The organism is Rubrivirga sp. S365, assembly GCF_032248475.1.
Classification (GTDB): domain Bacteria; phylum Bacteroidota; class Rhodothermia; order Rhodothermales; family Rubricoccaceae; genus Rubrivirga; species Rubrivirga litoralis.
This window is the reverse complement of the sequence record NZ_JAVTTN010000001.1, coordinates 2,049,147-2,277,839: the sequence shown is the minus strand read 5'-3', so window position 1 is coordinate 2,277,839 and position 228,693 is coordinate 2,049,147. Positions and strand designations below refer to the sequence as shown.

The following is a 228,693-nucleotide window of genomic DNA, read 5'->3' as shown; positions in this document are numbered from 1 at the left end:
CCGCCAGACGCAGGCGAAGGTGGCTCGCATCCACCGCTCGGTGTGGCGGACCAAGAACTTCCGCAACCTCGTCGCCACGACCGAGACGCTCCTGGCCGCCGATCCGCGCGTGAACCTGGGCCGCGGGGAGATCCCGTCCGCGACGCCGCCGCTCCGCCGCCCGACGATGGAGCCGCTCCCGCCCCGCCCGCCGCAGCTGGCCCCGCTCGTGCCGTAGACGAAGCGCCCGCCGGCCCTACCGCCCTGCCCGTTGCTCCGGGCGGGGCGGCGTCGTTTCGGGGCGGGGTGGCGGCGGACAGCGTCTGCGTACAACCACGTCGGCGCCTGCCCATCCCGCCCTCCCCTATCCCGTATCCCTCCTCACCTCGGGCGGGGTGGAGACGAGGACGCCCTGCATGAAGCGGTAGTGGCCGGGGTAGGTGCAGATAAACGGGTACTCGCCCGGCGGCGGCATCGTGAACACGACGGCCGTCCGCTCGCCCGGCCCGGCGAGCGGGGTGAGGACCAGGACGGCCTCGTCGAGCGGGACGTCGTCGCGGACGCCCGCGGCCGCCTCGCCCACGCGCTCGACGGCGGCCGAGTCCGCGACCACGACCACGTTGTGGATCATGGCCAGCGACGTCGACGCCGTGTTGTCCATGACCAGGCGGACCGTCGCGCCGGCCGGCGCCTCGACGCGGGTGACGGTGTAGGCGAGCGCGTTGCGCTCGGCCGGCACCACGAGCTCGGCGTCGACCGGCTGCGCGAAGACGGCCTGCTGCTCCGGCGACGGCTCGCGCGGCTCCGGCGCGCACGCGGCGAGCAGGAGCAGGGCCGCCCCGCCCACCGTCCTCCACCACCCCGCCCGCGCGGCGCGGGCGGGGCGGGGCGGCTCCGTGGGGGCGGGGCGGTCGGGGACCGTCTGCTCAGGCCGCCCCGCCCCCGCCGACTGTGCGCGTTGGGCGGGGCGGGACGTGCGCGCGCGTGCCCCTTCCCTCTCCCCTCGTCCCCTCAAAACGTCCATGCCGCGTCCTCCTCGACGCGCCGGCGGGCGCGCTGCATGAGCGTGTCGTGGAAGGCTCGGACCGGCTCGCCCGCGTCCGGCTGGCGGAGCGTGTAGCGGCCGTCTGGCGCGAGGTCCCACGCCTGGCGGTTGTCGTCGAGGCAGAACTGGAGCGTGCGGAGGAGCCGCCCCCGCGCCGTCTCGTCCTCGACCGGGACCACGACCTCGACGCGGTCGTCCAGGTTGCGGCGCATCCAATCGGCCGAGCCGATGAGGACGTCGGGGTGCCCGCCGTCGTTGTGGAAGTAGTAGATCCGGCTGTGCTCGAGGAAGCGGCCCACGAGCGACACGATGCGCACGTTCTCGGACGCGCCCACGAGGCCGGGCCGCATCCGCGTGTGGCCGCGGACGATGAGGTCGATCTCGACGCCGGCCCGGCTCGCCTTGTACAGCTCGCGGATGATGCCGACGTCGTCGAGCGCGTTCATCTTGGCCACGATCCGCCCGCGCCGCCCCGCCCGCGCGTGGCTGGCCTCGCGGCGGATGAGCTCGACGAACCGGGCGCGCAGGTCGCGCGGGGCGACCACCAGCGTCGTGTACTCCTGCTCGGGGGCGTAGCCGGTGAGAAAGTGGAAGAGGCCCACGAGGTCGTCGCCGATCTCGTCGCGGCACGTGAAGAGTCCGAAGTCGGTGTAGAACCGGGCCGTCGTCGGGTTGTAGTTGCCCGTGCCGAGGTGGGCGTAGGTCCGCAGCCGGTCGCCCTCCTCGCGGACCACGAGCGTCGTCTTCGCGTGCGTCTTGAGCCCGACGAGCCCGTACGTCACGTGCGCGCCGGCGCGTTCGAGCCGCTGCGCCCACTCGATGTTGTTGGCCTCGTCGAACCGGGCCTTGAGCTCGACGAGCGCGGCCACCTGCTTGCCGGCCTCGGCCGCCCGGATCAGCGCGCGGACGATGGGGCTGTCCTGGCTCGTCCGGTACAGCGTCATCTTGATGGCGAGCACCTTGGGGTCCTCGGCGGCCTCCTCGACGAACCGCTGGACCGAGGCCGCGAAGCTCTCGTACGGGTGGTGCACCAGGAGGTCGCCGGAGCGGATGGCCGCGAACATGTCGTCCTCGTCTTCGAGCCCCTGATGGCGGAGCCGGACCGGAACGACGGGCTCCCACGGGAGGTCCTTGAGGTGCGGGAGGTCGGCGTCTCCCAGCGCCATGAGGCCGGCGAGGTCGAGGAGCCCTTCCACCTCGATGAGGTCCTGGGCCTCGTCGAGGTCCAGCTCGCGCGTGATGAGTGACCGGACGCGCCGCGGCATCGACGCCTCGACCTCGACGCGGACGACCTCGGAGAACCGCCGCTCGCGGAGCTCCTCGGAGATCATCGCCAGCAGGTCGTCGGCCTCCTCCTCGCTCCGCTCCACGCTCGCGTTCCGGGTCACGCGGAAGGCGTGGACGCCGACGACGTTCATGCCCCGGAACAGGGACTCGGCGTTGTGGCGGATCAGGTCCTCGACGGCGACCACGTCGAGCGACCCGTCGCCGACGGGGACCCACCGGCCCCGCCCGGTCGGGATCTTGAGCCGCGCAAAGTGCTCGGTGCCCCGGCCCGGGTGCCGCAGCGTGAAGGCCAGCGACAGCGAGAGGTTGGAGATGAACGGGAACGGGTGGCCCGAGTCGACGGCGAGCGGGGTGAGGATGGGGTAGAGGTGCCGCTGGAAGTGGTCGTCCAGGCGGGCCTGCGCCTCGGCGTCGAGGTCGTCGTAGTCCCGGATCGCGAGGCCGGCGTCAGCGAGGGCGGGGCGGATCTCGTCCTCCCACAGCCCCGACGTCCGCCGCTGCATGGTGAGCGCGGCCCCGCTGGACAGGTCGAGCTGCTCGCGCGGCGTCCGGCCGTCGGGCGAGAGCGCGCGGACGCCGGCGCCGAGCTGGCGCTTGAGCCCGCCGATCCGCTTGCGGTAGAACTCGTCGAGGTTGTTGGCCGTGATGGCGATGAACCGGACGCGCTCGATGAGCGGCGTGCGCGGGTCGAGGGCCTGGTAGAAGACGCGCCAGTTGAAGTCGATCCAGCTCAGCTCCCGGTTGAAGTAGTACGCCGGGTGGTCGAGCGGGGCGCCCTCGGGGACGGGCCGGGACTCGACGGCGAGCGGGAGCGTCTGGTCGAGCGGGACCGCCCCGCCCTCGGCGTCCGCAACGCCGGGCGTGTCGACGTCCGCCGTCGTGGGCTTGCGCGCCCCCGTCTCCGCCGTGGACGTGGCCGCCCCGCCCTCGTGCGTCGTGGGCGCGTCGGCGTCGGGCGAGGGGGCGCCGTCGCCGGCGGGCGGGGCGGGGTCGGTCTTCTTCGGCATGGGCTTGGGGCGGGGGGAGCGGTTGAACGCACGGCCGGCGCGGACGCTCCCGGCGCGCGCCGAATGCGGGCGGCGGGCGGCGGGCGGCGGGCGGCGAGGCACGATGCGCCACCCCGCCCTTTGGGTCCGCCCGCGACGTGGGCAGGGCGGCCGTCGTAGCGGCGTTGCATACAACCCGTCGGGTCGTGGCACGAGGGCGGGGCGGCGCCTGTTCAGGCCGCCCCGCCCGCCCGGCAACCACCCCTAGCCCCTCCTGGCCAGGAGGGGGACTGCCGGCGCCTCGGCCCGGGCGGGGTGGCACTCGACGCGGGCGGCGCGGGCCGCCGCCCCGCCCCATCCGAACAGCCTCCGCCCCGCCCGAGCGGCGCCGGACGGGGCGGCGTCCCCGCCCTTCGTCACTCGTCGCCCGTCGCCTCCTCCCCCGCCCCGCCCGGCCACTCGAGGAACTCGTCGCGCTCGATCTGGCGGCGGAGCTCGTTGAGCGCGTTGACGTCGGCCTGAAGGTCGGCGATGTCCTCCCCGCCCCGCTCGCGGACCTGGATCTCGCGCATGGCCGCAGTCACAGCCTCCTGGACGCGGTCGAGCTTGAGGAGCCGCATCGAGCTCGTCGCCGAGGCGAACGGGTCGTCGTCGCGGCCCTTGGGGGCCACGCCCACCTTGCCCTCCCAGTTCTCGCTGAGCCCGTGGCGCTCGGAGAGCGCCTCGGCCACGAGCCCGCGCACGGCGTCGCCGTAGGCGCCGCGGACGAACGGGGTCGGGTCGATCTGGCCCGCCTCGAACTGGGCGATGATGGCCTCGACGGCGTCGCGCGGGGCGCCCTCGGTAAACTCGTCGGTCCCCATCCGCGTCAGCACGTGCTCGACCATCGCGGCCCCGTGGGCCAGCATGAGCCGGAGCAGCGACACCTCCTCGGGCTTGACCCGGACGACGGGCGGGGGCGGGGCGGCGGGCTCCTCCTCGTCTGGACGCGGGGCGGGGCGGCGGGGCGGGGCCTGCCCGTCGTACTGGCGCCGGAGGTCGGTCTCGTAGACGCCGAGCGCCGAGGCGGCCTGGCGGACGTACTCGCCGGCCTGGATCGGGTCCTTGAGCCGCTTGATCGTCGCCAGCACGTCGCGGACGGCGGCCGACTTTCCCTCGGGCGTGTCGAGCGAGCCGTCGCGCTGGGCGCCGGCGACGAGGAAGGCGACAAAGTCCTGGCGCTCGTCGCGGAGGAACGCGCGGAAGGCGTCGGCGCCGAACTGGCGGACGAACGAGTCGGGGTCGGCTCCGTCCGGGAGCGTGACGGCGTAGGGCGCGAGGCCGGCGTCGAGCGCGAGGTCCACGCCCTTCCGCGCCGCGCCCCGCCCGGCGGCGTCGGCGTCGAAGAGGAGGACGAGCCGCTGCACGTCGAGCTTGCGCAGGAGGCCCATCTGCTGCGGCGTGAGCGCCGTGCCGCTGGCAGCGACCACGTTCTGCACGCCGGCCTGCCACAGCGCCACCACGTCGGCGTAGCCCTCGACCACGATCGCCTCGCGCTCGGTGCGGATCGCGCGCTTGGACTGCTTCATCCCGTAGAGCACGCGGCCCTTGTGGTAGACCTCGGTCTCGGGCGAGTTGACGTACTTGGCCGGCGTGTAGTCGTCGCTGCCGGTCCGCGTGTCGGGGAGGATGCGCCCGCCGAACCCGAGCACCTTCCCGATGGGCGAGAGGATGGGGAACATGAGCCGGTCGCGGAACACGTCGTAGTGCCCGCCCCGCCCCCCCGCCCCGCCCTCGCGCGACTTCACGAGGCCGACCGCTTCGAGCACGTCGGGCTTGAACCCGGCCGCCTCGGCGGCCGTGGCGAGGGCGTCCCATGAGTCCGGCGCCGCGCCGATCCCGAAGGCGACGACGGCCTCTTTGGTGAACCCCCGCTCTTTGAGGTAGGCCAGGGCGCGCTCGCCGGCCGGCGTCTTGAGTTGGTCGAAGTAGAACCCGGCCGCAAAGCGGAGCGCGGCGAGCAGCGTCCCCTTCCGGTCGGCCTCCGGCCCCGCCCCCTCCTCCTGGATCGTGATCCCGGCGCGGTCGGCGAGCAGGCGGACCGAGTCCAAAAACCCGACGCCCTCGATCTCCTCGACGAACTTGAACACGTCGCCGCCCCGCCGGCACCCGAAGCAGTAGTAGAGGTTTTGCGCCGCGTCGACCGAGAACGAGGGCGACTTCTCGTTGTGGAAGGGGCACAGCCCCATGTAGTTTTTCCCCTGCTTCTTCAGGCGCACCCGGTCGCTCACCACGTCCACGAGGTCGGACGCGGAGCGGACCTCGTCGATCGTCGAGTCGGGAATCGCGGGCATCGGTACGGGGTACGGGGTACGGGGTACGGGGTACGGGGTACGGGAAGATGCCTGGCGGGGCGGGGCGGCGCCACCGGGCGGGGCGGAAAACGGCCGGAATGTCCGCGGGGGCAAGCTGCGCCACCCCGCCCACGCCGAGGGCGGGGCGGCCGCCGTAGCGGCGTTGCATGCAACGCCGTCGGGCCGAGGCGCACGGGCGGGGCGGCGTCCACCCCGCCCTCGCGCCCTCTGTACCGAGTACCCCGTACCGAGTACTCGCCCCCCGCCGGGCGGGGCGGCCCATGTTACCCCGGGAGCCGGCGCGCGCGGGCGCGGTCGGCCGGGTCCCACAGGACGGCGTCGCCCTCGCGGATCGTACCCCCGGCGGCGACCTCGGCGCGGAGGCCGCCCCGCCCGACGAGCGCGTCGAACGCCTCAGCCTGGCCCGTCACGCGCACGAGGTACTTGCACGGCGCGCACAGGCGGACGCCCTCGAAGCGGGCCTCGCCGATCTGGAACGGGACACCGCGCAGGAGGGCCGGGTCCAGCCCCTCGACCACGAGGTTCCGGCGGTGCTCGCCGGCCGAGAGCGACACGTCGAACGCGGCCTCCGCCTCGCGGAGCGCCTCGGCCGATATCAGCGTCACGGCGCGGCCGCGCCCGGGCCACCGGCTGAACGAGCCCTCGCCGGCCGCGTAGCGGTCGCCCTCCAGCCCCCGCCCCGCCAGCGCGCGCGCCTCGGGCACGCGCACGACGGGCGCCCCGGCGGCAGGCGCGGTGTAGAGGGCGACGAGGCAGGGCGGGGCGGACAAAGGGGCGGGGCGGAACTGAGCGGATCGGGGCGGCCTTAGACGCGCCCACCTGCTCCCGAGTCCCCATGCCCGACATGCCCCGCCCCCAAGACGCCTCCGCCGACGACCCCGTGACCGAGGTCGACCAGGAAGACGCCCCCACGCCCCAAGGCCGCGCCGACGACGACACCGACGTCCGCGACGACGACGGCGACACGGACATCAAGAAAGGTTGAAGGACGAGAGGGTCGAGCCGAAACACCCCGCCCCGCCCGCCGACGGTGAGGGCGGGGCGGTAGGACCGAGCGGACTCGCGGCGTCTACAGCCGCGTCCCTCCCCCACCCCGCCCCTCATGCCGCGCTCTGAACGACTGATGATCCCCCGCGAGGGCGGGGCGGCGCTCGCGGCCCGCCTCGACCTGCCGGACAGCGGCGAGCCCTCCGCCTACGCGCTCTTCGCGCACTGCTTTACCTGCTCCAAGGACCTCCACGCCGTCCGCCGCATCGGCTCGGCGCTCGCGGAGCGCGGCGTGGGCGTGCTGGCCGTCGACTTCACGGGCTTGGGACGGTCTGAGGGCGCCTTCGAGAACACGTCGTTTTCGACCACGGTCCAGGACCTCGTGGACGCCGCGGCCTTCCTGGAGGCCGAGCGGGGTGAGGGGCCGCAGCTCCTCGTCGGCCACTCGCTGGGCGGGGCGGCCGTGCTCGCGGCCGCCGAGCGCGTCCCGTCGTCGCGGGCCGTGGCGACGATCGCGGCGCCGTGCGACCCGGCCCACGTCCGCCGCCTGTTCGTGGACGCCGAGGACGAGATCACGACCCGGGGCGAGGCGAGGGTCGACATCGGCGGGCGGCCGTTCACGGTCCGCCGGGAGTTCCTGGACGACCTGGAGAGCCACGACGCCATGCACGACCGGATCGCGCGGCTCGACCGGGCGCTCCTCGTGTTCCACTCGCCCCAGGACCGGGCGGTCGGCGTCGAGCAGGCCCGCCACATTTTCCAGGCCGCGCGGCACCCCAAGAGCTTCGTCTCGCTCGACGGCGCCGACCACCTGCTGAGCGACGCGGGCGACGCCCGCTACGTCGCCGACGTCCTCGCCGCCTGGGCGGGGCGGTACCTCTGCCCGGCGCCCGACGCCACCCCGCCCGCCACGAGCGACGCCGCCGAGGGCGGGGCGGCCGGGGACGGAGCCGCCGGCGACGGGTTCGCCTACGCCGATCCTACGGTGCGCGTGCAGATCGGGAAGAGCGGGTTCCGCACCCAGATGTCGGCGCGCGGGTTCGGTGTCGCCGCCGACGAGCCGCGGTCGGTCGGCGGCACCGAGAGCGGCCCGACGCCGTACGACCTGCTCGGCATGGCCCTCGGCGCGTGCACCGCCATGACCGTGCGGATGTACGCCGACCGCAAGGGGCTCCCGCTCGACGCCGTCGAGGTCGACGTGGCGCACGCCAAGGTCCACGCCACCGACTGCCAAGCGTGCGAGACGGGCGGCGCCCGCCTCGACCGCCTGACGCGGACGCTCCGGTTCGAGGGCGACCTGGACGACGACGCCCGCGCCAAGCTGGCCGAGATCGCCGACAAGTGCCCCGTCCACCGGACGATCGAGGGCGGGGCGGACGTGGTGACGGAGCTCGCCCCGCCCGACGCCTTGTCCTGAACGCCGCCGACCCGCTCCGCGTAACCCCCTACCGCTCCCCCACCCCGCCATGCCCGCCGCCCCGCCCGCCGTTTCCACGTCCGTTTCCGAGCGGTTCGCCGCCGTCCGCGCCCAGACCGAGCGTCTGTGCGAGGGGCTCGTGACCGAGGACTACGTCGTCCAGTCGATGGCCGACGTGAGCCCGACCAAGTGGCACCTGGCCCACACGACGTGGTTCTGGGAGACCTTCGTGCTCACGCCCCACGCCGAAGGCTACGCGCTCTACGACGAGCGCTACCCGTTCCTGTTCAACAGCTACTACGTCCAGGCCGGCGAGCGCCACTGCCGTGCGCAGCGCGGCTACCTCTCGCGGCCCACGGTCGAGGAGGTCTTCGCCTACCGCCACCACGTGACCGACGCCATGCGCCGGTTCCTCGACGCGGGCGGGGCGGACTCCGACGCCGTCGCCGGCGTGATCGAGGTGGGGCTGAATCACGAGCAGCAGCACCAGGAGCTCATGGTGACCGACCTCAAGCACGTGTTCTCGGTCAACCCGCTCCGCCCCGCCCTCCGCGAGCGGCCGCTCGTGGGCGCCGAGAACCCGGGGCCGCTGGGCTGGCGGCCGTTCGAGGCCGGCCTCCACGAGATTGGCAAGGCGCTGGGCGGGGCGACGGCCGCCGAGCGGTTCCACTTCGACAACGAGGGGCCGCGCCACCGGGCCTTTGTCGAGGCGTTCGAGATCGGCGACCGCCTGGTGACGTGCGGCGAGTACGCCGAGTTTATCGCGGACGGCGGCTACGACACCGCCCCGCTCTGGCTGTCGCTGGGCTGGGCCGAGCGCGAGGCGCGCGGCTGGGACGAGCCGTTCTACTGGGAGCGCGACGAGGACGCGCCGCTCGGGTTCTCGCACTACACGCTGGCGGGGATGCGCCCGGTCGACCCGCACGAGCCGGTCACGCACCTGACCTACTTCGAGGCCGACGCCTACGCCCGCTGGGCCGGCGCGCGGCTGCCGTCCGAGGCCGAGTGGGAGGTCGCCGCACGGTCCGTCTGGGACGGCTCGGGCCTGGCCCCCGCCCCGCCCACGGCGTTCGTCGAGGGCGAGCGGTTCCACCCGAACGCGTCCGCCTCGCCGGCCGGCGGCGACGGCGCGCCGAGCGCCGGGGGCGGGGCGGGTCTGCGCCAGATGTTCGGGGAGGCGTGGCAGTGGACGCACAGCCAGTACAGCCCGTACCCGGGCTACCGGCCCGTCGAGGGCGCGCTGGGCGAGTACAACGGCAAGTTCATGGCCAACCAGTTCGTCCTGCGGGGCGGGTCGGTCGCCACGCCGCGCGCCCACATCCGCCCGACGTACCGGAACTTCTTCCCGCCCGAGGCGGCCTGGCAGTTTACCGGCCTCCGCCTGGCGCGGTCGGCCTAAAAAGAGGGGCGGGGCGGGGAGGAACGAGCCGACTCGCGCTCGGCCACCCCGCCCGCTCCTGCATGTCTCTCCCGTCCCCCATCCCTCCCCCCGAGTGCCCGACTCCGCCACCCCGCCCGCCGACGCCGGCGCGTCCTCCTTTCTCGCCGACGTCGTCCGCGGACTGAGCAGCCGACCGCGGACGCTCCCGGCCAAGTACTTCTACGACGAGCGCGGGTCGGAGCTGTTCGACGAGATCACGCGGCTCGACGCCTACTACCCGACGCGGACCGAGCGCGACATCCTCGAGACCCACGCCGACGACCTCGTCGACGCGATCGGCAAAAACTCGGCGCTCGTCGAGTACGGGTCGGGGTCGAGCGAGAAAACGCGGATCCTGCTCAGCGCCCTCCACGCGCGGCGGACGCTCGCGGCGTACGTCCCCATCGACATCTCCGAGGACTACCTGCTGGCGACGGCCGAGCGCCTCCGGGCGGCCTACCCCGGGCTCCCCGTGCTGCCCGTCGCCGCCGACTACACGCGGCCGTTCCGCCTCCCCGCCCTCCCGCCCGAGACGGCTCGGCGCGTCGTCTTTTTCCCGGGCTCGACGATCGGCAACTTCACGCCCGACGAGGCCGAGGAGTTTTTCCGCCACGCGAAGGACGTGGCCGGGCGGGGCGGGGCGATCCTGCTCGGGGTGGACCAGAAAAAGGACCCGGCCGTGCTCGAAGCCGCCTACGACGACCCCGAGGGCGTGACGGCCGCGTTCAACCTCAACCTGCTGCAGCGCCTCAACCGCGAGTTCGGCGCCGACGCCGACCCGGACGCCTGGGCGCACGAGGCGCGGTGGAACGAGGCCGAGGGGCGCATCGAGATGCACCTGCGGAGCACCCGGGACCAGACGCTCCACGTCGGGGACCGCGCGTTTAGCTTTCGGGACGGCGAGACGATCCACACCGAGAACTCCTACAAGTACGGCCCCGACGGGCTCGCCGCCGTCGCCGCTCGCGCCGGCCTCCGCCGCGACTCTCGGTGGACCGACCCGCGCGGGTGGTTTGCCGTCGAGCTCTACACGCCGTAGCCGCCCCGCCCCTCCATGTCGAAGAAGAAAAAGTCGAAGGCCCCCAAGAAGCTGCTCGGCATCGACATCGGCGGATCGGGGATCAAGGGCGCCCCGGTCCACGCGAAAAAGGGCGAGCTGCTGACCGAGCGTCACCGGATCCCGACGCCGCAGCCGGCCACGCCCGAGGCGTGCGCCGAGACGGTCCAGGCCGTCATGGACTTCCACGAGTGGACAAAGCCGGTCGGCCTCACGGTCCCCGGCCGCGTCGTGGGCGGGGTGGTCGAGACGGCGGCCAACATCGACGACAGCTGGAAGGGCGTCGACGCCGAAAAGCTGTTCCGCAAGACGCTCGGCGTGCCCGTGACCGTCCTCAACGACGCCGACGCGGCGGGCATCGCCGAGGTCCAGTTCGGGGCGGGGCGGGGCGCCGAGGGCACGGTGCTGCTGCTCACGTTCGGGACCGGCATCGGGAGCGCCCTGTTCACGAACGGGCACCTCGTCCGCAACACCGAGCTCGGCCACGTCCACTACGACAAGCGTGAGGCCGAGCACTTTGCCGCCGACTCGGCGCGGTCGCGGGACCACCTCTCGTGGGAGCGGTGGGCGAAAAAGCGCGTGCAGCCGGTGCTCGAGATGTACGAGTTCCTCTTCGCCCCCGACCTCCTCATCATCGGGGGCGGGGTGAGCAAGCCGGCCAAGTGGAAAACGTTCGGGTCGCTCCTCAAGACGAAGGCCAAGATCGTCCCGGCCGCGCTGGGCAACGAGGCCGGCATCGTCGGCGCCGCCTACGCGGCCCGCCGCAGCCTCCAGGGGAAGGAGCTGTAGGGGAGGGATGAACGAGGGATCAGGGATAGAGGGATGAGGGGGTGCGGGGCCGCCCCGCCCGCGTCGCCCCCCCGCGCAGCGCCCTCTGCGCATCCCTTCATGCCCGATCCCTCCGTGCCTCCTCCGCCCCGCCCGTGATCGAGCTCGACCGCAATGCCCCGCTCCCGCTCGCCGACCAACTCGTCGAGGCCGTCCGCTACGAGATCGGGGCGGGGCGGTACCGGCCGGGCGTGCGGCTGCCGTCGACGCGAGCGCTGGCCGACCAGGTCGGGATCTCGTTCCACACGGTTCGCAAGGCGTACCAGCGGCTGGCCGAGGAGGGGCTCGTCGACGTCCGCCGCGGCGGCGGCTACGTGGTCGTCGAGCGCCAGGCGCTCTCGCGGTCGGAGCGGCTGGAGCGCGGGGCCGGCGTGGTCGAGGAGGCTCTCCACAAGCTCGTCGGCCTGGGCCTCAGCGACGACGAGGTGGACTACGTGGTCGAGGAGGGGCTCCAGTTTTTCGAGCGGCCCGGCGCCGCGCGGACGCTCCTGTTCGCGGCCGCCTACCGCGAGTTGGCCGAGAGCGGGGCGGAGCAGGCGGGCGCCGCCCTCCAGGAGCGCGTGGGCGCCGCGCTCCTGTCCGACGTGGGCGAGGCGGAGGCCCTCGACGGCCTCGTCGTCCCGCTCCCCGACCTCCGCGCGGCCCGGCGCGCGCGGCCCGAGGCCGAGATCGTGGGCGCCGTCGTGACCTACCCGCTCGACGTCCTCGAACGCGTGGCCCGCCTCATGGCGCCCGAGGCGCTCGGCCTCGTCACGCGCGGGGCCGACGCCGTCGCCCCGCTCTCCGACGAGCTCCGCGCGCGGACCGGGTTCGCCGGCGACGTCCTCGGCCTGCCCGTCGACGCCGACCGTCGCCAGGTCGAGGCCGTCGTGCGCGGCGCCAGCCTCGTCCTGTACACGCCGCAGGCCCGGCGCCGCGTGCGCCCGGTCTTGCAGCACCACGAGACGCCGTCGGCCGAGATCGCCCCGCGGATCGCGCCGGAGTCGCTGGCCCGCATCCGCGACGTGCTGGGCGTGTAGGGCAGGCAGCGGGAGATCACCGCCCCGCCCACGCCGAGGGCGGGGTGGCCGCCGTAGCGGCGTTGCATGCAACGCCGTCGAGCAACGCCGTCGGGCCGCGGCGCCCGGGCGGGCGTAACGGGCGGGGCGGTGCCGTAGGGACACCACGCGTGGTGTCCGCATTCTGGACGGGCGGGGCGGCACACGCGACCGCCCCGCCCGCCCCGGGTCGTGTTCTACGCATGCTGGGGGCGGGGTGGCTGCGCGACCGCCCCGCCCGTTCCCGTACGCCGCGGGCGCTCCTACCCCAGCGTCGAGCGCTCCTCGCTCGTCGGCCGCTCGCCGTCGAACTCCTCGTCCGGGCCGTCGTAGGGCGCCTCCACGCTCCCCGAAGCCGGTTCCTCGACCGGCTTGACGTCGGCGGCCTCCGCCTCAGGCGCCGCGCCGTCGCCGCTCGCCGCCCCGACCTCGGGCTCCTCGGCCTGGTCGGGGTACTTCACGCGGAAGTGGTAGATGCCGCAGAGGAGCTGGTGGAACGTGCCCTTGATCCGGCGGAGGTCCGAGAACGTCAGCGACGACTCGTCGAGCTGCCCATCGGCCACGCGCGCGGCCACGATCCCGTCGATGAGCGACTCGAGCCGGCGCGGCGTCGGCTTCTCGAGGCTCCGCGAGGCGGCCTCGACCGAGTCCGCGAGCATGACGATGGCCTGCTCGTTCGTCCGCGGGCGCGGGCCGGGGTAGCGGTAGTCCGACTCGTCGATGGAATCGGGGTCCTCGGCCTGCTCCTGGGCGCGGCGGTAGAAGAACTCGATGAGGCCCGTCCCGTGGTGGCTCGCGATAAAGTCGATGACGACCGTCGGCAGCCGCTGCTCGCGCCCCAGCTGGACGCCCTCCTTGACGTGGGCCGCGATCACGAGCGCCGACATCGACGGCTTGATCCGCTCGTGCGGGTTCTCGCCCGGCTGCTGGTTCTCGATAAAGTACTCGGGCTTGATCATCTTCCCGATGTCGTGGTAGAGCGCGCCGACGCGCGTGCGCAGCGCGTTCGCGCCCACAGCGTCGGCCGCGGCCTCAGCCAGGTTGGCCACCTGGAGCGAGTGGTTGAACGTGCCCGGCGCCTTGAGCGAGAGCTCTTTGAGGAGCGTCCGGTTCGTGTCCGAGAGCTCGAGGAGGGCCATGTCGGTCGTCACGCCGAACCCCTTCTCGATGAGCCACAGGAGCGGCCCCGCGAACAGGATGAGCCCCGCGTTGATGGCGACCGCTACGAGCTCCGCCGTGAACCGGGCCGTCCACACGTCGACGCGGAGCAGGGCGTAGCCGGTGAGGACGATCGCGTAGGCGGTGAGCACGAGGGCGGCCGAGACCAGGAGCTGGCTCCGGTTTTTCACGTCGCGGACCGAGAACACGGCCAGCACGCCCACGATGAGCGTCGCGAACGCGAACGGGAAGTCGTACCCGAAGACCAACCCGCCCAGCGCCGCCATCGTCATGGTCGCGAAGCTCCCGACGCGGCTGTCGAACACGATCGTGAGCAGGATCGACGCCAGCGCGACCGGGACCACAAGCGGGGCCGCCCCGCCGAACGCCCCGGCCATGAGGTAGCCCGTGAGCACCATCCCGAGGATCAGGCACACGAGGACCAGGCGCCGCGTGTCGTAGAAGATGCCCGGCCGGAGGAGGTAGACGTAGAGGAAGAACAGGACGAGGGCCGAGAGGATCAGGAGCAGCCGGCCCACGACGGCCCGCGCCCACGACGTCTCCCCGCTCCGCTCGCGCTGCGCGAGGTCGAGCGACCGGAGCTGCTCGTAGCGCTCCGGCGTCACCTCGTCGCCGCGGCGGACGACGACCTGGTCCTGGCGCACGCGGCCGCGCGTCGGGAGCACGGCGTCGATCGTCGCCTGCCGCGCCCGGGCCGTCGCGTCGGCGTCGTAGAGCAGCGAGGGCTCGAACGCCGACCGGAACAGGGCGGCCCCGATCCCGACCGTGTCGGGCCGGGACGGGAACGCGGCCTGGAGCGAGCGCCGGGCGAGCGCGACGGCCTCGCCCACGCCGACCACGGTCTCGCGCGGCCGCTCCTCCTGGCTCCGCACGAGGGGGTCCAGGTTGCGGACGAGGAGCGTCGGGGCGCGGACGGAGTCGATGGGGACGTCGAGGACGCCCCGGGCCAGCACCTCGCGCGCGATCCGCGCGGCCTCGCCCAGGAGCCGGTCGTCCAGCGTGGGCGGGGAGGCCCGCCCCGACGCGACGCCGTAGGCCGACGTTAGGAGCCGGTTCCACTGCGCGTCCGAGAGCGACAGGCGGATGTCGTCGCGGAGCGCGGCGTAGCGGACCGAGTCGGCCCGGACCGCCGCCCGCTCGGCGGCCCGCTCGGGGTCCCGGCCGGCGGCCTGCCCATCGGCCTGGAGCCGCTCCCGCCCCGCCCGCCATCCGGCGTAGGCCACGAACGCCGAGTCCAGGCGGGCGTCGACCGAGTCCAGCCGGGCCAGCGTCTGCGCGAGCGCGCCGGGCGCCTCGTTGAAGATGGGCGGCTCGGACTGGAGGACCGAGTCGCGCCGCCCGCGGAGCTCGTCCTCGGGGAGCCGGATGGGGAAGTCGAACGGGGCCACGACGTCCTCGGCCGTCCACACGTCGCCGACGCGGGCGGTCCCATCGTAGACCGAGACGTTCGGGAACGCCAGCATGGCGATCGCCGCGAGCGCCGCCAGGAGCCCCACGCGCTCCAGCACGACGCGGCGCGTCGTCTCGGGGCGCCCGTCGTCGGGCGAGCGGCTGTCCGAGCGGAGCCCGGCGCGGCGCGAGTAGCGGCCGGACTTGGGCGCGAGCCCGATGCGTTCGAGGAAGGCCATGCAGCGTGTGAGCCGGGAGGGCCGGCCCGGAGCCGGCGAGGGCGGGTTGGACGCGGCGGGCTAGGAACGGCTCCCGCCCCACCCCGCCCCGCCCGCCGACCGGGGCGGGGCGGCGTCCGCCCGGGGCGGGGCGGAGTCCGAGCCGGCGGGGTGGCGCAGCGACAGGAGCCCGCCGACGACGAGCGACACCGCGACGCCGACGAGCGGGTACAACGGCCACGCGACGGCGCTCAGCGCCCCGGCCTCCCTGTCCTCGGCCGACGGCCGCCACGCCCACACCCACGCCTCGGCCGCCCCGCTCCACCACACGCCGAAGATGACGGCCGTGAGCGCGGCGATGGTCACGGCAAAGGCGACGAGCGCGTCGGCCTGGCGGGCGCGGCGGACGAGGAGGCCGAGCGCGAACGCGCCGAGCAGGCCGCCGTACGTGAACCCGGCGATCCCCAGCCCCAGCTCGACGACCGGGTTGTCGAGCCCGGTAAAGAGCGTGGCGAACCCGACGAACACGGCCGCCCAGACGAGCGTGAGCACGCGGCTCAGCCGGAGCGCCGCGGCCTCGTCCGGCCGCCGGCCGCCCAGGCGCTCGACGAGGTCCATGAGCGTCGAGCCGGCGAGCGCGTTGAGCGACGACGACAGCGTGCTCATGGCCGCCGCGATGATGCCGGCAAAGAGGAGCCCGCGGAGCCCGGCGGGCATCTCGTTCAGGATGAAGAGGGGGAACAGTTCGTCGCCCCGCCCCAGGCCCAGCTCGGCGAGCGGGGCGGCGCCGTAGAAGGCCCACAGCCCGACGCCGACGCCGAGGAACAGGGCGAACTGGAGGGCGACCACGACGCCGCTCCACACCATCGCCCGGCGCCCCTCAGCCAGCGTCCGGCACGCGAGGATGCGCTGGACGATGAGCTGGTCGGTCCCGTGCGAGGCCATCGCGAAAAAGGCCCCGCCGATCACGGCGACCGGAAACGCGTAGGGCTGCGTCAGCACCTCGCTCAGCCCGCCCGTGCCCCAATCGACGACGGTCAGCTTGCCGGCCGCGAGCGCCTCGGGGAGCGCGGCCGCGAGCGCGGGCCACAGGAGCACGAGCGCCAGGACCGCCCCGCCCACGTAGATCCCCATCTGCACCACGTCCATCCAGACGACCGCCTTGAGCCCGCCGACGTAGGTGTAGGCCGCCGTCACGACGCCGATCGCGAGGATCACGGCCGGGTAGCCGACGTCGAGCCCGGCCGCGCGCGCTATGACCTGGATCGGGATGGCCGTCGCGAACAGGCGGACGCCGTCGGCCAGGAGCCGCGTGACGAGGAACGTAACCGACGCTACGGCCCGCGTCGTGTCGCCAAAGCGGTCGCCGAGGAAGGCGTAGGCCGTCTGGAGTTCGCCCCGGAAGTAGCGCGGCAGCAAGACCGAGGCCACGACCACGCGCCCGATGAGGTAGCCGATGGCGAGCTGGAGGAACGTGAACGACCCGAAGTAGGCCACGACCGGCACGCCGATCACCGTCAGCGTGCTGGTCTCGGTCGCGACGACCGAGAAGCAGACGGCCCACCACGGCAGGTCGCGGCCGCCCAAAAAGTAGTCCTGCGTCGTCCGCTGCCGACCGCCGGCCCGGAGCCCAAAGGCGATCACGCCCACGCCATACACCACGAGAACGACGACGTCGAGGGCGGTCAGCACGGGGCGCGGAGGGCGGGGTGGCGGGCGAGCGGGGCGGGGCCATAGTAGATCCGCCCCGCCCGCCGTGTGGCTCGATCTGGCCGGCCGCGACCGCCCCGCCCGGGGACCCGCCGGCGGCGAGCGGCACGGGCGGGGCGGCCCGTCACGCGGCCCCGAACAGGTCGCCCTGCTCCTCCCCCGCCCCGCCCTCGTCATCGGGCGGGGCGGCGGCGGCGGCGTCGTCTGCGGGCGCTTCCTCCGCGTCGGGCGGGGCGGGGAGCACGTCGGCGAGGGTGGCCGTGCCGTCGAGGAGCGCGAGGAGCGTGGGCTCGCCGACCGTCGGGACGCCCAGTTCCTCGGCCTTGGCGAGCTTGGAGCCGGCCGCCTCGCCGGCGACCACGAGGCCGGTCTTTTTCGAGACGCTCCCGGTCACCTTGCCGCCGGCCGCCTCGATCTGGACCTTGGCCTCGGGCCGCGTGAGCGTCGGGAGCGTCCCGGTCAGCACGACGGTCACGCCCGCGAGCGGGGCGGCCTCGTCGGGCGGGGTGGCGACGGGCTCGTCGGGGAGCCGCTCCAGGTTCACGCCCCGCTCGCGGAGCCGCTCGACGGCCCGCCGGTTTTCGTCGTCCGAGAACCACGCGACCACGCTCTCGGCCACGACCGGGCCGACGCCGTCGATGGCCTCCAGCTCCTCGCCCGTCGCCGCGGCGAGCGCGTCGAGCGACGCGTGGTGGGCGACGAGGTCGCGGGCCACGGTCTCGCCCACGTGGCGGATGCCGAGCCCGAACAGGAGCCGCGCGAGCGGCCGGTGCCGCGCGGCCTCGATGCCGGTCAGCAGGTTCTGGACCTTCTTCTCCTTGAACCCCTCGAGCGGCATGAGGTCCTCGGCCGTGAGGGCGTAGAGGTCGGGGAGGTCTCCGACGAGCCCGGTCTCGACGAGGAGCACGGCGATCTTCTTGCCCAGCCCGTCGACGTCGAGCGCGTTCCGGCTCGCAAAGTGCTCGACGGCGCGCGTGAGCTGGGCCGGACAGCCGCCCGAGACGTGGCGGAGGTCGACCTCGCCCTCGGCGCGCTCGACGGGCTCGCCGCACGCGGGGCACGTCGTGGGCGGGGCGTACGGCTCCTCGGTCCCGTCGCGGGCCTCGACCACCGGCCCGACGACGGCCGGGATCACGTCGCCCGCCCGCTTGACGACCACGAGGTCGCCCCGGCGGACGTCGCGGGACGTGATGTAGTCGGCGTTGTGGAGCGTGGCCTTGGAGACCGTCACCCCGCCCACGTCGACCGGGTCGAGGATCGCCAGCGGCTTGATGACGCCGGTCCGCCCCACGTTGTGCTCGATGTCCAGGAGCCGCGTCGTCGCCTCGCGGGCGGGGAACTTGAAGGCGACGGCCCAGCGCGGCGCCGTCGCCACCTGACCCAGGACGCCCTGGTAGTCCAGTCGGTCGACCTTGACCACGACCCCGTCGATCTCGTAGTCGAGCGAGTCGCGCCGCCCCGCCCACGCCTGGCAAAACTGGACGGCGGCCTCGACGTCGTCGAACACGGCCCGCTCGGGGCTCACCGGCACGCCCCACGAGGCCACGGCGTCGAGCACGGCGGAGTGACGGGCGGGGAGGTCGCCCTCGGCCGGGCCGACGCCGTAGGCCCAGAAGTCGAGGCCGCGGCCCGCCGTCACGGTCGGGTCGAGCTGGCGGAGGCTGCCGACGGCCCCGTTGCGCGGGTTCGCGAGCGGCTTCTCGCCGGCCTCGGCCAGCCGCTCGTTGAGGGCCTCGAACGTCGACCGCCGCATGTACGCCTCGCCGCGGACCTCGACGCGCGCCGGCGGCGTGTCGGCGAGGCGGAGCGGAAGCGCGCGGACCGTCCGCACGTTGGGCGTCACGTCCTCGCCCACGCGGCCGTTGCCGCGCGTGGCGGCGCGCACGAGCACGCCGTCCTCGTAGGTCAGCGCGAGCGCGAGCCCGTCGATCTTGAGCTCGGCCGCGAGCGCCGGCCGCTCGCCCTCGTCGAGCACGCCGTCGAGCCCCTTCAGCACGCGCTCGTACCACGCCCGGAGGTCGTCGGCGTCGAACGCGTTGCCGAGCGAGAGGAGCGGGACCGGGTGGCGGACCTTCTCGAAGCGGTCGAGCGGCGCCCCGCCCACGCGGTGCGTCGGCGAGTCGGGCGTGCGGAGGGCGGGGTGGGCCGCCTCCAGGTCGCGGAGCGCCCCGAACAGCCGGTCGTACTGGGTGTCGCCGACGAGGCTCTGGCCGTCGGTGTAGTAGGCCCGCGCGAGGCCGCGGACGACCGGCCGGAGCTCGGCGGCGAGCGCCGCGGCGGCCTCCTCGGTCGCGGGCGGGGGCGAGATCCGGTCGAGCAGCCCGAGGGCGGCGCGGGCAACGTCCACGTCTACGTCTGGGGTCGGGGGGCGGGGCGGCCGCCCCGCCCGGGGCTAACGGGCGGCGAGGGAGTCGAGGACGCGCTGCCCGGTCTCGCGCGTGATCCGCAGCGGGGCCTCGGACGCGGGCGTGAAGCGCTGGCCCTGGAACACGTAGGTCGCCTCGCCGGGGACGAACGTGTCCTGGCCCCACAAGACGAGAGCGGAGTCGGCCGAAAACGCCTGGGAGTCGCCGAGGTTGATCCAGTGGGGCTGGCGCTCGGCGGCGTCCTCGGTCACGCGGAACGACTGGAGCCCGTTGCCGCCGGTCGCCTCGACCGTCACCTCGATGGGGAGCTGGAGCTGCGGGCCGCCCGTCGCGGCGCCGGCCCCCACCCCGCTCGTGTCGATGACGGCCTCGGCGCCGTCGCCGATGGCGACCGTGTCGGGGACGTCGGCCTCGGGCTCGTCGTCGCCGGCGAAGACGAGGAAGTAGAGGGCCGCCGCGAGCACGGCCACGACGACGGCGAACAGGCCGAGGATGACGCCCCAGTTCTTGTCGAACGACCGCTTGGTCGACACCTCAGCCCGCGAGACGCGCGACGAGGGCGCCGGGCGCTCGGGCTCCGGCTCCCGCCGCACCGTCGGGTCCGGCGCCGACGCGAGCGCCTCGACGGCCGGGGCCGGCGCGCCCGTGCGGCCCGCGGCCTCCTGGCGCTCGGGCGGGGGCGCCGCGCGGCGGACCGCCCCGCCCTCGCCGGCTTCCGCGCCGCGCCCCGAGCGGGGCGGGGCGGCCGAGCCGTTCGGGTGGAGGGCGCCGCCGTACGCGCCGGCCTCCTGCTGGCGTCGGGCCTCCAGGACATCGGCCGCCGGGACGCCGACGGCCTTGGCGTACGACCGCAAAAAGGCCTTGAGGTAGACGTCGTTGTACGTCGGGTCGCCGACGAGGCCGCCCTCCTCGAACCGCTTCAGGACGTCGACGGGGATCCGCGTCTGCTGCTGGATCTCGTCGAGGGAGAGGCCGCGCGCCTCGCGGACGGCACGGAGGTCGGCTTCGAAAGAGGATCCGGCGGGCACGGGCGGGGAGGCAGTCTGGGGGGAGTCCAAGGTACCCACGCCCGGGGCACGGCCCGGACGACAAAACGCCGCCCGGCGCAGGGCCGGACGGCGTCTCGTGTCGGGTAGGCGGGATTTGAACCCACGACCCCCAAGCCCCCAGCTTGGTGCGCTACCTGGCTGCGCCACTACCCGAAAACGTCCCGCGCCAGCGTGGCCGGCGGCGGGGTGCGGAAACTAGGGGCCGGCTCAGAGCCTCCGCAACACGTCCGACAAAAACGCACGGAGCTCCAGGAGCGTCTCGCGCGGGAGCCCGGGGCCGCCCGCCGCCCCGCCCCCAGCGGCTGGCACGGCGGCCGCGGGAGCGTCGCCACGTTCGAGCGCCTGCTGCGCGCCCTCCAGCGTGTACTTCTCCTCGCGGACGAGGTGCTGGATGCGGCGGACGGTCTCGACGTCGCGCTCGGTGTAGGTCCGGTTGCCGGCCCGGTTCTTCTTCGGCTGGAGCGCGTCGAACTTGGACTCCCAGAACCGGAGGACGTGGGGCTCGAGCTCGGTCATCTCGCTGACCTCGCGGATCGAGTAGTAGAGCTTGCGGATCCCGGACATGGGGCGCGGGCGGGGCGGTGAGGAACGCGTGCGGACGGGACGGCCAGCCGGCGGGGGCGGGGCGGCGGGCTACGTTTCGCCGCCATGACGACGACCACGACCCGCCCCCCCATCGCCCGCGAGGTCGGCCTGCTGGCCGTCGTGCTGATCTGGGGCGTCAACTTCGCGGTGATTAAAGTACCACTCGAAGTGCTTCCGCCCTTCGTGGTCAACCTCGCGCGGTTCGCGGTCTCGCTGAGCGTCCTGGGCGCGCTCCACGTGCGCCAGGCGCGCCGGCGCGGCCTCCCGATCACGTCCACGTTCCGCGTCGGCCACTGGGAGGTCGTGGGGCTGGGCCTGCTCGGCATCCTGATCTACCAGGCCGGGTTCATCGTCGGCGTGGACCGGGTGACGGCGGGGATGGGCGCGCTCCTCATCGGGGCGAGCCCGCTGTGGACGGCCGTCTCGGCGCACGCCCTGGGCGTCGAGCGGCTCGGCCTGCTGGGGTGGGCGGGGACGGCCGTCTCGCTCGTCGGCGTGGTCCTCGTCGTCGTCGGCCGCCCGGGCGAGCTGGGAGGCGACGCGGTCGGCGTCGCGCTCATGCTGGGCGCCTCGGTCGCGTGGGGCGTCTATACGACGCTCGCGCGGCCGCTCCTCGACCGCGGCGCGTCGGCGCTCGGGCTCACGTTCTGGGGCATCGTCGTGTCGCTGCCCGGCCTCGTCGCCCTCGCCCTCCCCGACCTCCTGGCCGCCGACTGGGGGGCGACGGACGCGTGGGACTGGCTCGCCATCCTGTACTCGGGCGGCCTCTCGACGGGCGTCGCCTACGGGATCTGGAACGCGTCGGTCCAGGCCGTCGGCCCGTCGCGGACGGCGGCGTTCTCGAACCTCGTCCCGTTCGTCGGCATCGCGGCCGGCGCCGTCCTGCTGGGCGAGCCCGTGCAGGCGCTCCAGATCGCGGGCGGGGTGGCGATCGTGGCGGGCGTGCTGATCGTGCGGCGGTCGTAGGCCGCAGCGAGCAGCGAGCAGCGAGCAGCGAGCAGCGAGCAGAAAGTTCGGCCGCCCCGCCCCAGCGTGCGGGCGGGGTGGTCGCCGTAGGGTTGACCGGCGGTCGCCCGACGAGCGGTTCGATCGCCGCCCCGCCCGCACGTCGCGGGGGCGGGGCTGCTTGGCCGAGGTCACCACCCCGCCCGTGCCGCCCGCGTTTTGCGGGCGGGGTGGTCAGGACGCCTTTTTTCGGGGCGCCGCCTTGGCGGCCGGCTTCTTAGCCGCGGTCTTTTTGGCGGGCGCCTTCTTTTTCGCGGCCGTCGTCTTTTTGGCCGCGGGCTTCTTCTTCGCCGGCGCCTTCTTCTTGGCCGCAGGCTTCTTCTTCCCCTTCTTGGCCGCCTTCGCGTCGATCAGCTCGACGGCCTGTTCGAGCGTGATTTCGTCCTTGTCGACGCCCTTCGGAATCGTCGCGTTCGTCTTCTCGTGCTTGACGTACGGCCCGTAGCGGCCCTCGAACACGTCGATCGCCTTGTCCGTCTCCGGGTGGGTGCCGAGCGTGCGGAGCGGGGCGTTCTTGCGCGCCTTCTCCGCGATGAGCTCCAGCGCGCGATCGAGTTCGACCGTCAGCACGTTGTCACCGTCGGCCGGCTTGAGGCTGGCGTACGTCCGCTCGTGCTGGACGTACGGCCCGTAGCGGCCGATGTTGGCGAGGATCGGCTTGCCCGTCTCCGGGTGCTCGCCGAGCGTCCGCGGCAGGCCGATCAGGGCGACGGCGAGGTCGAGGTCGACGTCGGCCGGCTGCGTGCCCTTGGGGAGCGACGTGCGCTTGGGCTTTTTCTCATCGTCGTCGCCCAACTGGACGTACGGCCCGTACGGCCCCGACTTGAGCAGGATGGGCTGCCCGGCCTCGGGGTGGATGCCGACCACGCGCTCGTCCTCGTTCGCGTCGATAAAGGCGGCGAGGTCGGCCTCCAGCACGTCGGCGGGTGCGGCCTCGGGCGGGATGGAGGCGGTCTCGCCGCCCGGCGCGGCCACGTACGGTCCGTAGCGCCCGACGCGGACCTCGTAGTCGCCCCACTTGGCGTGGCGCATGGTCGAGATCTCGCGCGGGTCGATCGTCTCGACGCCGGCCTCGACCTTCTTTTCTAGGCCCTCCGGCCCGTTGAAGAACCGCTCCAGGTACGGCCGCCGCTCCTGGTCGCCGGCCGCGATCTCGTCGAGCTCTTCCTCCATCCGCGCCGTGAACTGCGTGTCGACGAGCCGGTCGAAGTTTTTGGCGAGCAGGTTCGTCGTCGCCATGCCCGTGAAGGTCGGCACGAGCTGGTTCCCGTTGCGGAGCGCGTAGCCGCGCCGGACGATCGTGTCGATGATGGAGGCGTAGGTCGAGGGCCGCCCGACGCCCGCTTTCTCCAGGGCCTGGACCAACGAGGCGTCGGTGTAGCGCGACGGGGGCTTGGTCTCGTGGCCCTGCGCCTCGACGTCTTTGCAGTCGGGCGTGTCGCCTTCGGCGAGGGCGGGGAGCGGGTTGTCGCGGTCGTCGAGCGCCGCGCTCGGGTCGTCCCGGCCCTCGACGTAGGCCCGGAAGAAGCCGGCGAACTCGACCACCTGCCCGCTGGACCGGAACGTGCTCTCGTCGTCCGTGCCCTCGGCGGCCAGGATCGTGGCCCGCGTGCGGAGCAGCCGGGCCTCGGCCATCTGGCTGGCGACGGTCCGCTTCCAGATGAGGTCGTAGAGCTTCGCCTCGTCGCCCGAGAGCCCGAGCTCCTTGCGCGTCCGCATCTGGGTGCCGGCGGGGCGGATGGCCTCGTGGGCCTCCTGCGCGTTGCGGACCTTGCCCGAGTACTGGCGCGGCTTCGGGCTCAGGTACTCGTCGCCGTAGCGGTCGCGGACCGCCTTGCGCGCCGCGTCGATGGCCTCGGACGACAAGATGGGCGAGTCGGTCCGCATGTAGGTGATGTGGCCCTGCTCGTAGAGCTTCTGGGCCGTCTGCATCGTGCGGCGGGCGCTCATCCCGATCTTCCGGTTCGCCTCCTGCTGGAGCGTCGACGTGATGAACGGGGCCGCGGGCGAGCGGCGGGCCTTTTTCTGCTGGACCTCGGCGACGCGCCACCCCGCCCCCTTGAGGCGGCCGGCGAGCGTGCTCGCCTGGTCCTCCCCCATCACGAGCGCGTCGCTCTTGCCGAGCAGCTTGCCCGTCTTCTCGTCAAAGTCCTTGCCCGTGGCGAGGCGGCGGTCGCCGTAGTGCGTCATCTTGGCCCCGAACGCCGTCCCCTTCTGGACGAGCGTGGCGGCGAGGTCGAAGTACGACGCGCTCACAAAGTCGAGCCGCTCCCACTCACGCTCGACGAGCACGCGGACGGCGACCGACTGAACGCGTCCGGCCGAGAGCTTGGGCGCGATCTTTTTCCACAGCACCGGCGAGACCGAGTAGCCCACGAGCCGGTCGAGCACGCGCCGGGCCTCCTGGGCGTCGACGAGCCGGGTGTCGAGCTCGCGCGTCTGGTCGAGCGCCTTGAGGATGGCGTCCTTGGTGATCTCGTGGAACACCATCCGCTTGACGGGCACCTTGGGGGCGAGCACCTGGAGCAGGTGCCACCCGATCGACTCGCCCTCGCGGTCCTCGTCCGTCGCGAGGTAGAGCTCGTCGGCGTCTTTGAGCGCCGCCTTCAGCTCCTTGACCACCTTCTTCTTGTCGGCCGGGACCACGTAGAGCGGCTCGAACCCCTCGGCCACGTTGACGCCCAGCCGCGCCCACTTCTCCTTTTTGACCTTGGCCGGGATCTCGGCGGCCGACGACGGCAGGTCGCGGACGTGGCCCATCGAGGCCTCGACTTGGTAGCCGGGCGGCAAGAACTTGCGGATGGTCCGGGCCTTCGTGGGGGACTCGACGACGACGAGGCGCTTCATGGTGCGGGCGGTGTGGGTCTTGCGCGGCCGGGCAAGCTAGCGGCTAGGGGTGCCGGCCCTCCGGCATACCCTGCGATACCGCCGCCCCGCCCCGCCGTTCCGCCTTCGCGGGGAGTGCGCGGGCGGGGCGGCGGAGGGTTCAGTAGGATAGAGTAGCGACGGCGGATCTCGTCGGCGGTGAGGGAGCGGATCATTGGCGGAGGGGCGGGGTGGCCCAAGATAGGAACCCACCTGTTCGTCTAGGTTTTAGTCCCGCGATCGGTCCACTCCCCCCACCGCGGGTGCTCGGGCGGGGTGGGACCCGGGTGAAGACAGCGCCCCCCCCACCCCACCCCGCCCCGCCCCGCCACGTTGAACGAGGCCCATTCCATCCCGCCCATGCCCGCCGTCCCGCCCTCGCCCGACGTCCGCCGGTACGCACACGGCTCGCACCGCTTCGAGCTGCTCGCGGCGTTCATGCGCGAGCTGAAAGAGGGCGTGGACCGGCTCGACGCCGTCGGCGGCGACCTGGTGATCGCCGAGGGGTGGCCGCTCCCGCCGGTCGCCCACGTCCGTCATCCCGACCTGCTCCGCGAGCTCCTTGTGGACCGGAACGAGGACGTGACGAAGGCGCGCGGGCTCCGGCTCGCGCGCACGGTCCTCGGCGACGGCCTGCTGACGAGCGAGCCGCCCCGCCACACGCGCCGGCGGCGGCTCGTGCTCCCCGCGTTCCACCACGGCCGCCTCCAGGGCTACGGCCGGACGATGGTCGACCTCACGCGCGCCGAGACGGCGGGCTGGGCCGAGGGCGAGCCGTTCGACGCGGCCGAGGCCATGAACCGGCTGGCCCTCGCGATCGCCGGGCAGACCTTGTTCGGCGCCGACGTCCTCTCCGACGCGGACCGCGTGAGCGGGGCGGTCCGCGACGCGATGGCGGGGTTCGACGGGGCGCAGTACCCGCTCGCCGACCGGCTCATGTGGCTACCCACGCGCGCCAACCGGCGGTCGAAGGCGGCCCGCGCCACGCTCGACGCGCTCGTCTACGGCCTCATCGACGAGCGCCGCCGCGAGCCCGACGTCGAGCACGCCGACCTGCTCGGGATGCTCCTCGACGCCCGCGACGATGAGGCGGGCGGGGCGCTGACGGACGAGGAGGTCCGCGACGAGGCCATGACGCTGCTCCTCGCCGGCCACGAGACGACGGCCGTCGCGCTCGCGTGGACGTGGGCGCTCCTCGCCCGGAACCCCGACGCTGAGGCCCGCCTGCACGCCGAAGTCGACGCGCTCGCCGCCCCGCCCACGTTCGACGACCTCGACCAGCTGCCCTACACGCGGCAGGTGTTCGCCGAGTCCATGCGGCTCTTTCCGCCCGCCTGGACCGTCGGCCGAGAGGCGGCGCGCGACACCGAGCTCGGGGGGCGCCCGCTCCCGAAGGGGACGACGATCCTGTTCGCCCCGCTCCACCTCCACCGCGACCCGCGCTTCTGGGACGAGCCCGAGGCGTTCCGCCCCGAGCGGTTCGCGCCCGAGGCGCGGGCGGGGCGGCACAAGTTTGCCTACCTCCCCTTCAGCGCCGGCCGCCGCGGCTGCATCGGCGAGCAGTTCGCCTGGATCGAGGGCACGCTCGTGCTGGCGACGGTCGCGCAGCGGTGGCGGCTCGAGCTGGCCGCCGCCCCGCCCGCCGCGCACGGCTCGGTCACGCTGCGGCCGTCCGGCCCGGTGCAGATGGTGGCGACGAGGCGGTGAGGGTGGCGAAGGGAGAGGAGATGCGGGATGGGGGGAGAAGCAGATGAGGCGCGGGCGGGGCGGTGGTTTCCGCTCATCCCTCTATACCTCCGCGATCCTACGTCCCTCCCACCCCAGGGGCTACGCATCACTCTAGCCGGAGCACCGTCGCGAGGTAGTCGGCGTCCCAGGCGCATCGCATCCGCTTCGTCGGCGCGCCGCCCTCGGCCGTTGTCTCGGCGCGCAGCAGCGTCAGCGCCACCCGCCGCGCTACCGCCAGGTTCGCCGCTGCGTGATCGGTCCGTGTCCGGCTCGCGTCTTCGCCGAAGCTCACGTCGAGCGACCAGTGCAGCCCGTTCTCGACGCCCCAGTGCCCACGCACCGACCGCGCAAGCGTCTCGGCGTCGACCGCCAGGCTCGTCGCGAAGTAGCGCTGCTCGGTCGAGGTCTTGCCGCCCACCGTCCGCGTGGACTCCACCATCCCGACGCTCGTCAGTCCGGCCCAGAGCAGCCTCCGCAGCGCCTCGTCCGGCACAGCGGCCGACCAGTAGCGCCGCGTCTCGACGCGGCCGTGGCCACGCTCAGAGGTCTCGAAGGCGTCCACGTCTCCCGAGAGCGTCGCCTCCATCATCCAGCGCTCGGCTTGCTCGCGCAGCCCGGCCTGGTTGCCTTTGAGGCCGAACACGTAGTCCCCGCCGCCGTCGACGATCTGCTTCGCAATGTCGGTCTGGCACCCGGCCGCGTCGGTGGTGACGATGCAGCCCGAGAGGTCCAAGAGCGCCAGCAGGCGCGGGACGGCTGACACCTCGCCCTCGCCGTCGTCGGTGGTGACCTGTCCGAGTGCCGCGCCCGCCTCGGTGGCCCACGCCGAGACGACCGTCAGCATGGGCTCGCCCGCGTCGCGGGCGCGCCGGAGCCGCTTGCCGTCGACGGCGACGACCCGGCCGTCGGTCTTGCGGAAGGCCTCCTGCGCCCAGGCGGCAAACGAGCGCTCGAAGTGTCGGCGGTCGACGAGGGCGAAGACACGGCGGACGGTGTCGTGCGACGGGACGCCGTGGGTGAGCGGCAACCAGCGCCGGAGCCAGTCGAGGCGCGCCTTGCCGAAGGCCTCGATGGCGAGGAAGCTGTCGGCACCGGCCGTGATGGCGCAGAGCGCGAGGCCGAAGATGTCGGAGAGCGCGTGGCGCTTGCCGTGGTCTCGGCGCGGGTCGGGGATGAGGTCGAAGTGACCTCCAAGCAGAGCCATGAGCGGTGGAGCGGAGCGAAACCGGCTCCTACGCTACTCATGGTGATGCGTAGCCCCTGCCTCCCACCCCGCCCACGTCACAGGGGTGTCACACCCGTAGGCGATCCTGAGGCACGCTTCCCCCCGCGCTCATGCCGAAGACTCCGCCTTCGAGTTCCGCCCCGCCCCTCGCCGACACGCTCCCCTACGCCGCCGACTTCGTGATCGAAGTGCTCGCCGCCGCCTCGCGTGCGCCGTACGGCCAGCTGTCGTGGGTCGAGATCAACCGGCTCGCCGCCCGGTGGCTCCGCCCCGCCCCGGCCGCCGCCGGCGCCGACTCGTCTCGGCTGGGCCACGAGGTCGTGCTCGAGATGTCGGAGCACGGGCTCCTGGAGGCCGAGATGACGACGGCCGCCGACGGTCGGCTCATGGTCCAGCGCGTCGTGCACCCGCGGATCTTCGGCCTTCACGCCGCCCAGGCGCTCGCGGCCTAGCCGCCCCACCCGCGGCGTAAAGCTCTACGGCTCGGTGTCCCGCTCATCCGTCTCGTCGAGGATCTGGGCGTCCGACACGTTCGGGTCGAGCTCCTTCTGGAACGCCTCCTTCGCCTCGACCGTGACCGTCGCGGCTCGGTCGAGGGCGCCGTCGATGGCGCGGGCGGCGAGCCGGACCGCTCCGCCCCCCAACAGGCCCGCGCGGCCGAGCCACCCCGCCCGCTCGTAGCGTTCGATCCAGGACTCGTCGTTCACGTCGCGTCGGGCGGGGGCACGTCGGGCGGCGTCGGCAGATCATCGACCGGCGGCGTCCCCAGCGGGCCGTCCGGCGGCACCGGACCGGCGGGCGGCGGGGGCGGCGTGGCCGGGCGGGGCGGCTTCCGCGAACGCGGCGGGCGGGGCGGCGGGCGGAACCACGCGTCCACGTCGAGGTCGTCGATGGCGCCGGCCACATGGCGGCCGGTCTCGGCGAGCGCCTGCCCGATGGTGCTGAACGTGGCCTCGAACGTGAACGCGGCCTTCTCAGACGTGCCCAGCCGCTCGAACGCGGCGCGGACGTCGCCGAAGGGGTCGGGGCGGGGCGGATCGGTGGGGGCCATGAGCGTGGGCGCAGAGGAGCCTGGGGCGGTCGGCCCGCGTTGGACGAGGCCCCTGACCCGGAGTTTCACCCATGACCGACCGCCCCGCCCCGCCCCCCGCCGACGCGCCCCCCGAGGAGGAGCCCGAACCGGACGTGCGGACGGGCCTCGTCGTCCGCTCGACGGGGAGTTGGTACGACGTGCACCTGGACAGCGACGGGGACTCTTCGCCGGACTCCGGGCGGTCCATCCGCGCGCGCATCCGGGGCAAGTTCCGGCTGGAGGCCCTCGAGATCGACGAGACCAACCCGCTCGCCGTCGGCGACCGCGTCCGGCTCCTCCTCGACGACGACGACGTCGGGTTCATCACCGGCATCGAGCCGCGCGAGAACCAGCTCAGCCGCCGCGCGGCCGGGCGCAAGGCGGCCGTCAAGGAGCACGTGATCGTGACAAACGTGGACCGCGCGTGGTGCGTCCAGTCGACGTTCGGTCCCAAAGTGAACCCCGGCTTCGTCGACCGCTTCCTCGTCGCCGCCGAGGCCTCGCACATCCCGGCCGGGCTCGTCCTCAACAAGGCCGACCTCCTCAACGACGAGCCCCGCGCGCAGGAGGCGATGGCGTTCTGGCAGGAGCTGTACGAGGGGCTGGGCTACCCGGTCCTGCTCACGAGCGCCGAGACCGGGCAGGGCGTCGAGGACTTCGGCGCCCGCCTCGCCGGCCGCGTGAGCGTGGTCTCGGGGCCGAGCGGCGTGGGCAAGTCGAGCCTCCTCAACGCCGTCGACCCGACGCTCCACCTCGTGACGTCCGAGGTCAGCGAGAAGACGCAGAAGGGCCGCCACACGACGACGTTCGCCACGCTCTACCGCGTCGCCGGCGGCTGGGTCGCCGACACGCCCGGCATCCGCGAGTTCGGGATCTGGGACATGTCGCCGCAGGACCTCGGCGGCTACTTCGTCGAGTTCCGCCCGTTCATCCCCGACTGCCGCTTCCCCGACTGCACGCACGCCCACGAGCCCGGCTGCGCCGTCCAGGAGGCCGTCGACGAAGACGCCATCACGCCCGAGCGCTACGGGAGCTACCTCGCGCTCCTCGAAACGGTCCAGACCGAGTACGAGGCGGCCGAGCGCATGTCCTGGCGCAAGGAGCGACGCCCCGACGACCCCGACGAGGCGGTCGTCGAGGACTAGCGGGCGGCGGAGGTGCGCCACCCCGCCCTCGGCGTGGGCGGGGCGCCTGGGCGGGGCCGTAGGGGCGACTGGCGGTCACCCGCAGGCCGCACGCGCGCCACCCCGCCCGCAGGAAATGGGGCGGGCCGGATCCGTAGGGACACCATGCATGGTGTCCGCATCGAGGGCACCGCCCGCCCCGCGAGCGTCGGGCGGGGTGGCGTCTGAGGCGGGGTGGCATCGGGCGGGGCGGCATCGGGCGGGGCGGCATCGGGCGGGGCGGCGCCATTCGGAACCGCCCCGCCCACCCCGGGCACGACACGTCGTGTCCCTACGGGTGCCTCTCGTTGGGCGGGGCGGCAGAGGGCGGGGCAGTGATCTATGTGACCGCCCCGCCCACGCTGTTCACCACCCCGCCCCCGTGGCTCTGGGGGCGGGGCGGCGATCGGCCCCATCATCACGCGGCGTCCGTCGTGGGGGGCGGGGCGGCCAGGACCGCCCGCGCGGCCTCCCGGTCCTGCCCGAGCTGCGCGACGAGCGCGTCCACGCCGTCGAACCGCCGCTCGCCGCGCAGCCGCGCGACCACGTCGACGGCGAGGCGGCGGCCGTAGAGGTCAGCGTCCGTGTCGAACAGGTGGACCTCGGCCCGCGTCGCGCCGTCGGCCTCGAAGGTCGGGCGGCGGCCCACGTTCATCATGCCCTCCGCGACCGCCCCGGCAGTCTGTGCCCCGGCGGCTTGCGCCCCGGCGGCCTGCGCCCCGCCCGGCAGCGTCGCGCGGACGGCGTAGACGCCGATCGCGGGGACCAGCTTGCGGTCGTTCGCGGGCTCGACGTTGGCCGTCGGGAAGCCGATGCCCCGCCCCCGCGCGTCGCCGTGGACGACGGTGCCGGTGATCCGGTACGGGCGGCCCAGGAGGACGGCCGCGCGGGCCGCGTCGCCCGCGTCGGCCAGGAGCCGGCGGATCTCGGTCGACGAGACCGTCACGTCGCCCTCGACCTGCTTCGGGATCACGTCGACCGAGAACCCGTGCTCGCCGCCCAGCCGCTCCAGCAGCGCCTGGTCGCCCCGCGCCTTTCGACCAAAGCGGTGGTCGTAGCCGATGACGATCTCACGCATCCCGATCCGCCCCACCAGCACGTCCGCCACGTAGTCCTCGGGCTCCAGGAGCGAGAGGTCGCGCGAGAACGGGACGACGACGAACCGCTCAACGCCGAGCGCCTCCAGCAGGTCGGCCCGCTCGTCCAGCGTGGTTAGGAGCGGGACGGGCTGGCCCGTCAGCACCTCGCGCGGGTGCGGGTCGAAGGTCACGACGGTCGGCACCCCGCCCACACGCCGCGCGCGGTCGACGAGATAGCGGATGATGGCTTGGTGCCCGCGGTGGACGCCGTCGAACGTCCCGGTCGTGACGACCGAGCCGGGGGCGGGGCGGATGGCGTCGCCGACTTCGCGCGTCATGCGGCCTCGGGGCGGGCGGCCTCGACGAGCGCGTCGAGCGCGAACGCCTCGTCGACGCGGAACGGCCCGATGGCCTCGCGCCGGAGCGCCACGAGGTGCGCGCCGACGCCGAGCGCCTGCCCCAGATCGTGCGCCAGCGAGCGGACGTAGGTCCCCTTCGAGCACTCGACGCGGAAGTCTACGTCGTCGCCGCGCCGGGCCACGAGGTCGAAAGCCGTGACCGTCGTCGGCCGCGCCTCGATCTCGACCGTCTCGCCCCGCCGAGCCTTTTTGTAGAGCCGCTCGCCGCCCTTCTTAATGGCCGAATACACCGGCGGCCGCTGCATGATCTCCCCGACGAGCGGGAGCCGCGCGGCGTCGAGGTCCGCGTCCGTCACGTGCTGCGCGTCGGCCTCGGCCTCGACCGGCGTGTCGGCGTCGTAGCTGGGCGTCGTCTGGCCGAGCCGGAGCGTGCCGGTGTACACCTTGGGGAGCCCCATAAAGCGGTCCTGTTGCCGCGTCGCCTCGCGCCCCACGAGCAGGATGAGGAGCCCCGTCGCGAGCGGGTCGAGCGTCCCCGCGTGCCCCACCTTCTTAACGCCGAGCGCCCACCGCACCTTCTTGACCACGCCGAACGACGTGATCCGCGGCGGCTTGTCGACGAGCAGCGCCCCGGCCTCGAACGGCCGCTCGACGGCGTCGGCACGCGTCACGATGCGGAGGTCGCTCACGACGTCCCAGCGCTGGACCACCCCGCCCCGCCCCGCCTCCATGCCTGTGAGTAGGGCGGGGTGGTGGACCGACGGACAGCCGCGCCCGCTGGGCCACTCTGTACCCCGTACCCTGTACCCCGTACCCGCATCCCCTAGTAGTCGCCGCGCCCGACCGCCCCGCCCTCGTCGCCGTCCTCGCCCTCGGGGGCGGGGCGGTCGTCGCGCTCGGCGGCGATCTGGGCGAACAGTTCGTCCATCCGAGCCACCTGCTGCGGCCCCTGGTCGAGGAAGAACTTGACCTCCGGCACGCGGCGCACGTCGTGGCGGATGCGCTGGGCGAGCGCGTGGCGGACCTCGGTCGTCTGTCCTTCGAGCCGCTCGAATCCGGCCTGCCGCTCCTGCGGCGTCCCGCCCATCACCGAGACGTCGACGTAGGCGATGCCCAGGTCGTCCGTCATGCGAACGCCGGTGACGGTGACGAGCGAGTGCGTGGCCTCGCCAAAGTCCTGCTGCAAGAGGTCGGCCACCTCGCGCTGGATCATGCGGCCGACTCGGTCGGTGCGAATGGACATTGGGGAAGAGGGATGGGGGATAAGGGATGGAGGGATGAGCAGGGACGGTGGGGCGAGGCGGTCTGCCCATCCCTCCATACCCTATCCCTCCCCATCCCTCTTTACACAGCGAGCGTCCGCTTTTCCTCGGTGACGACGTAGGTCTCGAACTGATCACCGACCTTGATGTCGTTGTAGTTCTTGACTGTGACGCCGCACTCGTAACCGGCGGCCACCTCCTTTACGTCCTCCTTGAAGCGGCGGAGCGTGTCGATCACGCCCGTGTATGCCACCACGCCGTCGCGGACGACGCGGACGCGGTCGTTTCGGCTCACCTTGCCCTCGACCACGTAGGAGCCCGCGATGGTCCCGACACGCGGGGCGCGGAAGGTCTCGCGGACCTCGATGGTCGACGTGACCGTCTCCTTCTGCTCCGGCTCCAGGAGCCCTTCGAGGGCGTCGCGGACGTCGGCGATGGCGTCGTAGATGACCGAGTAGAGCTGGATGTCGATCTCCTCGCGCTCGGCGATCGAGCGCACGCCGGCGACGGGCCGGACCTGGAACCCGACGATGACGGCGTCCGACGCGACGGCGAGCATGACGTCGGACTCCGTGATCGCGCCGACGCCCGAGTGGACGATCTGGACGGCGACCTCGTCGTTCGACAGCTTGAGCAGGGCGTCCGAGAGCGCCTCGACCGACCCGCCCACATCGCCCTTGACGACGATGTTGAGGTTGGTGATCTCGCCGAGCGCCATGCGGCGCGATAGGTCGGCGAGCGTGACGTGGCGGCGCTGGTGGAGCGTCTGCTCGCGGATCAGCTGGAGCCGCTTCGAGGCGATCTCCCGGGCGTCCCGCTCGTCCTCCATCACCACGAGGCGGTCGCCCACTTCGGGGGCGTCCGACAGACCCAGGATCTGGACCGGCGAGGCCGGACCGGCCACCTTGACGCGCTCGTCGCGCTCGTTGAACATGGCCCGGACGCGGCCGGACGTGAGACCGACGACGTAGGCGTCGCCCTCTTCGATGGTCCCGTTCTGGACGAGGACGGTCGCGACCACGCCGCGGCCCTTGTCCAAGCGGGCCTCGACGACGGTCCCGACGGCGTAGCGGTCGGGGTTGGCCGTGAGTTCGAGGAGGTCGGCTTCGAGCTGGATCTTTTCGAGGAGCTCGTCGACGTTCGTCCCGTTGAGGGCCGAGATCAACTCGCACTGGACGGACCCGCCGTACTGCTCGACCTGGACGCCCTGCTCGGCGAGCTGGGCCATGATCTTGTCCGGGTTGGCCGTGTCGCGGTCGATCTTGTTGATCGCCACCACCATCGGGACTTCAGCCGCCCGCGCGTGGTTGATGGCCTCAATCGTCTGCGGCATCACCTGGTCGTCGGCCGCCACGACGACCACGACGAGGTCGGTGACCTGGGCGCCACGGGCGCGCATGGCCGTGAACGCCTCGTGGCCCGGCGTATCGAGGAACGTGATCTCGTTGCCGTCGCCGGTCGTGATCTGGTAGGCCCCGATGTGCTGGGTGATCCCACCGGCCTCGCCAGCGATGACGTTGGCCTGCCGGATGTAGTCCAGGAGCGACGTCTTGCCGTGGTCGACGTGGCCCATGATGGTCACGATCGGCGGGCGGGAGACGAGGTCCTCCTCGGAGTCTTCCGTTTCGAGGTTGAACTCCTCCTCGATGTCCTCCATGAACTCGACCTCGAAGTCGAACTCGTCGGCGAGGAGCGTAATCGCGTCGGCGTCGAGCCGCTGGTTGATGGAGACCATCATGCCCAGCCCAAACCCCTTCGAGATCACCTCGGTGACCGACACGTTCATGGCCTCGGCCAGGTCGCCGGTCGAGATGAACTCCATGACGCGGAGGACCTGTGCCTGCTCCAGCATCTCCTGCTGGCGGGCCTCGCGGATCGCGGCGCGCTCGTCGCGGCGGGCGCGGCGGCGCTTCTGGCGCGTGCGCTTGTTGCCGCCGGTGCCGGACACCTTCTGGAGCGTCTCCTGGACGTTCTTCTCGACCTCGCCCTTGTCCGGCGCGCGGCGGCCCTTCTTGGCCTTCTTGCCACGGCTGGGCTTGCCGCCGTCGGCGGCGCCCGGGGCTGGTGCGGCGTCCTCGTTCTTCCGCTTCCGCTTGCGGCGGCCGCCTTCGAGGCCGGACAAGTCGATCTTGCCGAGCACCTTGGTGCCCGTCAGGCCGTAGCGGTTGGCGCGGACGATGCCCGCATCGTCGGCGGCCGGAGTCGGCGTGTTGGCGTCGATCTCGCCCTGAACGGGCGGGGCGGCCGGCTCAGCCTTCGGCTCGGCCTCGGTCGTCCCGCTGGCTTCGGCGTCCGTGGCGTCGTCGGTGGCCGGCGCAGCGGCTTCTGCCGCGGTGACCTCTGCCGGAGCCTCCGGTGTGGTCTCGGCCGCCCCGCCCTCGGCGGTCGGCTGTGCGGGCGGCGTCGCCTCGGCCGTGGCCTCCGCCTCGGCGGGGGGGGCGGCCTCGGCGGCCTGGGCCTCAGCGACGGGCGCCTCCACCTCCGGCTCGGGGGCGGGCGGAGCGGCCTCGGCAGCGGGCGCCGCGGCAACGGGCTCCGCGGCGGCCTCGACGTCGGGCGCGGCCGGGGCGGCTTCTGTATCGATCACCGGCTCGGCCGGCGCGACGGGCTCCTCGTCGGGCTCGGGCACGTCGACGACGGGCTCGGCCGGAGCCACCGGCTCCTCGTCTTCTGTGGCCGGCTCCTCAGCGGAGGGCGCTTCCGCGGGCGGGGTAGCCGCGCCGTCGCCGGACTCGGCCTCCTTCGCCGCAATCTGCTCGCGGCGCTCGCGGACGCGGGCCTTGGCGTCGGCGTCGTCGGAGTAGGCCTCGACGAGCGCGTCGTACATCTCCGGCGAGAGCCGGGCGTTCGGGTCCTCGGCTTCGAGCTTCGCGTCGAGCTCGAACCCACGCTCACGGAGCGCCGTCACGACCGTCTTGGTCGCGATGTTGAGCTCGCGGGTCGCCTTGAAGAGCTGGACTCGCTTGGGCTTGTTGGATCGCTTGCGCGTTACGGGCATTCGGGAGGGCGTAGGGGCGGGGTGGCCAGGGGCGGGCGGGGCGGCCGAGCTAGGCGGTCGGCTGGTCCGAGTCGTCGGCCCCGCTCAAAGAAACGGCCTGCGAGGCGGGATCGGTCTCTGCGGCAGCGTCCTCGGCGGACACTTCATCCGCTTCGGTGAACGTCTCGGCGTCGGGGGCGGGTGCGGCGCCCTCGGACGGGGCCGAGTCGTCGCCCTCGACCACCCCGCCCTCGGCGGCCGTGGCGGGGCTTTCCTCGGCCACTTCGCGGACCGGACCGTCGGCGGCGGCGAGGCCGGCGGCCGAGGTCGCGGCGGCCTCCTCGGCCTGCTCGCGCTCGAACTCGGCCTCCATGAGCCAGGTGATCTTCTGGGCCTGCTCGTCAGACAGCCCGGTGCGGCGGGCGAGCTCGGACGGCTGGAGCTCGAGCACGGCCTTGGCCGTGTCGCACCCGATGTCCTTGAGCTGCTGGATGATCTCGGGCGGGATGGCGTCGGTGAACTCGTCGATGTCGACGTCCTCCTCGTCCGACTTGATGTCGCGGTAGACATCGAGCTCGTAGCCCGTCAGCATCGACGCGAGGCGGATGTTCTGGCCGCCCCGCCCGATCGCCATCGAGACCTCGTCGGCCGGGACCGTGACGCGGGCGCGGGGCGGGGTGAGGTCGTCGTTGAGCTCGACGAGGATGGGCTTGGCCGGCGCCAGCGAGCGCTTGATAAAGTCGATGGGGTCGGCCGTCCACGGGACGACGTCGATGTTCTCGCCGCCCAGCTCGCGGACGACCGCGTGGATGCGCGAGCCCTTGACGCCGACGCACGCGCCGACGGGGTCGACCCGCTCGTCGTGCGAGATGACGGCCATCTTGGCCCGCTCGCCCGGCAGCCGGACGATCTTCTTGATCTCGATGATGCCGTCGTAGATCTCCGGCACCTCCAACTCGAACAGGCGCTCGATAAAGACCGGCGCCACGCGGCTGATGATGACCTGCGGCGAGGCGCCCGCGTCGCGGTCGACGTCGAGGACGACGGCGCGGAGCATGTCGCCCTTGCGGTAGCGGTCCTTCGGGATCTGCTCGGGCCGCGGCAGCACCACCTCCGTCTTGTTGTGGAGCACGAGCACCTCGCGGCGCCGGGTCTGGTAGATCTCGCCGACGATGATCTCGTCGATGAGCTCGGAGTACTCCTTGAAGATGTTCTCCTTCTCGATGTCGCGGATCCGCTGGCGGAACGTCTGGAGCGCGGCCTGGACGGCGCGGCGCCCGAAGTCCTCGATCCGGATCGTCTCGGCGAGCTCGTCCTCGACCTCGTAGTCCTCGTCGATGCCGAGGGCCTCGGTGATCTCGATCTGCGAGACCGGGTCTTCGAGGTCGTAGTCCTCGACGATCTCGCGGACGTGGAGGATCTGGTAGTCCCCGTTGTCGGGGTTGAACACGATCTGGAACGCTTCGGGGTCGTCGGCCCCGTAGCGCTTCTTGATCATCGCCCGGAACACGTCCTCGATGATGACCTGGAGCGTGTCGCGGTCGATGTCCTTCTCGCGCGCGATCTCGGCGAAGGAGGAGACGAGGACGGTGCTTTGCATAGGTCGGGGTGGGATGGGGGCGGGGCGGGCGCTACCAGGGAAGGACGACGCGCGCCTCGCGGACGGCGTCGAACGGGACGGGCGTGCCCGCGAGGTCGATGCCGTCGTCGGAGACCGAGACGAGCTCGCCCTCGGCCGTCTCCTCCTCCCCGCCCCGCTCCCACGTCACGGCCAGCGTGCGGCCGACGTGCTGGGCATACTGACGGCGGTCGGCCAGCGGACGGTCGACGCCGGGCGTCGAGACGTCGAGGCGGTAGCGACCCTTGACGAGGTCCTCGGTGTCGAGGAGGAACGAGAGCGAGCGGCTGAGCGCGGCGAGGTCGTCGGCGCCCGCCCCGCCCTCGGCGTCGACGTAGACCGAGACGACGCGGCTGCCCTGGAAGCCCCGGATGTCGACGTCGACGACGAACAGGTCGGTGTTACCGACCACCTCCTCGGCGAGCGCGCGGACGCGGTCCTCCAGCGGAGCCCCCGGGGCGGGGGCGCCGGCCGGGGTCTGCGGCGTCGGGGCGGGGCGGGAGTCGGACACGGGGTCGGGGTAGACGGAAAACGCCCGTTCGGCGGAACGGGCGTTGCAGGGCGGTCGGCCGGGGGTGGGACCCGGCGTGGCGCCGAACTCGCCGGGGGGCGGGGCGGCCGGAGCGCGCGCCTACCCCCCTCGCTCGCTCCGCCCGGGGGCGGAGGCTCTGGGGAGGCCCGCAAGGTACGGCGGGGGGCCTCCCGTTCGCAATCCGGTCAACGCCCGCCCCGCCGTCTGGATCCACCCGGGCGGCCCCGCACGGCCACCCCGCTCCCGCTTCACGGGTTTCTCTCACCGCCCCGCTCCGGCCGGCACCCCCCTACGACGACGGGCGGGGCGAGGCTGCGACGGCGAACCGGACGACGCGCCCGCCGGCCGACGCGAGGTACACGCCCGGCGGGAGCGGCCGACCGTCCAGGCCCCGGCCGTCCCACCCCGCCCCGCTCGGCGCCCGCGCGACGGGCGTGCCGCTCGACGAGTAAACGGTGAGCGGGGCGGCGCCCAGACCGGGCCACCCGCTCTGCGCGGGCCACCCGTAGACCCCGGGCGCGGTCCACAACCTAGCGGCCGAGCCGGCGACGCGCCCGCTCGCGAGGACGCCCGCGAGCGCCGGGTCCAGGCGGACCGCCTCGCGCCAGGCGCCGTCGCGGTCCGCCCCGCCCGAGGCCAGGCCCAGCAGCAGAAACGCCTCGGCGTCCCACGGGTCGAGCGCGAGCGCCGCGCGGAGCGCGTCGGCAGCGCGGGCGGGGCGGCCCTGGGCGAGCTGGAAGCGGCCCAGCTCGCGGTGCGTCTCGGGCCGCCGCGGGCCGGCCTGGAGCGCCCGGCGGAACGCGGCGGCGGCCCTGTCGGCTCGGCCCGCGTCGGCGAGGGCGCGGGCGAGCGTCGCGAGGCGCTGCGCGCGGTCCGCCCCGCCCGGGGCCTCGGCGGCGAGCGCGAGCGGGGCGAGCGCGTCGCCCACGCGCCCGGCGTTCAGCCGCGCGACGCCGAGCAGGAACTGGGCGTCGCCGCGCGCCGCCGGCTGGGGCAGCCGTCCGAGCGCGATCTCGACGAACTGAGCGCCCACGCCGACCGCCGCCGCGTCCGACGCGCGCGTCCCGTACTGGAGCGTCGCCAGGCCCTCGTAGAGCCCGCCCTCGTCGCCGTCGCGGTCGACGTCCATGAGCGGGAGGACCACGCCGCCCCGCCCGAGCGCGAGGGGCGGGGTGGCGCCGCCGCCGTCGCCGACGACGCGGACGAGGTGGTCGACGACCTGGGCGTGGGGGACGCCCGCGGCGCCCACGCGCGGCATGTGGCACGCGACGCAGTCGGCGCTCGGCGCGTGCTCGGCGCGAAGCGCAGCGGGCACGGCGGCCTGGAGCGCGGGCGGGGCGTGGCACGACCGGCACGCGGCCGTCGTCGCGCCCGGCCCGCGCGCCTCGAACGTCCGGTGCGGGTCGTGGCACGACGTGCACTCGAGCGCCCGGGGCGTCCCCTGCGTCTCCACAAAGCACGCGCTCGCCTTCATCCGGTCGACGTGCGAGGCCACGTCGAGGCCCTCGCGGTCGACCAGCTCCGGGACCGTGAACAGGCCGACGTGCGCGCTCAGCGGCCGGCCCGGGCGGTACGTGAACGCCGACTCGCCCTCGCGGTACACGTCGACCGTCCCGTGGAGGTGGCACGACTGGCACACGTCGAGGCGGAGCCCGAGCGGGAGCGCGCCCAGGTCGACGAGCGTCGGGTCCGCCCCGCCCCGCTCGGCCTGCGGGGGCGGGGCGGGGTTCTGCCAGCGGTCCACGTGGAGCGAGCCCGGGCCGTGGCACTGCTCGCACCCGATGCCCTCGGGGATCTCGGCGTAGGCGTCCTCGACGCCCGGGACGAGCGTGGGGACGGCGTTGTGGCAGTACATGCAGCGCGCGGGCATCGTCCGGCCAAAGCGCGGGGCGCCGTCCTCGTAGCCCGGGCTGAGGTCCCACCGCCCCGCCCCGCCCGGGCCGCCGGTGTACCACGTGAGCGGGAGCTGCACGAGGCGGTCGCCGCGCCGCGCGAAGTAGGTCCGCGCGAGCGTCCCGCTCCCGACGATCCAGTCCATCGGGCGGACGAGCCGGGCCACCTCGCGGCCGGCGCCGTCGAGTTGGCGCTCCTCCTGCGCGAGCGCGCCCTCGACCTCGACCACGCGGTACTCGAAACCCGTCGTGGGGTCGACGACCGGGGTTTCCAACACCGGCTCGGTGCGGCGGGCCGGCGTCCACCGCTGCATCGACGCCGTCCCCCCGTGGCCCTCGTAGGCCGCCGCGACGTCGGCGTGGCACGACCCGCACGCCGCCGCGCCCACGTACTCGGCGTCGGGGATGGCGACCTCCACCCCGGGCGCCGCCGGCCCGCACGCGGCGCTCGCGGACGCGACGGCCAGAGCGAGCGCCCACCACCCCGCCCGTGCTCGGCGGGGACGGACCGACCGCCCCGCTCGCGCGCCTCGGGCGGGGCGGGGCGGTCCCGGCCAGCGTGGGCGGGGCGGGGCGGTCACGCCGGCGGGGCGGCCGGCGCGTAGTCGTAGACCGTGTCGTGACGCTGGGCCGGGTCGGGCTCGGGGAAGTCGGCCATAAAGTGGAGGCCGCGGCTCTCGGTCCGCCGCTGGGCGCACGACACGATGAGGTGGGCGACGGCCGCCAGGTTGCGGAGCTCGCAGAGCTCGGCCGACAGCCTCGTCCGCTGGTAGAACTCCTCGGTCTCCTGGTAGATCAGGCCGACGCGCCGGGCCGCCCGCCCAAGCCGCAGCTCCGAGCGCACGATGCCGACGTAGCTCTGCATCACGCGCCGGAGCTCCTGCCGGTTGTGGCTGACGAGCACCCACTCGCGCGCGTTCTCGACGCGGGACTCGTCCCAGTCCGGCACGCGCTCCTCCCACCCCGCCCCGGCCGCGTGCGCGCGGGCCGGCTCGACGGCGCGCTCGGCGTAGACGAGCGCTTCGAGGAGCGAGTTCGACGCGAGCCGGTTGGCCCCGTGGAGCCCCGAGCACGTGACCTCGCCGCACGCGAAGAGCCCGGCGATCGACGTCCGCGCCTCGTGGTCGACGACGACGCCGCCGCACGTGTAGTGGGCCGCCGGAACGACCGGGATCGGCCCGCGCGTCATGTCGATCCCGTACGCGAGCAGCGTCTCGTGGATGTTCGGGAAGTGGGCGAGGACGGCCTCGGCCGGCTTGTGGCTGATGTCGAGCCAGACGTGGTCCTCCCCCCTCTTCTTCAGCTGGTCGTCGATGGCCCGCGCCACGACATCGCGCGGGGCCAGCTCCTCGCGGTCGTCGTAGGCCGGCATAAACCGCTCGCCGCCCAGGTTGCGCAGCAGGCCTCCATCGCCGCGGACGGCCTCGGTGATGAGGAACGAGCGGCCTCCAAAGTCCTCGCCGGGCAGGTAGAGGCTCGTCGGGTGGAACTGGACGAACTCCATGTTGGCGACCGTCGCGCGCGCCCGGTACGCCATCGCGATCCCGTCGCCCGTCGCCACGGGCGGGTTGGTCGTATGCTGGTACGCCTGCCCCGCCCCGCCCGCAGCGAGAAGCGTGGCGCGGGCCAGGACCGTCTTGACCACGCCCGCGCGGCTGTCGAGGACGTAGGCCCCGAAGCAGTGGAGCCCCTCGCCGCCCGCGACGTCGGCGCCGAGCTGGTGCTCGGTGAGGAGGTTGACGGCGTAGTGGTACTCGAGCACCTCGATCTGCGGGCTCCGGCGGACGGCCGTCAGCAGCGCCCGCTCGACCTCGCGCCCGGTCATGTCGGCCGCGTGGACGATCCGGTGGGCCGAGTGGCCGCCCTCGCGGCCCAGGTGGAGCGCCCCGTCGGGGTCGCGGTCGAACTGCGCGCCCAGGTCGATGAGGTCGCGGATGCGGTCCGGCCCCTCGGTCACCACCATCCGCACGACGTCCTCGTCGCACAGCCCGGCGCCGGCGACGAGCGTGTCCTGGACGTGGGCCTCGACGTCGTCGGCCGCGTCCATGACGGCGGCGATCCCGCCCTGGGCGTAGTTCGTGTTGCTCTCGGCCGACTCCTTCTTGGTCACCACGCAGACCGTCCCGTGCGCGGCGGCGCGGAGCGCGAACGATAGTCCGGCGACGCCGGAGCCGATGACGAGAAAGTCGAACCGTTCGCGCATGGCCGGGGGCGGGGTGGCAGGTGCGACAGAGGGTAACACCGCCGCCCCGCCCTCGGCAGCGGGCAGCGGGCAGCGGGCAGCGGGCAGCGGGCAGCGGGCAGCGGGCAGCGAAGGTGCCCCACCCCGCCCACGGTGCGCGGGGCGGGGTGGCCGTTGTAGCGGCGTTGCATGCAACGCCGTCGGGCCGCGGCGTCCGGGCGGGGTGGTCTACTCGGCCGCCACGCACCGCCCGCCGACGAGGGCGGGGCGGGGCTCGGGCGGCACGGAGCAGTCGGAGATGAGCTCGAACCGCCGGTTGGCGTCCTCGTCCAGCGTCGTGATCTCGGCGGCCACCCGCTCGACGGCCTCCGCGTCCGCGGCCGTCGAGTAGACGCGGTAGTCCGCCGGGCCGCCGCACGCCTTGGCGCCGACGGCGACGACGCGGCAAGCGCCGGGCGCATCGGCCTCAGCCGCGCCGATCAAGCGGTCGAGGTCGGCGACGAGCCGGGCGCGGTCGTCGAGGTAATCGTCGTAGTCGTCACCGGCGAGCGAGCACCCAGCGAGGGCGGCGGCGGCGAACAGAGCGAGCAGGTAGCGCATGGACGTGGGGGCGGAGTCGCCTCACGCTACGCCGCCACCCCGCCCGCCCCAATCCCTTCCGCCGTGCCTCGCGGGGGCGGGGCGGCCGCCCCGCCCGCACGAGTGGCGGGGCGAGCTACTCGCCGGCCGTCTTGCCCGTCTCCTGGAGCAGGTACGCCTTGATAAACTCGTCCAGGTCGCCGTCCATCACGCCCTGCACGTCGGGGTCCTTGACTTCGGTACGGTGGTCGTTGACCATGGTGTAGGGCTGGAACACGTAGGAGCGGATCTGGCTGCCCCACTCGATCTTTTTCTTGCCCGCCTCCTCGGCGTTTTTGGCCGCCTCGCGGATGGCCTGCTCGAGCGCGTAGATCCGCGACTTCAGCATCTGCATGGCCCGGTCGCGGTTCTGCATCTGCGACCGCTGCTCGGTCGACTCGGCCACGACCCGCTCGTCCTGTCCGTTCGAGAGCGTCCCGGTCCAGACGTAGCGGGCGCCGGTCTCGACCTTGTTCACGTTCTGGCCGCCCTTGCCGCCCGAGCGGAACGTCTGGAGCTCCAGGTCGGCCGGGTTGACGTCGACCTCGATGGCGTCGTCGATCTCGGGGTAGACGAACACCGACGCGAACGACGTCTGCCGCTTGTCGCCCGACCCGAACGGGCTCATGCGGACGAGCCGGTGCACGCCGGACTCGGCGCGGAGGTAGCCGTAGGCGAACCGGCCGTCGACGCGCAGCGAGGCGCTCTTGATGCCGGCCTCCTCGGCCTCCTGGTACTCCAGGAGCGTCGGCGTGTAGCCGTGGCGCTCAGCGTAGCGCGTGTACATGCGGAGGAGCATCTCGGCCCAGTCCTGGGCGTCGGTCCCGCCGGCCCCGCTGTTGATCGTCAGGATCGCGGTGCGGGCGTCGTCGGGACCGGAGAGCATCCCGCGCAGCTCCATGGCGTCGAGCTCGCGGGCGAGCGTGGCCTCCTCGCGGTCGATCTCGGCGCCCAGGTCCGCGTCGTCCTCCTCGGCCTGCATCTCGCGCAGCGTCGCCACGTCGTCGCGGCGCCGGGCGACGGCGTCGAAGCTCTTTACCCAGTCCTCCTCGCCCGAGATCTCCTGCTCGACGGCGGCGGCGGCGGCGGGGTCGTCCCAGAACCCGGGCTCCAGGCGCTTTGCGCGGAGCGCGTCGAGCCGCGCGCGGCGGCCGTCGACGTCGAGGTAGCGGCCGAGGGCGTCGACGCGGGCGGGGAGGTCGGACATGGGCGGGGCGGGCGGGGTGGCGGGTCGGCCGGAGAAGCTACCGCCACCCCGCCCCGCCCCCGCGCCGGGCGCGGTGGTCTCTTGGGCGGGGCGGCCGTCCGGGCGCGGCGTCGGAGAGTTCACGGCGAGGCAGAGCAGCCGTCTGGGAGAGCGCGTCACGTTGAGCGCCCGCTGTCTCACCTGCCGCCCTATGAGCCCTGCCACCCCGCCCGAGGTTTCGAACGGTGCTTCCGGACGAACACAACGAGAGACGGTTTGGGAGGCGCGTCCCCGTGGAGAGCGGCGTCTGCACGTCGGCCGCGCTCGGCACGGGCTCTCCGGGCGGGGTGGGCGCTCAAGTCGCCGCGCCTGCCGGACCGTCCCCACCCCGCTCGCGCGAGGACCGCAGGGCGACAGCGCAGCCATCCTCTCAAGGGGGCGGGGCGGGGATCGTGCCTGGTCACGAAGAGCTTCAGGGTGGCTCTGTCAAGCGGCGCGTTCCTCTAGCAACGGGTACGGAAACGTCGCGCACCGTCACGAAGAGGCCTCGGCGTTGGGGTCTCACCGACACGGGAGCCGCAAGGCCGGCGCAGCCAACCGCGAGGTCGGCGCAGCCAAGAGGATCCAAGGCGGCCGCCCCGCCCTCGACGGCCGCTCCGACGCCCATCCTTCTCCCGATGGGGAAGAAAGACCCTTTCCCCAACCGTTTCTGAGTGCTCCGCCAAGCCGCTACTGCCGGGCGGGGCGGGCGCCGAGACGGGCCAGAAAATTCCCCTCCTGGACAACCGCCAGGTTGGCGAAGCCAGGAGGGGCTAGGGGCGGTGGACGACGCGGGCGGGGCGGCTCGGGTGAGGCAGAAACCTCCAGAGCTGATATGAGCGCCCCTTCTACTTCGTCTTCCTGTACAGGTCGAGTCCGATGTCGTAGCTCGGGTCGGGGCGCTTGAACAGGTACTCGCCGTTGCGGATCGACGCCAGCACGTCGGCCCGCTGGCGGACGGCTTCGAAGGGCGTCTCGGCGTCGAGCACGATGAAGTTGGCCGGCTTGCCCTCCTCGATCCCGTACTGGTCCTCCACGTTGAGCGTCTTGGCGCCGTTGTAGGTGATAAGGTCCAGGCACCGGTCCAGCTCGTCGAACGACATCGTCTGCGCCAGGTGGATCCCGTTGTCGAGGATGTTCATCATGTTGCCGTTGCCGGCCGGGTACCACGGGTCGTTGATCGAGTCCTGCCCGAAGCAGACGTTGATCCCGCTCTCCCACATCTCCTTGACGCGCGTGAGGCCGCGGCGCTTGGGGTAGGTGTCCTGGCGGCCCTGGAGGTAGGCGTTCTCGGTCGGGTTGGAGATGAAGTTCATGCCCGACTTCTTGAAGAGCCCCATCATGCGGAACGCGTAGGCGTCGTTGGCCGACCCGAACGAGCAGGTGTGGCTGGCCGTCGAGCACGTGCCGATGCCCTCGGTCATGACCAGCGCGTTGAGGAGTTGGACGTGCCGGCTCATCGGGTCATCGGTCTCGTCGCAGTGCACGTCGATCAGCTTGTCGTACTTGACCGCCAGGTCGACCGTCTTGCGGACGGAGTCCTGGCCGAACTCGTAGGCCCACTCAAAGTGCGGGATGCCGCCGACGCAGTCCGCGCCCATCTTCAGCGCCTCCTCGATCATCTCGTCGCCGCCCTTGTAGGCGAACATGCCCTCCTGCGGGAAGGCGACGATCTGGATCGTCACGTTGTCCTTGAGCTCCTCACGCAGCTCGAGGATCGCCTTGAGGCCGGTCAGCTTGGGGTCGTCCACGTCGACGTGCGTGCGGATAAACTGGACGCCCTTCGAGACCTCCTCGCGGATGCCGCGCAGCGCGCGCTCGCGGGCGTCCTCCAGCGTCTGGGTCTTTTTGACCTCGTGCCAGCGCTCGATGCCGTCGAAGAGGGTGCCGCCGTCGTTGTTGGAGGCCGCGGTGCCGCCGGTGTAGACGTAGTCCAGGTGCAGGTGCGAGTCGACGTAGGGCGGGGCGACGAGCCGGCCCTTGAGGTCGATCTCCTCGTCGGCCTTGGGCAGATTCGTGCCGATCTGCTTGATGACCCCTTTATCGACCAGGATCTCCTTGACCTCGTCGTGCTGACGGTAGATGCGGGCGTTGGTGAACTTCTTCATGGTGCTCTCTCTTACGAGGTGGTAGATGGGACGGGAGAGGGGGACGATTGGAGCGTCCGCTTCGATAGGAACGCGACGACGGTAGCCAGGACGAAGCAGATCAGCGACATGTAGATGATGTACCGGACACCCGATTCGGGGAAGTTGACCAGCAGCAACCCGCCGATCCACGTCGCGATCATGATGGACAGGTTGAAGACGCTGGACTGCACCGACGTGGCCACGCCCTTGGCTTTTTCGACCTGCTTGCTGACAGCGGTCTGGTACATCGTCACGAGCGGGCCGAAGGCCAGGCCCCAGAGGAAAAACGCGACGTGCGACACGCCGACGGTCCCACTAAAGGCGAGGAACAGGGCCATGGATATGCCACCGATGGCGAGCATGATCACGATCAGCGGGCGCAGATAAGCGTCGATGTACTTCGCAGAAACGATCACCGAGAGCACCGAACCGACCCCGAAGATCAGCAGCGCCACGCCGATGCCGCCCCTGAAGTCGATCAACTCCACCAGCAAGCTGATGTAGGTGTAGACGCCGTAGTGGGCCGCGACCGACAGGAAGGTCAGCAGCAGGACGATCAGGATCGAGGGCATCTTGAGCATCGCCAGGGGCGAGTTGCTCCTGTTGAGCTTCTCGCCCTCGACCGACGGCAAGACGAAGAACGACAGCACGGCGATACAGCGTAGCTCAGTCGGGTAGGAAGGCGTAGCCGCAGTGCGCGATCCACCCGGAGGCGTCCGATGGTGTGACCGCGGAAACGGCTTCGTCGAGCGCGTCGAGCAGCGCGTCCCGGGCGTCGGCCAGCTTCTGCTTGACGATCGCCTTCACCTTCGACCACATCGGCTCGATCGCGTTGAGATCCGGGCTGTACGGCGGCTGCGGGAGCACGCGGGCACCGACGGCCTCAACGAGTGCGATTGCAGCCGGGCTGTGGATCCGGGCGTTGTCCCAGATCACTACGTCGCCCTCCTCCAAGCACGGCACCAGGCTCTCGGCCACGAACGCCTCGAAGTGGGGGGCCTTGACGGACCCCTCGTGTGCCCGCACCGACCCGCACGTCGCGGCCATCCACCCGATGAGGTTGACCCGCTTGCCGACCCGGAAAGGGGCGACCTCGACGCACCGCGTGCCGATGGGCGCGAACCCGTACGCCGACCGCGCGCCGATCTGAATCCCCGACTCGTCGACGAAAACCAACCGCTCGGCTGGGATCGCCGCGACCTCCGCCAAGAACGCCTCGCGCTTGGCGACCACATCCGGGCGGAAGCGCTGGGAGGCGATCATGGACTTTTTTTTCGGGTGACCCGCCACAGACCCAGCATCCGCTGGACGGTCTGGCGGCTGATGGCGCGTCCGGTGTCGGCCTCGAACCGGCGGGCGATGGTCGCGTGCGGCATCGAAGGGTTCTCGGCGAGGTACCCGTCGAAGAGCGGGCGGTCGTCGTCGGTCACGAGCGGGGTATGGCCACCGCCGTGGGGCCGAGGCTCGACGGACCCCTGAATGCGGTCGAGGTGGCGGAGCCGGTGGACGGTCGAGACGGAGACGCCGAAGCGGGCGGCGACGACGGGGGCAGTGGCCGAGCGGGCGGCGTCGAGGACGCGGCGACGGAGGTCGACGGAGAGCGGGGCGGGCATGGCCGAAGCTACCCTGTCAACCCGGGATGGCTTCGCTGTAAGGGCCGTGACCGCACCCAGCACCAGGAAGACGCTCCGCCAGCCGAACGTGAGGCCGATCGTCGTCATCGCCGGCAAGCCGATGCTGATGCCCAGCGTGTTCCCCGACATGATGACCGTGATGGCCTTGCCGTCCATGTTCTCCGGGACCAGTCGCGTGCCGTAGGCCGCGATCATCGGCCACATCACGCCCGCGCAGATGCCGCCGACGACGCGGCACGCGAGGATGACCCCGTACGACGACACGAGCCCGACGACGACGTTGGACGCCGAGAACCCGACCAGCAGCATCAGCAGCAGCGTCTTCCGGTTGAACGACAGCGTCGCGCTGACCAGCGGGATGGCGGCAATGGCGGACGCCAGCGCGTAGATGCCGACGAGGAAGCCGACGTCGTTCTCCTCGACGCCCAGCCCCTCGGTCATCTGCGGCAGGATGCCCGACGGCACCAGTTCGGACAGGATCCCGACAAAGGTGACGCTGGCCATCAGGCCGAAGACGAACCAGGAGAACGTCTGCCGTTCGCTGGAGGGAGAAGTCGTAGACACGTCGGTCGATGGAGGAGCGCGAACGCCTGCTCAGCGCCTGGCGAGCGGGACGAGGACGGTACGGAGGAGTGCGGCGGGGCCGACTCCTGACCAATGTCTGTCTTTCGCGGCCGTCGTAGTACTGGGCCGGTCCCCCTTCACACGTGGGCCTCTGCCGATGGCCGCCGTGGGGCCGTACCTCACGTAGCCGTACGTAGCCGTTCTGCAGAACCAGACTGGAATCGCACGATGGACTGTCCTTCTGCCGCACAGAGGCCGCCCCAAGAGCCGGAGCTGCTGATCGGGAGGCCCCCCCCACCCCCCAGCCTGCCGGCTCCGGGCTGCCACACGCCTCGGCCCCAGACTTGATGTGAGGCCAGACCGCGCAAGCTCCCGCCCCGCCCGACGTACGCCGGGGGCGGGGTGGAGCGTGGGTCTGACCTCCCCTCTTGCGAGTCCGCCTTTTTCCGTCCGTTTGCGCCCCTTGTCGAGGCCACGCCCTGTGCCTTGGCCGGATCACTCTCCCTTGTCGCCCTGCTCGTCGCAGTCGCTGCCGCTTTACGGAGGGCGCCCGGTGCCAGCGGGGCAGCGGCCTACGCCTTGGGCGGGGCGGGGCGGACGGCTACTGGCCAGGCGGCCGCGCGACGGAGTCGCCCGGGTCGGCGGCCTCGGCGTAGGAGCGGGTCCAGATGAGGACGGCCCCGCACGGGCTCATCGTCCCGCCGTACTGGGCCGGGATGCCGTTGTGGGCGTACGCCTCGACCGCCTCGACTTGGTCAATGCCGAGCGCGGCGTCGAGGTTGAAGAGCGGGTTCGTCGGCAGTCCGCTCCCGGACCCGATGGGGTCCCCGAACGACCGGAGGACAGTCCCGTCGACGACGATCGTTGGGCGGCAGTTCGTCCCGCGCACGATGGAGTTGATCGAGGAGATACGGACGTCGCCCTCCTGGGGGAGCGGGACGAAGCCCGGCAGCACCGCGAACAGGTCCGTCAGCTTTCGGGGCCGGCGGTCCTCGATCTGGCGCCGGTCGAAAAAGCGGCCCATCCCCCGGTCGCGGCGCTCGTAGAACCCGACGCCGTTCAGCGTCTGCGCCGGCGTCCGCCGCCCCGCCTCGACCGCCACCCCGCCCAGGTCGCCCACGGCCGGGCGGAGATCAACGTCGACCACCTGCGAAGCGTCGGCGCTCAGCGCGAACGGCTCGCCCGTGGCCGGCCCGTACCCGACGGCCGTGACCACGAGCCGGTACCGCCCCGCCCCGGGCGCGCGGATGAGGAACCGCCCGTCGGCGTCGGCCGCCGTCGCGGCGACCGTGTCGGCGCCCGAGACGAGCCGGACCGTCGCGCCGGGCACGGCGGCGTCGCCCGACGTCACCACGCCCACCACGCGCTGCGCCGAGGCGTCGGCGCACAGGAGCAAGACGGCGAGGGCGGGGAGGAGACGGCGCATCGGGCGGGGTGGCTAGAAATCGGCGGCGGGGCGGTAGTCGGCGGGGAGCCAGCGGGCGGCCCGCTCGTCCCACCACCAGTACCCGCTCACGTCGAGCGGCGAGACGCCCCGCCCCGCCCCCGTGAGCCCGCCCGTGCGGAGGTCGACGCGGGCCTCGCCGCCCGGCGTCTCGATCCACGAGATCTGGTCGCCCGAGCGGCGGCGGGCCGTCCGGGGGTCGACCGAGCGGTTCTCGTTCTGCCGGTAAGCCCGCTCCTCGCTCTCGCCCGTGTAGTCGACCCGGAGGTAGAGGGCGGGGTCCGCCGTGAGCGTGGCGAGGCCGGGACCCAGCGGGCGGAGCACGTCGGCCGCGCGTTCGACCCGGTCGAGGCGGTGCTCGCCCGTCGACCGGGACGGCGGCAGCCGGTGGCGCGCGTTCGTGCGGTACACCCGGAACCCGCTCCGCCCAAGCCGGTCGGCCGCGAGCGCGTGGACAAAGTGGGCGAACGACCCGGCGTAGGCCCGCCGCCGCGCCGCGTCCCACCGCGCTCGCTCGGCGTCGTCGCGGGCGTCGAGCGGCTCGAACCGGGCGTAGCCGTGGAACGCGACGGCGTCGCCGAGGAGTTCGAACGTGGTCAGGTCGTAGGCCACGCGGTAGCCGAGCGCCCGGTTCTCGACGACGAGCGGGGCCTCGGATCGGGCGCGGAGGAGCCCGTCGTCCGAGACGTCGAACGAGAGGACCTCGGGGTTGAGGAGCCGGACAGCTCGGGCGTCCTCGGACTCGCCGACGAGCGCTTGCTCGAACGCGGCGAGCTGGCGGAGCCACGCCGAGCGGTCGGCCTCGACCGTCACGTCGCCCAGCGCCTCGGCCCGGGGCCGGAGCCGGACGTCGACGACCGCCCCGCCCCGCACGCGGCGGACGCCCGGGGCGTACCCGACGAACGTGGCGACGAGCTCGTGCTCGCCGGCCGGGACGCCGGCGATCTCATACGCCCCGCCCCGGTCCGTCACGTCGCCCGTCGTCGTCCCGCTGAGGTAGACGTGGACGCCCGGGAGCGGCGCGCCCGTCTCGGCGTCGACGACGCGGCCGGTGACGACGGCCTGGGCGAGGGCGCCGGGCGCCAGCGCGAGGACGCCGCAGGCTACGAGCAGTCGGGCGAGCATGGGCGACGGGCAGGCGGCGGTGGACCACGCTACGGCCGCAGGACGGGCCGCGCAAATAACCGGCGCCTAGGAGTACCCGCGCCCGCCCTGGGCTAGCTGCCCTCCCCCGCCCCGCCCTCGACGCGCCCGCCGCGGGCGGGGTGGCGGGCCGTCGCGTTCGGCCGCCCCACCCCCGGAGCGAGCCCGCCGGGTGGGGCGGGTTACTCGTTCCGCACGCGGTCCGCGAACGCCGTGATCCGGTGGATGGCCTCCTCGATCTGGTCGATGGCCGTCGCGTACGAGCACCGGAGGTAGCCCTCCCCGCTCGGCCCGAACGCGCTGCCCGGCACGGCCGCCACGTGCTCCTCCTGGAGCAGCCGCTGCGCGAAGTCCTCGGACGAGAGCCCGGTCGAGGTGATGTCGGGGAAGGCGTAGAAGGCGCCCTCGGGCTCGAACGTCGGGAAGCCGGCCGCGCGGAGCCCGTCGACGATGACGCGGCGGCGGTCGTCGTAGGCCCGGCGCATGTCCTCGACCGCCGGCTGCGCGTCGCGGATGCCGGCGAGGGCGCCCACCTGCGAGACCGTCGGCGCCGACATGATCACGTACTGGTGCGCCTTGTACATCTGGTACAGGATCGGCTGGGGCGCGCACGCGTAGCCGATCCGCCAGCCCGTCATGGCGTAGCCCTTCGAGAAGCCGCCGATGAGGATCGTCCGCTCGAAGAGGCCGGGCAGCGTGGGCACCGAGACGTGGCCGTCCTCGTGGGCCTCGCCGTAGACGAGCCGGTCGTAGATCTCGTCGGACAGCACCAGCAGGTCGTGCTCGACGACCACCTCGGCGATCTCCTCCAGGACGTCGCGGCGGAGCACGGCGCCGGTCGGGTTGTTGGGGTAGCCGAGGAAGAGGAGCTTCGTCTTGTCCGTGATGCGGGAGCGGATGTCCTCGGCCGTCACCTGGAAGTCGTTCTCGGCGCGCGTCGGGACCCACTTGACCACCCCGCCCGCGAACTCGGCGAGCGGCCCGTAGCTCACGAAGCACGGCTCGGGGATGAGCACCTCGTCGCCGGGGTCGAGCAGCGAGAGCATCGCGATCGTCATGGCCTCCGACGCGCCGACGGTCACGATCACCTCGTCCTCGGCGTGGTAGTCGAGCCCGTAGAGCCGGGCCATCTCGCCCGAGATCGCCTCGCGGAGCTCGGCGAGGCCCAGGTTCGCCGTGTAGCTCGTGCGCCCAGCGTCGAGCGCCGTCTTGGCTGCGTCGATGATGGGCTGAGGCGAGACGAAGTCGGGCTCGCCGATGCCCAGCGAGATCACGTCGTCCATGGTGGCCGCGATCTCGAAAAAGCGACGGATGCCCGACGGCGGCACCTCGCGGATGCGGCGGCTCAGGCGGCCGGCCATGCGCTCGGCGGCGGCGGGGGCGGGGCGGGCGAGGGTCTCCATAACGGGCGGGGCGGGAGGAAGAGGGGACCCGGCGGGCGGCCCGACCGCCCCGCCCACGGCGGGGAATTGGGCGGGCGTTCGCGGAGGCGGGCGGGGCGGCCGGCTAAGTTAGCCGCCCGTTTCCCCTCCACCCCGCCCCGCCCGACTGGGTTTCCACACGCCATGGCCGACGACACGACCTTCCAGAACTACATCGGCGGCCAGTGGGTCGACGCCCAGAGCGGCGAGACGTTCGAGAGCCGGAACCCGGCCCGCACGAGCGACCTCGTCGGCCGCTTCCCGCTCTCGGGCGGGGCGGACGTCGAGGCGGCGGTCGCGGCGGCCAAGGCGGCGTTCGAGACGTGGCGCCTCGTGCCGGCCCCCAAGCGCGGCGAGATCCTCAAGCGCGTGGGCGACCTCCTAACCGAGCGCAAAAACGAGATCGCGTTCGAGATGACGCGCGAGATGGGCAAGCCCCACTTCGAGACCAAGGGCGACGTCCAAGAGGCCATCGACACGGCCTACTACGCGATGACGATGGGCCGCCAGCTCTTCGGCCACACCGTCCCGTCGGAGATGAACAACAAGTTCAACATGACGGTCCGCCGGCCCATCGGCGTGTGCGGGCTCATCACGGCCTGGAACTTCCCGGTCGCCGTCCCGACGTGGAAGATGTTCCCGGCCATCCTGAGCGGCAACACGGTCGTGTTCAAGCCCAGCGAGGACGCGCCGCACAGCGGGATGCTGCTCGTGAAGGTGATGGAAGACGCCGGCGTGCCGCCGGGCGTCGTCAACCTCGTCCAGGGCGCCGGCGCCACGGGCCAGGCGATTGTCGAGCACGACGACGTGGCGGCCATCTCGTTTACGGGCTCGTCCGAAACCGGCGCCGCGCTCGCCCAGCGGGCCGCGGCCGACCACAAGCGCGTGAGCCTGGAGATGGGCGGGAAGAACCCGGCCATCGTCATGGAGGACGCCGACCTCGACCTCGCCATGGAGGGCCTCATCTGGGGCGCCTACGGCACGACCGGCCAGCGCTGCACGGCCACATCGCGGCTCATCGTCCACGAGGACGTCCACGACGAGCTCGTCGAGCGCGTGATCGCCAAGGCCAAAGAGCTCCGCTTGGGCTACGGCAACGACGCCGGCGTCGACGTGGGGCCGCTCATCAACCAGAAGGCGCTCGACAAGGTGGCCGGCTACATGGACGTCGCCCGCGAGGACGGCGCGTCGATCGCGCTGGGCGGGGCGGCTGCCACGGGCGACGGCCTGGACGACGGCTTCTTTTTCCAGCCGACGCTCTTCACGAACGTGACGCGCGACATGCGCGTGGCGCGCGAGGAGATCTTCGGGCCGGTCCTTTCTGTGATCAAGGTGTCGTCGTTCGACGAGGCCATCGACGTCGCCAACGACGTGAAGTACGGGCTGTCGAGCGCGGTCTACACGCGCGACATCGCACGGGCCTTCCAGGCGCTCCGCGACATCGACGCCGGCATCACCTACATCAACGGCCCGACGATCGGGGCCGAGGCGCACATGAGCTTCGGCGGCGTCAAGGCGACGGGCAACGGCCACCGCGAGGGCGGCTGGGAGGTTTACGACTTCTACACCGAGACCAAGACCTGCTACATCGACTTCTCGGGCGGCCTCCAGCGCGCTCAGATCGACAACTACGACGATTAGCCGTACTCTCCGGGCGGACCCCACCCCGCCCGTCATGAGAACGCTCCTCTCCCTCGGCCTTGCCCTCGCCCTCGGCGCGTGCGCGACCGCCGCCCCGCCCGACGGCCGCCCCGCCCTCCGGGCCGACGACGTCGTCGTGTACCGCTCGGCGGACGACATCCCGGGCGAGTACGAGGTGATCGAGACCATCGTGCCCCCGGACGACATCGCCCGCGTCGGATCGGGATACGGCGCGACCGATGCCGTCGAACGGTTCGCCCGGCGCAAAGCGGCCTCGATGGGAGCTAACGGCGTTCTCGTGGTGAGCACGGCTGAGGCCGCCTCGAACGTGCGGGCGACCGCGTCCGTCCGCAACGGGTACACGCTGTCGCCGGGCGCGCTCGTGGCCGTCTACGTGACGCCGCCGGAGGCGCCGCGCTAGCGGGGGCGGGGCGGCCCTGCTGTTAAGATCTTGTGATCACAGAACCTTCCAGCAGGCCAACCGTCCAACTTTATTCAGACCGCCCTCCGGGTAACGCCAGGACGGATCCATCTCTCCAGCGCCCTTCCCCCTATGAAGACCTACACCTCCCCCACTATCGCCGACTACGGAGACATCCGCACGGTCACGGCCGCCGACCAGCAGTCGATGCAGACCGACCAGATCTTCAACAACGGCGAATCGATCGGCACCTCCACCGGCTCGCTCGACGCGTGCGTTTCGCCGGCCCCGAACCCGCAGCCGGGCGACATGTGCACCTGAGCCGAACAGCAACGGTCTAGATCCGCGGGGAGCCCAAAAGGGCTCCCCGCTTTTTTTTGCTCTCCCGCCCTGTGGCGGGGCGGGGCGGCCCCACCCCGCCCCGCCCACGCGGCGGCTAGATTGAAGCCCGCCCCGCCCCGAACCTCCACCTATGGGTCTGTTCTCCCGCTCCGCCCCGGCCAGCCACTTTCCCCAGTCGGTCGGTCGGCGCCTCGGCAGCGGCGACGAGGTCCGGCTCCCCGATGACCTCCCCGCCGACGCCACGCTCCTCGTTGTCTTGTTCCGCGACGACCTCGACCCGCTCGCGGACCAGTGGGCGCGTCTCGGCGACCGCCTAGCCGACGTGCACGGCGACCGCGTGGGCGTCTGGGAGCTCCCGATCGTGAGCAAAAAGCTGAAGATGTTCGGGAAGCTGGCGACGATGGGCATCCGTGGGCAGGTCGACGGCGAGAGCGAGCGCGAGCGGACGGTCCCGCTCTACGTCGACCCCAAGGGGTTCCGCAAGGAGCTCCAGCTCAAGACGCAGAGCGACGTCTACGCCTTCCTCGTTGCCCGCGACGGGCGGATCGCGTGGCGCGGCGAGGGCGACATCGACATGGAGGAGGTCGAGGCTCTGGAACAAGCCGTCGAGGACGTGCTCGCCGCGCCGGTCCCCGCCCCCACGGACCACCCCGACGCCGAGAACGCTGAACCGCCGGCCCCCGACGCGGACGCCGCCCCGCCCCCCGAAGACGACGAGGCAGGCAACGCGGAGGAGCCCTCCCGCCCCGCCTCAGAGGACGAGGCTGGCGACGGCGCACCCGCCGGCGCCGAAGGGCAAGAGCGTCCGAGCGCTACAGAGCCGCCCCGCCCCGAGGCGGCGGAGCCGGAGGAAGAGGACGCCCCTGCGGAGGCCCGGTGGAACGGCGACCCGCCCCCGATCCGAACGCAGGGCTAAGACGAGGTCGTCGTCCGGGAAACGAGGTCGGTCAGCGTCCGGCGGTCGCCAGGGGTGAGCAGGAACTCCTGCTGCCCGAGCACCACGCGGACGGCCTCGGCCGCCGCGATGTCCTCGAAGAGCGCGCGCGGCATGCCGATCGTCAGGAACTCGCCGTAGGTGTTGGGGAGGATGTCGACCCCAGTCTCGCCCGTACTGAAGCGATACGGCACGCCGTCGACCTCGAACGTGACGCCGGGGAACGTCGAGTTGAGCGCGTTCTGGCCGATGTTCGAGAAGACGACCCGGTACGACTCGGCGTGGCACGGCTCGGCGCTGCAGTCGGCGAACGCGCGGAGCACGAAGTCGCGCGTCCCGACGGTCGAGGACGACGAGATGGGCGTCCCCAGGCGGACCTGATCCGACCGCAGGCCCCGGTCGCCGGCCGCCCCGCCCGAGGATGCGCAGCCGGCGAGGGCCAAGACCAGGACCAAAGCGAGGGCGGGGCGGGGCGGCGTCATGACGAGGGCGGGGTGGAGTCCGTGCAAACGGCCGCCGTTCGGCTAGGTGAAGTAACCGAAGGCGTTTTTGAAGTGCTCGATGCGCGGCTCCCCGTCCCCAAAGTGGACCGCGAGGACGTCGAACCGGACCGGCGACGGGATGAGCCGCCGCTCGTGCATGTAGGCCTCGGCCACGCGGAGGATCGCCCGCTGCTTGGCCTCGTCGACCGCCGCCTCGGGGGCGCCGTAGCCCGCCCCGCTCCGGGCCTTGACCTCAACGAACACGATCATGCCGCCGTCGTCGGCGGGCGTGGGCTCGAACACGACGGCGTCGATCTCCTCGCGGCCGAAGCGGTAGTTCCGGTCCAGCGTGCGGCAGCCCGCTGCCTCCAGGAAGGCGACGGCCGCGTCCTCGCCGCGGCGCCCGATGTCGGCCGTGCTCGCCATGCTAGGACGCCCCCCGCCGGAGCTTCGAGGCGAACTGAGTGATCCGCCGGACCTTGTCGGAGCTCCGCCCGCGGACGAGCGGGAGGAGCGCGTTCGTGAACGCCTCGAAAACGGTCATGATCTCGCCTAGCGCGTCGATCCGGTCGGCGAGGGCCGCCTCGTCGTCCGAGAGCGAGCCGCCCGCGCGGAGGTTCGTGGCCACGCCGTCGAGCGCCCGCTGGACCGGCTCGATCTCGCGCCGCTGGCGCTCCTCGATGATCGTCGTCGTGATCGACCACACGTCGGACTCGGCGACGAAAAAGTCCTTCCGGCTCCCCGGCTGGTGCGTCTTGCGGACGAGGTCCCAGTCGAGGAGCGCCCGGAGGTTCATGTTCGCGTTGCCCCGGCTGATCTCGAGCCGGTCCATGATCTCGTCCGTGTCGAGCGGCCGGTCGAGCGCGTAGAGGAGCGCGTGGATCTGAGCCATCGTCCGGTTGATCCCCCAGTGCGAGGCCATCTCGCCCCAGAGGCGGACGAACTCGCCGACCGCCCGCTGGGCACGGTCGGCGTCGGTCGGGGGGGAAGGCGTCGGGTCGGGGGCCACGCGGGCGGGGTGGGGCGGCGGGCGAGAAGATACCGTGCCGCGCGTGGCCCCGGAGCGCCGCCCCGCCCCCGAGTGCCGTCGCTCCGCTCTGGGCGCCTGGGCGGGGTGGGGCGGCCCTGGCGTGGGCGGGGCGGCCCCCGTAGCTTCCGCCGTTCACGCTGCCCGGTCGCCCCCCGTTGATCGTCACCCTCACCACGGACTTCGGCCTCCGCGACGGCTACGTCGCGGCCATGAAGGGGGCCATGCTGGCCGCCGCCCCCGACGTGCGGGCGGTGGACGTGACGCACGAGGTGCCGGCCCAGGACGTGATGGCGGCCGCGTTCGTGCTCCGCGGGGCGGCCCCGTTCTTCCCCGCCGGCACGGTCCACCTCGCCGTCGTCGACCCCGGCGTCGGAACGCTCCGCCGGGCGATTGCGGCGCGGCTCGTCGTGGGCGGGACGCCGTGCCGGTTCGTCGGGCCGGACAACGGGCTCCTCCCGCTCCTCGCCGACGGCCCGCCTGTGGAGGCCGTCGTGCTCGACCGGCCGGGCGCGTGGCGGACGCCGGTGCCCAGCGACACCCTCCACGGGCGCGACGTGTTCGGGCCGGTGGCGGCCGCGCTCGCTGCCGGCGCCGCGCTGGACGACATCGGGAGCCCGGCCGGCCCACTCGCCCCGCTCCACTGGCCGCTCCCCCGCGTCGACGCTGAGGGCGTCGAGGGCATGGTCCTCCACGTCGACCGCTTCGGGAACTGCACGACGAACATCCCGCGCGAGGCGCTCGCCGGGCGGGGCGGGTTCAAGGCGTACGTGGGCTCGAGCGTGCTCCGGCGGCACGCCCCGTCGTACGGGCACGTCGCGGCCGGCGAGCCGCTCACGCTGTTCGGGAGCTCGGGCCACCTTGAGATCGCCGTGAACAGGGGCGACGCGGCGGCCCTGCTGTCGGTCGTCCGCGGGGCGCCGGTGAGCGTGGTGTTCGAGGCTGCCCCCGCCCCGCCCCCCCGGACCCGGACGCGCTCGGCGTCCGCCGCCTAGGTGGAGCCCGACGCGCCCCGCGACCCGACGCCGGTCGACGAGCTGCCGGCGTTCGACCGCACGCAGACGCGGCCGTCGCCGGTGCCCCCGCCCGAGCCCATCCCGCGCGGCCGCGTCGCCGCGCTCGTGGCGCTCGTGGCCGTCGGGCTCGCGATCGCCTACGCCCTTCTCCGGGTCCCGACCGCGGACGAGGGCGCCAACCTTCTCGCCTCGTTCGTCGACGCCACGGCGTCGTACCAGGCCGCCGTCGAGACGACCCGCCCCGAGGAGGCGCGCGCGTTCGTGCTCGACCAGCTCGGGTGGGACGTGCCCCCGCCGGACCTCCCCGCCCTCGCCCTCGTGGGCGTTGACCTCCCCGTGGTGGGCAGCACCGGGGGCGGGGCGCCCAGCGCGCGCGACGTGGTCGTGCCGCGGTTCCGCTACAGCGGGGCCGGCGGGGAGACGGCCTACGTCTACGCCTACGACTACATCACGCTCGACCAGGTCCGGGCGTCGTTCGACCTCCCGGACGCGACCTACGCCCTGCTCGGCGAGGACGTCCCCGTGGACACGCGGCGCCTGGAGGGCGCCTACATCGTCACGTGGCGCCGCCGGTCGATGATCTTTACGGCGGTGACCGACAGCGAGGAGGCGTTCGAGCAGATCGGGCAGTGGGCGGCGAGCCTCTGACGGCAGCGGGCAGCGGGCAGCGGGCAAGCCCGCAGAACGCGAGGGCGGGGCGGGGTGGGCACGCTGGGCACGGGTTCGTAGGGACACCACGCGTGGTGTCCGCATTCGCCCGGCGAGGCGCCACGCCACGGGCGGGGTGGTGCTGGGCCAGACCGCCCCGCCCGCCCCAGACACGGCAAGCCGTGTCCCTACGGGTGCCGGTTGCCGGACGGGGCGGCAGGGGCAGCGCCTTGTTCGACCGCCCCGCCCTCGTCACAACCACCCCTAGCCCCTCTTGGCTGCGCCGACGCTGCGCAGTGACCAGGAGGGGAACTGCCGCCGCTTCCAATCGACGTCGGCCTCGCCTCTCACCGCCCAACCCATCTCTGAAAGGGGCGGGGCGGAACAAGAACGGCACCACCCCGCCCGCGCGCCCCTTTTCCCTTTTCCCTTTTCCCTCACGTCCGCCGTGCCAGCGTGATGCGGAACGTGGTGCCCGCGCCCGGCGCCGTCTCGTGGACCGCCAGCGTCCCCCCGTGGTAGCTCTCGACGATGCGCCGGGCGAGGCTGAGGCCGAGCCCCCACCCGCGGCGCTTGGTCGAGAACCCCGGACGGAACACGTGGCGGGCCGTCGCCCGGTCCATGCCCTTCCCCGTGTCCGCCACATCGACCACGACCGCCCCGCCCTCGGCGCGGCCCGCGATGGCGATCCGGTGCGGACCGGGCGCCCCGTCGAGGGCGTCGAGCGCGTTCTTGAGCAGGTTCTCGACGACCCACTCGAACAGCTCGCCGTTGAGCGGGGCGGTCAGGTCGGGCGGCACGTCGACCGTGATCGCGACGGGCGCGCTCGTGGGCACGCGGCGGCGGATGTAGTCGGCCACGCGCTCCAGGACCTCGCCCACGGCCGTCGGCGTGAGGTCGGGCGTCGACCCGATCTTCTCGAAGCGGTCGGCCACGCGGCGGAGCCGCTCGACGTCCTGCTCCAGCTCGTCGGCGACCGTCTCGGGCGCCACGCTGTCGCCCAGGCGGAGCAGCTCGATCCACCCGATCATCGACGAGAGCGGCGTCCCCAGCTGGTGGGCCGCCTCGCGCGCCATGCCCACCCACAGGCTCGACTGCTCGCTCCGGCGGACGTACGAGAACCCGAGGTAGCCGACCCCGATGAACAGGGCCACGACGGCGAGCTGGACGACCGGGAACAGACGGATCAGCCGGGCCAGCGGGCTCTCGCCGTAGTGGACGAGCTGCACGAAGCCGGGCGACACCTCGACCGGGATCGGCGCGTGGAGCGCGTCCATCTCGCGGGCTAGCGCCACGTGGTCGGCGTCGTCGGCCACGTTCCGCCACAGGAGCGCCGTCGTCGTGGCCTCGTCCGTGACGACGGCGGGGACGCTGAACCGCTGGGGCTCGACGATCTGCGAGAACACGAAGTCGAGCCCGTCCGACGGCGGCCCGTCGCGGAGCGAGTCGAGCGCCGCCGCGAGCCGCGCGCGCTCCGGGGCGGGGCGGCCCGACGCCTCGACGGCGGCGGCGAGCTCGTCCCACGGCGCCGCGCCCTGGGCGCTCAGCCCGGCCCGGCCCTGGAACGCGATGGCCTCGGCCCACAGTTCGACGGCCGCCGCGTCCTGAGCTTCGAGCCGCCCCGCCAGGCGCTGCGTGAACAGCAGCGACGCCACGCCGATCGCGACGGCCGCCGCGATCAGGCCGAGCTTGAGCTTCGTGCTGGTCCGGTAGGCCTGCATAGGAACGCTGAACGACGAACGCCGAATGATGAAGGGGCGCCCGCTCCGCCCAGCTACAACGGGGCGGGGTGGCAAGCTCTCACTTCATCGTTCGCCATTCAGCGTTCATCGTTCATGCCACGAGCGTCTCCTCGCGCTTCGGTCCGGTCCCGATGACCGTGATCCGCACGCCGACGCGGTCGGAGACGAACTGGAGGTAGTCTCGGGCCGCGTCGGGCAGGTCGCCCATCTCGCGGGCGGCGGAGAGGTCGCCGGAGAAGCCGGGGAGCGTCTCGTAGACCGGCCGCGCGCGCTCCAGCGTGCGGAGGTCGGTCGGGAAGCGCTCGGTTCGCTTGCCGTCGACCTCGTAGGCCGTGCAGACGCGGAGCTCGTCGAGCCCGGACATCACGTCGAGCTTGGTGACCGCCAGTTCCGTAAACCCGTTGAGGCGGCTCGTGTAGCCCAGCGCCACCAGGTCGAGCCAGCCGCAGCGGCGCGGCCGCCCGGTCGTCGCCCCGAACTCGTGTCCCTGCTCGCGCAGCCGCTCGCCCGTCTCGTTCAGGAGCTCGGTCGGGAAGGGGCCGTTGCCCACGCGCGTCGAGTACGCCTTGACGATGCCGATGACGCGGTCGACGGCCGTCGGCGGCACGCCGAGCCCGGTGCAGCACCCGCCCGACGTCGGGTGGCTGGACGTGACGTAGGGGTACGTCCCGTGGTCGACGTCGAGGAGCGCGCCCTGGGCGCCCTCGGCGAGCACGCGCTGGCCGTCCGCGAGGGCGTCCTGGAGGTACGCCGCCGTGTCGGTCACGTACGGGTCGATGAGGCGGTCGAACTCGACGTACTCGTCGACGATCGCGTCCACGTCCAGCCGCTCGCTCTGGTAGATCTGCGACAGGATCTCGTTTTTCTCCTCGATGGCCGCCGTCAGCTTTTTCCGCAGCCCGTCGCGGTCCAGGAGGTCGACCACGCGGATCCCGTTCCGCGCGAACTTGTCGACGTAGGCCGGGCCGATGCCGCGCCCCGTCGTCCCGATGGCCTCGGCGTCGCGCCACCGCTCCTTGGCCTGATCGAGCGCCTTGTGGTACGGCATGATGAGGTGGGCGTTGTGGCTGATCTTCAGCCGGCCCTCGACGGGGTAGCCCAGCGCCTCGATCTGCTCGATCTCGTCGACGAGCGCGGCCGGGTCGATGACCACGCCGTTCCCGATCACGCACGTCACGCCGTCGTGGAAGATGCCGGACGGGATCAGGTGGAGCACGAACGTCTCGTCGCCCCACTTGATCGTGTGGCCGGCGTTCGCCCCGCCCTGGTAGCGGGCGACGACGTCCATCTGCGGAGCGAGCAGGTCGACGACCTTCCCTTTTCCTTCGTCGCCCCACTGGGCGCCAATGACGATCGAGACGGGCATACAGGGGAGGGATGAGGGGATGGGGAGGGATAGAGGGATGAGCGTCGCGGCCCCCACCCCGCCCGACTCTCAGGCGGCGGGTGGGGTGAGAATGGGGGTAGGGCGGCGGAGCGGAGCGGCTCTGCACATCCCCCTATCCCCTATCCCTCCATCCCTTCAAAGCTTGCCACGGCCTCGTCGGCGGAGCCGAACGACTGGAACGTGTCCGCGAGCTGCGTGACCTCGAGGAGCGTGCGGACGCGGTCGCCGACGTTCGCGAGCCGGAGGTCGCCGCCCGCGTTCCGGGCCGTCGTCAGCGCGCCGATCAGCATGCCCAGCCCGGACGAGTTCATGTGCCGCACCCCGTCCAGGTCGACGACCGCCCACAGCGGGCCGTCGCCGCGGGCCTCGTGGAGCGCGTCGTGGAGCGCCGCCCCGCCCGGCCCGCCGAGGGCGTCGCCGGTGAGCGTGAGGACGGTGACGCCGGAGCGCGTGGCGCGGTCGATCTGCATGGGTCCGGGGAGAGGCGGGCGGGGCGGACGGAAGCTAGGGCCGCCACCCCGCCCGCGTGACTCCGCCGGGCGGGGCGGTCCAACAGAGCCCGCCCCGCCCACGGCGGGCGGGGCGGGGCGGTTAGGCCGCCGCCGCGCGGCGCGTGCCGCGCACGGCCGGCGCGTACTTGCCGCGGAGCCACACGACGAGCGGGCTCGCCACGAAGATCGACGAGTACGTCCCGACGGCGATCCCGACGAGCAGCGCCAGCGAGAACCCCTTGAGCACCTCGCCGCCGATGAGGAACAGGATGAACACCGTCAGCAGCGTCGTCCCCGACGTGAGCACGGTCCGCGAGAGCGTCGTGTTGATGGCCCGGTTGGCGACGACGTCGAACCGCTCGGTCTTGAACAGCGCCGTGTACTCGCGGATGCGGTCGAACACGACGACCGTGTCGTTGATCGAGTAGCCGACGATCGTCAGCAGCGCCGCGATGAGGACCTGGTCGATCTGGAGCGAGAACGGGGTCACGTTGTGGAGCAGCGCGAACAGCCCGAGCACGATGAGCACGTCGTGGGCCAGCGTGAGCACGGCGGCGACCGCGAACCGCCAGTCGAACCGGACGAAGATGTACAGGAGGATGACGAAGAGGGCGCCGAGCACGAGGAAGATCGCCTTCTCCTTGAGGTCGGACGCGATGCGCGGCCCGACCGAGCTCGTCCCGATGATGTCCGGGGCCGAGCCCGGGAAGGACTCGGCGAGCGTCGTCGTCAGCGCCGCCTCCAGCGCGTCGGGGTCGCCGCCGAGCCCGGTGCGGACGAGGAGCGTCCGGGGGTCGCCGAACTCTTTGGCCTCGACGCCGTCGCCGAGCACGCCGTCGAGCGCCTGGCGGGCCGCGACTGGGGCGATCGGCTCGGCCGACTCGACCACGAACTCGGTCCCGCCCGTGAAGTCGATGCCGGCCTCCAGGCCCGGGTAGAACAGGGAGACGATGGCGATCACCAGGAGAATCCCGGAGGTGATGTAGCTCGCGCGGAAGTCGCTGAGGAAGTCGTGCGAGGGGTTTTCGAAGATGCGCATGGCAGGGTTCGGTACGGGGTACTAGGTACGGGGTACGGGCGCGGGACGAGGGCCTCCCTCGTGCCCCGCGCCCTGTACCGAGTCAGCCGAAGGCCACGCGGGTCCCGCGCGACTGGACGAGGTAGTCGAGGACGAGACGCGTCACGACGAGGGCCGTGAACAGCGACGTCAGGATGCCGGCCATGAGCGTGACCGCGAACCCCTGGATCGGGCCGACCCCGAACGAGAACAGGATGACGCCGATGAGGAACGTCGTGATGTTGGCGTCGGCGATCGCCGAGAGCGCCTTGGCGAACCCGCCGTCGACGGCCGCCCGCATCGTCTTGCCCGAGTCGAGCTCCTCGCGGATGCGCTCGAAGATGAGCACGTTCGCGTCGACGGCCATGCCGATCGTGAGCACGATGCCGGCCATGCCCGGGAGCGTGAGCGTGGCGCTGAAGGACGCCAGCACGCCGAAGATGAACAGGAGATTCAGGACGAGCGCGATGTTGGCGATGAGGCCGGCGCCGCGGTAGTAGAACGCCATGAACACGCCGACGACCAGGAAGCCCACGATGAGCGCCCGCGTGCCGGCCCGGATGGAGGCGGCGCCCAGGCTCGGCCCGACCGTCCGCTCCTCGACGATGCGCACCGGGGCGGGGAGGGCGCCCGACTTCAGGACGGTCACGATGTCCTCGACGTCCTGGCGCGAAAACTGGCCCGTGATCTGCGTCCGCCCGTTGGGGATCCGGCTCTGGATCACGGGGTCGGAGTAGACGCGGTTGTCGAGGACGAGGGCCACGGGGCGGCCGATGTTGGCGCCCGTGATCTGGCTCCACCGCTGACCGCCGACGCCGTTCATCGTGATCGACACCTGGGGCGCGTTCGTGTACGGGTCGAAGTCCGGCCCGGCGTCGGTGATCACGTCGCCCGTGAGCTCGACGCGCTCGTTGATCCCGATGAGGTTGTACACGTCCTCGCCCTCGGGCGTGACGCCCTCAGGGTTGGCCGTGTAGAGGAGCCGGACGCCGGCGGGCAGGAGCGCCTGAGCGCCCGGCGCCTCGAGCAGGCGGCGGACCGTCGCCGTGTCGCGGGCGACGACCTGCCCGAAGATGGGCGAGCCCTCGGGGACCTGGATCAGCCGGAGCGCGTCGGCGAGCGAGTTGCCGCTCGCTGAGGGCGCCTCCCCGCCCGTGACCTGGGCGAGGTCGACGGCGCCGGCCGAGTCGCCGGCGGCCGCCACGCGCTCGCCGGCCGCCGTCGTGTCGATGGCGGTGCCGGTCGTGTCGGCGTCGGTCGTCGCGGCGGTCTCCGCCCCGCCCTCGCCGTAGTACTGGAGCACGCGGAGGGCCGCCTGCTGGAGCTCCTGCGTGGGCGGCGTAAGGTGGAACGTGAGCTTGGCCGTCCCCCGGAGCAGGTCGCGCACGCGCTGGGGGTCGTCGACGCCCGGGAGCTCGACGACGATCCGGCTCCCGTCCTGACGCTGGATGAGCGGCTCGGTCACGCCAAAGCGGTCGATCCGCTGGCGGATGATCTCCTCGGCCCGTCCGAGCGCCTCGTCAACCTCGGAGCGGAGGTAGGTGACGACGTCGGCGTTCGAGGACCGGGCCGTGATGCCGGCGTCGGTGTTGCGGAAGTAGCGGGCCAGCCGCGTGTTCGGGCGGACCTCCTCGACGGCGTCCGCGAACAGCGTCACAAAGTCGCTGCCGCCGTCCTGCGCGCGCTCGTTCGCGATCTCGATCGCCCGCTCGAACGTGTCATCGGCCCGGTTGCCGGCCAGCTCCTGGAGGAGCGCGCCGGTCCCGATCTCCAAGGCGACGTGCATGCCGCCCTGGAGGTCGAGGCCCAGGTTGAGCGACGACTCGCGGGTCTCGAGGAGGTCCTCATAGTTTTCCTTTTCGTAGACCTCGCGTTCGTCGGAGCTCATGGCCGCGAGCTCGCGGTCGTTGAGCGCGTTCTGGATCGTCGGGAACAGTTGCCAGAGCGAGATGAGCACGAGCGCCACGACGGCGAACAGCTTGAATCCGTAGCCTTGCATAAGGGGGAGGCGCACGGCGGCGCCGGTTGAGTCGGGAGGGAGCGGCCGCCCCCCATCGGGACGGCCCATCGGCGTTGAGACGGTCGGGAGCCCCGCGAGCGGGGCCGCGCCGCTACGGGCCGCGTGCCTGGACCGCGTGCGCCGCCCCGCCCGCGGCGGACCGCGCGGCGGGCGGGGTGGACCGGACCGCCCCGCCCACCACGGGCGGCGGCGGGGCGTCGCCCAGGACGCCGGGCGAGGCGGAGGCGAGCGGGGTCGTCGCCCCGCCCGGGACGAACACGACGTCGCGGGGGACCGGCGCGTCGTCGCCCACGCCCTGGCCCGCGAGGAGCTGCCGGACGGCCTCGGGCGAGACGGCGTCGCCGGCGGCCTCGGCGTACGCCTCGGCGAACGCGTCGACGGCCTTTCCAAAGTCGGCGTCCCGCGAGGCCGCGACGGCCGAGCGGAACGCGTCGGCGTCGCCGAGCAGCGACCGCAGCGCCTGCGGCCGCGCCGCCTGGGCCGTCGCCGCTGGCGCCCACGCCGCGCCCGTCCCCACTAGGAGGAGGGCGGCGACCGTGCGGAGCACGAGCGGGTGGCGGAGGAGGCGCATCGGCCGGGGACCTGGAGACGGCTGAACGCGCAGAAGGTAGCCCCCGGTGCCGGACCTCTCGGGGATCGCCCGACCCCTCTCCGGGTCTTCACGGCAACCCGCCGCCCCGCCCCGCTCGCGGGCTCCGGGCGGGGTGGTCAGGACGCGCCGCGCGCCTACTCCGACACCTCGACGCCCTTCCAGAACGCGACGTGGTCGCGGATCTCGGCCGCCGCCTCCTTCGGCTCGGGGTACGTCCACGCCGCGTTCGCGTTCGTCTGCCCGTCCACGACGACGTCGTAGTAGCTGGCCTTGCCCTTCCACGGGCACGTCGTGTGGTGGTCGCTCGGCGCGACGTGCTCGCGGTTGAGCGCGTCGGCCGGGAAGTAGTGGTTGCCCTCGACGACGACGGTCTCGTCGCTCTCGGCGATCGTGGCTCCGTTCCAGGTGGCTTTCATGGCGGGGACTGGGGACTGGGGACTGGAAGATGACCGCCCCGCTCGTGGCGTGGGCGGGGCGGAGTCGTGAGGAACTTTTCGGCCGCCGCTCCGCCCTGCTCTACCTGCTCTACCTGCTCTACCTGCTCTACCTGCTCTACCTGCTCTACCTGCTCTACCTGCTCTACCTGCTCTACCTGCTCTACCTGCTCCTCACACTCGCTCGGCGCGGACGCCATCGGCCACCTCGCGGGGCGCGGGGACGACGCAGACGGCGCCGCCGCGGAACGGGTCCACGACGACTGTCAGCCACTGGTACTGCTCGACGTTGGCGCGCTCGCGGCCGAACCGGGCGGCGACGGCCGTCTTGAGCGCCTCGAACGCGTCGGGGCCGACGAGGATGGAGCGGGGCTCGAGGCCGCCGTCGCGGAGGCTGCGGACCTGCTCGTCGACGAACTCGAGGATGGCGTCGGCATCGGGCGTGGATTCGAGGACGGTCACGGGCGAGGCGGGGCAGGTCCAGGAGCGGGGCGGCCCGGTATACTCGCGTCTCCGCTCCAGAGTCCCACCCCGCCCCCAGGGTCCGCACGGATGACGCACGAGACCGACACCCTCCAGACCTTCGACGGCCTCTCCCTGTTTACGCGGCGCTGGGTGCCGGACTGGCGGCCGACGCGGCTCGTCGTGGCGCTCGTCCACGGGCTCCACGAGCACAGCGGGCGCTACGCCTACCTCGCGAGCGCGCTCATGGTACGCGGGATTGCGGTCCAAGCCGTCGACCTCCGGGGGCACGGGCAGTCGCCGGGCGAGCGCGGGCAGGTCGAGACCTCGTTCGACGAGTACACCCGCGACGTCGAGGCGCTGCTGGGCGGGGCGGCCGAGACGGCGGGCGGCCTGCCGGTCGTGCTCATGGGCCACTCGATGGGCGGGCTGGCCGCGGCCCGGACGGTCCAGGAGCGCGGGGCGGACAGGCTGGCCGGGCTCGTCCTCTCCTCCCCCGCCCTCTCCGTCGCCGCCCCGCCCGTGCTGCGGGCCGTCGCCCCGTACGTCGCGCGGTGGTTCCCGAACGCGCCGGCCACGCGCGTCGACCTCTCGAAGCTGTCCCACGACCCGACCGTCGAGCGCAAGTACCGCGAGGACCCGCTGACGATCGTCCGGGGCGTCCGCGCGCGGCTGGGGAACGCGATCGTCCAGGCGACCGAGCGGGTCCGCGAGCGGCCGGAGGCGTTCGGCCTCCCACTCTACCTGTTCCACGGCACGGCCGACGTCATCACGGACCCGGCGGGGACTGAGTGGCTGGCCGAGCACGCGCCCGGCGACGTCACGCTCCGCCTCTACGACGGGCTCTACCACGAGACGCTGCACGAGGACGAGCGCGACCGCGTGATCGCCGACCTCGTGGCGTGGCTGGACGTCCGGGCGGACGCCGCGTGACGGGCGGGGCGGCGGGCTACTCGGCGGGGACCTCGACGGCGTAGACGCTCGGCCACAGCTTGCCCGTCACCAGGAGGTGGCCCGTGGCCGGGTCGTGGGCGATCCCGTTGAGGACGTCCCGGCCGGTCCCGGTGTGGAGCGTGTGGAGCGTGCCGAGGTCGAGCCACCGGACGACGGCGCCGCTCTGGGGATCGACCGCCGCAATCCGCCCCGTCTGCCACACGTTCGCGTAGACGAGGCCGTCCACGTACTCGAGCTCGTTCAGCCGCGGGACCGGCCGGCCCCCGTCCCGGACCTCCACCGTGCGGACGACGGCGAGCGTGGCGGGGTCGAGGACGCGGAGCCGGTCGGACCCGTCGCTCAGGATGAGGTGCCGGCCGTCCTCGGTCAGCCCCCAGCCCTCGCCCGCGAGCGGGAGCGTGTCGAGCGGGGCCAGCGTCTGGACGTCGGCGACGTAGACACGCCCCTGGCGCCACGTGAGCTGGTAGAGCCGGCCGTCGAGGGCGGCGAGCCCCTCGGCAAAGTCCCCGTCGCCCAGCGACCGCGACGCCACGACGCGGCCGGTCGCCAGGTCCACGCGGCGGAGCGACGACCGGCCGTAGAGCCCGGTGCTCTCGTAGACCGCCCCGCCCTCGACCAGGAGCCCCTGCGTAAAGGCCAGCGTGTCGTGCGGGTACTGAGCGACGACCTCGGGCCGGAGGACAGGCGCCGCGCTGCCCTCCCCGCCCTCCCGGAGCGCCACGAGCCCGACGACCGCCGCGGCGGCGAGGAGCGCGGCGACCCAAGGCCACCGGCGCGCCCCCTGCCCCGCCCCGCCCGTGCGGCGCCGTGTCCGTTGTCGTGTCGCCATCGGGGGGCGGGGTGGTGGGTGCCCACGGCAGGAATCGAACCTGCGGCCTACTCTTTAGGAGAGAGTCGCTCTATCCGACTGAGCTACGTGGGCGCGTCCCGCTCGCCAGCCTGGGTCCAGTCTGGAGCGGGGCGGAAAGATAGTCCTCCCGCACCAGGGCGCTTGGGCGGGACGGTCTAGCTTGGCGGCTCCACCCCGCCCCCGCACGTCCGTATGGCCGAGACGACCGCCCCGCCCGCCTCGACGTCCCGCACCGTGTGGGCGTGGGCGCTCTACGACTTCGCCAACTCGGCGTTCACGACGCTCGTCGTGACCTTCATCTACGCGACGTACTTCACGCAGGGGATCGCGGCGAACGAGACCGACGGGACGGCGCAGTGGTCGCTCGCCGTCACGGTCACGGCCGTGCTCGTCGCCGTGCTCTCGCCGCTCCTCGGCGCCTACGCCGACGCGACCGGCACACGCAAGCGGCTCCTGTTCGTGACGACCGCGCTCTGCATCGCGGCGACGGCCGTGCTCTTTTTCCCCGAGCGGGGCGACGTCGCGTTCGCGCTCGGCGTGTTCGTGGTCGCGAACGTGGCATTCGAGCTCCAGAACGTGTTCTACAACGCGTTCCTCCCCGAGATCGCCCCGCCCGACCGGATCGGCCGAGTGTCGGGGCTAGGGTGGGCGCTGGGCTACGTGGGCGGGCTCCTGTGCATGGGCGTCGCGCTCGTCGTGTTCGTCCAGCCCGACGTGGCCCCGTTCGGGTTGGACAAGGCGACCGGCGCGAATGTCCGCGCGACGAACCTGCTCGTGGCCGCGTGGTTCGCGCTCTTTAGCGTCCCCGCCTTCCTCACGCTCCGCGACCCCCGCCCCGAGGCGCCGCCCGAGCGCCGCGGCCTCCTCCGCTCGACGCTGGGCGAGATCGCGGACACGGCCCGCGAGATCCGCCAGTACCGCCAGATCATCCGGCTCCTCGTGGCGCGCCTCGTCTACAACGACGGGCTGGTGACGGTCTTCGCGTTCGGCGGCATCTACGCGGCCGGCACGTTCGGCTTCACGTTCGAGGAGATCCTCTTTTTCGGGATCGCCCTCAACCTCGCCGCCGGCGCCGGCGCGTTCGTGTTCGGGTTCGTCGACGACCGGATCGGGGGGAAGACGACGATCCTCATCTCGCTCGGCGCCCTCACGGTCGCCACGCTCGTCGCCGTCCTGGGGCAGACGCCCGAGGCGCTGTGGGCGGCCGGCATCCTGCTCGGCATCGCGGCCGGGCCGAACCAGGCCGCCAGCCGCTCGCTGCTCGGCCGGTTCGTGCCGGGCGACAAGGAGACCGAGTTCTACGGCTTCTTCGCCTTCTCGGGCAAGCTGACCGCGTTCATGGGGCCGCTCCTGCTCGGCCAGCTCACGGTCGCCTTCGACTCGCAGCGGATCGGCGTGGGCTCGGTCGTCGTGTTCTTCGTGATCGGCGCCCTGCTCCTCCTCCGCGTCGACGAGGCCGAGGGCGTCCGCCTGTCGGGGCGCGCGCCGGCCTGACCACCCCGCCCAACGGCAAAAGAAGAGAGGAGGTGTCGAGGAGAAGAGGGCGGGGAGGCGAGGCCCCGACCACCCCGCCCGCGTCTTTCTCCCTCTTCTTCCGACCTCTTCTCCTCCTCCCATGCCCACCGTCCGCGACATCGTTTCTGTTCTCGACGCCTGGGCGCCGCCCGGGAGCGCGGCCGACTTCGACCGGGTCGGCCTCCAGGTCGGCGCCCCCGACGCCGAGGTGTCGCGCGTGCTCGTCGCCCTCGACCTCACGCCGGCCGTCGTGGACGAGGCGGCCGCGGGCGGGGCGGAGCTCGTCGTCACGCACCACCCGCTCTTGTTCAAGCCGCTCGGGCGCGTGACCGAGGGCGACGCGGTCGGCGGCCTCGCGTGGCGGCTCGTGCGCGCCGGCGTCTCGTACTACGCCCTCCACACGAACCTGGACGCGGCGTGGGGCGGCGTGTCGTTCGCGCTCGCCGAGACGCTGGGCGTCGAGGACCCGGAAGTCCTCGCCCCGCTCGACGGCGTGATGCGGAAGGTGGTCGTGTTCGCGCCCACCGATGCCGCCGACGCCGTCCGCGCGGCGCTCGACGCGGGCGGGGCGGGCGCGATCGGAGCGTACTCGGGTGCCAGCTTCTCGACCGGCGGCGTCGGCCGGTTTACGCCGGGGCCGGACGCCCGCCCCGCCATTGGGACCGCGGGCGGGGCGGAGGAGGCGGTCAACGAGGTGCGCATCGAGGCCGTCGTGCCGTCGTGGGGCGTCGGGCGCGTGCTGAAGGCGGTCACCGCGGCGCACCCGTACGAGGAGCCGGCGGTCGACGTGTTCGAGGTGCAGACGCCGGCGACGCGGCACGGGTACGGCGTCGTGGGCCGCCTCCCCGCGCCGGAGCCGCTGCCGGCATTCCTGGCGCGCGTGGCCGAGCGGCTGGGGGCCGGCGCGCTCCGCTACGTCGGCGACGACGCGGCGACGGTCGAGCGCGTAGCGGTGTGCGGCGGCTCGGGGCTGTCGTTCCTGGGCGCCGCCCTCGCGTCGGGCGCCGACGCCTACGTGACGGCCGACGTGACGTACCACCGCTGGTTCGAAGCGCTCGGGCCGAACGGCGCGCCCCGGATCGCGCTCGTCGACGCCGGGCACTACGAGACGGAGGCGATGACGGAAGGGCTCGTCGCCCGCCACCTCCGGGCCGCCCTCCCCGCCCTCGACGTGGCCACGACGCGGCACCGGACGTCGCCGATGAAGACGTTCGTGGGGTAGGGACTGGGGACTGGGGACTGGGGACTGGGGACTGGGGACTGGGGACTGGGGACTGGGGACTGGCAAGATGACCGGCCCGCCCTTGGTGTGGAGGGCGGGGCGGGGGAGTTGTCCCCGAGTTGTCCACCCCGCCCTCGGGTCTGCCCATCCCTAAACCCCCAGTCCCCAGTCCTGCGAGCGGAGCGAGCCCCCGAATTCGCCCCGGTCTCAAAACCCGCGGGCGGGGCGGCGGGTAGTCTGCCGTGCTCCACCCACGACCGCCCCGCCGATGGCCACCGACACGACCACGATCGAAGACCAGCTCCGCGCCCTCGTCCGGCTCCAGACGATCGACTCCAAGATCGACCAGCTCACGAAGCTCCGCGGCGACCTCCCCGACGAGATCCGCGACCTCGAAGACGAGCGGACCGGGCTCCAGACGCGGCTCGGCCAGATCGACCAGGACAAGAAGGAGGCCGACGTCCAGAAAAAGAAGCTCAAGCTGGACATCGCCGAGAGCGAGGGGCTCATCCGCAAGTACGAGGAGCAGCAGCTCCAGGTGCGCAACAACCGCGAGTACGACGCGCTCACCAAGGAGATCGAGGCGCACCGCCAGCGGATCCAGAACGCCTACGAGGAGATCGAGCGCTACGAGAACCTCGACATCGAGAGCGAGGGCACCGTCGAGGGCGCCGACGACGAGCTCTCCGAGCTCGACGCGCGGATCCGCGAAAAGCAGGCCGAGCTCGAGCAGGTGGTCAAGGAGACGAAGGCGGAGCAGGACGTGTACGAGACGGAGCGGGCCGAGGCCGCCGAGGCCATCGACGCCCGCTACCTCCGCGCCTACGAGCGCCTGCGCACGCGCGTCCGCGACGGCCGCGCCGTGGTCCCCATCGAGCGCGGCGCGGCGGCCGGCTACACGGTCCCCCCGCAGCGCCAGGTCGAGGTCCGCCAGCGCGACCGGATCATCGTCTCCGAGCACGACGGGCGGATCATCGTGGACACGGCGCTCTTCGAGGAGGCCGCGGCCTAGCACGCCCGCCCCGCCCGGGCCGGACGACGCACGCCGAGCGGGCGCCTGCACACCGCGGGCGCCCGCTCGTACGTTAGGGGCACGCGTCGGCCGGGCCGCCGCCTCGGGCCGGGCCGCGTGCGGCGCACGCCCGGGGAGGAACGTCCGGACACCGCAGGGCACTGTGCTTCCTAACGGGAAGGCGCCCGCCCCGCCCCGGCCTGCTTCGGCAGACGGGCGGGGTGGCGCGACGGCACGTGCAACAGAGAACAGACCAGCCGATGGCCCGGGCCGCTCGCGGCGCGCGGCACAGGTGATGGGTGAAACGGTGGGGTAAGAGCCCACCAGCGCGGCCGGCGACGGCCGCGGCTAGGCAAACCCCACGGGGTGCAAGGCCACACAGCGTCCGCCCCGCCCGACCCGACCGCCCGCGGTCGGGGCCGAGCGGGAAAGGGTGCCCGCCCGAGGACGCGGGTAGGCCGCTCGAGGCCGCCGGCGACGGCGGTCCCAGATAGATGGCGGCCCAGGGCGGCGGTGGCGACGGCCGCCGCCCGGACAGAATCCGGCGTACAGGCCGGCGCGCGTCGCACATCGGGGTCCCGCTCGCACCGAGCGGGACCCCGCTTTTTTTGCCGCCCCGCCCGAGCGGGGAGGTCCGCTCCCGAGGGCGGGGCGGGGTGGCGGGCCACAAAAAAAGGCCGCGCCCCTGACGGGCGCGGCCTTGCAGGCGAAGGCGCGGGGCCTACTGGTCGGCCGGCGGCAGCTCCGCGCCGGGGCGGACATCGGGGTTCATCGGCGTGGCCGGGTCCGCGACCGGGGCCTCGGGGAGCGGCGCGTCGATGGGGGCCGGGGCCACGGGCAGCTCGCCGGCCCGCTCCTGGAGGATGCTCTCGCCGGCGCCGCCCACGCGCGGGATGAAGAACGTCGTGATGACGCAGAGGACGAGGAAGGTGGCCCCGAGGCTCCACGTGGCCCGCTCGAGAAAGTCGGGCGCCTGGCGCGCGCCGAGGATCTGCGTCGTCTGTCCGCCCGAGGCGATGCCGGCCAGTCCGCCGCCTTTCCCGCTCTGAAGCAGGACGACGAGCGCCATCAGCAGCGCGACGAGGAGGATGACGGCGACGAGGATGTAAAAGAAAGTCATGGGTCCGGGGCGGAGCGGGATCCAAGCTAGTCCGTCCCGCCCGCTCGCGGCAACGGGCGGGGCGGGGGCGGCGCGCAATCCCCAGTGAAGACCGCCCCGCCCGCTTCTGCGAGGCGCAGGCGAGGCGGGCGGGGTGGCTATGTGTCGCGGCGGCGGGCGGCGGCGAGAAGCAGCGCCAGGGACGTCTTGGCGTCGAGGATCTCGCCGCTTTCGGCGCGGCGGACGGCCTCGTCGAACGGGAGGCGGACGACCTCCAGGAACTCATCGTCGTCGCCCCCGCGCTCGCCCTCGGAGAGCGACTCGGCCAGGAACAGGTGGATGGTCTCGGAGCTGTAGCCGATGCCCGGGAACGTCCGCCCGAGCGCCGTCCACGCCGCCGCGGTCAGCCCGGTCTCCTCCTCCAGCTCCCGCTGCGCCACGTCGAGCGGCGACTCGCCGTCGCGGTCGAACTTCCCCGCCGGCACCTCGAGGAACTCGCGGCGGGGCGGGTACCGGAACTGGCGGACCAGGACCACGCGGCCCTCGCCGTCAATCGCCACCACGGCCGATGCGCCGGGGTGTTTGATCCACTCGCGGACCGACGTGGCGCCGTCGGGGAGTCGGACCTCGTCGCGGCGGACGTGGAGGAGCGTGCCGTCGTAGACGGGCTCGGACGAGATGGTTTCCTCGGTGAGGGACATGGGGAGCGGGGGCGGAAGGGGCCGCAAGATCCCACCGCCCCGCCCGCAGAACGCGAGGGCGGGGTGGCCGTCGTAGCGGCGTTGCACGCAACGCCGTCGGGCGACGCCGTTGGGCGGTGCCGTTGGGCGGTGCCGTCAGGCGGGGCGGGGCATGCGGGCAGGGGGGCGCTGTTTAGGACCGCCCCGCCCGCCCCGGAGACGACGAGTCGTGTCCCTACGGGTGCCTGTCGTTGGGCGGAGCGGCGTCGGGCTGAACCGCCCCGCCCGCCCGACAACCACCCCTAGCCCCTCCTGACCAGGAGGGGAACTGCCGCCGCCTTTCGTGGGCCTCGGCGACTTCCATGACCGCCCCGCCCAGATGCGGGCGGGCGGGGCGGAACAAAACCGCCGCCGCCCCGCCCGTGCGCGCCTTTTCCCTTTTCCCTTTTCCCTTTTCCCTTTTCCCTTTTCCCTTTTCCCTTTTCCCTTTTCCCTTTTCCCTTTTCCCTTTTCCCTACAGCCCCACCGCCAGGCCCACGTGCACCTTGCCGCGGCCGAGCGGGACGTCCGGGCTGAGCGCGTAGCTCACCGAGGCGAGCCCGAGCCCGGTCCGCACGCGGACGCCCAGGCCGTAGCCGGGGAGCACGCGCGTCTCGGGCGGGGCGGCGCCGAGGGCGGGGCGGTCGACGTAGCCCAGGTCGAAAAAGGCAACGCCGTAGGAGTCGGCGTCGAACAGGAGCCGGTACTCGGCGAGCAGGCGGCCGACGGCGCGGCCGCGGAACGCCTCCTCGTCGTAGCCGCGGAGCGTGGCCGCGCCGCCGATGCGGAACAGGTCGCCCTCGTCGAGCCCGTCGGGCGCCTCGGCGGTCGGCGTGCCGCCCTGGACCACGCGGGCGTCGAGGCCGAGGACCGCCACCTGCCGCGCGAACGTGGGCAGGTAGCCGCGGACGGCCGCGTCCAGCCGACGCCGCGCCCGCGCCTCCAGGACGACCGTCGGGTCCGTGGACGCCGCGCGGGGCCGGCCCTGCTCGGCGTAGAGCCGGAGGGCTAGGCCGCGGCGCGGGTTGCGCGGGGCGTCGAGCCGGTCGAGCGTCACGCCGGCGCCGACGTAGAGCGCGTCCGACCGGCGAACCACCGCCCCGCCCGCGAGGGCCGAGTCCGCGACGACGCCGGGGCGGACGGTCTCGGCGGTGAGGCCGGCGACGAGCGAGAGGCCGGGGGCGAGCGCGTAGCCCAGCTCGGCCGCGTAGCGCTGGCGCGAGAACGGGACGGGCTCGCCGCGCGACGTCCCCTCGAACCCCAGGCCGACGGCGAGCGGGGTGCCGAAGACGAACGGGTCGCGCGCGGCGACGTCCAGCGACGACGCCAGCCCGGGGTTCCGCACGAGCTCGACGTCGAGTGCGCGGCCGCCGCCGAACGGGTTCCGCAGGTTGACGCGGCCGTTCCCGACGAGCTGCCCCGGCTCGCCGTCCGAGGGCGGGAGGAAGCCCACGACGAGGTCGAACGCGCCCGGCGCCGCCTCGCGCACCGGCACCTGCACGACCACGCGGCCATCGGCCCCGCGCGCCACGACCGGCTCGCCCACCTCGTCGTAGAGCCGCGTCGCGTCGAGCACCGCGCGGACGCGGCCGAGGTCGACGTCGGCCAGCAGAGCGCCCGGCCCGACGGCCGCCACGCGCGAGGCGAACGCCCGCGACGGCCGCCGCGCGCCGACCAGCTCGACGCCGGCCACGTCGGCGGGCGCCCCCTCGTCCACGCGGACCGTGACGCGGACCGCCCCGCCCTCGCCGGCCGTGACGTCGGGGACGAGGACGGCGTCGGCGTAGCCCAGGCGGGCGAGCGCGCGGGCGGCCGCGCCCAGGTCGGCCTCGAACCGGCGGGCGGAGTAGACGGCGCCCTCGCGCGTGGCCCACCCCGCCACGAGGTCGGCGGGCGGGGCGGCCTCGGACCCCACGATCTCGACCGAGGCGACGCGGCTCACCGGACCGGCGGTGACGTAGACGTCGGCGCCGCGGACCGAGTCGACGCGGGCGGCGGCGTGGCCGCGCGCGGCGAGCGTGTCGAGCGCCGCCGCCGCCCCGCCCGCGACCGTCCACACCGAGTCGGCGCCGGCCGTGCGGACGGTCCACGCGTCCTGGGCCGCCGCGGGCGGGGCGGCCGCCGCCAGGAGCGCCGCCGAGGCCAGACGTATCTTCCAGGACACTCGCTGTTCGGCTGTGACTGCTCTCCGATTCGGACTCTTGCTCGCCGCGGGCCTTCTCGTGGCCGCCGCCCCGCCCCAACGCGCGGCGGCGCCGGCTCGGTACGCGGCCGGCGCGGTCCAGGCCGACACACTCCGCGCGCAGGTCCGCGCCGGCGAAACGCTCATCGTGGCGCTGCCCGCGAGCGTGGGCGGGGCGGAGGCGACCTACCGCGTGGTCGAGGCGCCGGCGCTGAGCTGGCTCGTCGACCGCTCGTTCATGTGGCGCACGCTGCCCAACGAGCGCGGCTCGCTCCCCGTCGTGTTCGAGCGGACCGGCGTGGCGCCCGGCGAGGTCGTCCTCCTCGTCGAGATCGTTCCCTGAAACCAGTGGGTCGGTAGGCTAGTGGGTCGGTGGGTCAGGAGAGAGACCTCGGACCGGAGTGCTCGGCTGACTCTGGTGCCCACCCCGCCCGTCAGCGGCCGCTTGGCGGAACGCCGAGCCTCCGGTTCCCCAACGTCGACGCGGGCGCTCGTGGCCTGCGAATCCAGCCGCCCCGCCCGCTCACGCTCTTCGGCGTAGGCGGGGCGGCCTCTCCCCCACCCCGCCCGTGGCATCACGATCTCAGGAGTTGGAGCGCGCGCTCGTCGCCCGCGTCGGCCCGGCCGTCGAGGAGGCGTTCCGCGAAAGCCTGCCGGCGTGGTTCGACGGAGTCCGCCGCCCGATGCCGTGGCGCGAGGGCGGGGCGGACGGCCGGCGCGACCCGTACCGCGTCTGGGTGTCCGAGGTCATGCTCCAGCAGACGCGCGTCGAGACGGCGACGCCGTACTTCGAGCGGTTCGTCGAGGCCTTCCCGACGGTCGCCGCGCTCGCGGCCGCGCCGCAGGACCGCGTGCTGAAGCTGTGGGAGGGGCTGGGCTACTACAGCCGCGCCCGCAACCTCCACCGCGCCGCCGGGGTCGTCGTGGCGGAGCATGGCGGGGCGGTGCCGGACACCGAGGCCGCGTTCCGGGCGCTCCCTGGCGTCGGCCCGTACACGGCGGCGGCCGTGCTGTCGCTCGCGTTCGGCCGCCCGCTCGCGGTCCTGGACGGCAACGTGATCCGCGTCCTCACCCGCGTCTTCGCCGTCGAGGCCGACGCCAAGGCCGGCCCGACGCGCCGCGCGCTCCAAACGCTGGCCGACCAGCTCCTCGACACGGACGACCCGGGCCGGTTCAACGAGGCCGTGATGGAACTGGGCGCCCTGCTCTGCACGCCCCGCTCCCCCAACTGCCCAAACTGCCCGCTAAACGGTGTGTGCGCGGCCTACGCCGAGGGCGCCCCGGAGCGCTACCCGGTGACGTCGAAGGCGAAGCCGGTCCCCCACCACACGGTCGTCGTCGCCGTCGCGGCGGACGGGGCGGGGCGGCTCCTCATCCAGCGCCGGCCCGAGGACGCCATGCTGGGCGGGCTCTGGGAGTTCCCCGGCGGCAAGCAGGAGCCGGGCGAGACGCTGGCCGAGACGTGCCGCCGCGAGGTCCGCGAGGAGCTGGGGGTCGAGGTCGAGGTGGGCCGCGCGCTAGCTCGCGTCGAGCACGCCTACTCGCACTTCCGCATCACGCTCCACGCCTTCCGGTGCCGGCTGGCCGGGGGCGAGCCGGTCTCGGCGTCCGGCGAGCCCATCCGCTGGGTGCAGCCGGAGAGCCTCGACGACTACGCGTTCCCGCGCGCGAACCGACGCGTGATCGAGGCGCTCCAGGCCGAGGTCCGCCAGCCGCGGCTGCTGTAGGTGGGCAGAGGTTGAGGAGTTCAGAGTTCGGGGTTCGGGAAGTGCCACCGCCCCGCCCGCAGTTTTCTCTGCCCGTCCCCTGTTCCCCGGTCCCCGTTCCCGCTCACAGAGTGGGCCTCCCCGAACCCACCGCCCCGCCCCGCCGTACGCGGCGCATGCAAACGCTCATCGAGCTCCTCCCGCTCCTCGCCGTCGCCGCGTACTACCTGCTCCGCGGCCGGCAGCGGGCGAACGCGAAGCGCGCCCCGGAGCAGATGCAGGAGGCCGAGGGCGAGCGGGCGCCGACGCCGTTCCAGTCGTTCATGCTGCAGATGGAGGAGGCGCTGGCCGAGGCCGCCGGCGAGCCCGAAGGCCCGCGCGGCCCCGGCACGCCGCCCGTGTCGGAGCGCGAGCCCATCGCCGTCGAGGTCGACCGCGCCGCCCCGCCCTCGCCCCTGCCCGTCCCGCCGCTCCGCCCGGCCGCGCCGACGCCGGAGTTCTCGGCCGTCCGCGGCTCGTTCAGCGGCGCGTCCCCGGTCGACCACGAGGCGCACGGGTTCGGGACGTCGAGCCCGTTCTCCGAGGAGCGGTTCGAGCGGGGCGGCGCCCCGGCGTCCGGCGCCGCCCGTCGGCGCCACGACCCGCACGGCCTCCGCCCCTCCCCGCCGGAAGCCCAGTCGGCACGGCGGGCGGGGCGGCCGGACTGGCGCGCGCGGCTCCGCGACCCGCAGGCGGCGCGCGACGCGTTCGTGCTCCAGACGCTGTTCGGCCCGCGCGGCGGGCGCCACCCCGCCCCTGAAAGGCGCGGGCGGGGCTAGACGGCCGGGTCGTCCATCCGCGCCCCCCTTTTTTTGAAGACGGACGCGCCGATGGCTCCGGCAATCGCGCCCACGACGGCGCCGATGACGACGGCCACCACGATGCCGACGGCCGGGTTGCCCGTGAACCCCGACATCATCTCTATCTGCTGGTCCACCTGCGCGGGGTCGCCCCCCTGCTCCAGCATCATCGAGCGCGTCCGCGCAATTTGCTCCTCGGCGCTGGGGAGGAGGTTGATCGCCTGGAGCACGAGGGTGAGGACCCCGCTCAAGACGCCGCCCAGTGCGCCCGCGCCCGCGCCGAGACCGGCGCCTGTGCCGGCCGGGACCGTCAGCGAGTACGTGCTCGTGTAGTGCCACACGGCGACGAGCGGGCCGGCGAGCGCGGCGAGACAGATGGCACACCCCCCGATCGTCTGCGCCATGAACCCGCCCGTCTGCGAGACGAACGTGAGGAGGACCGAGAGGACGGCGTAGACGGCCGCGCCGATCGCGATGGAGGGGAATTTCGTGGGCATCAGGAACGGGAGGGTGAGGGAGACAACGACGGGCGGGGCGGGCAGGCCGGCTCTTCTGTCCGGTTCGCGCTTGCCGACCGGGCGAGCAGCGCTTCGGCCAGGAAGAGCCCGGCCGTCACACCAAACAGGGCGCCCGTCGCCAGGCGCGACGCGGGCGTGTTGGCCCACACGCCGGTCGCGCCGAGGAGCCAGTCGACCGCCATCGGCAGGGCCGCCAGCGCGAGCCACCGCCCCGCCCGCACGCGGCCGAGAGCCCGGAGGCGGGGCACGAGCGGGGCGGCGACGAGTCCGCCCGCGAGGCCGGCGAGGACGCCCAGGCAGCGGTGGCACAGCGCGACCGGCCCGCCCCCGACCCACAGCGACCGCTCGGGCATCTGGTGGCACACGTGCGAGAACGCGAACCGGACGGCGGCGCCCGCCCCGCCCAGGAGCGGGGCGGCCAGGACCACGCCGAGGAGGGCCACTACGGCGACCGAGGCGAGCGCCCACGGGCGGGGCGGGGCGGGGACGAGGGGCGTCATGGCCGAAACCTACGGCGGCAGGACGGGCGCCGTGCGGTACGCTTGACGTGCTCTTAACGGCCGCTGGGGATCGCTGGGGCGAGGTGCGCGTGGAACCCTTAGCACTCTCCCTGCGAGAGTGCTACCCTCTGCATCGCGGCCCCGCCGCGCCCCTTTCGTCGCACCAACCTACAGTCCACATGGCCACATCGATCAAGCCCCTCGGCGACCGCGTCGTCGTCAAGCCCCAGGAGGCGGAGACCCAGACCGCCAGCGGCCTCTACATCCCTGACACCGCTAAGGAGAAGCCCATGCGCGGCACCGTCGTCGCCGTCGGCCCGGGCAAGGTCGAGAACGGGACGAAGGTCGACATGACCGTCTCGGAGAACGACACGGTCCTCTACGGCAAGTACGCCGGCACCGAGATCCAGCTCGACGGGGACGACGTCCTCATCATGCGCGAGTCGGACATCCTCGGCGTCGTCAACGGCTGATCGGGTTGAGGAGGTTCGGGGTCCAGGGTTCAGAGTCAACCCGCCCCGAGCCTGCGCCGGCCGCTCGGCGCACTCAACCCTGAACTCTGAACCAGACAACCACTCAACCCAACCCAATGTCTAAGCAAATCACATTCGACGCGGAAGCCCGCAACCAGCTCAAAGAGGGCGTCGACGCGCTCGCCAACGCCGTCAAGGTGACGCTCGGGCCGAAGGGCCGCAACGTCATCATCGAGAAGAAGTTCGGCGCCCCGACCGTCACCAAGGACGGTGTGACCGTCGCCAAGGAGGTCGAGCTCGAAGACAAGATCGCTAACGTCGGCGCCCAGATGGTCAAGGAGGTCGCCTCCAAGACGTCGGACGTCGCCGGTGACGGGACGACGACGGCTACCGTCCTCGCCCAGGCCATCATGAACCAGGGCCTCCGCTCGGTCAACTCGGGCGCCAACCCGATGGACCTCAAGCGCGGCATCGACAAGGCCGTCCAGGTCGTCGTCGAGAACCTTAAGAGCCTCTCGCGCGACGTCGGCGGCAAGGACGAGATCGCCCAGGTCGGGTCCATCTCGGCCAACAACGACAACGAGATCGGCGACCTTATCGCAGAGGCGATGGACAAGGTCGGCAAGGACGGCGTGATCACGGTCGAGGAGGCCAAGGGGACCGACACGTCGCTCGACACGGTCGAGGGCATGCAGTTCGACCGCGGCTACCTCAGCCCGTACTTCGTGACCGACCCCGACAACATGGAGGTCGTGCTCGAGGACGCGCTCGTGCTCGTCCACGACAAGAAGATCTCGGCGATGAAGGACCTCCTGCCCGTGCTGGAGAAGGTGGCCCAGATGGGCGCCCCGCTCCTGCTCGTGGCCGAGGACATCGACGGCGAGGCGCTCGCCACGCTCGTCGTGAACAAGCTCCGCGGCACGCTCCGCGTGGCGGCCGTGAAGGCCCCCGGCTTCGGCGACCGCCGCAAGGCCATGCTCGAGGACATCGCCGTCCTCACCGGCGGCCAGGTGCTCTCCGAGGAGAAGGGGTTCCGGCTCGAGAACGCCTCGGTCGACCTGCTTGGCCGTGCCAAGCGCGTCGTAATCACGAAGGACAACACGACGCTCGTCGACGGCGACGGCTCGGACGACGAGATCAAGGCCCGGATCAACCAGATCCGCGCTCAGACGGAGTCGACGACGTCGGACTACGACCGCGAGAAGCTCCAGGAGCGGCTCGCCAAGCTCGCCGGCGGCGTGGCCGTCCTGAAGATCGGGGCCGCGACCGAGCCCGAGATGAAGGAGAAGAAGGCCCGCGTCGAGGACGCGCTGCACGCGACCCGCGCGGCCGTCGAGGAGGGGATCGTCGCCGGTGGCGGCGTCGCCTTCATCCGTGCCCTCCCGTCGCTCGACAACGTCGACACGGACAACGAGGACCAGAAGATCGGCGTCCGCATCGTGCGCCGGGCGCTCGAGGAGCCGCTCCGCCAGATCGTCAACAACGCCGGGCTCGAGGGCTCGGTGGTCGTCCAGAAGGTGAAGGACGGCAAGGACGACTACGGGTTCAACGCCCGGACGGAGGAGTACGGCAACCTGATCGGCATGGGCGTCGTCGACCCGACGAAGGTCACGCGCACCGCGCTGGAGAACGCCGCCTCGGTGGCCAGCCTGCTGCTCACGACCCAGACGGTCGTGGTCGACAAGCCTGAGCCCGCCGAGCCCGCTATGCCCGCCGGCGGCGGGATGGGCGGCATGGGCGGCGGGATGGACTTCTAAACGTCCCCCCTCTGGCTCGCCAGGCTGGGCGGCTCCCTCCGGGGGGCCGCCCTTCTTTTTGTGCCCGCTCCGCCCCAGCCAACGCGGGCGGGGCGGTCGACGTGGGAAACCGCCCCGCCCACCGAACGACGTGGGCGGGGCGGCGTGTTAGGCGCGGCGAGCCGCGTCCTGACGGAGGCTCGGGCGGGGCGGTCGACGCCGGGTGTGTGCCCTCCTCCTTGGCCGGCTGCATCTACCGCCCCGCCCTCGTGAGGGCGAGGTGACGGTTCAAACAGGGGCCACCCCGCCCGCACTAAGCGCGGGCGGGGCGGGGCGGCACACGCGAGGCGGGAGCCTCGCGCGCCGAGGAACCCGTAGCCCCGCGTCGGCAGTCCGAGGGCGGGCAAGGGCGCGTTGGCGCGAGCCCCTTCGTGACCCCTCCCCTGCTCGCCCGGCACCTTTTCATGCCCTTCCGGCTTACCACCCTGCTCCTGCTCCCGCTCGCCGCTGGCGCCGCGTCGGCCCAAATCTCGACGGACCGACCGGGGTTCGGGTCCAGCCCCACTCTCGTCGACGCCGGCGTGTTCCAGGTCGAAGTCGGCGCGCCTGAAGCCACGCTGAACGGCGAGGCGGACACCTATTCCGCCCCCGTCGCCCTCCGGTACGGGGCCACGTCCGCGCTCGAAGTGCGCCTGTCCACGTCGGCGTTCGACGCGGCCGATCAGGACGGCGCGGCCTTCGATCCCGAGGTCGGCTTCCGCACCATCACGGCCGGCGTCAAGGTGGCCGTCCCCACTCGGTCGTTCGAGGTCGCCATTATCCCCGAGCTAACGGTCCCGACCGAAGGGGACGACGGCCTGACGTTCCAGCTCGACGTGCCGGTCGGGGTCCCGCTCGGCGACGTCGGCCTCACGCTTGTCCCGGGCGTGACGACGGGGAACGGGTCGACCCAGCTCAACGCTGTCGCCTCGCTCTCGCGCTCGTTCGGGGGGCCGTTGTCGGGGTACGCCGAGGTGGGGGCGTTCCCGTTCCTGGACGGCGGCGGAGACACGCCGGTCTCCGGCGGCGCGGGGCTGACGGTCCTCCTCAGCGACGACGTCCAGGTCGACGCCTTTTTCGACGCCGGCCTCACCGACGCCGCGGACGACCTCGTCGTCGGCGTCGGCCTCTCGTTCCGCCTCGACTGAGCCGCCCCGCCCGCGCCAGACGGCGGGCGGGGCGGGGCGGCGGGCGAGCTGGGGGCGGGGCGGCTAGTCGCCGTCGGGGACCGGGAACCCGCGGTCGCGCATGAGCGGGGCGATGTCGGCGTCGCGGCCGCGGAAGGCGCGGTACGCCTCGTCAGGGTCGACGGCGTTGCGGACCGCGAACAGGTGCTCGACGAGCCGGGCCGCCACGCCGGTGTCGTAGAACCCGCCCGGGGCCTCGGCGAACGCCTCGGCGGCGTCCGACGTCAGCACGTCGGCCCAGAGGTAGCCGTAGTAACCGGCCGAGTAGCCCTCGCCCGAGAACACGTGCCCGAAGTGGGGCGTCCGGTGGCGCATGACGAGCTCGGACGGCATCCCGAGCTCGGCGAGCGTCTCGCGCTCGAACGCGTCCGGGTCAACGTCGCTGGGGTCGTCGAGCGTGTGGAGCCTCAAGTCGACGAGCGAGGACGCCAGGTACTCGGTCGTCGCGAACCCCTGGTTGAACGTGGCCGCCCGGCGGATCTTCTCGACGAGGTCGTCCGGCATCGGGTCGCCGGTCTCCACGTTCACGAGGTAGGTCTCGACCACGGGGTCGGTCAGGAGCCACCGCTCCAGCAGCTGCGACTGAAACTCGGTGTAGTCGCGGACGCCTCCGTTCAGCGTCGGGTAGTCGACGTTGGAGGCCAGGAAGTGGAGGGCGTGGCCGAACTCGTGGAACAGGGTCTCGGCGTCGTCCCACGAGATGAGGACGGGCTCGCCGGGGGCGCCCTGAACGAAGTTCGAGTTGTTCGAGGCCAAGACCGTCTCCGGCCCGTGGACCGTCGTGTGGCTGCGATACGTCGTCGCCCAGGCGCCGGAGCGCTTGCCCTGGCGCGCGAACGGGTCGAGGTACCACAGGCCGATGTGCTCGCCCGTCTCGCGGTCCGTCACCTCGTAGACCGAGACGTCGGGGTGGAAGACCGGCACGCTCTCCTCGGGCACTGGCGTGAACTCGTACCCGAAGAGCTCGCCGGCCACGTAGTGCAGCGCGTCCGTCAGCTTGTCGAGCTGGAGGTACTGCTTGACCTCGTCCGAGTCGAGGGCGTAGCGGTCCTGGCGCACCTTCTCGGCGTAGTAGCGGTAGTCCCAGGGCTCGATCTCGATGTCGGCGCCCTCCCGGTCCGCGACGGCCTGCATGTCGGCCACCTCCTCCTCGACGCGGGCCACGGCGGCGGGCCAGACGGCGAGGAGCAGGTCCATCGCCCGCTCGGGCGTCTTGGCCATGCGGTCTTCCAGGCGCCACGAGGCGTAGTCGTCGTAGCCGAGGAGCCCGACGCGCTCGTCGCGGAGCGCGAGGATCTCGGCGATGAGCGCGTTGTTGTCGTGCTCGTCCGCGTTGTCGCCGCGGTCGTAGTAGGTCCGCCAGACGGTCTCGCGGAGGTCGCGCTCGTCGGAGTAGGTGAGGAAGGGGTCCATCGACGACCGCGTGTTCGTCACCGCGTACTCGCCGCCCCGCCCGCGCTCTTCAGCCGCCGCCGCGGCGGCGGCCACGAACGACTCGGGGAGGCCCGAGAGCTGGTCGGCGTCGAGGTAGGTCACGTAGCCCTCCTCGTCGGCCAGGACGTTGTTGCCGAACTGCGTGTAGAGCTCGGCGAGGCGCTGGTCGATGGCCGCGTAGCGCTCCTTGGCCTCGCCGTCGAGCCCCGCCCCGTTCCGCGCGAACCCGTCGTAGACGAGCTCGACGAGCCGCTGCTGGTCCGGCCGCAGGTCGAGCGTCTCGCGGGCGTCATGGACGGCGCGGACGCGGTCGAACAGGTCCTCGTTCTGCGTGATCTCCGTCGAGTACGCGGCGAGGCGCGGGGCCAGGCGGCCCTGGATCTCGCGGAACTCGGGGCTCGACAGGTTCGAGGACCAGATGCCGTAGTACGTGAACACGCGGTCGATCTCCCGCCCCGCCCGCTCCATCGCCACGATCGTGTTCTCGAACGTGGGCGGGGCGGGGTCCTGCGCGATCTGGTCGATCTCGGCGAGGTGCTCGGCCATGGCCCGGTCCAGCGCCGGCTCGAGGTCGTCGAGGTCCATCCGGTCGAAGGCGGGGACGCCGCCGTAGGGGCCGGTCCACTCCTGGAGGAGCGGGTTGTCGTCGGTGGGGGCGGCGTCCGCCCCGCCCGATTGGGCGGCGGCGACGAGGGGCAAGCTCATGAGGAGGGCGGGGAGGAGAAGGCGCATGGGCGGGTCCAAAGGGCGGGGCAGAACGCGGACGGGACGCGACCGGGAAGATCGCTCGGAACGGACCGAGGGGCGGGAACGGCGCCGCCCCGCCCGTCCGTGCGCCGGGCGGGGCGGCGGCTTGGTCATAGGTTCGCACGGCGCGGGGGCTCCTGGCCGCCCCGCCCCCGTTCTCCCGCCCCGCCCCCACCCCGCCCTCCGGGATATGGACCGCCGCCTCCGCACCGTCCGCCGCTTTGCCTGGGGCGTCCTGGGCTACACCGTGCTCGTGATCCTGTGGGGTGGGTTCGTCCGCGCGTCGGGCGCCGGTGCCGGGTGCGGCGACCACTGGCCGCTGTGCAACGGCGAGCTCGTGCCGACGGCGCCGGCGCTCAACACGGTCATCGAGTTCGGGCACCGCGTCACGAGCGGGCTCGCGCTCCCGGCCGTCCTCGTGCTCGCGTGGCTCGTGTTCCGGGCGTTCCCGCGCGGAGCGGCTGTGCGGACGGTGTCCGTCGTGGCCGTCGTGTTTATGGTGCTCGAAGGCGCCATCGGCGCCGGCCTCGTCCTGTTCGAGTACGTGGCCTACAACCCGTCCATCGCGCGGGCCGCGTGGATGGCGGCCCACCTCACGAACACGTTCCTGCTCCTCGGCGCCCTCACGCTGACGGCGTGGTGGGCCGAGGGCAAGGACGTCCCCCGCCTCGACCTCTCGGCGCGGACGGCCCGCGTCGGCGCGACGCTCGCCGCCGTCCTCGTGCTGGGCGCGGGCGGGGCGGTGACGGCGCTGGGCGACACGCTGGTCCTCGGCGGCGGGCTCGACCCGGCCGAGCACCCGGTCGTGGCCGCGCTCGTGGCCGCCCGCGTGTTCCACCCGACGATGGCGTTCGTGGTCCTGGCCGTGCTCGGCGTGACAGTCGCGCTCACGCGGGCGCCCCGCCCGCGCCAGATCGGGTGGGCCGTGCTCGGGCTGTTCGTGGTCCAGATGGCGATCGGCGCGCTCAACGTGTGGCTGCTCGCGCCGGTCTGGATGCAGATCGTCCACCTGCTCGTGACGGACCTCATCTGGATCGGCCTGGTCGTCTTCGCCAGCGAGGCGCTCGCGGCGCCCGACGCCGTGGCGGAGTCGGCCGGGCGGGGCGGGGCGGCGGTCGCGGCGTAGCCCTCCGGGCGGGTACGGGGTACCGGGTACGAGGTACGGTCCGACCTGACCTCGGCGCGCGGTACCTCGTCCCGAGTCCCCTGGACCAACCTGCACGTTGCTCCAGGCCGCCCACGCCCCGCCCCCAGGCGCCCTTTCCGCCTTCCTCATTCCGCGTTCCACCTTCGACATGTGCCTGCTGCTGTTCGCACTCGACGCCCACCCGCGGCACCGGCTCGTCGTGGCCGCCAACCGCGACGAGTTCACCACGCGCCCCGCCGCCCCGCTCGGCTGGTGGAACGACGCGCCGGCCGTCCTGGCGGGGCGGGACCTGGAGGCAAACGGGACCTGGATGGGCGTCACGCGCGACGGCCGGTGGGCGGCGCTGACGAACGTCCGCGACCCGAGGAACCCCCGCCCCGCCCAGCGCTCCCGCGGCGCCCTCGTGGCCGACTTCCTGGGCGGGGCGGAGACGGCCGAGGACGCCGCGGCGCGCGTGCACGCCGAGCGCGACGCCTACGACGGGTTCAACCTCGTCCTCCGCGACGGCGCCTCGACGTGGGCCGTCTCGACGCGCGTGGACGCGCCGACCGAGCTGGGGCCGGGCGTGTACGGGCTGTCGAACGACCGGCTCGACACGCCCTGGCCGAAGGTGGTGAGGGGGCGGCAGGCGCTCCGCGCGGCGCTGGAGTCGGACCCCGTCGAGCCCGACGCGCTCCTCGACCTGCTCCGCGACGACCGCCCCGCCCCCGACGAGTCGCTGCCGGACACGGGCGTCGGGCTCGCGTGGGAGCGCGTGTTGTCGCCGGCGTTCATCGTCGCCGAGGGCTATGGCACGCGCGTGAGCACGGCGCTCACCCTCGGCCGCGACGGGCACGTCGAGGTCGCCGAGCGGACGTGGCAGGCGGGCGGGGTGGAGGACGAGACGGTGCGGGAGACGTTCGAGACGGAGCCCGCCCCGCCCGCGCCGTAAGGGCGGGCGGGGCGGCCCGGACCACCCCGCCCCCGCGAGTGCGACACGGGCGGGGTGGTTACGCCTCGCCCAGCACCTCTGCCTTGAACCGCTCCGCAAGCGCGTCGGCCGCCTCGGGCGACCCGGCCTCGGTGTAGACCCGGAGGATGGGCTCCGTGTTCGACTTGCGGACGTGCGCCCAGCCCTCGTCGAGGTCCACCTTCACGCCGTCGACCGTCGAGACGCGGCCGCCGGCGTAGCGCTCGGCGAGGGCGGCGAGGAGCGCGTCGGCGTCCATGTCGTCCGTGAGTTGGACTTTGTGCTTGGCGATGGCGTAGTCGGGGAGGCCGGCGCGGACGTCCGACAGCGACTGCCCGGTCTCGGCCAGGTGCTGGAGCACGAGGGCCACGCCGGCGAGCGCGTCGCGGCCGTAGTGGAGGTCGGGCAGGATGACCCCGCCGTTGCCCTCACCGCCGATCACGGCGTCGTTCGCCTGCATGGCGCGCACGACGTGGATCTCGCCGACCGGCGAGCGGTGCACCGTCGCGCCGTGCCGGGCCGCCACGTCCTCGATCGCGCGGCTGGACGAGAGGTTCGTGGCCACCGCCCCGCCCCGTTTGGCCAAGAGGAAGTCAGCGGCCACGACCTGCGTCAGCTCCTCGCCGAAGAAGACGCCGCCGTCCTGGACGAACGCGAGACGGTCGGCGTCGGGGTCCACGATCACGCCCAGGTCCGCCCCGCTCTCGCGGACGCGGTCGAGGATCTGGCCGATGTGGGCGGGGAGGGGCTCGGGGTTGTGCGCGAAGCGGCCCGTCACGTCGGCGTTTAGGACCTCGACGTCGGTCACGCCCAGGGCGTCCAGGAGGGCGGGGAGGGCGAACGCGCCGACCGAGTTGATCCCGTCGACGACGACCTTGAACCCGCGCCCGGCGATGGCCTCGGGGTCGACGTACGGGAGGTCGAGGATCTTCTGGACGTGGTAGCCGAGCACGTCGTCGGTCTCATACGTCCCGATCTCGTACGCCCCGACGGTGTGCGCGGCGACGTCTTCGTCGGCGAGCGCCAGGACCTCGGCGCCCTCGTCCGGGCCGAGGAACTCGCTCGTCCGGTCCAGCAGCTTGAGCGCGTTCCACTCGGCCGGGTTGTGGCTGGCGGACAAGATGATGGCGCCGTCCGCCTCGTGCTTGAGGACGCCCATCGCCACGCTCGGCGTCGTCGCCAGGCCCACGTCGACGACGTCGCAGCCGGCGGCCTGGAGCGTGGCCGTCACGATGCGCGCGCAGACGTCGCCCGTGATTCGGCCGTCGCGCCCGACGACGACGCGCGGACGCCCTGCTGGGTCGCCCTCCGCCCCGCCCGAGCCGCCCCGCCCCGCCCGGCGCTGGCGGACCCACGCGCCGAAGGCGGCGGCGTAGCGGGTGAGGACGGCCGGGTCGAGGCCGTCGCCGAAGACGCCGCGGATGCCGGAGACGGAGGCGATAAGAGGCATGGATGGGGAGTTGAAAGTGGAGAATGGAAAACGGGTACGCCGGACGAGGGAGCGCCGGCCCTACGCCCTCCACGAAAGTACTGGGGCGGAGGTCCAGCGCAGGGACGCCGCGCCGAGCCCCCACGCTCCACGCTCCGTTTTCCACTCGCCCACGCTCCCTTTCCTCCCTCTCTTGACGGAACTCCCCCCGCCCCGCCCGTTTCCTAGCTCCACCCCACGCCCGCACACGATGAGGCCGTCCCCGGCTAGCTCTGCGACGACACCGGCTGCCCACGCCGAGGCGGCCTCGACGCTGTTCGCGGACTACAAGGAGCTCTCGAAGCCGGGCATCACGGCGTTCGTCGTCGTCATGGCAGCGTCGGGCTACGTGCTGGCGGCGCCCGGGCCGATCGCGTGGGCGCAGCTCGTCGGGCTCATGCTGGGCACGGCGCTGACCGGGGGCGGGGCGGGCGCGCTCAACCACGTCCTCGAACGGGACCACGACGCGCGCATGGCGCGGACGGCGCAGCGCCCGCTGCCGGCCGGCCGGCTCGGCGTCCCGGCCGCCGTCGTCTTCGCGCTGGGGTCCGTCGCCTTTGGCGGCGCCGTGCTCTGGGCGACCACGAACGCGATCACGACGGGCCTCGCGCTTGCGACCGTCGCCCTCTACGTCCTCGTCTACACCCCGCTCAAGCGGCGGACGGTCCACAACACGCTGGTCGGGGCCGTCCCCGGCGCGCTCCCGGCGCTGGGCGGGGCGGCGGCGGCGACGGGCGCGCTCGACGCGACGGGCTGGGCGCTGTTCGCCATCCTCTACCTGTGGCAGCTCCCGCACTTTTTCGCGCTGGCCTGGATGTACCGCGACGACTACGCCGGCGCCGGCTTCCGCATGCTGCCCTCGGCCCGGGGCGGGGCGGCGTGGACGGCCCGGATCGTGCTCGTCTCAACGCTCCTGCTCCTCGTAGCCGGCGTGCTCCCGGCCGTCGTGGGGCCGGCCGGGCTGCTGTTCCTGGGCGGCATGGCCCTCTTGGGGACGGCGTTCACGCTGCCGGCGTTCTCGTTCTCCTCGGAGCCCTCGGACGAGCGAGCGCGGCGGCTGCTGCTGGCCTCGATCGCCTACATCCCGGCGTTTTTCGTCCTCGTCGTGCTCGACTTCCTGCTCCGGCAGGCGCTCTAGCGCGGGGCGACGGCCACCCCGCCCACCGGCTCCCCTCTGCCCCATCCCGCTCGTGACCGCCCCGCCCGCCCTCTCCGTCCGCGATCTGGCCCACGCCTACGGCGACGTGGCGGCGCTCCGCGGCGTGACACTCGACGTGGCGCCGGGCGAGCGCGTCGGGCTCCTGGGCGCGAACGGGAGCGGCAAGACGACGCTCATGCGGGCCGTCTCGACGCTCCTCGTGCCCGATGCCGGGACCGTGACGGTGGGTGGGGCGGACGCCCGGCGCGATCCGGCGGCCGTCCGCCGGCGGATCGGTGTCGTGTTCCAGAGCCCGGCTCTCGACGACGCCCTTACGGTCCGCGAGTCGCTCGCGCTCCAGGCGGCGCTCGCGGGGCTCGGGCGGGGCGAGGCGCGGGCGCGGATCGACGACCTGCTCGGGCGGCTGGACCTGGCCGACCGCGCCGACGCCCGCGTCGGGACGCTCTCGGGCGGGCTCGCGCGCCGGGCCGACCTCGCGCGGGGGCTCCTCCACCACCCCGCCCTCGTCCTCCTCGACGAGCCGACGGGCGGGCTGGACCCGCTCGCGCGCGTGGCGCTCTGGGACACGCTCGACGGCCTCCGCCGCGACCACGCACCGCAGGCCGAGGGCTCGGCGCAGCTCGTGGCGACGCACCTCATGGACGAGGCCGAGCGGTGCGACCGCGTGGCGGTCCTCGACGCCGGCCGCCTGGTGGCGCTCGGCACGCCGGCCGCGCTCAAGGCCGCGCTCGGCCGCGACGCCCTCTGGCTGGACACCGACGACGCCCCGGCGCTCGCGGCACGGCTCGGGCACGAGCGCCTCGACGCCCGCGCGGTGGGCGGGCGCGTACTCGTCGCCGCCGACGACCCGGGCGCCCTTCTCCCCGCCCTCTACGCGCGGCCCGACGTCCGCGCGGCGGCGCTCAAGGAGCCGTCGATGGACGACGTGTTCGCGGCCGCCGTCGGCGGCGCGTTCGCCGGGGGCGGGGCGGGCACGTCCACCCCGCCCGGCATGGGCGGCGACGGCGCGGGCGGGGCGGGGCGGCACCACGACGAGGCGAGCGGAACGGTGCCGCCGGCGATTATCGACCCTCTTCCTTTGGATCCAATAACGGAATGACGGCTGCCGTCCTCGCCCTCTGGCGCCGCGAGGTGCTCGTGTTCGTCCGCGACCGCGCCCGGTTCGTCGGCGTGCTCGCGCAGCCGGTCCTGTTCTGGGTCCTCTTTGGGTTCGGGTTCCAGGACGCCGTCTCGGTCCCCGGCTCCGACGCCTCGTACCTCGAGTACCTCCTGCCGGGCATGATCGTGCTGGCCGTGCTGTTTACGGCCATCTACTCGACGATCTCGGTCGTCGAGGACCGGCAGTCGGGCGTGCTCCAGGCGGCGCTGGTGGCGCCGCAGCCACGGCTCGCGATCGTGCTCGGCGTAGTCCTGGGCGGGACGACGCTGGCGCTCCTCCAGGCCGTCCTCATCGGGCTCCTGGCTCCGTTCGTGGGGCTGAGGCCGGGCGTAGGCGGGGCGCTCGTGGCGGTCGGGGCCGCGGGCCTCGTCGGCGCCACGTTCACGGCGCTGGGGTTCGGGATGGCGTGGCGGCTCAAGACGACGCGGGCGTTTCACGCAGTCATGAACGTGGTGCTCATCCCGATCTGGCTGCTCTCGGGCGCCTTTTTCCCGCTCTCGGGCGCGCCCGACGCTCTCCGCTGGGTCATGCTCGCCAACCCGGTCACGCACGGCGTCACGCTCCTGCGCTACGGGCTCGAAGGGCTCCCGGCGGGCGTGCCGGGCACGACGCTCGGCCTCCTCCCGTCGGCGCTCGTGACCGTGGGCGGGGCGGTGCTCGCGGTGGTCTGGGCGGCGGCGACGGCGCGACGGCCGGTGTATTGAGCGGGGCGGGAAGGTGTCGGAGCATGAGGCAGGACGTCAGCGATCCGATAGGAGGCGCGACCTCTAGAGCGACTACCACCGGGCGGGGCGGAGTCAGCACCATGGCTCCACCTCCACCCCTCTTCACCCCCGCCCGCCCGGCGGCCGCGTAGCCTGTGCGCTCCCCCACCCCGCCCCGGCCATGCCCGTTCTCCTGTTCGACATCGACGGCACGCTCCTCCAGTCGAACGGCGTCGGCCGGCGGTGCATCGAGAGCGCGCTGGAGCGCGTCGTCGGCGGGACGCTCGACACGTCGGACGTCTCGTTCTCGGGGAAGACCGACCCGCAGATCTTCCGCCAGATCCTGACGGCCGCCCGCGAGGCCGGGCTCGACGTCTCGGACCTCGACGACGCCCACGGCGCGTTCGGCGACGTCTACCGCGACCTCATGCGCGAGTGCCTGCCGACGGCCCACGTCGAGGCGCTCCCCGGCGCCGTCGACCTCGTCCGCCGCCTGGCCGCGGACGGCGTGCCGCTGGGGCTGCTGACGGGCAACCTCCGCGAGCTGGCCTACGCCAAGGTCGGGCGGATCGGGCTGGGCGAGGCCGAGTTCCCATTCGGCGCATTCGGGAGCGACGCCGAGGACCGCAACGCGCTCCCGGCGGTCGCCGTCGAGCGGGCGGGGCGGGCGCTGGGACGCGAGGTGGACCCGGCCGAGGTGGTCATTATCGGCGACACGCCACTCGACATCGCGTGCGCCCGGGCCGGCGGGTGCGTCGCCGTGGCCGTCGCGACGGGCCGCTACGGAATGGATGAACTGGGCGGGGCGGACGTCGTGCTGGACTCGCTTGAGTCGTTTTCACTGGAGGCGCTTTCCGCCTGAGCCGAGCGCGACGGCCGTGCGGATTGTCTGCGCATCCGGCCGCGGGCGGACCAGAGCGGCGGGTCGCGGGTTGTAGGGGATTCCCCTCTTTTGCCCCTCCGCCGCCGGAGAGGTCGCCCGCTCTTCTCGAAGGCCATGCCCCTCCGCCCCACCCGCCTCGCGATCGCCGCCGCCTGGTCGGTTCTGGCCGCCCTCGGTCTGTTCCTGCCGGGGCGCGTCTTCCCCGCGCTCGGCCCGATCATCACGACGGCGGCCCACGTCGTCTTTTTTACCGGCTTCGCTGGTCTGTGGGCGTGGGCGCTCCCCCGGTTCGCCGTCTACATCGTCATCGCGGCCGTGTTCGTCGCCGTCGGCACCGAAGGGTTCCAGATGGAGATCGTGCCGGGGCGGGGCCTGGAGACGCGGGACCTGTGGGCCGACTTCGTCGGGATCGGCCTCGGCTGGGGGCTCGCGCGGCTGTGGCGGCGTCGGCGTATGAATCGGGCCTACCGTCCCCGCCGCCGCCGCTCGGCTACGCCCCCCCGAACCGGCGCAGCGCGGACTCGACAGGGCGCCGGTAGCTCGGTCCATGCGTGAGGTGGTTGATGAGGTGGTACAGGTTGTACACCTCGCGGCGCTCCGGGTAGCCCCGTTCGAGCGGCTGGGCCTCGCGGTAGCCGTCGTAGAACGGGGCGTCGAACCCGCCGAACAGCTCGGTCATGGCCAGGTCGGCCTCGCCGTGGCCGACGGAGACGGCCGGGTCGATGAGCGCAAAGCGGCCGCCGGAGGTGGCGAGCGCGTTGCCGCCCCACAGGTCGCCGTGCAATAAGGCTGGGGGCGGGGCGGCCGGGAGCAGGTCGGGGAGCCGCGCGACGAGCCGGTCGAGGAGCGGGTCCCACGCCGCGTCCCACGCCCCGCGCTGGCGCACGGTCTCGGCCTGCGCCCGGAGCCGCCGCTCGCCGAAGAAGGCGGGCCACGAGGCGTCCCACCCGTTCCGCTGCGGCTTGCTCCCGATCCAGTTGTCGGCGTCCCACCCGTAGCGGCCGTCGCCCGGCGCGGGCGCTCGGTGGAGCGCGGCGAGGGCGGCCCCGAACGCGCGCCAGTCGGCCGGGGCGGGGCGGGCGGGATCGATCCAGTCGAGGAGCACGAAGCCGGCCGCCCCGCCCTCGGCGGCCGCCCCGCCCTCGGTGGCGCCGCGCGACGCGAGCGGGGTGGGAACGGTGAGGCCCGTCCCCTCGGCCGCTGCGTGGAGGGCGGCTAGCCCTTCGGCCTCGGCGGCGTAGGTCTGCCCGGCGTCGCCCCGCCCCCACTTGAGGAAGAACCGGCCGCGCTCGGCGTCGAGGCGGGCCGCCCGCGACACGTCGCCGCCGCCGACGGACGTCGCCGAGCGGACGGCGCCGGTGTGGGGCTCGATGTCGGGGAGGAGGTCCGGCGGGATCATGGGCAGCGGGCGGTGAGGGTGCGCCGCCCGCGCCGAGGGCGGGGCGGGCGTCGCAGCGGGCGCCCGTCGCCCGCGGAACGGCGGCGCGCGGGCGGGGCGGTCAGATTCCGTAGACGCCGCGGAGCCGGTCGAGGATGGCCGTCGTCGTCCGGTCGGCGATGGCGTAGACCTCCTCGAAGCCGTCGCCGCCGCCGTAGTACGGGTCGGGCACCTGGTAGTCGCCGGGCTCGGGGTCGAACTCGCGGAACAGGCGGACGCGCGTGCCGTGGTCGCCGTCGGGGTCGAGGGCGAGCGCGTCGTGGAGGTTCTGCTTGTCCATGACGAACACGTGGTCGAACTCGTCGAGGTCGGCCCGCTCGAACTGCCGCGCGCGGAGTCGCGAGAGGTCGGCGCCGTGGGTGGCGGCCGTGGCCGTCATCCGCTCGTCGGGCGGGGCGCCGACGTGCCAGTTCCCGGTCCCGGCCGAGTCCACCTCGATCTGGCCGGCGAGCCCGGCGTCGACCACCTTCTGTTGGAAGAGGCCCTCGGCGAGCGGGCTCCGACAGATGTTGCCGAGGCAAACGAAGAGGACGCGGACGGGGCGGTCGGGCACGGGGTACGGGGTACGGGGTACGGGGTACGGGGTACGGGGTACGGGGTACGGGAAGATGGCCGCCCCGCCCCGCCGGCGCCACGGGGCGGGGCGGAAGTCGGGAGAAAGCGGGCAACGGGCTGAAAATGCGCCACCCCGTCCACGACACGCACGGGCGGGGTGGTCACCGTAGGGACACCACGTGTGGTGTCCGCATGAGGCACGACGCCCTGCCCAAACGGTTGACGGGCGGGGCCGTCGCCGTTGTTCAGAACCACCCCCGCCCCGCCCCATCGCGTTCCTACGGATGTGCGTCGTTGGGCGCGGCCGCGGCGGGCGGGGTGGCGGTGGACTGGGCCGTCCCGCCCGCCCTGGACACGACAAGTCGTGTCCCTACGGGTGCCGGTCGTTGGGCGGGGTGGCATCGGGCGGGGCCGAACAAAACCGCCGCCACCCCGCCCGCGCTTCCCCTTCCCCGAAACCCCGGGTGGGGCGGGGCGGTCTGTCGCCCGTGCTCGCCGTCCACCCCGCCCTCCGCTACGTCACGCCGCTCCGCGAGGGCGGGTCGCTGCCGGCCGTCGTCGAGACGGCGGCGGGGCCGTACGTGGTCAAGTTCCGGGGCGCTGGGCAGGGCGCGCGCGCGCTCGTGGCCGAGGTCGTCGTGGGGCGCCTCGCGCAGACGCTCGGGCTCCCGCTCCCCGACCTCGCCCTCGTCGACCTGGCCGAGGCGTTCGGACGGTCCGAGCCGGACCCCGAGATCCAGGACATCCTGCGCGCGAGCACGGGCCTCAACGTGGGGCTCGGGTTCATCGAGGGCGCTTTCCCGTTCGACCCGCTCGCGGCCGGCGACCTCGTCGCCCCCGAGACGGCCGCCGACGTCGTCTGGCTCGACGCGCTCACGACCAACATCGACCGGACCGCCCGCAACCCGAACCTCCTGGTCGCGCCAGGCGCGGGCGGCCCCGAGCTCTGGCTCATCGATCACGGCGCGGCCCTCTACTTCCACCACGACTGGGCGAGCGTGGACGAGGCCCGGGCGCGGACGCCGTTCCCGGCCATCCGCGACCACGTCCTGCTCCCGTTCGCCGGCGACATCGAGGCCGCCGACGCCCGGCTCGCCCCGCTCCTCACCGACGGCGCCCTCGGCGCCGTGCTCGACGACGTCCCGGACGAGCTGCTGCTCCACGCGCCGCCCGGCCACCCCGCCCCGTTCGCGTCCGCCGGGGCGGGGCGGCGGGCCTACCTCGACTACTTCCGTGCGCGTCTCGCGGCCCCGCGCGCTTGGGTCGCCGAGGCCGTCCGGGCGCAGGCGGCCGGGCCGGACACGACGCCGCTCGCGTACCGCCGGTAAGTGGGGAGTCCGCCCCGCCCTGCCGCTCCCACGACCGCCCCGCCCGCCTCCTGCCCGTTGCCCGTGACCGTCGCCTACGACTACGCGCTCGTCCGCGTCGTGCCCCGCGTGGTGACGGGGGACGCCGAAGCGGTCGGCGTGGTGCTCCAGGCGCGGCAGGCGCGCTTCCTCAACGTCCGCTTCGTGACGACGGCCGAGGCTGTGGCCGCGCGGTGGCCGGGCGTTGACGCCGGCCTCCTCGCCCGCTACCTCGCCGCGTTCGCGGCCGTCGCCGCGGGCGGGGCGGCGGCCGCCCCGCTCGGGCTGCTCCCGCCGTCCGAGCGGTTCCACTGGCTGACCGCCACGCGCTCGACGACGCTCCAGACGTCGCCCGTGCGGACCGGCCGGACCGACGACCCCGAGGCGGCGCTGGACGCCATCGCGCGTGGGCTCCGGCGGCCTTGAAGACGCCGCGGCCTGGAACCCCGCCGGGCGGGGCGGGCGTCTAGCGGCCCCTCCCCCGACCGCCCCCCCGATGTACGACGACTTCGACGACGACGCGCCCGGCGCACCGCTCGACCCCGAAACCGTGGCCGCCCTCGACGGCGCCGCCGCCGACGCTTTTGCCCAGCGCAAGGCGCGGCTCACGCGGGTCCTGGTCGAGGGCGAGACGGGCGTCCAGTTCGAGTCGCTGGCCTTGTTCGCCGAGCCCCTCTTCGCGCTCTACGGCCTCGACGCCGCCGACGCCTTCCGCCTCCGCGCCGAGCCCGACGCCGTCGCCGACGACGCGGTCGCGCTGCTCGAAACGGCCCGGGTCCTGTGGGCCTTTCTCTCGATGCCGCCGGCCGACCGGGCGCACCAGCGGGCGTCGCTCGCGGCCCAGCTCGTCGGCGAGGACCCGTCGGAGGAAGACTGGATGGGGCTCGACGGGCTCCTCGAGACGGCCGAGATCCACTGGCAGGCGCTGCTCCCCGAAGAGGTCGAGATGGCGCAGGAGACGGGGCACGAGACGCTCGACTTCGAGGCGCTCCTCCACCACCCCGCCTTCCGCGTCGGCCCCGAGGACGACGACGCCACGCACGCCGGGTTCGGCGAGGGAAGCCTGAGCGAGATCGAGGCGCGCGCCCTGTTCGCGCAGCCGCTCCTCGACGACCCCGCAACGCAGGCCGACGCCGACGCCTTCGAGACGGCCCTCGCGCGGGCCGACGACTACTGGGCGCTCGCGCAGTCGGCCGGCGACGACGCCGACGCGGCCGCGGCCGCCTTTGCCCGCGAGCATGCCGACGGCGACGAGGCCGCCCTCCGCGACGAGGCCCGGCGCATGATCGCCCGGTTCCGCGAGCTGTTCCCGGAGCACGCGGGCCAGTAGGTCGGTGGGTCGGTGGGCCGCATCGGGCGGGGTGGCGCGTAGCGGACGGGCTCTCCGCCCCGCCCGCCCAGGACGAGCATGGCGCCGTTGCACGCGTCGGCACGGCAGAGCTGGGCGGGGTGGCCCAGCAGACCGCCCCGCCCCCACGGCGACACCGGGCGGGGTGGCGGGTTCGGGCGGGATGGCGCGGCCGGCTGCCCCACTGATCTTCCACGGGTCCCCTTACCGACTCACGGATCCCCCCGGTTGTCGTTTGTCGGCGGGCGGTCGTTTCTTGGCGCCCGCCCCCCGGGTCCGCCCCGCCCCGTTTCATGGACGTCTCCTCGGCCAACGCGCTGGCCCCGATCCCCTTTCAGGGCTCGCCCGAGCCGACGCTCGGCGTCGAGGTCGAGCTCCAGATCGTCGACCCGTCGACGTTCAACCTTAAGCAAGGGTCGGTTGCGCTGCTGGACCGCGTCGGGCGCGACCACCCCAAGATCAAGCAGGAGCTCACGCAGTCGACGGTCGAGGTCATCACCGGGATCTGCACCGACGTCGGGCACTGCGTCCGCGACCTGTCCGAGTCGGTCCGCGAGCTCTACGCGCACTCGGCCGAGCTCGGCCTCGCGTTTTCGTCGGCCGGGACGCACCCGTTTGGGCAGTGGCGGGACCAGAAGATCTTCCCGAACGACCGCTACCAGGGGCTCGTCGACCGGATCCAGTGGCCCGCCCGGCGGCTCCTGATCTACGGGCTCCACGTGCACGTGGGCGTGTCGTCGGGCGAGAAGGCCATCGCGGTCTCGAACGCGCTGTCCAGCTACCTCCCGCACCTCCTCGCGCTCTCGGCGTCGAGCCCGTTCACGGACTTCGAGGATACCGGCCTGGCCTCGGCCCGGTCCAAGATCTTCGAGGGCATGCCGACGGCCGGGCTCCCGTACCGGCTCGCCAACTACGGCGAGTTCCAGAGCTTCATGAACACGCTCGTGCGGGCCGGGGCCATCCAGACGATCCGCGAGATCTGGTGGGACATCCGGCCGCACCCGAACTTCGGGACGCTGGAGGTCCGCATCTGCGACTCGCCGTCGACGATGGAGGAGTTGGCCGCGCTCGTAGCGCTCACGCAGTGCCTCGTCGTCGCGCTAGGCGAGCGGTACGACACGGGCGCCCCGCTCCGGCTCCTCGACCCCTGGATCCTACGCGAGAACAAGTGGCGGGCGTGCCGGCATGGGCTCGACGCCGACGTGATCCGCGACAACGAGGGCGACCACGCCCCGCTCCGCGAGCAGCTCCCCGACCTCGTCGCCAAGCTGGAGCCGGTGGCCGACCGGCTGGGGTGCCTCGCTGAGCTCCGCGGGGTCCACCGGGTGCTCGAAAGCGGCGCCTCCTACGAGCGCCAGCGGCGGACGTACGCGGCCACGCAGCGGCTCCCCGACGTCGTCGCCTCGCTCGCGGACGAGTTCCGCGAGAGCGTCGAGGCGGCCCCGGCGTAGCAGCGGGCAGCGGGCAGCGGGCAGCGGGCAGCGGGCAGCGGGCAGCGGGCAGCGGGCAGCGGAAGATGCACCACCCCGCCCGCACCGCACGAGGGCGGGGCAGGCATCGTAGCGGCGTTGCATGCAACGCCGTCGGGCACACCGCCGGGCGCCGCCGGGCGCCGCCGGGCGAGCCCAGGGCGGGGTGGTGCAGGGTCGCAGCGCCGCCCCGCCCACCGGGACGCCCGCGGGCGGGGCGGACCCAAACGGCGCGGCCGCGGGTTGGCAGACCGCCCCGCCCGCCGCCGCCCCGCTCCACGCCTCGTGGGCGGCTTGGTCCGGTTCTGGCGGGGCCCCGCCGTTTCGCTGCCCCCCCGGTACCCCGTGCAAATCACCGACGCCACGCGCCCCGCCCTCGCCGACCTCGATCTCCGCAGCGAGCTGTCGACGCTCCGCCGCGAGCTCCACCGCTACCCCGAGCTCGGGTTCGAGGAGCGCGCGACGGCCGAGCGCCTCCGGTCGTGGCTCGTCGAGCGCGGCCTCGAACCCTCCGCCCCGCTCGCCGGGACCGGGTTCATGGTCGAGGTCGAGGGCGAGCGCCCGGGGCCGACCGTGGCCTACCGGGCGGACATGGACGCGCTCCCCATCCAGGAGGCCACCGACGTCCCGTACCGCTCGTGCACGCCGGGCGTGATGCACGCCTGCGGCCACGACGGGCACATGGCGATCGGGTGCGGCGTGGCCCTCCTCGCGAGCCGCCGGCGCGACGAGATCGCCGGCACGGTCCGGGTGTTTTTTCAGCCGTGCGAGGAGCGGATGCCGTCGGGCGGACCGCGCATGATCGCCGACGGCGTGCTCGACGGCGTCGCCGCCGCCTACGCCGTCCACCTCGAGCCCACGCTGCCGGTCGGGCGCTTCGGGTTCCGCTCGGGGCCGCTGACGGCGGCGTGCGCCCCGTTCGTGGTCACGGTCGCGAGCGACAAGTCGGGCCACTCGGCGCGGCCCCACGAGGCCGTCGACACGGTCTGGGTGGCGACGCAGGTGGCGACTGAGCTGTACCAGCTCGTCGGGCGCGTGACCGACGCGCGCAAGGCGGCCGTGCTCACGCTGTGCCGGTTCCAGGGCGGCGACGCCCTCAACGTGATCCCCGCCCGCGTCGAGTTCGGGGGGACGCTCCGATGCGTCGACGGCGAGACGCTCGCGTTCCTCCGCGAAAAGGTCCGCCGCGTGGCCGGCGCGCTGGGCGCCGTCTACGGGGCCGACGTCGACGTCCACTTTGAGCCCTCGCTGCCGGCCGTCGTCAACACGGCGCCCGAGGTGGTCGCGGCGCGGACGGCGGCCGTCGACGTGCTCGGGGCCGAGGCGGCGGTCGACCTGGCGCTCCCGAGCATGGGCGGGGAGGACTTCGCGTACTACCTCGAGCGCGTCCCGGGCGCCATGGTCCGCGTGGGCTCGGCGGGCGGGGCGGACACGCGGTACCCGCTCCACCACGCGCGGTTCGACCTCGACGAGGCGGCGCTGCCGCTCGCGGCCCGGCTGATGACCGAGGTGTGCATTCGCGACCTCACCTCCCGAAGCTGACGTCGGCCCGTGCTCCACTTCGCCTTCGTCGCCGCCCTCACCCTCGTCGCCGCGGCTGCCCGCGCACAGCCGGCCGCCCCGACGGCGGAGCTCGTCAACCTGTACGCCGTTGTAGAAGCTGAGGGGGCCGAGGAAGCCGTTTCCACTTCCTCCTCAATGCCTGTCGAGGATGGGACGCTGGTCTGGGTCCGCTCGTGCGACAGGGCGACCGACGACGGAGCCCTGTGCTGGGTACTCGTCGATGCCCCTGATGTCTCCTACGCGCTTCTGGACATGCCTCGACGGGACTTGAGGTTTCTGAAGCCCGTGGCGCCGATCACGGCCGATGCCCGGGGGACTGGAGCCCCGAATGGGTTCGAAATCGTCTGGGACGAGACGGATTGGGCCGTCGGACCGTCGTTCAGCGCCCTCAGCGCCCGGGCGGGGCCGAGCACCGACTACCGCACTCTGTTCGAGGTCGAGCGAGCGAGCGAAGACGTGATCCGGCTCGAAGCCTGCGCGCCCAAAACTGACGGTGCCGCCGGACGGTGGTGCCTCGCCGAAGTGCATGGCCCTGGGGACCTGCTCGATTATAGTGGGACGTCGTCCCGGGTCGGGTTCGTGTACACGGCGGCCCTCGTCCCGTACGTGTTCGATATGGGAGAGGAGTACGAGTGATGTGCGGGTGGTGCGACCACCGGCCGCGGTTTGCCAGGTTGCGCCCTCCCCGCCCGCCCAAAGACAAGCGGAGCGGCGTTACATGCAACGGCGGGGTGGGACGGGGCTTGAGCCGGAGAAGTTGGGCAGGCCGCCCCGCCCCTCTGCGCGCCGCCTGCGGCAGCCGGACGCCGTTTAGCCCCGGCGCCCTAGGTTGGCGGCACGCCACCCCGCCCCGCCCTCTGGGACCGCCTATGCGCTCGACGCTCCTCCTCTGCCTCGCCTTCGCCGCCCCGCCCGCCCTCGCGCAAGCGCCCAGCCCGGGCGACGTGGTCATCAACGAGGTGATGTACGACCCGCCGGCGCCGCAGCCGCCCGGGAACGAGTGGCTCGAAGTCCTCAACCGCTCCGGCCGCACGGTCGACCTGGGCGGGGTGGCGGTCGCCGACGACGGGGACGTGTCGGCGCCCGTCGCCGCCCCGCTCGCGCTCACGCCCGGCGCGTTCGCCGTCTTGGTCCGCAACGGCGAGGCGTTCGCCGCCGCCTACCCCGGCGTCCCGTTTATCGAAGTCGACCGCTTCCCCACGCTCAACAACAGCGGCGACCGCCCCGCCCTCATCCTGGACGGCGCGGAGCTCGACGCCGTCGCCTACACGTCGGCCTGGGGCGGGGCGGACGCCTCGCTCGAACGGCGCGACGCGGACGGCCCCTCGGTCCGGGACAACTTTGCCACCTCGACCGCCCCGGCCGGCGGGACGCCCGGCGCCCCCAACGCGCGGTCGGCCCCGAGTGGCCCGCCGCTCCCGCCCGGCAGCGTGGTCATCACGGAGGTGATGTACGACCCGGCGCTGGGGAGCGCGGGCGAGTACCTCGAAGTGTTCAACGCGACCGACGACCGCACGGTCGACCTCGCCGACCTGTCCCTGAACGACGGCGGCCCGCTCGTCGACCGCCCCGCCCCGCTCGCGCCGGGCGCGTACCTCGCGCTCGTCCGCGACCCGGCCGTGTTCCGCACGGCGTTCCCCGACGCCGCGCTCCTCGACGTGGGCGGGGCGGCAAGCCTGCCGAACGCGGGCGGAGCGGTCGTCCTCCGCGCGAGCGGGGCGGCGCTCGACTCCGTCGCCTACAACCCGGCGTGGCACCGGCCCGAGTTGGATGACGCGGCGGGCGTCGCGCTGGAGCGACGCGACCCGGCCGGGGCATCCAACGCGGCCTCGAACTGGTCCTCGTCGCTGGCCGAGCGGGGCGGGACGCCCTCGGCCGAGAACAGCGTCGGGCTCGCCGACCGCCCCGCCCCGCGCGGCGATCTCGTCGTCACGAGCCCGTTTGCGCCCGAGCGGGGCGAGGCCGCCGAGATCACGTACGCGCTCGGGTCCGAGGCCGCCCTCGTCCGCGCCCGCGTGTTCGACGGCGGCGGCCGGTCCGTCCGCGAGCTCGAGCCCGGCCGCCTCAGCGGCTCGACGGCCCGGCTCGTGTGGGACGGCCGCGACGACGCGCGCCGGCCGCTCCGGGCCGGGATCTACGTCGTGCTCGTCGAGGCCGTCGACGTGGCCGGCGGGACGACCGAGGCGCAGAAGGCGGCCGTCGTGCTCGCCCGCTGACGCCGCGGGCGGGGCGGGTAAGCCCCGCGCCCCGGGCGGCGTCAGACGGGGCGGCGGTCCCGTACCTTCCGACCGACGAGCGGGGCGGCCCCGACGGCAGAGCCCGAGGACAGGTCCGCAGGGCGGCCCGCCTGCTCGAAGGCGGACGCAGATTCCACACGGCCCGCCGCACGGACGGAACAGCGGTCGCCGTTCTCTGATTCGACCCACAGACCCCCCGGGACCCATGAGCACCGTACAGACCGCGCCGGCCGAGCCCGCCGCCCCGCCCGCCCTCCCCGCCCCCGTCACGCTCTCCGAGCGGGCGCTCGCCGAGGTCCGCCGGATCGTCGCCAACAAGCAGATCCCGGCCCAGTTCGGGCTCCGCGTCGGCGTCAAGGGCGGCGGCTGCTCGGGGATGAGCTACGTGCTCGGGTTCGACAAGCACCGCGAGCACGACCTCACGTTCGCGCTCGACGCCGCGGCCGACGACCCCGTCACCGTGTTCATGGACAAGCGCCACGGGCTCTACCTCATGGGCACGACCGTCGATTACCACGACGGCCTCGACGCCCGCGGGTTCGTCTTCGACAACCCCCAGGCGACGCAGACTTGCGGCTGCGGCTCCTCGTTCGCCGCCTGATCCAGTGTATCAGTCCGTCAGTCCTCAGTGAGTCAGTGTTCGCCCCGGCGGCACCGCCCCGCCCCGACCACTGACGACCGGACGCGCTGACCTACCGACTCACTGAACACTGACCCACCGACTCTAATGGAAGGCAACTTTTCCAACCGCGTCCGCGACGTGATCTCGTACTCCCGCGAGGAGGCGATCCGGCTCGGGCACGACTACATCGGGACCGAGCACCTCCTGCTCGGGATCATCCGCGAGGGCGAGGGGATCGCCGTCAAGATCCTCCGCAACCTCGGGTGCGACCTGTTCAAGCTCAAAAAGGCCGTCGAGGACACGGTCCGCTCGACGGGCGGCACGCTGACGGTCGGGAACATCCCGCTGACGAAGCAGGCCGAGAAGGTCCTCAAGATCACCTACCTCGAAGCGAAGCTCTACAAGTCCGACGTGATCGGGACCGAGCACCTGCTCCTGTCCCTGCTCCGCGACGACGAGAACGTGGCGGCCCAGATCTTGCAGCAAGCGTTCTCCGTCACCTACGACGCCGTCCGCGCTGAGCTCGACTCGATCCTCAGCGGCAAGGCCTCCCCCCGCGCCTCGGCCGACGAGCCCTCGGGCCGCGGCCGCGGCTCCCGCTCCTCCAGCAGCAAACGAGAGATGGCAGAAAAGTCCAAGACCCCGGTCCTCGACAACTTCGGCCGCGACCTGACCACGCTCGCCGAGGAGGACAAGCTCGACCCCATTGTCGGGCGCGAGCAGGAGATCGAGCGCGTCGCGCAGGTCCTCAGCCGCCGCAAAAAGAACAACCCCGTCCTTATCGGCGAGCCCGGCGTGGGCAAGACGGCGATCGCTGAGGGCCTCGCGCTCCGCATCGTCCAGCGCAAGGTCTCGCGCATCCTCTACGACAAGCGGATCGTGACGCTCGACCTCGCCGCGCTCGTGGCCGGGACCAAGTACCGCGGCCAGTTCGAGGAGCGGATGAAGGCGGTCATGAACGAGCTCGAGAAGAACCAAGACGTCATCCTGTTCATCGACGAGCTCCACACGCTCGTCGGCGCGGGCGGGGCGTCGGGCTCGCTCGACGCGTCGAACATGTTCAAGCCGGCGCTCGCGCGCGGCGAGATCCAGTGCATCGGGGCGACGACGCTCGACGAGTACCGCCAGTTTATCGAGAAGGACGGGGCGCTCGACCGCCGCTTCCAGAAGATCCTCGTGGACCCGGCCACGCCCGAGGAGGCCGTTGAAATCCTGACCCAGATCCAGCCCAAGTACGAGGCGCACCACAACGTCGAGTACGACGAGGGCGCCATCGAGCTGACGGTCAAGCTCTCGGAGCGCTACATCACCGACCGCCACCTGCCCGACAAGGCCATCGACGTGATGGACGAGGCCGGCGCGCGCGTCCACCTCGCCAACATCAAGGTGCCGGCCGAGGTCGTCGAGCTCGAGGAGAAGATCGAGACGGTCAAGGAGGAGAAGAACCAGGTCGTCAAAAGCCAGAACTTCGAGGAGGCCGCCCAACTCCGCGACCGCGAGAAGAAGCTCCAGGAGGAGCTCCAGAACGTGAAGGAGGAGTGGGAGCGTCAGGCCGAGGACGAGACGTACCCGGTGACGGAGTCCGACATCTCGGCCGTCGTCGCCATGATGACGGGCGTGCCGGTCGACCGCGTCCAGACGTCGGAAGGCGCTAAGCTCCTGAACATGGAGCAGGAGCTGAAGGGGTCGGTCGTGGGCCAGGACGAGCCCATCCTCAAGCTCGCGCGGTCCATCCGCCGGACGCGCGCCGGCCTCAAGGACCCCAAGCGGCCCATCGGCTCGTTCATCTTCCTCGGCCCGACGGGCGTGGGCAAGACGGAGCTGGCCAAGCGCCTCACGGAGTACCTCTTCGACACCCAGGACGCGCTCATCCGCATCGACATGTCGGAGTACATGGAGAAGTTCTCCGTGTCGCGGCTCGTCGGTGCGCCTCCCGGCTACGTGGGCTACGAGGAGGGCGGGCAGCTGACCGAGAAGGTCCGTCGCAAGCCGTACTCGGTCGTGCTCCTCGACGAGATCGAGAAGGCGCACCCGGACGTGTTCAACATCCTGCTCCAGGTGCTCGACGACGGCATCCTGACGGACGGGCTCGGCCGCCGGGTCGACTTCCGGAACACGATCATCATCATGACCTCGAACATCGGGGCTCGGGACATCAAGAACCTGGGCAAGGGCATCGGCTTCTCGCTGTCCGAGGAGACGTTCGACTACACGAAGATGAAGTCGACGGTCGAGGACGCGCTCAAGCGCGTGTTCAACCCCGAGTTCCTCAACCGGATCGACGACGTCATCGTGTTCCACCCGCTCGAGAAGAGCCACATCCTGGAGATCATCGACGTGATGAAGCAGGACCTCTTCGCGCGCGTGAACGAGCTCGGCATCGAGATCGACCTGACGGACAAGGCCAAGGAGTTCCTCGTTGAGAAGGGGTTCGACCCCCAGTTCGGCGCCCGCCCGCTCCGGCGCGCGATCCAGAAGTACGTCGAGGACCCGATGGCCGAGGCCATCTTGACCAACGACCTCGAGGAGGGCGCCAAGATCACGGTCGACTACAAGGGCGAGGGCGAGGAGCTCGCGTTCAAGACCAAGAAGCCGCGCAAGAAGAAGGCGGCCGCCGAGGCGCCCGAGGCCGAGGAGGAAAAGTCGGACGACTAGCTCCCCGCCCGCTCTCTTGATCTGCCGCCCCGCCCGCGTTCTGTGGGCGGGGCGGTCGCGTTTCGGACGGGCGTTGGCGCTTGCCGGCGCTCCACTCTATCCTACGGCCCCCACGCCTTCCCGCTCCGATGAACGTCTCCCTGCCCTCCCAGCTCGACGCGTACGTTCGAGACCTCGTGCGGGGCGGCGACTACAGCTCTGCGTCCGAAGTCGTCCGCGAGGGGCTACGGCTTCTGAAAGAGAAGAGGGAGCGGGACGAGGAGACGGCAGAGCTCCGGCGGCTCGTCCGAGAAGGCCTCGCCAGCCCCGCCGTCCGCGTGACACGTGGGGAGATGAAGGCGCTTATGCGAGACCGGATGGCCCAGCTCCGAGGCGAGGTCGAGCGCGGCGACCGCCCCGCCCCCGGCGGCTCCGCCGGGGCCGAAGCTTGAGGGCGTACGACCTCCACGAACGAGCGGTCGCCGACCTGCTCGACCTCGCTGAGTTCGCTAGGGCATACGACGAGGAGGCCGGCGACGAGCTTGTCGACGACGTGTTCGACAGCTTCGAGCGACTGAGCGCATTCCCCCACCTGGGGCGGAGGCGGCCAGAGCTGGCGCCGGCTCTCCGGAGCTTCGCGTTGAACCGGCGGCGTGTAACGGTCTTCTACTACGCCCAACCGAACGCGCACGACCGGGTCCTGATCGCCAGAGTCCTTCGTCAAGAGCGGGGTGTGGGTGCGTCCGAATTTGAGGAGGTGTAAAGGGACGACTCTGAGGAGGAGGCCGATCCCCGCCCGCTCTCTTGATCTGCCGCCCCGCCCGCGTTCCGTGGGCGGGGCGGTCGCGTTTCGGGCCGGCCTCTCCCCCACCCCGCCCGCGCGGGCGGGGCGGTCAGGGCGCCGGCACGTCGACGGTCCAGAGCGTGACGAGGAAGAGGACGAGGCGGTAGCCGGTTGTGACGAGCGGCGACAGGCCGAACCCTACGACGGCCGAGACGAGGCCAGCTTGCCACCACCGCACGGCGTAGGCACGGCGCACAGCGGCGACGAGGTACGCGAACACCATCGTCATGACGACGGGGTCCATGCTGCGGCTTGCCCACTGGACGAGCGGGCCTGACCCGAGCCAGTTGCCCACGAAAACCAGGGGTACCCAGACGAGGGCGAGAGCGAGCGTCCCCGCCATCGCAAACGCGACGTAGTGCGTCGAGAACACGAGGTACCGGACCCCCGATGCGCGCGTCCAGAACAGAGCGAGGGCGAGGCACAGCGCGAAGCCTGGAACGAAGAGGCCGATGAGCGTTGTCGCGAGCGTCCCGCTCTTCTGGTCAAAGGCCGCGTCGTACACGTCCTGCTCAACGCCAGCCGCTTCCGACCCTGCCGCGAGGCGGGACGTGGCCCACTCACCATAGAGCCCCATCTCCCGCTGGCCGTCAGCGCTCCCCAGGAAGGCGCTTGTGGCTCCGAACGCGCTGAGGGTGAAGAAGAACGCGACGTTCGCGACCAGAAAAATGCGGATCGGGCGGACGTAGAGCCCGCGCCGCCCGCTGAAATACTCGACCGTCAGCTTGCCCGGGACGAACAGCGCTTTGAGCGAGCGCCACAGCTTCCCGTCCGCGCTCGTGGCTTCGTGGAACTGCTCGCGCAGAAACGACCCCAACCGCTCGTCCTCGGCCCGCGGCCGGCGCTCGCCGCAGGCGTGGCAGTACGGCCCCACCACCCCGCCCCCGCACGCGGCGCAGGTCGGCGCGGCCGCGTCTTCCACCCCGCCCGCGACGGGCGGGGCGGCCTGGACGTCCAGAGCGGGCGGGGCGGGCAGCGGCGACACGAGCGGCAGAGGCGAGGCGGCCGGAACCTAGCGCCACCCCGCCCCCCCTCTGGGCCACAAAAAAGCGCCGGCCTCTCTGGAGGCCGGCGCAGCGTAACGGCGGGCGGGGCGATCTACCGGACGAGCGCGACCGAGCGCGTGGCCGTCGCGCCGCGCCCGTCCTGGGCGCGGACGATGTAGAGGCCCGGCGGGAGGTCGCCCGCGTCGATGCGGAGCGTGTACGTCCCGGGGCGCGTGTAGCCCTCGTGGAGGAGCGCCACGCGGCGGCCGAGCGCGTCGTACATGGCGACCGTCAGCGTAGTCGGCTCGTCGATCGTCAGTTCGAGGCGCGACGAGGCGGCAAACGGGTTTGGGCGGGCCGTCGAGAGCCGGAACGGCTGCGGCACGTCGCCGACCTGCTCGAACGCCGCGCGGGCGGGGCCGTCCGGCGGGGCCGCAAGCGCCGACGGGACGGCGGCGCCCACAAGGGCGACGGCGGCGAAAACCTGAAAAGCGTGGCGAAGGGGCATCGGCGCGGGGCAGACCGGGAGAACAAGCCTCCGGGAAGATCGGACATACAGTGTCTAGACACAAACGGGTCCCTCCGCAATCCTCGTGCCCCGTCTCACCGCCGGCGCCCCACCGCCTCGGCCCGTGCCAGCGCGTTGGGCTGCTCGCGGAGGCCCCGAGCGCGGAGCACGAGCGCGATCACCACGCCGGTTACGAATCCGCCTACGTGGGCACCGTACGCAACGCCGCCCATCTGCTCGGCCGAAGCGATCGCGCCGTACCCGTTCACAAACTGGAACGCGACCCACAGCCCGAGCACGACGACGGCCGGGACCGACACAACGCGGAAAAAGAAGAGGGCGTAGACTCGGTTCGTCGGGAAGAGGACGAGGTAGGCCCCGAGCACGCCCGAGATCGCCCCGCTCGCACCCAGCGTCGGGACGAGGCCGTGCGGGCCGAGCGCCACCTGGAGCGCCGTCGCCGCGACGCCGCTCGCGAGGTAGAACAGGAGGAACGGGCCGGTCCCGAAGCGGTGCTCCACGTTGTCCCCGAAGATCCAGAGGTAGAGCACGTTGCCGGCGATGTGGGCGTAGCCGCCGTGCATGAACATCGATGAGAGGACCGTGAGGTAGATCCACGGCGCCGGTCCCGGCCCCGGCCGCTGCGGGATGTCGGCCGGCGTGCGCACCTCGGCGGCCGGGTCCACACCTGGGATCGGCCGGTCGTTCGCAAGGTCGCGGCCCGACGTGATCTCCTCGGGCACCGCGCTCCACCCGTAGGTGACGGCCGGGTCGGCGAGCTGGAGCCCGAACACGAGCACGTTCGCGACGATGAGCAGGATGGTCGCCCACGCCGGCCCGTCGAGGAGGCGGTCGTCGTCGCTGATCGGGAAGAGCACGGGCGGGGCGGCGGGGGCCGTCGTGAATGAGGCCGCCCCGCCCCCAGATCCCACGCACCCGCCCCGCCCTCGGTGGGCGGGGCGGAGTTGTTGACCAGGCGCCGCGCTACGCGGGCGGGGCGGCGTCGGCCGGGCGGCGGAGGCGGCGGAGGTCGTGCCGCTGGTACGCCCGCATCCGGCTGCGGAGGCCGCGGAGGTAGCGCGCGCGCTCGGCGAGCACCCACCGGACCAGCCACACGACGGCGGCGGCGACGAACGCGAGCCAGATCGGGTGGAGCGGGAAGTGCTGGAACAGCCACTCGCGGACGCCGATCTGGCCCGGCACGCGGAACTCGTCGGGGACCCGGTTCGCCGCTTGCTCGGCGGCCTCGCGGGCGCGGGCCTCGACGTCTTCGAACAGGCTCCGCGCCACGAGGTCGGTCTCGGGCGTGGCCGTGCCGAAGATGGCCGCCGTCGCGCTCCACGGGACCCACTCGTGCAGCGCGACCCCCGCCCCGCCCACGAGGAACGCCGCCACGACCGGAAAAACCACGCCGCGGACGAGCACGCGCCGCCGCTCCGACCGCTCGGTCGCCTGGCGCCGCGCGCTCGTCGACCCGTCGGCGCGGCGCGCGAGCCGCCCTGCCCGGACCCACGCCTCGTGCGGCCACGCCGTGAGGACGAAGGCGACGACGAGCACGGGGACCGCGACGGCGATCCAGGTCACGGGCGGGGTGGGGTAGGCCGCAGGACTTCTAGGATACCGCCCCGCCCTCGCCCTGCAACGCTACGCCAGCGACGGGACGCTGTCGGCGAACACGCCGTCGCCCGAGATCCCGATGACGCGGCCCGGACCCTCGACGCCGCGGAGAACGCCGCGCGTGTCGACGATGAGCGGGGCGTGCCGGCGCACGGCCGCGTAGTCGACCGTCGTGTGGTCGGTGACGATGACGACGGCGTCGGCCGACGAGAGCGCCTCCTCCGTCAGGTCCACGCTGTGGAGCGGGAGGCCGGTCAGCGTCGTGTGGCCGTCGTCGGCGATGACGGGGCAGAACGGGTCGTGGTAGCCCACGTTGGCCCCGTTCTCCTGAAGCAGCCGGAGGATCTCCAACGCCGGGCTCTCGCGGAGGTCGTCGATGTCGCGCTTGTAGGCCACGCCGAGCACGAGCACGCGGCTCCCGCGGATGGGCTTGGCCACGTCGTTGAGCGCGTCGGCCACCTTGCGGACGACGAACGAGGGCATCTCGGCGTTGATCTCGCTCGCCACGTCGATCATCCGCGTCTTGTAGGCCAGCGACCGCATCTTCCACGACAGGTAGTGCGGGTCGAGCGGGATGCAGTGGCCGCCCAGCCCGGGGCCGGGCGTGAACTTCATGAACCCGAACGGCTTCGTCGCCGCCGCCTCGATCACGTCCCACACGTTGAGGCCCAGCCGGTCGCACGCCTGCGCGAGCTCGTTGGCGAGCGCGATGTTGATCATGCGGAACGTGTTCTCGTAGACCTTCACGAGCTCGGCCGCGCGCGCGTTCTCGGTCGGCACGAGCGCGTCGAAGATGGTCTCGTAGAGGGCGACGCCGGCCTCGGCGCACGCGTCCGTCACGCCGCCGATCACCTTGGGCGTGTTCTTCGTCTGCCACGTCTCGTTGCCCGGGTCGACGCGCTCGGGCGAGTAGCACAGGAACACGTCGCGGCCCACGACGAGCCCGGACTCCTCGAGGAGCGGGCGGAGCACCTCGTCCGTCGTCCCCGGGTAGGTCGTCGACTCGAGCACCACGAGCTGCCCCGCCCGGAGGTGGTCAGCGACCGTCCGCGTGGACGCCAGGACGTACGAGAGGTCGGGGTCCTTGATCTTGTTGAGCGGCGTCGGCACGCAGAGCGAGACCGCGTCGCAGTCGGCGAGCCGCGCGGGGTCGGTCGTCGCCTCGATCTGGCCGCTCTCGGCGTACGGCGCCAGCGTCTCGGACGGGACGTCCTGGATGTGGCTCTCGCCCGCGTTGATGGCCGCGGCGACTTCGGGATCGACGTCCAGCCCGACCACGCGGTACCCGGCGCGGGCCACCTCGACGGCGAGCGGGAGCCCGACGTACCCGAGGCCGACGATGCCGACGACGGCTGTGCGGTCCTCGACGCGGGACAGGAACTGCTGGAGGGGGCTCTCGGACATGGCGGAAGATGGCTGGGGGTCCTGCGGAGAGGGCAAGCGGCGGGCCGAACCTTGCACGTGCCCATACAGCGGGCGGGGCGGGACGGATCGCGTGTCAACGGGGGCCGCCAAGGCGCTCGTGCGCACGGGGGCGGGGCGGGCACAGGGTACGCCACCGGACGCCCGTTCAGATCCGCCGCCGCCGTGCGTTCCGCGTGCGAACGGCGCAGGCTACAGCTTAACGAACCGGACGGCCGCCCCGCCCCCCGCCCCGCCCTGCACGCGGACCACGTAGGCGCCGGGGCTCAGGTCCAGGTCCAGGACGGCCTCCCGCACAGCCCCGCTCGAAGGGAGCGGGACGACGAGGACGCGGCGCCCCAAGGCGTCGAACACCTCGGCCGTCGCGGGTCCCGGCGCGGCCCCCTCGACCCGCAGCGTCACCGGCCCCGCAGCCGGGTTCGGCCACGCGCGGACGCGGAGCCCCGCCGGCGCACCGTGGGCGGGGCGGTCCGAGCGGAGCGGCGTTCCCACCTCGCTCAGGCCGACGTGGGCGTACTGGAGAACGTAGGTCCCGTCGGGGCCGGCGATGACGACGGGTCCCAGCCCCTCGGCGAGGACGAGCACGCCGAAGCCGGCTTCGGACGCGTAGGTCCGAGTCGATACTTCGTGCCCCGGCGCGATCGCCAGCGCCCCCTCCCCGACCGTGACCTGCCGGCGGTCACCCGCCCCGCCCGCGGCGCAGTCGACGGCGCCCGCCCCGCCCAGCGGGCACGGCGCGAGCTGCGGCGACGGGCGCTCGCGGCTCCCGTCCCACACGACGACGCGCGCGGAGCCCGCGTCGTAGCGCGCGAGGTACCGGGTGACGCGGGCAGGCGACGTGGGTGCGGCCCATGCCGAGTCGACGACGCTCGCGTAGGACGTCGCCCCGACGAGCGTGTCTCCCGTGACGGACCGGCGGAGGGCAGCGCCCCCCTCGCTCGCGTAGTCGAACACGCTCCCCGGCAGGAGGGGAAAAAAGGCTTCGGCGCTCGCGGACGCTTCGGCGGCGTGCGTTGTCTCTGAGCGGGGTGGAGCGTCTTGCGCCATCGCGGAGGGGGCGTACAGGGCAGCTACGCTCATAGCCACCACACTCGCGGCGCGGGCCGCCATCGTCGTCAAGCAGGTCAATCGTTTCGCCGTCGCCGGCCTTTCGTGGTCCCCACCACTCGGCCGAGACCGCTAGGACTCGGGGTACGGGAGTGTACCCTATTGGAGCGGGGCGGGGCGGCGGCCTCAGCGAAAGCACTGAACGATCACACAGGCATTCCCCGCGGCTACGCATCCAGTCGCCCCAGCGGCTCTAGGGCGGGGCACCCGTTCCCGCCGTTCTGCCGGAGTAGCGTGTTTAGGGGGTTGCCGGATGGAAGTTCATGGGGCTGTCGTCTGCCGACAATGCGAGGTCACGTTGCACCTCCGTTGCATCTGAGCGGGGTGACTCGACTCGGGGCCGCCGGCGCTGATACCGCCCCCCGCTTCCCTCTGCATCTATGTCCCCCCGCCCCGCCCCCCGCGTGCCCGCCGCCCCGCTCTACCTCCGCGTTCTGCTCCCCCTCGTGTGCGCCTTGTGCGTCTCGGGTCTTGCGCGCGCGCAACCCTCAGCGTACACGTCGCAGGAGGCGCCGCCCGACGTGGGCGCCGAAGTCACGCAGCGGATCGACCTGGAGCCGGGGCCGAACTTCGTCTCGCTCTACGTCTCGCCGGAGAGCCACGACCTCGAAGACCTGTTCGGGGACCAGCTCGACCAGATCTTCCTGATCAAGGACGGCGAGGGCGCCGTGTTCGCGCCCAAGTACGGGGTCCGCGACCTTACGGAGTGGCGGTGGACGCAGGCCCACCTCGTCTACGTCCGGAACCCCGTCACGGTCGAAGTCCGGGGGCAGCGCATCGAGCCGCAGTCGGCCTTGCCTCTGGAGCGGGGATGGAGCTGGGTTCCCTACTTTGGGACGGGGCCGATGGACGTCGAGGAGGCGTTCGCCTCGCTCGGGGCCTCGATGACGCGGGTCGAGGACGTCGACGGCCGGACGTACCCCGAAGCAAACAACGCGGAGCCGCTCACGGCGCTCCAGCCCGGGCGGGGCTACCGAGTCCACCTCTCGGACGCGGCGACCCTCGTGTACGGCGCGCCGGAGGGGGCGCCCCCGCCCCGCCCTGCGCCGCCGCCGCCGCCGCCGTCGGAGCGGATCGCCGCGGCCACGCTCGCGGACGCGCTCGCGCTCCGCGGCCTCGAGCCGGGTCAGACCGTCGAGGTCGGCGGCTACTACGCCGAGGGCGACGGCGGCGGCGGCACGTTCGACGTGACGGCGAGCGGGGCGGCCCCGGACGGCGGGACGGTGTTCGTGCCGGACGAGCACGCGAGCGGGGTGGTGATGGAGGCGCACAGGTACCGCCACGACCAGCGGTTCGAGGGCGTCCCACGCGGCGAGGACGTCGTGTTCGGGTCGCTCTCTCTCGATGTCCTCGACGAGCGCGGCTCCCTCTGGCTCCGGATCCCCGGGCACTACCTCCACGGCCACGCTCACGGCTTGAGCCGGACGCTCGCGCCGGGCTTCTTCTACGGCGACGGCGGCCGGTTGAACCTGTACAAGGCCCGGATCGGCCGGGACCGGACCGTCCAGTATTCGTACCGCCACACGACGGGCGACGTGCGGCTCGAGCGCGTGCGCTCGGAGCCCGTCCTCCGGGTCGAGTGGTTCGGCGCGCGGCCGGCCGCGCGTGGCCCAAGCTGGACCGGCTCGACGGATGTCCAGCCCATCCTGGCCCACGTGATGAATGTTGCGGACGCCCTGAACGGGGAGCGGTCCGGCGCCGTCCGCGAGGTGCGGCTCTCGTTCCCCGACGTCTACGACACCTTCGGGTCGATCATCGTCCCCAACGGCGTCACGCTGCGGGGCGAGGGCGGGACCGAAGTCCAGACGGTGACGAACGACCTGGGCCACACCTACCGCCCGGTCCGCGTCCGGCCCCGGCACACCCGGCTCCGCACGATGGACGGCGAGGCGTTCCGCCACATCCGCATGCTGAAGAACTCGTCGGACCCGGCCTACCTCGCGCCCGACGCCAAGTTCGTCCTCAAGGGCCGCCCGACGTCGCTCTGGGTGGGGCACGGGGTGATGGAGGCGGGCATCGAAGACATCGTCCTCGACGGGAACTGGGAAAACAACCAGCAGCCGTGGACCGAGGACTACGCGTCGTACGCCGAGCTCGAGGAGTGGGGCCGCAACTCGCCAGGCCACGCGGGCTTCGTCTCGACGAACCACAAGGGCGTCTACATCCCGCAGGGGCAGCACCTGACGGTCCGCAACGTGGCCGTCGACGGGTTCATCTCGAACGGCCTCCTCGGCAACGCCAACAACACGTGGACGGTCGAGAACGTCCGCCTCGGGAACAGCCTCTGGAACCACGTCCTCTACAACGCGAACGGCTCCTACACCAACCTCACGCTGCACGGGTTCGCGTGGGACCACGTGGCGTGGGGGTACGGAACGGTCGACAACCTCGTGTTCGAGGACGGCGCCGTGAGCCCGACCCGGCGGGGTCGGGGAATGTGGGGCATCCGGGGCGGCGATGCCCACGACCCGGCCGACCTCGCCGGCGACGACGGCTACTTCACGCGCGAGGACGGGACGGTGCCGACTAATTTCGGCACGACCGTTACCGGGATCTACCTCGACTTCCGAGAGGCCGCCATCGGAGCCTTTAGTGGCCTCGGGCCGAACATCGCGATCCGGGGGGTCTCGCATGAGGACCCAGCTCGGATCGTGACAGACCCAGGTAGCAGCTTCGGCTACGTGTTCGCAGAGAGCGGGAACGGCTACCAGCGCGCGCTCTACCCGAACAACGTCATCGAACACGTCGTGCTCTACGACCTCGGCTCGAAGGAGCGAGGCGGCTTGTTCGGCACGCTGAACGTGACCCGGTCGACCTACCGCGACATCCGCTCGGATCGGTCACTCGGCGGAACTGGCAAGAGCGCTTCTACCCTGAAGCTGAACGCGACCCACCGGGGACGCCCAGAGTGGGACAACGTGCAGACGGTGACGTTCGAGGAGATCCACGAGGTGGCCCCCCACAAGTTCATCGCCAAGGTGGGCGTCTCGGACGACGCCGTCGGCCGCGAGGTCACGATCCGGCGGAGCTCGTTCAACAACACGACGAACACCCTCTTCCGCGGGTCGAACGGGGGCGGAAACCTCGCGGGGTTCAAAGGCGACCCCTCGAAGCTCCGCGTCGCGTTCGAGGACGTGTCGCTCAACATCCACGACCGATACTTCCTCAACCTCGAGCTCTTTTTCGCCATGTCCACGCTTGACCGCGTCACCGACGCAAAGAGCGGGCGGACGAGCGAGGACGGCGGCCGCGCCTCGTTCACTGGGCGGGGCGGGGAAGTGTTCGTGGACGTCCCGACCGAGCTCCTGTGGCGGCCGCTCGACCCGTCGTTCGTGAGCGTGACGCCCCGGTCGGGCACGGCCGTGAAGGTGGGCCGCGTCGAGGTCGTTCCTTCGTACACGAAGGACGGGGACTGGCGCGCGCCAGTCCTCCGGCTCCACCTGGACCGCCCGCTCCGGGGGGGCGAGGCCGCGTCGTTCGACTGGTCCGCCGCCGTCCGCCCGCCCGGGGGTGGGGGGGGCGTGTGATACCAGATCCGGGAGCTTTCTTTCTGGTCGCGCGGTCTGAGCGGTCCACTCGCCTCCGGCTCGCCATGTCTCGGACGCTCTCGCTCACCGACCACTTGCCTGACGCGGAGGTCCGCGCTCGCTTCCGCGCCTGCCGTGACGCCACCGAGCGCGCCCGCTGGCAGGTCATCTGGCTCAAGACCCTGCGCCGATCCACGGCACACATTGCCGAGGTGACCGGCTACACCCCGCTCTGGGTCCGCTCCCTCATCCACCGCTACAACGACGGCGGACCCGAGGCCATGCGCGACCGTCGCCACGACCACCCCGGCGCACCGGCCATGCTGACCACGGCGCAGCAGGCAGATCTCGACGCCGCGCTCGCCTCTGGCACCGCGCCCGACGGCGGGCTGTGGAGCGGACCTAAGGTCGCCCGCTGGATCGAGGCCGCCACCGGGCGCGAACACGTCCACGACCAGCGCGGCTGGGAGTGGCTCGTCCGCCTCGGCTTCTCGGCGCAGACCCCGCGCCCGCACCACGACAACGCAGATCCGGCCGCGCAAGCGGCGTTCAAAAAACAAGCTCGTCGCGCAGGTTGAGGCGGCCCGCGCCGAGCGCTCGGTCGAGGTGTGGGCGATGGACGAGCACCGGGTCGGGCTCAAGCCGATCCTGCGCCGGACGTGGGCGCGCCGCGGCGAGCGTCCACAGGTCGCCGTCCGTCCGCGCTACGAGTGGCTCTACGTCTACGCCTTCGTGTGCCCCGAGACGGGCGAGAGCGAGTTCTGGCTAGCGCCTTCGGTCAACTCGGCGATGTTCTGCGAGATCACGGCTGCCTTCCTGCGAAGCCGCGAGCAGGCGGTCCTTCTAGTGCTCGACCAAGCCGGGTGGCACATGTCGGCGGAGACGCTCGCATTGGAGGCCGACGGCGTGCTCGCCTTCGAGCACCTGCCGCCGTACAGCCCAGAGTTGATGCCCGCCGAGCGGTTGTGGGAGCTGACCGACGAGCGGCTGGCGAACCGGGTGTTCGAGCGTCTCGCCGATCTGGAAGCGGTACTGGGCGAGACGTGCGTGTCGCTCACCGACCAGCCGGCCAGGATCCAGAGCCGGACGCTGTATCACTGGTGGCCCGGCGGCGCTGACCATACCTCAACAGAGTAGCCGGATTTGGTATGACAGGGACCGTCTGCCGGAGCGTCAGGGGCCTCGTACGCAACGACTGGACCGGGGCGCTCACCCTCTACAGCCTCCCCATCTCCTAATCGGTGGCCGGTGTGACGGAGACGTCGAGGCGGTCGGCGCGGGCCGCCGTAGGCATACGTGGTAAACTCGCTCAGCCGATGCCGGCACCGACACCTCACGCAGCGATCAAGCTCACGCCCCACATGACGACGACCGCACCTGCCCTCGCCCCCCCGGTGCACGTGGTGTGTGCGACCGACGACGGGTTCGCCCTCCCGACCGCCGTCATGGCCGCCTCGCTCGCCGCGGCCTCGGACCCCGGTCGGCGCCTCGCCCTCCACGTCCTCGACGGGGGCCTCTCCCCGGCCGTCGCCGGGCGCCTCGACCGGGCGCTCGGTCACACGGCGGCCCAGGCCGCCGCACGCGGCGTGACGCTCGACGTGCACCGCGTGGCCCCAGACCTCAGCGCCATCGCCGGTCTCGGAGGGAACAGCCGGATCACGGCTACGGCCTACCTCCGTCTGCTCGCCCCTGACATCCTCGGCGATGTCGGGCGGGCGGTATGGTTCGACGGCGATGTCCTCGTGTTCCGAGACCCCGGGGCTCTCCTCGACGTCTCACTCAGGGATCCTACTGGGCGGCCCTCTCCAGCCGCCGCTGCCCCGAACACCGGCTCCCCGGTCGGGCGGGGGAGACGGAGCTACGCTGAGCGTGGACTCGACCCCTTTCTTCCTTACAACAACTCGGGCGTGATGGTCATGGACTTCTCGCGTTGGCGAGCCGAGCAGCTAGGGCAGGCCGTCATCGCTGAGCTCCGTGAGTATGGACACCTCTACAAGACTGTAGATCAATGCGGCCTCAACGCCGTCTTGTCGGCTGCTGCCGGCGGAAGTCGATGGGCGCCGCTCCCGGGCGAGTGGAACGTTCAGGCTGGAAGCCACGTCACGCGTGCCGCCCCGCCCGCAGTCTCAGTCATAGCCGCCCTTCACTTTACGACGGGGCGCAAACCCTGGAGTCACAAATACCTGACCCGGTCAGGACAGGGGCCAACCTTCGCCATCTATCAAGCCGAGTGGTTCCGCGCCGCCCAGTGGAGCGGGTGGTTCTCAGAGGCGGAATGGGCGAGGTGGCGAATACAACTCGCCACGAGGCGGGTGTGGGCTAAAGGACACCAGACTCTATCACAAGTCCGCTCCGCTTTCTATAGACGTAAAAAATAGGACGGCGTCGCAGAAGTAATCGAACCGGCAGCGGTAGTATATTCCGTCTCCACCTGGACCGCGCGCTCCGTCAGGGCGAGGCCACGTCGTTCGACTGGCCATCCGCCCGCCCGGGGCGGGCGGGGCGCCTGACGGGGGCAGGCCCGGGGGGGTGGCCGGACCGCCACCCCGCCCGCCCTAGCCCGCGTCGAGGACGTCGAGGTAGACCCTGGCATACGCCGTCGTCCCGAGCGGGCGCAGCCCAGTCTGCTGGAAGCGAGCGTCGGGGGCCGTGTTGGCCTCGACCAGGACCACCCCGCTCGTCGTCACGGCCACGTCCCAGCCGACGACGGAGACGTCCGTGAGCGTGCGGTGGGCCTCCAGGGCGAGGGCCAGCACCTCCTCCCACTGGGGCACCCGGGCTCCGACGATCGCGTGGCCCGTGGTCGGGTGCCGGTCGTAGTCCCGCGCAGCGAAGCGGAGGTCCTTCCGAATGGCCGGGCCGAGCCGGCCTGTCTCCGCGTCGACCGGCGCCGCCAGTCCGCCCTGATCGAAGTTGTCGACCGGCTGGTCCTTCATCGCCATCCGCAGGAACGACCCGACATGCTCGGGGTCGCTGCCCGGCCCCTTGGCTGTGATCACGCGGACGGTGGCGAGGGTGCCCGGGCTGAGGGCATCGAGGTCCGGCACGTTTACGAGCCGGGGTTGGAGGACGTGAGGCTGCCCCTGAGAGAGGGTCTGGAGGTGGGCGACGAGGTCGGCCGCCGCAAGCCGCTCGCCGTCCTCGCCGACGTACCCCGCCCCATCCCACACCCATCGGGCGGCGCCCGCCCCGCCCAGGTCATCGGCCGGTTTGCTGAAGAGGTCCCGCGCGGGCAGCCGCTCCACCCCGCCCTCGGCGGACGGCCCCCACCGGACGTCGCCCCCATCGAACTCCGCGACGATCGGGGCGGTCGGGAGCCCCTCCTCGCAGCACCGCTCCGCGAACTGGCGCTTGTCGCCGATGGATACGTCGTAGCCAAGGACTCCCCGGACACGGTGGCGGAGAGCAACGTTCGTAGGAGTCGGAATGAACAGGACCGCGTCGCGGAGGTCGCCGAGCAGGTAGAGCCGGTAGCGGTAGTACACATCAGCGTCGAACCCGAACCGGAGCGCGAGCCACACCTGCTCGGCCAGCTGGCGCCGGAGCGACACGCCCCAGAGGTGCTCGGCCTCCCGGCCGTACTCGCGTGTTGCTCTGGGCACCCCCCGCACCCGGACCGACCGCCAGTAGCCGAATCGGTACACCTCCCGAGCGCGGGCCACGAGCCCTTGGGACGGGGCCGGGTTCTCCCTCTTGGCTCGGGCGGCGAGGACGTGAAGACGAGCAGCGTCTCGATGGTTTGCGGGCATGGGTTAGGCTCTTGGGGTTAGGTCACGGCTTGTACGCCTCGGGTTCCATGAGGACGAGGGTCCCCTCTCATTCCGCTGGGAGTGCCCCGGCCTAGTCGAAGAATGGGACCGGCGAGGGCCGGAACGGCTCCACCGCCCCGGCTTCTCCCGCCTCGGGCGTCGCGTATGTTCGCCCCGCCGCCCAGGCCCGCCCCGCCCGCGCCCTTGTCGGACGGCTGCTCCGGTCCGCTGGTCTCCGCTCGTAGCTCCTCCCACCTGTTCTCCCCCCGTATGCCGCCCTTCAACCCAACCCACCTCAACGACCTTTCCCCCCAGGACGACCTCACGCTGTGGACGGGGGGCTGGGACTCGACGTACCGCGTGCTCCAGAGGGCGCTCCTCGAGGAGACGCCCGTCCGCCCCGTGTACGTCGTGGACCGAAACCGAGGGTCGGCCCACATGGAGCTCGGCGCCATGAACGGGCTCCTGCTCGCGCTCGAGCGTCGGTACCCCGAGGCCTACGCCCGCATCGAGCCGCCCCGCTACGTCGACCTCCGGGCGGTCCCCCCCGACCCCGAAATCACGGACGCGTGGCGGACGCTGCGGGAGGACCACAGCATCGGGACCCAGTACGACTGGCTCCCCCGGCTTGCGAAGGCCGCCGACTGGACCGGCGTCGAGCTGTCGATCTACGGGGGCGGCCGGCTCCGCCCCATGTTCGGCGACAGCGTCGGGCGGGTCGAGGGTCCGGGCGGCCCTACCTACGCGCTGTCCGACGATGCCCCAGAGCCGGTTCAGGTTCTGTTCGGCCGGTTCGCGTTCCCGCTCTGGGACACCACGAAGGCCGCCGCGTTCGAGGCCGCCGAGGCGGCCGGCCTGTCGCCGCTCCTCGACGCTCATACGTGGTTCTGCTTTAAACCCCGGAACGGGAAGCCGTGCGGGGGGTGCCGTCCGTGCCAGTTCATGGTCAAGGACGGGCTCGGCCACCGGGTCCCGGCCGTGAACCGGGTTCGTGCCCGGGCCGAGCGGGCCGTGAACCGAGCGCGGTCGCGGGCAAAGGTCGGGACGAAGCTCCGCGCCCTCCGAGACCGAGCGACACGCTAGACGTGAGCCGGGGGTGGGGCGGCGCCTCAGGTCCGGCCTAGACCGGCCACCCCGCCCTCGCATAGGCGCGAGCGACCTGTTGCCCCGCGGGCGGGGCGGTCCGGCCCCGCTACGGTCGCCGCCCCGCCCCCACCGCCCCCTGCACACCCGAGAGAACTCGCGCGAGCGGGCCGTTCTGCCGACGCGCCTGTCCGCCTGGTTTCGCGGCCCGAGGGAGCCTCCGCGCCGACTCCGCAATGAGAGCCTCGAACGCCGGCAGCAGCGCGTGCAGCGCCTTAACGCTCTGCTCCAGATCGAACCCGCGCGACGGGCCGCTCGGCGTCTTGTTGGCGTCGACCACGTAGATCCGTCCGTCGGCCCGGTCGCGGAGGACGTCGAGCTCGCCGTACTCCATGTCGAGGGCCTGGGTAAAGGCCACGATCTGGCTCCGCTCCTCCTCACTAAAGACGGACTCGGGGGCGACGACCTCAGCGCCGTCGAACGCCTTGAACCGGGCGCCGACCGGCCTGTACTTGACGTAGACCACCGGAGCCCCCCCGCGGAAGACGGGGACCCGGTACTCGTAGAACCCCTCGGCGTCGTCCCGCCGGTTGTCGATGGCCTTCTGGTACACGTACCCCGGAAACACGAGGTCCGCCGAGATGGGGCAGTCGATGACCTCGCCGTCGTGGGTCGCATTCTCGTCCGACTTTTTCACGACGCGCCCCTCGTACGTCGTCGGGTCCACCTCGACCGGGTACCCGAAAGCGCCCTCGAAAACCGCCGATACGTGCTCTTTGCTGATGTCCGTGCAGCGGAGGTTGATCGCGGCTTCGTCGTTGCGGAAGGGGCCGACGGCGGACCGGGTCTCGTCGTCCCAGAGGAAGACGGCGTCGCACGGGCCTTCGGGGTCCGAGGTCATCCGGTACCCCGCGAGGACGGCGAGCTTGTACAGCACAGCGTACGGCCGGGGCACCTCGGGGTAGAACAGGAGGACCTTCTCGGGGGCGGCCAGGACGCGGGCCGTGCGCGCCCAGGACTGCGCCTTCGACGGCCTCTCGCCCGAGTACCGCCGCCACGCCTTTTCGAGGCTGGCCAGGCTCCGGTACCGGCCCGTGACCTCGCGGTCGAGCACGGGCTTGACCCGCCGGAGGCGCTCGGCGGCCCCGAACCCCGCCGCCTTGAGCACGGCGACGTACGACCAGGTGTTGGCCTTGGACACGGACGGCACGTAGCCGTCCGGGAACGCTCGGCGGTACGCGGCCGTGCCGGCGGAGAAGTCCACGTCGGCGAGCCGGCGGACGTGGGCGAATACGGCCTCGCGAGCGGCTTCGGTCTCTTCCGGGCTGAGGATCCCGTGGGTCCGGCAGTGGTTGAGCGCAGCGGTCAGCTCGCGCACGTCCCGCTCTAGCGCTGCGCGCTCCGCCTCAGTGTTCGACCAGGCGTACACCGTCGTCTGCTCCTCGTCGGCGTACGCCACGACCGCGCCGGCCGTAAGCATCCGCACCCAGGCGTCCCGCGACCGGGGCGCCGGAACCGCGTCGGCCGAGCGCACGGCCTCCCGACGCCACAGGTTGGACGCCGTGGAACCGAGGCGGTCGTGGAAGAGGGCGAGCCACGGGGGCTCGCCGCCCGCCCGCCTGTGCGCCGCCTTGCCGCCGCTCGACACGTGGCGGTAGCTCCCCGCGACGAGATCGGCCCCCGTCTCCTGGGCCGCCTCGACCTGGCGGGCCAGCTTGTCCGGTTCGATCACGTCCCCCGCGTCGAGGAACTGGACGTAGTCGCCACGCGCCTCGCCGAAGCCGACGGCGCGGGAGTCGCTTACCGCCGCCCCCTCCCCCACCACCCTCCACCATACCGCGTGCTCGGCCGGAAGGGCGTCTAGAGCGGGGCACTCGCCGTCTGGCCCAACGCTCACGCAGAGGACCTCCGTGGGGGCGTAGGTCTGACTTAGGACCGACTGGACCGTCCTCTCGACGCGCGCGCGCGATCCGGAGCAGGTGACGACGACGGAGACCGCCGGGGCATCAGGGAGCATGAGGAGAATCGGGTCAGTCGGGGGGTGGTACCTGTTCCAGGAGCTTGAGCCTCACGCCGGCCGCCCTGTTCCGCCGCAAACCACCCCGCCCCGGCGTCTGTGAGGGCGGGGTGGCGGGCGGGGCGGGCCTCAGACGGCGCGTCGGAGGCTCGTCTCTACGCGCGCGCCCCCAGGCACGTCGAGCCGCTCGGGCTCGCCGATCGAGTCGAACAGCTCGCGCACGTGGTTCCGCCACGCCCCCCACGACCCCAGCTCACGGACGTGGTCGACGTGCTGCTTGACACCGACCTCGGCGAGCACGAGGGCGGAGGCGAAGATGCCCGGGACGCCGGCCATCTCGTCGCGGAGGGCGTCCCGGAGGACCGCGTACATGTCGGGGTAGTCCTTGGCGGGGTAGTTCCGCCAGCGGCCGTACCGGATCGAGCTGTAGACGAGGTCGTGGAACACGGAGCACACCTCGGACTCGCTCCAGTCGATGAGCACCGGGGCGTCGAGCGGGCCGACCATCTGCATCCAGTTGAGGTCGCCGTGGCACCGCGCGAGCGCGAGCTCCCGAACGCCGGCCTCGTCCGCCGAGCGGCGCGCGAGGTCGAGGAGCGCGTCGACCGACCGCTTCACCTCGGGCGGGGCGGCCGCGTACCGCTCGTCGGTCTCCGCCTGGAGCCGGTCGAGGTACTCGCCCACTCGAGCCGTCTCCCGTGTGGCGTCGTAGGCCCGGAGCATCGCACGCTGCGCCCAGTCGAGCGGGCGGTCGTCGGCCGGAGGCGACTCGTACACGACGTCCTCGATCCATCCCCTAGCGTCCCCGTCCAGCGAGGCCGCGTGGAGGCGAGGGAGGCTGACGACGCCGGCGAGCTCGCGGCGCGCGTCGACCTCGTTCCGCAGGCGGTCGGCATTCCGGTCGTGCGTCAAGACGTGGGAGACGGTTCCGAGCCGGTCGCAGAAGGCGCCCGAAAACTGCCACTCCCCGAGAAGCACCTCGAAGTCCGCCCACCGCACATTGGAGACGGGCGGGGCGGCGTACACGCTGTGGAGGAGGCCGGCCCGGACCAATCCGCTTCGGACGACCCGGTTCGAGATGGCCGCCTTGAAGACCGTTCGGATGGCGAGCGTCCGCCAGCTCTGCCGCGGGTGGAGCACGTCGAAGTAGAAGTCGACGGCCGACGGGGTGGTCTGAATGCAGGCGTGGAACCGGGGGACCACGAAAAAGTTGGCCGCCCCGCCCGACGGGGTAGCGGCCTGCGGCCTGTGGGCTCGCTCGAAGGCGCCCACGCTCTCGAACATCTGCGGGGGCGTCTTCCCCTTGATCTTGGCGGTGGGGCGGGGCGGGGCCATAGGGTTCGGGGTGGGGGCGGGCGGGGCGGAGGCCGTCACGACCCGGCGACAGCCGGCTCCTCGATGGGCACGCGCTGGACGACCGTGTTGCCGATCACGACGGCGTCCATGCGCGTCCGGTGGAAGCACGCGAACGCCTGCTCGGGCGTGTCGACGATGGGCTCGTTCTCGTTGAACGACGTGTTGAGCAGGATGGGCGTCCCGGTCCGCTCAGCGAAGGCGCCGATCAGTTGGTGGTAGAGCGGGTTCTCGTCCGCGGCGACCGTCTGGAGGCGGCCCGAGCCGTCGACGTGCGTGATGGCCGGGAGCCCCTCGCGCTTGTCGGGCTCGACGGGGTAGACCTGCTGCATGAACGGGTCCGGGGCGGGGTCGACGAAGTAGTCCTCCAGGCGCTCCTCCAGGATCGACGGGGCGAACGGCCGGAACCGCTCGCGGAACTTGATCTTGAGGTTGATGAGGTCGCGCATGTCGGCGCGGCTCGGGTCGGCGAGGATCGAGCGGTTGCCGAGCGCGCGGCTCCCCCACTCCATGCGGCCCTGGAACCAGCCGATCACGTTGCCGTCGGCGAGTAGGTCGGCCGTCGCCTCGACGGTCTCCTCGGGCGAGTTGTAGGTGGTGGCCGTGTAGCGCCAGTCGTCGTCGGAGCGGCCGGGGACGGCGGCGTCGAGGATGGCCTCGACGTCGGCGTCGGGGTACTCGGTCCCCCAGTAGGCGTGCTCCATGACGAACCGGCGCGGGTTGCCCAGCTCCTGGTGCCACATCCAGAGCGCGGCGCCGAGGGCGGTCCCGTTGTCGCCGGCGGCCGGCTGGATGTAGACCTCGTCGAACGGCGTGTTGTCCCGGATTTTCCCGTTCGCCACGCTGTTCATCCCGCAGCCGCCGGCGAGGCAGAGCTTGCGCATGCCGGTCCGCCCGTAGAGGCCGCGGAGGATGTGGAAGGCGGCCTCCTCGTAGACGACCTGGAGCGAGTGGGCCAGGTCCTCGTGGTGCTGCGTGAGCTCCTCGTCGGGGTCGCGGGCGGGGCCGAGCACGTCGCACATCGCGTCGGCGTAGACGCGGCCGAGCGAGGGGTAGCCCTCGTCCCACTCCATCTCGACGCCGTCGGACCAGTGGCGGAAGTAGTCGAGGTTGAGCTCGAAGGTCCCGCCCCGCACGAGGTTGACGAGCTGGCGGACCTCGTCGACGCGCGTCGGATTCCCGTACGGCGCGAGCCCCATCACCTTGAACTCGTCGCCGTAGTGCAGGAACCCGAGGTGCTGCGTAACGGCCGTGTACAGCATCCCGAGCGAGTGCGGGAAGTACGTCCGGTCGAAGACGTCGAGGTGGTTGCCCCGGCCGGTGGCGAGCGACGTCGAGACAAAGTCGCCGAAGCCGTCGATGGCCGCGACGGCGGCCTCGTCAAAGGGCGAGCAGAAAAAGGCGCTCGCGAGGTGGGCGGGGTGGTGCTCGACGTTGTGGACCGGGGGGAGCGCGTCGGAGCTCACGCCGAGCGCCTCGGCGAGCGGCCCCTCCACCTCGCGGACGGCCCGCTGGTTTTTGAGCCGGTCGAGGACGAGGCGCGGCGACGGCCGCTTCTTCAGCGCGAACAGCGCTTTCTGCGGGAGGTTCGCCTTGGGGTCGCGGCTGATGGCGACGTGCGCGACTTGCGCTCCGTCGATCCCGGCCATCTCGAGGCACCGCTGGATCGACTGCGTCGGGAAGCCGGCGTAGTGCTTGATGCGCGTGAACCGCTCTTCTTCGAGGGCGGCCACGACGGCGCCGTCGCGGAGGAGGACGGCGGCGACGTCGCCGTGGTAGGCGTTGATGCCGAGGACGTACATGAGGGCGGGGCGGTCGGGAAGGGCGGGGCGATGGGCCGTCGCCAAATTACTGGTGGGGCGGGGCGGGATCGGCTGGGTCTCGCCAAGCGCCCGTGACTTCTGCCCCTGCCCCACCAAACTCCGGGCCACCCCGCCCGCGCACGTCTTTGCAGCCGAGAGGCGGCCCGCCGACAGGTCGGCGCCCGCTCCTGACGACCTCCGACGCGGGCGCTCGGTCTGCCTTAGACGACGGAGTCCGGTCGCGGCCCCTCACCCAGCAGCCATCGGTACAACGCGAGGTGCTCGTCGGCCGCCCGCTCCCACGAGAGCTCGCGCCTGACGTAGGCTCGCCCCCTCTCCCCCATCGCGCGGAGCGCCTCGGGCGGGGCGGCCGTCGCCTCGCGGAGCGCGGCGGCGACGGGCTCGGCGCCGACGTCGGTCCACCACCCGCAGTGCTCGGTCTCGAGCGCCTGCCAGGGAGCGCCTTTCGTGGTTAGGACCGGGACGCCCGCCGCGAGCGCCTCGGCCACGACGATCCCAAAGTTCTCGCTGTGCGTGGGGAGCACGAACAGGTCAGCCTCACGGTAGAGGTCCCACTTAGCCGCCTCCTCGACGGGGCCGGCGAACGACACCGCCCCGCCCAGCCCGGCCGCCGCCACCTGGCGTTCGAGCGCGGCACGGTGGCCCTCCTCGTCCGGTCCGGCGACCACGAGCCGCCACGCGTCGGGCCGCACGCGGCCCCAGGCTTCGACGAGGTCGGGGAGCCCCTTGATCGGGTGGACGCGCGAGAGGAACAGGGCCGTCCGCCGCCCCGCCCGGGCGGGGCGGGGCGGGGCGCTCGGAGGCACGGCCACGCCGTGTGGGATGACGGCCACGGGCTGGCGGAACCCGGCTCGGCGGACGTCGGCGGCCTCGGCCTCGGACGTCGCCTGGAAGGCGTCGACGAGCCCGAGCACGCGGCGCTGGTAGAGGTGCCACGCGAGGCGCTTTTTCGCCCGCTTCACGCGGAGCGCCCGGTCCGAGAGCATCCCCTTCGGGCTCACTACGAACGGCCGCCCCGCCGCCCGGGCCGCCAGCGCGGCCGCCCGGTTCGTCGGGAGCCACAGGCCGTGGTCGTGGACGACGGCCACCCCGGGCGGGGCGGCGGCCTCCGCGACGGCCCGCCCGAACGCGGACCTCGCCCCCTGCCACAGGCCGCTCCGCGCGCCGTCGGCCACGGCTCGGAAACGGACGCCGGCCTCGGCTGGGCGCACGATCGGGACGGCCGGGTCGGGCCACGACGTGACGAGGTCGACCGCCGCCCCGCCCCGCGCGAGCGCGTCGCACACGGCCGTCACGCTCCGGCTCGGACCGCCCGACGAGACCCACAGGTCGCCGACGGCGTGGACGGCGCGGATGGGGTTGCCGTTCACCGCGCGCGCTACGCCCACGCCCGACGCACGGGGAGCGAGACGGCCTCGTCTTCGGCCTCGCTGGCGTTGTCGCGTCGGAGCCACCGCGCGATGGTGGGGGCCGCAAACCGGAACACCAGCGCGAGCACGATGAACCGCATAAGGGTGCCCCCCAGAAGCTTCGCCGTCGACACCTCGAGGTGGTACCCGCTCCAAAAGACCGCGATCGTGAAAGCGTATCCCATGAGACGCGTGTCGCCCCGTCGGAGGAAGAAGCGGTAGATGAGCCCCCGCCCGACGCCGATGAGGAAGAGCGGGACGAACATCCAGAGCGGCCCGAAGTCGATGTAGCTCTCCCCAATGTGGCCGATGCTGAACGACGTGCCCTGCGCTTCACCAGCCACGCCCAACCCCGTGTACTGGTTCGTCACCTCGGAGTCAGAGATGAGCGGGGGTTTGCTCGGGAACAGGATCCGGGGGGTCGCCACGTGCTTGAAGGCCGCCCCCCACAGCGCCCCGTCCTCGTGCGGGACGACCGTCGGGACGTAGCCGAGGACGTAGCCGAAAAAGTCGACGTAGGCAACCCGCTCGGCCAGCGGCTCAATCCCCTCCACGAGGTCCTCCCGGTCCAGGTCGGAGACCAAGCCGACGAGGATCGACACCTGCGCCTCCTGGCCCACGACGGACCCCTGGCGGTTCGTGTTGCCGCCCGAGATTGTCGCCCGGTACTCCGGCTTCACGACCGTCCACGCCGACCCCAGAACGGCCAGGGCAAAGGCGAGGACGACGGCCCCGGCAACGGTCCCCATCGTCACCCGGCTCCGCACGGCGAAGTACGTGACGACCGTGATGAAGATGACCTCCTTGAAGCCGGAGAAGAACCCGATCCCCGAGATGAACTCGATGGCGAACGCGGCGAAAAAGAAGCCGTACCCCTCGCGCCGAACGAGGACGAGGTAGCCGAGGAAGAAGTACGTCGCCCACTTGAGCTCCTCGACGGCGAACAGGATCTGCTTGAACCCGCTCATGAACCCCACCGACCCCACGAGAGCGGTCACTGTGAACGTGGTCCCGAGGTAGAGCCAGAAGGCCCGCGAGATCGAGAACCCCTCGGCCTCGCGGAGCACGGCCGCCATCTTGGGCGGGGGCAGGGTCCAGGTGGCGACGCGGATCCCGATGGCGAGAACGAGGATCCCAGCTAGGGTGAGCCATATGGCCGTTTCCACATCGGCGAACACTCCGAGTTGGGGGTAAGAGACCAAGTCGTCTACGTCTGCACCGACGATGTTGGCGTGGAACACGCGCATCGTCGCCTGAATCCACTGGAACGCAACGGCGAACGCGAGCACGGGCGGCTCACCCGGGACCCACGTGAGAGCGATGAGGAACGGGAGGAGCGCGACCGAGGCCACCGTCAGGAGCGGGTTGGCCGTGGCGAAACCGAGGAGCGAGAACGCAAGGAACAGCCCGATGACCTCGGGCGAGAGGCCGAGCCCTCGGGGCGCCCGGGGGGCCTCGGCGGTCGGAGGCGGGAGCGCGGCGGCAGGACTGATGGGCATAGAGGAGTCGGGTCAGGTCTGGGCGAACACACCGGCCCAGGCGCGGGTGAACGCCTCGCGCGTGATGCCCAGTGCCTCGAGCGACGCGCGGGCCGCCCCGCCCGCGTCGGCGAGAGCATCGGCGGGGAGGTCGAGAAAGTGGCGGAGGCCGTCAGCGAGCGCCTCGGCCGTCTTGGCACGGCACAGGACGGCGTCGCGGCCGTCCTCGACGACGAGCTCGGGGATGCCCCCCGACGGGAACACGACGCTGGGAACGCCGGCCCGCTTGGCCTCGACGACCACGTTACCCAAAGGCTCCTCCCACACCGACGGGGCCGTGTGGATGTCGGCGAGGGCGAGGAGGCCGGGCACGTCGGCGACCGACCCGAGGAACCGGACGCGGTCCGACAGGCCGGCGGCCTCGACGCGGTCTCGGAGCGCGTCGGCGAACGGGTTCTTCCACGAGTAGTTGCCGGCGAGGAGGAACCGGACGTCGTCGCGCTCGGCGCACAGCGCGAGCGCGGCATCCACCAAAACGTCGACGCCCTTGTCCGCCGTGATCTGACCGACGTAGGCGACCGTGCGGCCGGAGTATGGGGCCGTCACGTCGGCGGGGAGGTCGCTCCCCTCGGGGCGGGGCGGCCGCTCGGGGGGGTAGTTGTAGATGACGGTGATCTTCTCGGGCGGGACGCCGGCCTCGACGAGCGCGTCGCGGACGAACCCGGAGATCGCGACGAACCGGCTCACGCTCGGGGCGATCAGGCGCCGCCACGCGAACCGGAAGATCCGGCGGTGCTGGCTCGGGGCGTCGCCCGCGCGGTAAACGACGGGGACGCGGAGGAGCTTGAACGCCGGGAGGAAGTCGACGGCGTACCGCTCGTTCATCGTGTGGACGTGCGTCGGGCGGTACGCGCGGGCCGCGCGGAGGAGGTCGCGGTTGCTCTGGAGGGCCTCGCGGAACCGCCCGGCCAGCCACCCCGCCCCCTTCCCCCGCACCCAGCGCCCGGGGTAGAACGCTGTCGTCCACTCCAGACCGAGGCCGTCGAGGGCCGGCTGGATCGATTCGTGGCCGTAGCTGTGGTGCGTCGCGAATAGGGCGTCGACGCCCACGTCGCGGAGGGCCTCGAACACCTGGATGTTGCCCCGCTCCTGCCCCCACAGCGGGATGCCGCCCAGCGTGACGAGGACGCGCGTCCCGTCCAGGTCGGGCGGGGCGGGGCGGGGCGGGGCGGCGGGCGGGGCAGTCGTCATCGGGAGGGGCGGGAGACGGCGCGGACGGCCTCTATGGTCCCGCGGACGGCCTGGTCGAGCGAGTAGGTCTCCATCTTCTGGTCGAGCGCCCGGCGCGTCGCGGGCTCACCGGCGAGCGGCAAGAGCCGTTCCAACGCGTCGGCGAGCGCGGCCACCCCGCCCTCAATGGAGTAGGTGGCCCCCGTCGCGCCCTCGTCGATCAGGTCGGGCGCGCAGCCGACGGCGTTGGAGACGGCCGCGGGCGTCCTGCACGCCATCGCCTCGTTGACGACGAGCCCCCACGTCTCGCCCCCGTCCGACGGGAGCACGAGGGCGTCGGCGGCCGCGTAGTAGGCGGGCAGTTCCGTCTGGTTCTTGAACCCGGCAAAGTGCGTAGGGACGCCGGCCCGGTCGGCCTCGGCCCGGAGGGCGCCCTCCAACTCGCCGGCCCCAACCAGGAGCACGTGGGCATTCCCGCCCCGCTCGCGAAGGGCGGCGGCGGCGCGAACAACATCGACCGGCCGCTTTTTCGGGATAAACTTCCCCACGAACAGGAGGATCTGCGCGTCGGCGCCGTACCCGAGCTCGGCCCGGAGCGGGCGTCCGTCGTCGGCGGCCTCGGCGCCCGAGCGGAAAAAGTCGTTGTCCACGAAGTGCGGCACGAAGTGCATGCGCGCCGGGTCGGCCCCGTAGTGGAGGTAGTACGCCCGCGCCCGCTCGCCGACGACGAGGTAGCCGTCAAACCGGGGGATAAAGGCGCGGTAGGCCACCTCTTTCACGATTCGCTTTGCCCACGATCGCGGCGTGACCAGCTGCGAGTCGCCGCGGACGAGGAGCGGGGTCCCAATCCGCCAGCAGGCGGTCATGGCCTGCCAAAAGCTCCGGTTGTTCCAGCCCGTGACCAGGAAGGCGTCGAACCGCCCCGCCCGGATGGCGTCGGCGATCTGGGGCGTGTCGCTCCCCCCGAAGGTGTCCGTGCTCGGCCGCCCCGCCCGGTTCTCGAGGAACGTATGGGGGTAGCCGTCGAGGAGGTCGACGTCCCACTCGAACGCGACCCCGAACCCGGCGTCGGCCTGACCCTGGGCCGTCTGGCGCTGGGCGAAGTAAACGTGGAGGTCCAGTTCCCGCGCCAGCGCCCGGTACAGCGGGGCGTGGTACTGAATCGGGTGCGTGGCAAGGACGCCGAGCTTCATGGGCGGGCGGGGTGGCGGCGCAGGCTACGCCCCGCCCCGCCCCGCGTGCGTGAGGAGACGGCGAGGGCGCGCCGGGCGGGTCCGCACGTCCCGGGCCGCCGCCGCCGAGGGTCGAACGGACAGACGGGGTGGCACGAGATCGGTCCGCCCGCCCGCAGCAAAGGGCGGGGTGGGCGCTACGCGACGGCCTGGTCGAGGGCCTCGGCGAGCGTCCGCGTCACGTTGCGGGCCGAGAACTCCTCGAACGCCTCCCGGTCCACGTCGGCGGGGCGGAAGGTGTCAGCGAACGCGCGGAAGTCAGCGAAGGCGTCGGCGAAGCCGTCCTCGATCGTGTCCAGCCCGTCCTCGCCGTCGAACGCGAGCACCCGCCCCGCCCCCGTCCCGCGGATCACGTCGCAGGCCGTGCTCGCCTGGTGGAGCACGGCGAGCACGGGGCGCTCCGAGAGTACGCCCTGGTACACCTTCGACGGCGTGTAGTGGGGTTCGGTGCTGCCCAGGATGAACACGCCGCGGGTCGCGTCGAGGTGGGCCAGGACGTCGAGGTAGGGGATCCGCGCGGGGTGCTCCTTGATGACGGTCCCCCACAGCCCGTACTGCTCGGCCACGGGCCGGACCTGATAGCCCTCGGCGTCGTCCGGCGACGACCCGGTCCCGACGAAGAACAGCTCGACGTCGTCGAACAGATCGGGCCGCGCCGCGATCGCCCGGCACACGCGGTGGAGCGGCTCGACGGCCTGGGGGAGCAGGGCGCCGGCGTAGAGGAGCCGGAACCGGCCGTCGCGCTCGAACAGCCACGGCTCGATCCCCATCGCCTCGACCTCCCGGTGGTCGCGGGCCTCCCCGCCGTACGGCATGGCCGCCGTCGTCGCGCGGCGGAGGCGGGGGTTCCGGTCGAGGACGGCCTCGTAGTACCCCTCGGCTACGCCCGTGATAAGCGCGGCGTCGCGGACGGCGACGGGCTCGAGCACACGGGCCAGCCGCTGCGTCGTCCACATCTTGCTCCCGAGCGGGTAGGCGTTCGGCTCCACCCAGGGGTCGATGTAGTCGATCCCGTACGGGACCCCCCGCCGCTCGTGGATGGCCCGCCCGAGGAGCGCGCCGTAGAACGAAGGGATGAGGACGTAGACGAAGTCGACCGGCTCGGCGTCGACGACCTCGATCGCCCGCCGGAGCAGCGACCGGAACGACCGGAGCACGACGTCGCCGACGAGCCGGCGGCCCCCGATGCGGACCGGCTCACGGTCGGCCCGGACCCGCTCGACGCGGACGCTCTCGGGGACGAGTTCGGCGAGGTTCCAGTCGAGCTCCTCGGTGTAGTCGTCGTGGTGGACGGTGAGGACGATGGGCTCCCACCCGAACGCCGGGAGGTGCTGCGCGAACAGCCGCGCCCGGTGGACGGCCGCCAGGTTCGACGGCGGGAAGTGCGGGGAAATCAGGAGGACCCGTTTCACAGAGGGGGGTTCAAGGAGGGGGCGGGGTGAGCCAGGGCGACGGCGGCGGCCTCGACGACGGCCGGGGCCTGCCGCTCCCAGCAAAACCTACGCCGCGCCGCGTCCAGCGCGGCGGCCTTCGACCGCCGGAGCCGGTCGGGGTCGGCGGCGAGCGCCGCGATGGCCGCCCCCATCGCGCGGGCATCGCCCTGGCCGACGAGCGCGACGGCCTCGGCCGCCTGGTCCGCCACCTCCTCCTGCCCCGTCGTCCGGGTCGCCACGACGGCGAGACCGCCGAGGAGGTAGTGGAGGATCTTGTTGGAGACCGTGAGGTCGTGGTTCACCGTGCCCGACGTTTCGAGCGCGAGCCCCACGTCGTGCTCCGCGATCCGGCTCAGGAGCTCGCCCGGCGGCACGAGCGGGTGGACGTGGAGGCCGTGGACGTCCGACGGGAACGCCGCGTGGAGCCACGCGGCGTGGGCGTCGGGGAGCCCACCGCGGAGGTGGACGTCGACGGGCGTCGGCACGTGGCGGAGCCCGTCGAACAGGAGGTCGAGCCCGCGGTCGGGGCCGATCGTCTGGCTTACCCAGTGGAGCGAGAGCCGGGCGGCGCCATCGGGGGCGGGGCGGTCGAGCGCGCGGCCGTCGAGGGCCTCCCGGTCCGCCCACGGGAACGCGTTGTAGACGACGCGCGGGGCGGCGACGCCGTAGGACTCCGCGAGCGCGTCGGCGAGCGCGCGCGAGGTCGTCGTCGCGTAGGCCGCCCCGCCCAGCGCGGTCCGCTCGGCGTCGCGGAGCAGGCCGAGCGGAATGGCCGCCCGCTGGTCCGGCGTGGGGTGGCGCGAGTACCAGTCCTCGACGTCGACGCCGACGCGCCGCCCCGCCCGCGCGAGCCGGGCGCAGACCCACGTCCCGACCTCCTGGTGCCCGATCGTGAGGTCGGCGCCCAGGTCCCGGGCTGCGCCGAGGAGCGACCGGACCCCGTAGCCCAGCGCTTCGGGCCGTTCGATCCCGAGCCGGCGCGTGGCTTCGACCCCGGCCCGCCGCACGAGCCGCGCCCGCTGCCCGCGCCACCCCGCATCGGCCCGGACATCGACGGCGTAGCGGTGGCGCCACCCCGCCCCGGCGACGATTTCGCGGTCCTCGGCCGCGAGCGCGTCATCGAGGGCCGGGCCGATCACGACGACGTCATGTCCGGCCGCGGCGAGCGCGCTGGCCTCTTTGACCACGCGGGGGTTCCGGCACAGGTGGGCGCCGGTGACGATCCCGATCCGGGCGGGGCGGGGCGGGGCGGTGCTCACCGGCCGTACCGGAGCCGGTACCACACGTGCTGGAAGCGAACGGCTGCCTTCCAGCCCAGCGCGTCGCGGACGACCTGGAACGCCCGGCCGCCCCCGGGCTCCGCGTCCGATCCGCCCAGCGCCACGGCGCGGGCCTCGGCGCGGGCGCCGACGTCCGGTGCCACGGGGTACGTCTGGAAGGCGACCCCCATCCACAGGCTCGCGCAGGCGCTGCGGGCCGCGTCCGTGTCGAGTCGTCCGAGGACGGCCCGCGACGCCCCCTCGGCCGCCGCGAACAGCGACTCCGCCACGTCGGCGCCCCGGCGGGCGCTCACGCTCGTCGTGACCCCGGAGCGGTAGTAGCCCCACGCGCCGGGGCAGAAGGCGGCCTTCGCCGCCTGCGCGAGGACGCGGGCGAAAAACTCGCCGTCCTGGTTTTTGCGGAGCCTCTCGTCCCACGGGCCAGCGGCGTCGACGAGCGGGCGGGGCGTGAGCCAGCCGAAGTTGGGCATCATCCCGCCCCCGGGGCTCCACGACTGCACGAGAAAGTCGACGGCCGGCTCGTAGTCCTCCCACCCCGCCTCGCCGCCCCGCCCCAAATCGCCGGGCCGCTCGCGGAAGCGTGCCCACGGGCCGGAGGCGACGGTCCCCTCCGGCTCGTCGCGGAGCCGGGCCACTTGGCGTTCGATCTTGTCCGGGGCCAGCAGGTCGTCCGCGTCGAGGTACTGGACAAGGTCGCCGCTCGACTCGGCGAGGGCGCGGTTCCGGGCGGCGCAGGCGCCCGCGTTCGCCTGCCCGACGACCTGTACGCGCGGCCCCTCGAAGCCCCGCGCGACGCGGAGCGTCCCGTCCGTCGACCCGTCGTCGACGACGACGACCTCCACGTTCGGGTACGTCTGTCCAAGGGCCGACTCGAGCGTCTCGGCGAGCCACGGCTCGGCGTTGTACGCCGTGACCAGGACGGAGACGAGGGGACTGCTCACGCCGACGCCCCGTAGTGCTGATCGAGCCACAGCTTGAGCGTGACGATCCGCAGGGTCGGGTGCTCCCCGACGCGCTCCGACCACTCGGGGAGCGGACGGTCGAGGACGGAGACGCCGAGTAGGTCGTCTAAGATCTCGCTCGTCTCGGGCGCGGCGCGCTCCCAGAGACGGGGGAGGACGTCCGAGCGGCGGACGTAATGACTAAAGTTCGGCCACGACCCGCGGCTCACCGTCCCGTCGAGGGGGGTTCCATCGAGGTCCCGGCGGAACGCTTTTCGGTAGGCGACGCCGTAGAGGAAGCCGAGCATCTTTCGGGTGTCTGACACGCCGATCCGTACCTGCGTGTTGTTGTCGATGACGTCGCCGGCGCCGTGGCAGATCCGGGCGACCGCCCGTTCCCACACCTGCCCGTTCAGCTTGAGACTCGGGGGCACGCGCTGGTAGAGGTCGATAAGGTCCCGGTCGGCGAAGATCGGGTCCCAGCGGAGCGCGCGTTGGAGGAGCAGGCGTGAGGACGCGTCGGCCTCGCGGACGACCGGGCGGATTCGGCGGAGCTCGTAGGCCCACCGCCCCGCGTCCGACACGTCGTCGCGATCGAGGCCGGCAAAGTGCGCCGCTCGCCGCTCGCGGACCGCGGCCCGCCACGGCTCCGCGACGGACCGCCCCGGCGAGTACCATCGGTCCCCGTACGGGCGGAACTCGTAGAGCGGGAGGTTCCGGCCGAAGAGCGTCCGCTTCCGGCGGTCGGACGTGAGCCCCTTGAACAGGTAGTCAGCGTAGCAGCCCGTGAGGGTGGTCTCGGCGCCGATCGCGTCGATCTCGGGGATGAACGCTGTGTAGTGGGCGTCGAGCACGTTCCACATCCCGCCCGTGATGCGGACGGCGTCGGCCGCCCCCAGCCCGTAGTGCTCGAAGCTCCGCCGGAGCGCCACGTGCGTCGACCCCGCCCGCTCGGCCAGCGCCCGCGACAGGTCGAGCTCGGCGTTGGGCTCGCCGTAGAGTGTCACGCTCGTCACGCGGGCCGGGTCGTGGGCCGCGTAGAGGACGGCGCGGGAGTCGGCCCCGCCGCTGAGCATGAGGGCGGGGCGGCCCAGGCGCGGAAGCGTCCGGCGGCGGACGGCCGCCGTGATGGCGCCGGCCAGCTCCTCCCCGAGGGCGTCGGCCGTCGCCCCTGGGTCGGCGGCATACTGGGGGCGCCAGTAGGTGCGCGTCCGGGGCGCTCCCCCGCCCCGCCACGCGGTGACCGTCCCGGGGTCGAGCTCGCGGACGTCTCGGTAGTACGTGTGGGGCGCCAGCCCGCGGCCGTAGGCGAGCGTCTCCGCCATCGTCGTCCGGTCGAGGTCGGCCGCGCCGACGGCGGCGGCGAGCACGTCGGGGTGGGACCCGAGGGCGGGGCGGTCGGCCGCGCTCCAGGCGTAGACCGGGACGTACCCCATGCGTTCGGTGGCCACGTGGAGGCTCTCGTCCCGGGGGTCCCAGACGGCGAGGGCGAACGCCCCGCCCTGACGCGACGGAAACGCTTCCGGCGCGTGAAGGAACTCGTCGAGCACCGCGCGGCACGCCACCCCGCCCTCGTACGGGAGCCGCTCGGCCGCCGCCCACTCGGGCTCGTCGAGCGCGAGCCGGCCGCCGAGCCAGACTCGGACGCCGGTCGCGGGGTCCCAGGCCGGCCCCCACAGCGCGTCGCTGTCCGACCGGACGGACAGGGCGGCGAGCGGGCCGTCCTCGAACGGGGCCGGGCGGTCGCCGTCGACGAACGTGAGCGAGGCCGCCGCGCGGTCGCGCACTGCCGGGGGGAGGGGGCGGAGGCTAAAGAGGAAGCCGCTCATGGAAGGGCGGGGGTTCGGCGCTGACGAGCGGTCGACGACCGCTCCGGCTGGCCTCCGCCCCCTTACCGGCGCACCGCGCGGCGAACGTTCCGGCGGGCCTTGCGGAGCGCGCTCTTCGCCGGCTCCGGGAGGACCTGGTGGGCCACGCGCCGCGCGAGCCCCTTCGGGTTCTGCGGGGCGAGCGCCTGGGCGGGGCGGGCCGCGGGGATCCCGCCGGGGCGGACCATCTGCATCGTGTCGATGCACAGGACGTCTTTCCCCGACAGCTCGGCGATCTCGACGGCCTGGCGGAGCTCGCTCTCGATAAAGAGGAGGGCGCCGGACTCGCGGTACACCTGGGCCTTGTGCGCGCCGTACGTGTTCATCCTCATCCGCGTGTCGCGGTCCGGGTACGGCATCATCACGAGCTCGTCGTACGTCACGCCATGCTCGCGGAGCCACGCCTCCGTCTCGGCCCGGTAGCGCTCGAGCCGGCTCGTCACGAGCCACCCCACCTTGCGATCGGGGATGAACAGGGGGCGCGCCGTGCGAATAAATTCGCGGTAGCGCTCGCCGTCGTCGTTCTCGGACTTTCGGGGGTCGTGGCAGAGGACGCCGTCGATGTCGAGGGCCGCCCGGTGCATGATCGCCTTGTGGTTGAGGACGTTCCACTCGAACGCCCGCGGAAAGTGGAGGACCTCGGCGTAGGTGTCCACGCTGTCTTCCTGGTCGGGCGCGACGTAGACGGCCCCGTACGTGACCTCGTGGGATAGGCCAGCCGCCTCAATGCGGGCGCGGACCCTCTCCAGGGTCCTCCCCGACCCCACGCTGTCGTCGACGACGAGGACCTTCCGGGGAAAGTCGAGGAACCGCCGTTCGCCCTCGCCCTCGGCCCCCTTCGAGCTCAGCGTTCCGGCCTTCGTGTACCCCGTCGCGAGGACGCGCCCGTCGAGGAACCCGTCGAGCTCGGCGAGCGGGATGTTTCGGTAGACCGCGATGAGGTTCGCGACGAGGAGCCCGCTCCGGGGGATGCCCACGACGAGGTCAATGTCGCGCGGGAGCGACCGCGACCACGCGAGGACCCGGTCGCTGAGCTGGGCGATGCTGCGGTAGTTCAAGACGGCGTGTACGGGCGGGGCGGAAGGGCGGGTATAGTACCATGCCGCGAGGGCGGGCCGGACCAGGTTCGGCCCCTGTATCGCGCCGGAGGCGTGAAGCCTTAGCCCGAGCCCGATCTTGACGGACCCTCCACGGCCGGGCCTCGTCCCTGGTCCGCTGCCCTGCCCCCGCCCCGCCCCGTGCACCCGCTCCTCTACCGCCGCCAGTTCCTCCTCGGCCCCCGCCCCGTCGACGGCCTCCCCGATGCGTGGCAGCGGGTCGAGGTCGCCGGCGGCCGGATTCTCCATGCCCACCCCGACCTGGCCGTCACGCAGCGCGAGCGGGGCGGCGTCGAGCTCACGCTCCTCGGCTACGCCATCGACCCGCACCACCCCGCCCGCGACGACGCCGACGTCCTCGACAGCCTGCTCGGACGGGTCGGCCGGGCGGCCGAGGTGCTCGCCGAGACCGACCCGCTCGGCGGGCGGTGGGCGCTCGTTGCCGCCGACGCCGACGAGGCCCTCCTCTTCAACGACGCGCACGGGCTTCGGCAAGTGGTCTACACCCACGGAGAGGGCGGAGTGTGGTGCGCCTCGGACACTCCGCTCCTCGGGCACGCCGTCGAGCTCGAAGACGACCCCGAGGCGGTCGCAGAGTTCGTCGAGTCCGACCACTTCCAGCGTTGGCCCCAGGTCTGGTGGCCCGGCGACCGGACCCGCTACGCTGGCGTCCGACAGCTCCTCCCGAACCACGTCCTGGACCTCGGCACGGGAGCGCCCCGCCGCTTCTGGCCTACGGCACCACTCGAGCCCCGGACGCTCAAGAGCGGCGTCGAGCGGGGGACCGCCATCTTGCGCGGGATGGTGGCGGGGGCCACCCGCCGGTTCCCGCTCACGGCCGCGGTCACGGCCGGCGTCGACAGCCGCCTCCTCCTCGCGGCGTGCCGCGGGGTCACCGACCGGGTCGCGTTCTACACGTTCGTCCACTACGAGATCGACCGGACGCACGTGGACGTGGTGACGCCGGCGGAAGTCCTCGGCAGCCTGGGGCTCGACCACCACGTCGTCGACTGCCTCAGCGTAAACGACTTCTTGACGTCCGACGACCCTGCCATCGCCAGCTACCGGTCTCTGTACATGTCCAACACGTCCGTTCCACACGACGTGTGGGGGGCCATCTCGTACTCCATGAACGAGGCGGTCCCAGGCGACCGCGTCCTGGTCAAGTCCAACTGCAACTCGACCACCTGGTGGCTGCACCCGTGGCGCGACCCCGAGCCTTACCGCACCCCCGAGGAGCTCGCGCGGGCGATGGCGAGGAGGATGACGAAGGGCAACCCCTTCGCTGTCCGCGAGTTCACCGAGTGGGCTACCCGCGCTGCCCGCTCCTCGCACGGGTACGACCTCCTCAATCTGTTCCACGTTGAGCAGCGGGTAGGGCGGTGGCAGGCGGCCGACCAGCTCGAGCGGGACCTGGACCACGAGACGTTCGACGCCGCCAACTCCCGAGAGTACTACTCCACGCTCCTCGGCGTCCCTGCCAAGCACCGGAAGCCGCCCTACCGACTCCACCGCGAGATGATCCGGACGATGTGGCCCGGGACCCTCTCTGTCCCGATCAACCCTCTCCCTCTCCGCAAGCGGGCGTGGAAGGCGGTCCGCCCCCTGTTCGTTGCGACGGGAACGCTCGACCCGCTCAAGCGCCTCGTCCGCGGGTCGTGAGGCCTGGGTCCCGGCGCCCACCCCGCTTACCCGTTTATTACTTGTCCCCCCGCCCAAGCGCTCGCCGGAGCCGCTCCGCCCGGTCGAACCCGACGAGCCGGGACAGCGTCACGTAGGGCCTCGTGTTGAACGCCGAGACCGGGGGCACGTACCGCGCCGGCAGCGCGCGCCGGTAGGTTTCGAGCGCCGCTTCAGGATTGGAGGGGTAGAGCCAGCGGAGGGCGTTGAACAGGGCCTCCCGCGCGTCGTCGAGGTCCGCCCCGCCCACGAGGCCCTGCGCCTCGGCGAAGGCGAGCGCGTCGGCCCGGACGCGGGCGTAGCGCTCCCGGTTCGGCCCCGAGAACGCGAAGCTGATCGACCCCTCCTGGCCGTAGACCGTCGCGCGCGGCTCGAGGTCGTAGGCTACGGCCGCCCCATTCTTGAGGAGCCGAGCCATGAGGTCGGCCTCCTGGCTGCTCGGCCACGCCGCGTCCCACCCGCCGACGGCCTCGACCGCCGAGCGGCGCCACAGGTTGGCGGCGGTGTTCCCCAGCTCCTTCTCGATCAGGCGGACCCACGGGTTCCCCGCGCGCGGGCGGTCGACGCGGGGCTCCCGGCCGGGCGCCTGGTACCGGCTCGCGCCGGCGACGAAGTCGGCGCCGGCGCGCTCGGCGATCTCGACCTGCGCGTCGAACTTGCCCGCGTCGAGCGCGTCGTCGGCGTCGAGGAACTGAACGTAGGTCCCGGTCGCCTCGGCGAGCCCCCGGTTCCGCGCCGCGCACGCGCCCCGGTTCGGCCCCGTCAGCACGCGGACGCGCCCGTCCTCAGCCGCCAGCTCGCGGAGCACGCCGACGGTCCCGTCCGAGGACCCGTCGTCGACGCAGACCACGGCGTCGGGCGGGGCGGTCTGCGCGAGCGCCGAGGCGACGGCGCGGCGGACCGTGCTCTCGGCGTTGTAGCACGGGACGACGACGGAGACGGTCGGGGCGGGGCGGTCCATGCGCGTGGGTAGATTGCCAGGGAGAGCGCCTATGGTAGGGTCCGGCGGGGAGGGCGCTCGGGTAACGTTTCTCTCATTCGCTAGCACGGGGCTCACCCCGCGCCCCATGCTCCCTCCGCCCGCCCGCCTCTACGCCGGCCAGTTCGTCCTGGGCACCGCCCTCTCCCGCGTCCCCGAGGGGTGGGCCGAGTACGCCGTCGGGCGCTGGACGCTGGCGACCGACCTCCCGGTGTGCTCCGTCCTCGACCCCGACGGCCGGACGGTCGGCGCCCTCATCGGGTTCGCGGTCACGCCGGACGGGGCCGTCCGCGACACGCCGCTCACGCTCCCCGAGCCGCCCCGCCCGGACACCGCGACGGCCGTCGAGGACGCCGTCTACGCCCACGGGGGGCGGTTCGCCTGCGTCGTCGCCGCCGACGGGTTCGAGCGGCTCTACCTCGACCCCGGCGGGACACTCGCGGCCGTTTATGGATGGGGCGGGGCGGCCTCGACGGGGACGCTCCTGGCGTGGGCGCACGAGCGGACGTTCCGCGCCCCCTCCCCGCCCCTCCCGCGGGACGGGTTCTTCTACGCGGGGCGGACGAGCGACCCCGAGGTCCAGCGCCTCGTCATCAACCACTACGCCGACCTCGCCGCGGGCGGGGCGGTCCGCCACCACTGGAATGAGGCGCCGGTCTGCGCCCCCGACAGCGAGACCCCGGCGCTCGTCCGCGAGATCGCCGACGGGATCCGGCGGACCATCCGGGCGGCGGCGTCGCGGGGGCCGGTCCACATGGGGATCACGGCGGGCCGGGACTCGCGCATGCTGCTCGCGTGCGCGCGCGAGGTCCGCGACGCGCTCCACCTGTACACGTTCGCCCACCCGAGCTCCGGGGCCGACGTCGCCGTCGGCCGGGCGATCTCGCGGAAGATGGGGCTGCCCCACACCGTCATCCCCATCGAGACGCCGAGCGACGCCACGCAGGAGGAGTACCTCGTGCGAACCGGCTACGCCGGCCACTGGGGCAAGGCGATGGACTTCTACGTCGGCGTCGGGGAGCACCTCGCGCCTGGCCGGCCGCTCCTGTCCGGGTTCGGCGGCGAGATCGCCCGCGGCAACCGGATGCAGTACGTGCTCACGCCCGACACCCCGATCACGCCCGAGATGATGCTCGATCGCTACGAGGACGCGGCGTTGCCCGAGCGGGTCGAGGCGCTCCAGCAGTGGTTCGACGGCGTGACGTGGACGGACACGTTCGCCTTCCTCGCCCAGGCGTACTGGGAAAACCGCTTCGGGTGCTGGGCCGGCCCCCACCTCTACGGGACGGCCCCGGGCGCCACCCCGCTCGTCCCGTTCATCGACCGCCGCGTGGTCGACGCGATGGCCCGGCTCCCCGCGGCATACCGGCTCGAGAGCCGGATCGCCGACGACCTGATCGGGGCGGGGTGGCCGGAGCTCGAACAGTTCCCGTACCAGCGGCGGCCGGGGCTACCGGGGTTCGCCGTCCGCGTGTACGGCGCCGTCCGCCGGCGGACGGTGGACCGCGTCGCCGGTTGGGCGGGGTGGGGCGGTCGCTAGACCCGGGGCGCGCCGGGACGGTCCGCGTCGAGCGGCGACCGAGGCCCCGATCCACGGGCACGTAGTTTGCTCCCTCGACGCAGATGCCGCCCCGCCCTATGTCCTTCGCCCTCCGCCTCCGCCGCCGCCTCGGCTATGCCCGCGCCTGGACCCGCGGCGCCGCCATCGAAGCGCTCCACCGCCCCGCCCCCGGCGGCCCGCCCGACGGGCCGGGCTCCGGCTTCGCCGTCGTCATCGACCTCCGCGAAACGGCGGTCGAGCGGTACCTCTACACCATCGCCCGCACGTTCCACGAGGCCGGCTACGTGGTCTGGACGAGCGCGCGCCCGGCCTACCGGCACGTCGAGAACAAGTACGGCCGGCTCACGCGGACCCTCCCCGGCGGCCGCCTCGGCCGGGGGCGGGGCGCCGACCCCGCCCGGACGCTCTACGTCACGGACCGCCCCGCCCGCGTCCCAGACCGACCCTGGCGGGCCGTGCTCCCCGTCGACTACGACTTCTACGGCGCCCCCGCTGACGCCCTCGTCGCGCCCTATACGATGCACCCGCTCGTGTACGACCGGGGCGACCACCGCCCGTCCAACCTCGCCGCGCTCCGGGCACGCCGTCGGTCGGTCGGCGTCCTGTTCTTGGGCAACAACTCGGTCGGCAGCTACTCGTCGGGTCCCGTGGTCGACGTGTTCGGGCTCACCCCGCGCGCCCCGCTCCTGGCGGAGCTCGACGGCCTAATGACGGCCATCCCTGCACCCGCGGACGCCCCCCTCGTCGACGGGGTCCCCCGGGGGACTCCCGACGACATCGCCGCGGGCGCGGCCGCCGACCAGGCCGTGCAACCCGATGGGTGGCGGGTTGCCGACGCCGAGTTCCTCCGCGCCCTCGCCCTCGCGTCCTTCTTCGTCGCCGCCCCCGGCGTCGCCATCCCCCACTCCCACAACATCGTCGAGGCGATGGCGGCTGGGACCGTCCCTATCACGAACTACGGCCACTTTATGCGCCCGGCCTTGACCGACCGCGAGGCCGTCCTGTTCTCGGACGGCGACATCCGCGACGCCGTAGAGCGAGCGCTCGCCATGCCCGAGGCGGAGCGCGCCGCGATGTCGGCGGCGGCGGCGGTGTACTATGAAGACCACCTCTCGGGCGCCGCGTTTGGCCGCCGCGTCGAGGCCGCTCTCGCTGCCCCAGGCTCCCCCGGCCCCCTCTACATCCCCGGCGGGCGCCCAACGCTCCGCGCCCTCGCGGATCTACCTGACCGCCTAGCTCAAGCGTCCGCGTAGAATCCGCAGCCAAAGGGTTACGGACGCCGCGCCCGCTGGGGGCGGGGCGGATGCTCCCCCCTTACTCAGGTGCGGAACCACATGACGAGCCCCCTATGCGCGTAGCCCATCTCTGCCGCGACTTCTCTCCCCTTTCGGAGACGTTTATCTACGACTACGTCACCGCCCTCGACGCCCGAGGGGCAGAGGGCCACGTCATCACGATGAACGTTCATGACCGGCCCGACCGTCCCTTCCCCCGCGTCTACCACGCTCCGTGGCCGGGGCAGCGCCACCCCAGCTACCTCCTCCACCGGGGTCTCGCGGCCGCTGGCGTTGGCCACCCCCGCCGCGCTCGCTGGCCCGAGTTGCGCCGGCGGGTCACTGCCCTCCTCCGGGAAGTCCGACCGGACGTAGTCCACGCTCACTATGGAACGACTGGCGCCTTCCTTCTTCCCGCCGCCCAGCGGCTCGGGATTCCCGCCGTCGTCTCGTTCCACGGCCGGGACGCCTTCTCCACCACCGCGACCGACCACTACCGGGAGCCTTACCAGTACGTGTTCGAGAACGCCGCTGCCATCACGGCCGTCTCTCACCTCATGGCCGACCACCTCGTCTGCGAGGGAGCTTACCCATCCCGCGTCGAGGTCGTACGGGTCGGGAAGCGGGCGGATGACTACCCGTTCCGGCTCCGCAAAGGGTCCGTCCGCGAGTGGGTGTTCGTCGGGCGGCTGACGACGAAGAAGGACCCGCTTGGAGCCCTCGCCGCCTTCGCAGACGTAGCCCGTGACCATCCCGACCAGCGCCTCCGCATGATCGGGGACGGCCCCCTGTCCGACGATGTAGCCCGCGCCGTCCGGGACCTCGGACTTGACGAGAGCGTGGACATCGCTGGCCCCCTCCCCCACGACGAAACGCGCGCAGCGATGGACCATGCCGACGCCCTTCTCCTCCCGAGCAAGACCGCGCCGAGCGGGGACCGGGAAGGGGTACCCACGGTCCTCATGGAAGCCGCCTTCCTCGGACTCCCCGCCGTAAGCACGACGCACTCCGGGATTCCCGAGGTCGTGCCTGAGCAGAACCAGTGGCTCCTCGCACCCGAGGGCGACCTGGACGCGGTGGCGGGGCGAATGCGGGCGCTCATCAATGCCCCCGACGAGACGCGGGCTACCGTCGCACGGGCGGCGCGGGAGAAGGTGGAGGCGGAGTTCGACCTCGATGTGGCTGCAGACCACCTCCTCCGCCTCTACGAGGCGGTGATCTATGGGGCGAAGCGGGGTCGCTGAAGTCCCCGCCCTGCCCGGCCCGCTCTACATCCCCGGTGGGCGCCCGACCCTCCGCGCGATCACGTGGCGAGCCTAGACGCAGTGCTAGACGCAGTGGGTGGAGCCGAGGCCGCCTCCCGCGCCGGGGCAAACCCTTACACGCATCCTCCGCCCGCCACGAGGGCGGGGCGGGAGCTACCGGACTAGGTTGCAGGGGGCGGACCAGGACGGCGGCATTACGTTAATAGACCCGCTCCGCCCGCTACTCACTCCCGTGCCTCCCTCCCAGACTCTCACGCCGTCGCACCCAGCGACTCCCTCGCGTGCCCTTGTACCGGCGCGATTGGCGCCGAACTACGCGCTGCTAGCCGTCCTCGTCGCTGTCGACGTGGTCGTCATCCTGATCGCGGCGGCGTACGAAGCCGGGCTCGTGGAGCACCCGTGGTTTAGCCTCAACCAGGACCCCAACTTGAGCGAGAGGTACCAGCACGTCAAGCTGCTCCTGATCGTCGTGGGCGGGGTGTGGCTGTACCGCGAGCGGCGCCAGCCCGTCTTCGCGGCGCTCGCGGCCCTATTTGCCGCCGTCCTCATCGACGACGTGGCTACACTCCACGAGAGCATGGGACTGGTTCTGGTCGCCCCCCTCGGGCTGGAGCCCGCGTACGGAATGCGAGCCAGGGACTTTGGCGAGATCGTGTTTTTGGCCAGCTGGGCCGTGCCCCTCATGGGCGTAGCCGGCGTGGCCTACACCCGGAGCGACGCCCGCGCACGCTACGTCGCACGGATGACGGCCGCCGCGGTCGCCGCCCTCGCCTTCTTCGGCGTGGGCGCCGACGCGCTCCACCGAGTAGGAAGCTTGTGGGTCGACGAGTACGGGCTGGACCTCAAGCTCAAGTTTGTAATGTCAGCCTTCGAAGAAGGCGGCGAGCTCGTGGTCACCAGTGTGATGGTGGCTACGGCCTACGCCCTATGCAAGTCGTTGAGAGCTGCGCGTGAGGCGGAAGCCACATCGAGGCCGTGACCTGTTCGGGCTGCGACCTCGCCGGCGGGGCGGGAGACTGCTCTCGTGCGCTCACCACCCCGCACTTCTGAGCTCCTGTCTTTACACGGGAACACCGCTCCCTCGGAGGGAAAACGGCCGGAGCGGGGCGTCTAGTCACTCGGTCTGGTACAGACGCCGTTGGCAGAACCACCCCGCCCGCGGGTGCGCACCGGCGCGAATGCAGGCCGGCGCGGCTGCGATGCACTCCGTCCTAGGCGGTGGCAGCGTGCCCGCGTTCGGCCGGTCATTTAGCCGGCGACCGGGACTGCGATGGCGGGCTCACCTGCCATCCGGCGGAACACCTCGCTGGTCAACATGAGGTCGTCGTAGCTGCCCTCGGCCACGAGGCGTCCCTGATCGAGCATGAACAGGGTGTCGCAGCCCCGGACCGTGCTCAGCCGGTGGGCAATCACGATCATCGTGTGCTCGCCCTGGAGCCCTTCGAGGGCCTCGACGAACTGCCGCTCGGTCTGGTTGTCGAGCGCGCTCGTTGCCTCGTCCATGACGAGGACCTCAGGCTCATGGTAGAGCGCTCGCGCGATCCCGATCCGCTGGCGCTGGCCACCCGACAGTCGGACGCCCCGCTCGCCGACGTGGGTATCGAGCCCCTCCGGGAGCGCCTCGACCGTCTCGCGGAGTTGGGCCGCCTCGAGCGCCCGCCACACCTGGGCGTCATCGATCTCCGCGTCGTCACGGCCGAATGCCACGTTCCGGCGGACGGTGTCGTCGGTGAGGAAGATCTGCTGGGGGATGTACCCGATCTTCCGCTGCCACCCTGCCATGTGCTCGCGCATGTCGGCGCCGTCGACCGTGACGCGGCCGGCGGTCGGGTCGAGGAGCCCGAGGACCACGTCGACGACCGTCGTCTTGCCCGCCCCCGACGGCCCGACGAACCCGACGGAGGAGTTCTTCGGGACCGTCAGCGTCACGTCATCGAGCGCCGTCCCCTCCTGATTCGGGTACTGGTAGCTCACCCGCTCCAGGCGGAGCTCGCGCTCGAACGGGACCGGCGCCCCGCCCCGCCCGATGGGCTTCACGGCGTCGAGCTCGATGAGGTCGCCGTAGACGGCGTTCATCGCCCGCTTCTGCCACTGGAGCGAGTTAACGGCCCCAGCGATCTTCGTGAACGACGGCATGAGCCGGATGACGGCGACCGCGAGCAGGGTCAGGGTCGGAACGACGAGCTCGATGTCCTGCCCCTGAATGACGTAGAACGCCGTGACGCCGAGGAGGGCAGAGATGGCGATGGTCTCTAGGAACAGGCGCGGCGTGGCCTGGATGAACGCTTTGTACTGAGCGGCCTTCGCCTTGAACACCGTGCTCTCCCGGTACGACTGGAGAAAGTAGTCCTCGCGGCCGAGGACCCGGGCGTCTTTGAACCCGCCGAGCCCCTGGTTCACGGCCATCACCGATTGCTTCCGGTGCCGCTGCTCCTCCTTGGCGAACTCCTTGACCTTCGTCCGCGTCCCCCGCCAAAACAGGTAGGTGAGCACGCCGAATGTGGCGAAGGTCACGAGCGTGAGGACCGGGCCGAGGGCGACGAGCAGGCCGGTAAAGATGAGCCCGAGGACCATCCCTTCCATCCCAAAGATGAACAGGGTCAGGACGACGCTCGAGATAGCCGACGCCTCCGAGTTCGTGTTCCGCAGCAGCTCGGCCGTATTCCGCTGGAGGTGGAACGTGTACGGCGAGCTCAGATACGCCCGAAACAACCGGTTCGACACCCCGACCTGTCGGTTCGACGAGTACCGTGCCTTTGCGTAGGCGAGGAACGTGAGGTACAGGTTCTTGACCACGAACACGATGATCAGCCCGACCGCCGCCCACAGGATCATCTCGCGGGACGACCCGATGCCAAGGGTGTCGTAGACCGCGCGGGCTGGACCGTACTCGAGGATCTTCTCGGGGATCACGATGACCGCGAGGAACGCAGGGATCGCTCCCACCCCAACCACCTCGGAGAATGCCCCGCCCAGCATGAGGAGAAAAAGGAGCCCCCCGTTCCGCTTTTCGCGGGCCGAGAGGAGGTAGTTGAGCTGGCGGAAGATCTCGCGCACGGGCGGGGCGTAGGCAGCGGTGAGGGCGGGGCGGCGGGCGAACGCGGCGTCAACGACGCCGCGCCAGCGCTCATTGAACCGGGCCTGCGAAAAGTGGTCCAACCCGCCTGGGACACCTTATCGGCCGACAGAGTGTGGTGCGGGTGCCTTCCACAACGGACGACCCGGCATCTGGGTCCACGATCACGCCGAGTTCGCCGTCGAAGGCGACCGCCCCGCCCTACCCGTCGTCGTCGCCCTCGACATCGAAGCCGGCGCCCAGCAGGCGGCTCACGCCGGCGAAGATGCCGCCGAACCCGATCCCCTCCTGCGGCCGCAGCAGCTCCGCGAGCGTCGACCGGCGGACGCGGTCGGACGTGTCGACGGCCACCTCGAGGCTGTCCAGTGGGAGCGCCCGCCGCCCCGCCCGGTAGACGCCGGCACCCGTGTACACGCCGCGCGGGCTCCGGTACCGGCGGCGTAGGTCGGCCGCCTCGCCGGGCGCGCCGGGCAGCACGAGGTCGAGCACCGACGTCTGCTGGAAGCGGACGGTCGGCACGCGGGTGCCGGGGACGCGGACGGTGACGGCCCCCTCGCGCTCGAACCGCCGGGGCAGCCACGCCGAGTCGCCCAGCGCCCCGCCCGCGTCGGCCGGCTCGTAGCGCCAGCGGTACGAGGCGTCGAGCGCGTCGACGGGCGCCGCCGTCCGGGCGGCGTCGAGGCGGAGGTCGGCCTCGGCGATCACGAGGAGCGTGTCGACCACGCGGACGCGGCCGGCGACGAGCCCGCCCCGCCGCGGGATCACGGCGAGGTCGAGGTAGCGGCGGCCGTCGGCCTCGACGGTCTCGCCCAGGCGGAAGGCGTAGTAGCGGAGCGCGTCGGGCCGCGTGATCGAGGGGATGGACCGGCCATCGAGCGCGAGCGCGTCCTCGAAGTAGAGGTCGGGGACCGGGTTCATCCGCGCCCACTCGAACGGGCCGCCCTCGGGCAGCCGCCGCCGCGCGACGACCTCCTCACGGAGCCCGCCGCCCCGCCCCCACGACAGGTTCGAGAGCGTCTCGGTCAGCGCGAACGGGAACGGGCGGACGTCGGTCGGCCCGTCGCGCGTGAGGAGGAGGCGGCCATAGGCCTCGGCGCCGTACTGGCCGAGCCGGGCCGCGAGGCTCTGGCGCCGCGCCAGGAGCCGCCGCCACAGGCGCTCGCCGGGCGGCTCGTCGGTGACAGTCACCTCGCCGAGCACGAACGGGGCCGGCGACAGGCGGATCGTCCGGCGGACCGCCCCGCCCCGAGGGTTTGCGTCCTGGCGGTTTGCGTCCTGGCGGCCTGCGCCCTCGGCGCGGGCGGCGGCGGCTTCGTCCGCCGTGACGACGACCTGGGCCGTCGCGTAGCCCACGAACCGCACGACGACCGTGTCGGGCGGGGCGGGCAGCGCGAGCGACAGGCGGCCGTCGCGGTCGGCCGAGGCGCCCCCCTCCTGCCCCGCCACCTGCGCCGTCGCGCCGGCCAGCGGGGCGCCCGTCTCGGCGTCGACCACCGTCGCCTCCAGGCGGACCGGCTGCGCGGCGGCGGCGCCCGCGACGAGCGCCACCAGGGCGGCGAGGAAAACGGGGCGCACGGACACGCGACGGGCGGGGCGGGAGACGGGAGCCGCCGGGCCAGCCCCCGGCGGACGTGCCGCGCCACGGGGCGGGGCGGCGGGGCTCCGAACGGCACGCCCGCCGCCTTCGTACGCCGCTCCGCCCTGGGCCACCCCGCCCTGGGCCTACACGGCCGCCTCGCGCCGCGCCGTGACCGTGAGGGCGGGGAGGCGCGTCCCGGTCGCCTCCAGCCGGTCGCCGTCGCGGACCGGGCCGACGCCCTCGGGCGTGCCCGTGTAGATTAGGTCGCCGGGTTCGAGCGTGAACACGGACGACAGGAAGGCCACGATGCGCGGGACCGAGTGGATCATGTGGCCGGTCGTTCCCCGTTGCCGCTCCTCCCCGCCCACCGAGAGTGCGATCTCGAGAGTGCCCGGATCGCCCACGCTCTCGGCCGCGGCGAGCGGGCCGAGCGGGGCGAACGTGTCGAAGCCCTTGGCGATGCTCCACGGCCCCTTGTTGGCCTTTGCCTGCGCCTGAAGGTCGCGGGCCGTCAGGTCGAGCCCGAGCGCGTAGGCGGCGACGTGCCCGAGCGCGTCGGCCTCGCGGATGTGCCGGCCGCCCCGCCCGACGACGGCGACGAGTTCGAGCTCGTGGTGGACCTCGTCGGACTGGCGCGGCAGGACCACCTCGCCGCCGTCGGCGACGAGCGCGGTCGAAGGCTTGAGGAAGACGACGGGCTCGGCGGGCGGCTCGGCCACGTCGCCCATCTCGCGGACGTGGGCGGCGTAGTTGCGGCCGATGCAGAGGACCTTGCCCGGCCGCACCTCGCGGCCGTCGGGGAGCGTGAGCGTCATGGGGGGGGAGTCGGGACGAGAGGGATGGAGGAATGGGCAGAAGCCCCGGCGGAATATCCCCCCATCCCACGTCCTTTCTCACCCCTCGCCCTTAGTCGGTCTCCTCCAGCGTCATGAGGTAGTCCTCGACGCTGCCCACGCTCACGCGCGTCTCGCCCTTGATCTTCTTGGCCTTGATGCTCCCCTGGCGGATCAGCTTTTGGACCTGGTTCCGGTCGATCAGCTTGAGCAGGCGGCGGGCCTCGGTCCGGCTCACCGTGTCCTCGCGGTACTCGCCGGCGAAGCCCTCCAGGAAGTCGCGCGTCGACGGCGTGATCTGGATGAGCCGCGTTTCTTCGTTGGCGTCGGAGACGCCCCAGTCGAGGGCGGCGTCGATCAGCCCGCGGTCAGTCCAGCGGACGAGCGTCTGGCGGGAGATGCGAAGGGCTTCGGAAAGCTCGTCGAGGCGGAGCGTCTGAGCGTCGATGGTGGTCATGGAGCGGTGAGCCGGGGGAGGGTGCCGGGAGGTAGTCGTTGAGACAACCGTCTACGCGCGGCGGCCCAAACGGGTCCCGCCGCCGCGCCTCGAATCTCCCCGACGGCCGCCTACGGAACCTCCCGACAGAACCCTTTTCCCGCCGAGACCTACCGTAGGCCGCGGTCGGTCAGGGCGTCGAGGCGGTCGGGCGTGAGAACGCGCCACGACGGCGAGCCCAGTCCGCCGCTCGCCGTCCGGCGGAAGGTGGCCTGGAGGAGCAGCGTCTTGCCGCCGTCGGCGGCGCCCTCGACGAAGGCGGCCGGCGTGAACCGGAACACGAACGTCGCCGCCACGGGGTCGAACCCGAGCGCGCGCCCGACGAGGTCGGCTACGAACGCGGCCTCGTCGGTGACGGCCCCGCCATTCGCGGCCCGGTCGTCGACGACGGCCACGACCGGCCGGCGCTCGTCGCCGGAGGCGAACACGCGGACGCGCGCGGCCCGGTCGTCCGAGTACGTCCGCCACGCGACGACTTCGTCGTGGAGCGCCGCCCCGCCCACCTCGGCCCCGTCAGACGCGGCGGCCTCCTGGGCGGGGGCGGGGCGGGCGAGGGCGAGCAGCAGGACGACGGCCGACCCGACTCGGGTCGGCAGGGTCAGGGCGGGGCGGTACACGGGCGGGGCGGCGTGGGGCGCAGAGGGCGGGGCGGTGCCCGGTAGACCCCGCCCCGCCCGCGACGTAACCCCGACGAGGAAAAGAGGAGCGGACGAGAAGAGGCGGGTGCGCGTCTCCTCCGCACCTCCCCTCCTCCACCCTTCTTCTCCTCCCCGCCCCTACCCCGCCCCGCCCGCGCGGTGCAGGTCGACGGCGCGCCAGAGGTACCACGCCGCCACGCTCCGCCACGGGCGGTAGCGCTCGCCGGCCGCCTCCAGCTCGCGGGGCGTGGGCCGTTCGGCTGCCCCGCTCACGATCCGGTGCCCCTCGCGGACGCCTAGATCGCCCGTCGGCCAGACGTCGGGGCGGCCGAGCGTGAACATGAGGACCATCTCGGCCGTCCACCGGCCGACGCCGCGGACGGCCGTGAGCGCCTCGACGACGTCCGCGTCGGGCATCTGGGCGAGGGCGGGGCGGTCGGGCAGCGAACCGTCGAGGCGGCGGCCGGCGAGGTCGCGCAGCGCGGCCGCCTTGGCCCGCGACAGGCCGCAGGCGCGGAGCGCGTCGTCGGGGGCCGCGGCGATCGCGGCCGGGTCCGCCGGGTCGCCGAAGGCGGCGAGCACGCGGCCGTGGATCGTGGCCGCGGCCTTCCCCGAGAGCTGCTGGTAGACGACCGACCGGAGCAGGGCGTCGAACGTCTCGGCCGGGCGGTACCGGATCACCGGCGGGCCGACGCGGGCGATCACGTCGCCGAGCGCGGGGTCGGCCCGCGCCAGCGCCTGCGAGGCGGCGACGGCGTCGTACGGGAGGTCGTCGGGCCGGAGGTCGTCGGGCGGCGCGGCGCTCACTCGTCGCCGTAGATCCCCGTCGTCACGACGCCGCTCCGCGTGATCGTGCCCCGGTACATGCCCTCGGTGTTGAACGGCATGGACGCGCGCCCCTGGGCGTCGAGCGCGACGACGCCGCCGGTCCCCCCCGCCCCGCCCAGCGTGTCGTGGATCACGTGCGTGGCCGCCTCGTCGACGCCCTCGCCGAGGTACGCCATCCGCGCCGCGATGTCGCGGGCGACGCCGAGGCGGATAAAGAACTCGCCGTGGCCGGTCGCGCTCACGCCGCAGGTCGCGTCGTCGGCGTAGGTGCCGGCGCCGATGAGCGGGCTGTCGCCGATGCGGCCCCACCGCTTGTTGGTCATGCCGCCGGTCGAGGTCCCGGCCGCGAGGTGGCCGCTGGAGGAGAGCGCCACGGCCCCGACGGTCCCGTGCATCTGCCACGCCTCGGGCTCCGGCCCCGCCCCGCCCCCGGTGATGACGGCGCCCGACGCCGACCGCTCGCGCTCCTGGACGGCCCGGAGCGACCCCAGCCGGCGCTCGGTGTGGAAAAACGTGTTGGGGACGAGTTCGAGCCCCTGCTGCAGCGCGAACTCCTCGGCGCCCTCGGCCGAGAGCAGCACGTGCGGCGAGCCGTCCATGACGGCCCGCGCGAGCCGGATCGGGTGGCGGACGTGCATCGTCCCGGTCGAGGCGCCGGCCAGCCCGGTCGCGCCGTCCATGACCGAGGCGTCGTGGCGGACGGTCCCGTCGGCGGCGAAGACGCCGCCCCGCCCGGCGTTGAAGTTGGGGTCGTCCTCCAGGACCCCGATCGCGGCCGTGACGGCGTCAAGGGCGGGGCGGCCGGCGACGACTTCGGCGTGACCCGCGCGCAGCGCCTGCTCGAGCACGGCGCGGATGGCGGCCTCGTCGTCGTCCGTGAGTGCCGCGCGCGTGATCGTGCCCGCCCCGCCGTGGACGACCAGGACCACGGGGTCGCCGTCGAGGGCGGGGAGGACCTCGGCGGTCTGGGCGGCGGGCGCGGCGGCGGCGAGGAGCGCGGCGGCACCGAGCAGGAGGAGAGGCGTGGACATAGGCGGGCGGGGCGGAGCGGTCCGCAATGATAAGGAGCGCCCGCCGCGGCCCCGCGGGCGCCGGGCGGGGAGGTGTCGAGATCACGTGAGGCGCGGACCTCACCCCGCCCTCGCAGGTTTACGGCTTTCCTCCCGCCGCCGCCGCCCCGTCCATGACCCTCCGCGTTCTCGCCTTCGCCGCCGCCCTCGCCCTCCCCGCCCTCGCCGGCTGCACGTGGGAAGGACGCCCCGACGGCGCCCAGGCCGTTCACACGCCCCGGGGCGACTACTACGGTGACGTCCGCCGCAGCAACGGCGTGTCCGACGTGCCCGTGGTCGATGTGCCGGTCGTGGAGCCCGGCCTGGGCGACGAGGCGCTCCCCTCGGCTGCGGCCACGGCGGACGCGCCGGTCCCGCTCGACCAGCCCGCCCCGACCACGGGGACGGCTGACAACACGACCGAGGTCGAGGAGGCGCTGACGCCGGGGACGGAGCAGTAGGCTCCTCGACTGCGCAGGAACGGTCAAGACGACGCCCGCCGGGGCGGGGCGGGCAGGACCCGCCCGCCCCGCCCGTTGCCCCCTCCCCCACCCCGCCCCCGCATGTTCCGCCTGCCCCTCGCCCTCGCCGCTGTCTTCGCCCTCGCCGCCTGCGAGGTGGGCGAGACCGCGGTCGACATGACCGCCGAGCAGCCGGCCGAAGCGGCGCCCGCCGTGCTCCCCGCGAGCCTGCCCGCCGACGCCCCGGTCCTCACCGTGTACAAGAGCCCGACGTGCGGGTGCTGCAAGACGTGGGCGACGTACATGGAGGGCGAGGGCTTCCGCGTTGAGTCGCGCGACGTGGCCGACCTGACGGCCGTCAAGGACAGTCTGGGCGTCCCGAGCGACCTCGCCTCGTGCCACACGGGCGTCGTCGACGGGTACGTCGTCGAGGGCCACGTGCCGGCCGAGCACGTCCGCCGGCTGCTCGCCGAGCGCCCCGAGGCCCGCGGGCTCGCCGTGCCGGGGATGCCCATCGGCTCGCCGGGCATGGAGCAGGGCGACCTCCGCCAGCCGTACGACGTGCTCGTGGTCGGCGAGGGCGGGGAGGCGGCCGTGTACGCCCACGTCGAGGGCAACGCGCGGCCGTAGCCGCCCCGCCCGACATCGGTCGTGCGCCCGCTCCGGCTTGTCGGGGCGGGCGCACGTCGTTTGGAGCGGGGCGGTCGCCGGGCGCCGCGCGGCGTTACCCTCCGCCACCACGCCCCGCCCGCCATGCCGACGCCCTCCCTCTCGGCGCGCACCGCCGCCCTCGTTCTCGCTGCTCTCCTCGTCGGCCCAGCCTGCGCGCCGGCCGACGCGCCGGAGGCGGAGCCCGCCCCGCCCGTGGTCGCGGGCGAGCGCGCGGTGCCGGCCGGCGGCGGCGCCCTCGCCCCGCGGCTGAGCCTGGACGGCGACGGCGCCCCGCTCTTGTCGTGGACCGAGGCGCGCGGCGACTCGGCCGCCCTCCGCTACGCGCGGTGGACCGGCGACGGCTGGGGCGGAGCGGAGACGGCCGACGCCGGGAGGGGCCGGTTCGTCAACTGGGCCGACACGCCGGGCGTCGTGGCGCTCCCCGGCGGCGGCCTCGTTGCCCACTCGCTCGTCCTGCACCCCGAGGGCGACTCGCCCTACGCCTACGACGTCCGCGTGCGGCAGGGGCGCCGCGGCGCGTGGGGCGGGCCGGTCACGCCGCACGACGACGGCGTCGCGGCCGAGCACGGGTTCGTCTCGATCGCCCCGCTCGCGGGCGGGGCGGCCGGGCTGGTGTGGCTCGACGGGCGGAACCAGGGCGGCGGCCACGGGCACTCCGCCGGCGCCATGACGCTCCGCTACGCCGCGCTCGGCCCGGACGGCGCGATCACGGACGCGGCCGAGCTCGACGCGCGGACGTGCGACTGCTGCCCGACCGCCGCCGTCGCCACACCGAGCGGCCTGGTTGTGGCCTACCGTGACCGCTCGCCCGAAGAGGTCCGCGACGTCGCCGTCGTCCGCCTCGTGGACGGGGCGTGGACGGAGCCCACGATCCCCCACGCCGACGGGTGGACGATCCACGGGTGCCCAGTCAATGGGCCGTCGCTCGCGGCGCGGGGCGACCGCGTCGCGCTGGCCTGGTACACCGAGGGCGGGGGCATCCCGCGCGTGCAGGTGGCGCTCTCCGACGACGGCGGCGCCACCTTCGGCGCCCCGGCCCAGGTCGACGGCGGCGCCCCGCTCGGCCGCGTGGGCGTGGTCGTGCTCCCGGATGGCGCGGCGGCCGTGACGTGGCTGGAGCGCGCGGGCGGGGCGGCCGAGGTCCGCGTCCGCCGCGTGGCGGGCGGGGTGGCCGCCCCGCCCCAGACGGTGGCGACGGTGCCGGCGGGGCGCGAGAGCGGAGTGCCGGTCGTCGCGGCGCTCGGACCGGGCGTGGTCGTCGCGTGGACCGACCCCGATGCCGCGCCGGCCGTGCGCACGGCCGTCGTGGAGGTGTAGCGGGCGGGGCGGCAGAACCTGTGCCCGGCGCCCGCTTACAACGGGCCTCCGCCCGCCACCCCGCCCATGTCCGCCCCGCCCCGCTCCCACACCGAAGAGCTCACGATCGACGGGATGTCCTGCGACCACTGCGTCGCGGCCGTCCGCAACGCGCTGGAGAGCGTGCCGGGCGCCGACGTCCGCGACGTCGAGGTGAGCCGCGCCGTCGTCGAGGCCGCGCCCGACACGACGCGTGCCATGCTCGTCGCAGCCGTCGAACGCGCCGGCTACGGCGTCGCCAGCGCACGGTAGCTTCTCGGACGCTCCGCCCGCCCCGCCCGCCCCGATATGGCCGACGACACGCCCCGCCCGGACGGGGAGACCGCTCCGCCCGACGCGGCCCCCGCCACCGCTCCGCCCGACCGTCCCACGCTGCGGGCGGGGCGGCCGCTCGACCTCTCGACGGGGAAGGCGCCGTCGAAGCCCCCGCCCAAGCCCGTCCGCTTCGTGCCCCTGCCGGCCCCCGAGGGCGCGCCGGAAGTGAAGGTGGGGCGGACCGTCGACTTTTCGACGGGGAAGGCGGGAGCACCCCCGCGCCGGAAGTCGGCCGCGGCCTCGCTCGGGCCGGGTCCGATCGTCCGCAAAACGGTCGACCTGTCGACGGAGACGCCCCGCCCCGCCCCGTCTGAAATGTCTCAGGGCGAGGCGTCGGCGGAGGCCCGGCCGGCCAAACGGAAGCGGAAGCGGTCCGGGGGCTCCAAGGCGGCGAAGGGCGGGGCGACCTCGTCCGGCGGCGCCTCGCGCGGGCGGGGCGGCTCGGGCGGGCCTCCCGACAAAGGGAAGCCGAGCGGCCCGGCGTCGAGCGCGACGAGCCTGGCCGACCTCCTCGACCCCGAGACGCTGGCGCGCCTGCGCGGCGACGGGTAGAGGCGGCCGCCCCGCCCGCCGGCGCTTGGGCGGGGTGGTGCTGCCCCGGACTGGCCTGCTCAGTCCTGCCAGCAGATCGCACGGTTGATGCGCCACCTGATGCCGGTTCTGACGGTTTGTTGTGCGTCCGTCTCGCGCCGCCCCGCCCTACGAGGTCCCCTCTCCCAGCGGGAGAGGGACAGGGTGAGGGGTTTCAAGCCGGGCGGGGTAGCGAGCGCCTCACGAACTCAGCGATCCCGCATGAGCCGCCCCGCCCCCATGCTGGCTGCGCCGACGCTGCGCGACCTCCCTCTCCCAATGGAAGAGGAGCCGTCGTAGAGGCCGTTTGGGCGGGGCGGAACCGCCCGAGGCTGCTCCGACCATCGCTCGGGCGGGGCGGACGCGTGGAGGAGCCCCGCCCGCGCCCGGTCCTCTACGCCCCGCCCGCAGCCTCGGCCATGCGCGCCTCGCGGTCGGCGAGGCGGAGCGCCCGGACGATCTCGTCGAGCCCGCCGTCGAGGACACCCTGGAGCGCGTGGTTCTTGTCGTCGCCTTCGAGGCGGTGGTCCGTCACGCGGCCCTGGGGCCAGTTGTACGTGCGGATCTTGCCCGAGCGGTCGCCTGAGCCCACCATCTCCTTCCGGGCCGCCGAGCGCTCGGCGTCGACCCGGTCGCGCTCGAGCTGGTAGAGTCGGCTGCGGAGCACGCGGAACGCCTTGTCCTTGTTCTTGATCTGGCTCTTCTCGTCCTGGATCGAGACCACGAGCCCGGTCGGGACGTGCGTCAGGCGGACGGCCGAGTCGGTCGTGTTCACCGACTGCCCGCCCGGCCCCGACGAGCGATACACGTCGACGCGGACGTCCTGCGCCCGGATCTCGACGTCGACCTCCTCAGCCTCGGGCAGCACCGCCACCGTCGCCGCCGAGGTGTGGATGCGGCCCTGGCTCTCGGTCTGCGGCACGCGCTGGACGCGGTGGACGCCCGACTCGTACTTCATGAACCCGAACACGTCGGCGCCCTTGAGCGCGAACGTGATCTCGCGGAACCCGCCGGCTGTGCCCTCGCTCGTGTCCATTACCTCGACGCCCCAGTTGTGGGTGGCGGCGTACTTCTGGTAGACCTCGAACAGGTCGCCCGCGAACAGGGCCGCCTCGTCGCCGCCGGTCCCCGCCCGGATCTCGACGATGGCGTCGCGGACGTCCTCGGGGTCTTTCGGCACGAGCTCCTCTTCGAGCGTCGTCTCGGCCGTCGCCAGCCGGGCCTCGACGTCTTCGAGCTCGGCCTCGGCCATCTCGGCCAGCTCGCCCTCCTCGGCCGCCGCCATCTCGCGGAGCCCGGCGGCCTCGTCCGACAGCTCGCGCCACGCGCGCGCCGCCTTCACGGCCGGCTCCAGGCCCGACATCTCGCGACCCAGCGACGCCAGCTTCGCTACGTCGCTCGCCACCTCCGGCGTCGACATCTCGGCCAGCACCTCCTGGTAGCGGGCGAGCAGGGCGTCGAGGGCGTCGGCATTGATCATCGGGCGGAACGCGGGGGCGGGGCGGGTGGCGAGAACCGGGCGGGGCGGGTCCTAAATCTACCGCCCCGCCCGAGCGCGTTCCTCCCCGCCGACTCCGCGGGCGGGGCGGGGTGGCCGCCCCGTTTTCCTTCAGTTTGCCGCGTCTTTCTCCAGCCGGTACGCTCCGCCCCGGAGGACGAGGACGTAGACGTCGCGGGGCAGCCTCGGCCCCGTCACAGCGATCTCGAACCCGTCTCCCACGCCGTCGGGGAGGTCTAGAGTTGCGTCGGCCGCTACGCGGATCCGGGGGCACGCTTGGTCGCTGACGCGGACATCTAGGACCTCGATGGATAAGCCCTCCGCGGTCGGACTCGTCTCGACGACAAGCTCGTCTGCGACGCAGTAGGCCTCCTCTACGGTCCGAACGATGACGGCCGACGGAGGGATCGGCTCGGGGACCGGGAGGTCGTCGTACAGGACCAGGGGCGCAAGGCTCACGAGGACCCCGCCCTCGACAGGCAGCAGGTCGTCGCCCGACGAGTCGCAGCCGACGACCAACACGGCAAAAACCAGCAGGAGCGCGCGCATGGGCGGGGTGGCGTGTGAGGCCGGCGACGCTACGACGCCCACCCCGCCCGTCCCAAACACCGTGCACCGCCCCGCCCTTTGGGTCCGCCCGCGGCGGACGGGGTGGCTCGTCTCCCCCGCCCCGCCCGCTACTCCACCGTCACGCTCTTAGCGAGGTTGCGCGGCTGGTCCACGTCGGCCCCGCGCATGACGGCGATGTGGTAGCTGAGCAGCTGGAGCGGGATCACGGTCAGGAGCGGCTCCAGCGCATCGATCGTCTTGGGCACCTCGACCACGTACTCGGCGAGCGCGTCGAGGTCGCGGTTGCCCTCGTCCGTGATCGCGATGACCGTCCCGCCGCGGGCGGCGACCTCCTCGATGTTCGAGACCACCTTCTCGTAGGTCGCGTCGCGCGTGGCGATAAACACGACGGGCATGAACTGGTCGATCAGCGCGATCGGCCCGTGCTTCATCTCGGCCGCCGGGTAGCCCTCGGCGTGGATGTAGGAGATCTCCTTGAGCTTGAGCGCACCTTCGAGGGCCACGGGGAAGTTGGCCCCGCGCCCGAGGTAGAGGAAGTTCGAGGCGTAGCGGTAGTCGCGGGCCATCTGGCGGATCTGCTCCTCGCCGTCGAGGACCGTCTGGATCTGGGCCGGGATGGCGGCGAGCGCCTCGGCGTGGCGGCGGACCTCGTCCTGGGAGAGCACGCCGCGCTCGGCGCCCAGGAGCAGCGCGATCTGGGCCAGCACCGCCACCTGCGCCGTGAACGCCTTCGTCGACGCGACGCCGATCTCCGGCCCGGCGTGGAGGTACACGCCGGCGTCCGTCTCGCGGGCGATCGTCGACCCGACCGCGTTCACGAGGCCGACGGCGAGGCACCCCGCCCCCTGCGCCTGGCGGACCGCGGCGAGTGTGTCGGCCGTCTCGCCCGACTGCGAGATCACGATGACCACGTCGCGCTCGGTGAGGACGGGGTTCCGGTACCGGAACTCGCTCGCGTACTCGACCTCGACCGGGACGCGCGCGAGCGCCTCGATGAGGTACTCGCCCGCGAGCCCGGCGTGCCAGCTCGTCCCGCACGCGCAGATCACGATCCGCTCGGCCTCGACGAGCTGCGGGAGCACCTTCTGGAGCCCGCCCAGCCGAATCTGCCCCTCCTGGGGGTGCACGCGGCCGCGCATGGCGTCGGCGACCGAGTGCGGCTGCTCCATGATCTCCTTGAGCATGAAGTGCTCGTAGCCGCCCTTCTCGATCTCCTCCAGGTCCCACTCGAGCGCGTGGACCTCCTTCGAGACCGGCGCCCCGTCGATCTGGAACACCTCGTAGCCGTCGCGCCGGACGACCGCCATCTCGCCGTCCGACAGGTACACCACGTTCCGCGTGTACTCGATAAACGGGCTCGCGTCGGAGCCGATAAAGTATTCGCCGTCGCCGATCCCGAGCAGGAGCGGCGAGCCGTTGCGGGCGACGACGAGCATGTCGGGGTCGTCGCGGCTGATGCCCACGATCCCGTACGCCCCGTCCACCTGCGTCAGCGCCTGGCGGACGGCCTCGGGGAAGCTCAGGTCGGCCTCGTTCTGGACGTCCTCGATAAAGTGGGCGAGCACCTCGGTGTCCGTCTCCGACTCGAACGTGTACCCCTTCTCGATGAGCCTCTTTTTGATGGCCCCGTAGTTTTCGATGATCCCGTTGTGGATGATCGCGAACGACCCGTCCGACGCCTCGTGCGGGTGGGCGTTGACGTCGTTCGGCGGCCCGTGCGTGGCCCACCGCGTGTGGCCGACGCCGACGGTCCCGCTCACGGGCCGGGCGTCGAGGAGCTTGGCGAGCTCGTCGACCTTGCCCTCCTTTTTGCGCACGTCGAGCGCCCCGTTGACGACGGCGACGCCCGCCGAGTCGTACCCGCGGTACTCGAGCCGGCGGAGCCCGCTCACGAGGAGGTCACCCGCTTCGCGGGGTCCGATGTATCCGACGATGCCACACATAGAATCTGGGGGGAGAGGGGTCGAGGTCTGGATCCGCCTCCACATTAGCAAGAACAGGGCCACCTCCGACGCGGGGGCGGGGAGGATGTGGAAGAGAAGAGGAGAAAAGGCGGGCAACCTCCCCCACCGACCGCCCCGCCCCGACGGCACGCGCCGCAGAACCGCCCCGCCCGAGCCATCGGCGGGCGGGGCGGGCTCGGCCCCACCCTACGCGGCCTCGGCGACCGGGGCGGGGCGGGGCTCGGGGACGTCCCGGCCGACGGCGGCGCCGACGGCGCGGACCCGGCCCATGAGCGCGTCGAAGGCGTCGAGGTAGAGCGACTGCGGGCCGTCGGAGAGCGCCTCGGGCGGGTTGGGATGCGTCTCGATCATGAGCCCGTCGGCCCCGCACGCGACGCCGGCCAGCGCCATCGGCCCGATCTTGTCGCGGATGCCGACGCCGTGGCTGGGGTCGACGATGATGGGGAGGTGCGAGAGCTGCTTCACGACGGGCACGGCGCTGAGGTCGAGCGTGTTGCGCGTCGCCGTCTCGAAGGTGCGGATGCCGCGCTCGCACAGGATCACGTCCGGGTTGCCCTCGGCGAGCACGTACTCGGCCGACATCAGCCATTCCTCGATGGTCGCCGACATGCCGCGCTTGAGGAGGACCGGGAGCCCGGCCTGCCCGACCTCCTTGAGGAGCGCGAAGTTCTGCATGTTCCGGGCACCGATCTGGAACACGTGGGCGTAGCGGCCTACGACGTCGATCTGGCGTTCGGTCATCACCTCGGTGACCACCTTCAGACCGTGCGCGTCGCCGGCCTCGCGGAGGATGCGCAGGCCCTCCTCGCCCATGCCCTGGAACGAGTACGGGCTCGAGCGCGGCTTGAACGCCCCGCCCCGCAGGATCTGCGCGCCGGTCGCGGCGACGGCCGCCGCCGACGCCTCGATCTGGTCGACGCCCTCGACCGAGCACGGCCCGGCCATGACCACGAGCTCCGCCCCGCCCACGGCGAGCCCGTCGACGTCGACGACGGTGTCGTCGGGGTGCCACGTCCGGGCGGCGAACTTGTACGGGCTCGTGATGCGGACGACGTCGCGGACGCCGGGGAGCACCTTGATGTGGCGGACGTCGAAGTCGGCGTCGACGCCCATCGCGCCGAGGACCACGGCCGCCCCGCCCGTCCGGTGGACGTCGAACCCGAACCCGTGGAGGGCGTCGACGAGGGCCTCGACGCGATCGTCGGAGGCGGTGGGATCGGGGATGACGACGAGGCCGGCCATGGCAAGAGGTTTCAGGCGTGGCTGAAAGTACGCGGCGGGGCGGGGCGGGGGTGCCCGTTCACGCCGGCTTGGCGGGGCGGCCGCTCTGCGCCTCGACCGAGGGCGGGGCGGCACGTCAGGGGAGCGGTGGGGCCTTGCCACGGCGGCACCGCTCCAGCGCAAGGCTCTCGCCAAGGTGGCGCCACGAGCCGAGCTACCACAGGAGGTCGACGTCGTACGCCTGCAGGAGCGGGTCACGGGAGACGAGGCGAGCGCCCTCGGCGGCCGACTGTGCCACCAGAAGGCGATCGAACGGGTCCGGTGGTGGTGCGGGAGATCCGCCACGGTGAGCGTGTGCCGAACGGTGACCGCGAGCTCTGCAAACCCGCTCCGCTCGATCCGGTCGGGCACGCGGAGTGCGGGGGGCTCCGGCAGGTCCAGGCGCCCGAGTCCGGCTTTGATGGCGATCTCCCACGCGCTGGCGGCGCTGACGAACACGACGTTCTCCGGATTGCCAATCGCAGCCCGAGCCTCCGCAGACGGGCGCCGGTCGTCGGCCAGCCACCAGAGAAAGGCGTGGGTGTTGAGGAGGAGCCTCACGCCTCGAAGCCGTCGAGCACGTCGCGCGGGAGGGGCGCGTCGAAGTCGCCGGACACCCGGAGCCGCCCGGCGTCCAGCCCCGGCCGCCGCTCGGCCGCGACCACCCGGGCGACCGTCCGCTCGCCGTCGGTGACGAGCACCTCCCCGCCCTCGCGAACGACGCGGTTGAGGAGCCCGCGGAGCGCGGGCGGGAGGTCGTGGAGCGAGACGACGTGAGACATCGTGGTGGCTGCGCGGGCGGGGTGGTCCGTCAAACGGCCGGGGCGGGCGGCGGGTCCTGGCCGCGGCGGTACCGCTCCAGCGTGAAGCTCTCGCCGAGGTACCGGCGCCGGACCTCGGGGTTGGCCGCGAGCTCCTCGGCCGTGCCCTCGACGAAGATCTTGCCGTCGTAGAGGAGGTACGCACGGTCCGTGATCGCCAGCGTCTCGTGGACGTTGTGGTCCGTGATGAGCACGCCGATGCCGCGCTCGCGGAGGTCGACCACGATGCGCATGATGTCCTCGACGGCGATCGGGTCGACGCCGGCGAACGGCTCGTCGAGCAGGATGAACTGCGGCCGCGTGGCGATGGCGCGCGCGATCTCAGTCCGCCGGCGCTCGCCGCCCGAGAGCTGGTTGCCCTTCGAGCGGCGGACGACGCCCAGCCCGAACTCATCGATGAGCGCCTCGACGCGGGCCTCCTTCTCGTCGCGGCCGATGTCCTGGAAGTCGAGGACGGCGCGAAGGTTGTCCTCGACCGACATCGACCCGAACACGGACGCCTCCTGGGCGAGGTAGCCGATGCCGAGCCGCGCGCGGCGGTACATGGGCGTCCGCGTGATGCGGCGCTCCGCCCCGCCCTCGCGGCCCAGGAACACCTCGCCGGCGTCGGGGCGGACCATGCCGACGACCATGTAGAACGTGGTCGTCTTGCCGGCCCCGTTGGGTCCGAGCAGTCCCACGCACGTTCCCTGCTCGACGCGGAGCGAGACGCCGTCGACCACGCGGCGGCGGCGGTAGGACTTGGCCAGCCCCTCGGCGCGGAGCACGAGGGGCGCGTCCGGCCCAGCCTGGACAGCGGGCGGGGCGGCGGGCGGGGCGGGGCTCTCCATGCGCCGAAGCTACGGGCGCGCCGTCACGGGCCTCCCCCACCCCGCCCCACGGCGGCCGTCGCGGGCGTGACGCCGGGCGGGGCGGGCTCGGGCGGGGCGGGCGGGGCGCCGGGCGGTCGGAGCCACGCGGCCGGCGGCCCGTTCGCCTCCAGCCACGCGGCCTCCCAGCCCGCGCCGAGCACCGACGCGCGCGTGGGCGCCCCGCCCGCATCGGGTCCGCCCGGCGTGAAGGCGAAGCCGGGCAGGCGGAGGCCACCCGGCACGCTGGCGGCGGGGAAGCTCGTGCCCTGGACGCCGCGGTAGCCCGAGAGGTCGCGGAGCTCGCCGTCACGGAACCGGAAGTCGAGGCTGTCGGCCGAGACCTGGTCGGCGCCGGCGAGCAAGCCCTCGGGGCTCGCGCGGTGGTAGAGGGCCTGCGCCGTCGGCCACACGCTGAGGAGGCGGAGGTCGCCGCCCTCGAAGCGGCCGAGCATCTGGCCGCCGGCGATCTGCTGGAGCCGGCCGAGCGTCGAGTCGGGGCTGCCGGCGAAGGCCGTGCCGAGCACGCGGAGCGAGTCGAGCGCGCCCGCGCGGGCCACGGCGAGCAGGCTGTCGCCGGTAAGCTGCGCCCCGCTCGCCCAGACCGACGGGCGCGCGGCGCCGAACAGGCCGAGCCGGTCGACCGCCCCGCCCGTGCTCGCGGAGTCGCCTGCGGAGTCGGGCGGGGCCGTGGGGGCGGGGCGGCGGAGGAACCAGACGGAGTCGGCGACGGCGGACAGCTTCGCCTGCCACAGCCGCACGCCGCCGGCCGCCGCCAGCGTCTGGAGCGTGTCGGCGCCGGCTACCACGCGCGCGGCGTCGATCCGCGGCGCGCGCGCGAGCGTCGAGACGACGCGGCCCGTCGAGTCGGCGCGGAGCACGACGAGGAGCGGGTCCCGGGCGGGGTCCGCCCCGCCCGCTAGCGGCGCCGGGCGCGGCGGCAGGCGGGCCGCGAGGCTGTCGGGCGGCGCCTCCACCCCGCCCACGCTGGCAGAGTCGGGCGGGGCGGCGAGCGGGGGCAGAACGGGGGCGAGGGCGCCGAGGCTGTCGGGTGGCGCCTCCTCCACCCCGCTCACGACGGGCGGGGCGGCGGCGCTGTCGGACGGAACGCCGAGGCTGTCGGGCGGGGCGGGGTCGCCGGGCGGGGTGGCGAGGCTGTCGGGCGGGGCGGCCTTGGGAGCGGGGCGTGCCGCGCCGGGCGCCTCCTCGGGCGTGCCGCGGACGCTCGCGGTTTCGGCCTGGCCGTCGAACACGAGCCGCTCGCCGAACAGGAACGTCCGCCGGCTGGAGTCGGCCGGGGCCACGGGGCGCTCGGCGTCGGTGCCGCCCTCGCCGATCCGCTCGACGACGGCGTGCCCGTAGGCCCGCGCCCGCTCGGTGCGCCGGAAGTAGACGACGGAGTCAGCCCAGAGGCGGGCGTCGGGGCGCCGGAGGCGGACGTCGCCGGCCACGTCGGCGCGGCGGCCGCCGGCGTCATAGGTCCCGCGCGCGGCGGTCAGCACGCCCGTCGAGTCCTCGATCTGGAGCGGCCCGTCGAGATCGGCCACGCGCCTCGCCGAGCTGTAGGTCCCGCTCGGCGCCGTGAGCCGCGCGCCGCGGTGGAGGATCGTGCCCCCGCCCGAGAACGCCGACACCTCGGCCCGGCTGTCGTACGTCACAACGGGCGCCAGCAGGACCGACTCGCCGTCGCCCAGGCGGACCGCCCCGCTCGCGGCGGCCACCTTCGTGTTGGAGTCGTAGCGGACGGCCTCGGCCGTGAGCGTGTCGCGGCCGGACACGATGCGGACGTCGCCGTCGAGCGCCGTCTCGCCGCGGGCCTCGTAGATCGTCGCCTGGCGGGCCGAGAGCAGCGTCGTGTCCTGGCGCAGCCGAACGTTGCCGACGAGCCGCCGGACGGTCCCGGCCGAGTCGACGCTGGCCTCGGTGTAGTCGGCGCCGAGGATCTCGACGCGCCGCGTCTGCGCCTCGGCGGGCGGGGCGGCGACAAGCGCGCACAAGACGGCGAGCAGCAGGGCCGCCCCGCCCCACGTCTCGCGCCGGGTGCGTCGGGCGGCGCCGGGCGGGGCGGCCGCCGGAAGCCATGTGCCTGGACTAACAGCCGGCCCCAGGCCGCCCCTCACCCTGTCCCTCTCCCGGGGGGAGAGGGGACGTCGTAGGGGCGGGGCGGAACCGAGCGCCGCACTCCAATCATCCAGGTTCGGACCCCGCCCCGCCCGAGGCGAGGCGGGCAGGGTGGAGTGCCCCCGTCTCTCTCCCCTCTTCCCTCTCCCCCTCACTCCGCCACCTCGATCTCGCCGGTCACGTTGCGGAACGAGTAGCGCGTGAGGTCGGCCGAGGCCACGAGCCCGACGCCGCGGACGCGCTCGCCGGGGCCGTCGAACGAGAACGCGCCCGGCGCGCGGAACCGGCCCGCGCCCTCGTCCCAGATCACGCGGCCCGCCTGGAGCGTCCGCCCGCCCGACGCCGCCACGCGGACGCTTCCGGTCGCTTCGTAGCGCCCGCCGCCGGACCCGCTCACCGTCCGCGCCTGGACCGTCGCCTGGGCCTGGCCGCCCAGCCGGACCGTCGTGCCGCCGGACGCCGTGAACGCGCCGCCCGGCCGCGTCGTGAGGCGCGCGGCCTCGACGTCGGCCCCGCCCGTGTCGGGTCCGCCCCCGCCCTGGACCGTGGCCCGGACGTCGCCCTCGGCCTCGACGGTGTCGTCGACCAGCGTGAGCCGGCGGGCCTGGATGTCGGCCCCGCCGTCGCCGCGGACCGTCGTTCGCACGCCGCCCTCGGTCACGAGGCGGCCGTCGCCCTCGTAGTACCACGCCTCGCGGGCGCGGATGTCGGCGAGCGGCGCGCCCTCGTCGTCGTAGACCGCGATGTCGACCGCCCCGCCCCGCCCGGCCGCCCCCGCCCCGCCCGTGCCCTCGGGGGCTGGGCCGAGGTAGACGAACGTGGTGTCGGGGCGCCGGTAGCGGGCGAGGTAGGGGGCGTCGATTTCGAGGCGCGACCGGCCGTCGGCGCTCGAGCGCAGCGAGGCGTCCCAGCTCTCGCTCTCCGGGAGGTCCTCAATCTCAGTCCCCGGCGGGAGCCCGTCCGGCGCCGCCCGCGTGCACCCGCCGGCGACGAGCGCGGCGACGGCGAGGACGACGAGGGACGGGCGGAGGGGACGCACGGCGCGAAGGTAGGGCGGGGCGGGGTGGGCGGAGCGCCGGGCGGCGAGGGTCCCGCCAAGCCGCCCGCACCCGCCGCCTCCGCGTGGGCGGGGCGGTCGAATCGCCCCAGGCGGGTTACGGATCGTAGGCCCGGCGGGGCGCCGGCAGCGCAGCAGGCTCCGGGGAAACGGCCGGGCGGGGCGGGTTCGCGCTCCGCCCCGCCCGAGCCCCCTCCGCTGCGCCTGGAGGCGCCCAAGCGCCCGCTCCCCTGCGCGGGAGGCCGCTCCCGCAACTCGGAACCGAGGCAGCCGCCCAGCGAGCCGGGGGAGCGCGTCGGTACGCGTCCGCCCCGCCCCGACGCCGCCGCCGGACCGCGCGGGCGGGGTGGTACGATATTCGTCAGGGAAGCCGGTCGCCGCGGCCGTCATGGTCTCCCCGCGCACCCATCGCCCCCCGGGCACACCCCATGAGCTTCACGTTTCAGAAAGCGTCCCCCACGGCGGCCGTCGTCCGCATCGGGAAGGCGCTCGACTTCCGCAGCGCCGCCGAGTTCAAGGCGGCCTGCCAGGAGCACGCCCGGCAGGGCACCCGCTACTACGTCCTCGACTTTACGGGCACCGGCATCCTCGATTCGACCGGGCTCGGCGTCATCTTCTCGCTGTACCGCCAGCTCACGCCGGCCGGGGGCCAGGTCGTGTTCGCGGCCGTGAGCCGGCCGGTCCAGGTCGTCGTTCAGCTGACGCGGACCTACAAGGTGTTCCGCCAGTTCCCGACCGTCGAGGCCGCCCTCGACGCCCGGTCCGAAGCCCCGGCGCAGAAGCCGGCGGGCTCGGCCTGAGGCCGGTCCGTCTGAAGCCGCCCCGCCCGTGCCGTCGTTCCACTTCCACGACTTCGACCGCGTCATCGACCAGGTCCACGACCTGTTCGACGCGTGGGCCGAGGCCGACACGTTCCGCCCGGTCCTCGAAGCCGAGGGGCTCGACGTGCTCCGGCTGGCCGTCCACGAGTGGGTCGCCAACCTCGTCCAGCACGCCTCGTTCCCCGGCTCCCGCGACGTCTGGCTGACGGTCGAGGCCGACGGCGACGGCGTCCGGTGCGCGGTCGAGGACTCGTCCGCCGGGTTCGACTTCACGGACCAGCTCGCGCGCCAGCGAGAGGCCCTCGACCGCCCCGCCCCGTCGGAGCGCGGGCGCGGGCTGCTCATGCTCATCACGTGCGCCGAGGACCTCGGGTACCGCCCCGCCCGCCCCGGCGTGAACCAGCGGGTCACGTTCACGGTCCGCGGCCGGGCCGGCGGCGCGCTCGACGTCCTGTTCCGCGCGGCCGACCGCCTCCCGTCGCCCGGGGGCGACGGCGCTCCCCCCGACGGCCTCCCCCCCGCCCCGCCCCCATGACGAACAAGCCCTCCGTCCTCGTCGCCGAGGACAACACGACGCTCCGGCGGCTGCTCGAGTACCGGCTGGGCAAGCAGTTCGACGTCCGCGTGGCCGAGAACGGCGAGCGGGCGCTGGCGCTCGTCGAGGAGCAGGCCCCGGACCTCATCGTGTCCGACATCATGATGCCGGTCATGGACGGGTTCGCGCTGCTGGCCGCGCTCCAGGCCGACCCCGCGACCGAGGCCATCCCGTTCATCTTCCTCACAGCCAAGTCCGACGACGTCGCGCGCCAGCAGGGGCTCCGCAAGGGCGTCGACGACTACCTCACGAAGCCGTTCGACGTCGATCACCTCGTCACGCGCGTGGGCCAGATCGTCCAGCGGAGCCAGGTCTACCAGAGCCGGTTGACGGCGAAGATCGGCCGCGACTTCTCGGACCGGCTCCTCCCCCGCGACATGCCCTCGGAGCCCGGCTACCGCGCCGTATTCTTTTCGCGCCCCAAGGAGGACGGCGGCGGCGACCTCTTCGACTGGACGCGCGCCGAGGACGGGTCGTACCTGTTCACGGTCGGCGACATCATGGGCAAAGGGCTCCAGGCCAAGTTCTACGCCTTCAGCTTCCTCTCGTACATCCGCTCGACGGTCCACGTCATGCTCCGCGAGACGCGGAGCCCGGCGGCGCTCATGACGCGCGTGAACGAGACGCTCATCAACGACCAGGTCCTCGAAGAGACGTTCGCGTCGCTGCTCATCCTGCGCTGGGAGCCCGAGCACGACCGGGTGACGTACGCGAACGCCGGCCACTGCCGGCCCATCCTGGCCTCGCCCGACGGCCCCGGCATCGTCGAGCACTCGGACCTCATCCTGGGCCTCGACCCGGGCGCCGTCTACCAGGACCGGACCCTCGACCTGCCGCCGGGCTCGGCCCTCCTGTGCTACACCGACGGGCTCAACGAGCAGGTGGCGCGCTCGGGCGCCATGTTCGGCGAGGGCGGGGTGGCGCTCGGGGCGCAGGCCGCGCTGGAGAACGGGCGCCCAGTCCACGCGCTGCTCTCGTGGCTGCTCCGGCGGAGCGAGGTGCCGCGGTTCGAGGACGACGTGCTCGTGTTCTGGCTCCAGCGCGAGGCGGACCGCGCCGCGAAAGCGGCGTAGACGGAGAACGCGGTCCGCCCCCGCCGGCGGAGAGGCCCGTGCTACCACGGAGACGGTGCGGCGCGCAGCAGCGCTGACCGCGCGCTCGTGCTAGATCCCCGAGTCCGTGCGCCACTCTCCACCCCGCCCCCCCATTGCTACAAAGTCCCCTCTCCCTCTGAGAGAGGGACAGGGTGAGGGCGGGGTGGTGCACAAACCATCAAACGTAGCAGGGCGGGGCGGCGAGAACGCCCCGCCCGGAGCGGGTCCTCGCCTCTCGGGCTGCGTGGCTTGGTACCCCGCACTTCGCTCGCTCTAGGTCCGCGAGATGTGGACCTCGAACGTGTCCCCGTCTACGCGGCGGCTGTTCACCTGATGTTCGCCGTCGAAGTTGCGTCGCATGTAGTTGCGCACGCCCTGCACCTCGTTCTTGGACGCCCTGAAGGCGAGGACGTTGCCCTCTTCGAGGTCCTCGAACTGGTCGCCGATGGGGGAATACTTGCTCCGACGCGTGCCCCGCTGCTTCCTGCGGTCGGACGCCTCTTCCTGGGAAATCGTCTCGAAGCTGAATTGGGGGGCCTTTCCTTTGGATCGTGTCTTTGCCATGAGTGGGGTGGAGAGAAAAAGGGGAAGGATGCGACTGCGATGATGCCAGCCGAACGTGCCCCCTCCTATGCCCCTCGACCGCGCCCGGTTCTCCACCTCCGCGGTGCCCGCCCCGCCCCGCCAAACCCGAGCCGCTAGAGAACCACCATGCAGTCGCCGTACGAGTAGAAGCGGTAGCGCTCCTCGACCGCGTGGCGGTAGGCTCCGAGCACGTGCTCGCGCCCGCCGAACGCGGCCGTGAGAACCAGGAGCGACGAGCGGGGCAGGTGGAAGTTGGTGAGGAGCGCGTCGATGGCCCGGAAGCGGTAGCCCGGCGTGACCGTTAGGTCCGTCGGCCCGGAAAAGGCGGCGAGGCGGCCGTCGGCGCCCGCGGCCGATTCGAGCGCGCGCACCGTCGTGGTCCCCACGGCGAAGACGCGGCCGCCAGCAGCGCGGACGTCGTTGAGCGCGTCGGCCGTCGCCGCCGTCACCCTGACCGTCTCCGCCGCCACGCGGTGCGCACGGAGGTCGTCTACGTGGACCGGCTCGAACGTCCCGTAGCCCACGTGCAGCGTCACCTCGTGGACGGCCGCCCCGCCCGCGCGGAGCCGGTCGAGCACGGCCGGCGTAAAGTGGAGGCCGGCCGTCGGCGCCGCGACCGCCCCGCGCTCGCGCGCGAACACGGTCTGGTAGCGCTCGCGGTCGGCCGCGTCCGGCTCGCGGTCGACGTACTGGGGCAGCGGGAGCTGGCCGGCGGCGTCGAGCGCGGCGTCCTCGGCGGCCGCGTCGGGGAACGCCGCCCCGCCCTCCGTGAACCGGACGCGCCGGCGGCCCGTCTCGGCGTCGACCGCCACGACCTCGGCGCCGAGGCCGCTGTCGAACAGGACGCGCGCGCCCTCGCGGAGCCGCCGCCCGGGCCGCGCGAGCGCCTCCCACGTGCCGTCGCCGCCCCGCCCGACCAGGAACAGCTCGGCGCGGCCGCCCGTCGGCCGCCGCCCCACGAGCCGCGCCGGCACCACGCGCGTGTTGTTGACCACGACGGCGTCGCCGGGACGAACGAGGGCGGGGAGGTCGGCAAAGCGGCGGTCCGCGACCGCGCCCGTCGCCCGGTCGAGCACGAGCATCCGCGAGCCGTCGCGGCGGTCGGCCGGGCGCTGCGCGACGAGGGCGTCGGGGAGCGCGAAGTCGTAGGCGTCGAGGTCGTGGTCAGTCACGCGGGGAACGGGGAACGGGGAACGGGGAACGGGGAACGGGGAACGGGGAACGGGGAACGGGGAACGGAAGGTGGCGGGCGGGGCGGGGCGGCGCAACTGGGCGGGGCGGAAGACGGCCCGAATGTCAGTGGGCAGAAGATGAACCACCCCGCCCAGGCGTGGGCGGGGCGGCCGGCGTAGCGGCGTTGCATGCAACGCCGTCGGGCCGCGGCGCCCAGGGCGGGGCGGCGAGTTGTCCCGGAGTTCTCCGCCCCGCCCGAGTGCGGGGCGGGCGGGGCGGCGCGTCGGGGCGGGGCGGCTCCTGCCCCGCCCGGATTCACGGCGCGTTGGGCGGGGCGGCAGGCGAGGCCGGGGGCGCCGTCGTTTCTTGGCGTATGTCTACGCCCCGCCCCTCAGGTTCGCCCCGCCCCGACCTCCGCGCGCTCGACCAGGACGCGCTCGAAGCGCTCGCCGTCGAGATGGGCGAGCCGCGCTTCCGCGGGCGGCAGCTGTTCAAGTGGGTCCATGAGAAGGGCGCGCGGTCGTTCGCCGACATGACCGACCTGCCGGCCGCCTTCCGCGAGCGGCTGGAGGAGGCCGCCGCCATCGGGACGCTCGTCGAGGCCCGCCGGCAGCAGGCGACCGACGGGACCATCAAGAGCCTGTTCCGGCTGCCCTCGGGCCGCCACGTCGAGACCGTCCTCATCCCCGACCTCCACCCGGACGGCCGCGCGCGGCGGCTGACGGTCTGCGTGTCGTCGCAGGTCGGGTGCGCGATGGGGTGCACGTTCTGCGCGACCGGGCTCATGGGCTTCCAGGAGAACCTGACGGCGGGCCAGATCGCGGGCCAAGTCCACGCGATGGAGGCCGTCGCGCAGGAGACGTGGGGGCGGGGCGTCTCGAACGTGGTCTACATGGGCATGGGCGAGCCGCTCCAGAACTACCGCGCCGTCGTCGCCAGCACCGGCCTCATCTGCTCCGGGCTGGGGCTCTCGCCGAAGCGGATCACCGTCTCGACCGTCGGCCTCGCGCGGCGCATCCGCCAGCTGGCCGACGACCAGGCCGAGGGCACCGCCCCGCCCGTGGGCCTCGCCATCAGCCTCCACGCGCCGACGGACCCGCAGCGGAGCGCGATCATGCCCGTCAACCGCTCCGAGAAGACGGACCTCTCGGCGCTGGAGGACGCCGTCCGCCACTACCACGCGCGCACGGGCCGGCCGGTGACGTACGAGTACTGCATGTTCGCCGGCACGAACGACTCGGACGCCGACGCCCGCCGCCTCGCGCGCGTGGCCGCGTGGGCGCCCTCGAAGGTCAACCTCATCATGTACAACCCGGTCGAGGGCACGGACTTCGCGCCGTCGTCGGAGGAGCGGCTGGACGGCTTCATCCGCACGCTCGTCGGGCGGGGCGTGCGCGTGACGGTGCGGCGGAGCCGGGGCCAGGACATCGACGCGGCGTGCGGGCAGCTTGCGGTGGCGGAGGGGTAGCGGGCAGGTAGAGCAGGTAGAGCAGGTAGAGCAGGTAGAGCAGGTAGAGCAGGTAGAGCAGGTAGAGCAGGTAGAGCAGGTAGAGCAGGTAGAGCAGGTAGAGCAGGTAGAGCAGGTAGAGCAACGTGTCGGCGAGGGCGGGGCGGGTCAAGTCCCTTTCTGCTCCTCCACGCGCGGCTCCCACCCCGTCCTCGCACGCGAGCGGGGCGGGCGGACGCTCTACCTGCCCTCGCCGCTCTACCTGCTCCCGCCGCTTCCCCCGCCCCGTCGGTAACATTCGCCCCTCCCCCGCCCCGCCCATGCGCCCGCGCCCCGTCTCGACCGCCGACGCCGCCTGGCTCCGCATGGAGAGCCCGACGAACCCGATGACCGTGACCGGCGTGCTCGGCCTGGGCGCCGAGATGTCCGTCGACACGCTGCGGCGGTGGGTCGAGGAGCGGCTGCTCGGGTTCGACCGCTTCCGCATGCGGATCGACGCGCCGGGCTCGTCGAGCCCGACGTGGGTGCCCGACGAGGCGTTCGACCTCGACCGGCACGTGATCGAGGTCGGCCTCCCCGCCCCGGGCGGACAGGCCGGGCTGGAGGCGCTCGTGAGCCGGCTCATGAGCACGCCGCTCGCCTTCGACTGCCCGCCGTGGACGTTCCACCTCGTCCACGGCGTCCAGACCGCGGGCGGGGCGGTGGGCAGCGCGATCATCGGCCGGCTCCACCACGTGATCGGCGACGGCATCGCGCTCATGCACGTGCTCCTCCACGCGGCCGACGAGCACCACGCCGGGGAGGCCGCCCCGCCCCGCCGGCCGCGGGCGTCGGCCGTCGCGCGCGTCGCGGGGACTCTGAAGGAAGCCGGCCACGAGGTGCTCGACCTCGTCACGAGCCCGTCGCACCTCGCCGACCGCGTGCAGACGGCGGGGGCCGGGGCGCAGGCCGTCGCCGGCCTCCTCGCCATGCGACCGGACTCCGAAACGGTGTTCAAGGGCTCCACGACGCCGACGAAGCGGGCGGCGTGGACGGGTCCCATCTCGCTCGACCGCGTCAAGGCCGTCGGCGACGCGCTCGGGGCCAAGGTCAACGACGTGCTGATGTCGGCGGCGGCCGGCGGCCTCCGGCGCTACTTCGCCGGGCGGGGCGAGCCGGTCGACGGCGTCGAGGTCCGGGCGGCCGTCCCCTTCAACGTCCGCGCGCTCGACCGGGCGCACGAGCTGGGCAACTCGTTCGGGCTCGTGTTCGTGCTCCTCCCCGTGGGCACGGCCTCGGCCCGCGAGCGGCTCCGCCTGACGAAGGAGCGGATGGACGCCATCAAGCGCTCGGCCGAGCCCATGGTGGTCTACGGCATCCTCCAGACGATCGGGCGGGCGCCGGGGTGGGTGCACCGGCAGGTCGTCAAGATGTTTTCGGAGAAGGCCTCGGCGGTCATGACGAACGTGCCGGGGCCGACCGAGACGCTGCACCTGCTGGGCGTCCCCGTCGAGACCATCATGTTCTGGGTCCCGCAGGCCGGCGACATCGGGCTCGGCATCAGCATCTTCAGCATGAACGGGACCGTCCGCGTGGGCGTCGGGGCGGACGCCGCCTACGCCCCGGACCCGTCCGCCCTCGCCGAGGCGTTCGAGGCCGAGTTCGCAGCGCTCGCCGACGAGTTCGCGGGCGGGGCGGAGGGCGCGGAGGGCGCAGACGACTAGCGGGCACAGCCGACGCCGACCGCCCCGCCCGCCGTTCGTGGGCGGGGTGGCCGCGCCCGGTCCGCTCGCCCGGGTCCGCCGGCCCGACCATTTTCTTGGCCCTGCGACCGCTCGCTTTGCCCCCTCCGGGAAACGCCCCGCCCCGCCCCGAGTACGTACCGCTCCCTCTCCCCTCTCCCTCGTCATGGCCTCGAACGCTACCACCCGCTCCCTCCTCGAAGTCGCCCTCGGGTTCCTCGGCGCGCTCCTCGTCGTCCCCCTCCTGTTCAAGGTGACCGGACTGGTGTTCCGGGCCGCGCTCGGCGTGGTCACCGGGCTCTTCAAGTTCTCCACCACGCGCCGGCTCCTGGGCGACCTGCTCATCGGCGGCATCACGGCGTTCCTGGCCAAGGAGAGCGTGCTCGACACCGTCTTCGGCAAGAAGGGCCGGATCGGCGACGGCCTCCTCAAGCCGCCCGTCGACCGCTAGAGCCGCCGGCCCGTCCGTACCCGCCCCGCCCACGTCGGGCGGGGCGGTCTGCTAGCCGACGTGCTTGCGCAGGGCGAGGACGGTGCCCGCGTGGAGCCCCTCGTGGTACACGTTGAACGCGAGCGCCTCGGGCAGACCCGAGAGCGTGACGCCGGGCGTGGTCGTGTAGGACCGGAACGGCGCGCCGTCGAACCGCCCCGCCCGGACGTCGGCCTCCAGGCGGTCGACGCCGTCGAGGAACAGGCGGCGCGTGGCGCCGATGTCGGGCGGGGCGGACCAGTCTGAGGGCGAGGTCCCCTTGCGGAACGCGGCGACGGCCGCGGGCGGGGCGGGCAGGTCGAGGCCGGCGAGCCCGTAGGTCAGCAGCTCGGCCGTGACGGCGACGTGGCCCACGTTCCACAGCACGTTGTTGGAGAACCCGTCGGGGACCACGAGCCACGCCTCGGGCGGCAGCCCGTCGACGGCGTCGAGGAGCGACGCGCGCGTCTTGCGAACGGCGTCGAGGGTCCAGAGTGCGGCGTCGGTCATGCCTTCCGCACCCACGCGTTCTCGACGTGCTCGAACCCGAGCCGTTCGTAGAACCCGGCCGAGATGTCCGAGTCGCGGAGCACGAGCTCGGTCCCCTTGCACCGCTCCAGAACCTCGTCCACGAGGCGCTTGCCCACGCCGCTGCCCTGGAGGTCGGGCTCGACGGCGAGGTCGCACAGGTACGACATCTGCTCACCGTCGGTGAGCACGCGGGCGAGCCCGACGAGCCGGTCGGCCTCCCACAGCGAGAGCACGAGGCTCGAGTTCTCGAACGAGCGCCGGAGCGCCTCGGGGTTGTCCGTCTTGCGCAGGAGCGGCGCGCGGCGGTACAGGGTGGCGATGCGGCCGGGCGTGAGGCCGTCGAGGGTGTCGCGCAGGACGAGCGCGCCGGGGTCGGTCATGGGGGCGGGGTGGAGAGCGGGAGAGCGGGAGAGCGGGAGAGCGGGAGAGCGGGAGAGCGGGAGAGCGGGAGAGCAAGATGCCCACCCCGCCCCGCGCGCGCCACCGGGCGGGGCGGGAAACGGCCGGAACCTTTCCATGCCCGCCCCGCCCCCTGCTCTACCTGCTCTACCTGCTCTACCTGCTCTACCTGCTCTACCTGCTCTACCTGCTCTACCTGCTCTACCTGCTCTACCTGCTCTACCTGCCCTACCTGCTCTACCTGCCCTCGTCGTCCGGCACCCAGCGCGGAGACGCGGCGCGGACGGCGAGGTCGGCGGGGACGGCCCGCCCGGGGTCGGTCCACAGGCGGAGGCGCACGGGCGCGTCGCCCGCGTCCACCTCGACCTCCCACTCCGACGCGTGGCCCAGGAACTGGCGCGCGACGAGCCGCGCGGGCACGGCGCCCTCCGCCCCGCCCGCGGCGACGGCCAATCCCTCGGGGCGCACGGCGAGCGCGTGCCCGGGCGGGGCGGGCTGCCCGGCCAGCCGCTCGGCGAGCGCGCCGCGGACGACGTTCGCGCGGCCGAGGAAGCGGGCGGCGTAGGCCGTCGGCGGCGCGGCGTAGAGGTCTTCGGGCGCGCCCTCGCCCACGACGCGCCCCGCCCGCATGAGCGCGACGCGGTCGCTCAAGGCGAGCGCCTCGGCCTGGTCGTGCGTGACCCACAGGCTCGTCGTGCCCAGGTCGGATTGGAGCGCCTTGACCTCGGCGCGCGTGGCCTCGCGGAGAGCGGCGTCGAGGTTCGAGAGCGGCTCATCGAATAGGAGGACTTCGGGCTCGACGGCGATCGCGCGCGCGAGCGCCACCCGCTGCTGCTGACCGCCCGAGAGCGCCGCGACGGGCCGGTCGTCCAGCCCGCCCAGGTCGACCCGCCTCAACGCCCGCCCCGCCCGCTCGCGGGCCTCGGCCTTTTTGGTGCCCGTCACGCGGAGCCCGTACGCCACGTTCTCGCCGACCGTCATGGTCGGGAAGAGGGCGTACGACTGGAACACCATGGCCGTCGGCCGGGCCTGCGGCGGGCGCCGCGTGACGTCCGCCCCGCTCATGCGGACGGCGCCGGCGTCGGGCGTCTCGAACCCGCCGACGAGCCGGAGCAGCGTCGTCTTCCCGCACCCCGACGGCCCGAGCAGCGACACGAACGAGCCCGGCGCCACGTCGAGCGAGACGCCGCCGACCGCCACGACGTCGCCGTAGCGCTTGACGACATCGTCGACCTGGACCGCGGGCGGGGTGGGGGATGTGGGATGGGAGGACGAGGAGCCTCTGCCCATCCCTCCATCCCTCTGTCCCTCACTCATCCCTCCAAGGCGGCCGTCACCTTGTCGGCGGCCTCCTGGAGGCGGATCGCGCTCTCGATCGGCAGGCCGCTCTCCTTGAGGATTTGCATGCCCTCCTCGGCATTCGTGCCCTGGAGACGGACGATGAGCGGGACCGTGAGGTCGATGTTTCGGGCCGCCTCGACGACGCCGCGCGCGACGCGGTCGCCCCGGACGATGCCGCCGAAGATGTTGACCAGGATGGCCTTCACGTTCGGGTCCGAGAGGATGATGCGGAACCCGGCCTCGACCGTCTCGGCGTTGGCCGTGCCGCCGACGTCGAGGAAGTTGGCCGGCTCGCCGCCCGCGAGCTTGATGAGGTCCATCGTCCCCATCGCCAGCCCGGCGCCGTTGACCATGCAGCCCACGTTGCCGTCGAGCTTGACGTAGTTCAGGTTGTGCTTGCCGGCCTCGACCTCGAGCGGGTCCTCCTCGGCCTCGTCGCGCATGTCGGCGAGGTCGGGGTGGCGGAAGAGGGCGTTGTCGTCCAGGTCGATCTTGGCGTCGAGCGCGACTACGCGGCCGTCGTCGGTCTTGACGAGCGGGTTGATCTCGGCGATCGTCGCGTCCGAGGCGCGGTAGGCCTTGTAGAGCGCCGTCACGAACTTGCGGGCGTCCTTGAGCGCCTGGCCCTCGAAGCCCAGCGCGAAGGCGACCTGGTTGGCCTGATACGGGCGGATCCCGACGGCCGGGTCGACCCAGACCTTGACGATCTTGTCGGGCGTGGCCTCGGCCACCTCCTCGATCTCCACCCCGCCCTCGGTCGAGGCCATGATGACGTCCTGGCCCTTCGCGCGGTCGAGCGTCACGCCGAGGTAGTACTCGTGGGCGATGTCCTCGGCGGCCGTGACGAGGATCTTCTTGACGAGTTGCCCCTCCGGCCCCGTCTGCGGCGTCTTGAGCGTCATGCCGAGGATGGCCTCGGCGTTCTCGCGCACGTCGTCGACGGACTCGGAGAACTTGACGCCGCCGCCCTTGCCGCGCCCGCCGGCGTGGATCTGCGCCTTGACCACGAACTGGTCGACGCCGTCCTTCTTCATGGTCTCGGCGGCGGCGACGGCCTCCTCGACGGTGTCGGCGACGATGCCGCGCTGGACGGCGACGCCGTGCTGGTCGAGGATCTCCTTGGCCTGGTACTCGTGGACTTTCATCGGGCGGGGCGGGTGAGGGGGTGGGCGGGCTCTGGGCACGCCAAGCTAGCCCCGCCCGTTCCGCACGAGGCCCGCGGGCGGGGCGGAGACGGTGCTACGGGCGCCCCCTCACCCGATCTTCAGACCGCCCCGCCCCAGGAGAGCGGGGCGAGAGAAGAAGAGGAGAGGCATAGAGGAGAAGAGGCGGCTCTCCTCTTTTCCTCTCCTCGCCTCTTTTCCTCCTCTCTCCTCCTCCCCCGCCCCGCCCGCATGACCCGATTCGACTGGCACGTGCTCCGGCGGTTCGTCGCCGCGACGGCGCTCCTGCTCGCGCTCCTCGTCGCCACGTTCGTCGTGCTCGACCTGGCCGAGTACGTCGACGACTTTATCGACCGCGGGGCGACGTGGGGGCAGGTGTTCGGGACGTACTACCTCCACTACGTCCCCGAGATCGTCCGCCTGACGAGCCCGCTGGCCCTGTTTCTGGCCGCCATCTACGTGACGGCGCGGCTGGCGCAGTCGATGCAGCTGACGGCGCTCCACATGGCCGGCGTGTCGCTGGGGCGGTACATGCGCCCGTTCGTCGTCGTCGGCGTGGCCGTGACGGCGGTGATGCTGGCCTTTAACGGGTGGGTCGTGCCGCGGGCCACGGCCATCGTCCACGCGTTCCAGAACGAGTACTACCGCGACGCGCCCGAGGGGCGGGGCGGGGCCGAGGTGTACCGGCAGGCGAGCCCGGGCGTGGTCCTCACGGCGACCTACTTCGACCGCGACCAGGGCCGCGCGTTCGGCGTCTCGCTGGTCACGGTCGCCGATTCGGCCGAGGGCGGCGTCGGCGCGCGGTTCGACGCGGCGGAGATGACCTACGACGACTCGCTGGGCACGTGGCACGCCCGCGACGTGGTGCTCCGCGAGTTCCGGGGCGGGGCGGAGCGGTTCCGCACGGCCGCGACGCTGGACACGGCGCTCACCGTGCTCCCGCGCGACCTCGCGCAGGCCGAGCGCGACGCGGACCGCCTGACGCTGCCGGAGGCGCGGGCCTACGTCCGCTCGCTGGAGCGGGCCGGCGTCACGGAGCGCGGGCGGCCGCTCGTGGGCTACTACTCGAAGGTGTCGTACCCGTTCGCCAACCTCATCCTGGTCCTCATCGGCGTGCCGCTCGCGGCGCAGCGGCGGCGGGGCGGGCAGGCGGCGCAGCTGGCGCTGGGGCTGGGCGTGGCGTTCCTCTACCTCTCGCTCCAGAAGACGATCGAGCCGCTGGGATACGTGCAGGAGATCGCGCCGGTCGTGGCGGCGTGGGCGCCGCACGTGCTGTTCGCGGGCGTCGCGGCGTGGCTGTTCGTGCGGGCGAACCGGTAGGGCGGGGCGGCGGCCCACCTCACGGTCGCGCCGCTCACCACCCCGCCCTCGGCGGCCGCGGTCTCGCGGGCGGGGCGGGCGCTCTGCTGCCGACGCCTGGGGGCGGGGCGGTGGAGCGGGCTGCAGGGGCGCCGCCCCGCCCGATCACGCTTCGACGTCCACCCCGCACTCCCGAAGGCGCTCCTCGAACGCCGCCGGCTCGTCCACGACGAGCCCGATGCGGCGGACGTCCCGCGTGATTCCATAGGGGCCGGTCGCGCGGACCGGCGCGCGGAGCTCGACGAGGTAGCCGGTGTCGCCGACGGGGACTGTGCTGAGGTAGTCGTCGCCCGGCGCCGGCCGCCGCGTCTTGCGAACCGACAAGACGGCGCCCCACGGCACTTCGACGTCCCAACGGAGCCCGCACCGCAGGCGGAGCCCGTCGGCGCGGAGCTCGTGCGGGCGCCGCCGCATGGCCCGGTAGTCCCCGACGATCCAAACGACGCCGTAGAGCGAGAGTGCGAGGTGCACGAGCGCTGCCGTCTCACTCCACGACCGCAACAGGAAGTGGACGCCGACGAGTTCGAGCGCGGCGGCCATGAGCACGGCGGCGACGACCGCGCCGTACCCGCCCCGGCGGTGGTACGCGACCCCGTGCTCTGGGGGCTCGGCCGGCCGGACCGCGAAGGCGTAGTGCAGGAGCGCGACTTCGTATGCGAGCGCGCCCGCGACGGCCGGCACGTCGAACGCGTCCCGCAGCGTCTCGCGGAGGCGGTCGTAGACGTCGCCTCCGGCCGCGTCCACCTCCCGCTTCGCGCGGATGACGCCCCACGCCTTGTAGCCGACGTACCCCACGAGCGCGAGCTCGACGGCGGGGAGCACGTACCCGAGCGCACTGAGGAGCGCGTGGTGCTCCGGCGGGACGAGCGCCGACGCCGCCCCGTAGCTGACGAGGGCCATCGGGGCGACCGTCACGGTGGGCCAGCCCCGCCCCCGCACGAGGACGGCGTAGTAGAGGGCCGGGACGAGGACGACGAGGTCGACGGTCAGCCCCGCCGCGACGGCCCCGGCGTCGTCCGCCCTCGGCAGAACCTCCAGGACGACGAACGCCGCGGCGTAGACGGCAAGGAGCGGGGCGGCGAACCACAGGGGCGACGGCAGTCGGCGGGCGGTCATGGCTCGGCGGTTCCGGTGCGGACGGCAGGACGTTGCGGGGCGGGGCGCGGCACGCCGGGGCTCTCGCCACCGCCACACGATACTCCACCCCGCCCGCGTCCCGCTCCGGAGCCACGTTCGGGCGGGGCGGCCGGTAGTCCCCCCGCCCCGCCCCGGATAGTCCGCCCGCACCAGGGAGTCGCGGGCGGGGCGGCCGACCTTGGGGGCATGGACCTTTCCCCCGCCCCGCCCGCTCCGTGCCCGCCCCGCCCGAGCGTCGCGGCCGCCGTGCTCGGCGTGCTCCGCGTCGCCGCCGTGGGTGCGGTGCTCGTCGTCGGCGCCGTCGCAGTCCTCGCCGCCGCCTGCTTGCCGGGGCGGCCGGGCGGGGCGGCGCCGAGCGAGTGGGCGGCCGTCGGCGTCGCGCGGGCGCTCCTGGGGGCGATGGGCGTGCGGCTGCGCGTCGAGGGCGGGGCGGCGCTCCAGGCGCATCGCGGGTTCGTCTTTTTCAGCCACCCCTCGTTTCTCGACCCGCTCGCGCTGCTGGCCGTCCGCCCGCTCCGGTTCCTGGCCGCGGCCGGCGTCCGCCGGCTCCCGCTCGTCGGCCCGATGGCGACGGCGCTGGGGACGCTCTACCTCGACCGCGGGCGGGGCGAGAGCCGCGAGCGGGCACGCGCGGCGCTCCGCGAGGCGGTCGCCTCGTCGCCGGTCCCGGTCGCGCTGGCGCCCGAGGGGCGGACGTCGCCCGGCCCGGGCGTGCTCCCGCTCCGCCGCGGCGCTTTCGAGGTCGCCGCCGAGGCCGGGGCGCCGGTCCTCCTCGTCGCGCTGTCAGTCGAGCCCCGCAACCGGACGCTCTGGCGTGAGGGCGAGTGGCTGACCGCCCCGCTCTGGCGCGTGTGCGCGCGGCGCGGGCCGCTCGTAGCGACCGTCCGCGCGCTCCGCCCCGCCCTCGACGCGGGCCGCCCCGGCGCGGCGGCCGAGGCCGAGCGGCGGCTGAACGCGGCGCTCGGGGTGCGCCCCGCCCCGACCGCGCGGTCGGGCGGGGCGGTCGCGGCATGAGACCGCCCCGCCCCCGATGCCGCCAAAGCGGCGGGGCGGGGCGGGGCCTTTCGGCTACGCCTCCCCGCTCGGGGGCGTAAACCGCACCTGCGGCTCGGGGTGGACGTCGGCGACCTCGCCGTACTGGGCCTCGTAGCGCTGGACGTTGTCGGCGAGCGCCGCCAGCAGGCGCTTGGCGTGGCCTGGCGTGACGACGATGCGGCTCTTTACGCGCGCCTTGGGGACTCCCGGCATCACGCGGATGAAGTCGAGGACGAACTCCTCCGGGCTGTGGGAGATCATCACGAGGTTCGAATAAATGCCCTCGGCGACCTCCTCAGCCAGCTCGATCGAGAGCGACGGGGGGTTTGGCGTGTCGGGTTCCATGGCGGGGAGGGATGAGGGAGAGAGGGCGGGGCGGAGAGACGCGGGAGGGGGATCGGCCTGTTCGTCCCTCGCCTCCTCATCCTCCGGTCTCTCAGCCGCGGCCCGCTTGGGCGAGCGCGGAGATGAGGTCGCTCCGGGTGACGATGTGGAACGCCGGCGCGCCGGCGCCCGCGGGCGCGTCGTCGGCGACGAGAACCGCGCTCGCGCCGTCGAGCGTGGCCGTCAGCCGGTCGAGCGGGACCGTCCGGTCGACGACCGGGAGCGGGTCGCCCATCACGTCGCGGACCGCGTGCTCGCGGGCGTCGGGGTCGGACAGGAGCCGGTCGAGCACGCCGCGCTCGGAGAGCGACCCGACGACCGCCCCGCCCTCGATGACCGGGACCTGGCTGATCCCGTACTCCGTCATCACGCCAATCGCCTCGGAGAGCGGGGCGGTCGGCGCGACGGCGATGACGGGGTCCAGCCGCTTGCGGGCCGCGAGCACGCCGTCGAGCGTGAGGGCGGCGGGCTCCTGGAGGAACCCGTTCCGCCGCATCCACTCGTCGTTGTACGTTTTGGAGAGGTAGCGGAACCCGCTGTCGGGGAGGAGCACGACGACGATGTCGTCCTCGGTCAGTTCGTCGCGGTGGGCGTCCAGCCAGTCGAGCGCGCCGGCGACGGCCATCCCGCACGACTGCCCGACGAACATCCCTTCCTCGCGGGCGAGCCGCCGCGTCATCCGCATCGAGGTACCGTCGTCGACCTGGACGTAGTCGTCGACGATCTCGAAGTCCATGTTGCCCGCCAGGATGTCCTCGCCGACGCCCTCGGTCGCGTACGGGTAGATCTCGGACTCCTTGAACTCGCCCGTGTGGAAGTAGGCGTGGTAGACGCTCCCGTACGGGTCGACGCCGACCGTCTTCAAGTCGGGGTTCTTTTCCTTGAGGAAGCGCGTCGTGCCCGAGATCGTGCCGCCCGTGCCAGCTCCGCAGACGAAGTGCGTGATGCGGCCGTCGGTCTGGTCCCACAGCTCCGGCCCGGTCGTCCGGTAGTGGGCCTCGGCGTTGGCGGGGTGGTCGTACTGGTTGGGGTAGAACGCGCCGGGGATCTCGTTGGAGAGCCGTTCGGCGACCGAGTAGTACGAGCGGGGGTCGTCGGGCGCCACGTTCGTGGGGCACACGACGACCTCGGCGCCGAGCGCGCGGAGCACGTCGACCTTCTCGGGGCTCTGCTTGTCGGTCGTCGTGAAGATGCAGCGGTAGCCCTTGGCGATCCCGGCGATCGCGAGGCCCGCGCCCGTGTTGCCGCTCGTGCCCTCGACGATCGTGCCGCCGGGCCGGAGGAGCCCCTTGGCCTCGGCGTCCTCGATCATGGCGACCGCGATCCGGTCCTTGACGGACCCGCCCGGGTTAAAAAACTCGACCTTGGCGAGCAGCGTGCAGGGCAGGTCGGCCCCGAGCGTCTGGAACCGGACGAGCGGCGTGTTGCCGATCGTGTCGAGGAGGGAGTCGGACCACATAGCCAGTGGGTCGGTAGGTCGGTAGATCAGGGCCAGCCCGAGCGGCCGGAGCGCGGGGGAAGCTACGGGGCGGGGCGGCGCGCTCCGGTGAGGACGGGGTGAGACGCGGGCAGCGGGATGTGCCACCCCGCCCGCAGAGCGCGAGGGCGGGGCGGTGCCGTAGGGGCGACCGGCGGTCGCCCGTGGGCGGGGCGGACACGCGGGCGGGGCGGGTTTCGTAGGGACACCACGCGTGGTGTCCGCATTGCAGGCAGGCCACCCCGCCCGCGCTATGGGCGGGGCGGCGACATCCAGGACCGCCCCGCCCGCGTCGTCCACCACCCCTAGCCCCTCCTGGCTGCGCCGACGCTGCGCGGTGTCCAGGAGGGGAACTGCCGCCGCCTCGGGACAGCGGCATGCTGACCGTGACCACCCCGCCCGCCCCGGACACGACGAGTCGTGTCCCTACGGGTGCCTCGCGTTGGGCGGGGCGGCACGGGACGCCGCGCGCCCCATTCCCCGCCCCACGGGGAACGCCGTCCCCCCGGCGCGCGGTACTGCCGCCCCGCCCCGCGTTTCTCCCCCCGCCGATGGCCGCGCCGCCGCCGCTCCCCCCCGCCCTCCGCCGCGCGCTGACCTGGAGCGGGGCGGTCTTCGCGGTCGCCCTCGCGCTCGTGCTCCTCGACGTGCTCGCCGGCCTCCGCCTGCCCGGCGCCGTGCGGCCGGCGCTGCCCTGGGTCCTCGTGCTCTCGATGGCCGTCGCCATCACGGTCCTCGCCGGCGCGCTGGGCACGCCGAAGCGGCCGGGCGCGGGCGAGGAGGTAGAGGCGTAGCGGCCCCGCCCGCGCTACCGCCGCGGCAGCCCCGTGCGGTCGCAGTCAAGGACGCGCCGGCTCGGGGGCACGTACTGCGTGCGGAGCCCGACGCTCAGCCCCACGAACGTGCGCGCGCCCTCGTAGCCGCCGAGCGGCTGGCTAATCTGGACGCCGAGCGGGAGGCTCAGGAACGACGCCAGGGGGACGACGACGCGCGGGGCGACCTGGGCGACCACGCCCCCGCTCTCCCCGACCGCCGACGCGGCGAGGCCGACGCCGAGCTCGGACCGGCGCGCGAGGGCCGACGCCGGCACGAATCGGCCGAGCCCGGCGACGTATTGGAGGCCGACGCTCGTCGTGGCCCCGCCCGCGTCGAACGTGCCCGCGACGGGGTCGCGGAAGGCCGGCACGCCGGCCGAGCCGACGAAGGCGAGCGCGTCGCCGCTGTCGAACTGGTAGCCGCCCTCGAACGTGGCCGCCTGGAGCACCCCCCCCGCCCCCACCTCGGGGCCGACGGCGACGCCGCCGATCGAGTAGAGCCGCGAGAGGAGCCCGCGGTGGCGCTCCTGGAGCGCCCGCGTGGTCTCGCCGGCGACGGACGGCCCCGGGCCGGGGCAGCCGGGAGACGAGACCTGGGCGCCGACCGGAGCGGCGGCGACGAGCAAACCGAGGACGAGGGCGAGTCACATGGCGGCGGACCCGGGCGGGGCGGCGTGAGAGACGGATGCGGTACGACAGAAGCCGCCCCGCCCGACCGCCGCGTCACACCGCCCCGCCCGGACCGTCGCTGACCGCCCCGCCCCGCCACTCCAGCGTGCCCTCGTACGCCGTGTCGGCCGGCCCCGACAGCGTGAGGTCCGAGACCTCGCCGCCGTCCAGGCGGAACGCGACCGTGAGCGTCCCGCCCGGCATGTCGACGGCGACACGGTACCGCCCCGCCCCGCCCGTGCCGTCGGGGGCGGGGCGGTCGAGCTGGTCGGTAAGGGCCGCGACGACGGCGGCGGCGAGCGCGCCCGTCCCGCACGCGAGCGTCTCGCCCTCGACGCCCTTCTCGAACGTCCGCGCAGCGAGGCGGTCGGCGCCCGTGACCTGCACGAAGTCGACGTTGGTGCCGGCCGGGCGGAACGCGTGGTCCCACCGGAGCCGCCCGCCGGTCGCCGCGACGTCCTCGCGGTCGAGGTCGCCGACGAACACGACGGCGTGCTCGGTCCCCGTCCAGACCCGGTAGACGCGGCTGGACTTCGGCGTCGGCCCGTCGCGGAGCCCGGTCGGGCCGAAGTCGCGGGGCGGGGGGAGCGTGATCGTCACCTCGCCCGAGGCGAGGCGCGGGGCGGGCACGACGGCGCGGACGCGGCCGCCGTCGGTGTCGAACACGAGCGCGACCGCCCCGCCCTCGTCCTCGGCCGCCGCCCCGCCCTCGTCGCCGGCCGGCTCGCCCAGGCCGGCGCGGGCGGCGAACCGGGCGAGGCAGCGGGCGCCGTTCCCGCACATGGTCGCGAGCGACCCGTCGGCGTTCCGGTAGCGCATGCGGAAGTGGGCGCCCTCGGCGTCCGGCTCCTCCAGCGCCAGGAGCCCGTCGGCGCCGACGCCGCCGCGGCGCGGGCAGACGCGCCGGGCGAGCGCGGCCAGCTCGTCCTCTGAAAACCGGAGGAAGCGGTTGTCGACGACGACGAAGTCGTTTCCGGCCCCGTCCATCTTCGTGAACGGGACGACGAGGGCGGGGCGGGGCGGGGTGCTCATGCGGCGGCCTACGCCGATCCCCGACCGCCGGTGCCCGCCCTCCCGCCCCGCCCGAACCGCGCCGCGCCGCGCGCGTTGCCCGAGCCCACCCCGCCCCCGCACGCTTGGCCGAGTCCCCCGAGTCCGTCGAACGCACGATTGAGATCAGCGGCGCCGAGCCGCTCCTGCTGTTCGGGTTCAACGACGTCTACCTCCGCCGCATCGAGGCGGCCTTCGCCGACACACGCCTCGTCGCCCGCGGCGACCGCCTCAAGCTGAAGGGGCCGTCCGACCAGGTCGACCAGATCGAGCGCGTCATCGGCGAGCTCGTGGTCATCCTGAACCGGAACGGCAACCTGACCGAGAACGACGTCGACACGATCCTCGACCTCGCCCGCGTGGGCACCGGCCTCCAGCGGCGGGGCGGCCAGGACGCCATCCTGTTCACGCCGCAGGGCGGGACCATCAAGGCCAAGACGCCCGGGCAGGCCCGGCTCGTCGAGAGCGCCCGGCAGTCGGACATCGCGTTCGCCGTCGGCCCGGCCGGGACGGGCAAGACGTACACGGCGGTCGCCCTCGCCGTCAGCGCGCTCAAGAGCCGGCAGGTCAAGAAGATCGTGCTCACGCGGCCGGCCGTCGAAGCCGGGGAGAGCCTGGGGTTCCTGCCCGGCGGGTTCCGCGACAAGGTCGACCCGTACCTCCGCCCGCTCTACGACGCGCTCGAGGACATGATCGATTCGGAGAAGCTCCGGTCGTACCTCGAGCGCAACATCGTCGAGATCGTGCCGCTGGCCTACATGCGCGGCCGGACGCTCAACACGTCGTTCGTCATCCTCGACGAGGCCCAGAACGCGACCGGGGGCCAGATGAAGATGTTCCTCACGCGGCTCGGCGCCGGCAGCCGCGCCATCGTCACCGGCGACGCGACGCAGACCGACCTCCCCGCCCGCGCGCAGTCCGGGCTCGTCCAGGCCCGGTCCATCCTGGAGGGCGTCGACGGCATCGCGTTCGTCGACTTCTCGAAGGAGGACGTCGTCCGCCACAAGCTGGTCAAAGACATTATCGAGGCGTACGAGAAGGCCGGCACCGGGAGCTAGACGGGGCACGGCGGCCGCCCCGCCCTCGCCGCACGGCGGGGCGGTCGTGCGGGCCGGTCCACCCCGCCCCGACGCGACCCCTGGGGATGGCCTGACATCCCCGGGGGCGGGGCGGGGCGGCGTAATTTGAGCGCATGGAAACCACCACCTTCCCCTTCGTCGCCAGCGACCTGCTCTCGGCCGTGAGCACGGCGGCCGGCGAGCTCCTCGACTGCAACGAGCCGTGGCGCGAGGTCTTCGGCGACGACGAGCTCTGGGGGCGGCTGCCGCCCGAGGACGCCCGGTTCGCGCAGGAGTACACGGCCGACGCCGCGCGCGGGCTGCCCGTCTCGCACCAGGTGTTCCTGCTCGACGCGCCGGGCTCCGACATCCCCGTCCCCGTCCTCCTCCACTTCCTGCCCGTCCGGCTCCCCGACATCGAGCCCGGCCGCTACCCGGTGTCGCTGACCGGCGAGGTCCTCCGGGAGCCGGCGTCGTGGGCCGCCGAGCAGACGCGGCGGCGGCGGATGGAGATGCTCGGGCGCATGGCGATGGGCGTCGCCCACGACTTCAACAACCTGCTCACGACCGTCCTCGGCCACGCCGAGCTCCTGCGGAGCGACCTCGCGCGGCTGGAGAGCGGGGTGGAGCCGGTGGCCCACCTGAAGATGCTGGAGCGGGCGGCCAAGGACGGGGCCGCGCTCGTCCGCAAGATCCAGCAGTACATCCGCAACGAGAAGGACGAGCGGGCCGAGCCCATCGCGCTCCACGAGATCGCCGAGGAGGTCCTCACGCTGACCCGGCCGTACTGGTACAACGAGCCGCGGCGGCGGGGGATCGCCATCGAGGTCCGCCGCGACCTCCGCCCGGTCCCGCCCATCCTGGGCACGCCGACCGAGCTCCGCGAGGTGCTCGTGAACCTCGTCCTCAACGCGGTCCAGGCCATGCCGGCCGGGGGCACGCTCACGCTCACGACCCGGCGCCGCGACACGCGCGCGGCCGAGGTCACGGTCGGCGACACGGGCGTGGGCATGACCGAGACCATCCGCAAGCGCATCTTCGAGCCGCTCTACACCACGAAGGGCTCGGCCGGGTCGGGCATGGGCCTCACGATGAGCCAGGGGATCGTCCAGGAGCACAGCGGGCGGATCGACGTCGAGAGCGCGCCCGGGCGCGGCACGGTCTTCCGCCTCGTGTTCCCGTTCGCGGCGAGCCACCCCGCCCCGGTCACGCCGCGCGAGGTGGCCCCGGCCGAGGACGGCGCCGGCCTCCGCCTGCTCGTCGTCGACGACGAGCCCATGGTGCGGACCGTGACGACGAAGCTGCTGCGGATGCGGGGCCACGAGGTCGAGGACGCCGACGGCGGACCGGCCGCGCTCGACGTGCTCGCGGCGGAGCCGCCGTTCGACGTCGTGGTCACGGACCTCTCGATGCCCGAGATGAGCGGGCGCGAGCTGGCCTCGATCATCCGCGAGCGGTACGAGGGCCTCCCGGTCCTCCTCCTGACCGGCGACACCGACGCGGCCGCCGACAGCGAGGACGTGGCGGCGGTCGTAAAAAAGCCGTTCCAGCTCGACGCCCTCGACGCCGCCATCCGCAAGGCGCACCGGGGGTAGGGAGCTCGCTGCACTCGCTAGGAACTGGGAAAGAGGAACGGGCAGAGGGGCGGGGTGGCGCGGCTGGCTGGCCGCCCCGCCCCCATGCGCGGCGGCGCGAATGGCGGGCTGGGGCGGGGCGGTGGTCCCCGCAGTCTCCCACCCCGCCCGACTTGAAACTGGCGTCGCACGCGGCGCCAAGGCCGCGGAACGCCCGGCCACCCCGCCCGAGCGGCGGGGCGGGGCGGTATCGCCAAGGCTGAGCGGGCGGGGCGGCGCTCTGCCCATTTCCCAGTTCCTCGTTCCCAGTTCCCGCGCGCCGCGCGCGCTTACCGCCACCGCCGCGCCATGAGGCTGCCGTCCGCGTCCGGCGCGTCCTCGTCGGGCGGGGTGGCGTTGTAGAAGGCGACGAGCGCGTCGAACAGCTCGGGGTGCCGGTTGCGGAGCCGCGCCGGGCGCTCGAAAAACTGCTCCGTCGCGACCGCGAACAGCTCGGCCGGCGCCGTCGCCGCGTACGAGCGGAGGACGCCGTCGCCGCGCTCGGCCCGGCGCATCTCGCGGCGGACGAGGTCGCGCCAGGCGTCGGCCGAGCGCGGGTCGAGGAACGACGGCGCGCCGTCGGCCTCCCAGCCCTCGAAGTCGAACACGTGGGCCAGCTCGTGGAGCACCACGTTGTAGCCGTCGCGCCGCGCCCAGCCGTCCTCCACGGCCCGCACCGAGAGCACGATCGGCCCCTGCGAGTGGACCATCCCGTCGTAGAGGCCCGGCTCCTCGTCGCCGTACGCCTCGTCGAACGTGTCCGGCACCAGGAGCACGGTCCGCTCAGTCGGGATCTCCCAGTCCGGGTGCCCGTGGAGGAGCACCGCGGCGCCGGCCGCCACCATGAGGCGGAGCCGGTCGTCGGGGACCACCCCGCCCGCGCCCTCGAACGTGAGCCCGTCCCGGAGCCATGTCACGTCGCGCTCGAAGCGCGGTCGGGCCGTACGGTCGAGCGCGGCGTAGACCGCCACGTGCGCTTCGAGCCACGCGCGGTCGTCGGGGGGGAACGGCCGCCGGGCCAGGCGGAGCCGGCGGAGCGGGCGCCGGAGCGTCCACGCGACGACCGCCGCCCACGCGGCGAGCCCGACGCCGACGCCCCACGCGGCGCCCGCCCCGCTCCGCCCGACCGCGAGCCCGGCGAGCAGCGCGCCGAGCCCGCCCCAGAGGACGGGGACGAGCAGGTCGGACGGTCGGAGCGCGCGCATGGGCGGGGTGGGGGGCGGGGCGGTCGGGGGGCCGCGGGCGCAAGATGCACCACCCCGCCCCACACCGTGGGCGGGGCGGCCACCGTCGCGGCGTTGCATGGAACGCCGCCGGGCAACGCCGCCGAGCCGCGGCGCCTCCGCCGCGGCACCCTGCTCCGGAGCCTCCTGAGGGGCGGGGCAGGAGAAACCGGGCGGGGCGGGACACCATCGGGCGCACGCGAGTTTACAGATCGGGCTCCGCCGCCCTCCCCCCCGCCCCCACGGCTCACACCGCATGACCCCGCCCCGCCCGTACCGCCTCGCCGGCGACCCCGAGCAGTCCATCCCGCTCCTGACGCCCGACGAGGAGCGCCAGATGCACGAGGCCGACCTCCCGGAGACGCTCCCCGTCCTCACGCTCCGCAACACGGTCCTCTACCCGGGCGTCGTCCTCCCCATCACCGTCGGCCGCGACGCGACGCTGAAGCTGGTCAAGGACGCCTACGCCGGCGAGCGGCTCGTCGGCGTCGTGGCCCAGAAGCGGGCCGAGGTCGAGAACCCGGGGCCGGACGACCTCTACCGCATGGGGACGGCGGCGACCATCCTCAAGCTTATCAAGATGCCGGACGGGTCGGTGTCGATCGTGATCCAGGGCCAGCGGCGGATCGAGGTCGAGGAGTACACCCAGCTCGACCCGTACCTCGAAGCCCGCGTGCGCGCCGTCGAGGAGCCCGAGACGGACGGGGACGATCCGGCCGAGCTCGACGCCCGCATCCGGTCGGTGAAGGAGCTCGCGGTCCAGATCGTAAACCTGTCGCCGAACCTCCCGTCCGAGGCCGCCTACGCGATCCAGAACATCGAGAGCCCCGGCTTCCTCGTCCACTTTATCGCGTCGAACCTCCAGATCGACGTGGCCAAAAAGCAGGAGCTGCTCGAGACGCGCCCGCTCCTCGACCGCTCGCAGCTCGTGCTCGACCACCTGGAGCAAGAGATCCGCGTGCTGGAGATCTCGGAAGAGATCCGGTCGAAAGTAAAAACCGACGTCGACCAGCAGCAGCGGGAGTTCTTCCTGCGCCAGCAGCTCAAGACCATCCAGGACGAGTTGGGCGAGGCCGAGGGGTCGAGCCGTGAGGCCGACGAGCTCCGCGACAAGATGGACGAGCGGCTCCCCGACCTCCCCGACGACGTCGTCGAGACGCTGGAGAAGGAGCTCACGAAGCTGGCGCGGACGAACCCGGCGAGCCCCGAGTACGGCGTCGTCCGCAACTACGCCGAGACCATCCTCGACCTCCCGTGGGACCACACGTCCGAGGACAAGCTCGACCTCGGCCGCGCTGAGAAGGTCCTGGACGAAGACCACTACGGCCTGGACGACGTCAAAAAGCGCATCCTGGAGTACCTCGCCGTCCTCAAGCTGAAGGGCGACATGAAGGCCCCGATCCTCGCCTTCTACGGGCCGCCCGGCGTGGGCAAGACGTCGCTGGGCAAGTCGATCGCGCGGGCGCTGGGCCGTGAGTTCCACCGGATCTCGCTCGGCGGCGTCCGCGACGAGGCCGAGATCCGCGGCCACCGGCGGACCTACATCGGCGCGCTCCCGGGCCGCATCGTCCAGGGGCTCCGCAAGGCCGGCACCTCGAACCCCGTGTTCATGCTCGACGAGGTCGACAAGCTGGGGACTGACTTCCGCGGCGACCCGTCGTCAGCGCTCCTCGAAGTCCTGGACCCGGAGCAGAACGACACGTTCAACGACCACTACCTCGAGCTGGACTACGACCTCAGCCGCGTCCTCTTTATCGCGACGGCCAACTACCTCGACTCCATCCCCGCCCCGCTCCGGGACCGGATGGAGATCATCGAGATCAACGGCTACACGCCGTCTGAGAAGCTGGCGATCGCCCGGCGCTACCTCGTGCCGCGGCAGCTGGAGCAGAACGGGCTGCGCGAGGACCAGTTCACGATCACCGAAGACGCGCTGCTGCTGCTCATCGAGGGCTACACGCGCGAGAGCGGGGTCCGGCAGCTGGAGCGGACGATCGGGTCGGTCGTGCGCGGCGTGGCCAAGACGGTCGCGGTCGGCGACGCCGAGCGGGGCGACGTGGCGGCCGACGACGTGCCGGGCTTCCTCGGCGCGCGGAAGCACTTCAACGACGCCGCCGAGCGGACCGAGGTCCCGGGCGTGGCGACGGGCCTGGCGTGGACGCCGGTCGGCGGCGACATCCTGTTCGTGGAGGCGTCGGTGAGCCGCGGCTCGGGCCGGATGACGCTGACGGGCAAGCTGGGCGACGTGATGCGCGAGAGCGCGCAGGCAGCCTCGTCGTGGGTGAGGGCGCACGCCGACGAGTTGGGCATCCCGGCCGACGCGTTCCGCTACTGGGACCTCCACGTCCACGTCCCGGCCGGCGCCATCCCCAAGGACGGCCCGAGCGCGGGCGTGGCGATGACGGCGGCGCTGGCGTCGATCTACACGCGCCGCTGCGTGCGCCACGACCTCGCGATGACGGGCGAGATCACGCTGCGCGGGCTCGTGCTGCCGGTCGGCGGGATCAAGGAGAAGGTGCTCGCCGCGCGCCGCGCTGGGCTCTCGTGCGTGGTCCTGCCGGAGAAGAACAGGAAGGACGTGGAGGAGATCAAGGACGAGGCCGTCGAGGGCCTGGAGGTCCACTACGTCAAGCGGATTACCGAAGCGCTCGACGTGCTCCTGGAGCCGGACCCGGTCGAAGACCCGGCCGAGCTGTTCACGGTGCCCGACGCCGAAAAGCGGCTGACCGCCCCGCCCGCCCCCGGCGCCCCGGTCGTCGTCGCGAACGGCGGCGTGGAGGAGCCGGCGCCGCCGGGCGTCCGCTAGCCCCCCCGCCCCACCGCGCGGGCGGGGCGGTTAGCGCGCGCCCTCTTGCGACCGCCCCGCCCTACGGCCCAGGGGGCGCCGGGTCGACGCGAACGCAGAAACCCCCTTTTCCGCAGAGAAAAGGGGGTTTCGGAGGGTGCCCGAGACTGGAATCGAACCAGCACTCCCGTGAGGGAACACGACCCTGAATCGTGCGCGTCTACCAATTCCGCCACTCGGGCAGGCCCCGCCAAGGTACGCCGCCCCGCCCTGCGCGCCCACGCGGGCGGGGCGGGGCGGGGCGTCTCCACGGCCTCTCCACCGACGGCCGGCGTCCGCAGGCGGGGCGGGGCGGCCGCCGGCGCTAACCTCCCCGCCCCGCCCGTTCCGCCACGCCCACCGCAGACTTTGTCGATGCCCCTCCGCCTGACCGTCCTCGCCGCCCTCGCGCTGGGCGCCGCGCTCCCCGCCGCCGCCCAGCGCGTGCTCCCGTACCCGGTGACGCCGCCGCCCCAGTTCGAGCGCGCCGTCGCCAACGGGACGCGGTCGCCGACGGGCGCGCCCGGCCCGAACTACTGGCAGAACGGGGCCGACTACGACATCGACGCCCGGCTCGACGAGGCAACGCAGACGCTCGTCGCCACGGGCACGATCACCTACCACAACAACTCGCCCGACGCGCTCCCGTACCTCGTCCTCAAGCTGCGCCAGAACGTCCACGCGCCGGGCGTGCCGCGGAACCGGCCGGTCGCCGTGACCGGCGGGCTCGCGCTCTCGCGCCTCGCCGTGGGCGGGGCGGACCTCCGCGACGTGACGGTCGCCGAGACGCCGGGGAGCTACAGCGGCTCGGTCGAGCCCGGCACCTACGCCGTCAACGGGACCGTCCTCACGCTGGGCCTCCCCGCCCCGCTCGCGCCGGGCGACAGCGTCGCGCTCGACGTGGCCTGGAGCTACCCCGTCCCGCCGGCGACGGGCACGTACCGCCAGGGCACCGACGGCGAGGTCACCTACATCGGCTACTGGTACCCGCAGGTCGCCGTCTACGACGACGTCATGGGCTGGCACACCGACCCCTACCTGGGCAACGGCGAGCACTACATGGACTTCGGCCGCTACGCGGTCGACTTCGACGTGCCGGCGGGGTGGCTCGCGTGGGGCACCGGCCGCCTCGCGAACGCCGACGAGGTCCTCACCGAGCAGACGCGCGGGCGGCTCGCCGAGGCGCTGACGTCCGACGATGTCGTCCACGTGATCACCGAGGACGAGCGCGGCCGCGCCACGCAGCCGGGCACCGACGGCCGGCTCGTGTGGCGGTTCGAGGCCGACCGTGTCCGCGACGTGGCGCTCGCGACGTCGGACGCTTACGTCTGGGACGCCACGCACGCGGACGTGGACCAGGACGGCGACGGCGACGACGAGGCCGTCCTCATCAACGCCCTCTACCGCCCCGCCGGCGAGCGGCCGATGGAGGCCCCGTGGGAGCGGTCGGCCGAGTTTTCGCGGTTCTCGATCGAGCACCTCTCGGACCTCATCTTCCCCTACCCGTGGCCCCACATGACGGCCGTCGAGGGCGTCATCACGGGCGGCATGGAGTACCCCATGATGACGCTCATCGGCGGCGACCGCTCGGCGCCGTCGCTCTTCGGCGTCACCTACCATGAGATCGGCCACATGTGGTTCCCGATGATCGTGGGGACCAACGAGAAGGCGTACACCTGGATGGACGAGGGGCTCACGTCGTTCGACACGAACGAGGGCGTGGCCGCCTTCTTCGACGGGTCGTCCGAGGCCCGCCCCGCCATCGACGCCTGGGACCGCGCCCGGCAGTCGCACTACGCGCTCGCCGGCACCGGCGAGGCCGTCGCGCCGATGCGCCACAACGACTTGTTCCCCATCGGCGGCGGCACGCGCGAGGTCGACGCCGTCCAAGGCGGGGCGCGCGTGGTCGCCAGCTACTCGACGCCGGCCGTGCTCCTCCACGCGCTCCGCGGGCTCTACGGCGAGCCCGCCTTCTACGACGCCTACCGCGAGTACGCCCGCCGCTGGGAGTACAAGCACGCCTACCCGTACGACTTTTTCAACACGGTCGAGAACCGGCTCGGCGAAGACCTCGACTGGGCCTGGACGCCGACGCTCTTCGACACCTGGACCGTCGACCAGGCCGTCGCCTCGGTCCAGAGCGAGGGCGGGGCGGTCGTGGTGACGGTCGAGGACCAGGGCCGCGCGCCCATGCCGGCCCCGGTCCGCGTGACCTACGCCGACGGCCGCGTCGAGGACCAGACGGTGCCCGTGGAGACGTGGCTCTCGGGCGCCACGACGGCGGCCCTCCGGTTCGCCCCGGGCGAGGTGGCGCGCGTCGAGATCGACCCCGGCCAGTTCCTCCCGGACGTCGACCGGACGGACAACGTGTACCCGGCCGAGCCGGCCGACCTGTAGCCGCACCGCCCTCCACCCCGCCCCGCCCACCGAGGGCGGGGTGGGGGCCGTTTGGGAACGGCGCGCAGTGGTTCAGGACGTTGTGCGGGACCGGATGGTCGATGCGCCACCCCGCCCCGCTGACGAACCGACCCACCGCCGCACGGACTCCAGAACGCCCTTCGGGTGGGTACGGGATACCGAGTACGAGGTACGGCTCGATCTGACCTCGGCGCGCGTACCTCGTACCGAGCACCCCGTACCTCCCCGTACCTCCCTCTAGTCTACCACGTCGAACGCGGCGTCGCGGACCGGGAGGTTCGAGGCTTCGGGAGTCCACAGGCGGGCGCGGTCGAGCGCCTCGCGCGGGACGCGCCGCTCGCGCATGGACCACGCCGGGAACCGCCGCTCGGCGACCGGGCCGACGAACGACAGGCGGACGTCGTAGTGGCGGGCGTCGTTCGAGATCCGCGTGAGCAGGTCGAGGACCACGTCCTGCGGCCCCTCCACCCACTGCGCGTAGCGGACGACGTGGCCGTCGCCCTCGATCATCAGGAGCTGCCCCGTCACGCCGGTCCGCCGGTTGGCCGCCGACGCCCGCGCGACGAGCGCAGCCACCTCGTCGGAGCCGAGGGGGCGGGCGGGGAGGGACGAGTACCCGGCGGCGAACAGGGGCGGGGTGGGCACGGCGCAGGCGGGCTCGGGGACGGACCCGATGGTACCACCCCGCCCCGCCCGACGCCTACCCGCGGCGGCCGCCCCGCCCGCGCTCAGCGGATGCGCGGGCGGTAGTCGGTGAGGCCGTAGACGAGGCGGAGCGAGGCGAACGAGACGCCGCCCGGCCCGACGCCGACGAGCGCGCTCAGGATCGGCCGCTCGCGGTCGATAAACCGGAGGTTCAGCCCGACCGCCGCCGACGGCCGCAGCGGGACGCCCTCCCCCTCCGCGACGCGGCCCTGCGTAAACCGGACGCGCGGCGTGAACTGGCGGAACACGTCGTCGTAAGCCGCCCCCGCCATGCCCTCGGCCACGCCCTCGATGAGGAACGCCCCGATCAGCTGGGCGATCACGGCCCGCGCCCCGACCGTGACCGAGAACGCGTCGCGCCCGACGAAGTCGCGCCGCGGGTAGCCCACGAGGAGGTCGCCGTCGAGGACCGGGAGGTACACCCACGGCAGCGGGTCGCCCCCCTCCTCCCGCGTCACGACGCCGTTGAGGCGGACGAACAGCGCGCCCCGCTCGGGGAGGAACGGGAGCCGAATGGGGGCGGGGCGGAACACGTAGCCCAGCGCCTGGACCCGCGTGAACGCCAGCCCCGCCCCGTCGAGCGCCTGGAACCGGGTGACCTGCCCCTGCGCGTAGACCCCGCGCGACGGCATCGTCGGGAGGTCGCGGGTGTCGAGAACGGCGATGAGGCCGGCCTCGGCGCCCACGCGAGCGTCGCCGCGGAGCGCGTCGAGACGGGCGAGGTCCGACGGCGCGACGGCCGCGAGGTCGCCCGGCTCCACCTCTTCGTACCCGCGGAGCCGGTCGACCCGGAACCGTACGACCGGCTCCAGGAGCACGCGGCCCGGGCGCCCTGGCGACCACCCGAGGCGGGCCTCGGCCTCGACGGCGTAGCGGTCCAGGAACAGCTCGGCGCCGGCCGGCGAGGACGGCCCGTGCCCTACGAACCGGCTCCGCGACGTCGTCCCCGCCGCCCCGCCCACGAGCCCGAACAGGCGGTGGCGGCGGGGGTCGCCCGTGAGGTACTCGGCGTAGACGCCCTGGAGCCGCTCAGACAGCCGAGCCGCGAGCTCGGCGTAGTCGTCGTCCGAGAGCAGGCCCTCGACGCCCACGCCGCCCGCGATCCCGAACCCCTTCGACGGCGAGTACAGCGAGCTCGGGGAAAAGAGCGGCTGGACGCGCAAGGACCGCACCTCGTCCACGACCTCGACCAGCGCCTCCTCGACGTCAGACCGGCTCGTGTCGGCGGGCGCCGGCGACGGCCGGAACGTGGTGTCCGGCTGGACGAACAGGGCGGCGACCGAAAAGACGAGGGCGAGCATCAAAGGCGTGGGGGAACCGGGGCGGGGCCAGCGGAGCGGCAGCGGCTTCGACGCCCGCACGCCGCCCGAAAGATCCCCCACCCCGCCCGCGCGCGGGGCGGGGCGGCGCTACAGGCGGAGCGTGAACGTCGTCTCCACGTCGGGCTCGGACGACACGGCGAGCGTCCCGCCGTGGAGCCGAGCGATCCGCTGAGCGAGCGCGAGGCCGATCCCGCTCCCGCCCGGCTTGGTCGAGAAAAACGGAACGAACGCCCGCTCGGCCACCTCGGGCAAAAGCCCCGGCCCGTCGTCGGCGACCTCGACGACGGCGCGGCCGCCCGGCCCGGCGTAGGCCCGGAGCGCGACCGCCCCGCCCGCCGCGCCGCTCGGCTCGCCGTCCCGCGCGCCGATCGCCTCGACCGCGTTGAGGGCCAGGTTCACGAGCGCCTGCTCGACGAGGTCGGCGTCGGCCACGATCTCCAGCCGCTCCGGGTCCACGTCGACCGTCACCGTCACGCCGGGCGCGCTCGCGCGCGCCAGCGTCGCCACGTCGCCCAGGAGCTCGGCCGCTGAGATCACGCGCGGGCGGGGCGTGGGCAGCCGCGCGAGCGTCCGGTAGGCGTCGACGAACGAGACGAGCCCGCGGCTCCGGCGCTCGATGGTCCCCAACGCCTCGCGGACGTCGTCGAGCCGGCCGCCCCGCCCCGCCCCAGGCAAAACGGGCGGGGCGGCGCCCTCGGGCGGGGCGGGGCGGTCGAGGAGCGAGCGGGCGGTCCCGGCCAGCGACGCGATCGGGGCGACCGAGTTGGCGATCTCGTGCGTCAGCACACGCGAGAGCTCCTGCCAGGCTTCGAGCTCGCGGGCTTCCAGCTCCTCGCGGATGTCCTGGAGCGAGACGAGCGTGTGGGCCTCGCCGCCGACCGTGAACCGGGTCGCGTAGGCCACAAGCTCCTGCGGACGCCCCTCGCCGCCGCCCAGCCGCACCAGCGACCGCTCGCCCGGGGCGACGTCGGCGAGCGCCCGCGCCGCCTCGGGCGCCCGCCGCGCGAGCACCTCCAGCGACCGCGGCCGGGCCACGCCGAGCGTCCGCCGCGCAGCCAGGTTGAAGATCGTGACCTCGCCGCCGGCCCGGAACGCGACGAGCGCCACGCCGACGTGGCGGACGACCGCTTCGAGGTAGCCCGCCTGCTCCTCGCGCTCGGCGCGGACGCGGCGGAACGCCCCGCCCACTTCCTCGAACGCCGCCGCGAGCGCGTCGAGCAGCGGGTCGCCCCCGGCCGCCGAGAACCGGCCCGAGACGTCGTCGTAGCGGACGCCCTCCAAAAAACGGCGGACGTCGCGCGCCGGCCGCTCGGCCGCGCGGACGGCGCCCCACCCCGCCCACACGGCCACGGCCGCCAGCGCCGCCGCCCCGCCCGCCGACGCCGCCCCGCCCCGGACGACGAGCGCAGCCGCCCCGCCCACCGCCGCCGCGAGCACGGCGAGCCGAACGACGAGGCGGACGCGGTACCGACGCCAGACGCGGGAGAGGGTCACGGGAGGCGCGTAGGCAGGGACGAGAGGAGGCGCGTAGGCAGGTCAGGGAAACGTACGGGCGAGGCAGGCAGGGCGCTGTAGCGGCTGCACGCCCGCCTACAGGCTTACTCCCCTACCCGCCTACTCGCCTACCCGCCTACCCGCCTCACAGCCCGTACTTCTCGATCCGCCGGTAGAGCGACTTCCGCGTGAGCCCGAGCTCGTCGGCCGCGTGCGTGATGTTGCCGCCGTGCTTGGCGAGCGCGCGTCGGACGGCCGCCCGCTCCAGCTCCTCCAGGTCGAGCGTATCGAGCGCCGCCCCGCCCTGGCCGCCCGCGTCGCCCGAGGGCGGGGCGGCCGAAAACTGGAGGTCGGCGTCGGCGATCCGGTCGCCCTCGGCCAAGATGACGGCGCGCTCGACCGTGTGCTGGAGCTCGCGGACGTTGCCCGGCCACCCGTACTGCCGCAGCCGCGCGCGCGCGCCGTCGGTGAAGCCGGCCGCGGCGCGGCCGTAGGCGCCGGCGTAGCGCGCGAGAAAGTGGTCGGCCAGGAGGTCGAGGTCGGCGCCCCGCTCGCGGAGCGGGGGCAGTCGGAGCTCGACCGTGTTAATCCGGTACAGGAGGTCCTGCCGGAACGCGCCCTCGGCCACGCGCTCATAAACCGGCACGTTCGTCGCGCTCACGACGCGGACGTCGACGCGGCGCGGCGCCGACTCGCCCACGCGGACGACCTCGCGGCGCTGGAGGGCGGCCAGGAGCTTGGCCTGCTCGGTCGGCCCCGCGTTCCCGATCTCGTCGAGGAACAGCGTGCCCCCGGCCGCCGCCTCGAACCGCCCCGCCCGGCCGGCCGCGGCGCCCGTGAACGCGCCCTTGGCGTGGCCGAACAGCTCGGACTCGAACAGCGACGGCGGCACGGCGCCCAGGTCGACCGACACGAACGGGCCGGCGGCGCGGCCCGAGAGCCGATGCACGGCCTCGGCGACCAGCTCCTTGCCCGTCCCGTTCTCGCCCAGAATGAGGACGTTGGCGTCGGTCGGGGCCACTTTGCGGACCGTCTCGTAGACCGCGCGCATGGCCGGGCTCTGGCCCACGAGCTCCCCCACCCCGCCCTCGGGCACGGCCGGGCGGGGCGGACCCGACGCGGGCGGGGCGGGACCCGCGACCGCCCCGCTCGCCTCGCGCTGGCGCCGGAGCTGGGCCGCCGCGCCGACGGCCGCGAGCAGCCGCGCGTTGGCCCACGGCTTCGTCACGAAGTCGGCCGCCCCGTGCTTCATCGCGCGGACGGCGAGGTCGACGTCGCCGTAGCCCGTGATCATGACCACGACGGCGCCGGGGTCGATAGCGTGCGCGTTCTCGAGCCACCGGAGCCCCTCGCGCCCGGTCGAGGCGTCGCGGCTGAAGTTCATGTCGAGGAGCACGCAGTCGTAGCGCGTCTCGCGGAGCAGCGTCGGGAGCGCGGCCGGGCTCGTCGCCGTGTGGACGGTCTGGACGTGGTCGCGGAGGAGGAGCCGGATGGCCGTCAGCACGTCCTCGTTGTCGTCGACGACGAGGACCGAGGCGTCGGGGGGCGGGGCGGCGGCGGAGGGCGGGAGCATGGCGGCAAGATCGTTCGCCCGAGCGCGCGCAAACGGTGTGCGCCCGGACCGCCCCGCCCCAGACGGCGGCCGAGCGGCGGGCGGGGCGGCCGCGCCGTGCCCCAGCGCACGGCCGCTGTGCGCTCGCGCACACCCGGACCGCCCTCAGCGCCCCTGGCACGAGCTGGGCGCCCTCGGCACGCCTCTTGGACTCCCCCAGACCACCCCGCCCCTCCACGTCCATGAGCGCCCCCATCACCCTCCCGCCCACGCCCAACGGCGCCGCCGACGCGGACCGCCCCGCCCCGCCCGCGTCCGTCTTGACGCGCCCCGTGGGCGGGGCAGTCTCGGGCGGGGCGGCTCCGGGCGGGGCGGCGGGGCACGGCGAGGGCGTCGACCGGCGGCGGGCCAAGCGGCTCGTCACGCCGCGCCGGGCGCTGGCCGCGCTCGCCGTCCTCGCCGTGAGCGCGCTCGCCGCCTGGGCGCTCTGGGGCCGGCCCGAGGGGCAGACGCTCCGCGTCGACGCCGACCGGCTGACGGTCGCGGCCGTCGAGGACGGCCCGTTCCAGGAGTACGTGGCCGTCACCGGCACGGCGCAGCCGCTCCGCACCGTCCTGCTCGACGCCGTCGAGGGCGGGCAGGTCGTCCGCCGGCACGTCGAGGAGGGCGACACGGTCGCGGCCGGGCAGGTCCTGTTCACGCTCCGCAACGACGACCTCGCGCTCGAAGTGATGGGGAGCGAGTCGCAGCTCGAAGAGCAGGCGGCGGCGCTGCGCCAGAACCGGCTCCAGATGGACCAGTCGGCCCTCGACCTCGAACAGCAGCTGGCCCAGCTGGACTACGACATCACGCGGCTCGAGCGCGACGAGGCCCGCGTCTCCGGCCTGGTCGACCGCGACGCGGCGCCCCGGAAGGACCTGCTCGCCATCCAGGACGAGCTCGCCTACACCCGCCGCCGCCGCGCGCTCACGGCCCGGGGCGCCGAGCAGCAGGAGGCCCAGCACCGCGTCCAGACCCGCGACATGGCCGCCTCGGTCGGCCGGCTCCGCGAGAACCTCGCCCTCGTCCGCCGCTCGTCGACCAACCTCACGGTCCGCGCGCCGGTCGCGGGCCAGGTGTCGGGGCTCCAGGCCGAGATCGGCGAGCTCAAAAACCGGGGCGACCGGCTGGGCCAGGTCGACGTGCTCGACGCCAGCAAGGTCCGCGCCCTCATCGACGAGCACTACCTCCCGCGCGTGGCCCCGGGCCAGCGGGCCACGGCGACCGTGGGCGGGGCGGAGTACACCCTCGCCGTCCGCGCTGTCTACCCCGAGGTCACGGACGGCCGCTTCGAGGCCGAGCTCGTGTTCGCCGGCCCCGCCCCGCCCGACCTCCGCCGCGGCCAGTCGGTCCGCCTCCGCCTCGAACTGGGCGACCCGGAGCGGGCGCGGCTCCTGGAGCGGGGCGGGTTCTACGGCGACACCGGCGGCCAGTGGGTGTTCGTGTTGTCGCCCGACGGGCGCGAGGCCGTGCGCCGGCCGGTCGAGCTCGGACGCCAGACGCCGCGCCACTTCGAAGTGCTCGGCGGGCTGGAGCGGGGCGACCGCGTCGTGGTCTCGTCCTACGCCGCCTTCGGCGACGCGGACCGGCTGGTGGTCGAATGAGGTCGCTGGTCCCTGGTCCTTTGTCACTTGTCATTCGTCCTTGGCGCGTTGCTTCCTCGACGTTCCGCTATGGGGCGGGGCGGGGTGGTGCGGCCGATGGAGCGCAGGTAGGCGTTCAATCGCGGACCCAACTCGTCGAGGATCGGGCGGAGGCGAGCGGACTGATCACGCGTGAGGAGGCCCCGCTTCTGGGCGCGCCGCAGCCCGTGGCGGGTCTCGTAGAGCGAGCCGCGCGCGTAGTGGACGAAGCGCCTGTTGTCCTTGAACGTGCCCCGCCCCGCTCCTTCGGCGATGTTTGCGCCCACGCTGTCGGCCGAGCGCACGACCTGCTCCCCGACCGTCCGCCGCGCGAGGCGGTCCCATGTGTCCACCGTCTCCCAGACGGCGTCCGCCAGCCGCTCGGGCAGCTTGTAAACCTCCAACTCGTCGAACCCCAGACTCGGCATAGCACATCAGGTGTCGTGGCCCCTCAATCTCGCGCCTAGCGCCCAACCCAAATGACCCATGACAAATGACCTAGGACAAGGCACCCCCACCCCGCTCATCCTCACCCACGACCTCCACAAGGTCTACGCCACCGACGAGGTCGAGACGTCGGCGCTCAACGGCGTCTCGGTCTCCATCGACCCGGGCGAGTTCGTCGCCATCATGGGGCCGTCGGGGTGCGGGAAGTCCACGCTGCTCAACCTGCTCGGGCTCCTCGACCGGCCCTCGACGGGGTCGTACAAGCTGGCCGGCGACGAGGTCGGCGCGCTCCCCGAACGCGACCGCGCGCGGAAGCGGCGGGGGGCGCTCGGGTTCGTGTTCCAGAGCTTCAACCTCATCGACGACCTGACCGTCGCCGAGAACGTCGAGCTCCCGCTCGTCTACCTCAAGGCATCGAAGGCCGAGCGGGCCGAGCGGACCGAGGCCGCGCTCGACCGGGTCGGCATGGCGCACCGGCGGGGGCACACGCCGCAGCAGCTCTCGGGCGGCCAGCAGCAGCGCGTGGCGATTGCGCGCGCCGTCGTCGCCAGCCCGCAGCTCCTGCTCGCCGATGAGCCGACGGGGAACCTGGACAGCCAGAACGGGGCGGCCGTCATGGACCTGCTCGCCGAGCTCAACGCGGCCGGCACGACCATCGTCATGGTCACGCACTCGCCGTCGGACGCCGAGTACGCGCAGCGCGTGGTCAACCTGTTCGACGGGCGCGTGGTGAGCGAGCACGTCCTGGCCGGCGAACTCCACCCGCCGGACCCGGCCGCCAAGGGCGCCCTCCCGCAGCCGCTCTAGCGCTGCGTCGCGAGGAACCCGATGGGTTCGGCTCGGGCGGGGCGGTCCGGGAGGAGTCCCCCTCCTAGCCAGGAGGGGACACCGCGAAGCGTCGGCGCAGCCAAGGGTGGTTGTCGGGCCGAGCACCACCCCGCCCGACAAGCTGTGGAGGAGCACTCGTGCTGCGTCAAGCTCTTGCTTGATCGGGTGGCGCTCTGTTCAGTCCACCACCCCTAGCCCCTCCTGTCCAGGAGGGGGACTCTCTCGCCGACGCCGCCCCGCCCACTCGTCACCCCGCCTTTCCTCCTCCTCCACCCCGCCCGCCATGTGGACGCACCACCTCCGCCTCGCCCTCCGCGCCCTCGCCCGCGACAAGACCAGCGCCGCCCTCGGCGGGCTGAGCCTGGCCGTCGCCGTCGCGGCCTGCGTGCTGATCTCGCTGTTCGTGCGCGAGGAGCTGAGCTACGACCGCGCGCTCCCCAACGCCGACCGGGTCTCGACCGTCGCGACCGAGGACCACTTCGGCGGCGAGCGCCACGCGTTTACTGCGACGCCGTACCTCCTAGCGAGCACGCTCGTCGCCGAGGCCCCGGCGGTCGAGGCCGCGAGCGTTACCTACGGCGGGTGGAACATGACGCCGGTCCTCGACGCGGGCGGGGCGGAGGTCGGGGATGAGGAGGTCCGCCTACTCTTCGCCGACTCGCTCTACTTCGACGTGCTGGCGTACCCGGCCGTCGCAGGCGACGTGGGCACTGCCCTGGACACGCCGGACGGGGCCGTCATCACCGCCTCGACGGCGCAGCGCCTGTTCAGGACGGCCGCCCCGCTCGGGCGGACGCTGACGCTCGCCACCGGCGACACGAACACGGTCACGGTTCGCGCCGTCGTCGCCGACCCGCCCGAGCTGTCGAGCTTCCCGTTCGACGTGATCGCGTCGTTCGCGGGGTGGCGCGCGCAGAACCCGGATGTCAGCCCAGGGTGGAGCGGCGCCATGTACCAAACGTACGTGCTCCGCCGAGCGGGGACCGAGCCCGACGCCGTCCAGCGGGCGCTCGACGTGGTCGTGCCGGAGGTGGAGCGGTCGGAGGACAAGGCCCTAATCAACGTCCCGCTCCGCGAGTACCGGCTCTCCGAGTTCTCGGACGCCCAGGACGGGTTCGGCGGGAGCCTCGTGTTCGTCCGCCTGTTCGCGGCCGTGGCCGGGCTCATCCTGCTCCTCGGCGCCATCAACTACGTCAACCTCGCGACGGCGCGCGGCGCGCGGCGGGCCAAGGAGATCGGCGTGCGGAAGGCGTTGGGGGCGGGGCGGGGCGGGCTCGTGCGCCAGTTCCTCGTCGAGTCCGTCGTGCTGAGCGCGCTCGCGGCGCTCGTCGGGCTGGCGCTCGCGGCGCTCGCGCTCCCGCTCTTTAACGGGACGTTCGGGACCGACCTTGCCCTGGCCGACCTCGACGGGCCGTTCCTGCTCGGCCTGGGCGGGGCGGTCCTCGCGGTCGGCGTGCTGGCGGGGCTGTACCCGGCCCTCTACCTGTCGCGGTTCGACGCAGCGCGTGTTCTCCGGGGCGGGGCGGCGGCGTCGCGGACGGCCGGCGAGGCGTTCCTGTCGCGGACGTGGCTCCGCCGAGGGCTCGTCGTGTTCCAGTTTGCGGCGGCCGTGCTGCTCCTGGTCGGGACGGGCGCCGTCGCGCGCCAGCTCGACTACATCCGGTCGAAGCCGCTCGGGCTCGACCCGGACGGGCTCGTCGTGGTCCCCATCACCGACCGCGCCCTGGCGCAGCAGTCCGACGTCGTGAAAGCGGCGTTCCTCCGACTCCCCGAGGTCGTCGCGGCGGCCGGGGCCTCGGTCGTCCCGCCCAAGCTGTACTCGGGGATGGCGAACGAGCCCGACCCCGAGCAGCCCGGCCTCGGGCTGAACTACAGGCTCGTCGACGGCGACGCCGACTACGCCGACGCGCTCGGCTTGGGCGTCGTGGCGGGGCGGTGGTTCCAGGACACGGCCGACGACGACGCGCGGGCCGTCGTGGTCAACGAGTCGTTCGCCGACGCGCTGGGGTGGACGCCGGACGGCGCCCTCGGGCGCGAGGTGGAGACCGGCTTCGGAGACACGCCGAACGTGGTCGTGGGCGTCGTGGCCGACTTCCACTTTGCCTCGCTCCGCGAGCCGGTCGGGGCCGTCGCCATCGGCCCCGACCGGCCCGACGGGATCGAAAACGGGAGCGGGGACGCCGCGAGCTACCCCTGGATCGCCGTCCGCCTGGCGCCGGGCCGGGACGCCGAGGGCGTGGCCGCCCTCCGCGCGGCGTGGGCTGGCCTCGCGGGCGACGCCCCGTTCGAGCCCTGGTTCGTCGCCGACGACTTCGCCGAGCTCTCCGCCAGCGAGGAGCGGCTGGCGCGGACGTTCGCGTTCTTCGCCGGGATCGCCGTGCTCATCGCCGCGCTCGGGCTCGTCGGGCTGGCCGCGTATTCGGCCGAGCGGCGGACGAAGGAGGTCGGCATTCGCAAGGTGCTCGGGGCGAGCGTGGGCGGGGTGGTGGCGCTCCTGTCGCGGGAGTACCTCGCGCTCGTCGCGGTGGCGGCCGTGCTCGCGGCGCCGGTCGCCGTGGTCCTCGTGCGGCGGTGGCTGGAGGGATTCGCCTACCACGCCCCGTTCAGCCCGCTCGTGCTCGTCGGCGCGGCGCTGGCCGCGCTCGCGCTGGCGCTCTTGTCGGTTGGGACACAGGCGCTCCGGGCGGCCCGCCGCGACCCGGTCCGCGCGCTGCGCTCCGAGTAGGCCGCCCCGCCCTGTGCGCCGCCGCCCGCCGACTGTGCGCCCGCGCACACCGCCCCGCCCCCAGACGCTCCTGGAGTGGGCGGGGCGGGGTGGTCCGGGCCTTGCTATCTCCGCCACCCCGCCCTACCCCCACCTATGTCTCCCCACCCCCTTGAGCGCCGCGTCCGTTTCCTCACGGGTGCCACCATCGCCCTCACGTCGGTCCTCCTCGCCCTGGTGCTCGGGGCCACGAGCCCTGCCGGCGCTGCTGGGTCCAGCACCTCGCCGCGGGCGTCGTCGAGGCCGACACCGTCCGTGCCGACGTGATCATCACCGAGCGGGTAAACGTCGTGCAGCCGGATGGCCGGCTCGCCGTCGTCGTCTCGAACGGGGACCGCATTCCAGGTCCCATCTTCCAGGGCGAGGAGTTTCCGCCGGAGATCTCGGAAGGGCGCCGAGGCTCTGCAGGGCTCGTGTTCTACAACGCCGACGAGACCGAGTCCGGCGGGCTCATCCACCGGACGGTGCGGGCGGACGGCGGGTACGAGGCGTTCGGAGCGCTCACGTTCGACCAGTTCGAGCAGGACCAGACGGTCGCCCTCGCCTACGACGACGACGGGGCGAGCCGGCGGGCCGGGCTCCACGTCTGGGACCGCCCGACGGAGTTCACGATCAAGGAGCTCATTGACGTCGTCGTCGGCGTCCGGTCGGAGGACCCTGACGCCCGCGCGTCGGCCCAGGAGCGGTACGAGGCTATGCGAGACGCCGGCGGGCTCGACGCCCCGCAGCGGGTGTTCGTCGGGAGCGAGAACCGGACGGCCGAGGTCCGTCTCCAGGACACGCAGGGGCGCCCCCGCATCCGACTCATCGTGGACTCGCTCGACGTCGCGCGCCTCGTCATCCTCGACGCTGACGGCGAAACCGTCCTTCGCCTCCCGGAAGACTAGCCCCGCACCGCGTCACCGGGTCACTCCCCAAACCCTGCTGTTTTTACCTACCCATATCACACCGTCATGACGCTTCCGACGAGCTACGTGCTGCTAGGCTTCCGCGCGCTGCGGAAGGACAAGGTGGCCTCCCTCATCAACCTCGTCGGCCTGTCAGTGGCCGTTGCCTGCGCCGTCGCGCTGTTCCTCCTGCTCCACGAGATCAACACCGCCGACGACTTCCACGCGCACGGCGACCGGATCTTCTTGGTCGGCCACGCGGTCGAGGGCAGGGCGGGGCCGGAGCGTTGGGGGACCGCGCCCGAGCCGCTGGGGCCGGCGCTCGCTGCGGACCTCCCTCAGGTCGAGCGGGCCGTCCGCGTGGCGACGCACCCCGCCCTGGTGCGCGCCGATGGCAGCACGTACCACGAGACGCTGTCTTTTGCCGACGCCGGCTTTTTCGACGTGTTCTCCTTCCCCCTCGCCCAGGGCAGCGGCGGGGCGCTCGCCGACCCGAGCGGCGTCGTCCTGAGCGCCGAGGCGGCCACGAAGTACTTCGGCGCCGAGGACCCGCTGGGCCAGACGCTCACGGTGACGCTGCCCTCTACGCGCGACACGAGCGGGGCCGTCGAGACGCTGACCGTCGTCGGCGTCGCCGCCCCCTTCCACGCCCGCGCGGACTTCCGCTTCGACCTCCTCGCGGGCTACGACCTCCAGCGAGCGGCCGGCCTCGCAGCCCCGAACGACTGGGCGTCGCTGACCGAGGCCACGTTCCTCCTGCTCCGCCGGTCGGCCGACGCCCGCGAGGTCTCGGCGCAGCTCGATCGCTACGCCACCGTCCAGAACGCGACCAGCCCGGACCGGCCCGCGACGTTCTTCCTCGACAGCGTCCAGCACCCGGACTGGCTGACGGCCTGGCAGATCGAGGACCGCGCGCTCCAGGCGCCCCTGCTGTGGGAGTCGGTGATGTTCGGCCTCATCGCGCTCCTGATGCTGCTCGTGGCGTGCTTCAACACCATCACCATCTCGCTGGGCGCTGCGGCGCGTCGGCTCAAGGAGATCGGCGTCCGCAAGGCGATGGGGGCCAGCCGCCGGGAGCTCGTCCAGCAGTTCCTGATTGAGAGCCTCGTCCTGTGCTCGCTGGCCGTGCTGGGTGGGCTGTTGGTGGCTTGAACGATCACCGTCCCCTTCCTGAACGGGTTGCTCAACCGGCCAAACCCGCTCGACATCTCGGATGTCGCGGCGTTCTGGCCCGTCGTGGCCGGCCTGCCCCTGTTCCTCGGGCTCGTGGCCGGGCTCTACCCGGCCGTCTACGTCTCAGCGTTCCAACCCACGGCGATCCTGGGGGGGCGCGCTCGGCTGGCCGAGAAGAAGGCCCTCACCCGGACGCTCACCGTCGTCCAGTTTACGCTGGCCCTGGTCACCATCTGCCTGGCGCTCTTCACGGCCACGCTCGACGACAAGCTGCTCGGGGGCAACTGGGGGTACGACCAGGACAACCTCCTGGTGGTGGCGACATCTGGGCCGGAGCAGACCGACTGGCTCCGGCGGGAGGCGTCCGCGCTCCACCCGGTCCGCAGGGTGGCCGGGGCCGCGAACCCCGTCGGGTCTCCGGGAGCCCCCGCCACGGTCCGCGTCCAGGGTCAGGAGGCGCAGGCGGCCCACTTCAGCGTCGGGCCGGAGTACCTCGCCACGCTGGACATCGAGGCGGCCGCGGGGCGTGCGTTCGGCGCGGGCTTCGCCGACGGCGAGCGGTCCGTCGTAGTCAACCGCACGTTCGTCCAGGAGCAGGGGTGGGCGGCCCCTGTCGGGCAGCAGGTAGAGCTCGACGGGCGGCCGCTGTCGGTCGTCGGCGTCGTCGAGGACTTCCTGCTGGCGCCGATGGCGGGCACGGCGCGGCCGGTCGTCTTCAGCCTGGCCGACGCGGCTCAGGTGCGGTCCCTGACCCTGCGCGTCGAAGCCGGGGCCGCCGCCGACCTCGACGCCGCACTCCGGGCGCGCTGGAAGCGCCGGTTCCCGGGCGTCGATTACGCCTCGTACGCTCAGGCGGACGCATTCGCCAGGGAGTCGATGCGCGGCGTCTCGCGGTTCATCACCTACCTGGCCGCCTTCGCCCTCCTCATCTCGTGCATGGGGCTGTTCGGACTGGCCGCCCAGGGCGCGGCACGGCGCACGCGCGAGGTGGGCGTGCGCAAGGCGCTGGGCGCGTCGGCGGCGCACATCGTGTTGTTGGTCAACCGCGGCTTTCTCGGGATGCTCGTCGTCGCTACGCTGGTCGCGACCCCGCTGTGCTACCTCGGGCTAAGCACGGCGCTCCGCCTAGCGCCGGTCGACGTCGCGCTCGGGTCGGCGCCGTTCGTCCTGTCGAACGCCCTGGTCTTCCTACTGGCGGCGGCGACGCTCTCGGTGCAGACGGCCCGGCTCGTCCACGTCCGCCCGGCCGAGGTGCTACGGGCGACGTAGCCGGCCGCCCCGCCCGCCGTCGGGGGAGCGTGCGCCGCCGCCCGCCGACTGTGCGCGTCCGCACACCGCCCCGCCCCCAGAACGCCCCTGGAGTGGGCGGGGCGGGGTGGTCCGGGCCTTGCTCTCTCCGCCACCCCGCCCCGACGTCGCGCTTCCTCGCCGGCCGCCCCTGCCTCCATGCCCCTCGTCCTCCGCACCGCCCTCCGCGCCCTCCGGCGCCGCCCCGCCGACGCCCTCATCAACGGGCTGGGGCTCGCGCTCGGCCTCGCCTGCTGCGCGCTCATCGCGCTCCACGTCGCCGCCGAGCGCGGGGCCGACCGCCAGCACGCGGGCGGCGAGCGCGTCGTCCGCGTCGGCATCGAGATGACGGACGCGGGCGGCGAGGTCACGAAAGCTCCGACGGTGCCCCGACCGCTGCTCGCCGCCGTCGAGCGCGATCCGGCCGCCGAGGCCGTCGCCACCGTCCGGTACGGGGCGGGGTTCCGCGTCGAGCGGCCGGTGGGGAACGTCCGCGCCGACGCCATCTTCGCCAGCGCCGACGTCCTCGACGTCCTCAATGGCTACCGCCTCATCGCGGGCGACGCCCAGACAGCGCTCGCGGCACCCGGATCGGTCGTCCTCACCGAGGAGGCCGCGCTCCGGCTCACCGGCGAGGCCGCCCCGCTCGGGCAGACGCTCGACGTGGGCGCCGACCTTCCCTACACCGTCACCGGCGTCTTCGACGAGACCGGCCGGTCGCACCTCGCGTTCGACGCGCTCGTTTCGTTCGCTACGCTCGACGCGGCGGACTGGTACGACCCAGACCAGTGGCAGTCGTTCGACCTCGGCGTCTACGCCCGGCTCCGTCCTGGAGCCGACCGCGCCGCGTTCGCCGGCCGCGTTCAGGGCGCGCTGGACGACGGGATCGGGGAGGGCATGCGGGCTGAGGGCATGGCCGCCGCCGCCGCCGTCCAGCCGCTCCACGACGTTTACCTCGCTGAGGACGGGCGGATGAACCCGCCGTACGTGCGGACCGGCCACCCCGCCCTGCTCCGCGTCCTGTCGCTCGTCGGGCTGTTCGTGCTCGCGGTCGCCGCCGTCAACTTCGTGAACCTGGCGACGGCCCGGTCGGTCGAGCGCGCCCGCGAGGTCGGCGTGCGGAAGGCGGTCGGGGCGGGGCGGGGCGGGCTCGTGGCGCAGTTTCTGGCCGAGGCCGTGGCGCTCGCCCTCGCGTCGGGCGCCGTGGCCCTCGCCCTCGTGGCGCTCGCGCTCCCGGCCTACAACGGGCTGACGGACGCAGGCCTGGCGCTCTCCGACCTGCTCGCGCCCGCCCCGCTCGCGGCCGGGCTCGCCGTCGTCGCGGCCGTCGGGCTCCTGGCCGGGGCCTACCCCGCGCTCGCGCTCTCGTCGTTCCGCCCCGCCGAGACGCTCCGCGGCTCGTTCGCGACCGACCGCCGGGGGGCCGGGCTGCGGCGCGGGCTCGTCGTGTTCCAGTTTGCCGTCTCGGGCGCGCTCCTCGTCGCCACGCTCGTCGTGGGATCGCAGCTGGGCCACCTCCGCGACCAGGACCCCGGGTTCGACCGCGAGCACGTCGTCCTCGTCCCCACGAACGTCGTGGGCGGGGCGGACGTGCGGGCGCTGAAGGACGCCTTCGCGCGCGTCCCCGGCGTCGAGGCCGTCGCCCTAACGGGGGCGCCGCCGACCGAGGCGGGCTGGGAGAGCCAGAACGTCTCGGCCCGGGGCGGGGCGGGCGGGACGCAGACGATGGAGACGGTGATCGCCGACCCGGACTACGCCGAGGCCCTCGGGCTGCGCGTCGTCGCCGGCCGCGACCTCTCGGCCGAGATCGAGACGGACCGCGAGACGGCCGTGCTCCTCAACGCGTCGGCCGCGCGCGCGCTCGGGTGGACGCCCGAGGAGGCCGTCGGGCAGGAGGTCGAGACGTCGGGCCGCTACCCCGGCACCGTCGTCGGCGTCCTGGCCGACTACGCCCACCACGGCCTGGCCGCCCCGCCCCGCCCCCAGGTCTTTTTCGACCAGGCGGGGCAGGCGCAGTGGGCCGCCATCCGCCTCGCGCCGGGCGCGGCGGGCGCCCTCGACCGGCTCCGGGCGGTGTGGGAGGGCCGCGTGCCCGGCGACCCGTTCGCGCCCACGTTCCTCGACGCCGCCGTCGACGCGCAGTACCGGGCCGAGGAGCAGCTCGCGCGGGCGTTCGCCCTGTTCGCCGGGCTCGCCGTGGTCGTGGCGTGCCTCGGCCTGTTCGGGCTGGCGGCCCACGCGGTCCAGAAGCGGCGGAAGGAGGTCGGCGTGCGGCGCGTGCTCGGCGCCACGGTCGGGCAGGTCGTCGGCCGCCTCACGGCGGACTTTGCGCGGCCGGTCCTCGTCGGCTTGGCCGTCGCGGTGCCGGTCGCGTGGTGGGGGCTCTCGCGGTGGCTCGACGGGTTCGCCGAGCGCGTGGCGCTCACGCCCGCCCCGTTCCTCGTCGCCGGCCTCGTGGCGCTGGCCGTGGCCGTGCTGACGGTGAGCGTCCACACGGTCCGCGCGGCGACGGCGGACCCGGCGCGGGCGCTGCGCTCGGAGTAGCCGCCCCGCCCTCGCAACGTCCCCTCCACCCCGCCCCCATGCTTCGCTCTCACCTTATCGTTGCCCTGCGGGGCCTCCGCCGCGACGCCCGCTACACGGCCTTGAACGTCGTCGGGCTCGCGCTCGCGCTGGCCGTCGCGTTCCTCGTCCTGGCGTGGGTGCGGGGCGAGCTCGCCGTCGACGCGTGGCACGAGCGGGCCGACCGGACCTACCGCGTCGTATCGACGGTACAGAGCGGGTTCGACCCCGACCCCCGCCTTTTCGCCTCGGTACCGGACGCCGTCCCCGCGCTCGCGCGCGACGAGGTCCCTGGCGTCGAGGCCGTCGCCGAGGTGGTCGGCAGGTTCTACCTGGCGACGGCCGAGGGCGACGAGGCGGCCGGCGGGCTGGACCTCGGCGGGGTCTACGCCGACGGCGCCCTGTTCGACGTGTTCTCGCTCCGCCTCGCCGAAGGCGACCCGGAGACGGCCCTCGCCGCGCCGGGCCGGCTCGTCCTCTCGGAGCACGCGGCGCGGCGCCTGTTCGGCGACGCGGACCCGATGGGGCGGGCGGTCGCCGGCCGCGACGGGGCCGCCTTCACCGTTACCGGCGTCCTCGCCGAGCCGGCGGGACGGACGCACCTCCCGCTCGAGGCCATCGCCTCGCTCTCGACGCTCGGCCCCACCCCGCCCACGCCGTGGGACGAGGCGTTCGGCGCGCGCGACGTCTACGCCTACGTCGTCCTCGACAACGCGGCCGATCCCGACGCGTCGGAGGCGCGGCTCGACGCCCTCGCCCGGCGCGCGTTGCCGGAGCGGGCGGGGGCGCGGCTGGCGGCGCTGGAGCTCCAGCCGCTCACGCGGATCAACCTCTCGGGCCGCCTGTTCTTCTCGCCGCTCGGGACCGCCCTGCCCGCCGCCGTCGCCTACGTGCTGGCGGGGCTGGCCCTCCTCCTCCTTGCCGTCGCGTGTGTGAACTACGCCGGGCTGGCCGTCGCGCGCGGGCTCGGGCGGACCCAGGATGTGGGCGTGCGGAAGGTGCTCGGGGCGGGGCGTGGCACGATCGTCGCCCAGTTTCTCGCCGAAGCGCTCGTCGTCGGAGCGCTCGCGGGCGGCCTCGCCCTGGTCTTTGGGACCGCTCTCGCTCCCGCGTTCAACGGGCTCTCGTTCGTCGCCCTGGATGGGTCCCCCCTGAGTGGGCGGACGCTCCTGGACCCGGCGCTGATCGGAGCCGCTGTCGTGCTCGTCGTGCTCGTGGCGGGGGCGGCCGGGCTCTACCCCGCCCTGCTCCTCTCGCGCGTGCAGCCGGCGGTCGCCGTCAAGGCTCGCGGGGCGGCGACGGCCGGCGGGAAGCTGTGGGTGCGGAAGGGGCTGGCGGTGGCGCAGTTTGTCGCCGCGGTCGTCCTTGTCGTGACGGCGTTTGCGGTGGCGCGCCAGGCGTCGCTGCTGACCGACGCCGACTACGGGTTCGACACCGCCCACACGCTCGTCGTCCCGTTGGGCGACGTTCCGGCCGAGCGCGTGACGGCGTGGGCGCGGAGCCAGCCCGGCGTGGTCGGGGCGACGGCCACATCGCGGCCGCCGGGCTTCGACGGGCTCCCCGACGTGTGGCTTCAGCGCTCGGCGGAGACGGACCGCGTGGAGGGCACGACGTACGCCGTGGACCCTGCGTTCGTCGGGACGCTCGGGCTCCTGCTCGTCGAAGGTGAGGGGCCGTCCGGGCGGGGCGTGGTCCTGAACGAGACGGCGGCCCGAGCGCTCGGCTTCGGCAGCCCAGACGAGGCCGTCGGCGCGCCAGTCTCGCTCGACAGCCTCCGGCGGGACGTGGTCGGCGTCGTCGCGGACTACCAGGCAGGCACGGCGGCGCTCGGCGTCCGCCCCGCCGTGCTCGTGGCGGACCCGGCGCGGCTGCGGTGGGCGCTCCTCCGCGTCCGCCCTGGCAGCGAGGGCGGGGTGGCGGGCGCCCTGGAGGCGGCCTCCGCCGGACTCGGCGCGTCCACCCCGCTCCGCGCCGGGCGCTACGCGGACGAGCTCGCAGCGACGGGCGACAAGGCCCTCCTCCGCGAGGCGGCCGGCGTCGTCGGCCTGGTGGCGGGGCTCGCGCTGGCCGTCGCCGCGCTCGGGCTCCTCGCGCTCGCCGCCTACGCCGTCCAGCGGCGAACGTGCGAGGTCGGGGTCCGCCGCGTGCTCGGCGCCCGCCCGTCCGACGTGGCGCGGCTGATCGGCCGCGAGTTCGCCGCACTCCTGGGCGGGGCGGTCGTCGTGGCCCTCCCGCTGGCCGTCGTGCTCAACGGCGCCTGGCTCGACCTGTTCGGGCGGCGCGTCGGGCTGGGGCCGGCTTTGCTGGGCGCTTCCGTCCTCCTCGTCGCGGCCTTCGCCGGGCTCGCGGTCGGCTCCCAGGTTTGGAGGGCGAACCGCCTCGACCTCGTCCGCGCCCTCCGCTCCGAATAGCCACCCCGCCCCGCCCGCCCTGCGGGGGCGGGGTGGTCGTCCCCTCCGCGCCATGCTGAACCGTTACGTCACCGCCGCCCTCCGCGTGCTCCGCCGGCAGAAGGGGACCGCCGCGATCAACGGGTTCGGGCTCGCCGTCGGCGTGGCGTCGATCCTGTGCATCTACGCGCTCGTCTCGCACGAGCTGCGCTTCGACGCCTTCCACGCGCAGGCCGAGCGGACGTACCGCGTCGGCGCGTTCTGGCCCGAGTGGGACGAGGACGGCGCGTCGTACCAGGCGCAGACGCCGACCGGGCTCGTCCCGGTCTTGCGCGAGGGCGTCGCCGGCGTGGCGCGCGCGGCGGACGTGGACGCCGGCTACGGGACGCGCTCGGTCAAGGCGGCCGGCCGCTTTTTCGACCAGGACGGCGTCGCGTTCGTCGGCCCCGACTACTTCGAGGTCTTCGACTACGCCGTCGTGGCCGGGGGCACCGAGCGGCTCGACGAACCCGACACGGTCGTTTTGACGGAGACCACGGCGCGGCGGTTCTTCGGGGGCGGGGCGGCCGTCGGCGAGACCGTCCGCTACGGGGACGACCAGGACCTCGAGGTCGTCGGCGTCGTGGCCGACCCGCCGGCCGAGACGCACTTGGCCGCCTCCTTTTTCGCGTCGCTCGCCACGCGCGCGCCGGCCTACGACGAGTGGGGGTTCTCCGACGGCCACTCGGTCTACCTCGTCCTCGAACCGGGCGCCTCGCCGGCTGAGGTCGCACGCCGCCTGAACGCGGTGCGGGTCTCGCATCAGAGCGCGGAGCAGCGGGCGGCGCAGCGGTTCGTGCTCCAGCCCCTGCGGGACATCCACACGGACACGCGCTACGGCGCCGCGCCGGGCAGCTACGTCATGGACCCGGTGTCGCTGTGGGGCCTGGGGCTGGTCGGCGCGCTCGTCCTCCTCCTGGCGGTCGTCAACTACGTGAACCTGGCGACGGCGCAGGGCGTGGCGCGGGCGCGCGAGATCGGCGTGCGCAAGGCCATCGGGGGCACGCGGGGGCAGATCGCCGCACAGGTCCTCAGCGAGACGGCGGTGCTCACGGGCGGGGCGGTCGCCGTGGGCTGGCTGGCCGCCCTCGCGCTGCTCCCCTCGGCCGCTGGCGTGTTCGAGATCGAGCTGTCCCGGATCGCGCTGCTCCGCCCCGAGGCCCTGCTGTTCGTGGTCGCCGTGGCCGTCGTGGTGAGCGGGTTGGCGGGGTTCTACCCGGCCGTGGTGCTCTCGGGCTACCGACCGTCGGCGGTGCTGCGCGGGGCGAGCGGAGGGCGGCGCGTGGGCGGGGTGGCGTTCCGGCGCGGCCTGGTCGTCTTCCAGTTTGCGGCGACGGCGTCGCTCCTGCTCGGGACGTTCGTGGTGCTCCAGCAGATGCGCTACGTCCAGGGCAAGGACCTCGGGTTCGAGCGCGAGGCCCGGCTGCTCGTCCGGGTGCCCGACGGCGAGCCGGCCCGCGCCCGCTTCCGGGAGGCCGTGCGCCGGCTGCCGTCGGCGCGGACGGTGACGTACGCGATGGGCGGCCCGGCCAAGGACGGCCGGCTCAGCCAGCGCTACACCTGGGACGGCGCGGACGACGCGCAGAGCCTCCGCACCGTCCCGGTCGACGCGGCCTACGCCGAGACGTTCGGGCTCCGCCTCCTCGCTGGCCGGCCGCTGCGCGCGGGCGACGAGGTCCAGCCGCACAGCCGTGTGGTGCTCGTCAACCGGGCGCTGTCGGAGCGGATGGGCTACGGGCAGCCCGGGGACGCCGTCGGCGCCCTCATCCGCGGAGCGGGCGGGGCGGACGGGCTGGGGCCGCTCCGAGTCGTCGGGGTCGTCGAGGACTTCCACCACGGATCGCTCCACAGCGAGATCGACCCGGCGGTGCTGCTCTACTGGCCGCAGTGGACGCACTGGGCCGGGATCGCGCTCGCGCCGGACGCGGGCGCCGGCGGGCTGTCGGAGGTGGAGGCCGCGTTCGAGGCGACGTTCCCGGACACGCACTTCCGCTACGCGTTTCTCGACGACTACCTGGCCGGCCTCTACACGGCCGAGCGGCGCGTCGCGAATGCCTTTCGCGTGTTCGCCGGGCTCGCCGTCCTGATCGCGTGCCTCGGCCTCCTCGGGATGGCCGCCCTGACGGCGGCCCAGCGGACCCGGGAGATCGGGGTCCGCAAGGTGCTCGGCGCGAGCGTAGCGTCCCTCGTCGCGCTGCTGTCCCGGGAGGTCGTCGTGCTCGTGGCGGTCGCGTTCGCCGTCGCCGCCCCGCCCGCCTGGGTGCTCATGCGCCGCTGGCTGGACGGTTTCGCCTACCACGTCGACCTGGGGCCGGTGCCGTTCCTCGCCGCCGGAGCGCTCCTGCTGGCGGTCGCGCTCGCGACGGTGGGCGCCCAGGCGCTCCGCGCGGCGACGGCCGACCCCATCCGCGCCCTCCGCTCGGAGTAGCCTCCACCCCGCCCCGCCCGCCCTGCGGGGGCGGGGCGGCGGGCATTTGCTCCCGCCCCGCTCAGCCGCCCCGCCCGCCTCGTCTTCAAGGGCGGGGCGGCAACCGAACCCAACCCGCCCGTGACCGCCCCGCCCGTGACCCCGCTCGTCTCGCTCCGCAGTCTGACCTACGCCTACCGCACGCGCCGCCGCGCCGAGACCGTCCTGCACGGCGTCAGCCTGGACGTGGCGCCCGGCGAGTTCGTAACCGTCGTCGGCCCGTCGGGCTCGGGGAAGTCGACGTTGCTGCACGTGCTCGCCCTGCTCGACCGGGCGGCGTCCGGGACCTACCGCTTCGACGGCCGCGACGTGGGCGCGATGTCCGACCGCGAGCGGGCGGCGCTGGCGCGCGAGGCCGTCGCCGTCGTGTTCCAGGCGTACCACCTCCTCGACGATCTCACCGTCGCCGAGAACGTGGCCGAGCCGCTCCGCTACCAGAAGGTGCCCGCCGCCGAGCGGACCCGGCGCGTGGCCGAGGTGCTCGCCCGGTTCGGGCTCGACGCGAAGGCCGACCGCTACCCGGCCGAGCTCTCGGGCGGCCAGCAGCAGCTGGTCGGCGTGGCCCGCGCCCTCGCCGGGCGCCCGCGGCTGCTCCTCGCCGACGAGCCCACGGGCAACCTCCACGCGGCGCAGGGCGGGGCGGTTGTCGACGCGCTCCGCGAGCTCAACGAGCGCGACGGCGTGACCGTCCTCCACGTCACGCACTCGGAGCGGTGGGCGGCCGCGGGCGGGCGCGTGGTCGAGCTCCTCGACGGCCGCGTCGTCGCCGACTCAAGCACGTAGCCGCCCCGCCCTCGGCGGGCGGAGCACGGGAGCAGGCGACGGGCGGGGCGGCGTGCGCCCGCGCACAGCCGGTGGGCGCCGGCGCACACGTCCGCCCCGCCCTGGGCGCCACGGGCGGGGCGGAGACGCGTGGCACGGCGGTTGGACCTCGGCGGGCAGACCGCCTCGCCCCTTGGGTCCGCCCGCTATGCACCGCCCCGCCCTCCTCGCCCTTTCATTCCTCGCCGCGCCGCTGGCGGCCCAGACGCCGGTCCCGCTCGACGACGCGCTCCAGACGGCCCGCACGCAGGCCGTCGCCGTGCTCCGCGCCGACGCCGCCGTCGAGGGCGCCCGCGTGGCGGTCGACGCCGCCGAGGCCCGGCGGTGGCCGTCGCTGGACCTCCGCGCGGGCGGCGGGCAGCGCTACGGGCTCGCCTTCGACAACACGAGCGGGAGCCTGACGCAGGCCACGATCGAGTCGGTGGACATCGGGGTCGACGCCGGCTACGTCGTCTACGACGGGGGCGCGCGCGGCGCCGACGCCCGCGCCGCCGAGGCCGGGCTCCAGGCAGCGGTCCTGGACCGCGAGCGGGCCGAGCAGCGGGCGGCCGAGGCCGTCGTCGAGGGCTACCGCGCCGTCGCCCGCGCCGACGCCGCGCGTGCCGTCGCGGCCGAGGCGCTCGCGGCCCAGCGCGACCTGCTCGCCGAAGTCGAGGCCCAGGTCGAGGTGGGCGAGCGGCCGGGCTACGAGGCGGCCCAGCAGCGCGAGCGCGTCGCGGCGGCCCAGGGCGACGTGCTCGCCGCCGAGCGCGACCGGGCGCTCGCCGAGGCCCGTCTCGTCCGCGTGCTCGGGCTCGATCCGGCCGGCGACTACGCGTTTCCGGCGCCCGCCCCAGGCGCCGCCCCGCCCGCCGCGCTCGTGGGCGACCTCGTCCGCCAGGCGCTCTCCGTCCGCGCCGACGTGCGCGCGGCCGAGGCCGCCGTGGTCGCCGCTGAGGCCGACCGCCGCGCGGCGCGGGCGGGGCGGCTCCCGACGGTCGCCGTCGGCGCCTACGTCGGGACGAACTATTCGAGCGCGGCCGGGACCGCCCTGCCCGGCCAGCTCGGCGACAACCGGGCCGGCGCCCTGCGCCTGACCGTCTCGCTCCCCGTCCTCGACCGGGGCGCCGCCGGCACGGCCGTGCGCCGCGCCGAGGCCCGCGCCACGGCCCTCCGCGCCGACCAGGAGGACGTCCGCCGTGCCGTGGCCCTCGACGTCCGCGAGCGGTCCGTCGAGGTCGACGCCGCCGCCGCCCGCGCCGAGGTGGCCGCCGTGCGCGTGGAGGCGGCCGAGGCCGCGCTCGCCGCCGAGCGGGCACGGTACGCGGCGGGCGCGACGACGCTCCAGGCCGTCTCGCTCCTCCAGGCCCGGCTCGTCGAGGCCCGGACCGAGCGGGCGCAGCTAGCCGTCGAGGCCGCGTTCAACCGGCGCCTCCTCGCCCTCGCGCTGGGGCAGTGACGCCGTCCCCCAGGGCCGGAACGGTCGTCGGTGCCAGAGGGCAAGGGCGCGCAGGCCGCCAGAGCGGGCGCGCTGCCCGACGGTGAAGGCGACTCGATCTGCTCTCACCTTGCGCGCGGGCGGGGTGGCTCGCCCGCCCCGACCAGGCTCCACCGCCCCGCCCGCCGCCGTTCCTGAGCGGGGCGGCTCAGGCCGCGTCCGCCCCGCCCTCGGGGCCGCCCTCGGGGCGGAGGAGCGGGAACAGGAGGACGTCGCGGATCGACGGCTGGTTCGTCATCACCATCGCCAGGCGGTCGACGCCGATGCCCAGGCCGGCGGCCGGCGGCATGCCGTACTCGAGCGCCCGGAGAAAGTCCTCGTCGACGGCGTTCACGGCCTCGTCGTCGCCGGCCGACGCCAGGCGGACCTGGTCCTCGAAGCGGGCGCGCTGCTCCAGCGGGTCGTTCAGTTCGGAGAACGCGTTGCACAGCTCCTTGCCGCCGGCGATAAGCTCGAACCGCTCGACGAGGCCCGGCTTCGTCCGGTGGCGCTTGGCGAGCGGCGACAGCTCGACGGGGTAGTCGGTCACGAACGTGGGCTGGACGAGCGTCGGCTCAACGGCCGCGCCGAAGATCTCGTCGATCAGCTTGCCCACGCCCATCGCGTCGTCCGTCTCGACGCCCACCGACTGGGCCGCAGCGACGAGGGCGGGGCGGTCGGCCACGCGCTCGCCGTCGTAGAGCCGGTGCCCCGTCGCCTCCTCGATGGCGTCGAAGATGGGGACGCGCCGGAAGGGCGCCGCGAACGACAGCGTGTGCTCCGCCCCGCCCGCGGCGTACGGCACGTCCGGCGATCCGTGGAGCGCGCGCGCGACGGCCTCCAGCATCCGCTCGACGAGCCCCATCATCCAGTCGTAGTCGCGGAAGGCGACGTAGAGCTCGAGCATGGTGAACTCCGGGTTGTGGAACCGGGAGAGCCCCTCGTTGCGGAAGTCCTTGGCGATCTCGTAGACGCCCTCGAAGCCGCCCACGAGCAGGCGCTTGAGGTACAGCTCGTCCGCGATGCGGAGGAAGAGCGGCATGTCGAGCGCGTTGTGGTGCGTCGTGAACGGGCGCGCCGCGGCGCCGCCGTAGAGCGGCTGGAGCGCCGGCGTCTCGACCTCGACGTAGCCCTGGCCGTCCAGGAAGTCGCGGAGCGTGCGCGTGATCGTGTGCCGGGCCTTGAACACGTCGCGGACGTCGGGGTGCAGCGCGAGGTCGGCGTAGCGCTGGCGGTAGCGGAATTCGGGGTCCGAGACCTCGTTGAACCGGCGCGTCTCGCCGGTCTCCTCGTCCGTCATCTCCTTCTCGACGGGCAGCGGCTTGAGCGACTTGGCGAGCAGGACCAGCCGCTCAGCGCGGACCGACACCTCGCCCATGCGCGTGCGGAACACCTCGCCCTCGACGCCGACCCAGTCGCCCGTGTCGAGCAGCTTTTTAAAGACCGCGTTGTACTCGCCTTCGGGAAGGTCGTCGCGGCGGACGTACACCTGGACCGCCCCGCTCTCGTCGGCGAGGTGGAAAAAGGCGGCCTTGCCCATGACCCGCTTGGTCAGCATCCGCCCCGCCACGGTCGCGCGGAGCGGGGTGGTGCCGTCGGTCTCGGGGTCGTTCGCGGCGTCGTCGTAGGCGTCCAGGACCTCGGCGGCGCGGTGCGTGACGGGCGGGGCGGCGGCCGGGTACGGCTCGACGCCGGCCTCGCGGAGGGCGTCGAGGTGGTCGCGGCGGATCTGCTCCTGCTCGGTGAGGGCCATCAAGAGGGATGCGGGGTGGAGGGATCGAGGGACGGGAAGATCCACCCGCCCCGCCCTCGAAGCATGGACGGGAGACGGAGACCGCGCCTGACCGCCCCAGCGTCGGGCGGCGCACGCGGGGCGGGGTGGCCGCCCTCATGCCTCCATCCCCTATCCCTCCATCCCTCCCGCTAGTCGACCACGCGGGCCACGTCGGCGAGGAGCGTGTCGCGGTGCGCGCGGAGCCGGGCCGCGAGGCGGTCGGCCAGCATGCGCGCCGACGACTCGGCCGGCTGGGCGGCGCCCAGGAGAGCCAGGTGCTCGGCCGTCTGGCCGAGCGCGCCGACGGCGGCGGCGGCGGCCGTCACCCACGGGCGTGTGGGGGGCGGGGCGGGCATGGCGAGGCTCCCGGCTCGCTCGCGGAGCCGCGGGAGCCACCCGGGGGCGGGGCGGAGCACGGACCGGACGCGCTGGGCCGCTGTCGGCGGAGCCGGCGCGAGGCACCGGGCCTCGGCCGAGACGCCCGACCGGAGCGCGGCGACGACGGCCTCGACATCGGCCGCGACGTCGGCCACGTGCTCGCGCTGGGCCAGGTTCAGCGCCGACGCCTCGGCCACCTCCAACGGCTCGGCCGTCCGCTCGAGGGCGGTGACGGAGGCGGCGAGGAGGGCCTGGAACGACGGAGCCGAGTCACGGCTCACGCTCCGGGCGACGAGGTCAGAGACGTCCTCGGCCGTGAGGCCGGTGGAGACGTCGTCATGAAAAACAGCGGTTTCACTCATACAGTCGCGGCCCGCAGGGCGAGACGCGGTCGGTGGGACAGCGCGGGAGGAAAGGGTAACGACCGGGCAACGTTCCCGGGGTCCGCCGCACCGACGATCCTCCGTTCCGCCACACCACGTCCACACGGCCGCCGCGGCGTTTTCACGGGCCGCCGTCCGGCACGGCGCCGTCCGGGCGGGGCGGGGCGGCCATCTGCTCCAGGAGCGCGAGCACGGCCTCGGCGCGCTCCGCCGGCAGCCGCCCCGCCCGCACCGCCAGGCGAACGGCCTCGACGGAGAGCGCGGCGTAGGCCGGGACGAGGTGCGGGAGGCGCGTGCGGAGCGCGCGCCCGTGGGCCTCCAGCGTCTCCAAGTCGCCGCGCGCGACCGGCCCCGTAAGGGACGCCTCAGGCGACGACGCGAGCACGTTCTCGACCGTCCCGCGGACGAGCGGGGCGAGCATCGCCGCGGCGTCGTCGCGGCCGACGTCGATGGACGCCAGGACCTCCTGGGCGACGGCGAGGAGCGCCGCGACGAGGTTGGAGGCCGTGGCCGCGGCGAGGTGGTAGAGCGGCTTGGCCGCGGTCGGCACCACGAGCGGCCGCATTCCGAGCGCCTCGGCCAGCGCGGCGCCGGCGGCGACGCCCTCCGCCCCGCCCTCGACGCCGACCGTGACGCCGTCGAACACGGCCGCGCCCGCCCCGCCCGAGACGGTCTGGAGCGGGTGGAACGAGAGCGTCCGCGCGCCCTCGGCCGCGAGCGGGCCGAGCGCCGAGGCCGGCGTGGCGCCCGACGTGTGGAGCACGACCGCCCCGCCCCACGCGCGGTCCAGCCCAGCGAGCGCGCGGGCGACGCCGGCGATCTCGCCGTCGGGCACGCACAGCGCGACGAGCGGGGCGGCGGGGAGGTCGGCGAGTCGGTCCGACGCGACTGGCGCGCCGAGAACGTCCGCGAGCGCGCTGGCCGAGGCGCGCGTCCGGCTGACGACGCCGGCGACGGCGTGGCCGGCCGCGGCGAGCCGGAGCCCGAGCGCGCGGCCGACGGCGCCGGCGCCGACGAGCGCGACGGCCGGGCGGGGCGGGGCGGGCGGGGCGGCATCCTCCACCGGCGTCAGGCGCGCCAGAGGGCGCAGGCGAGGACGCCGGGCGCGTCGTCGGAGGGCGGCTCCAGCGCGAGGACCTCGGCGCGCGTGGCCCCGCGGCGCTGGGCGGCGATGAGCGTCGTGACGAGCGCGCCCATGCCCTCGACCTGGACGGTCTCGCTCCCCAAGAGGTGCATGAGCTCGCTCTCGTTGAACGCCTCGATGGCCGTGCGGAGCCGGCCGAGCGCCTCCGCCCCGCCCGAGAGCACGTCGCACGAGCCGACGACGACGGCCTGCTTGGCGTACATCACCTCGCCCACCGCCGCGCCCAGCTCGCGGCAGTACGCCGGGCTCTCCTCGCCCATCACGATCGGGACCGCGCTGAACCCCTCGTCCAGGACCATCTGGAGAAACGGGAGCTGGACGTCGGCGCCCTCGGTGTGGTAGTGGCCCGTGTCGTCGAGGTAGATGTCGTCGTCCTCGTCGCAGAGCTCGTTGCGCAGGTGGTCGTTGATGGGGACCGGCCCGAGCGGCGTGTGGTACTGCTCGGTCTTGCAGATCGAGAGGCGCCCGAACGCGCCCGTGTGGCTGGGCGAGATGAGGACGACCGTGTCGAGGTCGGCCCCGCGGAGCCGGGCGTAGGCCGCCGCCGAGGCCGCCCCGCCCGAGGCCCGGTTCGAGTCGGGCACGACGAGGGCGACGAGGTCGTCGGGCGGGGCGGCGCCCGCGTCGTCGGCGTCGGCGAGGAGGCGGTCGAGGTGCTGGCGGAGGGGTCCCGGTTGCGTGGGGTAGACCGCGCGGGTGGCGAGGCTCATCGGCTCGGACGGCGTGTGGGAAGGGGCGCGCCCGACCGGGCGCTTGGCGCCTACGCGCGACCGGCGCCCGGGATGCCGGACGGGCCAGATGGGCGCCCCGCCGGTCCAGCAGTCGACGGCTACGGTCCGAGGCGGCTCGCGCTCGACGCAGCCTCGGTCGTGCCCGACGCCGGGGCTCCCACCCCGCCCTCGCCTGAGGAGGGCGGGGCGGGGCCGTGCGCCCTCTTTCCCGGAAGGCTCATGCGGACCCGCGGGCGGGGCGGCTAGCTTGCCGGCTTCTCACCCCCTCGACGCATGACGCTCCGCTCCCCTCTCTGCGCCCTCGCGCTCGCCGCCGCGCTCGTCGGCTGCGGCGAGGGCACCGCCTCGTCGTCGCCGGCGGCCGGCACGACCGACCTCGACAACCTGGCCGGGGCGGACCCCGTCGCGCAGATCGCCTACGACGCCGGCTTCCAGGCGGCGGGCCAGCTCCGCGGCCAGGACTCGACGCTCCAGTTCTCGAGCTTCGAGGACGGGTTCAACACGGGCCTCCGCAACGCCCGCGACCCGGCCTACGCCGAGGGCGTCCAGTTCGGGCTCCAGGTCGGGGCCGACACCGTCGTCAACATCGACCCCGAGGTGTTCCTCGCTGGCGCCCGCGAGGCGTTCGAGGGCGCCGAGTCGCGGCTCACGCCGGAGCAGCTCCAGGCAGCCCAGGCGGCGGCCCAGGACTCGATCCAGATGCGGCAGCTCCGGTCGCAGGCGCGGTCGAACCCGCAGGCCCGCGAGCGGCTCGACCAGTTGGCCCAGAACCGGACGCAGGCCGACGCCTTCCTCGCCCAGGTCGCCGAGCGCCCGGGCATCCAGCGGCTCCCGAGCGGCGTCCTCTACACGATCACCGACGAGGGCGAGGGGGCCAAGCCGACGGTGCAGTCCGTCGTCTCGGTCGACTACACGGGCCGCCTCGCCGACGGGACCGTCTTCGACCAGTCGCCCGAGGGCCAGCCGGTCCAGTTCCCGGTCGGCAACGTGGTCCCCGGCTTCCGCGACGCGATCCTCGACATGCGCCCGGGCGAGACGCGGACGGTGTACCTCCCGCCGGACCTCGCCTACGGCCAGGCCGGGGCGCCGGGGCCGGGCGGCCAAGGCGGCATCCCGCCGAACGCGGCGCTCGAGTTCGACATCACGCTCCGCGAGGTGCTGAACGCCCCGCCCCAGGGCGCGGGCGGGGCGGTCCCGCCGCTCAACTAGCGGGCTTCGTGCGGGGTCTCCTGGGGGGCCGTCTCGCCGCGGGCGGGGCGGCCCCTCGTTTTTGCCGCCCCGCCCGGCGCGCGGGACGTAACACGCGGGCGGGGTGGGCGGGGCGGTCCCGCCTGCTCCTCCACCCCGCCCCGCTGGAGCCCGTGCAACCCGAGGCGTGCGTCAGGGCTACGACGGGACGCCCACCCCGCCCCATCATGGCGCAACCGTCTCCGCACCACGTCCCCCTGCTGACGGCCAGCATGGCTCAGCTCATCGTGAGCGCCGCGTTCTCAGAAGCTCAGCGGGACTGCTCGGCTGTCACGGTCACCGTGGTCGACCGCTCCGGCCAGACGCTGGCGGTCCTGCGGGACCACCGAGCCGGCGTCCACACGCTACCGCGCGAGCTACAAAAAGGCGTACACCGCCTGCTCGCAGAAGCGGACGATGGCTGAGATCGCTCGCGGAATCCAGGACGGCACCATCCCCGAAGACGTCCGGCACCTCGACGAGAACGTGCTCGCGATAGACGGCGACCTCCCGATCTACGTCGATGGCGTCGTCGTGGGGGACGTCGGCGTGGGCGGGGCGCACGGGGCCAAGGACGTGCGCGTTGCCGAGGCGGGCTTGCGGGCCGTGGACGACCTCGCTGGGGAGTAGCGCCGGCCGCGACACCGGGCGGGGCGGCGGCTCCACCCCGCCCGCCGCCCGGGGCGGGGCGGCTACTCCCGGTAGGCCAGGAGCCGGAGCGCGTTGAACACGACGACGAGCGTGGACCCCTCGTGGAGCGCCACGGCCGGCCCGATGCCGAGCCCGAAGATCGTCGCCGGCACCAGGAAGGCCACCATGCCCAGGCTCAGCCACAGGTTCTGGCGGATGATGCCGCGCGTCTTGCGGCTCAGGCCGACCGCGAACGGGAGCCGCGCGAGGTCGTCGGCCATGAGCGCCACGTCGGCCGTCTCGAGCGCCACGTCGGAGCCCGCCGCGCCCATCGCGATGCCGACCGTCGCGTTCGCGAGCGCCGGCGCGTCGTTGACGCCGTCGCCGACCATCGCCACCCCGCCCCGCTCGCGGAGCCGCTTGATGGCCTCGACCTTGTCGGCCGGGAGCAGGTCGCCGCGCGCCTCGTCGATGCCGACGGCGCGGGCGACCGACTCGGCGACGACCTGGGCGTCGCCCGAGATCATGACGGTCGTCTCGATGCCCAGCGCGTGGAGCCGCCGGATGACGCCCTCTGCGCTCTCGCGCGGCGTGTCCATGAGCCCGACGACACCGAGGAACCGTGCGCCGCGGCGGACGAGCATGGTCGAGCGGCCGTCGGCCTTGAGCCGGCGGTCGTCGTCGAGGAGGGCCGCGGGCGGGGCGGCGCCCCCGTCGAGCGTGAACAGGGCGGGCTTGCCGACCTCGACGGGCTCGCCGCCGAGCGTCGCGCGGACGCCGTGGCCGGTCACGCTCTGGAGGTCCTCGGCCGCCCCGCCCGAGGCCGCCCCGCCCGCTGCGCGGTCGCCCAGGTCGCGGACGACGGCGCGGGCCAGCGGGTGCTCGCTCAGGCGCTCGACGGCGACGACGGCTGCCACGAGCTCGGCCTTGGTCGCGCCCGCCGCCGGGACCACGTCGGTCACGCGCGGCTCGCCCTCCGTTAGCGTCCCCGTCTTGTCGAAGGCGACGGCCTCGATCCCGCCCAGCGCTTCGAGCGGCCCGCCGCCCTTGACGAGCACGCCGCTCCGCCCCGCCCGCGCCACGCCCGAGAGCACGGCCGACGGCGTGGCGATCGCGAGCGCGCACGGACTCGCCGCCACCAGGACGGCCATCGCCCGGTAGAACGAGACCGAGAACGACTCCGTGATCACGCCCAGCGCGTCCAGCGCCGGCGGGCCGACGATGAGGAGCGCCACGAGCACGAGCACGGACGGCACGAACACCTTCTCGAAGCGGTCCGTGAACCGCTGCGTGGGCGAGCGCTCAGTCTCGGCCTCGGCCACGAGCTGCACCACGCGCGCCAGCGTGGTCTCGCCGGCCGGCCGCGTGACGACGACGTCGAGCGCGCCCGCCCCGTTGAGCGTGCCCGCGAACACGCGGTGCTCCGGGGCCGGCTCGTCGGCAGCGAGGGCCGCGTCGAGGTCCGACGCCGGCCGCTTGTCGACCGGCACGCTCTCGCCCGTCACCGGCGCCTGGTCGACCGCGCTCGTGCCGCGCACGACGACGCCGTCGGCCGCGATCCGCTCGTCGGGGCGGACCACGACGGTGTCGCCCACCTGGAGGTCACCGACCGGCACCTCGGCCTCCACCCCGCCCCGCCGGACGCGGGCGGTCGCCGGGGCCAGTTCGCCCAGCGCCTCGATGGCCGCCCGCGCGCGGCCCATCGCGTAGCCTTCGAGCGCGTGGCCGAGCGAGAACAGGGCGAGCAGCAGCCCGCCCTCGAACCACTCGCCCAGCGCGGCAGCGCCGGCCGCGGCCACGATCATGAGGAAGTCGATCTCGAACCGCCCCGCCCGGATCGAGTCCCACGCCTCGCGGACCGTGAACCACCCGCCAAAGGCGTAGGCGCCGAGAAAGAGCGCGAACGGAACGGCCTCGGCGACGCCCGTGAACACGTCCAGCGCCCACCCCGCCCCCACGCAGACGCCGGCGAGGAGGGCGAAGACCAGCTCGGTCCGCTCGCCGAAGATGCCACCGTGGGCGTGGGCGTGCGCGCCCGGCGCGTGGTCGTGGCCCGCGTGCTCGTCGTCGGAGCGGGGCGGGGCGGCGTGTTCACCCGGGCCGTGGTCGTGGCCCGCGTGGGCGCCCACCCCGCCCTCGGCGGCGGCCACCTCGGGCGGCTCCGTCGCCGTGACCGTCACGCCCAGGTCCGCCAGGGCGCGGCGGAGCTCGGCCTCGCCCGTCGCCTCGCGGTCGAACTCGATGCGGACCGGCCCGGTCGCATTCGCCTCGGCCTCGACGACGCCCGGCGCCTGCTGCAACCGCTCCGTCACGGTCCGCGCCCGGCGCTGGTGGCCCAGCCCGTCGACGGCCCAGAGCACGTGCCCGTAGCGCTCCGTGACGCGGGCGCCCGCGGCCTCGGCCGCGCGGCGGAGGCGCGGGAGCGCGACGACGGCGGGGTCGTAGTGCAGGCAGAGCTGGGCGGGGCGGCCGCCCTCGGGCGGGACGACGTGGGCGCGCTCGACGCCGGCCGTCGCCCCGAGCGCGTCGGTCAGGCGGCCGACGCAGGCGTCCTGCGCGTCGGGGGCATCAGGAAGGAGGACCGGGAGGTCGAGGCGGAGCGGGGCGGGCATGGGTGGCGAAACGGGGACGGGGCGGGAGCGGCCGCAGCCTACGGCGCGGGCGGGGCGGCGGGCGGGGCGGCGGCGACGGCGAGGTAGACGGCGCCCCCGAGCGTCTCCTCGTAGGCGACCTGGCGGGCGTGCCTGAAGACCGAGCGCCACGGCCGGACACCCTCGGAAGCGCGTGTGACCCCGAACGGGCGGTTGACGAGCGCGCCCAGGCGGACGGCCCACTCGGGCCAGCGGGCGGGGCGGCGCAGGCCGCCGACCACGATCCGCCGGCCGGGCGCGAGCGCCGCCACGGCACGTTCGACGACAGCGTCGTGCTCGGGGACGAACTCGAGCCCGTACGTCGAGACGACGCCGCCGAGTGGGGCGGGAAACGCGAACTGCCGCACGTCGCCCTCGACCAGCTCGACGGTCGCCCACCCACCCCGCCCAACCCGCCGGCGGGCGCGGGCGAGCATCTCAGGCGAGAGGTCCACGCCGACGACGCGGCCGGTCGGCCCGACGGCGCGGGCGAGCCGGCCGAGGTTCGCGCCCGTCCCGCACGCGAGGTCCACGACGGTGTCGCCGGGCCGGAGCGCCAGGGCTTCGACGGCGCGGCGGTGGAAGCGGTCTGCGCCGACGAGGGCGTAGGCCGCGGCCACGAGGT

At 73.6% G+C, this 228,693-nt stretch carries 194 protein-coding genes, 3 tRNA genes, 1 other RNA gene and 1 pseudogene (2 of these 199 running past the window's edge); 87 read left to right on the top strand and 112 right to left on the bottom strand.

What is annotated here, in order from left to right:
* Positions 1 to 217, top strand: the final stretch of a protein-coding gene (locus RQM47_RS09840; RefSeq protein ID WP_311664951.1) for a hypothetical protein. It extends 1,730 nt beyond the left edge of the window; the window shows 217 of its 1,947 coding nt (coding positions 1,731–1,947); its start codon lies off the left edge, out of view; its stop codon occupies positions 215 to 217.
* Between the two features lie 126 nt (positions 218 to 343).
* Here the strand turns inward: RQM47_RS09840 and RQM47_RS09835 are convergent, their stop codons facing one another.
* The 4 genes from RQM47_RS09835 to RQM47_RS09820 form a co-directional block, all read right to left on the bottom strand.
* Positions 344 to 1,003 carry a plastocyanin/azurin family copper-binding protein gene (locus RQM47_RS09835; protein WP_314008751.1) on the bottom strand — a complete coding sequence of 220 codons (660 nt, stop codon included), beginning with the start codon at positions 1,001 to 1,003 and terminating at the stop codon, positions 344 to 346.
* Positions 991 to 3,318: a polyphosphate kinase 1 gene (ppk1, locus tag RQM47_RS09830; RefSeq protein ID WP_314008750.1), complete on the bottom strand. Its 2,328-nt coding sequence runs from the start codon at positions 3,316 to 3,318 to the stop codon at positions 991 to 993. Before ppk1 ends, RQM47_RS09835 begins: the two co-directional genes overlap by 13 nt.
* A 395-nt stretch (positions 3,319 to 3,713) precedes the next feature.
* Positions 3,714 to 5,630 carry a DNA primase gene (gene dnaG, locus RQM47_RS09825; protein WP_314008748.1) on the bottom strand — a complete coding sequence of 639 codons (1,917 nt, stop codon included), beginning with the start codon at positions 5,628 to 5,630 and terminating at the stop codon, positions 3,714 to 3,716.
* A 284-nt stretch (positions 5,631 to 5,914) separates the two neighbouring features.
* Positions 5,915 to 6,421: an MOSC domain-containing protein gene (locus RQM47_RS09820; protein WP_314008746.1), complete on the bottom strand. Its 507-nt coding sequence runs from the start codon at positions 6,419 to 6,421 to the stop codon at positions 5,915 to 5,917.
* Between the two features lie 74 nt (positions 6,422 to 6,495).
* Between RQM47_RS09820 and RQM47_RS09815 the strand changes: the two genes are divergently transcribed.
* The 6 genes from RQM47_RS09815 to RQM47_RS09790 all read left to right on the top strand — a co-directional run bounded on the left by RQM47_RS09815 (position 6,496) and on the right by RQM47_RS09790 (position 12,379).
* Positions 6,496 to 6,636, top strand: coding sequence for a hypothetical protein (locus RQM47_RS09815; RefSeq protein ID WP_311665458.1), 141 nt, complete (start codon positions 6,496 to 6,498; stop codon positions 6,634 to 6,636).
* A 117-nt stretch (positions 6,637 to 6,753) separates the two neighbouring features.
* Positions 6,754 to 8,055 carry a bifunctional alpha/beta hydrolase/OsmC family protein gene (locus RQM47_RS09810; protein WP_314008744.1) on the top strand — a complete coding sequence of 434 codons (1,302 nt, stop codon included), beginning with the start codon at positions 6,754 to 6,756 and terminating at the stop codon, positions 8,053 to 8,055.
* A 49-nt stretch (positions 8,056 to 8,104) separates the two neighbouring features.
* Entirely contained in the window at positions 8,105 to 9,454 is a 1,350-nt protein-coding gene (egtB, locus tag RQM47_RS09805) for an ergothioneine biosynthesis protein EgtB (protein WP_314008741.1), read from the top strand.
* 94 nt (positions 9,455 to 9,548) lie between these two features.
* Entirely contained in the window at positions 9,549 to 10,514 is a 966-nt protein-coding gene (egtD, locus tag RQM47_RS09800) for an L-histidine N(alpha)-methyltransferase (protein WP_314008738.1), read from the top strand.
* Between the two features lie 15 nt (positions 10,515 to 10,529).
* The gene (ppgK, locus tag RQM47_RS09795; protein ID WP_314008735.1) at positions 10,530 to 11,321 is read left to right on the top strand and encodes a polyphosphate--glucose phosphotransferase; all 792 of its coding nucleotides are present in this window, start codon (positions 10,530 to 10,532) and stop codon (positions 11,319 to 11,321) included.
* Positions 11,322 to 11,455: 134 nt separating this feature from the next.
* A complete protein-coding gene (locus RQM47_RS09790) occupies positions 11,456 to 12,379 on the top strand; it encodes a GntR family transcriptional regulator (RefSeq protein ID WP_311665469.1) in 924 nt (307 codons plus the stop codon).
* 281 nt (positions 12,380 to 12,660) lie between these two features.
* Here RQM47_RS09790 and RQM47_RS09785 read toward each other — a convergent pair whose 3' ends face one another.
* The 6 genes from RQM47_RS09785 to RQM47_RS09760 form a co-directional block, all read right to left on the bottom strand.
* Positions 12,661 to 15,204, bottom strand: a complete 2,544-nt coding sequence (locus tag RQM47_RS09785; RefSeq protein WP_314008732.1) for an HDIG domain-containing metalloprotein — start codon at positions 15,202 to 15,204, stop codon at positions 12,661 to 12,663.
* Between the two features lie 60 nt (positions 15,205 to 15,264).
* Positions 15,265 to 16,872 (bottom strand): sodium:solute symporter, encoded by a 1,608-nt coding sequence (locus RQM47_RS09780; protein ID WP_349256333.1) that lies wholly within the window; start codon positions 16,870 to 16,872, stop codon positions 15,265 to 15,267.
* Between the two features lie 145 nt (positions 16,873 to 17,017).
* A complete protein-coding gene (ligA, locus tag RQM47_RS09775) occupies positions 17,018 to 19,201 on the bottom strand; it encodes an NAD-dependent DNA ligase LigA (protein ID WP_409945973.1) in 2,184 nt (727 codons plus the stop codon).
* Positions 19,202 to 19,285: 84 nt separating this feature from the next.
* The gene (locus RQM47_RS09770; protein ID WP_311665478.1) at positions 19,286 to 20,287 is read right to left on the bottom strand and encodes a helix-turn-helix domain-containing protein; all 1,002 of its coding nucleotides are present in this window, start codon (positions 20,285 to 20,287) and stop codon (positions 19,286 to 19,288) included.
* Between the two features lie 100 nt (positions 20,288 to 20,387).
* Positions 20,388 to 20,461 (bottom strand) — tRNA-Pro (locus RQM47_RS09765).
* 54 nt (positions 20,462 to 20,515) lie between these two features.
* Positions 20,516 to 20,872 (bottom strand): MerR family transcriptional regulator, encoded by a 357-nt coding sequence (locus RQM47_RS09760; RefSeq protein WP_311665480.1) that lies wholly within the window; start codon positions 20,870 to 20,872, stop codon positions 20,516 to 20,518.
* An 84-nt stretch (positions 20,873 to 20,956) separates the two neighbouring features.
* On the opposite strand from RQM47_RS09760, the gene RQM47_RS09755 reads away from it, so the two are divergent.
* On the top strand, positions 20,957 to 21,859 hold the full coding sequence (locus RQM47_RS09755) for a DMT family transporter (RefSeq protein WP_311665482.1): 903 nt from the start codon (positions 20,957 to 20,959) through the stop codon (positions 21,857 to 21,859).
* A 213-nt stretch (positions 21,860 to 22,072) separates the two neighbouring features.
* Here the strand turns inward: RQM47_RS09755 and topA are convergent, their stop codons facing one another.
* On the bottom strand, positions 22,073 to 24,745 hold the full coding sequence (gene topA / locus RQM47_RS09750; RefSeq protein WP_311665484.1) for a type I DNA topoisomerase: 2,673 nt from the start codon (positions 24,743 to 24,745) through the stop codon (positions 22,073 to 22,075).
* Between the two features lie 378 nt (positions 24,746 to 25,123).
* Between topA and RQM47_RS09745 the strand changes: the two genes are divergently transcribed.
* Positions 25,124 to 26,470 (top strand): cytochrome P450, encoded by a 1,347-nt coding sequence (locus RQM47_RS09745; RefSeq protein WP_311665486.1) that lies wholly within the window; start codon positions 25,124 to 25,126, stop codon positions 26,468 to 26,470.
* Positions 26,471 to 26,597: 127 nt separating this feature from the next.
* Here the strand turns inward: RQM47_RS09745 and RQM47_RS09740 are convergent, their stop codons facing one another.
* A complete protein-coding gene (locus tag RQM47_RS09740) occupies positions 26,598 to 27,695 on the bottom strand; it encodes an ISAs1 family transposase (RefSeq protein WP_311666078.1) in 1,098 nt (365 codons plus the stop codon).
* A gap of 131 nt (positions 27,696 to 27,826) precedes the next feature.
* Here RQM47_RS09740 and RQM47_RS09735 point away from each other — a divergent pair, with 131 nt between their 5' ends.
* Positions 27,827 to 28,168, top strand: coding sequence for a hypothetical protein (locus tag RQM47_RS09735; protein WP_311665634.1), 342 nt, complete (start codon positions 27,827 to 27,829; stop codon positions 28,166 to 28,168).
* Between the two features lie 24 nt (positions 28,169 to 28,192).
* On the opposite strand, the gene RQM47_RS09730 is transcribed toward RQM47_RS09735, so the two are convergent.
* On the bottom strand, positions 28,193 to 28,423 hold the full coding sequence (locus RQM47_RS09730) for a hypothetical protein (RefSeq protein WP_311665632.1): 231 nt from the start codon (positions 28,421 to 28,423) through the stop codon (positions 28,193 to 28,195).
* Positions 28,420 to 28,767 (bottom strand): hypothetical protein, encoded by a 348-nt coding sequence (locus RQM47_RS09725; RefSeq protein ID WP_311665630.1) that lies wholly within the window; start codon positions 28,765 to 28,767, stop codon positions 28,420 to 28,422. Before RQM47_RS09725 ends, RQM47_RS09730 begins: the two co-directional genes overlap by 4 nt.
* A gap of 71 nt (positions 28,768 to 28,838) precedes the next feature.
* Between RQM47_RS09725 and rsgA the strand changes: the two genes are divergently transcribed.
* Entirely contained in the window at positions 28,839 to 29,933 is a 1,095-nt protein-coding gene (rsgA, locus tag RQM47_RS09720; RefSeq protein WP_311665628.1) for a ribosome small subunit-dependent GTPase A, read from the top strand.
* 436 nt (positions 29,934 to 30,369) lie between these two features.
* Here the strand turns inward: rsgA and RQM47_RS09715 are convergent, their stop codons facing one another.
* From RQM47_RS09715 to RQM47_RS09635, 17 genes are all read right to left on the bottom strand, one after another.
* A complete protein-coding gene (locus tag RQM47_RS09715; RefSeq protein ID WP_311665626.1) occupies positions 30,370 to 31,368 on the bottom strand; it encodes a bifunctional riboflavin kinase/FAD synthetase in 999 nt (332 codons plus the stop codon).
* Positions 31,365 to 32,120, bottom strand: coding sequence for a tRNA pseudouridine(55) synthase TruB (gene truB, locus RQM47_RS09710; RefSeq protein ID WP_311665623.1), 756 nt, complete (start codon positions 32,118 to 32,120; stop codon positions 31,365 to 31,367). Before truB ends, RQM47_RS09715 begins: the two co-directional genes overlap by 4 nt.
* A 92-nt stretch (positions 32,121 to 32,212) precedes the next feature.
* A complete protein-coding gene (gene rbfA / locus RQM47_RS09705) occupies positions 32,213 to 32,632 on the bottom strand; it encodes a 30S ribosome-binding factor RbfA (protein WP_311665621.1) in 420 nt (139 codons plus the stop codon).
* A gap of 101 nt (positions 32,633 to 32,733) precedes the next feature.
* Positions 32,734 to 35,649: a translation initiation factor IF-2 gene (gene infB / locus RQM47_RS09700; RefSeq protein ID WP_311665619.1), complete on the bottom strand. Its 2,916-nt coding sequence runs from the start codon at positions 35,647 to 35,649 to the stop codon at positions 32,734 to 32,736.
* Between the two features lie 49 nt (positions 35,650 to 35,698).
* On the bottom strand, positions 35,699 to 37,228 hold the full coding sequence (gene nusA / locus RQM47_RS09695; protein ID WP_311665617.1) for a transcription termination factor NusA: 1,530 nt from the start codon (positions 37,226 to 37,228) through the stop codon (positions 35,699 to 35,701).
* 31 nt (positions 37,229 to 37,259) lie between these two features.
* The gene (gene rimP, locus RQM47_RS09690) at positions 37,260 to 37,757 is read right to left on the bottom strand and encodes a ribosome maturation factor RimP (RefSeq protein ID WP_311665615.1); all 498 of its coding nucleotides are present in this window, start codon (positions 37,755 to 37,757) and stop codon (positions 37,260 to 37,262) included.
* Between the two features lie 310 nt (positions 37,758 to 38,067).
* Positions 38,068 to 40,251, bottom strand: coding sequence for a tetratricopeptide repeat protein (locus RQM47_RS09685; protein ID WP_311665613.1), 2,184 nt, complete (start codon positions 40,249 to 40,251; stop codon positions 38,068 to 38,070).
* The gene (gene nadB / locus RQM47_RS09680) at positions 40,248 to 41,873 is read right to left on the bottom strand and encodes an L-aspartate oxidase (RefSeq protein ID WP_311665611.1); all 1,626 of its coding nucleotides are present in this window, start codon (positions 41,871 to 41,873) and stop codon (positions 40,248 to 40,250) included. Before nadB ends, RQM47_RS09685 begins: the two co-directional genes overlap by 4 nt.
* 207 nt (positions 41,874 to 42,080) lie before the next feature.
* Complete coding sequence (locus RQM47_RS09675; RefSeq protein WP_311665609.1) at positions 42,081 to 42,452, bottom strand: hypothetical protein; 372 nt, start codon at positions 42,450 to 42,452, stop codon at positions 42,081 to 42,083.
* 115 nt (positions 42,453 to 42,567) lie between these two features.
* On the bottom strand, positions 42,568 to 43,677 hold the full coding sequence (gene prfB / locus RQM47_RS09670; RefSeq protein WP_311665607.1) for a peptide chain release factor 2: 1,110 nt from the start codon (positions 43,675 to 43,677) through the stop codon (positions 42,568 to 42,570).
* Positions 43,678 to 44,543: 866 nt separating this feature from the next.
* Positions 44,544 to 45,803: a cytosine deaminase gene (gene codA, locus RQM47_RS09665; protein ID WP_311665605.1), complete on the bottom strand. Its 1,260-nt coding sequence runs from the start codon at positions 45,801 to 45,803 to the stop codon at positions 44,544 to 44,546.
* 11 nt (positions 45,804 to 45,814) lie between these two features.
* Positions 45,815 to 46,474 (bottom strand): MFS transporter, encoded by a 660-nt coding sequence (locus RQM47_RS09660; protein ID WP_314008727.1) that lies wholly within the window; start codon positions 46,472 to 46,474, stop codon positions 45,815 to 45,817.
* 16 nt (positions 46,475 to 46,490) lie between these two features.
* Positions 46,491 to 47,087: a transposase gene (locus RQM47_RS09655; protein ID WP_311666088.1), complete on the bottom strand. Its 597-nt coding sequence runs from the start codon at positions 47,085 to 47,087 to the stop codon at positions 46,491 to 46,493.
* Positions 47,084 to 48,022, bottom strand: a complete 939-nt coding sequence (locus RQM47_RS09650; protein ID WP_314008724.1) for an MFS transporter — start codon at positions 48,020 to 48,022, stop codon at positions 47,084 to 47,086. Before RQM47_RS09650 ends, RQM47_RS09655 begins: the two co-directional genes overlap by 4 nt.
* 601 nt (positions 48,023 to 48,623) lie before the next feature.
* Entirely contained in the window at positions 48,624 to 49,448 is an 825-nt protein-coding gene (locus RQM47_RS09645; RefSeq protein ID WP_311666031.1) for a carboxypeptidase-like regulatory domain-containing protein, read from the bottom strand.
* Between the two features lie 12 nt (positions 49,449 to 49,460).
* Positions 49,461 to 50,591: a carboxypeptidase-like regulatory domain-containing protein gene (locus RQM47_RS09640; protein ID WP_314008722.1), complete on the bottom strand. Its 1,131-nt coding sequence runs from the start codon at positions 50,589 to 50,591 to the stop codon at positions 49,461 to 49,463.
* Between the two features lie 200 nt (positions 50,592 to 50,791).
* On the bottom strand, positions 50,792 to 52,012 hold the full coding sequence (locus RQM47_RS09635; RefSeq protein ID WP_314008719.1) for a pyridoxal phosphate-dependent aminotransferase: 1,221 nt from the start codon (positions 52,010 to 52,012) through the stop codon (positions 50,792 to 50,794).
* 162 nt (positions 52,013 to 52,174) lie between these two features.
* Between RQM47_RS09635 and RQM47_RS09630 the strand changes: the two genes are divergently transcribed.
* From RQM47_RS09630 to RQM47_RS09615, 4 genes are all read left to right on the top strand, one after another.
* Positions 52,175 to 53,671, top strand: a complete 1,497-nt coding sequence (locus RQM47_RS09630) for an aldehyde dehydrogenase family protein (protein WP_314008716.1) — start codon at positions 52,175 to 52,177, stop codon at positions 53,669 to 53,671.
* Between the two features lie 34 nt (positions 53,672 to 53,705).
* Complete coding sequence (locus RQM47_RS09625; RefSeq protein WP_314008713.1) at positions 53,706 to 54,092, top strand: hypothetical protein; 387 nt, start codon at positions 53,706 to 53,708, stop codon at positions 54,090 to 54,092.
* A gap of 132 nt (positions 54,093 to 54,224) precedes the next feature.
* Complete coding sequence (locus RQM47_RS09620; RefSeq protein ID WP_311665878.1) at positions 54,225 to 54,413, top strand: hypothetical protein; 189 nt, start codon at positions 54,225 to 54,227, stop codon at positions 54,411 to 54,413.
* Between the two features lie 151 nt (positions 54,414 to 54,564).
* Positions 54,565 to 55,350, top strand: coding sequence for a hypothetical protein (locus tag RQM47_RS09615; protein WP_314008710.1), 786 nt, complete (start codon positions 54,565 to 54,567; stop codon positions 55,348 to 55,350).
* Here RQM47_RS09615 and RQM47_RS09610 read toward each other — a convergent pair.
* The 3 genes from RQM47_RS09610 to RQM47_RS09600 are packed head-to-tail and all read right to left on the bottom strand — an operon-like array spanning position 55,347 to position 56,859.
* A complete protein-coding gene (locus RQM47_RS09610; RefSeq protein WP_314008707.1) occupies positions 55,347 to 55,850 on the bottom strand; it encodes a hypothetical protein in 504 nt (167 codons plus the stop codon). The two genes, RQM47_RS09615 and RQM47_RS09610, sit on opposite strands and share 4 nt — an antisense overlap.
* A 42-nt stretch (positions 55,851 to 55,892) precedes the next feature.
* The gene (locus RQM47_RS09605) at positions 55,893 to 56,276 is read right to left on the bottom strand and encodes a YraN family protein (RefSeq protein ID WP_314008704.1); all 384 of its coding nucleotides are present in this window, start codon (positions 56,274 to 56,276) and stop codon (positions 55,893 to 55,895) included.
* A 1-nt stretch (position 56,277) separates the two neighbouring features.
* A complete protein-coding gene (locus tag RQM47_RS09600; RefSeq protein ID WP_311665885.1) occupies positions 56,278 to 56,859 on the bottom strand; it encodes a hypothetical protein in 582 nt (193 codons plus the stop codon).
* Positions 56,860 to 57,035: 176 nt separating this feature from the next.
* Between RQM47_RS09600 and RQM47_RS09595 the strand changes: the two genes are divergently transcribed.
* Both RQM47_RS09595 and RQM47_RS09590 read left to right on the top strand, forming a co-directional pair.
* Positions 57,036 to 57,872 (top strand): SAM-dependent chlorinase/fluorinase, encoded by an 837-nt coding sequence (locus RQM47_RS09595; RefSeq protein ID WP_314008701.1) that lies wholly within the window; start codon positions 57,036 to 57,038, stop codon positions 57,870 to 57,872.
* Positions 57,873 to 58,541, top strand: coding sequence for a hypothetical protein (locus RQM47_RS09590; protein WP_314008699.1), 669 nt, complete (start codon positions 57,873 to 57,875; stop codon positions 58,539 to 58,541).
* A gap of 437 nt (positions 58,542 to 58,978) precedes the next feature.
* On the opposite strand, the gene RQM47_RS09585 is transcribed toward RQM47_RS09590, so the two are convergent.
* From RQM47_RS09585 to RQM47_RS09550, 8 genes are all read right to left on the bottom strand, one after another.
* Positions 58,979 to 60,262: a HAMP domain-containing sensor histidine kinase gene (locus RQM47_RS09585; protein ID WP_314008696.1), complete on the bottom strand. Its 1,284-nt coding sequence runs from the start codon at positions 60,260 to 60,262 to the stop codon at positions 58,979 to 58,981.
* A 112-nt stretch (positions 60,263 to 60,374) separates the two neighbouring features.
* A complete protein-coding gene (locus RQM47_RS09580) occupies positions 60,375 to 61,649 on the bottom strand; it encodes an adenylosuccinate synthase (protein ID WP_314008693.1) in 1,275 nt (424 codons plus the stop codon).
* 140 nt (positions 61,650 to 61,789) lie between these two features.
* Positions 61,790 to 62,140 carry an STAS domain-containing protein gene (locus RQM47_RS09575; protein WP_311665913.1) on the bottom strand — a complete coding sequence of 117 codons (351 nt, stop codon included), beginning with the start codon at positions 62,138 to 62,140 and terminating at the stop codon, positions 61,790 to 61,792.
* A gap of 121 nt (positions 62,141 to 62,261) precedes the next feature.
* Entirely contained in the window at positions 62,262 to 63,200 is a 939-nt protein-coding gene (gene secF, locus RQM47_RS09570; protein WP_311665915.1) for a protein translocase subunit SecF, read from the bottom strand.
* Positions 63,201 to 63,282: 82 nt separating this feature from the next.
* Complete coding sequence (gene secD / locus RQM47_RS09565; protein WP_311665917.1) at positions 63,283 to 65,232, bottom strand: protein translocase subunit SecD; 1,950 nt, start codon at positions 65,230 to 65,232, stop codon at positions 63,283 to 63,285.
* Between the two features lie 97 nt (positions 65,233 to 65,329).
* A complete protein-coding gene (locus RQM47_RS09560) occupies positions 65,330 to 65,809 on the bottom strand; it encodes a hypothetical protein (RefSeq protein WP_311665919.1) in 480 nt (159 codons plus the stop codon).
* Positions 65,810 to 65,964: 155 nt separating this feature from the next.
* A complete protein-coding gene (locus tag RQM47_RS09555; RefSeq protein WP_311665921.1) occupies positions 65,965 to 66,246 on the bottom strand; it encodes a DUF427 domain-containing protein in 282 nt (93 codons plus the stop codon).
* A 192-nt stretch (positions 66,247 to 66,438) separates the two neighbouring features.
* The gene (locus RQM47_RS09550) at positions 66,439 to 66,726 is read right to left on the bottom strand and encodes a family 4C encapsulin nanocompartment shell protein (protein WP_311665978.1); all 288 of its coding nucleotides are present in this window, start codon (positions 66,724 to 66,726) and stop codon (positions 66,439 to 66,441) included.
* A gap of 90 nt (positions 66,727 to 66,816) precedes the next feature.
* Here RQM47_RS09550 and RQM47_RS09545 point away from each other — a divergent pair, with 90 nt between their 5' ends.
* The gene (locus RQM47_RS09545) at positions 66,817 to 67,659 is read left to right on the top strand and encodes an alpha/beta hydrolase (protein ID WP_311665980.1); all 843 of its coding nucleotides are present in this window, start codon (positions 66,817 to 66,819) and stop codon (positions 67,657 to 67,659) included.
* Between the two features lie 16 nt (positions 67,660 to 67,675).
* Here the strand turns inward: RQM47_RS09545 and RQM47_RS09540 are convergent, their stop codons facing one another.
* Together RQM47_RS09540 and RQM47_RS09535 are read right to left on the bottom strand one after the other, a co-directional pair.
* Positions 67,676 to 68,509, bottom strand: a complete 834-nt coding sequence (locus tag RQM47_RS09540; protein ID WP_311665982.1) for a glutaminyl-peptide cyclotransferase — start codon at positions 68,507 to 68,509, stop codon at positions 67,676 to 67,678.
* Between the two features lie 19 nt (positions 68,510 to 68,528).
* Positions 68,529 to 68,602, bottom strand: a tRNA-Arg gene (locus RQM47_RS09535).
* A gap of 120 nt (positions 68,603 to 68,722) precedes the next feature.
* Between RQM47_RS09535 and RQM47_RS09530 the strand changes: the two genes are divergently transcribed.
* From RQM47_RS09530 to rnpB, 4 genes are all read left to right on the top strand, one after another.
* Positions 68,723 to 70,024 (top strand): MFS transporter, encoded by a 1,302-nt coding sequence (locus RQM47_RS09530; protein WP_311665985.1) that lies wholly within the window; start codon positions 68,723 to 68,725, stop codon positions 70,022 to 70,024.
* Between the two features lie 121 nt (positions 70,025 to 70,145).
* On the top strand, positions 70,146 to 71,267 hold the full coding sequence (locus RQM47_RS09525) for a Nif3-like dinuclear metal center hexameric protein (protein ID WP_311665987.1): 1,122 nt from the start codon (positions 70,146 to 70,148) through the stop codon (positions 71,265 to 71,267).
* 268 nt (positions 71,268 to 71,535) lie between these two features.
* Positions 71,536 to 72,279: a hypothetical protein gene (locus RQM47_RS09520; protein ID WP_311661649.1), complete on the top strand. Its 744-nt coding sequence runs from the start codon at positions 71,536 to 71,538 to the stop codon at positions 72,277 to 72,279.
* Positions 72,280 to 72,361: 82 nt separating this feature from the next.
* Positions 72,362 to 72,844: RNase P RNA component class A (gene rnpB / locus RQM47_RS09515), an RNA gene on the top strand.
* Between the two features lie 156 nt (positions 72,845 to 73,000).
* Here the strand turns inward: rnpB and secG are convergent.
* The 3 genes from secG to RQM47_RS09500 form a co-directional block, all read right to left on the bottom strand.
* Positions 73,001 to 73,399, bottom strand: a complete 399-nt coding sequence (gene secG / locus RQM47_RS09510) for a preprotein translocase subunit SecG (RefSeq protein WP_311661651.1) — start codon at positions 73,397 to 73,399, stop codon at positions 73,001 to 73,003.
* 137 nt (positions 73,400 to 73,536) lie between these two features.
* Positions 73,537 to 74,079, bottom strand: a complete 543-nt coding sequence (locus RQM47_RS09505; protein ID WP_311661653.1) for an NUDIX hydrolase — start codon at positions 74,077 to 74,079, stop codon at positions 73,537 to 73,539.
* A 493-nt stretch (positions 74,080 to 74,572) separates the two neighbouring features.
* Entirely contained in the window at positions 74,573 to 76,261 is a 1,689-nt protein-coding gene (locus tag RQM47_RS09500) for a BamA/TamA family outer membrane protein (protein WP_311661655.1), read from the bottom strand.
* 13 nt (positions 76,262 to 76,274) lie between these two features.
* On the opposite strand from RQM47_RS09500, the gene RQM47_RS09495 reads away from it, so the two are divergent.
* From RQM47_RS09495 to RQM47_RS09485, 3 genes are all read left to right on the top strand, one after another.
* Positions 76,275 to 76,622, top strand: coding sequence for a hypothetical protein (locus tag RQM47_RS09495; RefSeq protein WP_311661657.1), 348 nt, complete (start codon positions 76,275 to 76,277; stop codon positions 76,620 to 76,622).
* A gap of 226 nt (positions 76,623 to 76,848) precedes the next feature.
* Entirely contained in the window at positions 76,849 to 78,006 is a 1,158-nt protein-coding gene (mutY, locus tag RQM47_RS09490; RefSeq protein ID WP_311661659.1) for an A/G-specific adenine glycosylase, read from the top strand.
* A gap of 155 nt (positions 78,007 to 78,161) precedes the next feature.
* Positions 78,162 to 78,803, top strand: coding sequence for a hypothetical protein (locus tag RQM47_RS09485; protein WP_311661661.1), 642 nt, complete (start codon positions 78,162 to 78,164; stop codon positions 78,801 to 78,803).
* Here the strand turns inward: RQM47_RS09485 and RQM47_RS09480 are convergent.
* Both RQM47_RS09480 and RQM47_RS09475 read right to left on the bottom strand, forming a co-directional pair.
* Positions 78,800 to 79,321, bottom strand: a complete 522-nt coding sequence (locus RQM47_RS09480; protein WP_311661663.1) for a hypothetical protein — start codon at positions 79,319 to 79,321, stop codon at positions 78,800 to 78,802. The genes RQM47_RS09485 and RQM47_RS09480 overlap by 4 nt on opposite strands.
* Positions 79,321 to 79,842, bottom strand: a complete 522-nt coding sequence (locus tag RQM47_RS09475) for a DUF2085 domain-containing protein (protein WP_311661665.1) — start codon at positions 79,840 to 79,842, stop codon at positions 79,321 to 79,323. The genes RQM47_RS09480 and RQM47_RS09475 overlap by 1 nt, the downstream gene beginning before the upstream one ends.
* A 179-nt stretch (positions 79,843 to 80,021) precedes the next feature.
* Here RQM47_RS09475 and groES point away from each other — a divergent pair, with 179 nt between their 5' ends.
* The 3 genes from groES to RQM47_RS09460 all read left to right on the top strand — a co-directional run bounded on the left by groES (position 80,022) and on the right by RQM47_RS09460 (position 83,238).
* Positions 80,022 to 80,315, top strand: coding sequence for a co-chaperone GroES (gene groES, locus RQM47_RS09470; protein WP_311661667.1), 294 nt, complete (start codon positions 80,022 to 80,024; stop codon positions 80,313 to 80,315).
* A gap of 116 nt (positions 80,316 to 80,431) precedes the next feature.
* Positions 80,432 to 82,072 (top strand): chaperonin GroEL, encoded by a 1,641-nt coding sequence (gene groL / locus RQM47_RS09465; RefSeq protein ID WP_311661670.1) that lies wholly within the window; start codon positions 80,432 to 80,434, stop codon positions 82,070 to 82,072.
* A gap of 443 nt (positions 82,073 to 82,515) precedes the next feature.
* Positions 82,516 to 83,238, top strand: a complete 723-nt coding sequence (locus tag RQM47_RS09460; RefSeq protein WP_314008689.1) for a transporter — start codon at positions 82,516 to 82,518, stop codon at positions 83,236 to 83,238.
* A 63-nt stretch (positions 83,239 to 83,301) separates the two neighbouring features.
* Here the strand turns inward: RQM47_RS09460 and RQM47_RS09455 are convergent, their stop codons facing one another.
* On the bottom strand, positions 83,302 to 85,416 hold the full coding sequence (locus tag RQM47_RS09455) for a M3 family metallopeptidase (RefSeq protein WP_409945971.1): 2,115 nt from the start codon (positions 85,414 to 85,416) through the stop codon (positions 83,302 to 83,304).
* 232 nt (positions 85,417 to 85,648) lie between these two features.
* Between RQM47_RS09455 and RQM47_RS09450 the strand changes: the two genes are divergently transcribed.
* Complete coding sequence (locus RQM47_RS09450) at positions 85,649 to 86,584, top strand: COX15/CtaA family protein (RefSeq protein WP_311661676.1); 936 nt, start codon at positions 85,649 to 85,651, stop codon at positions 86,582 to 86,584.
* A gap of 169 nt (positions 86,585 to 86,753) precedes the next feature.
* Complete coding sequence (locus RQM47_RS09445; protein ID WP_314008683.1) at positions 86,754 to 87,536, top strand: NRDE family protein; 783 nt, start codon at positions 86,754 to 86,756, stop codon at positions 87,534 to 87,536.
* A gap of 58 nt (positions 87,537 to 87,594) precedes the next feature.
* On the opposite strand, the gene glmM is transcribed toward RQM47_RS09445, so the two are convergent.
* On the bottom strand, positions 87,595 to 89,004 hold the full coding sequence (glmM, locus tag RQM47_RS09440) for a phosphoglucosamine mutase (protein WP_314008680.1): 1,410 nt from the start codon (positions 89,002 to 89,004) through the stop codon (positions 87,595 to 87,597).
* A 229-nt stretch (positions 89,005 to 89,233) separates the two neighbouring features.
* Here glmM and cyoE point away from each other — a divergent pair, with 229 nt between their 5' ends.
* The 5 genes from cyoE (at position 89,234) to RQM47_RS09415 (ending at position 93,482) form a co-directional block, all read left to right on the top strand.
* Positions 89,234 to 90,160 (top strand): heme o synthase, encoded by a 927-nt coding sequence (cyoE, locus tag RQM47_RS09435; RefSeq protein ID WP_314008677.1) that lies wholly within the window; start codon positions 89,234 to 89,236, stop codon positions 90,158 to 90,160.
* Positions 90,161 to 90,212: 52 nt separating this feature from the next.
* On the top strand, positions 90,213 to 91,280 hold the full coding sequence (locus RQM47_RS09430) for an ATP-binding cassette domain-containing protein (protein ID WP_314008674.1): 1,068 nt from the start codon (positions 90,213 to 90,215) through the stop codon (positions 91,278 to 91,280).
* Positions 91,277 to 92,044 (top strand): ABC transporter permease, encoded by a 768-nt coding sequence (locus RQM47_RS09425; RefSeq protein WP_314008671.1) that lies wholly within the window; start codon positions 91,277 to 91,279, stop codon positions 92,042 to 92,044. Before RQM47_RS09430 ends, RQM47_RS09425 begins: the two co-directional genes overlap by 4 nt.
* Before the next feature lie 181 nt (positions 92,045 to 92,225).
* Entirely contained in the window at positions 92,226 to 92,906 is a 681-nt protein-coding gene (locus RQM47_RS09420; RefSeq protein ID WP_314008669.1) for an HAD family hydrolase, read from the top strand.
* A 135-nt stretch (positions 92,907 to 93,041) separates the two neighbouring features.
* The gene (locus tag RQM47_RS09415) at positions 93,042 to 93,482 is read left to right on the top strand and encodes a VanZ family protein (protein WP_314008667.1); all 441 of its coding nucleotides are present in this window, start codon (positions 93,042 to 93,044) and stop codon (positions 93,480 to 93,482) included.
* Here RQM47_RS09415 and RQM47_RS09410 read toward each other — a convergent pair.
* Together RQM47_RS09410 and RQM47_RS09405 are read right to left on the bottom strand one after the other, a co-directional pair.
* A complete protein-coding gene (locus RQM47_RS09410; protein ID WP_311661692.1) occupies positions 93,418 to 94,326 on the bottom strand; it encodes a fructosamine kinase family protein in 909 nt (302 codons plus the stop codon). The two genes, RQM47_RS09415 and RQM47_RS09410, sit on opposite strands and share 65 nt — an antisense overlap.
* 100 nt (positions 94,327 to 94,426) lie before the next feature.
* Positions 94,427 to 94,918 carry a low molecular weight protein-tyrosine-phosphatase gene (locus RQM47_RS09405; protein WP_311661694.1) on the bottom strand — a complete coding sequence of 164 codons (492 nt, stop codon included), beginning with the start codon at positions 94,916 to 94,918 and terminating at the stop codon, positions 94,427 to 94,429.
* A 490-nt stretch (positions 94,919 to 95,408) separates the two neighbouring features.
* Here RQM47_RS09405 and RQM47_RS09400 point away from each other — a divergent pair, with 490 nt between their 5' ends.
* The 11 genes from RQM47_RS09400 to RQM47_RS09350 all read left to right on the top strand — a co-directional run bounded on the left by RQM47_RS09400 (position 95,409) and on the right by RQM47_RS09350 (position 106,902).
* Positions 95,409 to 96,248, top strand: coding sequence for a HipA family kinase (locus RQM47_RS09400; protein WP_314008665.1), 840 nt, complete (start codon positions 95,409 to 95,411; stop codon positions 96,246 to 96,248).
* Between the two features lie 63 nt (positions 96,249 to 96,311).
* The gene (locus tag RQM47_RS09395) at positions 96,312 to 96,692 is read left to right on the top strand and encodes a DUF3037 domain-containing protein (protein WP_314008663.1); all 381 of its coding nucleotides are present in this window, start codon (positions 96,312 to 96,314) and stop codon (positions 96,690 to 96,692) included.
* A gap of 70 nt (positions 96,693 to 96,762) precedes the next feature.
* Positions 96,763 to 97,596 carry a hypothetical protein gene (locus tag RQM47_RS09390; protein WP_311661700.1) on the top strand — a complete coding sequence of 278 codons (834 nt, stop codon included), beginning with the start codon at positions 96,763 to 96,765 and terminating at the stop codon, positions 97,594 to 97,596.
* Positions 97,597 to 97,907: 311 nt separating this feature from the next.
* Complete coding sequence (locus RQM47_RS09385; RefSeq protein ID WP_311661702.1) at positions 97,908 to 99,065, top strand: glutamate--cysteine ligase; 1,158 nt, start codon at positions 97,908 to 97,910, stop codon at positions 99,063 to 99,065.
* Between the two features lie 363 nt (positions 99,066 to 99,428).
* Complete coding sequence (locus RQM47_RS09380) at positions 99,429 to 100,625, top strand: amidohydrolase (protein WP_311661704.1); 1,197 nt, start codon at positions 99,429 to 99,431, stop codon at positions 100,623 to 100,625.
* 9 nt (positions 100,626 to 100,634) lie between these two features.
* Positions 100,635 to 101,282: a hypothetical protein gene (locus tag RQM47_RS09375; protein ID WP_311661706.1), complete on the top strand. Its 648-nt coding sequence runs from the start codon at positions 100,635 to 100,637 to the stop codon at positions 101,280 to 101,282.
* A 233-nt stretch (positions 101,283 to 101,515) separates the two neighbouring features.
* Positions 101,516 to 102,862 (top strand): lamin tail domain-containing protein, encoded by a 1,347-nt coding sequence (locus tag RQM47_RS09370; RefSeq protein WP_311661708.1) that lies wholly within the window; start codon positions 101,516 to 101,518, stop codon positions 102,860 to 102,862.
* 226 nt (positions 102,863 to 103,088) lie between these two features.
* Entirely contained in the window at positions 103,089 to 103,484 is a 396-nt protein-coding gene (locus tag RQM47_RS09365) for a HesB/IscA family protein (protein WP_311661710.1), read from the top strand.
* Positions 103,485 to 103,610: 126 nt separating this feature from the next.
* Positions 103,611 to 106,160 (top strand): ATP-dependent Clp protease ATP-binding subunit, encoded by a 2,550-nt coding sequence (locus tag RQM47_RS09360; protein ID WP_311661712.1) that lies wholly within the window; start codon positions 103,611 to 103,613, stop codon positions 106,158 to 106,160.
* A gap of 128 nt (positions 106,161 to 106,288) precedes the next feature.
* Positions 106,289 to 106,591 (top strand): type II toxin-antitoxin system ParD family antitoxin, encoded by a 303-nt coding sequence (locus RQM47_RS09355; protein WP_311661714.1) that lies wholly within the window; start codon positions 106,289 to 106,291, stop codon positions 106,589 to 106,591.
* Positions 106,588 to 106,902 (top strand): type II toxin-antitoxin system RelE/ParE family toxin, encoded by a 315-nt coding sequence (locus RQM47_RS09350; protein WP_311661716.1) that lies wholly within the window; start codon positions 106,588 to 106,590, stop codon positions 106,900 to 106,902. Before RQM47_RS09355 ends, RQM47_RS09350 begins: the two co-directional genes overlap by 4 nt.
* A 130-nt stretch (positions 106,903 to 107,032) precedes the next feature.
* On the opposite strand, the gene RQM47_RS09345 is transcribed toward RQM47_RS09350, so the two are convergent.
* The 6 genes from RQM47_RS09345 to RQM47_RS09320 form a co-directional block, all read right to left on the bottom strand.
* Positions 107,033 to 107,968 (bottom strand): DUF3667 domain-containing protein, encoded by a 936-nt coding sequence (locus tag RQM47_RS09345; protein WP_314008660.1) that lies wholly within the window; start codon positions 107,966 to 107,968, stop codon positions 107,033 to 107,035.
* A 113-nt stretch (positions 107,969 to 108,081) separates the two neighbouring features.
* Positions 108,082 to 108,477, bottom strand: a complete 396-nt coding sequence (locus tag RQM47_RS09340) for a T9SS type A sorting domain-containing protein (protein WP_314008657.1) — start codon at positions 108,475 to 108,477, stop codon at positions 108,082 to 108,084.
* Positions 108,478 to 108,572: 95 nt separating this feature from the next.
* Positions 108,573 to 109,355, bottom strand: a complete 783-nt coding sequence (locus tag RQM47_RS09335) for a rhomboid family intramembrane serine protease (protein WP_314008655.1) — start codon at positions 109,353 to 109,355, stop codon at positions 108,573 to 108,575.
* Positions 109,356 to 109,461: 106 nt separating this feature from the next.
* The gene (locus RQM47_RS09330) at positions 109,462 to 110,061 is read right to left on the bottom strand and encodes a hypothetical protein (protein WP_314008652.1); all 600 of its coding nucleotides are present in this window, start codon (positions 110,059 to 110,061) and stop codon (positions 109,462 to 109,464) included.
* Between the two features lie 60 nt (positions 110,062 to 110,121).
* Positions 110,122 to 111,498, bottom strand: coding sequence for a nucleotide sugar dehydrogenase (locus RQM47_RS09325; protein WP_314008649.1), 1,377 nt, complete (start codon positions 111,496 to 111,498; stop codon positions 110,122 to 110,124).
* A gap of 210 nt (positions 111,499 to 111,708) precedes the next feature.
* A complete protein-coding gene (locus tag RQM47_RS09320) occupies positions 111,709 to 112,470 on the bottom strand; it encodes a T9SS type A sorting domain-containing protein (RefSeq protein ID WP_314008646.1) in 762 nt (253 codons plus the stop codon).
* A gap of 533 nt (positions 112,471 to 113,003) precedes the next feature.
* Between RQM47_RS09320 and RQM47_RS09315 the strand changes: the two genes are divergently transcribed.
* From RQM47_RS09315 to RQM47_RS09300, 4 genes are all read left to right on the top strand, one after another.
* Positions 113,004 to 116,150 (top strand): hypothetical protein, encoded by a 3,147-nt coding sequence (locus tag RQM47_RS09315; RefSeq protein ID WP_314008643.1) that lies wholly within the window; start codon positions 113,004 to 113,006, stop codon positions 116,148 to 116,150.
* 65 nt (positions 116,151 to 116,215) lie between these two features.
* Positions 116,216 to 116,728, top strand: coding sequence for a winged helix-turn-helix domain-containing protein (locus tag RQM47_RS09310; RefSeq protein WP_314008641.1), 513 nt, complete (start codon positions 116,216 to 116,218; stop codon positions 116,726 to 116,728).
* Positions 116,679 to 117,287 (top strand): IS630 family transposase, encoded by a 609-nt coding sequence (locus tag RQM47_RS09305; RefSeq protein WP_311666082.1) that lies wholly within the window; start codon positions 116,679 to 116,681, stop codon positions 117,285 to 117,287. Before RQM47_RS09310 ends, RQM47_RS09305 begins: the two co-directional genes overlap by 50 nt.
* Positions 117,288 to 117,544: 257 nt before the next feature.
* Complete coding sequence (locus RQM47_RS09300; protein WP_314008639.1) at positions 117,545 to 118,528, top strand: glycosyltransferase family 8 protein; 984 nt, start codon at positions 117,545 to 117,547, stop codon at positions 118,526 to 118,528.
* Positions 118,529 to 118,705: 177 nt separating this feature from the next.
* Here RQM47_RS09300 and RQM47_RS09295 read toward each other — a convergent pair whose 3' ends face one another.
* Complete coding sequence (locus RQM47_RS09295; protein ID WP_311663933.1) at positions 118,706 to 119,752, bottom strand: sugar-transfer associated ATP-grasp domain-containing protein; 1,047 nt, start codon at positions 119,750 to 119,752, stop codon at positions 118,706 to 118,708.
* Between the two features lie 417 nt (positions 119,753 to 120,169).
* On the opposite strand from RQM47_RS09295, the gene RQM47_RS09290 reads away from it, so the two are divergent.
* Complete coding sequence (locus RQM47_RS09290; RefSeq protein WP_311663931.1) at positions 120,170 to 120,982, top strand: hypothetical protein; 813 nt, start codon at positions 120,170 to 120,172, stop codon at positions 120,980 to 120,982.
* A gap of 109 nt (positions 120,983 to 121,091) precedes the next feature.
* On the opposite strand, the gene RQM47_RS09285 is transcribed toward RQM47_RS09290, so the two are convergent.
* The 12 genes from RQM47_RS09285 to RQM47_RS09230 all read right to left on the bottom strand — a co-directional run bounded on the left by RQM47_RS09285 (position 121,092) and on the right by RQM47_RS09230 (position 138,104).
* Positions 121,092 to 122,999 (bottom strand): glycosyltransferase family 2 protein, encoded by a 1,908-nt coding sequence (locus RQM47_RS09285; protein ID WP_311663929.1) that lies wholly within the window; start codon positions 122,997 to 122,999, stop codon positions 121,092 to 121,094.
* A gap of 129 nt (positions 123,000 to 123,128) precedes the next feature.
* Positions 123,129 to 124,334, bottom strand: coding sequence for a hypothetical protein (locus RQM47_RS09280; protein WP_314008637.1), 1,206 nt, complete (start codon positions 124,332 to 124,334; stop codon positions 123,129 to 123,131).
* A 35-nt stretch (positions 124,335 to 124,369) separates the two neighbouring features.
* Positions 124,370 to 126,154, bottom strand: a complete 1,785-nt coding sequence (locus tag RQM47_RS09275; protein WP_314008636.1) for a carbamoyltransferase — start codon at positions 126,152 to 126,154, stop codon at positions 124,370 to 124,372.
* A gap of 221 nt (positions 126,155 to 126,375) precedes the next feature.
* On the bottom strand, positions 126,376 to 127,563 hold the full coding sequence (locus RQM47_RS09270) for a glycosyltransferase (protein WP_314008633.1): 1,188 nt from the start codon (positions 127,561 to 127,563) through the stop codon (positions 126,376 to 126,378).
* The gene (locus RQM47_RS09265) at positions 127,554 to 129,083 is read right to left on the bottom strand and encodes a hypothetical protein (protein WP_314008632.1); all 1,530 of its coding nucleotides are present in this window, start codon (positions 129,081 to 129,083) and stop codon (positions 127,554 to 127,556) included. The genes RQM47_RS09270 and RQM47_RS09265 overlap by 10 nt, the downstream gene beginning before the upstream one ends.
* Positions 129,084 to 129,095: 12 nt before the next feature.
* Positions 129,096 to 130,313 (bottom strand): glycosyltransferase family 4 protein, encoded by a 1,218-nt coding sequence (locus RQM47_RS09260; RefSeq protein WP_314008629.1) that lies wholly within the window; start codon positions 130,311 to 130,313, stop codon positions 129,096 to 129,098.
* Positions 130,310 to 131,485, bottom strand: coding sequence for a glycosyltransferase family 4 protein (locus RQM47_RS09255; protein ID WP_314008626.1), 1,176 nt, complete (start codon positions 131,483 to 131,485; stop codon positions 130,310 to 130,312). Before RQM47_RS09255 ends, RQM47_RS09260 begins: the two co-directional genes overlap by 4 nt.
* Before the next feature lie 176 nt (positions 131,486 to 131,661).
* On the bottom strand, positions 131,662 to 132,936 hold the full coding sequence (locus RQM47_RS09250) for a hypothetical protein (RefSeq protein ID WP_311663915.1): 1,275 nt from the start codon (positions 132,934 to 132,936) through the stop codon (positions 131,662 to 131,664).
* A complete protein-coding gene (locus RQM47_RS09245) occupies positions 132,933 to 134,216 on the bottom strand; it encodes a glycosyltransferase (protein WP_314008623.1) in 1,284 nt (427 codons plus the stop codon). The genes RQM47_RS09250 and RQM47_RS09245 overlap by 4 nt, the downstream gene beginning before the upstream one ends.
* Positions 134,213 to 135,178, bottom strand: coding sequence for a glycosyltransferase family A protein (locus RQM47_RS09240; RefSeq protein ID WP_314008620.1), 966 nt, complete (start codon positions 135,176 to 135,178; stop codon positions 134,213 to 134,215). The genes RQM47_RS09245 and RQM47_RS09240 overlap by 4 nt, the downstream gene beginning before the upstream one ends.
* Positions 135,175 to 137,007: an asparagine synthase-related protein gene (locus RQM47_RS09235; protein ID WP_314008617.1), complete on the bottom strand. Its 1,833-nt coding sequence runs from the start codon at positions 137,005 to 137,007 to the stop codon at positions 135,175 to 135,177. The genes RQM47_RS09240 and RQM47_RS09235 overlap by 4 nt, the downstream gene beginning before the upstream one ends.
* 62 nt (positions 137,008 to 137,069) lie before the next feature.
* Positions 137,070 to 138,104, bottom strand: a complete 1,035-nt coding sequence (locus tag RQM47_RS09230; protein ID WP_314008614.1) for a phosphoribosyltransferase family protein — start codon at positions 138,102 to 138,104, stop codon at positions 137,070 to 137,072.
* Positions 138,105 to 138,284: 180 nt separating this feature from the next.
* Between RQM47_RS09230 and RQM47_RS09225 the strand changes: the two genes are divergently transcribed.
* Positions 138,285 to 139,805, top strand: coding sequence for a hypothetical protein (locus RQM47_RS09225; RefSeq protein ID WP_314008612.1), 1,521 nt, complete (start codon positions 138,285 to 138,287; stop codon positions 139,803 to 139,805).
* Positions 139,806 to 139,842: 37 nt separating this feature from the next.
* Here the strand turns inward: RQM47_RS09225 and RQM47_RS09220 are convergent, their stop codons facing one another.
* Complete coding sequence (locus tag RQM47_RS09220; RefSeq protein WP_314008608.1) at positions 139,843 to 140,784, bottom strand: glycosyltransferase family 2 protein; 942 nt, start codon at positions 140,782 to 140,784, stop codon at positions 139,843 to 139,845.
* Between the two features lie 106 nt (positions 140,785 to 140,890).
* Here RQM47_RS09220 and RQM47_RS09215 point away from each other — a divergent pair, with 106 nt between their 5' ends.
* The 4 genes from RQM47_RS09215 (at position 140,891) to RQM47_RS09200 (ending at position 145,881) form a co-directional block, all read left to right on the top strand.
* Positions 140,891 to 142,342 carry a hypothetical protein gene (locus RQM47_RS09215; RefSeq protein ID WP_314008606.1) on the top strand — a complete coding sequence of 484 codons (1,452 nt, stop codon included), beginning with the start codon at positions 140,891 to 140,893 and terminating at the stop codon, positions 142,340 to 142,342.
* Positions 142,343 to 142,440: 98 nt separating this feature from the next.
* Positions 142,441 to 143,616, top strand: a complete 1,176-nt coding sequence (locus RQM47_RS09210; protein ID WP_314008604.1) for a hypothetical protein — start codon at positions 142,441 to 142,443, stop codon at positions 143,614 to 143,616.
* Positions 143,617 to 143,711: 95 nt separating this feature from the next.
* Positions 143,712 to 144,881, top strand: a complete 1,170-nt coding sequence (locus tag RQM47_RS09205) for a glycosyltransferase (protein ID WP_314008601.1) — start codon at positions 143,712 to 143,714, stop codon at positions 144,879 to 144,881.
* Between the two features lie 322 nt (positions 144,882 to 145,203).
* Positions 145,204 to 145,881 (top strand): hypothetical protein, encoded by a 678-nt coding sequence (locus RQM47_RS09200; protein ID WP_314008599.1) that lies wholly within the window; start codon positions 145,204 to 145,206, stop codon positions 145,879 to 145,881.
* A 269-nt stretch (positions 145,882 to 146,150) separates the two neighbouring features.
* On the opposite strand, the gene RQM47_RS09195 is transcribed toward RQM47_RS09200, so the two are convergent.
* The 7 genes from RQM47_RS09195 to RQM47_RS09165 form a co-directional block, all read right to left on the bottom strand.
* Positions 146,151 to 148,061, bottom strand: coding sequence for an ABC transporter ATP-binding protein (locus RQM47_RS09195; RefSeq protein WP_311663893.1), 1,911 nt, complete (start codon positions 148,059 to 148,061; stop codon positions 146,151 to 146,153).
* Positions 148,062 to 148,179: 118 nt separating this feature from the next.
* Positions 148,180 to 149,559: a carboxypeptidase-like regulatory domain-containing protein gene (locus tag RQM47_RS09190; protein WP_314008597.1), complete on the bottom strand. Its 1,380-nt coding sequence runs from the start codon at positions 149,557 to 149,559 to the stop codon at positions 148,180 to 148,182.
* Between the two features lie 141 nt (positions 149,560 to 149,700).
* Positions 149,701 to 150,372: a fumarylacetoacetate hydrolase family protein gene (locus RQM47_RS09185; protein ID WP_311663889.1), complete on the bottom strand. Its 672-nt coding sequence runs from the start codon at positions 150,370 to 150,372 to the stop codon at positions 149,701 to 149,703.
* Between the two features lie 91 nt (positions 150,373 to 150,463).
* Entirely contained in the window at positions 150,464 to 150,847 is a 384-nt protein-coding gene (locus tag RQM47_RS09180; protein ID WP_311663887.1) for a hypothetical protein, read from the bottom strand.
* 149 nt (positions 150,848 to 150,996) lie between these two features.
* Positions 150,997 to 151,503 (bottom strand): hypothetical protein, encoded by a 507-nt coding sequence (locus RQM47_RS09175; RefSeq protein WP_311663885.1) that lies wholly within the window; start codon positions 151,501 to 151,503, stop codon positions 150,997 to 150,999.
* A 159-nt stretch (positions 151,504 to 151,662) separates the two neighbouring features.
* Positions 151,663 to 152,331 (bottom strand): hypothetical protein, encoded by a 669-nt coding sequence (locus RQM47_RS09170; protein ID WP_311663883.1) that lies wholly within the window; start codon positions 152,329 to 152,331, stop codon positions 151,663 to 151,665.
* Positions 152,328 to 153,383, bottom strand: coding sequence for an isoaspartyl peptidase/L-asparaginase (locus RQM47_RS09165; protein WP_311663881.1), 1,056 nt, complete (start codon positions 153,381 to 153,383; stop codon positions 152,328 to 152,330). The genes RQM47_RS09170 and RQM47_RS09165 overlap by 4 nt, the downstream gene beginning before the upstream one ends.
* 152 nt (positions 153,384 to 153,535) lie before the next feature.
* Between RQM47_RS09165 and RQM47_RS09160 the strand changes: the two genes are divergently transcribed.
* The 5 genes from RQM47_RS09160 to RQM47_RS09140 all read left to right on the top strand — a co-directional run bounded on the left by RQM47_RS09160 (position 153,536) and on the right by RQM47_RS09140 (position 156,757).
* Positions 153,536 to 153,862, top strand: coding sequence for a hypothetical protein (locus RQM47_RS09160; RefSeq protein WP_311663880.1), 327 nt, complete (start codon positions 153,536 to 153,538; stop codon positions 153,860 to 153,862).
* Between the two features lie 102 nt (positions 153,863 to 153,964).
* Positions 153,965 to 154,492 carry a DUF411 domain-containing protein gene (locus tag RQM47_RS09155; protein WP_311663878.1) on the top strand — a complete coding sequence of 176 codons (528 nt, stop codon included), beginning with the start codon at positions 153,965 to 153,967 and terminating at the stop codon, positions 154,490 to 154,492.
* 123 nt (positions 154,493 to 154,615) lie between these two features.
* On the top strand, positions 154,616 to 155,851 hold the full coding sequence (locus RQM47_RS09150) for a hypothetical protein (RefSeq protein WP_314008595.1): 1,236 nt from the start codon (positions 154,616 to 154,618) through the stop codon (positions 155,849 to 155,851).
* A gap of 66 nt (positions 155,852 to 155,917) precedes the next feature.
* Entirely contained in the window at positions 155,918 to 156,142 is a 225-nt protein-coding gene (locus tag RQM47_RS09145; protein WP_314008592.1) for a heavy-metal-associated domain-containing protein, read from the top strand.
* 36 nt (positions 156,143 to 156,178) lie between these two features.
* Positions 156,179 to 156,757, top strand: a complete 579-nt coding sequence (locus tag RQM47_RS09140) for a hypothetical protein (RefSeq protein ID WP_314008589.1) — start codon at positions 156,179 to 156,181, stop codon at positions 156,755 to 156,757.
* A gap of 412 nt (positions 156,758 to 157,169) precedes the next feature.
* Here the strand turns inward: RQM47_RS09140 and prfA are convergent, their stop codons facing one another.
* The 8 genes from prfA to RQM47_RS09100 form a co-directional block, all read right to left on the bottom strand.
* On the bottom strand, positions 157,170 to 158,255 hold the full coding sequence (gene prfA, locus RQM47_RS09135) for a peptide chain release factor 1 (RefSeq protein WP_311663870.1): 1,086 nt from the start codon (positions 158,253 to 158,255) through the stop codon (positions 157,170 to 157,172).
* Positions 158,256 to 158,384: 129 nt separating this feature from the next.
* Positions 158,385 to 158,822 (bottom strand): hypothetical protein, encoded by a 438-nt coding sequence (locus RQM47_RS09130; RefSeq protein ID WP_314008588.1) that lies wholly within the window; start codon positions 158,820 to 158,822, stop codon positions 158,385 to 158,387.
* 128 nt (positions 158,823 to 158,950) lie between these two features.
* Entirely contained in the window at positions 158,951 to 160,786 is a 1,836-nt protein-coding gene (gene glmS / locus RQM47_RS09125) for a glutamine--fructose-6-phosphate transaminase (isomerizing) (RefSeq protein WP_314008585.1), read from the bottom strand.
* A 207-nt stretch (positions 160,787 to 160,993) separates the two neighbouring features.
* Positions 160,994 to 162,049 carry a 3-deoxy-7-phosphoheptulonate synthase gene (aroF, locus tag RQM47_RS09120; protein ID WP_311663864.1) on the bottom strand — a complete coding sequence of 352 codons (1,056 nt, stop codon included), beginning with the start codon at positions 162,047 to 162,049 and terminating at the stop codon, positions 160,994 to 160,996.
* Positions 162,050 to 162,624: 575 nt separating this feature from the next.
* Positions 162,625 to 162,849: a type II toxin-antitoxin system prevent-host-death family antitoxin gene (locus RQM47_RS09115; protein WP_311663862.1), complete on the bottom strand. Its 225-nt coding sequence runs from the start codon at positions 162,847 to 162,849 to the stop codon at positions 162,625 to 162,627.
* Between the two features lie 29 nt (positions 162,850 to 162,878).
* On the bottom strand, positions 162,879 to 163,718 hold the full coding sequence (lptB, locus tag RQM47_RS09110) for an LPS export ABC transporter ATP-binding protein (protein WP_311663860.1): 840 nt from the start codon (positions 163,716 to 163,718) through the stop codon (positions 162,879 to 162,881).
* Between the two features lie 23 nt (positions 163,719 to 163,741).
* Positions 163,742 to 165,733 (bottom strand): OstA-like protein, encoded by a 1,992-nt coding sequence (locus RQM47_RS09105; protein ID WP_314008583.1) that lies wholly within the window; start codon positions 165,731 to 165,733, stop codon positions 163,742 to 163,744.
* Positions 165,734 to 166,008: 275 nt separating this feature from the next.
* Positions 166,009 to 166,896: a hypothetical protein gene (locus tag RQM47_RS09100; RefSeq protein ID WP_311663855.1), complete on the bottom strand. Its 888-nt coding sequence runs from the start codon at positions 166,894 to 166,896 to the stop codon at positions 166,009 to 166,011.
* A gap of 446 nt (positions 166,897 to 167,342) precedes the next feature.
* On the opposite strand from RQM47_RS09100, the gene RQM47_RS09095 reads away from it, so the two are divergent.
* Genes RQM47_RS09095 through RQM47_RS09085 form a run of 3 tightly spaced genes read left to right on the top strand, consistent with a single transcriptional unit; the run spans position 167,343 to position 169,403 of the window.
* On the top strand, positions 167,343 to 167,714 hold the full coding sequence (locus RQM47_RS09095; protein WP_311663853.1) for an STAS domain-containing protein: 372 nt from the start codon (positions 167,343 to 167,345) through the stop codon (positions 167,712 to 167,714).
* 28 nt (positions 167,715 to 167,742) lie between these two features.
* A complete protein-coding gene (locus RQM47_RS09090; protein WP_311663851.1) occupies positions 167,743 to 168,270 on the top strand; it encodes an ATP-binding protein in 528 nt (175 codons plus the stop codon).
* Positions 168,267 to 169,403 (top strand): PP2C family protein-serine/threonine phosphatase, encoded by a 1,137-nt coding sequence (locus RQM47_RS09085; RefSeq protein ID WP_311663849.1) that lies wholly within the window; start codon positions 168,267 to 168,269, stop codon positions 169,401 to 169,403. The genes RQM47_RS09090 and RQM47_RS09085 overlap by 4 nt, the downstream gene beginning before the upstream one ends.
* A gap of 294 nt (positions 169,404 to 169,697) precedes the next feature.
* On the opposite strand, the gene RQM47_RS09080 is transcribed toward RQM47_RS09085, so the two are convergent.
* Together RQM47_RS09080 and queA are read right to left on the bottom strand one after the other, a co-directional pair.
* Positions 169,698 to 169,988 carry a hypothetical protein gene (locus RQM47_RS09080; protein ID WP_311663847.1) on the bottom strand — a complete coding sequence of 97 codons (291 nt, stop codon included), beginning with the start codon at positions 169,986 to 169,988 and terminating at the stop codon, positions 169,698 to 169,700.
* Positions 169,989 to 170,122: 134 nt separating this feature from the next.
* Positions 170,123 to 171,181 carry a tRNA preQ1(34) S-adenosylmethionine ribosyltransferase-isomerase QueA gene (gene queA / locus RQM47_RS09075; protein ID WP_311663845.1) on the bottom strand — a complete coding sequence of 353 codons (1,059 nt, stop codon included), beginning with the start codon at positions 171,179 to 171,181 and terminating at the stop codon, positions 170,123 to 170,125.
* Positions 171,182 to 171,555: 374 nt separating this feature from the next.
* On the opposite strand from queA, the gene rlmN reads away from it, so the two are divergent.
* From rlmN to RQM47_RS09060, 3 genes are all read left to right on the top strand, one after another.
* Entirely contained in the window at positions 171,556 to 172,650 is a 1,095-nt protein-coding gene (gene rlmN, locus RQM47_RS09070) for a 23S rRNA (adenine(2503)-C(2))-methyltransferase RlmN (protein WP_311663843.1), read from the top strand.
* A 299-nt stretch (positions 172,651 to 172,949) separates the two neighbouring features.
* Entirely contained in the window at positions 172,950 to 174,332 is a 1,383-nt protein-coding gene (locus RQM47_RS09065; protein ID WP_314008581.1) for a wax ester/triacylglycerol synthase family O-acyltransferase, read from the top strand.
* A 184-nt stretch (positions 174,333 to 174,516) separates the two neighbouring features.
* Positions 174,517 to 174,801 (top strand): hypothetical protein, encoded by a 285-nt coding sequence (locus tag RQM47_RS09060; RefSeq protein ID WP_311663839.1) that lies wholly within the window; start codon positions 174,517 to 174,519, stop codon positions 174,799 to 174,801.
* A gap of 51 nt (positions 174,802 to 174,852) precedes the next feature.
* Here RQM47_RS09060 and RQM47_RS09055 read toward each other — a convergent pair whose 3' ends face one another.
* The 4 genes from RQM47_RS09055 to sucC all read right to left on the bottom strand — a co-directional run bounded on the left by RQM47_RS09055 (position 174,853) and on the right by sucC (position 178,235).
* Positions 174,853 to 175,329 (bottom strand): DinB family protein, encoded by a 477-nt coding sequence (locus RQM47_RS09055; protein WP_314008579.1) that lies wholly within the window; start codon positions 175,327 to 175,329, stop codon positions 174,853 to 174,855.
* The gene (locus RQM47_RS09050; RefSeq protein WP_311663835.1) at positions 175,326 to 175,730 is read right to left on the bottom strand and encodes a GNAT family N-acetyltransferase; all 405 of its coding nucleotides are present in this window, start codon (positions 175,728 to 175,730) and stop codon (positions 175,326 to 175,328) included. Before RQM47_RS09050 ends, RQM47_RS09055 begins: the two co-directional genes overlap by 4 nt.
* 256 nt (positions 175,731 to 175,986) lie before the next feature.
* Positions 175,987 to 177,066: an ABC transporter ATP-binding protein gene (locus RQM47_RS09045; RefSeq protein WP_314008576.1), complete on the bottom strand. Its 1,080-nt coding sequence runs from the start codon at positions 177,064 to 177,066 to the stop codon at positions 175,987 to 175,989.
* Complete coding sequence (gene sucC, locus RQM47_RS09040) at positions 177,063 to 178,235, bottom strand: ADP-forming succinate--CoA ligase subunit beta (RefSeq protein WP_311665490.1); 1,173 nt, start codon at positions 178,233 to 178,235, stop codon at positions 177,063 to 177,065. The genes RQM47_RS09045 and sucC overlap by 4 nt, the downstream gene beginning before the upstream one ends.
* Positions 178,236 to 178,484: 249 nt before the next feature.
* On the opposite strand from sucC, the gene RQM47_RS09035 reads away from it, so the two are divergent.
* Positions 178,485 to 179,573 (top strand): LptF/LptG family permease, encoded by a 1,089-nt coding sequence (locus RQM47_RS09035; protein WP_311665492.1) that lies wholly within the window; start codon positions 178,485 to 178,487, stop codon positions 179,571 to 179,573.
* 144 nt (positions 179,574 to 179,717) lie between these two features.
* Here the strand turns inward: RQM47_RS09035 and RQM47_RS09030 are convergent, their stop codons facing one another.
* Complete coding sequence (locus RQM47_RS09030; RefSeq protein ID WP_311665494.1) at positions 179,718 to 180,728, bottom strand: hypothetical protein; 1,011 nt, start codon at positions 180,726 to 180,728, stop codon at positions 179,718 to 179,720.
* 207 nt (positions 180,729 to 180,935) lie between these two features.
* Here RQM47_RS09030 and RQM47_RS09025 point away from each other — a divergent pair, with 207 nt between their 5' ends.
* The gene (locus RQM47_RS09025; protein WP_311665496.1) at positions 180,936 to 181,763 is read left to right on the top strand and encodes a lysophospholipid acyltransferase family protein; all 828 of its coding nucleotides are present in this window, start codon (positions 180,936 to 180,938) and stop codon (positions 181,761 to 181,763) included.
* 54 nt (positions 181,764 to 181,817) lie between these two features.
* On the opposite strand, the gene RQM47_RS09020 is transcribed toward RQM47_RS09025, so the two are convergent.
* Together RQM47_RS09020 and RQM47_RS09015 are read right to left on the bottom strand one after the other, a co-directional pair.
* Positions 181,818 to 182,129: a DUF3467 domain-containing protein gene (locus RQM47_RS09020; protein WP_311665498.1), complete on the bottom strand. Its 312-nt coding sequence runs from the start codon at positions 182,127 to 182,129 to the stop codon at positions 181,818 to 181,820.
* Positions 182,130 to 182,220: 91 nt separating this feature from the next.
* Positions 182,221 to 183,627, bottom strand: coding sequence for a cystathionine beta-synthase (locus RQM47_RS09015; protein WP_311665500.1), 1,407 nt, complete (start codon positions 183,625 to 183,627; stop codon positions 182,221 to 182,223).
* Between the two features lie 569 nt (positions 183,628 to 184,196).
* Between RQM47_RS09015 and RQM47_RS09010 the strand changes: the two genes are divergently transcribed.
* Positions 184,197 to 184,439 carry a hypothetical protein gene (locus RQM47_RS09010; RefSeq protein WP_311665502.1) on the top strand — a complete coding sequence of 81 codons (243 nt, stop codon included), beginning with the start codon at positions 184,197 to 184,199 and terminating at the stop codon, positions 184,437 to 184,439.
* 14 nt (positions 184,440 to 184,453) lie between these two features.
* On the opposite strand, the gene RQM47_RS09005 is transcribed toward RQM47_RS09010, so the two are convergent.
* Both RQM47_RS09005 and dapF read right to left on the bottom strand, forming a co-directional pair.
* The gene (locus RQM47_RS09005; protein WP_311665504.1) at positions 184,454 to 185,086 is read right to left on the bottom strand and encodes a hypothetical protein; all 633 of its coding nucleotides are present in this window, start codon (positions 185,084 to 185,086) and stop codon (positions 184,454 to 184,456) included.
* A 97-nt stretch (positions 185,087 to 185,183) separates the two neighbouring features.
* A complete protein-coding gene (gene dapF, locus RQM47_RS09000; protein WP_311665506.1) occupies positions 185,184 to 186,161 on the bottom strand; it encodes a diaminopimelate epimerase in 978 nt (325 codons plus the stop codon).
* Positions 186,162 to 186,265: 104 nt separating this feature from the next.
* Here dapF and RQM47_RS08995 point away from each other — a divergent pair, with 104 nt between their 5' ends.
* Complete coding sequence (locus RQM47_RS08995) at positions 186,266 to 187,237, top strand: PhoH family protein (RefSeq protein WP_311665508.1); 972 nt, start codon at positions 186,266 to 186,268, stop codon at positions 187,235 to 187,237.
* Between the two features lie 134 nt (positions 187,238 to 187,371).
* A complete protein-coding gene (locus RQM47_RS08990) occupies positions 187,372 to 188,832 on the top strand; it encodes an ATP-binding protein (protein ID WP_314008573.1) in 1,461 nt (486 codons plus the stop codon).
* 308 nt (positions 188,833 to 189,140) lie between these two features.
* Here RQM47_RS08990 and RQM47_RS08985 read toward each other — a convergent pair whose 3' ends face one another.
* Entirely contained in the window at positions 189,141 to 190,055 is a 915-nt protein-coding gene (locus RQM47_RS08985; RefSeq protein ID WP_314008571.1) for a M90 family metallopeptidase, read from the bottom strand.
* Positions 190,056 to 190,329: 274 nt separating this feature from the next.
* Between RQM47_RS08985 and lon the strand changes: the two genes are divergently transcribed.
* Entirely contained in the window at positions 190,330 to 192,879 is a 2,550-nt protein-coding gene (gene lon, locus RQM47_RS08980) for an endopeptidase La (protein WP_314008568.1), read from the top strand.
* A 137-nt stretch (positions 192,880 to 193,016) separates the two neighbouring features.
* On the opposite strand, the gene RQM47_RS08975 is transcribed toward lon, so the two are convergent.
* Positions 193,017 to 193,100: transfer RNA gene (locus RQM47_RS08975), tRNA-Leu, on the bottom strand.
* A 172-nt stretch (positions 193,101 to 193,272) separates the two neighbouring features.
* Here RQM47_RS08975 and RQM47_RS08970 point away from each other — a divergent pair.
* A complete protein-coding gene (locus RQM47_RS08970) occupies positions 193,273 to 195,294 on the top strand; it encodes a M1 family metallopeptidase (RefSeq protein ID WP_311664526.1) in 2,022 nt (673 codons plus the stop codon).
* A 258-nt stretch (positions 195,295 to 195,552) separates the two neighbouring features.
* Here RQM47_RS08970 and RQM47_RS08965 read toward each other — a convergent pair whose 3' ends face one another.
* The 4 genes from RQM47_RS08965 to RQM47_RS08950 form a co-directional block, all read right to left on the bottom strand.
* A complete protein-coding gene (locus RQM47_RS08965) occupies positions 195,553 to 195,960 on the bottom strand; it encodes a BLUF domain-containing protein (RefSeq protein ID WP_311664528.1) in 408 nt (135 codons plus the stop codon).
* 83 nt (positions 195,961 to 196,043) lie between these two features.
* Positions 196,044 to 197,321, bottom strand: coding sequence for a hypothetical protein (locus RQM47_RS08960; RefSeq protein WP_311664530.1), 1,278 nt, complete (start codon positions 197,319 to 197,321; stop codon positions 196,044 to 196,046).
* A gap of 108 nt (positions 197,322 to 197,429) precedes the next feature.
* A complete protein-coding gene (locus RQM47_RS08955) occupies positions 197,430 to 198,836 on the bottom strand; it encodes a sensor histidine kinase (protein ID WP_311664532.1) in 1,407 nt (468 codons plus the stop codon).
* 145 nt (positions 198,837 to 198,981) lie between these two features.
* Positions 198,982 to 200,409 (bottom strand): sigma-54 dependent transcriptional regulator, encoded by a 1,428-nt coding sequence (locus RQM47_RS08950; RefSeq protein WP_311664533.1) that lies wholly within the window; start codon positions 200,407 to 200,409, stop codon positions 198,982 to 198,984.
* A 221-nt stretch (positions 200,410 to 200,630) separates the two neighbouring features.
* Between RQM47_RS08950 and RQM47_RS08945 the strand changes: the two genes are divergently transcribed.
* Positions 200,631 to 202,031 carry an efflux RND transporter periplasmic adaptor subunit gene (locus tag RQM47_RS08945; protein WP_311664536.1) on the top strand — a complete coding sequence of 467 codons (1,401 nt, stop codon included), beginning with the start codon at positions 200,631 to 200,633 and terminating at the stop codon, positions 202,029 to 202,031.
* 23 nt (positions 202,032 to 202,054) lie between these two features.
* Here the strand turns inward: RQM47_RS08945 and RQM47_RS08940 are convergent, their stop codons facing one another.
* Positions 202,055 to 202,477 carry a four helix bundle protein gene (locus RQM47_RS08940; RefSeq protein ID WP_314008566.1) on the bottom strand — a complete coding sequence of 141 codons (423 nt, stop codon included), beginning with the start codon at positions 202,475 to 202,477 and terminating at the stop codon, positions 202,055 to 202,057.
* Between the two features lie 58 nt (positions 202,478 to 202,535).
* Between RQM47_RS08940 and RQM47_RS08935 the strand changes: the two genes are divergently transcribed.
* The 10 genes from RQM47_RS08935 to RQM47_RS08890 all read left to right on the top strand — a co-directional run bounded on the left by RQM47_RS08935 (position 202,536) and on the right by RQM47_RS08890 (position 219,153).
* Positions 202,536 to 203,303: an ABC transporter ATP-binding protein gene (locus tag RQM47_RS08935; protein WP_311664539.1), complete on the top strand. Its 768-nt coding sequence runs from the start codon at positions 202,536 to 202,538 to the stop codon at positions 203,301 to 203,303.
* Between the two features lie 304 nt (positions 203,304 to 203,607).
* Positions 203,608 to 206,049 carry an ABC transporter permease gene (locus RQM47_RS08930; protein ID WP_311664542.1) on the top strand — a complete coding sequence of 814 codons (2,442 nt, stop codon included), beginning with the start codon at positions 203,608 to 203,610 and terminating at the stop codon, positions 206,047 to 206,049.
* Positions 206,050 to 206,351: 302 nt separating this feature from the next.
* The gene (locus RQM47_RS08925; protein ID WP_314008564.1) at positions 206,352 to 206,975 is read left to right on the top strand and encodes a hypothetical protein; all 624 of its coding nucleotides are present in this window, start codon (positions 206,352 to 206,354) and stop codon (positions 206,973 to 206,975) included.
* Between the two features lie 66 nt (positions 206,976 to 207,041).
* On the top strand, positions 207,042 to 208,127 hold the full coding sequence (locus tag RQM47_RS08920; RefSeq protein WP_314008561.1) for an ABC transporter permease: 1,086 nt from the start codon (positions 207,042 to 207,044) through the stop codon (positions 208,125 to 208,127).
* Positions 208,128 to 208,154: 27 nt separating this feature from the next.
* A complete protein-coding gene (locus tag RQM47_RS08915; protein ID WP_314008558.1) occupies positions 208,155 to 209,417 on the top strand; it encodes an ABC transporter permease in 1,263 nt (420 codons plus the stop codon).
* Between the two features lie 177 nt (positions 209,418 to 209,594).
* Entirely contained in the window at positions 209,595 to 211,979 is a 2,385-nt protein-coding gene (locus RQM47_RS08910) for an ABC transporter permease (RefSeq protein ID WP_314008555.1), read from the top strand.
* 38 nt (positions 211,980 to 212,017) lie between these two features.
* Positions 212,018 to 214,408: an ABC transporter permease gene (locus RQM47_RS08905; protein WP_314008552.1), complete on the top strand. Its 2,391-nt coding sequence runs from the start codon at positions 212,018 to 212,020 to the stop codon at positions 214,406 to 214,408.
* A gap of 52 nt (positions 214,409 to 214,460) precedes the next feature.
* Positions 214,461 to 216,854, top strand: a complete 2,394-nt coding sequence (locus RQM47_RS08900; protein WP_314008549.1) for an ABC transporter permease — start codon at positions 214,461 to 214,463, stop codon at positions 216,852 to 216,854.
* A gap of 120 nt (positions 216,855 to 216,974) precedes the next feature.
* The gene (locus RQM47_RS08895) at positions 216,975 to 217,676 is read left to right on the top strand and encodes an ABC transporter ATP-binding protein (protein WP_314008548.1); all 702 of its coding nucleotides are present in this window, start codon (positions 216,975 to 216,977) and stop codon (positions 217,674 to 217,676) included.
* A gap of 187 nt (positions 217,677 to 217,863) precedes the next feature.
* Complete coding sequence (locus RQM47_RS08890) at positions 217,864 to 219,153, top strand: TolC family protein (protein ID WP_314008544.1); 1,290 nt, start codon at positions 217,864 to 217,866, stop codon at positions 219,151 to 219,153.
* Between the two features lie 187 nt (positions 219,154 to 219,340).
* Here RQM47_RS08890 and lysS read toward each other — a convergent pair whose 3' ends face one another.
* From lysS to amrB, 4 genes are all read right to left on the bottom strand, one after another.
* Positions 219,341 to 220,924 (bottom strand): lysine--tRNA ligase, encoded by a 1,584-nt coding sequence (gene lysS, locus RQM47_RS08885; RefSeq protein ID WP_314008541.1) that lies wholly within the window; start codon positions 220,922 to 220,924, stop codon positions 219,341 to 219,343.
* A gap of 170 nt (positions 220,925 to 221,094) precedes the next feature.
* A complete protein-coding gene (locus tag RQM47_RS08880) occupies positions 221,095 to 221,685 on the bottom strand; it encodes a hypothetical protein (RefSeq protein ID WP_311664559.1) in 591 nt (196 codons plus the stop codon).
* A 142-nt stretch (positions 221,686 to 221,827) separates the two neighbouring features.
* On the bottom strand, positions 221,828 to 222,769 hold the full coding sequence (locus tag RQM47_RS08875) for a Rossmann-like and DUF2520 domain-containing protein (protein WP_314008537.1): 942 nt from the start codon (positions 222,767 to 222,769) through the stop codon (positions 221,828 to 221,830).
* 5 nt (positions 222,770 to 222,774) lie between these two features.
* A complete protein-coding gene (gene amrB, locus RQM47_RS08870; protein WP_314008534.1) occupies positions 222,775 to 223,560 on the bottom strand; it encodes an AmmeMemoRadiSam system protein B in 786 nt (261 codons plus the stop codon).
* Between the two features lie 294 nt (positions 223,561 to 223,854).
* Between amrB and RQM47_RS08865 the strand changes: the two genes are divergently transcribed.
* Together RQM47_RS08865 and RQM47_RS17435 are read left to right on the top strand one after the other, a co-directional pair.
* Complete coding sequence (locus tag RQM47_RS08865; RefSeq protein ID WP_311664565.1) at positions 223,855 to 224,790, top strand: FKBP-type peptidyl-prolyl cis-trans isomerase; 936 nt, start codon at positions 223,855 to 223,857, stop codon at positions 224,788 to 224,790.
* A gap of 206 nt (positions 224,791 to 224,996) precedes the next feature.
* Positions 224,997 to 225,438 (top strand): annotated as a pseudogene (locus RQM47_RS17435) (GlcG/HbpS family heme-binding protein).
* A 62-nt stretch (positions 225,439 to 225,500) separates the two neighbouring features.
* On the opposite strand, the gene RQM47_RS08850 reads toward RQM47_RS17435, so the two are convergent.
* Positions 225,501 to 228,050: a heavy metal translocating P-type ATPase gene (locus tag RQM47_RS08850; RefSeq protein ID WP_311664571.1), complete on the bottom strand. Its 2,550-nt coding sequence runs from the start codon at positions 228,048 to 228,050 to the stop codon at positions 225,501 to 225,503.
* A gap of 38 nt (positions 228,051 to 228,088) precedes the next feature.
* On the bottom strand, positions 228,089 to 228,693 hold the 3' portion of the coding sequence (locus RQM47_RS08845) for a class I SAM-dependent methyltransferase (RefSeq protein WP_314008533.1). 142 nt of this gene lie beyond the right edge of the window; only the last 605 of its 747 coding nucleotides appear in the window; its start codon lies beyond the right edge, outside the window; its stop codon occupies positions 228,089 to 228,091.

Coding starts and splice junctions, on each gene's coding strand:
- RQM47_RS09835 (WP_314008751.1), bottom strand. CDS start 1,003: ATGGACGTTTTGAGGGGACGAGGGGAGAGGGAAGGGGCACGCGCGCGC.
- ppk1 (WP_314008750.1), bottom strand. CDS start 3,318: ATGCCGAAGAAGACCGACCCCGCCCCGCCCGCCGGCGACGGCGCCCCC.
- dnaG (WP_314008748.1), bottom strand. CDS start 5,630: ATGCCCGCGATTCCCGACTCGACGATCGACGAGGTCCGCTCCGCGTCC.
- RQM47_RS09815 (WP_311665458.1), top strand. CDS start 6,496: ATGCCCCGCCCCCAAGACGCCTCCGCCGACGACCCCGTGACCGAGGTC.
- RQM47_RS09810 (WP_314008744.1), top strand. CDS start 6,754: ATGCCGCGCTCTGAACGACTGATGATCCCCCGCGAGGGCGGGGCGGCG.
- egtB (WP_314008741.1), top strand. CDS start 8,105: ATGCCCGCCGCCCCGCCCGCCGTTTCCACGTCCGTTTCCGAGCGGTTC.
- ppgK (WP_314008735.1), top strand. CDS start 10,530: ATGTCGAAGAAGAAAAAGTCGAAGGCCCCCAAGAAGCTGCTCGGCATC.
- RQM47_RS09785 (WP_314008732.1), bottom strand. CDS start 15,204: ATGGCCTTCCTCGAACGCATCGGGCTCGCGCCCAAGTCCGGCCGCTAC.
- RQM47_RS09760 (WP_311665480.1), bottom strand. CDS start 20,872: ATGTCCGGGATCCGCAAGCTCTACTACTCGATCCGCGAGGTCAGCGAG.
- RQM47_RS09755 (WP_311665482.1), top strand. CDS start 20,957: ATGACGACGACCACGACCCGCCCCCCCATCGCCCGCGAGGTCGGCCTG.
- topA (WP_311665484.1), bottom strand. CDS start 24,745: ATGAAGCGCCTCGTCGTCGTCGAGTCCCCCACGAAGGCCCGGACCATC.
- RQM47_RS09745 (WP_311665486.1), top strand. CDS start 25,124: ATGCCCGCCGTCCCGCCCTCGCCCGACGTCCGCCGGTACGCACACGGC.
- RQM47_RS09740 (WP_311666078.1), bottom strand. CDS start 27,695: ATGGCTCTGCTTGGAGGTCACTTCGACCTCATCCCCGACCCGCGCCGA.
- RQM47_RS09735 (WP_311665634.1), top strand. CDS start 27,827: ATGCCGAAGACTCCGCCTTCGAGTTCCGCCCCGCCCCTCGCCGACACG.
- RQM47_RS09725 (WP_311665630.1), bottom strand. CDS start 28,767: ATGGCCCCCACCGATCCGCCCCGCCCCGACCCCTTCGGCGACGTCCGC.
- rsgA (WP_311665628.1), top strand. CDS start 28,839: ATGACCGACCGCCCCGCCCCGCCCCCCGCCGACGCGCCCCCCGAGGAG.
- RQM47_RS09715 (WP_311665626.1), bottom strand. CDS start 31,368: ATGACGCGCGAAGTCGGCGACGCCATCCGCCCCGCCCCCGGCTCGGTC.
- truB (WP_311665623.1), bottom strand. CDS start 32,120: ATGGAGGCGGGGCGGGGCGGGGTGGTCCAGCGCTGGGACGTCGTGAGC.
- rbfA (WP_311665621.1), bottom strand. CDS start 32,632: ATGTCCATTCGCACCGACCGAGTCGGCCGCATGATCCAGCGCGAGGTG.
- infB (WP_311665619.1), bottom strand. CDS start 35,649: ATGCCCGTAACGCGCAAGCGATCCAACAAGCCCAAGCGAGTCCAGCTC.
- nusA (WP_311665617.1), bottom strand. CDS start 37,228: ATGCAAAGCACCGTCCTCGTCTCCTCCTTCGCCGAGATCGCGCGCGAG.
- nadB (WP_311665611.1), bottom strand. CDS start 41,873: ATGCGCGAACGGTTCGACTTTCTCGTCATCGGCTCCGGCGTCGCCGGA.
- RQM47_RS09675 (WP_311665609.1), bottom strand. CDS start 42,452: ATGCGCTACCTGCTCGCTCTGTTCGCCGCCGCCGCCCTCGCTGGGTGC.
- prfB (WP_311665607.1), bottom strand. CDS start 43,677: ATGTCCGACCTCCCCGCCCGCGTCGACGCCCTCGGCCGCTACCTCGAC.
- codA (WP_311665605.1), bottom strand. CDS start 45,803: ATGAAGAAGTTCACCAACGCCCGCATCTACCGTCAGCACGACGAGGTC.
- RQM47_RS09655 (WP_311666088.1), bottom strand. CDS start 47,087: ATGATCGCCTCCCAGCGCTTCCGCCCGGATGTGGTCGCCAAGCGCGAG.
- RQM47_RS09645 (WP_311666031.1), bottom strand. CDS start 49,448: ATGCGCCGTCTCCTCCCCGCCCTCGCCGTCTTGCTCCTGTGCGCCGAC.
- RQM47_RS09640 (WP_314008722.1), bottom strand. CDS start 50,591: ATGCTCGCCCGACTGCTCGTAGCCTGCGGCGTCCTCGCGCTGGCGCCC.
- RQM47_RS09635 (WP_314008719.1), bottom strand. CDS start 52,012: ATGGAGACCCTCGCCCGCCCCGCCCCCGCCGCCGCCGAGCGCATGGCC.
- RQM47_RS09630 (WP_314008716.1), top strand. CDS start 52,175: ATGGCCGACGACACGACCTTCCAGAACTACATCGGCGGCCAGTGGGTC.
- RQM47_RS09625 (WP_314008713.1), top strand. CDS start 53,706: ATGAGAACGCTCCTCTCCCTCGGCCTTGCCCTCGCCCTCGGCGCGTGC.
- RQM47_RS09620 (WP_311665878.1), top strand. CDS start 54,225: ATGAAGACCTACACCTCCCCCACTATCGCCGACTACGGAGACATCCGC.
- RQM47_RS09615 (WP_314008710.1), top strand. CDS start 54,565: ATGGGTCTGTTCTCCCGCTCCGCCCCGGCCAGCCACTTTCCCCAGTCG.
- RQM47_RS09610 (WP_314008707.1), bottom strand. CDS start 55,850: ATGACGCCGCCCCGCCCCGCCCTCGCTTTGGTCCTGGTCTTGGCCCTC.
- RQM47_RS09605 (WP_314008704.1), bottom strand. CDS start 56,276: ATGGCGAGCACGGCCGACATCGGGCGCCGCGGCGAGGACGCGGCCGTC.
- RQM47_RS09585 (WP_314008696.1), bottom strand. CDS start 60,262: ATGCAGGCCTACCGGACCAGCACGAAGCTCAAGCTCGGCCTGATCGCG.
- RQM47_RS09580 (WP_314008693.1), bottom strand. CDS start 61,649: ATGCCCGTCTCGATCGTCATTGGCGCCCAGTGGGGCGACGAAGGAAAA.
- RQM47_RS09575 (WP_311665913.1), bottom strand. CDS start 62,140: ATGCAGATCGACCGCGCCACGCGCTCCGGCGTCACCGTCCTCACGCTC.
- secF (WP_311665915.1), bottom strand. CDS start 63,200: ATGCGCATCTTCGAAAACCCCTCGCACGACTTCCTCAGCGACTTCCGC.
- RQM47_RS09560 (WP_311665919.1), bottom strand. CDS start 65,809: ATGCGCCTCCTCCGCCACCCGCTCGTGCTCCGCACGGTCGCCGCCCTC.
- RQM47_RS09555 (WP_311665921.1), bottom strand. CDS start 66,246: ATGAAAGCCACCTGGAACGGAGCCACGATCGCCGAGAGCGACGAGACC.
- RQM47_RS09545 (WP_311665980.1), top strand. CDS start 66,817: ATGACGCACGAGACCGACACCCTCCAGACCTTCGACGGCCTCTCCCTG.
- RQM47_RS09540 (WP_311665982.1), bottom strand. CDS start 68,509: ATGGCGACACGACAACGGACACGGCGCCGCACGGGCGGGGCGGGGCAG.
- RQM47_RS09530 (WP_311665985.1), top strand. CDS start 68,723: ATGGCCGAGACGACCGCCCCGCCCGCCTCGACGTCCCGCACCGTGTGG.
- RQM47_RS09525 (WP_311665987.1), top strand. CDS start 70,146: ATGCCCACCGTCCGCGACATCGTTTCTGTTCTCGACGCCTGGGCGCCG.
- RQM47_RS09520 (WP_311661649.1), top strand. CDS start 71,536: ATGGCCACCGACACGACCACGATCGAAGACCAGCTCCGCGCCCTCGTC.
- secG (WP_311661651.1), bottom strand. CDS start 73,399: ATGACTTTCTTTTACATCCTCGTCGCCGTCATCCTCCTCGTCGCGCTG.
- RQM47_RS09505 (WP_311661653.1), bottom strand. CDS start 74,079: ATGTCCCTCACCGAGGAAACCATCTCGTCCGAGCCCGTCTACGACGGC.
- RQM47_RS09485 (WP_311661661.1), top strand. CDS start 78,162: ATGCAAACGCTCATCGAGCTCCTCCCGCTCCTCGCCGTCGCCGCGTAC.
- RQM47_RS09480 (WP_311661663.1), bottom strand. CDS start 79,321: ATGCCCACGAAATTCCCCTCCATCGCGATCGGCGCGGCCGTCTACGCC.
- RQM47_RS09475 (WP_311661665.1), bottom strand. CDS start 79,842: ATGACGCCCCTCGTCCCCGCCCCGCCCCGCCCGTGGGCGCTCGCCTCG.
- groES (WP_311661667.1), top strand. CDS start 80,022: ATGGCCACATCGATCAAGCCCCTCGGCGACCGCGTCGTCGTCAAGCCC.
- groL (WP_311661670.1), top strand. CDS start 80,432: ATGTCTAAGCAAATCACATTCGACGCGGAAGCCCGCAACCAGCTCAAA.
- RQM47_RS09460 (WP_314008689.1), top strand. CDS start 82,516: ATGCCCTTCCGGCTTACCACCCTGCTCCTGCTCCCGCTCGCCGCTGGC.
- RQM47_RS09455 (WP_409945971.1), bottom strand. CDS start 85,416: ATGAGCTTGCCCCTCGTCGCCGCCGCCCAATCGGGCGGGGCGGACGCC.
- RQM47_RS09450 (WP_311661676.1), top strand. CDS start 85,649: ATGGACCGCCGCCTCCGCACCGTCCGCCGCTTTGCCTGGGGCGTCCTG.
- RQM47_RS09445 (WP_314008683.1), top strand. CDS start 86,754: ATGTGCCTGCTGCTGTTCGCACTCGACGCCCACCCGCGGCACCGGCTC.
- glmM (WP_314008680.1), bottom strand. CDS start 89,004: ATGCCTCTTATCGCCTCCGTCTCCGGCATCCGCGGCGTCTTCGGCGAC.
- cyoE (WP_314008677.1), top strand. CDS start 89,234: ATGAGGCCGTCCCCGGCTAGCTCTGCGACGACACCGGCTGCCCACGCC.
- RQM47_RS09425 (WP_314008671.1), top strand. CDS start 91,277: ATGACGGCTGCCGTCCTCGCCCTCTGGCGCCGCGAGGTGCTCGTGTTC.
- RQM47_RS09420 (WP_314008669.1), top strand. CDS start 92,226: ATGCCCGTTCTCCTGTTCGACATCGACGGCACGCTCCTCCAGTCGAAC.
- RQM47_RS09415 (WP_314008667.1), top strand. CDS start 93,042: ATGCCCCTCCGCCCCACCCGCCTCGCGATCGCCGCCGCCTGGTCGGTT.
- RQM47_RS09410 (WP_311661692.1), bottom strand. CDS start 94,326: ATGATCCCGCCGGACCTCCTCCCCGACATCGAGCCCCACACCGGCGCC.
- RQM47_RS09390 (WP_311661700.1), top strand. CDS start 96,763: ATGTACGACGACTTCGACGACGACGCGCCCGGCGCACCGCTCGACCCC.
- RQM47_RS09385 (WP_311661702.1), top strand. CDS start 97,908: ATGGACGTCTCCTCGGCCAACGCGCTGGCCCCGATCCCCTTTCAGGGC.
- RQM47_RS09370 (WP_311661708.1), top strand. CDS start 101,516: ATGCGCTCGACGCTCCTCCTCTGCCTCGCCTTCGCCGCCCCGCCCGCC.
- RQM47_RS09365 (WP_311661710.1), top strand. CDS start 103,089: ATGAGCACCGTACAGACCGCGCCGGCCGAGCCCGCCGCCCCGCCCGCC.
- RQM47_RS09360 (WP_311661712.1), top strand. CDS start 103,611: ATGGAAGGCAACTTTTCCAACCGCGTCCGCGACGTGATCTCGTACTCC.
- RQM47_RS09355 (WP_311661714.1), top strand. CDS start 106,289: ATGAACGTCTCCCTGCCCTCCCAGCTCGACGCGTACGTTCGAGACCTC.
- RQM47_RS09340 (WP_314008657.1), bottom strand. CDS start 108,477: ATGCCCCTTCGCCACGCTTTTCAGGTTTTCGCCGCCGTCGCCCTTGTG.
- RQM47_RS09325 (WP_314008649.1), bottom strand. CDS start 111,498: ATGTCCGAGAGCCCCCTCCAGCAGTTCCTGTCCCGCGTCGAGGACCGC.
- RQM47_RS09315 (WP_314008643.1), top strand. CDS start 113,004: ATGTCCCCCCGCCCCGCCCCCCGCGTGCCCGCCGCCCCGCTCTACCTC.
- RQM47_RS09310 (WP_314008641.1), top strand. CDS start 116,216: ATGTCTCGGACGCTCTCGCTCACCGACCACTTGCCTGACGCGGAGGTC.
- RQM47_RS09290 (WP_311663931.1), top strand. CDS start 120,170: ATGCCGCCCTTCAACCCAACCCACCTCAACGACCTTTCCCCCCAGGAC.
- RQM47_RS09285 (WP_311663929.1), bottom strand. CDS start 122,999: ATGCTCCCTGATGCCCCGGCGGTCTCCGTCGTCGTCACCTGCTCCGGA.
- RQM47_RS09280 (WP_314008637.1), bottom strand. CDS start 124,334: ATGGCCCCGCCCCGCCCCACCGCCAAGATCAAGGGGAAGACGCCCCCG.
- RQM47_RS09275 (WP_314008636.1), bottom strand. CDS start 126,154: ATGTACGTCCTCGGCATCAACGCCTACCACGGCGACGTCGCCGCCGTC.
- RQM47_RS09265 (WP_314008632.1), bottom strand. CDS start 129,083: ATGCCCATCAGTCCTGCCGCCGCGCTCCCGCCTCCGACCGCCGAGGCC.
- RQM47_RS09260 (WP_314008629.1), bottom strand. CDS start 130,313: ATGACGACTGCCCCGCCCGCCGCCCCGCCCCGCCCCGCCCCGCCCGAC.
- RQM47_RS09255 (WP_314008626.1), bottom strand. CDS start 131,485: ATGAAGCTCGGCGTCCTTGCCACGCACCCGATTCAGTACCACGCCCCG.
- RQM47_RS09235 (WP_314008617.1), bottom strand. CDS start 137,007: ATGAGCGGCTTCCTCTTTAGCCTCCGCCCCCTCCCCCCGGCAGTGCGC.
- RQM47_RS09220 (WP_314008608.1), bottom strand. CDS start 140,784: ATGGACCGCCCCGCCCCGACCGTCTCCGTCGTCGTCCCGTGCTACAAC.
- RQM47_RS09215 (WP_314008606.1), top strand. CDS start 140,891: ATGCTCCCTCCGCCCGCCCGCCTCTACGCCGGCCAGTTCGTCCTGGGC.
- RQM47_RS09210 (WP_314008604.1), top strand. CDS start 142,441: ATGTCCTTCGCCCTCCGCCTCCGCCGCCGCCTCGGCTATGCCCGCGCC.
- RQM47_RS09205 (WP_314008601.1), top strand. CDS start 143,712: ATGCGCGTAGCCCATCTCTGCCGCGACTTCTCTCCCCTTTCGGAGACG.
- RQM47_RS09185 (WP_311663889.1), bottom strand. CDS start 150,372: ATGACGCTCACGCTCCCCGACGGCCGCGAGGTGCGGCCGGGCAAGGTC.
- RQM47_RS09180 (WP_311663887.1), bottom strand. CDS start 150,847: ATGACCACCATCGACGCTCAGACGCTCCGCCTCGACGAGCTTTCCGAA.
- RQM47_RS09165 (WP_311663881.1), bottom strand. CDS start 153,383: ATGTCCACGCCTCTCCTCCTGCTCGGTGCCGCCGCGCTCCTCGCCGCC.
- RQM47_RS09160 (WP_311663880.1), top strand. CDS start 153,536: ATGACCCTCCGCGTTCTCGCCTTCGCCGCCGCCCTCGCCCTCCCCGCC.
- RQM47_RS09155 (WP_311663878.1), top strand. CDS start 153,965: ATGTTCCGCCTGCCCCTCGCCCTCGCCGCTGTCTTCGCCCTCGCCGCC.
- RQM47_RS09150 (WP_314008595.1), top strand. CDS start 154,616: ATGCCGACGCCCTCCCTCTCGGCGCGCACCGCCGCCCTCGTTCTCGCT.
- RQM47_RS09145 (WP_314008592.1), top strand. CDS start 155,918: ATGTCCGCCCCGCCCCGCTCCCACACCGAAGAGCTCACGATCGACGGG.
- RQM47_RS09140 (WP_314008589.1), top strand. CDS start 156,179: ATGGCCGACGACACGCCCCGCCCGGACGGGGAGACCGCTCCGCCCGAC.
- prfA (WP_311663870.1), bottom strand. CDS start 158,255: ATGATCAATGCCGACGCCCTCGACGCCCTGCTCGCCCGCTACCAGGAG.
- RQM47_RS09130 (WP_314008588.1), bottom strand. CDS start 158,822: ATGCGCGCGCTCCTGCTGGTTTTTGCCGTGTTGGTCGTCGGCTGCGAC.
- glmS (WP_314008585.1), bottom strand. CDS start 160,786: ATGTGTGGCATCGTCGGATACATCGGACCCCGCGAAGCGGGTGACCTC.
- aroF (WP_311663864.1), bottom strand. CDS start 162,049: ATGGCCGGCCTCGTCGTCATCCCCGATCCCACCGCCTCCGACGATCGC.
- RQM47_RS09115 (WP_311663862.1), bottom strand. CDS start 162,849: ATGTCTCACGTCGTCTCGCTCCACGACCTCCCGCCCGCGCTCCGCGGG.
- lptB (WP_311663860.1), bottom strand. CDS start 163,718: ATGGAGAGCCCCGCCCCGCCCGCCGCCCCGCCCGCTGTCCAGGCTGGG.
- RQM47_RS09095 (WP_311663853.1), top strand. CDS start 167,343: ATGAGCTTCACGTTTCAGAAAGCGTCCCCCACGGCGGCCGTCGTCCGC.
- RQM47_RS09085 (WP_311663849.1), top strand. CDS start 168,267: ATGACGAACAAGCCCTCCGTCCTCGTCGCCGAGGACAACACGACGCTC.
- RQM47_RS09080 (WP_311663847.1), bottom strand. CDS start 169,988: ATGGCAAAGACACGATCCAAAGGAAAGGCCCCCCAATTCAGCTTCGAG.
- rlmN (WP_311663843.1), top strand. CDS start 171,556: ATGTCTACGCCCCGCCCCTCAGGTTCGCCCCGCCCCGACCTCCGCGCG.
- RQM47_RS09065 (WP_314008581.1), top strand. CDS start 172,950: ATGCGCCCGCGCCCCGTCTCGACCGCCGACGCCGCCTGGCTCCGCATG.
- RQM47_RS09060 (WP_311663839.1), top strand. CDS start 174,517: ATGGCCTCGAACGCTACCACCCGCTCCCTCCTCGAAGTCGCCCTCGGG.
- RQM47_RS09055 (WP_314008579.1), bottom strand. CDS start 175,329: ATGACCGACGCCGCACTCTGGACCCTCGACGCCGTTCGCAAGACGCGC.
- RQM47_RS09050 (WP_311663835.1), bottom strand. CDS start 175,730: ATGACCGACCCCGGCGCGCTCGTCCTGCGCGACACCCTCGACGGCCTC.
- RQM47_RS09045 (WP_314008576.1), bottom strand. CDS start 177,066: ATGAGTGAGGGACAGAGGGATGGAGGGATGGGCAGAGGCTCCTCGTCC.
- sucC (WP_311665490.1), bottom strand. CDS start 178,235: ATGAAAGTCCACGAGTACCAGGCCAAGGAGATCCTCGACCAGCACGGC.
- RQM47_RS09035 (WP_311665492.1), top strand. CDS start 178,485: ATGACCCGATTCGACTGGCACGTGCTCCGGCGGTTCGTCGCCGCGACG.
- RQM47_RS09030 (WP_311665494.1), bottom strand. CDS start 180,728: ATGACCGCCCGCCGACTGCCGTCGCCCCTGTGGTTCGCCGCCCCGCTC.
- RQM47_RS09025 (WP_311665496.1), top strand. CDS start 180,936: ATGGACCTTTCCCCCGCCCCGCCCGCTCCGTGCCCGCCCCGCCCGAGC.
- RQM47_RS09020 (WP_311665498.1), bottom strand. CDS start 182,129: ATGGAACCCGACACGCCAAACCCCCCGTCGCTCTCGATCGAGCTGGCT.
- RQM47_RS09015 (WP_311665500.1), bottom strand. CDS start 183,627: ATGTGGTCCGACTCCCTCCTCGACACGATCGGCAACACGCCGCTCGTC.
- RQM47_RS09010 (WP_311665502.1), top strand. CDS start 184,197: ATGGCCGCGCCGCCGCCGCTCCCCCCCGCCCTCCGCCGCGCGCTGACC.
- dapF (WP_311665506.1), bottom strand. CDS start 186,161: ATGAGCACCCCGCCCCGCCCCGCCCTCGTCGTCCCGTTCACGAAGATG.
- RQM47_RS08990 (WP_314008573.1), top strand. CDS start 187,372: ATGGAAACCACCACCTTCCCCTTCGTCGCCAGCGACCTGCTCTCGGCC.
- RQM47_RS08985 (WP_314008571.1), bottom strand. CDS start 190,055: ATGCGCGCGCTCCGACCGTCCGACCTGCTCGTCCCCGTCCTCTGGGGC.
- lon (WP_314008568.1), top strand. CDS start 190,330: ATGACCCCGCCCCGCCCGTACCGCCTCGCCGGCGACCCCGAGCAGTCC.
- RQM47_RS08970 (WP_311664526.1), top strand. CDS start 193,273: ATGCCCCTCCGCCTGACCGTCCTCGCCGCCCTCGCGCTGGGCGCCGCG.
- RQM47_RS08960 (WP_311664530.1), bottom strand. CDS start 197,321: ATGCTCGCCCTCGTCTTTTCGGTCGCCGCCCTGTTCGTCCAGCCGGAC.
- RQM47_RS08950 (WP_311664533.1), bottom strand. CDS start 200,409: ATGCTCCCGCCCTCCGCCGCCGCCCCGCCCCCCGACGCCTCGGTCCTC.
- RQM47_RS08945 (WP_311664536.1), top strand. CDS start 200,631: ATGAGCGCCCCCATCACCCTCCCGCCCACGCCCAACGGCGCCGCCGAC.
- RQM47_RS08940 (WP_314008566.1), bottom strand. CDS start 202,477: ATGCCGAGTCTGGGGTTCGACGAGTTGGAGGTTTACAAGCTGCCCGAG.
- RQM47_RS08935 (WP_311664539.1), top strand. CDS start 202,536: ATGACAAATGACCTAGGACAAGGCACCCCCACCCCGCTCATCCTCACC.
- RQM47_RS08930 (WP_311664542.1), top strand. CDS start 203,608: ATGTGGACGCACCACCTCCGCCTCGCCCTCCGCGCCCTCGCCCGCGAC.
- RQM47_RS08920 (WP_314008561.1), top strand. CDS start 207,042: ATGACGCTTCCGACGAGCTACGTGCTGCTAGGCTTCCGCGCGCTGCGG.
- RQM47_RS08910 (WP_314008555.1), top strand. CDS start 209,595: ATGCCCCTCGTCCTCCGCACCGCCCTCCGCGCCCTCCGGCGCCGCCCC.
- RQM47_RS08905 (WP_314008552.1), top strand. CDS start 212,018: ATGCTTCGCTCTCACCTTATCGTTGCCCTGCGGGGCCTCCGCCGCGAC.
- RQM47_RS08900 (WP_314008549.1), top strand. CDS start 214,461: ATGCTGAACCGTTACGTCACCGCCGCCCTCCGCGTGCTCCGCCGGCAG.
- RQM47_RS08890 (WP_314008544.1), top strand. CDS start 217,864: ATGCACCGCCCCGCCCTCCTCGCCCTTTCATTCCTCGCCGCGCCGCTG.
- lysS (WP_314008541.1), bottom strand. CDS start 220,924: ATGGCCCTCACCGAGCAGGAGCAGATCCGCCGCGACCACCTCGACGCC.
- RQM47_RS08880 (WP_311664559.1), bottom strand. CDS start 221,685: ATGAGTGAAACCGCTGTTTTTCATGACGACGTCTCCACCGGCCTCACG.
- amrB (WP_314008534.1), bottom strand. CDS start 223,560: ATGAGCCTCGCCACCCGCGCGGTCTACCCCACGCAACCGGGACCCCTC.
- RQM47_RS08865 (WP_311664565.1), top strand. CDS start 223,855: ATGACGCTCCGCTCCCCTCTCTGCGCCCTCGCGCTCGCCGCCGCGCTC.
- RQM47_RS08850 (WP_311664571.1), bottom strand. CDS start 228,050: ATGCCCGCCCCGCTCCGCCTCGACCTCCCGGTCCTCCTTCCTGATGCC.